Origin of the sequence: Thalassotalea nanhaiensis, from assembly GCF_031583575.1 — a bacterium.
GTDB lineage: Bacteria > Pseudomonadota > Gammaproteobacteria > Enterobacterales > Alteromonadaceae > Thalassotalea_A > Thalassotalea_A nanhaiensis.
Genome location: NZ_CP134146.1, coordinates 2,306,858 through 2,537,543 on the forward strand (window position 1 = coordinate 2,306,858; position 230,686 = coordinate 2,537,543).

Consider the following 230,686-nt stretch of genomic DNA (forward strand, 5'->3'; position numbering starts at 1 on the left):
GTAAACAACGTGTCACATTGATGGCACGCAATCATGTTCTCTTTTTGTAGCACTACTGTCACTGTTAAAATGCCTGTAAGGGTTAGTGTCTAATAGGTATAGCGCGTTAATAACTTTCATCAAGGGATTTATAACTCCCCAATCGACAATAGCTAACACCATAAATACTTGTAACAAGCTGATTTAATTTAGCTTAGTTTAGATTTCATATTTAATCTAGAGGTTGCCTCTAATACAACATTTCTATTTAGACATTAGTTTTATCGTTAAATTTTTTAGAGCAAACTTTTAAATATACAGAACAATGCAATAGAGCAGTGCGGTTTCAACGGATTTCGTTATATGTCAGGAGTTTTAATCTATCAAACTAAAAGTGAAGTTAGGCGAGCATTTTTAAAATTAACACTCTGCAATATGAGCAAGATATTCACTTAAACTCATTTCTAGTTACTTTACTCTATTTTTATCCAATAACATCGCTATATCACCATAAAAAATTAGTTATTAAAACTATAAAACGCTAACTGTCATAGAGGTAGAAAATGATTTTAGATTTATTAAACACAAAAGAGTTATCAGCAATTGCACAACAATTACTAAAAACCAATAAAGGCTTAGTAGATACTTTATTAAGCTCTAGCCAAAACGTATTACAAAAAAGCATTGAATGTAACCGCTCAGTTATGCAATCTGGTATTTATTCAATTGTTGAAGGTCGTCAACAAGCAAACTCTATTATGAATAAAGCTTTTGAACAAGCTGAAAGCATGGAAAAAAGAGCTTATGACACAGTGAACAGCTCAAGCGACCAGGCATTAAAGAATGTAGAAGAAATATTTTCACGCATTGGTAATCCAACCGAACAAGTTGTTGTTGCGATTGATGATTCAGTTTTAAACTCAGTCAGTAAAATCACTGAACCTGCTCTTAATGCCATCAAAACAGCTACAGACAAAGTGACTGAAATTCCTAACAAACTACTAAAACAAGCGGTTAAAGCTGAAAAAGTTGAACCGGTTGTTGTAAAGTCAGAAAAAGCTCCAGTAGCTAAACCAGCAGTAGCTAAACCAGCAGCAGCTAAACCAGCAGCAACTAAACCAGCAGTAGCTAAACCAGCAGCTAAACCTGCAGCGGCTAAACCAGCAGCAGCTAAACCTGCAGCGGCTAAACCAGCTGTAGCTAAACCAGCAGCGGCTAAACCTGCAGTAGCTAAACCAGCAGCGGCTAAACCTGCAGCGGCTAAACCTGCAGTAGCTAAACCTGCAGTAGCTAAACCTGCAGTAGCTAAACCTGCAGCGGCTAAACCAGCAAAGAAAAAAGCATCATCTAAAAAATAATCGTTTTGCATATAGCTAAAGAACAATAATTATTCATTATTGGACCGATTAACTCCCAACACATAGGAATATGAGTTGGGATTTTTTTTGCTAAAAATATATAAGCCTATTTCATTAATGATCTCTAGACTTTAAGCACATCTATTTATAACTACAATATTCCACATATTTTTAAAACGTAACTATAATTTGTTTTATACAATTAAAATAACTTAAAAACAAAGGGATATAATGAATTTCAATTTTTTTAGACGAATAGTAGTACCTGCATTTTTTGGCTTTCTGATCTTTTCAAATAACGCCATAGCCGATGACTGGACATTCCAATTAGAGCCCTACGCGTTAGCCACAACCATTGAAGGTGATGCGGGCATTGGCGTTGTTGATTCACCTGATATTAAAGTAGATTTTGATACCATACTAGAAAATCTTGAAATGGCCGGCATGCTCCATTTTGAAGCGCATCATAAATCAGGTTGGGGTTTAGCCTTAGACTATGGTTTTATGGACTTACAAGGCAAAGTAAACTCAGATGCCGGAGGCTTTGTTGATGCAGGAGTACGCCAAGGTGTACTTGAGGGTTTAGTGATAAAGAGAAAACATTATCCTAATGTTTTTGTTGATTCATTTATTGGTTTTCGTTGGTGGGATAATGATATTGACGTTCACATCAAATCAGCGGTTTTACCTATTGATATTGAACGTAATATTGAAGAGGACTGGGTTGATCCAATAGTAGGTATGCGAGTTTTAGTTCATATAACGTCTAAATCGACCATGGTACTTCATGGTGACATTGGTGGTTTTGGTGTTAGTGCTGATGTAACTTATTCCATGCAAGCCGGTATTATTTACCGAATGACTGAATCTTTATCATTAGATATGCGTTACAAAGCGACATGGGTAGATTACGAAGACGGTACTTCAGGTCAACAAGGTTACTTTAAGTACGATACGGTTACTCATGGTCCATTGCTTGGTTTAGTCTATGATTTCTAAAGCAGACCTAAGTCTGTAATATCTTTAAGAGTGACCTACTCACTTTTTCTTATAAGTAATTATTATTAAGCGAAAAAAAGCCGCATTATTTATATGCGGCTTTATATTTTTGTTAGATTTGTTTTTTATTCAGAATCAGTAAAACCCGCCCAAATATCTGCATTAACCGGTGCTTTCTTTTTGCGTTTTTTCTTACCACTACCTTCAGGCTTTGCCATCGGTTTATTGTCGTCGGTGTTTTTAACCTCATCGGCTTCAAAACCTTCTACTTGCTCACGTTCAAGGCGTATTTTGTTCTTCTTTTCGATTATTTTGAAATGATGATAATCTTCATGGTCAATAAGCGATAATGCTAAGCCAACTTCACCTGCACGGCCACTTCGGCCAATACGGTGCATGTAATCTAGTGGGCTTCTTGGCAAGTCAAAATTAATCACTACAGGCAGTTTTTCTATGTCTAGGCCACGGGCAGCAATATCAGTTGCAATTAACACTTCAATCTCGCCGGTTTTAAACGCGTCAAGCAAACGACTACGAGCGCCCTGGCCTTTATCACCATGAAACACTTCTGCGGTAATTCCACGTTTAGAGAGTTTCTCAGCTAAGTGATTACAACTATTTTTGGCATTGACAAAAATAAGTACTTGTCGCCATTGATGCTGAATAATCAAATGCGCTAAAACGGCTGTTTTTTCCCCTTTATTTACAGTAAAAACTCGCTGTACTAAGGTACTAGCGTCGCTACTTTGCAATTGAATTTCAACCGGCTCGGTTAGCAATTCTTTGGTTAAAACCTGTACTTGCTCAGGAAATGTTGCTGAAAATAATAACGTTTGTTTCTGCTTTGGCAATAATCCTAACAGCTCTGAGAGCTCTTCTGAAAAACCCAGGCTTAGCATTCGATCTGCTTCATCAAGTACTAAGGTTTTAACCCTATCAAGCTTAATAGCATTACTTGAAATCAAATCGAGTAATCGACCGGGTGTAGCGACTAAAATATCTGTTCCGCCACGTAATGCGAGCATTTGAGTATTCGCTGATACACCACCAAAAACCGCAACCGTTTTAATTGCGCCGTTAAAATGCACAGCATAAGATTTAATGTTGTCAGCAACTTGCTTAGCGAGTTCACGGGTAGGCACCAAAATTAATCCCGCAACAAAGTTACCTTTACGGCTTTTGCTACTTAACGTTTTTTCAGACTGTTGTTGCATAAAAAGGTGTTGCAACATAGGCAATGCAAAGGTAGCGGTTTTACCTGAGCCGGTATTTGCCCCTGCAATTAAGTCACGTCCCTTTAATACACTTGGGATAGCTTGCGATTGAATAGGCGTTGGCTGATTATATTCCAGCTCAGTTAATCTAGCCAACAGGGGTGGAATAAGGCCTAGTTCGGTAAAATTCACAGGCGTTGTGGCCGTTTGTGTGACAATGCTCATTAATATAAAGGGCTCAAGCTAATTAATATCACACTATTTTAGCGTACTTATGCCTGATTAAGTTAGTTAAATCGATTAAACATTAAAGTTCATTGAACTGTTCCAGCCATTCAATGAAAGTATTGGATACTTTAGTTACCGTGCGCGTATCATGGTTAAAAAACCATACCGGTATATCTGCTTGCTCACTTACACAATCGGTAAGTTTGAAACAAAACATATTTCCTTTACAGTCAGATGCAAACAAAACATGCCCCTTTGGCATGCCAGTCATTTCATATAATTTTGATAGAGAAAATACATCATCAAGGCTTAAAAAGTCTTGAACTTCGCTAATATCGACACCTAAGTCACAGATTTTAGTTAATACATTTGGAGTGTGGACCAGACCGTATTTAGATAGTAAATATTTATATGAATCAGGTAAGTATGCATTAAACTTTGATTCAAGCTCTAAGATGTCATGATTTGCTAGTGGCACCATAGCATGTTTACTACCCCAATTTTTTACAAAGAGATCAATGCTATTCATTTATAAATCACTCCTTTACTGATAACTGTTTTCTAATGGTATTAGCACATTCAGCCAATACAATAGCACCAGCAGTTGAAACATTTAAAGAGTTACCCATACCAAACATTGGGATGTGTACTTGATGATGACTTAATTTCAATACGGCTTCACTTACACCCTTTCGTTCATTACCTAATACTAAAGCACAACGCGATGGGTAAGTAACAGTACTATAATCGACAGATTTCTGGCATAGCTCAACGCTATATATCGTATAATCATTTTCTAATAAGGTTTGTACGCTTGCTGTGGTGCTATCACTATATTCAATACAAACCCATTTAGCTTCATTTCTAGAAGCTTTATTAAACTTCTTATCAGAGATAGTTAGCTCACCGCAGATAATAATTTTTTCAATTGAAAAAGCATCAGCCAAACGGATCAAAGCACCAATATTGTAGCTGTTAGTTATGTTATCTAATACCAGAACCAAAGGTATTTTGGGCTTATTTAAATATTCATCTCGTGATGGTTTGTTTTTTCTAAGTTCATCTTTACTAAGTTGTATTTTTGAATGCATGATTTCTACTTTTGTTACGCATTAATATTGCTATTTGGGTTCTAATTAAATAAATCTTACCCATCTTTTTCTACGTTTATAGAACGATGAAAATCAGCCGAGGATTGTGCAGTTTTATCAGGCTAAGATCAAATGAATTATAGCGAAACTAATTTAACGTTATTGCTATTCAACGTAGGCCTCAAGGTGATTATTTCAAAATAGCGACAATATCAATGAGTTAAACCTTTCAATTAACTATAATACCCTGCATAATAAATTTAAACGGCCGTTTGAATTTTACCGTTAAATATTCCAATTAGAGATTTTTTATGTCAAAGCCCCTACTCAACTTTGTCCATGCAAATGGCTTTCCAGCAGGTAGTTACCGAACATTTTTAAAAGCATTTTCTTCGAATTATACGACTATTGCACACGAGCAGTTTGGCCATGATGGTAATTATCCAATCCATAACAATTGGCAATATCTGGTCAATGAACTTGTCGATTTCATCAGAAAGCAAGACGAAAAAGTTATCTGTGTCGGTCATTCTTTTGGCGGTGTAATTTCTTTCCTTGCTGCTTGCCGTCACCCTGAGCTGTTTAGGGGCTTAATTATGCTAGATCCTCCAGTGTTTACAGGACGCCTTTATTGGTTAATAAATTTGGCTAAAAAAACCCCTATTATTGATAAGATATCACCCGCAGGAAAAGCAAAAACTCGTCGTCGTCATTGGCCGGTAAATACCAACCTAGTTAATAACTTCGCCCGAAAACAGTTATTTAAAGATTTTGATCCTCGTTGTTTGCAAGATTATGTTGATAGTGCAGTAACCATTAGGAACAAACGCTTAGAATTAACATTTTCTCCTGATGTAGAAGCTGACATCTTTAAACATTTACCATGCAATTTATTTAAGTTTAAAAATAAACTTAACGTTCCTGCCGCGCTGATCTATGGTGAAAAAACCAATGTTATACCGATCCGTTATTTCGAACGTTTCGCAAAACTGAATCAGATAGAACTGAAAATGTTTGAAAATGGTGGGCATATGTTTCCATTAGAACAGCCTGACAAAACCGCAAAGCTAATAGATAAATTGGTCAAGAATTGGTGATAAATTTTTTCAACAATTAGAAAATTTGTTTGTTTTGAATATCACATTGCCGCTTCAGAGCGCTCTATCACTAGATTTAGTGCAAAATAAGGTCAATTTTTAAGAAATATTGAATTCTTTTAAAAAAACTATTGATCTTGCTGTAGAAGTGGTGTTTTATAGTGTTAGTGATTCTGCTTCGCTAATAATTATATATTTTAGTAGTGTTACTTTTTTTAATTATTCAACAAGGAATAAAAACAATGAATAAAAGTGAATTGATTTCAAAAATCGCTGAAGGCGCAGACCTTTCTAAAGCTTCAGCTGGTCGTGCATTAGATACTCTAATCGAATCTGTTACTGCTGAGTTAGCAAGTGGCGGTGACGTTGCACTTGTAGGTTTTGGTACATTTAAAGTTAGCGACCGTGCTGCTCGTACTGGCCGTAACCCACAAACTGGTGCAGAAATTCAAATTGCTGCATCTAAAGCTCCTGGCTTCAAAGCTGGTAAGTCTTTAAAAGATGCTTGTAACAGCTAATTAAAGCTTTTATAAGAAATCTATAAAAACCGCTGAAAAGCGGTTTTTTTGTGCATAAATATTAATAAAACACGACTACGCTCTAAGCGAAAGTGTTACTAATACAACTCCATGATCTGTACTTTCACCATCCCGTTCAAAAATAGGGTTTATAAGATGCCGGTCGTAAGTGTCATACCCGCTTACTTCAAACAAGCTGGTTTGGTAATTCGCATCAAACTCAGATGATAATAAAATATAATCTAAGACTGAGCCTGTAGCACCATAGTAATGCGTAGGCTTGCGATCGATGTGTTGTGTATCGTTATCAGTACTTTGAAATAAATCCCATGCATCATTCAAACAATATTTTTCTAGGTAGGCGTTTACATCAAATGCAGAAGCAAAGCGTAATGTATTGGTTAATAAATGCGTTAGTACACCATCTTGTAAGGTATTATTGAAATCTCCCATTAATATCATTGGCCGACCAGTTTGTTCCCTTTGACTGATCATTTCAGTAAATAACAGCGCCGCTTCACTACCTCGTTGAACAGATGAGCCCCACCCGCCTATCACTTGCGCTTTAAGTTTTTCGATAATATTTTTTTCTGGTGACAATTCAGTGCTTTGTTCATGCTCTATCAATGACCTCTTAGATTTAAAATGCACAACATAGCAATCACAAATGCCTATGTGCGGTAAATCTATACTTGCCCGTAAGACTTTTCGACTAAATGAAAAGTCATTACTAAGACCCATCGCTTGTACCAACTTAGGATCTGCCTGCACAGCGTTTATTTCAGTAATTTCATATTTAGAGGCAATAGCAACTACTGGGCTTTTACAAATAAAGTCATCAAAAACTTCTGCTTGATCAACCACATAAAAGTATGGATAGCCTTGCTCTTGAACTAATTGTTTCAACGGCTCTGGGCTAAACACCTCCTGAAAACCAATAACATCAGGCTCAAATTCAACAAGGTAATCAACGATCCATTTTTGCTTCTTTTGCCATTGCTCACTACTTAAAATTTTTTCGAAGTCGTAAAATGCAAAAGGTGGCTCAAGGTAATTAAACAGGTTAAAGGTGGCTATTTTAATGTTTGAATTTGCGACAAGATTGGAAGAAGCAACCGGTTCAATTGCGTCAATGTTGGTATTTGGCAACCGCTTTCCTTGAAAAATATATTCAACTTTTTAATACCTAAATTATAACTGATTTATGATGTACTTGTTGGCCATTTTCAAATCTCACCTTAAATAATTACCCTATTGATATTTAAAACAAATAAGATATATTAAATAAATTCAAATATTTAACATGTCTAAACGGATATAACATGAAAATTATTAAGTGCTCTTTATTTTCTACCTTACTGTTACCTGCCTTTAGCCCTTATGCATATGCTGATACAGATTTAGTCCAAGAAATTGACTTTGTATCTGCTTTGCCATTGAAGAGAGTTGAGCCTAAATACCCTATAAAGGAAGCCAAAAGTGGCAATGATGGTTGGGTACAATTAAGTTATGTTGTAGAAGCAAACGGCTCTGTATCAAATGTCATCGTTGAAAACTCTTCTGGCAGCAGTTCTTTTGAAAAATCAGCCCGTAGAGCAGTAAAAAAATGGAAATATGAACCCGCTCTAGAAAATGGCGAACCGGTAGAGTCGTGTTTAAATAGGGTGCAATTAGATTTTAAAATGCATACAGCCCCTTCAAAAAAGTTTAATAACGCTTATAAACAGGCCTCTTTGCTTGCAAATGAAAAAACGCTTACGGAATTTAAAGTTAAAATTGATGAACTCGATAAGTTAACTAAAAACTCTAACGAGGTACTTTTCACTGAAATTTTAAAAGCCCAACATGCTGAGTTTAACAATGATAAAAAGTCTCAATTAAAACATTATGAAAACGCGATAATCACTGGGGAACATGCCTTAAAAGATAGTTTCAAGATCAGCTTATATCAAAAGCTCTATTCCCTTTATTTGCATCATAATTTATTTGTTAAGGCTTATGAGTTTTCAGATAAGATTATTGATTCAAACGCATCTGAACAAATCAAAGAAAAATATAAATCACATCGCTTAGAAATTGATAACTTAGTAACTTCAGATAAACACATATCAATTGATGCAAATATTGAGAATAGAGAACATTGGGGTCATTCATTAGTCCGAAATGAGTTTTCAATTACCGATATTGATGGTCACTTGGTAAAACTAGAAATTCGTTGCGCTAATAAACGGAGTGCATACACAATTGAAGATAATGTTTCCTGGAAGATCCCAAGCTCATGGCAAGGTTGTCGAGTTATCGTCTTTGGTGAAGATAATACCCGTTTCAAATTAGTCGAGTTGGCTAAAGAAACTAAAAATGATTTAGTCGCCATCAAATAACAATATCTTAGCCGCATTAAATCAGCTAAAATCCATTGAAATATCTTTAATCGACACTATCAATGGATTTAGCAGTTTTAGCAATTTTTATCCCTACCTTTTTTTTCGTTAGCATTACCCCGGGAATGTGCATGACCCTTGCTCTAACATTGGGTATGAGTATTGGTGTACGCCGTACAATGTGGATGATGATGGGTGAATTATTAGGTGTAGCCTCAGTTGCTGTTGCCGCTGTTTTAGGGGTTGCCGCATTAATGCTTAAACTACCTGAAGTATTCAGCATCTTTAAAATAGTGGGCGCTTTATATCTTGCTTATCTAGGCATACAAATGTGGTTATCTAAAGGTAAAATGGCCATTACCCACAATCGTGAAGCTACACCTACGGTTTCTCGTAAAGGTTTGTTTATGCAAGGGTTAGTTACTGCCATTGCCAATCCTAAAGGTTGGGCATTTATGATTTCATTACTGCCACCTTTTATTAATCCAGAAAACTCTGTAGCGGTGCAATTGAGCTTTTTAGTTGGGGTTATCCTGGTGTCTGAATTTGTTTGTATGATGCTGTATGCTACGGGCGGAAAATCATTAGGTTTGTTATTAGCTAAAGCTGAGAATGTACGCTTGATGAATCGAATTTCAGGAACGTTAATGATGGGCGTCGCGCTTTGGTTAGCACTAAGCTAACGAATACTAAACCGTATAACTTGATCTTGGGATTATTATTGATAACTGACAAAATCAAACAAAAGAGTTTCGATTTTGTCGTTTATTTGTACTTCAACTAACATTGTCCAAATCATTTGCTCTTCAGTACAAGCGCCTATTAATGTATTAGCATGATACGAACCATTGTTTTGCTCAAAAAACAATGGAATTTTTCCCATAAACATATCCTTGCCTTCAATCCACGCCGCTCTGATTTTCATTGGTTGATTAAGTTTTGATTTTAATGAAAAAAATATTTCATTTTCTGACTTTATGATGTTTGGCGATGCGTTTAGTTCAAAAACACCAAAATCACGAGTTTTTAGACAACCTCCGGCGCTAAAGTCACAATAGATTTGACCAGTATTTTGCTTGTTATCAGAATTCAAAAATTGATAACCAAGAAAAACCGAAATTATCAATAAAATTAGAAATATAGGTGTATAAAATTTAATCATAAATGCCATTAAAAAACTGTGAATAATATGTTAAAAAGTTAATGTGCTGTACATAAAAGTTACAATTTGAAACATTTTCTTGATCTAGGTCATATTTTAAAACGATAAGCGTGACAATAGCCCTTGTAAGCTATATTATCGCCCCCGAAAAATAACAAACTATAAAGTGTTGTTTTTTTGAACTATAACTAAGTAGTTACTAAATTTTTTTATGCTTCTGGGTGGATGAGATTTTAGTAGCTATATTCACTCACATCAACTTTATAATTATAAATGTGGAACCTTTAATATGAGTCAAAGCAATCTCACAGAAATGGATTACAACTACAAAGTTGTTCGCCAGTTTACTGTAATGACTGTAATTTGGGGTATTGTTGGTACGGCAGTCGGTGTATTAATCGCAGCTCAGTTAATCTGGCCAGCGCTTAACTTCGAAACTCCGTGGTTAACTTACTCTCGTTTACGTCCTTTACACACCAATGCGGTAATTTTTGCATTTGGTACAAGCGCTCTGTTTGCAACGTCGTACTATGTTGTACAACGTACCTGTAAAACAGCACTATTCGGCGGTAAATTAATCGCTTTCACCTTCTGGGGATGGCAGGCAGTTATCTTATCCGCTGCAATAACTCTTCCTATGGGGCTGACTTCTTCAAAAGAATATGCTGAACTGGAATGGCCAATTGATATTTTAATCACCTTAGTTTGGGTGTCTTATGCAATTGTATTCTTTGGTACCTTATTAAAGCGTAAAACATCGCACATTTATGTTGCAAACTGGTTCTTTGGTGGTTTCATCCTAACCGTTGCTGTTTTACACATTGGTAACTCAATGGTTATTCCATTAACTTGGACAAAATCTTATTCGTTATACCCAGGTGCTATCGATGCGATGATGCAATGGTGGTACGGACATAATGCCGTTGGCTTCCTACTTACAGCAGGTTTCCTAGGTATGATGTACTACTTTGTACCAAAACAAGCTGAACGCCCTGTTTACTCTTACCGTTTATCAATCGTTCACTTCTGGGCACTTGTATCATTATACATTTGGGCCGGCCCTCATCATTTACACTACACAGCGCTTCCAGACTGGACGCAAAGTGTTGGTATGGTAATGTCTATCGTATTATTCCTACCTTCATGGGGTGGTATGATCAACGGTATTATGACGTTATCGGGTGCATGGCATAAACTTCGCCATGATCCAATCTTACGTTTCTTGATTGTTTCTCTGTCTTTCTACGGTATGTCTACGTTCGAAGGGCCAATGATGGCAATTAAATCTGTAAACGCATTATCTCATTACACCGACTGGACAGTTGGCCACGTACACTCTGGTGCTCTAGGTTGGGTTGCGATGGTTTCAATAGGTGCAATGTACCACTTGATCCCTGTGTTATTTAACCAAGGTCGTATGTACAGCATTAAATTAATCAATGTACACTTCTGGTTACACACAACGGGTATTGTTTTATACATCGTCGCAATGTGGATTTCAGGTGTAATGCAAGGTTTGATGTGGCGTGCGGTTAACACTGACGGTACGTTGACTTACAGCTTCGTTGAAAGTTTACAAGCTTCATACCCATTCTACTTCATCCGTTTTGTTGGTGGTGTATTAGTGGTAGCTGGTTTCCTATTAATGGCTTACAACATGTTCAAAACTATTGGTGCTAAAGACAATAGTTTAGAAAAACAAGAAGTAATGGCTTAAGGAGAACCCCATGCAAAATAAACATGAAAAAGTAGAAAAACACTTAGGCTGGTTCTTCACTATGACTATTGCTGCTATCAGTATTGGTGGTTTAGTTGAAATAACACCTTTGTTTTTCCAAAAAGAAACTACGACACCCGTTGAAAGTCTACGCCCTTATACGGCATTAGAAATGGAAGGTCGTGACATTTACATCCGTGAAGGTTGTAACAACTGTCACTCACAAATGATCCGTCCTTTGCGTGCTGAGACTGAACGTTACGGCCACTATTCTGTAGCTGGTGAGTCAGTTTGGGAACATCCATTTTTATGGGGTTCTAAGCGTACTGGTCCAGATTTGGCTCGTGTTGGTCAACGTTATTCAGATGATTGGCATTATGCTCATTTAATGGATCCACGTTCAGTAGTTCCTGAATCAAATATGCCATCTTATTCTTGGTTAGCTGAAACGCCAGCGTCAAATGAGTTATCAGCCAGAAAGATGGAAATTTTTAACATGCTTACAAAAAATCGTAGCCATAAAGATGCTGATGGTAACCCTATCCCTCTTTATTCTGAAGACGATATTGCTAACGCAGGTTCAGAGTTTAAAACGACGAAAAGTATTACTGGTAAGAATGGTCTAACTGAAATGGACGCTCTTATCGCATATTTACAATCACTTGGTCATGCGTTGAAATAATTATGGATATTGGCTTATTAAGAGGCATTTTTACGGTATTAATCTTCGTACTATTTATCATCATAGTACTGTGGGCTTATAACAAAAATCGTAAATCATCGTTTGATGAAGCTGCTAATTCTATTTTTGACGAAAACGAAAATAAAAACGACAAAGTGAATAAGAACAAAGGAGACGATTAATGTCTACATTTTGGACTGTATGGATATCTGTTTTAACACTTGGCACCTTAGTAGGTTGCTGGATACTATTACGTTGGTGTTTAACAAACTTTGCTGGTGTTCCTGAAGGGGAATCGATGGGCCATGAGTTTGACGGTATCGAAGAATTAAACAACCCTCTTCCTAAGTGGTGGAGCACGTTCTTTTTAGTTACTATTATTTGGGGTTTCGGCTACTTAGCTTTATACCCTGGTTTAGGTAGCTATCAAGGGTTATTTGGTTGGAAAAGTTCAAACCAAGACGTAACAAGCCTTGCTGACTCAAAAGCTCAAGTTGCTAGTGCAAAAGAAGCTGGTTTAGCGGTTCAGTATGACCGTGAGATTGAAAGAGCAAATGCTAAGTTTGGTCCTATTTTTGCAGAATTTGCTAAACAAGACGTTGAATCATTAAGTAAAGACAAAAAAGCGCTGAAAATTGGCCAACGTTTGTTTTTACAAAACTGTTCACAATGTCACGGTAGTGATGCCAAAGGTACAACCGGCTTTCCTAACCTAGTTGATAATGACTGGTTATACGGCGGCGATGGCGAAACGATTGAGCAATCAATTTTGCATGGTCGTAAAGCACAAGGCATGATCGCATGGGAAACTATGGTTGGTGGCGAAGAAGGTGTTAAAGAAGTTGCGGCTTACGTACTTTCTCTTAACCCAGAGCGCGCAGCTAAAGTAGACTCTGCATTAGCCGCTAAAGGCGAAGCAAAGTTTGCTATGTGTGCAGCATGTCACGGTGCTGATGGTACAGGTAGTACTGCAATGGGTATCCCATTAGGCGCTCCTAATCTTACCGACAATGTATGGTTATACGGTGGCTCTGAACGTGCTGTTCAGCAATCCATTGCCAATGGCCGTGCTGGTGTGATGCCTGCTTGGAAAGATATTCTAGGTGAAGATAAGGTACGTGTAATTAGTGCGTACGTTTATAGCTTATCTAACCAAGAGTAACTAAACTGCTTTCAACAAAACCCTGGATGGCATTGCTAGACAGGGTTTTGTTTTTTCTGTATAAACCCTGAGTTTTTATTTGTTTACGCTGTAAAATATAGCATAAACAAATAACAATTTACTTAATGTAACACCCTCTTTTTTGTTTCTTAATGAAGCGTTAACATGGTCACTTACACAACAGAGAACTTTTAAATGCAAACACCTTGGTATAAAGAGCCGTGGGCTTATCTAGTCTTTGGTCTTCCGTTAATTTCAGTATTCGTCGGTACTACCGTCTTTTTTGTTGCTCAAAACAATGCCGACACCGTTGTAGTTGATGATTACTATAAAAAGGGCAAAAGCATTAATCAGGACATTCGTAAATACAAACTGGCGCAAAAGCTAGGCATTCGCTTTGATATGCAAGTGACGAATAATGAAATTATTTTAATTCCAACAGGCATTGAAAAAACATTCCCGGTTCTTAACGTAAATTTCTACCATGTGACCATGGCTGAACGTGACTTTTCAGTGAAATTAACGCCTGACGGTAAAGGTTGGATGCGTCAAAGTTTTGACCAAAACGTACAAGGGAAATGGCGTGTATTGGTAACTCCTTTTGATAGTGAGTGGAAAATGCAAACTACGGTTGCCCTGCCTCAGTCGCAATTTACCGAGTTTGAATTACAATTTTAATGAATAAACCACTAAAATGAACAATCCAAACTGTTTTCATTGTGGCGAAATAATCCCAACGGGTCTTTCGTTATCAGTTGTCATTGACGACAAAGCTCGAGATATGTGCTGTATTGGTTGTCAGGCTGTCGCAAGCGCAATCGTAGACAACAATCTTGTAGACTATTACCGATTTCGTAGTGAAAAAGGTAATAAAGTTGACGCTCAAGTCCCTGATGCCTTGCTCAATAACCAGTTTATTGACGATGAAAACCTACAGAATGAATTCACCTTCGACGTTGATAATTGTAAAGAAACCATACTGTCTATCGATGGTATGTCTTGTGCAGCATGTGCTTGGTTAATAGAAAAGCAATTATCACAAAAACCTGGCATCGCTAAAATACAAGTTAACGCGACAACACAACGAGCCACTGTTACTTGGCAAAATGACGCTATCAAACTCAGTGATATTTTAACCGCGATTCATCAAATTGGATATCAAGCGTTACCATTTAAGGCTAACTTAGCCGAACAGCGCAATAAACAACAATCGAAAGCGTTTGTTCGTCGTCTTGGCGTATCCGGTATTTTAACCATGCAGGTCATGATGATTGCCTTCGGTTTGTATTTTGGCGCATTTAGTGACTTAGCAGAGCATAATTTGGCCTATTTACGTGGGACGAGCTTTGTTCTCACCCTACCCATTGTTACCTTCGGCGCATTTCCATTTTACACGGGAGCCATTTCAGCATTAAAAGCCCGTCGGTTATCAATGGATGTTCCGGTGTCTATTGCAATTATACTGGCGTTTTGTGCCAGTACTTGGGCAACATTCACACGCTCAGGTGAAGTGTACTTTGAGTCGTTAGCAATGTTCACTTTTTTATTGCTGATCGGTAAATATCTAGAGTTTAGAGCGCGGGCAAAAGCTGCAGAGGTATCAGCTAACCTGTTGAAGCTTATGCCATTAACCGCAACAAAACTTGTTATTGTTGATCAACAAGAGCAAGAACAGGTGGTCAGTGCCAAGCAATTAGAGTTAAACGATATAGTCATTGTTAAACCCGGTGAAACTATTCCAGGAGATGGAATAATTTTATCAGGTAAGTCTAGTGTCAACGAAGCCATGCTTACCGGTGAACATTCCCCTGTGCAAAAAGCTAAAGGGTCTACAGTATTTGCCGGTACGGTAAACAGTGATGGCAATTTAACCATAGAAATTGTTAAAACTAATTCTGATAGTTTCCTTACCAATTTGATCCGCCTAAGTGAATCAGCACAAGCTCATAAACCAGCCATCGCGAAACTCTCCGACCGTATTGCACAATACTTTGTCGCATTAATATTGTTAACCGCAATAGGTACATCGATTTATTGGACGATGCACTCTCCAGAAGAGGCGTTTTGGATAACACTTTCAGTATTAGTTGCTACATGTCCTTGTGCCCTGTCACTGGCCACCCCAACCGCGTTAACGTGTGGCACAATCAGATTAAACAAAGACGGCATCATGATCAAAAATGCCCACGTGTTAGAAACTATGCCTAAAATAGACTGTATAGCTTTTGATAAAACAGGCACGTTAACCAACGGCGAATTTGCCATTACAGATATTGTTTTACTTAACAAACAATATGACCGAGACAGTATCTTAGCAATAGCTGCAGCATTAGAAGCACATTCTGAACATCCATTAGCGAAAGCATTTAATGAATATCGAAACCACGATGTCAATGTAAAAGATGTTGAAGTGGTTCCCGGTTGCGGCGTTAAAGGCTCTAAAGATGGTCACCAAATATGCATTGGTAAAGTGAGCTGGATTGAACAATTTACACCTATAGATGACAGCCATCATAAGGCACAATGTTTATTAACGGTAGATAACATTCTAATAGCAACGTTTTATATGCAAGATACATTACGAGTTAATACCAAAACAGTCATAAATGACATGCGTTTAGCAAACATTGAAACACTGTTGATCAGTGGTGATAATAAAGCTGGGGTTGATGCGTTTAATCAACAGGTACAACTTGATCAATCCTTTGATACATGTAGTGCCAATGACAAACTAACCATATTGGCTGATAAACAAGAAGCAGGTAAGACTGTAGCTATGGTTGGCGACGGGGTAAATGACTCCCCTGTTTTCGCACAAGCCCATGTATCTATTGCAATGGGGAGCGGTACGGAAATAGCCAAAAGTGGTGCCGATGTTATTTTATTGAATAATCATTTATCAAGCTTATTAAGACTTAAACACATAGCCACTAAAACGTCTAATATTGTAAAGCAAAATTTTGGTTGGGCATTTGCTTACAACGCTATTATTTTACCACTGGCTGTTTGTGGTTTTATCACCCCTTATATGGCAGTATTAGGAATGTCAGCAAGTTCAATAATTGTTGTCACTAATTCATTAAGATTATTAAAGTAGTGATTCTATGAGCGTTATTTACATCCTTATTCCTATTGCCATCATTTTTACAGCGATAGCTATTTATTTATTTTTTTGGGCAGTAAAAACAGAACAGTTTGACGATCTAGAAAAACAGGGAATGAGTATTTTATTTGATGATGAACCTACAACTGATAAAACAAAACCTACCAAAAGCGAAACAACTAAATCGAACGATGAACACACCCCAAGTAACACTGATCAGTAACTACTTATGGAATTAGATTTTTTATCTGCGTTTCTAATTGGTATTGCTGGCGCAGGACACTGTGTTGCCATGTGTGGCGGCATAACAACAATGCTAACAGCGTCAATCGAAGACAAATCAAAAGCCAATATCAGTCTTATCTTAGCCTACAATTTTGGCCGAATTAGCGCTTATACTTTTGCTGGAGCCATTGCTGGTTTAACGGGTTCCCTCGCTGCTAAATCGCTAGGCTTTCCTATTTTATGGTTAAAGGTTATTGCCGCGTTATTTGTTATATTTTTAGGGCTTTATATCGCAAAATGGTCGTTCGCTTTAGCAAAAGTAGAAAATATAGGCAAAATGTTATGGAGGTATCTACAGCCTCTGAGTAAGAAATTTATACCCGTTACCAATATAAAGCAGTCATTAATGTTAGGAGTGGTTTGGGGTTGGCTACCATGTGGATTAGTTTATTCGACCCTTACTTGGTCCATCGCCAGTGCGTCTTGGTACAACGGTGCATTAATCATGTTTGCATTTGGTTTAGGAACACTGCCAGCTTTACTTACCCTGTCATCTGGCTTTAAATTTGTAACTAAAACGTTACAATCTGTTTTAATTCGTAAATTAACAGCAATTTTACTGATTATTTACGGTACATTTTCGTTATATATTGCCCTAAATCAAATATTTTAGTACTCTTCATCCAACAGAATTAAGATGTAGATTGTAAAGAAATATGCCTCAAATAATACCCATTGCAAATAATATTAAATGTCAGAACTGTAGTATCAGTGAACTATGTTTACCATTTAGTTTAAATGAAACAGAACTGAATTTACTTGACGATATTATTCAACGTAAAAAGCCAGTGCAAAAAAACACCCAAATTTTTAAAGCAGGTGAAGAATTGCATACCCTTTATGCTATTCGCTCGGGCACGTTCAAAACATTTATTATTTCTGAACAAGGTGAAGAACAAATTACCGGGTTTCATTTGGCCGGTGATTTAATGGGTTTTGATGCTCTTTCAGATAAAAGCCATCCTAGCTTCGCTAAGGCATTAGAGACGTCAATGGTGTGTGAAATACCGTTTGAAGTACTTGATACCCTTTCAAGCAAAATTCCTAAACTTAAAGCTCAGATGATGAGCTTAATGAGTTCAGAAATACAATGTAGCAGTGAAATGTTACTGCTATTAAACCGTAAAAATGCGGAAGAAAAATTAGCAACATTCCTTGCTAACTACGGACGTAGGTTAGGAAGTCGTCATTTATCTTCGGTTGAATTTAACTTACCGATGACCCGAAGTGAAATAGGAAATTATATTGGTTTAACCATTGAAACAATTTCTCGTTTAATGACTCGCTTTCAAAAGGAAGGTTTGATCAAAGTAGAGAATAAATTCATTACCATATTAGACAAAGATGGCTTATTTGAATTAGCCGGTTATAGCAAATAAACAAATTTCCAACTCTACTTGCCGCGTTGATTTATATTTGATTTAAATCAACGCGTTAATAAACTTTTCACAATTCCCCATAAATATTCAATAACATATTTGTAACAATCGCCAGTTCATATTAAGCTTATATCAGCTTAATAATATTTATATTGGTGAACGTATGGAAAGTTATCAGAATATATTAGTCGTTATCGATCCAACAACTGAAGAGCAAAAAGCACTGGCAAGAGCATGTATTTTAGCCAAAAGTTCAGGTGCTAAGGTCACTGCGTTTTTATCTATTTATGACTTTTCCTATGAAATGACTACCATGCTGTCCGGTGAAGAGCGTGAAGCAATGCGTGAAACTGTGGTTAAGGGTAGAGCCAATTGGTTAACTGATCTGATAGAAGACTTTGATTGTGACATCCAAACTAAAGTGGTGTGGCATAACCGCCCATTTGAAGCAATTCTTGATGAAGTAAAAGACAATGGCTTTGATGTTGTTATTAAAAGCACCCATGAGCACCCCACTTTACAATCCGTAATATTTACCCCGACCGACTGGCACTTGATTCGTAAATGCTGGGTACCATTATTATTAGTAAAAGAACACGCGTGGCCTGATAATGGTCATATTTTAGCAGCAGTGAATGCCGGTAGTGAAGAAGAAGAGCACCAGTCATTAAACAACAAGATTTCTGAAGAGGCTATCAACCTGGCTAAACTGATTAATGCTGATGTACATTTTGTTAATTCTTACCCTGGCACCCCGATAAACATCGCCATAGAAATTCCAGAATTTGATGCCAATGAATACAATGATGCGATGAAACAACATCATGTGGATGTCATGAAAGAGCATGCTGATAAATTTGGCATGAAGGAGGAATTTCTTCATGTAGAAGAAGGGTTACCTGAAGATGTCATTGAAAAAGTTGCAACACAAATAGACGCAGAATTGGTGATCTTAGGGACTATTGGCCGTACAGGCTTGTCGGCAGTACTTATTGGTAATACTGCGGAACACGTGATTGACCGTTTAAACTGTGATTTATTAGCTTTAAAACCTGACGGCTATCAATCGCCATTTCTAAAATAAAATTAAATTGATTGATTTACTGCTTATAAAGCATTAATCGCTAATTTATTAAAGCTTTTAACTTATGTATAATGCGCGCCTTAAAGTAAACTATACGGTGCGCAACATGTCATTACAGACCCCGAATACTCCATCAAACGTTACTGACGTTAAAATTGCAAAGCAACAGCAAGCAAAACTTGAGAAACGTTTTCGTCATCATGTGGGTAAAGCAATAAGCGATTACAACATGATAGAAAATGGTGACAAGATCATGGTGTGTTTATCTGGCGGTGCCGATAGTTATACCATGCTGGATATATTACTCAAACTTAAAGCCTCTGCACCAATCCATTTTGATATCGTAGCGGTTAATTTAGATCAAAAACAACCGGGCTTTCCAGAGCATATATTACCAACATATCTTAAAGAGTTAGGTGTTGAATACCATATAATCGAAGAAGACACCTATTCTATTGTTATGGATAAAATTCCAGAAGGGAAAACCACCTGCAGCCTTTGTTCACGCTTACGCAGAGGGATTTTATACAGCACTGCAAAGCGTTTAAAGGTTACTAAAATAGCATTGGGTCATCACCGTGATGATATGATTGAAACACTTTTACTGAACATGTTTTTTAATGGTAAAACCAAAACCATGCCTGCAAAGCTTGTATCAGATAATGGCGAACATGTAGTAATTCGACCACTTGCTTATTGTAAAGAAAAAGAAATAAAACAGTACTCCGGATTAAAACAGTTTCCAATTATTCCATGTAACTTATGTGGCAGTCAGCCAAACTTGCAAAGACAGAATGTTAAAGCCATGCTGAAAGACTGGGATATTAAATTTCCAGGACGTGCCGAATCTATTTTCACCGCATTACAAAATGTCGTACCTTCTCATTTAGCAGATCATCAATTATTCGACTTTAAGAATGTTGATTTAAATACAGGTGTTGTAAATGGCGGCGACATTGCTTTTGATAAAGAAGAAATAACACCCGCAACGAGTTTTGTTCAGCCTAAGTTTGAGCAAGGTGACCTTGTAAATTTTACAGAAATTAAATAACCCAATTACTTTTAAATTCGTTTTTTTTGATTTTAACTGCTATCTATTAGTAATAAATATAAAAAATAACAATACGTTAGACAAAATATACTGAGGAAAACTTGCATGTTTGAAAAATTATTTAAGCTTGTAGAACATGGTACAAATACAAAACGTGAAATCATGGCTGGTTTCACCACATTCTTAACCATGGGTTACATCATCTTTGTTAATCCTAGCATGCTGGCAATGACAGGTATGGATCATGGAGCAGTATTTGTTGCTACGTGTTTAGCTGCGGCTATTGGTTGTTTCATAATGGGCTTTTATGCCAACTATCCTATCGCATTAGCACCTGGTATGGGATTAAACGCATTCTTTACGTTTACTGTGGTTATGGAGCTTGGATACACTTGGAATGTTGCCTTAGGGGGCGTATTCATCTCAGGGGTGATTTTTACCATATTAAGTATATTTAAAGTTCGAGAATGGATTATAAACTCGATCCCCCATGCACTAAGGTTTGGTATTGCCGCAGGTATCGGTATGTTTTTGGCGTTAATTGCGTTAAAGAATTCAGGAATTATTGTCGCAAGCCCTGCAACGTTAGTTACATTAGGTGATATTACTTCATTCGGTCCGATGATGGCTGTATTAGGCTTGTTTCTTATCGTTGGCTTAGTTAGCTTGAACGTTAATGGAGCAGTAATGATCGCAATTCTTGTGATCACTACCCTTGGCCTTATGTTTGGCGATGTAACCTATTCGGGTATCATGTCAATGCCACCTTCACTTGCGCCGACTCTAGCTCAACTAGATATATCAGGTGCATTGGAAGTTGGTATGATCAGCGTTATTTTCGCGTTTTTGTTTGTCGACTTATTTGATACCTCAGGCACACTAATTGCCGTAGCCCATCGAGGTAACTTGCTCGATGACGACGGTAACCTGCCACGCTTGAAAAAAGCCTTGTTAGCTGACTCAACAGCGACAATTGCAGGTTCTATGTTAGGGACATCGACAACGACGAGTTATGTTGAAAGTACAGCTGGTGTTGCAGCAGGTGGTCGAACAGGCTTAACGGCGGTAACGGTAGGCGTATTATTTATAGCAGCCCTATTCTTCTCGCCATTAGCTGGAATGATCCCAGCCTACGCAACAGCAGGTGCTTTATTCTTTGTTGGCGTATTAATGCTTGGCGGTTTGGTCCATGTAAAATGGGATGATTTAATGGATGCCGTACCTGTCGCTGTTATCTTGATCACGATGCCACTAACATTCTCAATCGCTGACGGAATTGCCTTCGGTTTCATCAGTTACGCTGCGGTTCGAGTATTCAGTGGCCGCTTTTCCGACATTAACCCGAGTGTTTGGTTTTTAGCTGCATTGTTTGTTGCTAAATTTGCCTTCATGTAATTCTATTTAGGCAAGCATAAGGCCTGTTTAAAAGGGTCTGCTTGCCGCCATTAAATTATTTAAAATAATCATAAATTTCAGGGAAAATAATGAATAATACAGTTAAAACCTTGTCTTCTGCATTAATCGCAGCAGCTTCTTTAGTTACGTTTAACGCCCAAGCAGAAATATTTTGGAGCGATAATTCGATCTCTTTATTAAAAAATCTTAGTGAATATGAAGTAGATACAAATGATGACGTAACTGTTATTACTTTAGAACACGCATCAGGACACAACTGGGGCGATTTATTCTTTTTTGCTGACCGTTTGGACTTTAAAGAAGATTCAAGCCACCCAGAAACCAAAGAAACATATGCAGAGCTATCACCACGTTTAAGTCTTAGCTATGTTACTGGCTCAAAAATGGAATTTGGCATCGTTTCAGATGTATTCATAGCAACAACGTGGGAACACGATACTTATGAAAACGAATTCTTTTCACAAAGTTTCGATAACTATCTTGTTGGTGTTGGTGCCGACTTAACAGTGCCAGGGTTTGCTTTTTTCAATGTAAATGTATATCAAGCTAATAATGAAAACATTGACAACGACACGCAACTAACCGTTGTTTGGGGCCTGCCGTTTAGTCTTGGTAGTGCAGACTTTATGTTTGATGGTTATATTGACTGGTCATCAGCAGAGGAAACTCATGCCGCTGATTTTCACTTTAATCCACAATTACGCTTAGATGTTGGTAAATACTTTGGTGTACCAAAGAAATTTGAAGCAGGATTTGAATATTCGTACTGGGTAAATAAATTTGGCCTTACCTTTCCTGATACAGAATCTGTATTTAGTGCGATGATTAAAGTTCACCTTTAACAGTAACCTGTCCACAAATAAAAAACACCACTAATTTGTGGTGTTTTTTTTGTATTTAAACTAAGAAATTAATCGTCTTTGATCCATGGTGAAATTACCGTTGGTGGTAAATCAAAACTAATGGCCTTTTCAGTAGAATGATTATCTTGATCAATGGCTAACTTGCATTTCTCTTGTTCACACACTAATGAAGATTTAAGCGCTCCGTCGACATAAGACATACTGTCTGGTCGGCTTAATTCAATATGTAAGCCATTTACGTTAGGCATCATAAACCAGAGGAACGAGCCAAACTCGTCAACCAATTCTTGCATCTGCTTGGTAATTAACGCTAATTCACTATAAGTAAAATCTGTTTTGGTTTTATCTTTAACCTGCATTTGCATTTGCAAAATACAATTTTGGTATTCATCTTTTAGTTTAACCCTTAGCAACGCAAACTTGTCGTACAGTTCACGCGATAAAGGTACAAGAAGTTGACCATCTTCAGCTATTTGAATTGCTGCCGGTTCTTTGCCTTGTGCAAGCATAGTTGCATCTACCAGTTCACAACGGGTTCTTTTATAAGAGTCGACCAGGTAAAAACCCATGGTAATGTGATCTAGCTTATTCTCTTTAATCAAATCCAATCGCTGGTAAAAGCCTTTATATTCAAGATCTACTGCTTGGCTGGCAAAAGCAGTTAGCGATAGGACGCCCACTGCGATGCATTTCTTAATTGAACTGAGTTTGTTTGAACTTTGTTTCATTTAATTTTTTACTCAAATTTACGCTTTAATGTATTTATGGTTATGACGCAGCATAGTATTTATTTCGACAATATAATCCATGCCACGCTCTGAATAAGGTAATAAACCGGTGGCCAGCACATCAGGACGAAGTTCGACGCCATTATCTCTTAACTGACCTCTTATTGTCCTGAACAAATCATATGCAGGGTTAGTATTAATATTGTGAAAATAATGATTTACCATTTGCTCAAGATCATCAAATGCCGCTACTTCATGATTTAACCCTGAGTCTCTACCTCTTGGTACCAATCCACAGTCCTTCTTAAAACACCACATGCCAAAAAAGTTTAACCCTATTCGGGCAAACCGAGAGCTGCCCCAAGCAGATTCATTCGCAGCTTGTACTAATACTAGCTCTCTTGGAATTTGATCTATTCTCAACAATAACTGTTCAACAATTACTGTCGATGAAGAGGTATTTTTTAACTTGTACTTTTTAGCGTATTTCGCTAAAACTTTGTGCTGTTTTTTGGTTAACTCTTGCTGTTCATTTAATACCAAAGAAATTGCAATAATTTTTGCTCGTCGCTTGGCAAGCTTAGTGTTTTCAGCATCGATTGCCGGTTTTAAAAAATCAAAGAATTGTTGTTTGCGTGTGGGTATATCTTTAATTGAGATAAAATCAGGCAGTTGCACGTCGTGTAAAGGTTTTTCAATGACAACTTGTTTGCTCGATTCTGTTTTCGGTCTATTTTCTATTGTATGTTCACTGATAAGTACTTCTGTTTCACTAATAAAAATAAACGGAAATAATGCCATCATAAAGATGACTATGAGTAATACACCTTTGATTGTATTATGCTTTTTTCTATTTGGACTAACCATTATAAGATCCTTCTTATACTACTACTGTAATCATATTACGCTGAAAAGAACATGTCTTGTTCACCAGGTTTGCCAATGACTTGCATTCGTACGCCAAAAATTTCGCGGTATAAAATACCTTTAATATTGTAATACAGTGGCGCAAGAAACCCCATGGCGACAAAAAATATTACCAATGCTATAAGTGGTGGAAAACCGATAAAACCGGGTAATAATGTCAACATAGCAGCCAACAGTAATATGCTGTATATCTGCAATAATTTAAACCATTGGAACCTAGTTGCTTTTAACGACAATACAATAGCTGTCATTGGCGACATATTTTTTTCAACAATAAGTGGAATTGTAAGTGACAAAGCCACTGCAAGGTATATGCCCGGTAAAATCAAATAAAAGCCTAAGGAGGTAATGCTCGCGATAATAAGGGCTGTAATTGCGGTATAGGCGCTACGTTTTAAAAATGAAAAAACAAAAGCCGTGCGAGTTTTTATGCCAACAGCATGAGAAATCCCCATCATCTCAATGCCTGCAATAAAAGGCCATAACAACACCGTAATGATTAAATTAATCGCCACTTGCGACTGATTGTTTTGCATCACGGTTTCGATTCCGCCCATATACTCGGCAGCGACCATGGTAATGATAATGCCCATTAAAAACACAAAAACCAACCCAGATAAAATGGCTTGTTTATTGGTTTTAGTTAAAGACCAGCCTTCTTTAAAAATTGCTTGAACATCTAACTTGTAATCACCCTGAACTGCTTTATCAAGGTTTGAGCCTATTTCAACGAATCTTTTTTCTTGCACGATAATGGTTTTCTTTATGAGAGTATGGAAATGATTATACCAAACTAACACTAAAAGTGATTAGTAAAGTATGGTTAAGTTTGTAATGAATTATGTTTAGGATACCAATGCAATCAGTAATATGCCTAAGTGAGTATAATTTTAACGGCTAATGCAAGTAAAACTATCCCCATAAAACGATCAATGATGTGCGCCTTTTGTAATAGCTTCTCTCTGAATTTGCCAATCGTTAACATAATCGATAAAAAGCAGAACCAAGCCGCTGTAGCTAATGCCATATAGCCACCATAAAATGCTTGCACAAGTGTTGGTGTTTGTGGCGAGATCACTAAAGAGAATAACGATACAAAAAATAATGTTGCTTTAACATTTAAACCATTTACTAAAAAACCGGTAAAAAATGCTTTAGTGCCACTTTGCTGTTGTTTTTGCGCAAATTTATCATCACTATGACCACTATTGGGCTTAGCTCTAAGGCCCTGAATGCCTATATAGCCTAGATAAGTAGCGGCAATGTAAGATAGTACGGTAAAATACATTGGATCGCTGGCAATCAGTAAACCAATACCGACTAAAGAATAGGTAACATGTAAAAGTATCGCGCTGCCAACGCCAAAACTGGTGATAATAGCAGTGCGGCGGCCACGGGTTAAACTTTGTTTTACGATAACGGCAAAGTCTGGACCTGGGCTAGCCACAGCCAAAAAGTGTACCAAAGCAATCGTTAAAAACTCAGCGTAATAATGGCTAAAATCCATGTGCAATATCCTTTATTTTTCTTTACTTATGCTGACAAGAAACTGTTTAAAAAAGTTACTACCTTTTTCATAGCATAACTCGATGTTTCTATCTGGAATACCTTCAGGATCAGGGTGAGCGTTAACCGCCCTCTCCATCGATTGTTCACGAATTACGTGCAAAATTGGAAATGGTGATCGGTTAGTGAAATTACTTTCATCATCTTCATCAACTCCATTAAACATATAATCCGGATGAAAAGAGGCTATTTGATATACCCCTTCATACCCTTCTGCCACAATAAGGTTTTCAGCCATATTGACTAGTTCCAAGTAATCATAAAAGTACTGAAAATTTTCTGGATATATCACTAACGAGGTTTCAATTTCAGGATGATCATCTAATCGTTTGCACTCATTCAATAAAGATTGCAAGGCGGTAGCTAAATCAACATTTCTAATAACCGGATAGGCAATAGTGTTTTGCACAAATTCCTTTTTAGCAAATGGACAGAAATTCAAACCGATAATGATTTTTTCTACCCATAGTTTACATTGATTGATTACTTGTTGATTGCTGTACATAGAACATTCTTGATTGGAAGATAGTTTATCAGCATCTAGTTTAACAAAATCGCATAAACACATGCCAATAGATTTTTAAAATAATTAAACGCCGGACTCCAAACTTGCTATTACCTATTGGTAAGTTACTATAATTATTAATTCCCATTGTAACGGCATGATATGTTTAAATTTATTTTTAGCACCTTCGATAAAATATTGTTTGCTGTAAATGCAATAATTGCCATGCAACTGCCAGGGTTTATTCAACAGTATGGACAGCGTATTTCTGGCCACTTAGCAGAAGCGCAATATCAATTGCAAAAATACCAGTATATAGCAGACCAACATTACCAAGGCGATATATTACTATTGGTAAAGCGTTATCAAATGAATAGCGATCCTGGTATAAACGCTGCCGGTGACGTGGTGTTTGATTTAATCGAACGTATATCTTTATTAAGTAAACAAGTATCTCATTTGTTTGAATCAGACTATGTCACTAAAATTTATTACTTTTTTATAGAAATAGATTTAGAAATCGCTAAAGCTACCTTACAAGATTATCAATTAACAATTCCATTAAATATCGCTGCAATAGCAACAGGAATAGGCTTTGCTATTTTCGCCAGTTTAATTTCTTCAATGACTTTAAAAATATTTCAAAGAAATACTTAATTATTTGAAATAATTGTGTACATTATAAGTAACAGTTTATTAACTTTATGGTGTTACTTTGAAAAAGACTGATGTATCAAACTACGACCATTACATGAAAGTAGTTGATTGCCAACAAGCCTGCCCCGCTCACACACCTGTTCCTGAGTACATCCGCCTCATTGCTGACAAACGCTACACCGATGCTTATATGCTTAATTGGCAATCTAATGTTTTCCCAGGCGTTTTAGGACGAGTATGTGACCGACCTTGCGAGCCAGCCTGTAGGCGTGGCAGAGTCGAAGAAGAGCCTGTTGCCATCTGTCGGTTAAAACGCGTAACCGCTGACTATAAAGATGATATTACCGAACGACTACCAAAAGTCCCCAGTGAAAATAATGGCAAACATATAGCCCTAATTGGCGCTGGACCCGCATCATTAACTGTCGCCAGAGATTTACTACCCTTAGGCTATCGTATATCGATTTTTGATCGCGATTTTAAAGGCGGAGGTATGATGCGTAGTCAAATACCCGCCTTTAGATTACCTGAAACTGTACTTGATGAAGAAATTGATTACATCCTTAATATGGGTGCTGAAACTCACTTTGGCACGCCAATTACCAGCCTGCATAAGCTATTACAAAGTAATTATGATGCGATATTTGTTGGCACTGGCGCCCCTAAAGGTCGTGCGTTAAACATTCCCGGTTACGAAGAAGCCAAAGCACAAATTGCCATTGGCATTGATTGGTTATCAAATGTCAGTTTTGGCCATAATGATTCGGCCCCCAAGCGAGTTGTGGTCCTCGGTGGCGGTAACACCGCGATGGATTGTTGTCGTACTGCAAAAAGACTTGGCGCAACAGATGTAAAAGTTATTGTGCGCTCAAGTTATGAAGCAATGAAAGCATCGCCCTGGGAAAAAGAAGATGCTAAAGCCGAAAGTATCGACATTATCGTTAACCATACCCCAAAAGAATTTGTTATTGAAAATGGTAAGTTAAAAGGCGTACTTTTTGACGAAGTTGAATCGTTTTATGACAGAGGCGGTAAACGCGTACTCAAAAACACTGGAAAAACATTATTAGCCGAGTGTGATTTAGTCTTAGTTGCAATAGGACAAGACACGTCTTTCCCATGGATAGAACGAGATATTGGTTTAGATTTTAATGACTGGGATCAACCTTGTTTAAATGACGCAACGTTGCAATCGAGTATTGAAAAAGTGTTTTTTGGTGGCGACGCAGCTTACGGTCCGGAAAACATCATTACCGCCGTAGCCCATGGTCATAAAGCCGCTATTTCTATCGATTTATTTTGCCAAGGTAAAACTCCTACCAAAAGACCAGACAGTAAGTTCAATCTTGTCAGCCAAAAAATGGGCATGCATGAGTGGAGCTATACCAATATTATCGATCACGATAACCGCAATCTTGTACCGCATATTAGTTGGGAGGAAGCTGTTAAAGAGCTGGCAACAGAAGTTGAACTTGGTTTTGATGAAAAATTAGCGTTAGAAGAAGCCAGTCGGTGTTTAAATTGTGATGTGCAAACAGTATTTACCGAAAGCACCTGTATTGAGTGTTCTGCTTGTGAAGATATTTGCCCAACTGATTGCATCAACTTTATTGCTGATATAAAAGATACCAACACGCCTGAACAAGAGCTGTTAAAAGGTAAGTTAAAAGTTGATAAAGCAACAGATGAACAAGATTATTTTATTTCGGACAACCTCAAAACCGGCAATATTATGGTGAAAGATGAAGACATGTGCCTACATTGTGGTTTGTGTGCAGAGCGCTGCCCTACCGGGGCATGGGACATGCAAAAACTTACCCTTGATAACATAGAGGCGACAATAAAATGATTAACAATAATACCTCTACAGTAAACACGAAAACATCGATTAACGATTTTGTGGTCAAATTTGCCAATACTAACGGTACTGGCTCAGCCAGTGCTAATAACATGTTTGCGAAAGCAATTATGCGCATGGGAATACCGGTTAGTGCTAAAAATATCTTCCCTTCAAATATACAAGGTGCACCAACATGGTATGAGGTGCGTATTAATGAAGATGAATTTTTAGGCCGTCGCGGTGGACAAACAGAAATAATTGTCGCCATGAATGCCCAAAGTTTTGTCGCAGATATAAAAGACGTCGCCCCTGGTGGCTATTTACTCTTTGATTCTTCTAAACAAATTCCAGAGCAATTATTAAGAGATGATATAAATTATCTTGGCATACCAATATCAGCTATATGTTTAAAAGAGTTCCAAAATCCAAGACAGCGACAATTATTCAAAAATGTAATTTATGTTGGTGCCTTAGCAGCATTGCTCGATATTGAATTTGGTGTGTTAAAAACCTTAGTTGGCGATCAGTTTAAAGGTAAAGAGAAGCTTATTACGCCAAATGTTTATGCGTTAGAGCTTGGCTTTCAATATGCAACTAACCACTTTTCTTGTCCGTTAAATTATAGAGTCGAACGCCGAGATCTTATTGGCAATAGAATTATGGTAGACGGCAATACTGGCTCGGGATTAGGTGCAGTTTATGGAGGCGCAACGGTTGTGGGTTGGTACCCTATTACTCCTTCTACCTCTGTCGTTGAAAAGTTTGCCAGTTACTGTCAGCGTTTAAGAATTGACCCGGCAACAGGTAAGAAAAATTTTGCCATTGTACAAGCAGAAGATGAATTAGCTGCAATAGGTATGGCAATTGGAGCCGGTTGGAATGGCGCTCGTTCATTTACCGCAACAAGTGGGCCTGGAATATCTTTAATGGCTGAATTTTTAGGATTGGCCTATTTCGCTGAAATCCCTGTGGTGTTAATCAATATACAACGCGCGGGTCCCTCAACAGGAATGCCAACAAGAACACAGCAATCTGATGTGTTAGCTTGTGCATACGCTTCTCATGGCGATACAAAACATGTTCTGTTGTTCCCAGACTCGCCAGCAGAGTGTTTTGAACACAGTGCCCTAGCCTTTGATTTAAGCGATAGGTTGCAAACACCGGTGATCATCATGAGCGATTTAGACCTCGGTATGAACGATCATTTATCTGCACCATTTATTTGGAATGACAAACAAAAATACGATTTAGGCAAAGTCTTATCTATTCGAGAGTTAGATAATATGGAAAGTTTCGGCCGCTATCGTGATGTTGATGGTGATGGCATATGTTATCGAACGCTACCGGGTACTCACCCTAATAAAGGCGCATTCTTTACCCGAGGAACATCAAGAAACAAAGATGCCGTATATTCAGAAAAATCCGCTGACTATGTAGAGAATATGGAACGTTTGCAGCGAAAATTTGCCACTGCCGCGACCTTAATCCCTAAAGCGGAAATATCAACAGGACTGCAAAGTACGCAAATAGGTCTAATTTACTATGGCACAACAACTCAGGCGATTAGCGAAACAAAGCACCTACTGCAAAAACAGGGAATTCCTGTAGATTCAATGCGTATTAAAGGTTTCCCTTTTGGTTCAGAAGTAGAAAAATTTATAGAGCAGCATGAACAAGTCTTTGTTATTGAGCAAAATCGTGATGGCCAGATGAAAACGCTACTCTCTACTGAGTTAAATATAGATCCTAATCGCTTAGCTTCGGTGCTGTGTTTTGACGGGTTGTCGATAACGGCAAACCAAATTAGCTCTGACATTATTCATGTTATAGAACAGCAAATACCAAACCAGGAGGTAGTGTAATATGAGCTTTGCAAAATCTAAATTTAAACATAAATCGCTGCCGGTAAATGACTTGGGGTTAACGTATCGAGATTACGAAGGCGCTATATCCACCCTATGTGCGGGTTGCGGTCATGATTCTATTTCATCAGCCATAGTTCATGCATGTGCTGAACTGTCGATAGAGCCACATAAAATTGCAAAAATGTCCGGTATTGGTTGCTCTTCTAAGGCACCAAATTACTTTCTAAATAACTCCCATGGTTTTAATACTGTGCACGGCAGAATGCCATCTGTCACTACCGGTGCAAATTTAGCTAATAAAGATCTAACTTATTTAGCCATGTCCGGGGACGGAGACAGCGCATCTATAGGCTTAGGTCAATTTGCCCATGTCGTAAGACGTCAGTTAAACATGGTATATATGGTTGCTAATAATGGCGTTTACGGTTTAACCAAAGGTCAACTGGCTGCCACCTCTGATCGAGGCGTTAAAAATAAAACTGGAGATATTAGCTTATTCAATGACATTGATTTGTGTACTATGGCTTTACAACTTGGTGCTTCGTTTGTTGCACGCTGTTTTTCTGGTGATAAAGCGCAATTAATACCAATTATCAAAGCAGCTATTGCCCATCAAGGTTTTGCCTTTATCGATATTATCTCACCTTGTGTAACATTTAATAATCATCCTGGTTCTACCCGCTCTTACGATTATGTACAAGAACATGTGACAACAGGAGCTGTGACAGATTTTGTCCCGACTAAAGAAGAAATCACAGCACAAACCCCAGAAGGCGAATTTGAAGATATTTGTTTACATGATGGCTCTTTAATGCGAATACATAAACTTGATAAAGATTATGACACATCAAACCGATTGAAAGCGATGACCGATGTTGAAGAGCATAAAGAACGAGGTGAAATTTTAACGGGTTTACTTTATTTAGACCCAACAGCAAGCACATTCCATGAATTGAATGACACTGCTGATACGCCAATGAATCAAGTTAAACAAGACCTACTCTGCCCGGGAGAGCGTGTATTAGGAACAATTAACGATAGTTTCAGGTAAAGGAGATTAAAGCTTCAAGCATTTCACTTGAAGCTTTATGAATTAGATTGTTTTTGCGATCACATCAAACTTACAGCTGATCACATTAACATTGGTATAACCTACTCGCATTAGAGACTCAGCAGCAAACGTTGCTCTGGCAGCAGAAGCACAGTGTAAATAAATAGCTGTGTTTTCTTCTTTTACCAGCTCCAGTATTTTCATCTCTAATAAACCACGAGGAATGTTAATAGCACCGGTTGCAGAGCCAGTAGCATATTCAGCAGGCTCTCTTACATCAATAAGTAAGCCCTTATTTTCTGACAATTCAATACGAGCCTGTTCGGCAGTTATTTTTCTAATATTTTTACTAACTTCTTTTAATAACTCAGGGATGGTTTTTAACATAAAAAATCCTGTTTTTTATTACTACTTAACACCAAATACCAATTACTGAATGAACTTGGTATAACTTTTCGGCATTATAATAAATAATTACTTTATTAACAGGTAATTCTGCGCTACTTTCTTTTCATCAATAATTCACAGGAATTTCAAGCTATCATGAACAACGGCATTGGCGGTTCAACCGCATCTGAAGAGTTAAAAAAATTAACGAATATGACCGCTGACATTCAGCCTATTTCGGCTGAAGAATATCAACAACGTATCGCTAAAGCCCAGCAGATAATGCAGCAAAATAATATTGCGGCAACCTATATCAATGCTGGGACGAACCTTTATTATTTCACCGGTACTCGTTGGTATGCTTCAGAACGTATGGTTGGAGCAATAATTCCAGCCAGTGGTGAGATAGTATATATTGCCCCGCACTTTGAAATTAGTACCCTTGAACAGTTTATGATCATTAAAGGTCAGGTCAGTAGTTGGCATGAACACGTCAGCCCTTATCAAACTTTTGCCCTAACGTTGGCGGCAATGGATATTACAACCGGTAACGTAGCTATTGATGAATCTACTGCATTTTTTATCGCCAATGGCATAAAGAATGCTGCACCACAACTTAACTTAATTGATGCTAAAGCAGTAACCGCTGGCTGTAGAATGCGTAAAACGGCAACAGAGATTGCCTTATTACAACGAGCTAAAGACATGACCTTAGAAGTGCATAAAGCTGCAGCGAGAATATTACATGAAGGCATTACTACGAAAGAAGTAGAAGCGTTCATCAATGAAGCTCATAAACGAGTTGGTGCCCCAGCAGGCTCTTATTTTTGTATTGTACTGTTTGGTGAAGATTCAGCCTATCCTCACGGCGTAGCGACACCTAAATCATTAGAGTTAAATGATGTCGTTCTTATCGATACAGGTTGTCAATTAGAAGGCTATAACTCGGACATTACCCGTACCTATGTGTACGGCACTGCAAGCACTAGACAAACTCAAGTATGGAATAATGAAAAAGAAGCACAACGTTTAGCGTTTGAAGCGGCAGAGCTTGGCCAGCCTTGTGAGAATACCGATAAAGCTGCTAGAGATTATCTTGCCAGTGTTGGTTTTGGTCCTGACTATAATATTCCAGGTCTACCGCACCGAACAGGACACGGCATTGGACTTGATATCCATGAATGGCCGTATTTAGTGTTAAACGATAAAACACCTTTAGCCATTGGTATGTGTTTTTCCAATGAGCCAATGATTTGTATTCCAGGCGAGTTTGGCATTCGACATGAAGATCATTTTTATATGACCGAAAATGGTCCTAAATGGTTTACCGAACCAGCCCACTCTATTGATGATCCCTTTGGTTATAACGCTTAATACTATTTATGAATTCTCAAGGTAAAATATTTATTATTGGTTTACCTCGTACGGCGACTACAAGTACTTGTGTCGCCATGCTAGATTTAGGCTTTAAGGTAGCACATACCTGCTATACCAATAATTGCTTATCTCAAGCGCAGGTTATTGCAGATGCCCCTGTTTTTTATCACTTTAAAGCGCTCGATTTAGCGTTTCCAAACTCAAGATTTATTTATCTTGAGCGAGATTTAGCAGACTGGCTCCCTTCAATAAAACAATTATTGTTAAGAATGCATACTAACGTTACACGAGAAGATGGTGGCTTCAACCCAATAATAAAACAAAGTTACACCAGTATTTTTGCTCCTTTTAGTATTGAACAACTAAATGATGATGAGTTTCTTAGGAATTGTTACTTAACCCACAAACAAGATATTGAACACTATTTTCATGATCGCCCTGATGATTTATTACATTTAAATGTTGCAGCAAAAGGCAGCTATCAAGCCTTACTAGCGTTTTTAAATTTACCCGCCAGTGAAAATGACTTCATAAAGATTAACATTGGCGGCAAAGTTACCGCCTGGAAAGACATTAAACACCCTAATAAAATTGAATCAACCAATAAGGGTCGTATCGATAAAACTATTCTTGATGATATTAAAGCTGGTTATCTTGATTAAATCTTCCTAGTAAGCTCTATTAAGATTAGTTAGAATAAAGCTAATTTAATTTTAGAGTGTATCTAGCCAAATGGTTGCTTTTTTCGAATATATCCCGCTTATCGTATTTTTTGTTTTTTATAAAATGTTTGATGTTTTTATTGCCACCGGAGCATTGATCGTCACTTCTGCATTGCACTTAGTCGTTATGAAGGCGACTGGTAAACCAATTTTAAATAGACATTGGATTTTCTTTGGGTTAATTGCCGTATTTGGTGGTTTAACTATATTTTTCCACGACGATACCTTCATTAAATGGAAAGTTACCATCATTAATGGCTTTTTTGGTGTCGCGCTGTTAGTCAGTAAATATGCGTTTAACAAGAATCTTTTGGAAAGTTTCATGGGTGAACAACTTAAGTTGCCAGATGCTGTTTGGAGTAAGTTTAATTTAGCATGGGTTGGCTTCTTTTTTACTTGTGCCCTTTTAAACTTATACATTGCCTTTAACTTTGATCAAGAAACATGGGTTAACTTTAAAGTATTTGGCTTAACAGGTTTAACCTTTGCTTTTGCGATTGTTTCAATAATGTCGATATATAAACATATTCCTCAAGAAGAAACTGAAACAGAAAATGTCAACCAAGACAAAATAGAGAAATAAACTATGTTGTATGTAATTTACAGTGAAGATGTACCTAATTCGTTAGAGCGTCGATTAAGTGTTAGAGACCAGCACATAGCTCGCTTGAAGCAGTTACAAAACGAAGGGCGTCTTGTTGTTGCCGGACCATGCCCTGCAATTGACAGTGAAGATCCTGGTACTTCAGGCTTCACGGGTTCTTTATTAATTCTAGAGTTTAATAGTTTAGACGATGCTCAAAATTGGGCTGATGCAGACCCTTATGTTGCAGCTGGAGTATACAGTAAAGTAACGGTAAAACCTTATAAGAAGGTTTTACCTGCCTAGTAAATAAACCTCAAAAATAAGGTCATTAATGATGAAAAGCACTATTATTGTGAAGTTGTTTTTTTCACTGGCTTATTTACCATTAACGACCTTTAGTGTTCAATTAAAAGCCGATCCAACTTATCCAATTAAGCAATGCCAACAAAGTACAAATAATCAAGTTGCTCTATCTCAATGTTTAGACATTAAAATAAAAAATCTTAATCAAGAGTTTAATTACTATGTTCAGCAACGAATTACTCAACTTGAAGAGCTGGTTGTTGTCACTGGCAGAGATGATGCATTAAAAGCCTTTAACCTTAGCTTAGATGAGTTTGCATCTTATCGAGAAGCTAACTGCCAATATCGCTACCAAGCAATGATGCCTGGCTCTGGTGCGGCTATTGAATATAAAAGCTGCTTTGTTCAACTCACTAAACAGCGATTAAAGCAATTGTTGAATGAAATTAACTAATACCTTTATTATTTCTGTTATTTACAGCCCTTGTAAATAACAGAAAAGGTAATGCTAACGGCCCTAAAACTGCCCCCATCACAGCCCAATATCTCGCTTTTTTATGTTGCCATTTCGCTAAAAAGTAACAAACGATGATAGAAGTCACATGAATCAGTAGCAATATCATAATCACCATATGTGTTATTGGCCTTCTTTTAGCTGTATTTGCGCTTGCTGTTCTTTTAATTCATCGGCAGCTTGGCTTTCATCGCCAAGCATAATTGAAAACCATTTAGTTTCCTCTGAGCCCTCTAGTGCAATTTTTATGATCATAGTAAGGGGAACTGACAATAGCATTCCAACGGTACCTAATAACCATCCCCAAAATATTAATGATAAAAACACCACTAACGTTGATAAGCCCAGACCTCGGCCTAAGTATCGTGGTTCAACCATATTTCCCATAACGGTATTAATCACCATATAACCAGCGCCTATCATCGCTGCGGCAAAAGGATTAAGTTGCAATAATGCCAATAACACTGCGGGGACAGCGGCAATTATTGAGCCTATATTAGGAATATAATTAAATAAAAATGCTAAAACCCCCCACAATATAAAGAAATCTAAACCAATTGCCCACAGCATAAAGCCCACCAAGCAACCGGTGGCAATACTCACATATGTTTTGATAGCGATATATTGATTGACTGAATTAAGGAATTTATCAATTTGTTGCATCTTCATTTGTGGATCTTTAAGTGCCAAGTGTAGTTTTGCAGGAATACTTGGCGCTTCAAAAAGCATAAAGACCACAGTAATAATGATCAGAAATAAATTGGCCATAATATTACCAAAACCCGATAACATATCGGCGGCAAACCCCATTGCGGCGGCAGGATCTAAATATTGCATTAATATTTTAGAAGACACGACAATGTTGTAATCGGCCAATTTGTCAATTAATCCGGCAAAATCATGAGTCAGCTGAGCTCTGTATTCCGGCATAACCGCAGATAGCTCATTTAATGAGTTACCAATTAAACTAGCCAAAGACATACCAATAGCGCCAAAAATAGCGATAACCAAAATAATAGCGACACCTTTTGGGATTTTATATTGCTCGGCTTTATTGATCACGGGGTTACACATGATGGCAATAAATAAGGAAAGTAAAAACGGGATTAATATGCTACTTGCTGTTTTAATACCAGCCATAATGATAACTAAAGAGGCCAAGATAATTAATACTTTAACTACCCCAGTGTTTTTGATTGATAAGTCCATGAGAAATCTCTTTATTTTTATATTTCATTAAGATAGCAAATAATGTCAATATTTACACTCTTAGTTGATATTAGGCTCTCAATATACTTAGCGTTTGGCTAACATTCGTCTCTTTTGCTCGCTTTGAACTATCATTAATATGAGGGGCATTTTTAGTAATTGTAAATAATTTATGAAAATTTTAATGACGGGCGGCACGGGTCTCATTGGCTCGGCTTTTATCACTAAATATCATCACAAATATAAATTTGTTGTGTTAACGCGCGATCCTAATAAATCTGCAAACCTCTTCCCTACATCACCAAACATTAATTTTATTGCTAACCTCACTGACCAAATAGCAATAGAACAGTTTGATGCTGTTATAAACCTGGCAGGAGAGCCTATTGCTGACAATCGCTGGACACTAAAACGAAAGCGTGCAATTTGTCAAAGCAGGTGGAAATTAACCAACAAACTGAGCCAGTTAATTAATGAAGCAGAAAATCCGCCCAAAGTATTTATTTCAGGCTCTGCGGTTGGTTATTATGGTCGACAAGGCAATACTGAGATTAATGAAAACTATAAAGACATTAATGAAGAGTTTAGCCACAAAATATGTAAAGTGTGGGAAAACAAAGCATTATTAGCAAGCGGTAGAAGTCGGGTTTGTCTTCTCAGAACCGGTATAGTCTTATCCAGCTCTGGCGGTGCATTAAGCAAAATGCTACCAGCATTTAAGCTCTGTTTAGGTGGCAAAATATCTACAGGACATCAATATATGTCATGGATCCACATCGAAGATATGGTGGACGGCATAGAGTTTTTATTAAACAACCAAAACTGTCAGGGGCCATTTAACCTAACAGCCCCCAAACCAGTCACAAATCTTGAATTTACCAAGGCATTGGCTAAATCTTTACATCGTCCAAGCTTTGCAACTGTACCTGCCATTGCATTAAAGTTGCTGCTTGGAGAAATGTCTGATTTATTACTCTACGGGCAAAACGTATTACCTGAACGACTGTTATCAGAGAAATTTAAGTTTAGCTACCCAAATATCAATATTGCCTTTGCCGATCTGCATGGTAAATAATACTAAGCCAATTTAGTAATTTATCGTGTCATAAAGTGCGTCTTATAAGCGTTAAACTGGACAAATTTAATAATCGCCAACAGGAGAACAATCCAACCAAGCCAACAAATAAAGCACCTAAACCAATGCCGACAAACCAATAAAAAAGATGCAATGAAGGTTGCATATCAAACACTTGAGTTTGAATAACATACACCCCTATTTCCATAGCAATGCTGGCCATAAAACCTGCAATAGCACCTAAAACAACAAACTCGAGTACTGTTGCCCCTTTTAATAAACTGCCTTTTGCGCCTAAGGTTCTTAAAATGGCTAACTCTCTTTCACGCTCTTCCATGCTAGCCTGTACTTGGGCAACTAAAACTAACGAGCCGGCAAGAACCACTAAAGCAAGAATAAACTCGATAGCCAGGGATACTTGGTCTATTACCGAACGTAGTTGACTGATCATAGCCTGTACATCTATGACAGTAATGGTTGGGTACTGAGATAAGAATGTCTGCATCGCACGTTGTTTATCTGTCGGTACATGCATTGCTGCAATATAAGTTGCAGGGAAATCTTTCAAAACCTTATCCGAGAAAATCATATAAAAGTTTGGCTGCATTGACTGCCAATTTACTTCACGGATACTGGTAACTGGTAATTTAATTTGTTCGCTACCAATTTGAAAACTTAACTGGTCGCCAATATTTATTTCTAAACGCTCAGCAAGCTTCGACTCTATAGAGACCTGTGCATACTCATCATTAGGGTCAAACCATTGCCCTTTTATAATATCGTTTTCTTTTGGTAAAACAGAATGCCAAGTCATATTCAATTCTCGACCAATGCCTTGCCTACCTTGATCGCTTCGATCTGTTTGTTCTTTACTCGCTCTTTTTAATAGCTTCTCTTCATTAATCGCGGTGAGTCTGCCCCTAACAATGGGGTACAAGTCACTGGCACTCATGCCATTTTCATTAAGAAAACTCTCTACTTGTGGTACTTGCGGTTTACTTATATTGACTAAAAACTGATTAGGCGCATTAACAGGAAGTTGAGCCTGCCATTCATTAATCAAATCATTACGTACTACCAACATCAATAACAATAGATTAATCGCAATGGTAAAACTCACCAGCTGCACATTATTTTGTTTACCACGGCGCTTTAAGCTCGCCATTGCTAAATGAAAAGACTGTCCAGCCTGACTGCCAACTGCTCGTCCTGTACTTATTAATAAACGACCAAGCAATAATAAAATAGCAATAATAACACCACCACTTGCCATTAACGCCAAAGATAGAACCCAGTCACCACTGAACATTATGAGCAACGCAAAAATAGCTATAAACGGAGGAATATTAGCAATAATGGATTTTTTGGTATCGATGTTATCGAAGCCATGAATAACCGCTAATACTGGCGTAGAAATCAACATTTTCATCGGCGTAATAGCAAAAGCTGAAGCGCTGATAATACCGGTTACTGTGGCAATAATTAATGGATATGACGATATACTTTCATTGGTTGTGGGTAAATAATCCGCCATTAACGACAAACCAATAGTTTGTAAACCAAAACCAATTGCTAAACCGATAGTAATAGAGAACAGAGATAAACTGGTCCAATGCAATAAATATAAGTTTCGTATGTGCCCTCTATTTGCGCCCATTGCTTTGAATACTGCTACCATTGGTTGGTGACGTTGACCGTATCGTCTACTGGCAACTGATACAGCAACGGCAGCCAGAATAATACCGAGCATACTGGCCAATGATAAATACTTTTCAGCTCGAGTTAATGCATTAGCTAAAGGAGTTTGTTGGCCTTTAACATCATACCAACGCTGTATTTCACTAACTTTTGGTTTTATCCATTGTTCGTATTGCTCTATTGCCTGCTCACTACCTGCAAATAAATATCGGTATGTTAATCGGCTTCCCGGTTGAACAACTTGTGTAGCTTCAACGTCCTGATAATTTATAAATACCCTAGGTCCTTGGGTGAATACACTAAATGATGCGTCAGGCTCTTTATTTATCGTACCTGCAATGGTGAATTCTGCTGCGCCAAGTTCAAGTTTGTCACCAACCTTTGTTGAAAGCTTTTCAAGTAACGAGGGTTGAACCCATACGGTCCCTATAGCAGGAGCGCCTTTAGCTAACACATTAGAGTTTACAGGGTCATTAATTAATAACTCTCCCCGAAGCGGATATGAATTGCTTACTGCTTTAACTGATGCCAATTGCATCTCATCACCAGCAAATACCATGGATGAAAATAACATCACCTGTGCATTGTCTAAGTGTAATTCTTTCGACTTTATCAGTATTTCATCATCTACAGGACGCGAAGATTGCAACACTCTGTCAGAGGCAATAAAGCTATTGCTTTCATTAATCAATGCAGATTGTATTTGCTGTGAAAACCCTGACAACGAAAACACTGTTGCTACAGCTAATATAATCGCCAGACAAATTATGGTTAATTCACCGCGTTTAAGTTCATGTCTGAATAGTCGTAAAGACTGTTTAACCCATATTGGCATGTTAGCCTACCTCTGCTACAGCTATTCTCGGCTTAAAAAACTCGCCTGCTTGCATAGTAAGCTGTCTTTCACAGCGTTGTGCTAATTTAGAGTCATGGGTAACTAAAACTAATGTTGTGCCCTGCTGTTGGTTAAGCTCAAACAACAGCTCAGTAATTTTCACACCTGTTTTACTGTCTAAATTACCGGTAGGTTCATCGGCAAATAAAATAGCAGGGTTAGAGATAAACGCACGAGCAATTGCCACTCGCTGCTGTTCACCACCAGATAATTGACCAGGGTAATGTTCAATTCTATCGGCAAGTCCTACTTTATCAAGCATTGCAATCGCTTTTTCTTTTGCATTAGTATCATTGGCAAGTTCCGCCGGTAACATGACATTTTCAAGTGCAGTTAGACTGTTTATTAATAAAAATGACTGAAAGATAAAGCCAACATGATCAGCTCTTACTTTACTGCGACGTTCTTCATCGAACGTATGCAACGCTAAACCGTTTAGGTATATTTCTCCTGAACTAGGTAAATCTAAGCCCGCTAAAAGTGACAATAGCGTGGTTTTTCCTGATCCGGAAGCGCCAATGATGGCAATACTTTCTCCTGACTTGACTTGTAAGTTAATTGCTTTCAGGATAGTTAATGATTTTTCATCACGGTTATTACTGGCAGTCTTCACTGATTTAGTAACATCGCGACATTCTAATATTATTTCAGGTTTTGTATTCATGCTTAAAAAATTAACTCTTTCATTATTGTTCATGTTAACCAGTACATTTTCAAATTCTCTACTGGCTCAACAATCTATTTTACTCTTAGGTGATAGTCTCAGTGCTAGTTACGGGATGCAAGAAAAAGATGGCTGGGTAATGTTACTAAATAATATGTTAGAACAAGAAAAAGCCAATTATCGCATCCTTAATGCCAGCATCAGTGGCGAAACCACCGGTGGAGGATTGGCAAGGCTACCGGGCATTTTAGAGAAAAACAACATTGATTATTTGCTGATCGAATTGGGTGGAAATGATGGTTTACGTGGTTTTCCACCAGCGCTAATTAAAAATAACTTGTTACAAATTATTGAATTAGCCAAAGAAAAAAATATAAAGGTTTTACTTTCTTCAATTCGCATCCCTCCCAATTATGGCCCAAGGTACAACAAAATGTTTTCTGACGTATTCGCTAACACAGCCAAAGAAAGCACGGTAACCTTACTTCCTTTTTTTGTTGAATCTGTTGCCGCTAATCCAGAATTGATGCAAGCGGATGGAATTCACCCTACCATTGAAGCGCAACCATTGTTAGCGAAAGAAATGAAGAAAATATTAGAAGATGCGATGTAACATGTAGCTTGGGGTGACCTGCAAATCAATCGCCTTTTGGAACATAAGGAGTTCGTTTAAATTCCTTATGATAATCTTCTTCTCTTTGTCGTTCTCTTTCTTCATCGACAGGTTCATTTTTTAGCATTAAAACCGTCACATATATGATGCCAATGGGTGGAATTATCGATAATATCACACCAAAAAATATGGCAACTAATGGAAAACGAACTTTGTCGCGCCCATAGTAATAACTAAGTGAGCCATTAATGACCATCAATATCATGACGTAGTCGATATATGTCATTGCCCTTTACTCCCTTAACCAAAATCCTAATAGTCAATTTACTGGTAAATTATACTAAAAACAAGCCTGGATATGACCTTAGTTGTCATGAATAATCTGATTTAACGTTTAATTTTAACAAATTTTAGATACAAAAAAGCCGACTTACGTCGGCTTTTTTGTCACTGTAAAGTGGCGTCCCCAAGGGGATTCGAACCCCTGTTACCGCCGTGAAAGGGCGGTGTCCTAGGCCTCTAGACGATGGGGACGCTGAAACTGTTTATCAAAATATATTTTGATGTTTCTGCGTTGGCATTCAATCAAGCTCTGCGCCGATTGAATAATCCTTAAAAAAGCAGAATTTATTCAAAACATATCTTAAATTGTTTCTTGCGTAAGGATAAATCCTCACATCTAGTAGAAATTACTTTCTACACTCTTTAACCAATTGCTTGATTTAAGACCTAAGATAAAACTGTTTAGAACGTCAAAGCAATGCCTTGCTGTTCAATGGCGTGCATAATAATGAGATTAGTTAGGAGTGTCAATAAAAGTTCGACATAAAATACAAAAAAGATCATTTAAGCCTAACTATTGCTCAGGTTGGGTAAGTTCACTCAATTTAACATTGAAGCAATAATACTGATTAATGAACTCATTAACCTCTAATTCTGAAATAATGGAATTACCAGCATTAATGAAAGTCTCTATTTCAGCAGTTGTCGGAAATGTATAATAATCACCGCCCTCTTCTTGGGCTGAACTGGTTATTGTCAAATTTTGATTTATTTTATTTACGACGTTAATGATTAATTGTGTACCTTCTTTATAAAGCTCAAGAACATGCCACAGATATGATTTTTGATAGTTCACATCTATGCTTGATTTATCAATCACCCTCCCCGTATCTATCGTACCATCACTAATATAATGCAGTGTCATACCGATACGTTGCTCTTTCTTATACATCGCCCAGAAAGTTGCCATAACACCTCTATAGTCAGGCAAAATTCCTGAATGCAGGTTGATAACCCCATTACGAGGTACATTTATAACATTATATTTAATAATGACCCCATAACGGATAGATATGACTAAATCGGGTTGAGAAGAGTTAAACAGATTAAAGCCCTCTTCTGTATTTATATTATTTAACTCCCGAACTCCGCCATCAACAATGTCATGCAACTGTTCGAAAGTTTTGAAACCGGTTTGTTCACTATGTTGAGCATTAATTTTAGGGGACAATACTTGGTTAAATAATTCCTGCTCATAAAATGCCAATTCTAAAAGAGCCGTGGGTTTATTTGTCTGTTTCCCTACTTTTGTAGAAAGAAATATCGTTAAATGGTGTTTATTTAAACGAGGCAGCAAAAGATTAATTGCAAAGTTACTCGCAACATCTCTATTGGCTAAAATAGTAATATTCAAAATAAAACCGTTAAACTGAAAAAATATGAAGTGATTAAAACATGAATTTTATAGAAATTTAATTGGTATTTTCTAACAGGCACAAAAAAGCCGACTTACGTCGGCTTTTTCATCACTGTAAAGTGGCGTCCCCAAGGGGATTCGAACCCCTGTTACCGCCGTGAAAGGGCGGTGTCCTAGGCCTCTAGACGATGGGGACGCGGAAACTGCTTATCAAAATATATTTTGATGTTTCTGCGTTGGCATTCAATCAAGCTCTGCGCCGATTGAATAATCCTTAAAAATGCAGAATTCATTCAAAACATATCTTAAATTGTTTCTTGCGTAAGGATAAATCCTCACATCTATAGAAATCGATAAAATCGAATTCTACCTACTTAACCAGCAAACTGGCCAAGACCTAAGATAAATTGTATTGATAAAATAAGTGGCGTCCCCAAGGGGATTCGAACCCCTGTTACCGCCGTGAAAGGGCGGTGTCCTAGGCCTCTAGACGATGGGGACGCAGAATTTGTTTTACAAAACATGTTTTGTTAATTCTGCGTTAAGGCGAATGTTGAACTTGTTCAACTGAGCGACCTTATTTTATTGCAGAAATGTTGTAACACATTCTTTTAAACGTTTTTCTGTGTCCGGTGCAAGCACCTGGCACTAGAACTTAATCACTTAAGTTATCTAAAATAAGTTGGCGTCCCCAAGGGGATTCGAACCCCTGTTACCGCCGTGAAAGGGCGGTGTCCTAGGCCTCTAGACGATGGGGACGCAGAAACTGTTTATAAAAATATATTTTTATGTTTCTGCGTTAGGGCGAACGTTGAACTTGTTCAACTGAGCAATCCTTTTATTTGCAGAATTTGTTAAATACATTTAAAAACTTACTGTGTCCGGTGTAAAACACCTGGCACTAAGAACTTGTATATTACCTTACGGTACAACTTACTTTTTAAAAAATATTGGCGTCCCCAAGGGGATTCGAACCCCTGTTACCGCCGTGAAAGGGCGGTGTCCTAGGCCTCTAGACGATGGGGACGCTGGTGTTATCAATTAAGTTAACATTCGCATTGTTATATACCGAAATATATACCATCTCGTAAGTAACCTTACGTCGGTTCTTGCCAAAACCTTAAGAAGTTTATTGGTGGAGCCATGCGGGATCGAACCGCAGACCTCTTCGCTGCCAGCGAAGCGCTCTCCCAGCTGAGCTATGGCCCCAAACTTCTACTTTCAGGAGCGACCTAGACTCGTTGAAAGCGAGGCGAATTCTATGCAGTCATCCCAAAACTGTCAACCTATTTTTTGAAGAAAAACGTAAAAAAGTGGTATTTATTGTATGTTCGTTCATTAATCGATCGGTTTGCTTGTTTTTTGACAAGTTTATTGCATAAAAAACTCCAAAAAGATGGGATTAATTATTAATTTGAAAGCTAAACATACGGAAATCTAATTCGTTAATTACACTTGGCTGACCATGATTACAATTTTTATATAGCATAAACTGTTGTTTTCACATTAAAATGGCCTATATTTTTATAATAAGCCTGCCTTTCTGTATTGCTATTTTTAGGCTTAATATTCGGATGTTTATTTTATGCGATTAAAAAAATTAAAAGTTGTCGCCATTGGTGGTGGTCATGGTTTAGGGCGTGTGTTGTCTACCCTATCCTTTTTAGGTGACCAATTAACGGGTGTAGTAGCAACAACTGATAATGGCGGTTCTACAGGAAAATTAAGAAGACGAAGCAGTACCATTGCATGGGGCGATCTACGTAATTGCCTTATGCAACTGGTTGATCAAAACTCTGTAGGTTCTAAATTATTTAATTTTAGGTTCGATGGTAATGATGAATTAAGTGGTCATAACCTTGGAAACTTAATGTTATACGCCCTGAACGACATTCATTCAAGACCTCTTGATTCAATAAAACTTATCAGGCGTATATTACGAGTTAGAACCAGTGTGCAACCCATGTCTGAAACGCCAACTGATTTGATGGCCTTTTATGCAGAAGGTCGATGTCGCGTAGGTGAAATATCTGTAGATGATATGGCTACCATGCCGAAAAATATGATGCTGGCACCGTTGGTAAAAGCATTGCCAGAAACGATAAAAGCAATTAACAATGCTGACTTAATAATTTTAGGTCCAGGCAGCTTTTTAACATCAATAGTCCCGCCTTTATTAGTAAGAGATATTTCAAAAGCTATCGCCAATTGTAATGCTAAGTGTATATTTATTGATAATATTGCCCAAGAACAAAGCCCTGCCGGAGAGTTAACCATCGACGAAAGATTGGAATGGTTAACCTATAATATTGGTTGTCAGCCTGTAGATATTGTTGTTACTGAAAATATGGAGGCAACGTCTGATTTTGTCGATCTTGTTAAAACACCATTGGCTAGTGAAAAGGTCGAATATTTTCATGATAAAGTATTACTTGTTGACGCATTAGAACAATGTTTACTGGCTTTTGATTTAGTTGAAGCAAAAGCGGCAGCGGTTAACGATGAAAACAACAATAAAGTAGTAAACCAATGATATTTAGGTATCTATTCTAACTATTTCAGCCATAAAAAAAGCCCATTAATATGGGCTTTGTTGTAAAAAGATCTAATTACTACGATTTATCGTCTTCACTAATACGGCTGGCAACCGCACCTTGCTGACCTTTATATTTAGCATCTACGCGTTTATTGTAAGGGCGTAACGCATCGCCAGACATGGTCTCAAAATTTAACGCTGCAATTTTCATACGCGGTCGTAATGCCAGTGGCAATTTACCAGAATTGTAAAACTCTAAAACAATTTGGCCAGACCAACCTGGATCAATTCGGTGCGCCGTTACATGAACCATAAGTCCTAAACGGGCAAGGGATGAGCGTCCATCCAACCACCCTACTATATCAGCAGGCAATGTAACTGACTCATGAGTTACGGCAAGTGCCAATTCACCCGGATGTAAAAAGAATGCGTCGCCATCATTTATATGAATTTCATCACTCATAACAGTGTTCATTGCTTCTTGCACTTCACCTTTAGGCCCACTTAAATCAATAAAAGGTGCGGTATGATCTTGAAAAACACGGAACTTATGGCCTAAACAAATATCAACACTTACCCCTGAGATCATCGACTCATCAGGTTTCGGTGTAATAACAATTTTTTCTTGTTCTATTAATTCGATAATATCTCTATCACAAAGTCTCATGTTTTATTCTTCTATATTTTTTACAGTAATAATTTCTGGAGTATATGGGCTTTCTGCATCTAATTGATAATACAATTGTCCGGCCATATTTCGTGCTATTTTACGGTACAAGCTGGTAATTTCACTAGAAGTATTTGCTAATACTGACGATTTACCTGTGTCAGCGTCTTCTCTAATGTGGATATTAAGCGGTAATTGGCCCAATAAATCAACTTTATATTCAGTTGCAATGTGATTAGCCCCACCCTCACCAAATAAATGCGAATGATGTCCACAGTTTTCACAAAGGTGATAACTCATATTTTCAATAACACCAAGCACTGGCACTTTCACCTTATCAAACATGTTAATGCCTTTAACCGCATCTTTTAACGCGATATCTTGCGGGGTTGTCACTATAGTTGCGCCAGCTACCGGTACTTTTTGAGCTAGGGTAAGCTGTATATCGCCCGTGCCGGGTGGCATATCGATGATTAAGTAATCTAACGCTGAGCTATCATTTTGCCAAGCCGTTTCATTCAACATTTGTGAAAAAGCAGAACTTGCCATAGGACCACGCCAGACTGTTGCATCAGTGTCTGATACTAAAAAACCAATCGACATTGCAGTTAAGCCGTTAGCTTTAAGGGGTTGCATTAACTTGCCATCTGTTGATGATGGTCTTTGGTTTTCGATACCTAACATAGTAGGAATTGAAGGCCCATAGATATCAGCATCTAAAATACCAACGTTTGCCCCTTCAGCCATTAATGCATAAGCTAAATTTACTGCTGTTGTTGATTTACCAACACCACCTTTTCCCGATGCTATGGCAATGATATTTTTAATGCCCTTGATATCATGACTTCTCACCGGTTTAACATCTAACAGTAACGAAAGCTCAATGTCGATATCCAACAGTGTAACAAGTTCTTTAGCGATAGCTTCCAGCTCGCCCTGACATGGAAATGGTAAGGTAAACTCTATTAGGTAGGTTTGCTTATCTAAAGTGATATTAAACCCTGTTACTGACTTTAATACCCCATCTGGAAACAGGTTGGATTTATATTTATTAAGGAATTCGGTGATCTTATCACTCACATTTTGTTCTGATTTATTACTGCTAAATGGGTTTTTAAACATAATCGCCAGTTTTTCTTATGATTTATGATAATTATTGATGAAAATACGCCCTAAATTCTGTACTATCACAGCCATTATTTCCATTAAAATATTTATAAATTAGGCAAGTTCGTTCAATGACTAGCAATAATCGCAAAATTCTTGTAACCAGCGCGTTACCATACGCTAATGGTCCAATCCATTTAGGTCACCTATTAGAGTACATTCAAACAGATATTTGGGTGCGTTTTCAAAAAATGCGTGGCCATGAAACTTATTATGTTTGTGCAGACGATGCTCATGGCACTCCTATTATGCTTAAAGCACAGCAACTAGGTATTACGCCTGAAGAAATGATCAGCCAAGTTCGTGAAGAGCATATGGCAGATTTTGCTGACTTTAATATTGAGTTCGACAACTATCATTCAACTCATAGTGAAGAGAATCGCGTATTTGCTGAAGAAATTTATAATCGTTTAAATGCTAAAGGTCATATCAAAACACGCACGATTTCACAGTTGTTTGATCCTGAAAAAGAGATGTTCTTACCAGATCGTTTTGTAAAAGGTACTTGCCCTAAGTGTAAAAGCGAAGATCAAAACGGTGATAATTGTGACAGTTGTGGTGAAACATACTCACCAACAGATTTAATTAATCCAATCTCAGTAGTATCAGGTGCTACACCGGTATTAAAAGACTCAGAACATTACTTCTTCGATTTACCTGCATTTGAGCAAATGCTTAAAGACTGGACTCGCAGTGGTTCATTGCAAGAAGAAATGGCAAATAAACTTGGTGAATGGTTTGAATCTGGTCTACAGCAATGGGATATCTCTCGCGATGCACCTTACTTTGGATTTGAAATTCCAAATGCCCCAGGTAAATTCTTTTATGTATGGTTAGATGCGCCAATTGGCTACATGGGCAGCTTTAAAAACCTATGTGATAAACGTGGTATTAACTTTGACGAATTCTGGGAAAAAGACTCTACTGCAGAGCTTTACCACTTTATTGGTAAAGATATTATCTACTTCCATTCATTATTCTGGCCAGCAATGTTAAGCGGTGCCGATTATCGTCAACCTACATCTGTTTATGCGCATGGTTTTGTAACAGTAAATGGCCGTAAAATGTCTAAGTCAAAAGGTACTTTCATTAAAGGTCGTACTTACTTAGAACATCTTAACCCAGAGTTTTTACGTTATTATTTTGCGGCTAAATTAACCAGTCGTATTGATGACTTAGATTTGAACCTTGAAGATTTTGCTCAACGAGTGAATTCAGACCTAGTTGGTAAAGTTGTAAATATCGCTTCTCGTTGTGCAAGTTTCATTTCGAAAAAGTTTGACGGCATGTTATCGACTACTATTGATAATCAAGAATTAGCTGATGAAGTAATGGCTGCCGGTGACTCTATTGCTGAGTTATACGAAAAACGTGAGTTTGGTCGTGCAATGCGTGAGATCATGGCGCTGGCTGACAAAGTTAATGAATACATTGCAATTAAAGAACCATGGCAATTAATTAAAGAAGACGGTAAGCAGCAAGAAGTTCAAGATATTTGTTCGTTGGGTATTAACTTATTCCGTATCTTGATGATATATCTTAAACCCGTATTACCTGAACTTGCAGCTAAAACAGCCGGTTTCTTAAATGATGAACTGATCTGGGATGGCCATAAAGCGCTGTTAGTCGATCATAAAGTAAATAAGTTTAAAGCGTTATTACAACGTGTAGAAATGGATAAAGTGAACGCTATGGTAGAAGACTCAAAAGACAATTTAGTCGCAACTCAAGAAGCAGCACCTATTACTGGCCCTCTTGCTGATGACCCAATTGCCGATGAAATAGGCTTTGAAGACTTTGCGAAAGTTGATTTACGCGTAGCGAAAATTGTTGTTGCTGAACATGTTGAAAAAGCTGACAAGTTACTACGTATAGAAGTAGATTTAGGTGGTGAAACTCGTCAAATATTTGCTGGTATTAAATCGGCTTACCAGCCTGAAGATTTAGAGGGCAAACTTACAGTTGTTGTAGCTAATCTTGCTCCTAGAAAAATGCGCTTTGGTATGTCTGAAGGCATGATCATTGCTGCAGGCCCTGGTGGTAAAGATATCTTCATCTTAAACCCAGATGATGGCGCACAACCCGGTCAACGTGTCATGTAACTTTCAAATAGGTTACTAGTAAAGGCGAGCATTAAGCTCGCCTTTTTTAATTCAATTTGAGAATAACGGTTGCCAAGTTAAACTTTACGCTTTACTTAAAAATCTACAACAAGGAAGATATTCTACACTTATAAAAACAATAAAAGCTAAAAAAATGTGGAGCATTCATGCCAACAAAAATCAATAAACCATCGATAAAACAAGGAATTGGCGAATTATATAGTGAAGATCCAATTGCTGCAGATTTAAAGGTGTTTGGCAGGACTTCAAATCCACTTACCAGACGTGGCTTCTTAAAAGGCCTTACCGCAATGAGTACCATTTTAGGTGCCGAAATTGTATTTAGTCGCTTTATGCCTTCAGGAATGATACCCGCAGCGTTAGCTCAAACAGCTGAAAACTTTATCATTGAAGGCAAGCATCCAGGCTTATTAGTATTAAACGACCGCCCTATTAATGCTGAAACACCACCGCACTTATTAAACGATTCTGTTACACCAGCAAATAAATTATTTGTTCGCAATAATGGCATTCCTCCTCAAAATGTAGACAGTGAAAACTGGACGCTGACTATTGGCGGTGAATCGGTTAGAGACTCAAAAACGTATACGTTGGCAGAACTAAAGAAAAAGTTTAAACATCACACTTATCAATTAACCTTGGAATGTGGCGGCAATGGCCGTTCAGAGTTTAATCCGCCAGCAAAGGGTAACCAATGGACAACGGGTGCAGTTGGTTGTCCTAAATGGACGGGGATTCGATTAAAAGACGTATTGCTTGATTGCGGTATTAAAGATGATGCGGTTTACATTGGCTATCATGGCGCTGACTCTCATTTAAGTGGCGATCCGAGTAAAGCTGCTATATCTCGTGGGGTTCCTATGAGTAAAGCTTTAGAAGATGAATCATTAATTGCTTGGGCGATGAATGGCGAAGACCTGCCTGTAATGAATGGTTTTCCACTACGCCTTGTGTTCGGTGGATGGCCGGCTTCTACTGGCGGTAAATGGCTAACAGGTATCGATATCCGAAATAAAGTACACGACGGTACGAAAATGACCGGTAGTGCGTACAGAGTACCTTGTAAAACAGTTGCTCCGGGAACCAAAGTTGCAGATGAAGATATGTGTATCATTCACAATATGCCAGTTAAATCATTGATTACATTTCCAAAGTCAGGGGTGCTGCACTCGTTAAAACAAACGTTATCAGTAAATGGACACGCATGGGCTGGTGACAAAGAAGTGTCAGGGATGCAAGTTTCTATCGATTTTGGTCAAACATGGTATGACATTGCCATCTCTAAACCAGTTAATCGCAATGCCTGGCAGCACTGGAATACAGAATTAGAATTTCCAAAGGCCGGTTATTATGAAGTATGGGCAAAAGCGACCGACTCTGATGGTACTGCTCAGCCAATGATCTTGCCAGGTTGGAATCCAAAGGGTTATCTAAATAATGCATGCCACAGAATTGCTGTTAAAGTGGTGTAATCTGTGATGATTAATTCTAAAACCTTATTGCAATTAACGTTACCTACCCTACTGACATTCAGCGTATTAAGTCATGCAAAACCAGCATTAGATAAAGAAACTGGATTAGTTTTAGATTCCGGCTTTGATATTGTTAAAGCAAATTGTACAGCTTGTCATAGCGCCGCACTTGTTACGCAAAATAGGATGTCGAGAGAAACATGGCTGGACACAATCCGCTGGATGCAAGAGAAACAAGGTCTTTGGCCTTTAATGCAAAATGAAGTTATTATTCTCGATTACCTAGAGAAACACTATAGCCCTACAGAAAGTGGGCGTAGGAAGAATTTACCTGAGCATTTGCTACCACCAAAACAGTAAACTTGCATAGTTAAAAAATAACCCCGCGTTGTTTTTTAACTATGCAATTGCTTTACCACTGAATATTTATTCTAGTACCACTATCAACCAAGGCTAGAAACTCATCCATTTCTGTATTTGTTAAAGCGATACATCCGTTAGTCCAATTAAAACGTTGTGTTATTTTCGGGTTTTTAGTATCACCATTTTTTTGACCATGGATCATAATAAATCCGCCAGGATTAATACCTTTTTGCTTAGCCTTTTCAATATCCGATTCGTTGGGGTAACTTATGTGCATCGCTCGATAAAATTGTGAGTCTTCTTTTTTATAATCTAAGTTGTAACTGCCTTCCGGTGTTTTATTATCCCCCTCCTGCTCTTTATGGCCTTTAGGGCTTTCTCCAAGTGCAATGTGATATTCCTTTACAATAGTATCACCAGCATAGAGAAACATAGTTCGAGTAGATTTATCGACTGTTACCAAGTCAACTTTAAAATGAGGTGTGTTTGCCAAGGATAGGCAAGAAAAAATGGATAAACAGAAAATTAAAACGCGCATCATAACAATCAAGATAAAAATATATATCACTAGTTTAATAAAGATACATCAATTATAGCAATTATTATTTTAAGGTAAGTTAACCAGAGTATTACCTGCGATGGCTGAGGCTTTGTTATAGGGTTAATTGAATTAGATGAAAACTTAAAAGATTTCTATTTACCTTTAGGTGTACAAGGGCAAGCTGTAGTGATCAATCATAAGCATGACATTTTACATGTTTCTCTTGTTAGAAGAATTCTGCTAAGAATGATGGCTTGGTTAAAATACGTTTATCCGATTAAATAACTTTACCGTTATACCAAGGCCTTTAATCACAAAAGCCAATATCAAAGGATATTGGCTTTTTAATTCATGGAAGAATTAACTTAGAATTGCTATGGACCGTTCCTACGCATCCATGCGCTCTCGGCATATACAACGTCCATGTTGAAAACGGCTTAAATTCTGTAAATTATTCGTTATTAAGCAGTAATTAGAGAAACGATCTTCGCCCCCTAGTTTAAACAAATAACTTATCGTGCAGAGTTTCAACAACACTGTTACCGTCAACTTCATTTACCAAGAAGCACAGATTATTAGAGCTGGCACCATGACAAATCATACGGATATTAGTATCTTCAATATTGTTAAATATACTGCTACCTAACCCTGTTGATGCATCTAAGCCATTACCAACAATGGCAACTAAACATAGGCCATGTTCAACAGTCACTTCACAAAGTTGCTCTAATTCTTCCACAACAGCTTTATTAATAAGCGCTTGAGTTGAGCCTGTTGGATTATCAAAGGTAAGTGCTACTGAAATTTCAGAAGTAGTGATTAAATCAACACTTAGTTCATGCTTAGCAAGTATAGTAAAAACCTGCGCAAGGAAACCGCTGGCATGTAACATCGCAGGGCTTTTAACCGTTACCAATGTTTGCTCTCGACGCAATGCTATTGAGCGATAAGTTGGCTTAGAAGCGACTTCTTGCATAATTTGTGTTCCACCGGCTTCAGGCTCACGACTTGAACCAACAAATACCGGTATCGAGCTGCGCATTGCCGGAATTAAGGTTGCTGGATGCAATATCTTAGCCCCAAACGTAGCCATTTCAGCCGCTTCACCAAAACTAATTTCAGGAATAGCGCGGGCAGAACTTGCGATGCGCGGATCAGTGGTAAATATACCGACAACATCAGTCCAAATAGCTAAACCAGTTGCGTTAATCGCTTCAGCAATTAATGCCGCAGAGTAATCTGAGCCACCACGTCCTAACGTGGTGGTATTACCTAAACCATCTCTACCGATAAAGCCTTGAGTAACAATAACTTGCTCAGATAATAAAGGAGTTAGGCTTTGTGCACAGTTAGACGCAAGTGCTTCAATATCAACAACCGCTTTGCCGTATAAACTATTGGTTTGCATTACTTCACGAACATCAAAAGCAGAGCTGTCTACATCAAGACTACGAAGCACCTCTGCAAAAATTATCGAGCTCATCCGCTCGCCACAGGCTAAAATCGCATCAGCTGTTTTTGCGGTTTGAAGTGTGCCTTGTTGCTCCGCTAATTCCATTAATGAAATAAGAACAGCATCAATTTGGCTGTTTAATTCTGTTTCGGCAGATAAGTGCTGAGTGATGTTATATTGAATGACTCGAATTGCAGCAATTATTTCATTGCGCTCCTCGCTGGTTAATACCTTTTGCGACAATGTTACTAAATGATTAGTAACACCTGCACTAGCCGACACAACCACAACACGTGTATGTGGCTGAGATTTAATAATTTGAGCGCAGCGAAGCATAGCTTCATGATCGGCAACACTTGTTCCACCGAACTTAGCTACATTTAATGCGATATTTGACATTGGATCTTCTCCCTAACTTGCAGTAGCTAACTTAGCACTACAACTACTTATAAGGAAGAGCATGACTGATAGGTAAAAGATATGAAATCTAGACGTTTTCAGCCAGAAGCTCTCCACCACTTTGGTGACAGTCACTAGGATTCAACCTATATGACCGAATGTTATTTACCACTAAAATAATCATCCTCGGCATTAGTCCCCCTCAATAATTGTCTTTGGGGTGTGGCCCCTAAAATTATTTACCTGGCTAATGCAACCTCTTCTGGTGTTGGTTAAAGTCTTGTTTGAGCAATAACTCTAAATCAACGCCGCTATTAGACAGTAATTAAAAATCAAAATCAACCACTAAAGCATATAATTATTTAGTAATTAATAGTTTTCACAGGAATAAACAATTTAAAAGCACCCTATTGGCTTTAATAGGTTGCTTTCCTCATGCACATGAATTGCAGAAGAGTCAATTTTACGGAGGAGAAACGTTGGGCCTAATTTAGCTATGGTTAAAAAATTAATACCTAAGGGAGAAAGCCCTTACGACTATTGTAAGTAATAAGGGCTTTGGTTTTACTTATTTTACTGGCGTACGCCTTCAATGTGCAGATCAAATAAGATCTCACCAAAATCCATCTTATAGCCAAAATCACTCATTTTAATAGCAGTTGTGCCGCTAAATCCTACTCGGTAGCCGCCCCAAGGATCGTCACCTTCACCGATTTTAACCGCGTCAATTACAAGCTCTTTGGTAATACCTTGCAGCGTAAAGTTACCAGTAATCGCCAGTTTTCCATTACCTTGGTCTTCAACTTTCGTACTAACGAATGTAGCGGTTGAGAATTTAGTTACATCTAGGAAATCATCTGTTTTTAAGTGTTTATCACGCTCAGCATGATTAGAGTCAACCGATGCTGTTTCAATAGTAATGCTTATTTTCGACGCGGCAACATTGCTGTCATCATAGCTGAATTTACCATCAAACTCGTTAAACCGGCCTGTTAACCAACTATATCCTAAATGTTTTACTTTAAAGTTTACCGAAGCATGCGCTCCCTTGTAATCAATAATGTAATCTGCAGCTTTTGCTGGCATAACAGCAGCTAAACCAAGGAACGCTGTCGAAATTAATAATTTTTTCATCTGTTGTCTCTTTTAATGTGATAGTTATTTTGTAGTCATTCTTTTTAAAGTGTCATCTTTATCGATAACATGATGTTTAATTGCAGCACCTGCATGTACAGCTGCTAAAGCAATTAAGCTGTATGCTAAATATTTGTGCACAATGCCAGCAATATCCTCTTGGTTAGTAAATAGCTCACCTAAACTGGCTACTGAAAACCAATTAAATACCTCTATCGCCCTACCATCGGCTGTAGAGATTAAATATCCGCTGATCATTAGCACTATCATCATTAGATATAACATAGCATGGGTAAGCTTCGATGCTTTTTTAACCAATTTAGAATGGCTAGCTACTGGCGACACTTTAGGCTGCTTAAACTTATATATTAGCCTAGCCACGGTGGCGAACAATAATAAAATACCGATACTTTTATGCCAATGCGGCGCTGTTTTATACCAGCTACTGTAATAAGTAAGGTCAACCATCCAATAGCCTAAGGCAAATAAACCTATAATGGTTATTGCACTTATCCAATGGGTAAGTTTGCTGAGCAATGGGTAAGAATTTATCGCTTGTTTAGTCATATGTTGCTGTGTCTCAAGTACCAATACCGCTATTGTACGGTTCATTGGATAAAAGAAAAGCGTAAAAAATTATAATAAGCATTCTAATTTTTAGAACGGTTTTTTTTACCTGGTATAAACTAAATAGATCACAAATTTTAAATTTATCGTTTTAATATACGCTAAACCATATATAATGGATTTCATATATTGAGATTGAGTAATAGCCATGACACCTACAGAGTTTTTTAAAAACCTCGCCGATGATACTCGCACTAAAAGCCTGATGCTGATTCATTTGCAGGAAGAGCTTTGTGTATGCGAACTCATGGTTGCATTAGAAGATAGCCAGCCGAAGATTTCACGTCATTTAGCGCAACTTAAAAAATCGGGGGTTTTGGTTGATAGAAAGCAAAGCCAATGGGTTTATTATCGAATTAACCCTGACTTAGCAGAATGGGCAAAAAATATCATTGCTGATACAGCATCAACAAATACCGAATTTATTCAGAGCAGTTTGACTAATCTTATGGCAATGGGTGACCGCCCTCAGCGCATAAAACACTGTTGTGAGTAACAAGCAACAATACCAATACTATTCGTTAATCGAATTGGTAAAAACATATAGGAATTAACATGACAATTAAAATAGGTATTAATGGCTTTGGCCGAATGGGCCGTTTATCAATGCGAGCAGCATATGATATGAAAGATGTAGAAATTGTTCATATAAACGATCCTGCAGGAGATGCTAAAACTCTTGCGCATTTAATGACATTCGACTCTGTGCACGGTCGCTGGCACCATGAAGCAACCCATCAAGATAATAATATGGTGATCAATGGAAAAGCCATTACCTGTAGTCAAAATACGGCAATAAATGACACTGACTGGTCCAATTGTGATGTTGTCATTGAAGCTTCTGGTAAAATTAAAACAAAAGCCTTATTACAACCTTATTTAGAGCAAGGGGTAAAACGCGTTGTTGTTACTGCGCCAGTAAAAGAAGATGGCGTTCTTAATATTGTACTAGGTGTAAACGAACACCTTTATGATAAAAATGAGCACCCTATCGTTACTGCGGCATCGTGTACAACAAATTGTTTGGCTCCAGTTGTAAAAGTAATACATGAAAAAATTGGTATTAAACATGGCTCTATGACCACCATTCATGACATTACCAATACCCAAACAATTTTAGATGCTCCGCACAAAGATTTACGTAGAGCTCGTGCTTGTGGCATGAGTTTAATACCTACCACTACAGGCTCAGCGACTGCTATTACCCATATTTTTCCTGAATTGGCTGGAAAGCTCAATGGTCATGCTATTCGAGTACCTCTTGCCAATGCGTCTATCACCGATTGTGTATTTGAAGTAGAGCGGAGTATAAGCGTAGAAGAAGTAAATGAATTACTAAAAGATGCTGCTAATAATGAACTTAACGGCATTATGGGTTTTGAAGAGCGACCTTTAGTCTCAATTGATTACAAGACAGATCCCCGCTCCAGTATCATTGATGCCCTTTCAACCATGGTTGTAAACGACACTCAAGTAAAACTTTACGTGTGGTATGACAATGAGTGGGGTTATGCAAACCGTACTGCTGAGTTAGCTCGCATGGTTGGTAGTAAAGACCAGGAATAATTAAATTGCGCTATTTTTCACAGCTTTTCGCGTCACTTTCGCCGCAAATAAAGCAATACTTAGTCATTACTGGCAATTACTGGGCTTTTACCTTAACTGATGGCGCATTGCGCATGTTAGTGGTGTTGTACTTTCACCAATTAGGTTACAGCCCGCTTAATATCGCCATATTGTTTTTGTTTTATGAAATATTCGGTGTGATCACCAACTTAGTTGGTGGTTGGTTGGGTGCACGGCTTGGTTTAAATAAAACCATGAACATTGGTTTAGGCATTCAAATAGTTGCACTAGCCATGCTCACTGTACCTGCAGAGCAGTTGACTATAATCTATGTCATGATGGCGCAAGCGTTATCAGGAATAGCAAAAGATTTAAACAAAATGAGCGCTAAAAGCTCGATTAAGCTTTTGGTTTCAGATGATGCGCAAAGCAAGTTATATCAATGGGTTGCAATATTAACAGGGTCAAAAAATGCACTTAAAGGCGTTGGTTTCTTTTTAGGTGGTTTGTTACTGACCCTGTTTGATTTTCGCGGTGCAATAATCATCATGTTAGTGTTGTTATCACTGGTTTGGTTGTACAGTATTTATGCGCTAAAACAAGGTTTAGGCAAAGCAAAAAATAAACCTAAATTTAAAGATTTAGTTTCAAAGAGTCCGGCAATAAATATCCTTTCTGCAGCGCGATTATTTTTATTTGGCGCCCGCGATGTCTGGTTTGTGGTCGCTTTACCAGTTTTCTTAGCTGTAACCTTTAATTGGGATCATTGGTGGGTTGGCGGTTTTATGGCTTGTTGGGTAATTTGCTACGGCATTGTGCAGTCTGTTGCCCCCCATTTTACTGGAAAAAAACAAGGTAGAACGCCTACTGGTAAAACAGCCCTAATTTGGGCTAGCTTCCTTGCCATTATCCCTGCTGTAATCGCTTTAGCACTGCATTTTGATTACCAGATCAAGTTCGCTATTATTGCCGGTTTATTTATTTTTGGAGCTATTTTTGCCATTAATTCATCTCTACACAGCTATTTAATTGTAAGCTTTGCCGATAGTGATGGTGTATCTTTAGATGTTGGATTTTACTATATGGCTAATGCCATGGGACGTTTACTAGGTACGGTGCTTTCAGGCTGGGTATATCAGCATTATGGGTTAGAAATGTGTTTATGGATTTCAACGCTATTTATAATAACAGCTGCAATGCTTTCAACTAAGTTACCTAAGTAGAGCCTTAAGGGCAATTAACGAGCCCTTAAGAGTTTCAGTAGAGCGCTATACTGGATTATCTATATCAATAAACTCGACTTCCAACCCTTCAGTGCTTGCTAGGTATTGGGCTAACGCCTTCGCACCATAACGCTCTGTCGCATGGTGCCCTGCAGCAAAAAAATGAATATCCATTTCTTTGGCAATATGTGTTGTTTGCTCAGACACTTCGCCAGTAATAAATGCATCAATCCCCTGCTCTGCAGCGAGCTCAATATAACCTTGCCCTCCGCCTGTACACCAAGCGATGGTCTTTATAGGTTTATTAGATCCTGCAGAAATATGTAAAGACTGACGATTTAATTTTTCTGAAATCAAAGTATTTAACGCTTCACCGGTCATTTCATCATCAAGTTCACCTTGAATACTCACTGAAACAGGGTTACCTAACTCTAATGGACCGGTAATGTTTATATTCAATAATTTAGCCAATTGAACGTTATTACCCAATTCCTCATGAATATCTAACGGCAAATGATAAGCGAATAAATTGATGTCATTATCAAGTAAGGTTTTAATACGATTGTATTTCATACCAGTGATGCAATAAGGCTCGTTTTTCCAAAAGTAGCCATGGTGCACAATAATAGTATCTGCACCCTTGGCAACAGCCGCATCTAATAAAGCCTGAGAAGCGGTTACACCAGTAATAATTTTTGATACTTGATTATTACCTTGTACTTGCAAGCCATTAGGACAGTAATCTTTGATCCGCTCAGGTTGTAAAAGCTCGTTCAGTAGATGTTGAAATTGAAGTCTTTGCATAATTGTTCTTTTATTTGATATTTATAGGTTTAATGGTTATTGCTGGTTTGAGCATAGTATTAACAGCTTGCTGATGATTATCATATATTCCTTGTTCCACTGCCAGTTCTATCGCAACACCTAACGTGCCAGCTTCTTTTGCACCAGCTTTCAAAACCGTGCATTGAGATTTATTTGCTATGGCTTGTAATATACGAGTTGAATTGGCACCACCACCAGATACAATAATATTACTCACCGGTTGCTTTAACCGTTTCGTTAATCGAATAATCGCCTGGTTAATCCCACAAACAATCGCATTTATAATAGCAACATATTGTTGAAAAACAGAGTGCTCTTTCAAGCCGACAAACCCTTTGGATAACTGAGTAATATTTGTAACACGCTCCAAATCAAACTCAAGGCCATCACTGCTGATACTATTCGCTTGCACATATATTTCAATTAATTGCTCCATTGATCGATGCTTAAGTTTATTTAAACTTAAAAAGTCCAATTGGGATTTATTTTTACTAATGAATTCAGTGAGTAACGCCAAACCAAATGGCAGCATAATTTCTGTAATATACAGATCTTCAATTAATGACGGGTATGCAGGATAAAAGGGTTTTGGCCCTTTATATTTATGACTCAGCATTGTAACGCTTACGGCAGTGCCAAGACTAATATGCAACTGGCCAGACTTATAACAGCCTGACCCCAACATTTCACAAGCTTTGTCTGCTGCCATAGCAATTAGTGGTACTGGTTTAGGTAAATTAAAATCGTGCTGGCAAACTGGCGTTAATTGGCCAATATTTGTTCCTGGTGTAACAAGTTTTGGTAACCAATTCGATTTAACCGCCAATGCCTTAAACTGCCACGAACTAAGCTTGCGCCATTGTCCTCGCTTAAAATCAAACGGCAAATGACTGATGATATTGGCGTTACTATCGACAACGTTGTCTGTAAACCGATAATGCAAATAACCTGACAATAGCAGTAAGTGCTTGGTTTTTTGCCACACATCAGGCTCATGCTCGGCAATGAAATTTATAAATGCACTTTGCTGAAGCTCTTTTATGGTTTTGTTCACTGGTTTTACAATGCTGGCTATAGAAAAAACTATACGCCAGTACCACGGCAATTTAGGAATAACGCAAGCTTTGCGTTTATCACTCCACACTATTGCGTTACGGATTGGTTTTGAGTCATTATCTAGGTTAATCAGGGTATTGCGCATAGTCGTTATACCAATAGCGCGAACTTGCGTTAAATCGATATGTTTGGTTTTAGCCTTAGCAGTTAGATTCTGACAACATATAACACACTGTTGATAAAACCATTGCGGCGCTTGCTCTACTTGCCCTTGATGTTTCTTAAGATAATTCAGGTTGGCTAATTGTTCAGCGAGCACAACACTGCCCATTTCATCAATAAGTGCAGCTCTTACTGATTGACTACCAAAATCAAGACAAAGAAATAATGATTGTTGTTTCATTAAGTTATTTACTACTTGTACTATTACTTGAATTAAAGTTGTCGGGCTTAAAATTGCTTGGTCCGAATGTGGTGACTTTCACAGGGTTAAATTTAGGCCTAATTTGCCACTTAGGGCGTATTGGCGTTAATGGATGAACCCGTTTTTTAGCAATAATCAAATAAACCGAACCAAATGCTGATAAATAGTTACTAGCAAACCTTTGCCATAACTTATGCCACCAGTTTTTAGGGTTTATTGTTGAATTTAACGATGAAAAAAGAAATCGTTTATCTTCGATAATTTCATAACCAAGTAGGTGTAACCAATCTTTTACTCGCATTGGGGTGAAAAATCGGCCTCGCCAGGGCAACTCTTGACGACGAAATGGAATAAGCTGATTTAATCCTGCCAAGCTTATCGGGTTAAACCCAGAAATAATCAGATGTCCATTTGGGATCAATACTCTATCTGCTTCCCTTAGTATATGGTGCGGATCAACAGCAAACTCCAAGCCATGGGTTAATAAGCATGCATCAACGCTGTGTTCTAAAAACGGCAGGTCGTCTATTTCTGCAACAACTTGTGCATTTGCATTTGTTTCGCCGACAATAACTTGATGCTTAATCATCGACTCTTCGGAGTTGATCGCACCACTTAAAATACCAAGTTTTAATAAATGGTAACCAAAAAAGCGTGGCCACCAAGGCAATAAACACTGCTCAATACTTTGTGCTATTAACTCACCATTAGGCATATCACGCCATTGTTTTGGTTTTTTCGGACTGTCGAATGCTAACGCAGGTTTCATTAAAATAAATGTCCTTTTACCAATCTCATTTAAACTGGAATTACAGCCTAGAAAAACACAAGCTAGGCAATTTAAATATCACTAAACACAAGGTATACTGAGTTAAAGATCAAAACGGAATGATTATGACTCAAGTTACTGCAATTAATGCCTTTTCAGATAACTATATATGGTGTATCACTAACCACGCAAGTACAAACTGTAGTTTAGTAGATCCTGGCGATGCTAGCGTATGTATTGAATTTATAAAGGAAAATAATTTAACCTTACGCTCAATACTGATCACTCATCATCATCATGACCATGTTGGTGGCTTACCTACTTTAATTGATTTTGCCAAGCAACAAGGATGGCCGTTAACGATTTATGGTCCAGCATCAGAGAACATTAAATACTTAGACGTTCAGCTAGTTGAAGGTGATCGGGTGTCATTATTTGATAATAACCTTAACTTCTCGATTATTGATCTGCCGGGACACACATCTGGGCACATAGCCTACTACGGTGAAGATATGCTGTTTTGTGGAGATACGTTATTTTCAGGTGGATGTGGACGTTTATTTGAAGGCACTGCAAAGCAGATGCATAACTCTTTGACTAAATTGGTTAACTTACCTGATACGACTAAGGCATACTGTGCACATGAATACACATTAGCGAATTTAAATTTTGCTCGAACTATTGAGCCAAATAATGGTCAACTTGAAAGCTACTTTAACAAAGTAGTCACACTTAGAGAGCAAGAAATCGCGACTATTCCCACAACTATTGGCTTGGAGAAACAAATAAACCCTTTTTTACGTAGCGAACAACAAGAAGTAATAAATACTGCACAACAAAAAAGTGAGCAAAAGTTACAATCTAATGTCGATGTTTTTGCTATGATCAGAACATTGAAAGATAACTTTTAAGCAAAATAAAATTAAAAAATAACGCTGCATTCAAACATAATAATTATACGATTTGGTATTAAACTCGCGTTATAAATGGAAATTTAAAGAGCATTCATGAAGAAAATTATATTACCTATTTCACTAACCATGATGGTTGGCTGTCAAAATTTAAACCAACAGGCTGTGACTAGTGTTGAGTTACCAACTAATACTGCAGATACAACCGAAATCTACGAAGCATTACTTGCTGACGAGACAGCACAAGTAATTCATCCAAAAGATGATGTTGAAATAAGCCTTACTGATAAAGACAAACTTACCATTTCAGATAACATATGGCATAGAATTCAAGGCCAGCTTAACTTTGACATCCCTCAAAACAAAAAAGTAATTGCACAGCGAAACTGGTATGCCAAACATCAAAGCTATCTAGATCGAGTGGCAAAACGCTCTGAGCCATTTATTTATCATATTGTTGAGGAGCTAGAAAAGCACAATATGCCAATGGAGTTAGTATTATTACCCATAGTAGAAAGTGCTTACGATCCATTTGCCTACTCTCATGGTAGTGCCTCTGGTATGTGGCAGTTTTTATCTGGTACGGGTAAACAATTTGGTTTAAAGCAAGACTGGTGGTATGACGGGCGTCGTGATGTTGCAGCGTCAACTCAAGCTGCAATTAAGTTTTTACGCTACTTGCACAGACGCTTCGATGGTGACTGGTTATTGGCGTTAGCTGCGTATAATTCAGGTGAAGGTCGAGTTGCCAGAGCAGTAAAAGATAATGCTCGTAAGGGTAAGCCAACAGATTTTTGGAATTTAAAACTGCCAAAAGAAACACGTGACTACGTTCCTAAGCTTTTAGCATTAGCCGACTTGGTGAAACGCCCTGACGACTTTGGCGTTACATTATATGCTATTGATAATCAGCCGGTAATAAGCTCAATTGATATAGGCTCTCAATTAGATCTTGCATTAGCAGCAGATTTAGCTGATTTAACCATTGATGAATTGCATGCACTTAATCCAGGCTTTAACCGCTGGGCAACGGCTCCTAATGGTCCACATCAATTGTTAATTCCAAATAATAAAGTTGATAATTTTAAACTTGGCCTAAGTAAGCTTAATGATGATGACCGATTGTCTTGGCAACGATATAAAATTCGTGAAGGCGATAGTTTAAGTGTTATTGCTAACCGTTTTAATACCACTATTACCGTTGTAAAAGAAGCGAACAGCCTGAAAAACAACCGAATTAGAGCGGGTAAATATTTATTGATCCCAACAGCAACTCAGTCATTAGATCGTTATAAGTCTTATGAAGAAATTAGAGTTTCTAAACTGACCAAAAAAGGTACCGGTAATAAGATCACACATACGGTTAAAAAAGGCGATACGCTTTGGGATATTGGCCGAAAATACAAGGTATCTGAAAAGAGCATTGCTAAATGGAATGCTATGGCGCCAAGAGATATGTTACGTTTAGGGCAAAAATTAACTATTTGGACAGGTAAAGCTTCCACAGGTAAAACAACACAAACCGCAGCAACAAGCAGTAATATTATGCGTAATATTAACTATAAGGTTCGCTCTGGTGACTCGTTAGCACGAATTGCAAACAAGTTTAAAGTTAAGATTGCTGATATTGAAAAGTGGAATAACTTAAAACGCAGTAAATACCTACAACCTGGGCAATTACTTAAGTTGTCAGTGAACATTACTAGCATTTAATATCTGCTGAAATGAGCTATCTTACAAATCTATTACCGTTTTCAACATGGAAGTTGTATATGCCGAGGACGCAAGGATGCGTAAGAACGGTCCATGGTGATTTGCATTCCATCATCCCTGAAGTAAAAAAAGAGAGCATAAGCTCTCTTTTTTAATACCTGAAATCAACATGATGACAAGTAATTAACTGATAATGGATTAATCAATTAAGTTATATTCGTTACGTAAAATTTCAATAACTTCAGCTTTAGGATCATCAGAAATTACAATCTTTTCACCAGTGATCTTTTCAGCAATACCAGTGTAAGTATCAGATACAGCCATTAATACAGATTCAGGCAAGGCGTTATCACGTGCTAACGCTTCACGCTCTTCCATACGATCTTTGTTTAAAAGAATATCTGAATCAGGGAAATGGTTAAGCAGTAATTGACGGAAGCCTTCTTTAGAATTCTCAACAACTTTACCGTTGCGGTATTCTTCACCATCCCAAATACGTGATGAGTCAGGAGTACCTACTTCATCCATGTAAATTAGCTTGTCGTTACCTGCAGTATCTTTTACGTAACCAAATTCAAATTTAGTATCAACAAAAATTTGGTCAATTTTAGCTAACTCACCACTAATTAAATCAAAACCTTCCTGTAATAGCTTCTCATAAAGAGCAATATCGTCCGTTGATTTAAAATTAAATGCAGCAAAGTTATCTTTAATGTTCTTGCGAGTGATATTCACATCATCTTGAGCTGGAACGCCCGGTATGCCTTCTAAAATACCTTTAGTTGAAGGTGTTTGTAGAAGCTCAGCTAATTTGCTGTCTTTTTGCAAGTCTTCAGGTAATTGGATACCACAAAATTCGCGTTCACCTTTTACGTATGAACGCCACATTGAACCGGTGATGTATTGACGACAGATAGCTTCAATCATTACTGGCTTTGCTTTTTGAACTATCCATACAAACGGGTGAGGAATATCAAGAATATGGCTATCAGCTAAGCCATTATCTTTAAATAACTTAAACCAGTGATTTGAGATTGCATTTAACGCAGCGCCTTTACCAGGAACACCTTTCATGCCACCTTCACCGTGCCAAATGCAATCAAATGCAGAGATACGGTCGCTTATCACCATTATGGCTAACGGAGTGTCTGCTGCAACGTTATAGCCCTTTTCTTTAATAAGACGACGTGAGTCATCAGCAGTTAACCAATATACGCTTCTAACCTTACCACTATGCACTGGTGCATCAGTTCTAATTGGCAGGTCGTTGTTTACAGCTAAAACTGTATTAGCAATTGTCATGTTAATTTTACCGAGATGTTTTATCAGTTATATACCTAATCGATTAAGTGATTAGGAGTCTGTTTCAAAAAACGTTTAATAGCTAAGTTCATAAGTAGACCTTAGTTATTAAGGAGATTGAGTAAATAAACTTTCAATTGGATCCTGTATCAAAAATGAGATGACAAAATCGGTTTCTAGTTTCTAGTTTCTAGTTTTTATTTTCTAGAAATTATAAATTTACTTACGCAATCTGTATGTTTATGACTGAACTACGTTTATATAATAATTTTTATTTTTAAGAAAGAGAAAAGGACGCCGAGGCGTCCTTTTCAAAAGTTTTTTCTGTAAAATTACAAAGTAGCTTGCGCTTTTTGTACTAGAACAGAGAAAGCCGCTTTATCGTATACTGCGATGTCAGCTAGGATCTTACGATCGATTTCAATTGAAGCGTTTTTAAGACCACAAATGAAACGGCTGTAAGATAAACCATTTTGACGAGCTGCCGCGTTTATACGAGCAATCCAAAGCTGGCGGAATTGACGTTTACGTTGACGACGGTCGCGGTAAGCGTATTGACCTGCTTTAGTTACAGCTTGGAAAGCAACACGATAAACACGTGAACGTGCACCGTAATAACCTTTCGCTTGCTTAAGAACTTTTTTGTGACGTGCGCGTGCTTGAACACCGCGTTTTACTCTAGCCATTGTCTATATCTCCTATGATTAAGCGTAAGGTAACATTGCTACTACTGATTTAATATCAGACTTAGCAACCATACTTTTTGCACGTAAATGACGCTTAACTTTGGTACGTCTCTTAGTTAAGATGTGACGTAGACCGGCTTGTTTACATTTAAAACCACCAGAAGCGGTTTTCTTAAAGCGCTTTGCAGCACCTTTGTTTGACTTCATTTTAGGCATGGGAAAACTCCACGTTAATGCCAAATATTAAGTAACTAGGGGCGGATTTCTAAGAAACCACTTGTTGAGCCTCAGCTACCGGTTAGTTTATCAAACCGCAAAAGTTTGATAAAAAAGATAACGATGGTGAAAAAAGCCTTATGTTTTCACAAAAGGCCTAATTACTTTAAAGACCAAAAATTATCTTTTGATTGGGGCAAGCACCATTATCATTTGTCTGCCTTCCACTCTACGAGGGAAAGACTCACAAACAGCTAGGTCCTCTAAATCTTTTTTAACACGATTTAAAAGGTCTATACCTAACTCTTGATGGGCCATTTCACGACCACGGAAACGTAATGTAACCTTAGCCTTGTCGCCACCTTCTAAAAAGCGTCTCAGGTTACGTAATTTCACCTGATAATCGCCTTCATCAGTGCCAGGACGGAATTTAATTTCCTTAACCTGGATCTGTTTTTGCTTCTTACGTTGTTCTTTAAGTTCTTTCGATTTCTCGTACAAGAACTTACCGTAATCCATTACGCGACAAACTGGTGGTTTGGCCGTAGGGCTGATCTCTACAAGATCAACACCTGCTGTATCAGCAGCATTTAATGCTTCATTTAATGAAACAATGCCTAATGGCTCGCCTTCCAGACCAACTAAACGAATTTCTTCAGCTGTGATTAATTCATTCAGTTTATGTTGCGGTTCTTTTTGACCGCCTCTTTGACCACCTTTAATAGCCTGTTCCTCCTAGAGAACTAATATTACGCCCGTGTTTTCACTTCTTCGCTAAGTTTAGCGATGAAATCATCCACAGACAATTTTCCTAAATCTTCACCTGAACGTGTACGGACAGCAATTTCACCTGCTTCCATTTCCTGATCGCCCACTACGAGTAAATAAGGAACACGTTTCAAAGTATGCTCGCGGATTTTAAAGCCTATCTTCTCATTACGCAAGTCCGCTTTTGCTCTAAAGCCATTTTCTTTCAATTTTTTTACAACTTGGCTACAATATTCGCCATGTTTATCAGTAATATTCATGACTGAAACCTGAATTGGCGATAACCACGTTGGGAACTTACCGGTAAATTCTTCAATCAAAATACCAATAAAACGCTCTAATGAACCTAAAATAGCTCGGTGAATCATCACTGGCGTGTAACGTTCGTTGTCTTCACCAACATAAGTTGCGCCTAAACGCTCTGGTAAAGCAAAATCTAATTGTACAGTACCACATTGCCAAGCTCTACCTAAACAGTCCATTAATGTGAATTCAATTTTAGGACCGTAGAAAGCGCCCTCGCCCGGTAAATATTCAAATTCAATATTAGCATCAGATAATGCTTTAGCCAGACCTTCTTCCGCTTTGTCCCAAACTTCATCAGAGCCAATGCGGTTTTCAGGACGAGTAGATAATTTAACAACGATATCTTCAAAACCAAATGATCCATATACGTCATAAACCATATCGATACATTTAGTCACTTCCGCTTGTACCTGATCTTCTGTACAGAAAATATGGGCATCATCTTGAGTAAATCCACGCACACGCATTAAGCCGTGTAATGAACCCGATGGTTCGTTACGGTGACAACAACCAAACTCAGCAATACGTAATGGTAGGTCGCGGTACGATTTTAACCCTTGGTTAAATATTTGTACGTGACCTGGACAGTTCATTGGTTTAATCGCATATTCACGCTTTTCAGATTCAGTGGTAAACATCGCTTCTGCGTATTTATCCCAGTGACCTGATTTTTCCCAAAGACTTCTATCCATCATCATTGGCGCTTTTACTTCGTCATAATCATATTCATGAAGTTTTTCACGAACAAATTTTTCTAACTCAGTGTAAATAGTCCAACCATCATTATGCCAAAACACCATTCCTGGCGCTTCTTCTTGCCAATGGAATAAATCTAAAGTTTTACCAATTTTACGGTGGTCGCGTTTTTCAGCTTCAGCTAAACGCTGAATGTATGCTTTAAGCTGCTTTTTATCAGCCCATGCAGTACCGTATATGCGTTGCAACATTTTGTTGTCAGAGTTACCGCGCCAGTATGCACCAGCAACGTTCATCAATTTAAAGTGATGACAATGACGCATACTAGGAACGTGTGGACCACGACACATATCAATGTATTCTTGGTGATGATATAACGCTGGTGTATCAGATTTGTCGATGTTTTCATCAAGAATTTCTAATTTATATGTTTCACCGCGCTCAGTAAATGCGTCGTAAGCATCTTGCCAAGAACCAGTTTTCTTAACAACTTCATAGCCAGTACGGGCAAGTTCAGTCATTCGCTTCGAAATTTTTTCTAAGTCATCGTCGTTTAATTTTTCTTCGAGATCGATGTCATAGTAAAAGCCGTTTTCAATTGTCGGTCCAATGGCCATTTTTACATTAGGGTATAATTGCTTAATTGCATGACCTAATAAATGTGCACAAGAATGACGAATAATTTCTAAACCTTCGGCATCTTTACTGGTGATTAACTGCAATGAAGCATCTTCTTCAATTAACTCACAAGCATCAACTAAGTTGCCATTGATTCGACCGGCGATGGTCGCTTTTGCAAGACCTGGACCTATATCCAAAGCGACTTGCATAACTGAAACTGATTCTTCGAAGCTGCGCTGACTGCCGTCAGGGAGAGTAATTACTGGCACAATATTTCCTCAACAGTGGTGACACCTACGTAATGTCACTTGTAATAAATTTAAAAATTCACCTTGTACGCATTGATTTTTACAACTGGTACAATGTGTTGAAAGTATGTAAGAATATAAACATTCTTTGAAAGGCGCAATATAGGTGAAAATGCCCTGTTTTGCAATCATTGTTCTACTTCTTAACACGTTAATTTGGAGTGCTTAATTGAATTTAACAGGCAAACATTGTTTTTTCTTAATTTTTGTTTTGTTATTTAGCCAACAATGTCAGGCTAAATGGCAGACCTATTTAAATGACAATGATTTTTTAATTGAATATCAAAAGCTTGAAAACTCTAAGTTCACCGAAATAAATGCTTCAATTAAAATTGGCGGCAGCATTGATGAATTCTTTACCATACTCACTGATCCAAAACTGGCCCCTATCTGGCTTGATAAAGTAATTTCAAGCGAATTACTGACCACCTTAGATGATGATTCAGCCGTGGTACTTACGCTATTTGAAAGTTTCGGCCCGGTACAATCTAGAGAAATGCTGGTTAAATCCAAAGTCATAGAGAAAACAGCTGACTCATTGATAATAAAGATCACTGGCTATAATGAATATTTACCTAAAAACAAAAATAAAATTAGAGTTAAAAAAGTTAACGTTCTTTGGCAGGCACAACGATTAGATGACAACAACATCAAAGTCAGTTATCGAGGCAGCTTTGACCCAGCAGGCAGCCTTCCTGCATGGTTAAGTAACGAATTTGCTTTACACTCATTAGAAAACAGCTTCAAGAAGTTAAGAAAACTCAAGCCCATTAATAAATAATGAAACTTCAAAAAGCCTTTATTCAGCAAATACAATTGCTTAGCTACAGGGTTACAAAATAGTTGCTAAAAAGCCTCAATTCGAGCCTTAAAAACAACGCAAAATATTCAATGTCAGCCATAATAAAAACAGGAACTAACAGAAATAACAGAGAGATTATTAGGAGGCTGTCATGCCCCAAGAAGTAAGTCGTAAAACCATTGAGTGCCCACACTGTGCGCACCACTTACATATTACAATAGATACCACGCAAGGCGACCAAAATTACTATGAATCATGCCCTGCATGTTGTAATGATATCCATATGAATATGCATATTGATGACTACAATCAAAAAATTCAGTTAATGGTCGATGCCGATGATGAGTTAGTTTATTAACGCCAATTTGAGTAAACACTGCATTAACTTGGCCTTAAAGTAGGTATAAGTTAGAAAATAAACGTTCATAGAAAGTATTTAAACAAATCTAACCAGCTCTTCTAATAGTTTACTGCCCATTACTGCATCTACCATAGTGGAACATTCTAGTTACAATATTATTCCACCCCTGCTTTGTATTTATCTAAACCTCTAACCTCCGTCATCAGTAATACTCAAATTTAACATTCTAAGTCTAAGAATCAATCACCATTTTTATAATCGTAAGTGTAAGTTCCACATAGTGAAAGCTAGATAATCTATATTTTTTTAGCTCACAATATTCAAGTAAAATGGGCTCTACAAAGGAACATTCATTTCACTATACGGGATGGTTACATCAGGTTACAGGTCAAAACAATTTAACACAGTATTAACGTTCGCACAGGTTATAATTTGACCAACTTATTTAAGGTTTCCGGTTAATACAAAGCCGAAAAATCAAAACTTTAATTTAAAATTCTAGGATTAATGAACATGACTGCATTAGAAATGAAACATAAAGACGAAAGTAATTATACCCCGTTACAAGACTTCCCATTATCACAGCAGTATTGTAAAGAGCCTCAAACTAATAGTGGCCTTGCTAGTAACAAACTAGGAAAATTAGCTGTGGCAACCATATTGGCACTAACATTAGTTATCGCAATATACGGTTAAGTAAATTAGTAATTAACCTGATAAATGCATGCCAGTGCAACTAAACGTTGAGCGAACCTTCTGTCAAGAGTCGTTCGCTCATGATACGTTCAATGGAATCAACGATTGTCATGGTTTGCTGATCAATCTCAATATTCACATTATCACCCAGCGTTAGCACAGATAAATTAGTACGCTCTAGGGTTTCTGGAATTAAGTGTAATAAGAACTCGCAATCACCATTATCTAAAGTTTCTACTTCTCCTAATGTTAAACTCGCCCCATTAACGGCAATAAAGCCTTTAGCAAAAATATACTTTTTCCATTCACTTTTTATTGCAAATTTAAGCTGACAATTATCCGTAGAATCTATGCGTTCAACTAAAGATGCCATAGTATGAATATGACCCGACACGATATGACCGCCGATTTCATCCCCTGCCTTCATCGAACGTTCAACGTTAATTAAACTATTTTCTTTAATTGCATCTAGATTCGTAAGGCGCAGCGTTTCATCAATAACATCAAAACCGATAACGGCAGTGTTAGCGTCAAACTTTGCGAAGTTAACTGCGGTTAAACAAACACCATTATTAGCGACACTGGCACCAGTTTCTAAATTATTTATGAACTGAATTGGTACCAATATTTCAATGTGCTTGAAATTATCACCAATTTTAATTGAATTAACTTGTCCAGTAGATTGCACAATTCCGGTAAACATATATCATCTCTTACTTGTTTCTTATTATTTTCATTATCCGATCTTTGCAGCCATGACTCTAGATAAATTTTTTACCGATACAAAAGATCTGCTTAAGTTAGCTTATCCAATATTAATCGCACAACTCATACAAACTTTAATGAGTTTTGCAGATACCGTTATGGCGGGTCGTGTGAGTGCCACAGATTTAGCAGCAGTGGCAGTAGCAAGCTCAGTATGGCTTCCAATAATTTTAACCATAGCAGGGGTGGTAATGGCGCTAAGTGCCATTGTTTCGCAGTTTGCTGGCTCAAAACAATCCCAGAGAATAGGTCATTCAACCATACAAACAGCTTGGATAGCTCTGGTATTATCGATATTGGTGATCATTGGCTTTTATGCTGTACAACCATTGATCGTTGAACATGTAGACCTAGAGCCCGAGTTAAAACGATTAATGCTGGATTACTTAAGCTACATTGTTTGGGGAGGCCCCGGCTTTTGTTTATATGTGGTATTAAGAAACTTCGCTGAAGGGTTAAGTATCACCAAGCCAACGATGGTGATTTCTATCATCGGCTTAATCATTAATATTCCGGCAAACTATATTTTCATATATGGTGCTTTTGGTGCGCCAGAATTAGGCGGCGCTGGTTGTGGTATAGCCACTGCGATTGTCTACTGGACAATGTTTGTTGGCATGTTGATTTACGTTTATTTGTCAAAAAAACTTGCCCATATAAACTTACTTAAAAGCATGTCATTCCCTGATATAAAAGAAATAAAGACTATTTTAGCCTTGGGTGTTCCAATCGCCCTTTCATTACTTTTTGAAGTATCTCTATTTTCAGTGGTGGCGATTATTCTCGCCCCGTTTGGCTCACAAATTGTGGCGAGTCATCAAATTGCATTAAACTTTTCAGGGTTGGTGTTTATGGTGCCGTTATCTATAGCATTAGCGGTAACGATTAAAGTAGGCACCTCGGTTGGCGAAAACCAACTTCAACAAGCAAAAGACATGTGTACAAATTCGATGTTCTTAGGGTTTTTAATCGCAATAGTTACTGCAACCATCACTATTGTCTTTAGAGAACAAATAGCGCTGATATATACCAATGACAAAGAAGTAATCGCTCTTGCGGTACAATTAATGTTTTTAGCCGCCCTATTCCAGTTCTCTGACTTTATACAAGTTATTTCAGCAGGAGCACTTAGGGGCTACAAAGACACAAAATCCATCTTGTATATCACCTTTGTCTCTTATTGGATGGTTGGCCTTACCATAGGGTTAATATTAGGCTTAACCGACTGGTTCGTACCTAGAATGGGCCCTGCCGGTTTCTGGATTGGATTTATAACAGGATTAACAACCGCGGCAGTATTTTTGTGGTGGCGTTTAAAAGTGATTCAAAATAGAGCTGATCAAGGTATTCTTCCCAAAGGAAGTGAAACCATAAATATATAATCAATCGATGGTTGCCTACCTTTTAAGCAGTTAAACCAATAAATACAATTAACTGCTTAAAAGCACTTGCAACAAATTAAACATCTGGATAACATAGCGACGTTGAATCATTCAACGCGCAATTCAAAGATACGCTCGCTTAGCTCAGTTGGTTAGAGTACTTGCATGACATGCAAGGTGTCGCAGGTTCGAGTCCCGCAGCGAGCACCATCTACTTCTATTTTTTACGATTTAATTTAAATACTTAATAATTTTCTAACTTGATCCGCTTGTTTTTCAGCGTTCTTCTCTGCTTTTATACGCGCTTCTTCTTTAGCTGAATCTACGGTATGTCTGCGGCTATCATTTATGTATTGTAAAGTGACACGGTTTATTAACGCTGGTTGTTCTTCTTTTGCCGATGCGAGAATTGCCTTCAAATCAGAAATTTGTGAATTAAGATCGGCAATAATGACCTTACTTTTTAATAACTCTTCTTCAATTAGTTTGGAGTCAGTATCATTTGGCTCAGGCTCTAAGTGCCAATTATTAAATTCCGTAGCGACTTTTTTAAAGCCCCAGACAATAGACAAACTACAGTTATTAAACAGCTGTGCAGCATCTTGTAAAGAAACCCTATTGGTAATGATCCACATACCATTAAGCAAGGCTTCTTGATTTGAATAGTTCGAGGTAGGTTTAGAATTATTGCTCTTTTCAGCAGGACGCACGATAACATCGCCATTGCTAACCGCTTCGCTAAATAAGGATTCTATTTTTTTTATTGTTCTAGAAGCCATGATAATCCATCTCATTTAAACACCTACTTAAGATAAAACAAACAAATGTTAAAAACAAGTTAATTAGCTTTGTAGCAGGCCTATGAAAACTTAAAACTTATTGTTTTTAAAGATTTTATTGAGGTGGTTACAGCCCTTTAGATAGCAGAAATTATTTACTAAGAAAGTCGACAGTTTGGCTGCAAAATTCGCCATTATTAAACGTATCTAGTGCCTGTTTAAAAATATCTTCTTCAGTGGTTTTATAAAATAAAGTCATGCTCGATATAAATTTAAGGTCATCAGGTTTTCCCATGATCTCATCGAGTCGTTTATCCTGATGTTTTAAAACACATTGAGTTGCCGATATTAATCTAAGCCTTAATTTAGGGTTGCTGAAGTAATCTTTTGCTTGTTCAGCCGTTTCTATTCCGTAATGCTCTGCATTTTCTGAATGCCCAAGCCCAGAGATTTGCGGAAACACATACCAAATCCAATGGCTTTGTTTTTTACCAGCAGACAGTTCATTACATACCCGATGCCAGCATTTGTCTTGAGCTCTGATAAATTTTAACAATGGCATATTACTAACTGTTTTAGGGTTCAAAGTGAATTTGTAAAACAAGTATAGTCAAAGTCGTGGTTATGACTAATGATGTTTTAAAATAAGGAAACAACAACCGCTAAGTTAAAAACAAACCGTAAAATTTCGCGCTACTTTTAACGTTTTTCACCTATTTATTTGCTAAACCTTTACTACAATAGAAATAAAAACAATCATTTAGCACCCCTTCAAGTTACATTATTAACTCTTCACGTAAAAAATGACTGACGAATAGGAAATATTGACAAGTAATGAAAATTACATTTTGCCATTATCGGGTTACACAAAATAACAATATTGGTCTTAAGCCAAAGGTTTTGCCATTGAAGGCACGAATAAAGTTCTAAGGAAGTTTGTGTTTACCCCAACGAGAAGATAAAGCTATGAAACTAAATAAAATTACAACAGCGCTAAGCGTTGCTCTACTAGGCACTGCAATCGCAGCTCCGAGTTATGCAGCAGAAGATAAGAAATTAGGTGGCCTTGAGGTTATTGAAGTAACCGCTTCTAAACGTGTTACAACTGAAAAAGAAATCCCAATGGCAATTGAAGCTATATCGGGTGAAAATTTAGAAAAGAATAACATCAGCAATTTAGAACAAATGACTGATCGTATTCCAAATATACTCATTAATGAAGGTGCACAAACCACTTCGGTAAATGTACGTGGTATGGGCTCTGGTGCAGACCGATCATTTGAACAATCTGTTGCTATGTTTATTGACGATGTTTATATGCCTCGTTCACGCTCTTACCGTGCACCATTTTTTGACATGGAACGTGTTGAAGTACTTCGTGGTCCACAATCAGTTCTGTTTGGTTTAAATGCTACAGCAGGCTCTATTGCAATTCATTCCGCTTCAACTCAACCGGGTGATGATACTTTTGTTAAAGTTGCCGGTGGTTATGAAACAGAATATTCAGGAATGCGCACAGATGTTATTGCAGGTACAAGTACCGATAACGTAGGTATGCGTTTAGCCGTTCGTTATAACGATACAGGCGATGGCTATGTTGAGAACCTGTATACAGGTGAAGATGAAAACACCACCGAGGAAACGCTTGTTCGAGCAACAGTTGTGTGGGATGCAAGTGATGATTTAACAATCACGACTAAAGTAAACTATGCTGACGCTGTTGAAGAAGGTGAATACGGCGAAAACATATACCCAAGCGCAGAATTTGCTGCCGCAATGGGATTAAACTCAGATACTGAATACGACTGGAAACGCTATACAGATACTGACGCCACTAAACTTTTGTCAGATATGACTCCTGGTTTAGAACATGAATTATTCGCAGTTTCAGTTAATGCTGACTATCAAATGGGTGATCATACTCTTACTGCAAACCTTTCCAACTCTAGTAGCGACTATGTGCAATTATATAATGTTGCAGCCTTATCTTTTGATCCAGAAGCAGAGCTAATTTTAGGTGCGGTACCTGGAATTTTAGGAAACTATGCAGGTGATGTGCTGGGAAGTGAAATTGACGAAAGCTATGAACAATCAGCGTTTGAATTACGTGTTGCATCTCCTACAGACCAAACGTTCTCATATGTTGTTGGTGCTTATGTTGATCAAGGTGAATTAGTAAATGTTACTGGTGCTGCTGCTAACTTTTTACTAGGTGCTGATTTTGGTACCAGTATAGTTTCACATCCTGCTCAAATGCAAGACACAGATACTATGTCTGTTTTTGCCAGCGTTACTTATAACTTGTCTGATGATTTTCGTTTTATCTTTGGTGGACGTTATACGTCACAAGACAAAGATTATGCACGTGAAAATGGCAGCTGTGAGTTATTTGGCTACAACATGCTAGTAAATCCAACCGCTGAAGACTTAAATGGCTACACTAAATTAGCAGACCTTCCTGAAAACGCTATGGATGGCACAATAGGCGCCGTTCCTCTGTGTGGTACATTCAACGGTTATAAAGACAGCAGAACATCTGAAAACTTTATGCCTGAAGTCGTTGTACAATGGGATATCTCAGATGACGCGGTTATCTATGCAAAAGTGGGCGAAAGTGTAAAAGCTGGTGGCTTTAACTTCTCTGGCTCACTATCTCGATTAAAAGATGTTGAATATGGGGATGAAACTGCTTTAGGTTACGAGCTAGGCTACAAGTCTTCTTTGTTAAATGGTGATGCAGAGTTAAATGTTACTATTTTCCATACTGAGTTTGACGATTTACAGTTGCAATCTTGGATCACAGAACCAGGCCAGGCACCAGTTGGTGTCATTGGAAATGCTGGTGAATCTGAATCAGACGGTATCGAAATAGAATTTAACTGGGCTGCAACAGACTGGTTAACATTAGGTACTTCCGTAGCAACACTAACTTCTGAATATTCAAGCTTTAAAGCTGGTCCTTGTTATTCTGGGCAAACAGAAAACGTAAATGAACCAGATATTGGCGGCTGTGATAAAACAGGTGAAACAACACCAATGGCGCCAGAATATTCTGGATCAGTTTACGCAGACATCTTCGCACCAATTTCTGATAACTTATTCTTCACTGCTGGTGTTGATGTAAACTTCTCTGACTCTTACTTTACTGAAGGTTCATTAAACCCTGCAGGTGAGCAAGAAAGTTTTGAAAAAGTAAATGCTCGAATTGGTATTACTAACGATGATAACTGGAGTTTATCAGTTGTTGCTAAGAATATTACTGAAGAGAAAACGATTGGTTCATCTTTACCATTCTTAGGTATGATCGGTTATACCCAAGCACCACGAACAGTAACAATTCAAGGTACTTACACTTTTTAATTATTACTAAATAACGTCTTGAAAAGCCTGCGATTATCGCGGGCTTTTTTATGAAACATTCAAAATTCAACAACGCCTTTTCAGTAAAAAATTTATCTTTTTTTGCCAACTTAATAAAAAACCTTTACCATTTATTCAATTCTATCTTCTAAAAACAATTCAATTGTATGGACGCTTGGTTACCATGACAGCTACTTACTCAGAGTTTTCAACCTCTTTTAATAATATAAAAAGTGTTTTAAAAGTATTGAATACCGCAAATATCAATATCGATCAGGACTTAGTTGAACTTGGCATTGATTTATCAAAATACAAAGATGGTTACCAAAGAGTATCGTATGACATAGCCGACCAAATTTATTCAATCGCGGTAACAAAATTAAAAGACCCGCTGTTTGCCTTTAAAATGGTAGAAGAAATTAACCCTGCAAGTTTTCAAGCGGTAGGCATTGCCTTAATGTGTAGTGATACCTTACAAGACTTTTGTTTACGCCTTGAAAAATTTTATAGTGTTATCACTACTTTCGATAAACTTTCATTCGTTCAGGAAGGAAATAACTTTAGTTTGGCATTACATCCACTCGTTACCTATAGAGAAAACACCAACGTTTGGCACCATACCTGTTTTACCGCCGTTATTCTGAAACTAGTTAGAATGGTATATCGCCCTGATTTTCAATTTGAAGCAATATATTTACCTTTCAGCCTAGAAGACTCGATTAAAGTAAAATACGAAAATTATTTTCAATGTCCGATCTTCTATAATAGCGCTGAGTCAAAAGTAGTGTTTAGTAATAGAGACATGAATGTACCTTTAGCGTGCGCTAATGAAATAATCGCATCACAAAACGACCTTCTCTCTACTGATTTATTGAACAAGTTAAAAACAGGTGATTTACCGAATCAAGTTAAGGCACTGCTAATTAAATTATTACCAACGGGCCAATGTAGTCGTGAAAAAATTGCCTCTATGTTATTTATGAGCCCAAGAGCATTTCATCGAAAATTAGAAAAACTCGATCTTAACTATCAAGACTTGCTCGACGAAACTCGCCAAGAGCTGGCAATTCAGTATTTAAACTTAGGCTTTGCAACCAGTGACATTGCCTACAGATTAGGCTACACAGATAGTAGTAATTTTACCCGATCATTTAAAAGATGGTTTGGAAAGTCCCCTCGTTCGTATAAAAACCAAGCATAATCATCCTAATTTCTACTTGGCCAAACATTTGATTTTTAGCATGTTTGGTCATTTAGATAATACTTCTAGTCATTTATTTCAATCTCTCATTTACCGTCCGATTTTGACACCCCTCTGGCAATTATTGACAGGCGCAGCTGTTAACTTTTTGACAGTATCGAGTTACACAAAATAACAATATTGGTCTGAAACCAAAGTTTTGCCATTGACGGCGTTCGTAAATAACTATGGATATTTGTGTTTACCCATTAGAGAAGAAAAGCTATGAAACTGAATAAAATTACAACTGCGCTAAGCGTTGCATTATTAGGAAGCACTATTGCAGTTCCTACTTTTGCAGCAGAAGACGAACAATTAAAAGGTCTTGAAGTAATTCAAGTTACTGCGACAAAACGTATCACTACAGCTCAAGAGACACCGCTTTCTTTAGAAGCAATTAATGGTGATGACATTGCTAAAAAAGGCTTAGCAAACCTAGAAGATTTAACTACATCTATGCCAAATATCAACATTGGCTCTGGTTTAGGTGTACAAACTGTTTCCATGCGAGGTATGGGTTCAGGTAACGAACGTTCATTCGAACAATCAGTTGGTATGTTCATTGATGGTGTATATATGCCGCGTTCTCGTCAATATCGAGCACCATTTTTTGACGCTGAGCGTGTAGAAATTATTCGTGGTCCACAGGCTGTTCTCTACGGTTTAAATGCAACTGCGGGTACTATTACAGTCAACTCTGCAAGCACACAACCAGGTGATGAAGGGTTCTTAAACCTTTCTGCAGGTTATGAAGTAGAATACGCGGGTTACAACGTTGGCGCGGTAACCGGTGGCAGCTTAGGTGACGATGTTGGTGCTCGTTTAGCAGTTCGTTACACTGATAATGGTGACGGTTTCTATTACAACGAATATGAAAACGCATTAACAGGCCAAGAAGCCCAAGATGAAGGCGACGGTGATGAAACTATCGTACGTGGAACTCTTGTTTGGGACGCATCTGATAACTTAAAAATTACCACTAAAGTAGATTATGCTGACGCAGAAACTTTAGGTGAAACAGGCGAAACTATTAATCATCCTCTTATGCCATTAGGTATTGATGGTGAAATGGACTGGACCCGTAATGCATCTAGTACACTTTCTAGTTGGTGGAACGATAAAGGCCCAGGTATGTACCATGAGCTGTTAAATGCATCGATAAAAGCTGATTATTCTATGGGTGATCATCTAGTGACTGCTACTTTTGGTCATTCTACCAGTGATTTTGACTTAATTACCAATACGGCCACTTTACCTGGAGACTTTTTATCGGTTTCAATCTATGAAGAGTTTACTCAAAACAGTGCAGAGTTTCGTCTGACTTCACCAGAAACAGGTAATTTTTCCTATATTGCTGGTTTATATGTTGCCGCGAGTGAGTTAGAGAACGTTACAGTTAGTGCGTTAGGTCCTGCAATTTTAGGTGATGGTCCAACAGGTACAGGTTTATCTATCGGTGGTTCTTTCTTAAACACTTTAGACACAACAACTATCTCTCCTTTTGTAAGTGGAACTTACAACATTAGCGACGACTTTAGAATTACTGCAGGTGTTCGTTATTCTAGCGAAGAAAAAGAAGTTGGCCGTGAAAACTTAGAATGTTTCATGAAAGCCAGTGACGGTGCCGGCGGTTTTATGGAGTTAACACCTAACTTAACAGATGTTTATGAATCAATGGGTTTGGCTGCTATTTGCGGTACGCTTGCTGGTCTAGAAGATGATAAAACATCTACAAACCTGATGCCTGAAGTCATCGCCCAATATGACATTAGCAATGATACAAATTCTTATGCAAAATTAAGTGTCAGTAAGAAATCTGGTGGTTATGGTTTCTCAACATCAATTGGCAGTGCAGAAGCCCTAGATTTTGATGATGAAACTGCAAAATCAATTGAACTTGGTATCAAAACTCGTTTTATGGATGGTCGTGGTCAAGCTAATTTAGCCATTTACCATACAATTTATGAAGATCTACAACAAAACTCGTTCACCTTTAACGATGATGGCACAGTAGATACGGCGATTGTAAATGCTGGTGAGTCTTTATCACAAGGTTTCGAAGCTGATGTTAAATTCTTATTAACTGAAAACCTAACAATCGGTGCATCAGTTGCTTACCTTTCTTCAGAATACGAAGAATTTGAACTTGGTACTTGTTATGTTGGCCAAACACCAACAATACCTGATACAGCTATTTGTGATAAAACAGGTGAGAACACACCATTTGCACCAGAGTTTTCAGGTAATATTTTTGCTGATTTATACCAGCCAATTACTGATGAGTTAGTGTTAACTGCAGGTGTTAATGTGTCGTTCAGCGATGAATACTACACTGAAAGTACACTAGACCCTATGGGTGTTCAAGAAAGCTATGAGCGTGTAGATGCTCGTATCGGCCTAATGAATTCTGATGAAACCTGGTCTATCTCAGTTGTAGGTAAAAACTTAACTGACGAAGCAATCAACAACTTCACCCAACCTATCGTGGGTTATGTGGTAGTTCCTGGTGCTCCTCGTACAGTAACGGTACAAGGTACTTACAATTTCTAATTAAAATGTTATTAATTAGTTCTACAAAGACGGCTATAAGCCGTCTTTTTTATTGCCTTTAAATTCACGATATGCAATTGGAGTAACACCTGTCCACTTTTGAAACGCACGGCTGAAATGGCTATGCACGGTATACCCAAGCGCTTCAGCGATTTGGTGAATTTTTAAATCGCTATGCTCAAGATAGTGAACGGCTGAATCAAAGCGTACTTGCTGTAGTACTTGTTTATAACTTGAGCCTTCTTTTGCTAAACGGCGTTGAATTTGACGCCTAGATAAGCCAAGTAAGCTTACCGATTGTTCTAATGAGGGAAACCCTTCTGCATTGAATGACTTTAACGCGTGATATAACTTGTCTCTAAAATGGTCATCAGCTAAAACATGATGTTCGAAATTGATCTCTAATTCAGGATTTGCTTCGCCAAGTTGCTCGTTACTTATAAATAAGCCTACTTTGTGCTGATGTTGAGTAATAAGTGCATTAGAGAAACGTTGATGTACCGCTTTACCTTGATCTTGCCTATGTAATGTTATTGCCTCTGGCGACCATGAATCACCAATATACTTTCGAATGTAACGGACCCAAAGCGCTAAAGTAAATTGCTCCATTTGAACCAACCCATCAACTTCAATTTCACCATGACCACCAAATAGCCATACACCTTTATTTTGATACGATAGCCATAGCTTTGCATGAGTTGATATCTCCTTTACTCGTTCGATTAACAAACGCAAGGCATCATGCAGGCTTAACGCGTCAGCTTTTATACTCGAATAAAGCGGCTCAACAACGCTATCACCTTCTGCTTCGTCGACCAAAAACCCAAGATCAGTTACTTGTAGATAATCGCTCGCCAGATCAAAGAGCTTCCATAATGGGTAGGTAGCAACATATTCCTGATTATTTTCTAATAATGCTATCGGTAAATTCGCCTGACTTAATAACAACTCTACCGGTGCTTTCTTCATTTGCAAAAAGCGGATCAGTGGAAATGCATTACTGCGATCGATTAAATGTAAATTTTTCATAATGTTAATTGGTTGTAATAAAGTGTGTAAGCATTTCAACCGGTACCAAATGGTTAGGTGTACATAATTTTAATGTACTAAACTACATCCATCAAATAAATCTTTTACAAAACTTTAACGTTTATCGGTACTCAATTAGGAGAGTTACATGAAAAAATCTTTATTAACTTTAAGCATCGCAACAGCGTTTATTGCCAACATGTCAGTTGCAGCAGAGATTCATCAAGGTTACAGCAAAACCGCTAAACAATACCAAGTAAACGGAAATGTGGTAAGCAATGTCGATACGTCAGCAAATTTATGGAATCCTCGCGGTAAATCACCAGAGCAACTAGATGCTCGTGCTCAGTTCCTGACAGATGCCGCAGATACACGTACTGCTGAGCAGAAAAAGGCCGATGCCGCTTACATGGAAAAATATAAAGGTGCGATAGTAATTAACTCATTAATGCCAACCTCTGTAGGTGTTATCGGTAACACTGTTGAATCGTTTAATCGAGCCATTGAACGCAACCGCGATGCAGGTGTTACACATTTCTCATCTTCAATTGGTGCGTTCCATCCAAAAGATGTGATGTTCACTTACATTAATGATTCAGATCCTGTTTTAAAAGACTTACAGGTAACAAAAGCCAAGACCTCACAAGACATCCGTGATGCAAAAGCAAAAGGTCAAATGACCATGATGTATAACTCGCAAGGCTTTGACTATAACCTAGATAACCTGGATTACGTAGATGAATTGCATGACAGTGGCGTGAATATTATGAACTTTGTTTATAATTCAAAAAACCACTTTGCTACCGGCATTGAATACAATGCAGACCCTTTAAACCAGGAAGGATTAACCAAGCTTGGAGAAGAGTTTATTAAGCTTGCGAACAAGCGAGGCATTATTGTTGATACGTCGCATTCATCAGATGCAACGGCAATTCAAGCAGCAAAAATTTCAACCAAACCTATTATGGCATCACACAATAATTCATCAGCAGTTTATCCAATGACTCGTAACATGAGTGATGAAGCTATAAAGGCAGTAGGTTCAACTGGTGGTGTAGTTTGTACTAATGGTATCGGTGTTTTCCTAAGTAAAGATGGTAATGCTCAGGCAGAAACGATGGCTGCTCATGTTGTTCACACAGCAAGCCTTATTGGTAAAGAAGGCACCTGTTATGCGTCAGATTATACTCATAACCTGTTTGATGCGATGAAAATTCAAGTACCTATGGTTGACAAGTACCCACCAGAGAAGGGCTTTGCCTCACCGTCACAAATGGCTGGTATCGAAGATGTTTGGGCAATTGTTTCAGTACTTGAAAACAAATACGATTGGAGCGAACAAGAAATCCGTGGTTTCTTAGGTGAAAACGTAATGCGCGTTTATAAGGCTAACTGGGATAAGTAATCTCCCGTAAGTCTATATAAAGTAAACAAGGCGATGTTTCATCGCCTTTTATTTAGGAAGAAATTCATAGGATTTTATCATGTCTCAATATATTAAATTTTTTCTACTCATCAGCCTTTCATTATTTTCCATTCAAAGCATCGCTTCTGACGCGGAAACAGAAGAAAAGCCTAACCTTCGAACATTTCTAGTTATAGGTGAGCCAAACGCAAAAGGTTGGGCAAATGCAGTTAATAACCCAAGCGATCGACAAGCAGTAATGGCCGATGTATTTAAAAACCTGGGCGGTGAATTAATTGGTTATTACTTTGGTTTAGGTAACGGCAAAAATTATGTCATTGTCTCAATGCCCGATGACGAAGTACTTATTCAGGCGATGTATTTAGTCCGCTTGCCTAATGACTGGTTACACAACTACACCATGATAGAACTAATGGATAGCTCAACCATGGCTCAAGCATTATCTTTGACGCAACAAATGCGTGCAGCAAATACTGCCCAGTAGCAATATTTGCTGCTGGGTTTACCATTAGCAAAAAATTTAAACTACCGTTAGAAATTGACCTGATAAACGCCATTATTGAATAAATCTCACTTCTTTTTAACGGTAAAATAAATTCAAATTTTAATTAAAAAATTAAGGACATGCTTCTATGTCGATTAAATCAATAGCGATAGTTGGTGGCGGTGAAATGGGCTGTGAAATTGCCATTCAATGCGCCTATTCTGGTTTTGCTGTATTTGTTTACGATATTGCAGAAGATGCACACACCGCAATAAAGCAACGGTTTGAGCGAATGATTTCGGTTAATACCAGTAATGGTACATGGTCAACAAAAGAGGCTGAGCGTACGCATGCTAATTTAACCATTACCACTGAGCTTATAGATATTGCGAATGTCGATTTAGTTAATGAGTCGGTATTTGAAAGCTTAAAAGTAAAACATGATATATGGTCAAAGCTCGCAACAGTCTGTAGTGAGCACACTATTTTCACCACAAATTCATCATCTCTTCGCCCATCTGACTTTGCTGACAGCACTGGCAGGCCAGAGCGTTTTGCAGCCCTGCACTTTCATTTAAAAGCATCACGCATTGTTGATGTTATGAATCATGGCGGTACATCAATAGAAGTTATGGAAACACTGGAAGAGTTGGTACCAAAACTTGGCTTAATTCCACTTAGAATTGATAAAGAAAATCCAGAATATGTCTTAAACTCTATGGTTATAGGTTTGTATTATTCTGCTGGAAAATTATTGGTTAATAATATTTCACATGTTGAAGATATTGATCGCTGTTGGATGGACCTAATGAAAACTAAATATGGGCCATGTGGCATGATGGATGCTGTCGGACTCGATACAGTGACCAAAGTCATGTTAGCAAAAACTGATGATGAAATAGCACAAAAGTTTGCGTTGTATTTAAAAACTAACTACTTGGATAAAGGTTTGTATGGATTAAAAACAGGAAAAGGGTTTTATACATACCCAACGCCAACTTACAGTCAAACAGGTTTTATCGAGGGCAAATAAGTAAATTTAGCAGGTTTATTACGCTATTAAGCCTGCTTAAACCGATTACGATACATCACCGGCGTTAACCCTAAACGCTTTTTAAATAATCGTGAAAATGAACTCACATCACTATAACCAACTTGCTCAACAATATGGGTTAACGATAACGAACTGCTTTCAAGCAATGTTTTAGCTGACTCTAATCTTACATTCTGTAAGTACTCTAATGGCGCGCTGTCTAATTCAGCTTTAAATCGCCTTATCAAGGTTCTATGACTCACTCCATATTTACTCGCTAATTGGTGTAAGTCGATATTTTGTTGAAAATTAGTTTGCAATTCATATAGCACTTTACTCACTAATTCATCTTTTACTTCCGGGATAGCAAATAAGGTTTGATAAGGCTCTTGTGAGGCTTGACCAACATCAACCAGCATCATTTTGGCGCACAAATTAGCAATTTTAGGATCTGAATATTGTTCAATAAACTTAATCGCCAAATTAAAATAAGACGATAATGCTCCGGCACAAATTATCCGTTCATCATAGGTAATCATGTCTTTTATATTCAGTTTAACTAATGGAAATCTGTGCTTAAAATCTTTCTCTAGCCACCATGTAGTCGTTGCTGTTTTCCTGTTGAGTAAACCAGTTTCTGCCAATAACAACGTGCCAGTGCAATTAGCAGCAAGAGTAACCCCATCATGGTATTGGCTCGCTATCCACTGACAAACAAATTGTTGTTTATCTAGCCAGTCAAAAAACACTTTGCCTTTAGTGTAATATCCTGAATAGAAACACGCAGGAACATAAAGAATGTCTATTGCAGGCGCATCATATAACGTGTGATCTGCTTGAATGTTTAAACCGGAATGAGTTGCAACAGGTTTGGAACTCTCAGATAACGTAAGCCATGAAATTTTACTTGTTCCGGGAGCCACCTTGTCAATAATGGCATTAGCAATTTGAAAAGAGTCAATCAAGCCGGTGAAACTAGACGCGTAGCAACCGTCATAGAGTAATATTCCTACAGTACACATAATGTAAATTTCAACCTAAACACTGCCATAATTAACAAGTATAGTGTTATATGGCAGTGACTGTTATAGATAGTTGATTATAAAGAATCAGGGTCAAAGGCTGGCATAATAACTACATTACCACCATGTGTCAGTTCTTCACGGCGGATCTTTTTAAATGGTGCGTATGCTTCACTATCCCAAAAATCATCAAAGTCATCTTGGCTTGGAAACTTAAATAACACATCCCAGGTATTTGGCCATTCGCCTTCTTTTATTTGGGTATCAGCGGTCGCAGATAAAATCTCTACCCCACGCTCCATTAACTGACCAACAACAGGCATACCGTACTGGCTCATGTATGGTTCAAACTCTTTAACATCAACTTGACCAAGAAAGTAAACAGGTGCTTTTTTCGCTTCAAACTCTTTTTGTATAACGTCACCAGACATTCTAGCCTTTAACTCTGTAATGAGTTTGTCGGCATGTTTATATGCTATTGCCTGTGTGGTTTGACGAGGGTAATCAATGCCTGGAATGTTGATCATGCCATGGCTGTAAATAAAATCATCATTAAATAACATTTCAGTTAAATTGGCCGTTTGCTTAAATGGCAAGATGAAATCTTCTACCAGAAAGGTATTGTAGCCGTCAGGTTTATATGAATCTGCGGCGCCGCCAATAGTGACTGATAATAACAACTCCTTACCACGTAACTCTTTACCGGTTGAACCATAGGCAAAACCATATAAAAGCACATCATCCATCCACTTTTTCAGTAATGCAGGACAACTGTACCAAAAGAATGGGAATTGGAATACTACAACATCAGCTTCTCGTAATGCCGCTTGCTCGGCTTCAACATCAATATTGAAATCTGGGTATAGTTTATAAAGCTCACGAACCTTAATGTCTTTATTTTTATTGAGTTCGTCTAGAATAATTTTGTTGCCAATTGAGCCGTTTTCAACATCTGGGTGGGCAAATATAACTAATGTGTTCATTTAGTATTTCTCTCTTTACGTAATTGTATTGAGCATACACTTAGCTAAGTAAAGTCGAATATAGTCAATTTCGACTATTTTAATGCCACATTCGTCATTAGATTTAATTAAAGCCTGCTTTTAATAGCCAAGCAGAGGCAACATCAAAATGGTTTGCCATGGCTTCAATGGCAGCTTGTGGATCTTTTCCAACTATCGCTTTGGCAACATTCTCATGTAATTCGACTACTTCAACTTGTTGCGGTTTAGATTGACGCACTTTCCATAAAATAGGGTTCGTATCTCTTATAGCGGCAGCAAGAGAGGCAATTAACACCGGAAATATCGGATTATTCGTTGCCTCTGCTATTAGCTTGTGAAATTTAATATCGTACTCGGTCATTTCATTCAAGCTAGTGTAACTTTCCCTCATTTTAACAGCTAGATTAGCGATTTTATCGCTTTGTTCCTGGCTACGATGAATGGCTGCCAGTTCAACCGTTCGCAGTTCAATAGCACGTCTGGCATCCCAAATTTGCTGTACATTGATTTGCTCGGTTCTAAGCGCATGCGACAAAGTAATCCCAATAACGGAGTCGTCAAACGTACCTACCTGTGCTTTTTTACCTGCACTCATGGCAATTATCGACATAGCATCTAACGATTTAAATGCCTCACGCACAACCGTACGGCTTACCATCAATTGCTCAATAAAATACGATTCACTTGGCAGTTTATCTCCCACTCTCAGTTGATTCAGTTTAATAAAGTCGATGATCTGACTCATTGCATTATCTACTAAGTTATCTTTACGCTTGTTAGTGTCACTCGCCGCTTGTTTCACACAGACCTCAATTATTATTGTTCACTAATTTTAACCTAAGTTTGATGATTAACACCCTGCCAGATTTTAAACAATATGACAAAATTATGGCACTTAAGCACCAAACATATATTATAGGTTTGTTATCATATGTAATATATTAGCAGTTATCTGTCACCAACTGTCGAATAAAATTAATAATAAAGACGGTTTTTACACGAGAGTTAAATTTATGTTTATAAAACTATTTCCATTATGGGCGATACTTGCCGCGGGCTCAGGCTTTGCCTTTCCAGCAGAGTTATCTGGCTTTAAATCGTTTATCGTTCCTTTACTTACCCTTGTTATGCTTTGTATGGGTTTGACACTAAGGGCCCAAGACTTCATTGACATCCCCAAATACAAAACCGCAATGCTAGCGGGTATGCTTTTACAATTTACCGTAATGCCTTTATCAGCCCTGTTAATTTCCATTGCGTTTAATTTTAGTACTGAGTTAACTGTGGGTATGGTGTTGGTTGGTAGCGTTGCCGGAGGCTTGTCATCAAACGTGATGACTTTTATTGCTGGTGGTAATGTCGCTATGTCGGTATCAATGACCGCAATGTCTACATTACTTAGTGTCTTTATGACGCCATTTTTATTAACACTACTAGTAGGATCCTCTGTAGAAGTACCTGCAACGTCAATGCTGTTAAGCCTACTTAAAATAATCCTGGTACCCGTTGCTATTGGTGTTGTAATAAACACCTATGCGCACAAATACGTTGAAAAAATATCGCCGGCATTAGCGCCATTTACAGTGTTTACTATCATAATGATCATTGCCATTGTGGTTGCCCTGAACTCAGACAACCTAGCTACCGTTGGTGTAGTTGCCGTTATTGGTACACTTTGTCATAACGTATTAGGCATGAGCCTTGGTTATGGGGTTTCACACTTATTAGGCTTTGATAAGAAAGTATCTCGTACCATAGCCCTTGAAGTGGGAATGCAAAATTCAGCTTTAGCCACCGCTTTAGCACTTAAATTTTTCGCACCTATTGCAGCCCTTCCAGGTGCAATTTTTAGTGTGTGGTTGAACATTACCGGCTCAATATTTGCTTCCCTGTGTTTGCGTTTAGATAAAGAAAATAAAACCGCATTAAACACAACAAAGCAACATTCATAGAAATTTAATAACCATGCTTTACAGAGCATTTCATCCGCAAGGTTATAAGAGATAAGTTATGTCACAAATTTTAGAATTATTAACAAACGCAGTTGGTATCGACATTGTTATTAGTGGTACAGATATGGACCGCGCTACAAGTTACTGGGACACAACACCTGCGCAAGCAATTGCTCTGGCTCGCCCTCGTACAACCGAGCAAGTTAGTCAAATACTAGCGATTTGTAATCAGCACGGTCATCCGGTGATCACTCAAGGTGGTTTAACTAACTGTGTTCACTCTGCAGAAGCTCAAAAAGAAGAAGTAATATTATCTTTGGAGCGTATGAATGAAATAGAATCAATTGATATTACTGGTGGTACTGCAACCGTTGGTGCAGGAGTTATTTTACAAACCCTACAAGAAGCCTGTCTTGAACAAGATATGTTATTCCCTTTAGATTTGGGCGCACGTGGTAGTTGTACAGTAGGTGGCAATGTTGCAACTAACGCTGGCGGTATTAACGTACTTAGATATGGTATGGCACGCCAATTGGTACTGGGCCTAGAAGCAGTTATGGCTGATGGAACAGTACTATCATCAATGAACCAAATGCTTAAAAACAACTCGGCTTATGATCTTAAACAACTATTTATTGGTACTGAAGGTACATTAGGGGTTATTACTCGCATCAATGTCAGAATATTTCCTAAACCAACAACCACCAATGCCGCAATGGTAGCTTTGCAAGACTTTGAATCTGTCACTAAGTTATTAAACCGTGCGCAACGCGATTTGGCTGGCAACCTTTCTGCCTTTGAAGTGATGTGGGGCGATCATTACCGCGCAGTAACGGTTGAAGGCGCCAACCGCTCACCAATGAGCCGTGATTACAAGTACTACATTATGATGGAAGCCGAAGGTGGCGATACAGCTAATGATGAAGCTGGATTTATGAGTTTATTAGAAAGTTGCTTTGAAGAAGAAATTATTATTGATGCAGTAATTCCAAAATCCGAATCAGAACGAGTAGAGCTATGGGATATTCGCGAAAATTTTGAAGCAATCTTAGAGCCAAAACCAATTTTCTTATATGACGTAAGCTTACCAATTGTTGAAATGGACAATTATATCAATGCAGTTGAGCAGCAACTGAAAGACAAATGGGATGACTGTGAATTTTATGTGTTAGGCCATATAGCCGATGGTAACCTGCACTTCTTCATTCGTCCTAATGACAAAGCCGATAAAACTGCAGAACAATTGCACATTGACAGTGATGAAATAGTTTATGGTCAACTACAAAGAGTGAACGGTGCGGTTTCTGCAGAACATGGCATTGGTATGGAAAAACGAGCCTGGTTAAAATATAGCCGTAGTGAAGAAGAAATAAAGTTAATGAAGCTGTTAAAACGTACCCTAGATGCGAATAACATTCTTAACCGCGGTCGTGTTTTAGGCGACGTGTAAATCTTGGATTTGGTTTGATAAAGTATTGCTCTACTACCTCGGAGGTTAGTTTACTAACTTTTGACAAGTTCATCATCAATACTTTTCAGTGTCTTGTTTATCACAGATAACACTTGCTCAAACTCTCCTTTTTTTTCATTCGCAATTCTAATTGCTGCAAAAAATCTATTCTTGAATACAGGGGTATAAACCAATTCAGGGTTAATTAACGTTGCAGACTTTAAATCAAGCACCTCAACAACCACAGGTGCAGTATGAAGCATCACCAAACGACCTTGTGTATGTTCGAGTCGCTCGGTAATTTCATAACTTCGCTCTATTTCTTGCAAGTTGGCGACAATAGATAAATTTTTAATATTCTTTATTTCACCACTAGAAATTAGGGTTTGGTAGACACTACTTTTTCGCCTAAAATCTCCATAATCGAGCAATTGACTAATTTTTGTGCCCAACTCTCCAGACTTCATAGGATCATTTTCTTCAATTAAACGTATGCCAATTAAGTAGGTTTTTATGCGTTTATCAATATTGGATAATTCAATTTCAATTAAGTTTTTATCTTCCATCAGTTGCAGTTTCATCGAACTATAATACTGAATTTCTACTTCTTTAAGTTGACGATGAACATTAAAATTGTTCACTTGTAATGCAATAAGAATACCCGTTACCACGAGTAACAACTCACCAATAGCGTAAAGCAAATACTTTCCAAATTTACCATCTCTAATAAGGAAGTTTCGGATAGCTTTTAGTTGTATTAACATTACAGATACCTTAACCAAGGAGGTGAATTCACTACTTACTACAAGCCTAGCAGCTCTATCATAAAGATGATTTTTTATTTGATCGGCAGCTCAGTAGTATCTTTTACTCGTTCAACAACAACACTTGAATTTACTTCTTGTACGCCAGGGATTTGCGATAATCGTCTAAAAAACAATTCATGATAAGACTCTACACTTGCCACATTCATTTTAACCAAAACATCGATACCACCCAATAAAATGTAACATTCCATCACCTCTTCATAAGAGGTGATTTTTTCTCTAAATGTTTCAACATTTTCTTTACCATGGGCCGACAGTTTTATGGTGGCAAAAACAGTTACTCCTAGCCCTAGCTTTTTAGCATTTAATAAATTCACGCATTTATCAATATAGCCATTATCTTGTAATTTCTTAATTCTGCGCCAACACGGGGGCGGGGTTAAACCTACTTGTTCTGCAATTTCTGCCGAAGATAAAGAACCATCCTGCTGCAAAAGTTGTAATATTTGTTTATCAACTCTATCAAGAGACATTATATTTCACCAATTACTAAATTTAAGTAATTATATATCAACATTTAACATTTTCATCATAATAATGAATAAATAAATACCGAAAAAATAAGTAACAATTTCCTCTCATCATTTGTTAAAACAATTAATTAAAGGAGTTGAAAAATGACGATAGAACAAGTTGTTATCGATTATTATCCAAAGGTAGATGCAAGCGACATTGACTGGGTGTTAAATATTTTCGCCGATGAAAGTTGTTATGTTCGCGCCGATGCAATCTATGCAACAAAACAAGAAATTACTGACTTTTATAATAACGATCGTAAAATATCAGGCAAACACAGTATTAAAAACTTAACCTTAAATAGTGAAAATGTTATTGCCGTTAACGGTGTGTTTAAAGGTGTTGGTGCTGATGGAGCTGCCAAAGACATCGGGTTTTCAGATTTTTGGACCTTTGACAAAAACGGAAAAGTAACACTACGAGAAACATACCTTGCCGCAGGTGCCAACTACGTAAAAGACTAAATTTTAATGGGGTCAGTACCGTTGTTCTTCTGATCCCTTATTACTATTTTTTATTTAACTTTCTATACTTTTTCGGTGTTAATCCTGTCCATATCTTAAATGCTCGAGCAAAATTGCTCGGGTTTTTATAGCCAAGTAATGTAGCAATATCAATAATAGAATCATTAGAATTCAATAATAAATCTTTAGCAATATCAAAACGCATTTGCTGGATAACCTCTTTAAAACTGGTGCCCTCTTTGGCTAAGCTTCGTTGAATTTTACGAAGTGATAAACCTACCCTTTCTGGTACATCTTTTAACTGTGGCAACTTCTCTTTTCCATAAGGTTTCAATGCCTGACAAAGGGTTAACTTAAACGTGGGAGGAATAATACTTTGTTGACTATTTTCTTCGATAAAGTGTTTAACCCTTTCGCTTAACTCACCTAATTTTTCTTTAGTAATAAAAAAACCGAGCGCTTTATTTTTATCGGCAATAGCAGCGTTGGGAAAATACTTATTAAACACTTTCTTTTTATCATCATGTTGTATGCTTATTAACGTCGGTTGCCATGCTTTCCCTAAAAACAACTGCACAAACTTCAGCATATCGGCAAATACCGTTTGTTGCATTGGTACTAGTCCAACATTTAAATAATCTTTGGTATACGCTAAGAACCAACTTCCTTTTTGTTGGTGAGATAATTTGAAAACGCCATGTGAAGACATGCTATCTAAATAATGTATCAACAGACAAATACCATCATGCGGATTATTGGCAATAGGCAGTATATCCTCGATAAAATTTTTCAGACTTGATAAACCCTTTAGATCAGAGATATGAAAACCCAACGCTTCATCTTCGCTGTAATCATAAGCAAGCTGCATCAATTTCCACCATGGATAGGTGGCTATAACCCTATGCTTTCCTTCGAGCATTTCTACCGGAAGCCCTGCTTGGTGTAATAAGTCATACACAGGCGCATTAATACTTTGTAAGTATCTAACAATAGGCATTGCCACTTGCGTATCAACTAAATGAATATATTTCATAATAAAATCAAAAAAGTAACTTATGTCGTCTACAATGTAAAAAAAAGTGTAATAACTTTTATTTGGCATCTAATGATGCTTTTTAAGCATAAATTAATTCTAGAATGGCTTCATTGAAATCGCTAGCAACAATATTTAATTTTTACACATTTAATATGTGCACAATCAAAAAGGTATTTTTATGAAACTTAAAGCAATCGTACTGGCAACATCTGCTATTTTATCTGGTGCTGTTATGGCCCATGATATCGGTCACGAACATGAGCACGTTAAAAATGGTTGGAACGCCGAAGCTGGTTTTGTCTCTGATGTTGATGTAGAAGCGAAGCTTTGGAGCCCTCGCGGTAAATCTCAAGCCGAAATCGATGAGCGTGCAGCGTATGTTGAAAAGTTTTTCGATGCAAGTCGCACTGAAGCTGAGCGAGCTGAAGATAAAGCCATCAAAGCCCGTTTTAAAGATGCTATCGTAATTAACTCACTAATGCCTTCAGGTATTGGCATTCAAGGCATCAAAGAAGATAAATTTGAAGAAGCGGTAAATAAAAACCGTGATAATCAAATTTCATTGATCTCAACATCAGTATGGGCCTTTGAAGGGGTTAACGATGTTTCTTTTCAAGATACCCTTACCCGTACTGATGCGGCAATAAAAGCGCTTGATATAGTAAAAGTTGATAATACTGAAGATATTCGCCAGGCGAAAGCCGATGGTAAAATGGCAATTATGTATAACTCTCAAGGCGCTGACTTTGTTATTGAAGATTTAGACAAAGTAAAATGGGCTAAAGATAGTGGCATCCGAGTAATGAACTTTACTTATAATAATGACAACGCACTAGCTGGTGGTGGTCAAAACACGGCTGATAATGGTGTTACCGAACTTGGTATCGAATTTATAAAACGGATGAATAAAGAAGGCGTGATTCTCGATTGTTCGCATTCATCTTCACAAACCTGTATTGATATGGCCAAACATTCATCTAAACCGGTTTTAGCAACACACTCTAATGCAAAAGCGCTATATGATACCGGCCGAAATATTACCGATGAGGCAATGAAAGCTATTGCCGCAACCGATGGCGCGGTATGTACTGTAGGGGTAGGGTTATTCCTCAACCCTGAAGGGACTGCCGAAGTTGAAGCTATTGCTGAGCATGTACAATATACAGCAGAGTTAATTGGTCGTGATCGTACTTGTTATGCATCTGATTACTCACATATGTATGCAGATTTCTTAAAAGCCTTTATCGGTGTTGTTGACAAGTACCCACCAGAGAAAGGTTTTGGCGCACCAATTCAAAATGCATCTGGTGGTGATATCTGGGGTGTAGCTCGAGTTCTAGAAGACAAATACAACTGGAAAGAAGACGATATTCGTGGATTCTTAGGTGAAAATCTAATGCGTGTATACAAAGCTAACTGGAAATAAACTAGCTAACAATCAAGGGTGCCTTTCGGCGCCCTTTTATCATTTTAAATTAATGAATCTCTCTATATTGCTTAGGTGACATGTTTGCCATTTTTTTGAACGCTCTGGAAAAATGCGAAGCATCTGTATAATCTAGTTGTTGTGATATATCGATGATCTTTGTATTAGATTGAGACAACTGTTTACGAGCAATATCAAATTTAACCTGATTTAAAATTTCTCGATAACTTACCTCTTCTTTTACTAAGCGACGCTGAATTTGTCGAAGCGATAAGCCAATTAACTCTGACAGTTTATTAATCGTTGGAAAGCCTAAACCAGCATATTGTGACAATACCTGATAAAGTTTTTTACTAAAGTTCACATTCAAATCACTATCTGCGAGCATGCTCGCTAAATTAAATCGTGCGTTGATACTACCTACGTGTGCTGTATTAATGAATATCCCTGTTTTGGCCTGTAATTCTGTCACCAAGGCTTGTGGAAAATACTTTCTAGTTTCACCACTGCTGTCTTGGTGTTGGATGGTTATTGCTTCAGGTTGCCAAGTATCACCCAAATAATAACGTACAAACCCGATCATATTCGCTAAAGACATTTGCTCTAAAGGTTTTAGTGCATCACTTTCTATCTCTACCCCTGTGCCATAAAACCATACGCCAGATTTTTGATAGGCCAAGTCATAAGTGGCATGAGTAGATAGGTGAGACATGAAACGTATTAACATGATCAAACCATCGTGCAAGGTCAAGCTTTTATCGCACACTGTTTTAAAAATAGGTTTCATTGATGCTAGTTTTATATCTTTAGCCATTCGATAGCCAAAATCGGGCCAATTTAACTGCTTTTGGCACAAATGAATAAACTGCCAATATTGATAATTGGCCACAGCTTTTATCGAACAGTCGGCATCAGCCAAATCAAATGGCAACCCAGACTCTCTCAACAATGCTGTTACATCTAGCTTTTGTAGCTTTACGTAACTAATTATTGGCAGTAGTGACTCAGCATTAATTAAATGTAACGTCTTCATTAAGTTGTAATTTCCATTAACAGTTTTTCAACAAAGCGGAATAAAATGGCCAGAAATAGAGATTTCATTACCCTAGACTAGTCGCAAATACTCAATGAGTAAATATTTATCAGGCAATCAAACTGCCCAATGAACTTATAGGATGTATCCATGAAACTTAAATCTATTGCACTAGCAACTCTTATCGCAACAACAGCCTCTGTATCAGCGGTTGAAATCTCAGACGACATCACTGCCCGTTACTGGAATGTTGAAGGTAAAACTAAAGCACAAATCAACGAGCGCGTTGCTTTTTTAATGAAAGCCGCTTTCCCACGTACTTCTCAAGAAAGAATGAGTGATTTAGCAGTACGTGCTAAATATAAAGACGCAATCGTTATGGATACCCTGACAACAGGTGCCGTTAACTTCCCTACCGGTTTAACAGCACCTCGTTATAATGAAATGATGAACTTCTCGTATGATTACGGTTACACCTATTTATCAACAACCCTTTCAAACGGCACCGATAAAGACTTCAATCAAACCATCGAACGTTTAAAAGAAACAGATGCAGCAAACCAGGCTGAGCGTCGTATTTTAGTTAAATCAGTAGATGACATTTACCAAGCAAAAGTTGAAGGCCGTGGCGCATATGATTATCACTTACAGGGCGCTGCACAGGTTGAAACAATGGAACAACTTGAGCAATTAAATGAACTTGGTTTAAACCGAGTAAACTTTGCTTACAACACTCGTAACCAGTACGCTGACGGCATTTCAACGAACATGACTGATGACGATCAAGGATTGTCAGATAAAGGTATTGCACTCGTTAAAAAAATGAATGAACTAGGTATTATCGTTGATTGTTCTCACTCTTCAGATCAAACATGTATTGATGCAGCGAAGGTATCAACTAAACCAGTAATTTTGTCACACACAAACCCTCGCGCATTAATGAATATCAGACGTAATGCCTCTGATGAAGCCATTGAAGCAGTTGCCGCATCTGGTGGCTTAGCCTGTAACAATATGGTTGGTGGTTTCTTAAATGATGATTTTGACGCATCACCTAAACGTGTAGCTGAATCAGTGCAATATGTGGCTGAATTGGTTGGTAAAGAACACACTTGTATGGGCGTAGATTACGTGCATAACATGGAAGATGCCTTGCATTGGATTGTACGTACACCTGAGAAATTCCCAGTAGAAGAAGGTTATGGCTCTATCTCGAGTGTTGGTGTACCTGCGGACATCTGGGCTGTTGTAGCAATTCTAGAAGAAAGATACGACTGGACTGAAACTGAAATCCGCGGATTTTTAGGCCTTAACTACATTCGTGTAATGAGTGAAGTAATGAATGAAAAAGGTGAAGTGTTCGTTAAAGCAAATCACAATCACTAATCTACCACAGTAAATTAAACTAAAACGGGAGCCTCAGGGCTCCTTTTTTTTATCTCAACATGGCTTCAATTAGAAAAATAAAATTTCGAGACTAAATGTCTAGTTTATTTACCACACTAGGCTACCTTTAACTTATAAGAAAATTTCTATTGTTCAATAACTTACAAGGTTGAGAAAATGACTATAGCCCCTAAATTTCAATTAACTTCTTTTGTTAAAGTATCTGTACTTGCCCTGCTTTCACTTGCTATTGCGGCTTGTAGCTCTACTGATGGAGGTAATGCTCCTGAAAGTTATGACATTGTCATTAATAATGGCCGGGTCATAGACCCTGAAACCAAATTTGACGGTATTCGTAATGTTGGAGTGAAGGATGGCCGTATAGTAACCATCACAGAAGATGCGATTACAGGCAATGATACAATAGATGCTACTGGCTTTGTCGTATCCCCAGGTTTTATCGATACTCATACCCACTCAAGTGTTAAATATAATATTAAAATGGCGATGATGGATGGCGTAACAACTGCTATGGATTATGAACTTGGTGGTATGAATATTGGCGCTTGGTATGATCAGGAAATGGGTCAATGGCCAATTAATTACGGTACTTGTGTATCACATGAACAAGCACGAATGATGGTTTTAGATAAACTGAATTTAACTGAACCAATCGATGCCAAAGATGCATTTACTTTACGCGCTAAATCTAAAGAAGACGGTATGGAATCATGGTCTGTTCAGGTCAGTACTAAAGCCGAGTTAGAAAACATCACTAAAATTTTGGATGAAAACCTACGCCAAGGCGCGCTATGTATAGGAACAACCGTAGGATACGCGGCAGTAGGAATTAGTAGTTATGAACTATTCGAAGTACAAAGAACTGCTGCTCGTTATGGTCGCCCTATCGGCTCTCATACTCGCTATCATGGCACAAACAAACCACCGCAAGAAGCAACTCTGGGTGCCGACGAGGTCATTTTAAATGCCATGATCCTTGATGCCCCTTTAGTGTATTCGCACAATAATGATTGGGGTTGGTGGGAAATAGAAGAAAAACTATCAATCGCTCGGGAGAAAGGCTACAACATGTGGGCGGAATATTACCCTTATGAAGCTGTATCGACAGCCATTGGCGCAGCACCTTTAGCACCAGAGATATTCATTAATGTATTGGGTTATAGCTACGAAGATGCGATGTATGATCCAACCCAAAGTAAGTTTTTATCGCAAGCTGAGTACGAGGACGTTTTGGCAAAAGACCCTGGCCGAACTGTTATCGTTTATAACCGTATGCGGACAGAATGGATGCCTGATTGGTTAACATTAGAGAACGTAACAATAGGCTCAGATGCAATGTGGTCAAATAATCCAGAAGATAATTGGGATACCGACCCAGCTAAATATGCTGGCCACCCAAGAACTTCAGGCTCACATACTACGATATTGCGCTTAGGCCGAGAACATAAGGTGTCATTAACGCAATCTATTTCACAACTGAGCTACTGGCCAGCTAAATTTCTTGGTAAAACAGGTCTGACATTTTTTGATGAACGTGGGCGCATACAAGAAGGCATGGTCGCTGATATCGTAATATTCGACCCTAAGACTGTTAAAGAAGGCTCAAGTTATGATGTAGGCCAAAATGGTTTACCGCCAATTGGTCTGCCGCACGTAATTGTAAATGGTAAGTTTGTAAAACGTGACAACCAGGCAATAAAAGAGATGGCCGGTTTACCGGTGCGCTACCCTGTAGAGGAAACAGGTCGATGGCAGCCAGTAAAAGCAAAACAAATTAAGTAATATTAAAACCTACATTACAAGGTCTGCATATGTAGGCCTTTTTGTTGATTTACTAAAAGGTAATTTACCCATGAACACTTATATTGATCTTACTCAACAACTGTTTAACCGTTAATTGTCATCATATATTTATTGTTATAAAAATGTGACATAAATCGTTAATTAACTCATATACATCAACTTATGACCTATTTACTGGGCTAAGTTTAATAAAAAAGACCATTTTTTTTATATTAATTTTTTTAATTTGCGTTAGTTATTATATAATCCCGTTAATTATTCTCCAGCCCTAAGGGTTAAAGGCATTTACATTGGCTAAACAACAGAGTTCAAATAAAAATAAAACGTCCTACGATTTTGATGCAATCATCATAGGTACCGGCCCTGGTGGTGAAGGCGCAGCAATGAAGCTCGCAAAACGAGATCAAACTGTTGCCGTTATTGAGCGTTATAAAAAAGTTGGTGGAGGCTGTACGCATTGGGGAACTATTCCTTCAAAAGCGCTACGTCAATCGGTTAGTCAACTGATCCAATTTAACTCAAACCCTTTATTTGCCAATAACGAAAAACCAAAGCATTTAACTTTTCCTGATATTTTAGGGCATGCTTCGTCGGTAATTGATAAGCAGGTTAATTTACGCTCTGGTTTTTATAACCGTAATCGAGTAACTAATTTTCACGGCCAAGCCGAATTTGTTGATGCAAACCATGTAAAGGTTACGTTAGAAGATGGCTCAACGGAAACCATCAGTGCTAGCAACATAATTATTGCTACAGGATCTCGTCCGTACCACCCTGACAACGTTGATTTTAGTCACCCAAGGGTATATGACTCTGACAGTATCCTTTCACTAAAGCATGATCCAAGACAGATCATTATCTATGGTGCAGGTGTCATTGGCAGCGAGTATGCCTCTATCTTTAGAGGGCTTGATGTTAAGGTCGATTTAATAAACACCCGCGATCGTTTATTGTCATTCCTTGATGATGAAATGTCAGATTCATTAAGTTATCACCTTTGGAATAATGGTGTAGTTATTCGTCATGGTGAACAAATTGAAAAAGTAGAAACAACCGATCATGCTGTAATTGTGCATTTAGAATCGGGTAAAAAAGTTAAAGCTGATTGTTTACTGTTTGCTAATGGTCGTACCGGTAATACTGCAGAACTAAATTTAGCCGCAGCAGGACTAACGGCAGATGGCCGTGGTCAAATTAAAGTCAATGGTGCGTATCAAACGGAAGTAGATAACGTTTACGCTGTAGGTGATGTTATTGGCTATCCTAGTTTAGCGAGTGCCGCCTACGATCAAGGCAGAATTGCTGCCAGTGCAATTATTCATAACGGCACTGCAAATAAATTAATTGCTGATATACCAACTGGAATTTATACCATCCCTGAGATCAGCTCTGTTGGTAAAACAGAATTAGAACTTACTGAAGCAAAAGTCCCTTATGAAGTAGGACGTGCGCAGTTTAAACACTTAGCTAGAGCACAAATTTCGAATAGTTTAGTTGGCTCTTTAAAAATATTGTTTCATCGTGAAACCAAAGAAATTCTGGGCATCCATTGTTTTGGTGAAAATGCCGCTGAAATCATTCACATTGGCCAAGCGATCATGCAGCAAAAAAATGGTGGCAATACCATTGATTACTTCATTGAAACAACATTCAACTACCCTACTATGGCTGAAGCATTCCGTGTTGCCGCGTTAAATGGCTTGAATCGCTTGTTTTAAAGCTTTCAAATAAACAGCAAAAAGCCCGAATATCGTTACGATATTCGGGCTTTTTTTAATGGTGCAACTGACTTTAAATTAACGCCAATTTGCTTTGTAAACTCTCATTAAGTTTTCGCCTAAGAACCCTATTATTTCCTGCTCAGTCCAACCGTATTTATCTTCTAATACAGGAACTACGCCCCAAACATCAGCAGGTTCAGCAATTTCTGTAGGGCTTCCGTAACCTAGCTCTGGTGGGAATGACTCGGGGTTACGTAAAACAAAGTCTAGCGCATTAACATAAACAATCGGGTCAACATAATCTGAGCCCCAACACGTATGCTTTGCTCCTACTAATTCTTTAACATAATTGATAGTTTTTGCTAAATCTTCAGGGCCAGCAAAACCTTGTTTGTTGTGGAAACCACCTAAGCCATTAGCACAAATTGCCCCACCTGTTTTTGCAACCGCTTTAATCACATCATCAGGTGAGTTTCGTGGTAAAGCATATGTACCATAAGCATTTGAGTGTGACAAAATAATAGGTTTTGTTGATGCAGCTGCTGCATCTAAACAGGTGCGGTTACTCGAATGAGTACAATCAACAATCATACCTACTCGGTTCATTTCAGCAACAAGGCGAATACCCGCTTTTGATAAACCGCCGTCTCTATCTGATGCAACACCACCACCATCTGACATATGATTACGCACGTTATAAGCAAAGTTCATCGAGCGCACCCCAAGTTTATAATAGGTTTCAACCATATTTAGGTTACCACCTAACGCGTTAGAGCCTTGAAAGTTAATATTAACCATAAACTTGCCACTTTTATGCGCTGCACGAATATCATCAACGGTTTCAACCACTTGATATTTATCAGAATTTTTATCCCAAAAGATACGGGCTTGCGCTATCCAGTCCATAATAATTAGTGGATCAAAGGTGTCATCAATCGCTGCGGTGTAAGAGACAAAATCAATGTTATTATCGCGAGATTTTCCAGCCATTGCCTCCCAATCTGCTGTTGATTGACCAACATAACCACCAGGAGTACCAGGAACTAGCTGATCAATTACGATTGCATCTTTATAACGCTCATGCACCGCTTTATCGGCAGCACGTTCGTCTCCAGGTCTCGCTTCAGTCATTTTCTGTAAATAAGCCTTTTTCTCTGCAACTTCAGCATCAGTAATAGCAATAGCACTTGTCGGGGCAAACGCTATAGTTGCTATAGCAGTTGATAGCGCAATTGCAATTATGTTTTTCTGCAAGTTCTTCATATAAACACCTTTGGAAATTAAAAATTCGTTAGTTAGTTGATGAGGTAAATTATATGAGAAGAAGCACACAATTTAATTGCCATATTACGCCAAGCTACTAAACTGAATGTATTATCAAAAACAAAGCCACGCAGATGAAGATAATACCTCTCATTCCTACCCACTTTTATTTGCCTTATTTTTTAGCCTTAAAAGACTTTGATATTAAGCACTTACATTTTCAAGACTATATAGACATGGTGATGGATAATGATCCTGAACTAGTCGATTTTAAAATATCCGCGGTGGTATTTAGGCACCTTTTCGAAATCATTGAGCGTAACCGTATTAAAGATTTTGGCATATATTCTGCGCAGAAGTATTCATTAAAGGCTTTTTCAAGTCAGCTCAAAGAACTTGAACAAAATAATAATGTTCTATTATCCAATTTATTTAAGTTCTGCTGTGAGTTTAATAAACAGGGTTACTTACCATCAGCATCATTAGAAAAAGCAAATAGTGGCGACATTTACTTTTGTCATAAACGGATGACTAAGTTTTCCATTGGCGAAAATATTGTTCAACAGCACAGCATCATATCTTTTATTTCTGTGATCCAATTTTTAATCGGCGATGAACAATGGCAACCAAAGGAGGTTCACTTACAAGGGCTGCAAGATGATGATGAGTTACAACATGCTCTACCGAATACTCAAATATATCGAGGCCGAGAGTGCAATCGAGTCGTAATAGAACGCAGCATGTTAGCAGAGTCACTCTCTGATAAATACTTTATAAAAAGGCGCCAATATAGTTACTCTCCCCCTGAAAATTTCTGTGACCAATTGATACAGCTACTGACGCCTTTTATTGGCCAAAAAATACCGAAAATTAACTATATAGCTAAAATATCGGGAATTTCAGCAAGAACGATCCAACGTATATTGCTTTTGGAAGGTAAAAGCTATCGGAAATTATTAACGTTGATGATGATGGATAAAGCTAAGGTAGAGCTTTGTAATTCTGATAAGAAAATACAGGAAATTAGTGCCCTGCTTGGTTATACCGATAAAGCCCATTTTACACGCGCTTTTAAAACTTCTTTTGGTATTACACCTAAAAGTTACCGACAACTAAATACTAAAAAAGCCTCAAAATAAGCAATACTTTGAGGCTTTAATTAAAGATAAATGTTTTTAATTATTTATCATCATCTGCTGAATCTTTTCAACGCCATAACTCTCTATTTGATCATCACGAAGACCTGCGCTTTCACCTTTTATGATTGGGCTCATGCGATGGTTTAATATCTCTTGAGAAAAATCATGGGTAAATAGGTAAAAGTTTTCATCTTCAATGGTTTTAATAATTTGTAGTGCGACTTCACTTCCGTCTAAACCACGGCCATCAAAACCTGCGGTAAAGTTTTCTTTAATCGTTGCCAGTGGATCACCATCGGCAACTTCAAAACCTTTTTGTGTGCCTAATAAACCTGTTTTTACAAAGCCCGGACAAGCAACTGAAATCTTAATATCAGTATTACCTAACATTTCCAGTTCAAGTTTAATTGATTCACTTATCGCTACCACGCCAAACTTACTGGCATGATATGGCCCAAAACAAGGCTCAACTACATGCCCTGCCAGTGACGCAGTATTCACAATGTGAGCTTTATTGCCCTGCTCCAAAATACGTGGCATAAACGCACGAACACCGTTAATTACACCTTTTAGGTTTATGTCGAGGTGAAAATCCCATTCGTTTTCATCACATTCCCAGGTAAATTTTGGCGCTGTAAATACACCGGCATTGTTAATAAGCACATCCACTTGTCCAAACTCACTAAACGCCGCATTGGCAACGGCATTTACTTGTTCAAACTTGCGCACATCAGCGGGTACGGCAATTACCTTGGTATTATTGCTTTCAAGTTCGTTTTTCACTTTGTCCAGCGCTTCTTGGTTAAGGTCTGTTATTACCAAATTAGCCCCGCGAGCGGCGAAACTATTTGCTAAACAAAGGCCAATGCCAGATGCAGCACCAGTGATCACGACAACTTTCTGTTTAAAATCTTTCATCTTATTTCTCTGTCCAGTGCAACAAACTAATTTTTACAAACGGTACGCTGTACCATGTTAACCATATCAAGAGCATCGAACACAGGTAAGCCAGTGGCTTGTCTAATAGCTTCTGAATACACTGGCATTTCAGTACATTCTAATAAGAACATTCCTAAATCTGGATATTCGTTTTTTAGGTTTACGGCGGTATTAACGATGGCCTGTTCAACGGCATTTTTATCATATGCATCGGTAGTCATTGTTAACCATACCTTGGTATCTTCAGGTTCTGCTTCATTCATCCCCCTAACCACAATAGGCATATCATCAGTTACGCCACATTCTTTTAGTAAAATGTTATCGCGTACTCTAAGCTGCTCCTCACTTACGGTTAGAATGCCTATTCGCTTTCCTTTAGCCATACTTTTATGTAAAAGCGGAGCAAACAGTACAGTGGAAGAATAAAATGGAATATCGAGTTCTGCGGCGATCAAGGATTGGATCGCACCAGTTAATCCACAGCCACCAACAATAGCTTTAACCCCATCTTCCTGTAATTGTTTCGCTGCATGAATCCAATTAGGTAAATTCCAACCACGCCATTCATCTCGACCATCGATGAATCCTTTTGGATCAACAGGATCATCAACGAAAGCAATTCTTACTGGGAAGTCATAACTTTTTGCGTAGGCAAAATGTTTTGGATAAGAGATACAGTTATACCAAGGGCGAAATACTAATAAACCAATATCTTCACCGAAGTCATAATTGCGCTTATCACTACCGGTCATTTCTGTAATAACAGGCTCTTTCTTCACCCTGTCTAAGGAAAGACGGCTACGTTTTTTAATATTATCAACAGGCATCATATCTACTTCTAATTAGAGTTTAATAAAGGATATACCCTTGATATATAAAAAGGTAGCTACTGAGTAAAACAGTACTAGTTTTGACATTTATTGTGCAATTAAAGACTAGAAATAGCATATTAAGTCATAAGAGAATTGAAGTTCTTCTTGTACTGTTAGTGGGGAATGAAACAGATGATAAACTTTAAGGCTCAATCAAGCTTATCGGAATTAGTTAACTTAGCTCCCTCTTTAGCCACAAACACCACTAGAATTTTTGCACTTTCTGAGTGACTCATATTCTTAGTTAAAGAGTGATTATCGCCAGGTAATTCCATCCAGGTATCACCAGCCTTATATTCAATAAGATCTTCTCCATTGAGTTGCGATCCAACAATACCTTCAAGCACATAAACAAAGACAAAGGCATCGTGCTGATGTTCACCTACTTCAATTCCTGGTTTTAACTCAACGGTAAGTGTGGTTAATTTATGCTCGGCTACATTAGGTAAAGCCGTCGACAATAACATTTGCCTTATTACAGTATGTTGATTGTCATCATCATTACCATGAGTCAATGCTGATAATGATATTAACAACATTACTGTCCAGAGGAAGTTCTTTAGTTTTAATAATTGCATCATCCACTCCTTTCTTAATAAGTAAATTCAAAGCGCTCAATTATTGACTGAGCGCTTTAACATGAACAATAAATGGTTATTAGCTTGCCATAGATACGCCGATACGGTTCCAAGCATTAATTATTGCAGCTAACATAATGAGCTGGGCAATTTCTTCTTCACTAAAAAACATACCAAGATTTGTGTAAGTTTCCTTGCTTAAACCTTCAACAGAAATATTTGTGATTTCATCAGTTGCGGCTAATACAGCTTGTTCTTTCTCATTAAATAGATCGGATGTTTTCCAGTTATCTAACGCGGCTATGCGCTCATTCGACTCACCCAATTTTGTAGCAGCGTCTTTGTGCATGCCAATACAAAATTGACAACCATTTATAATTGATGCACGAATGCGAACCATTTCTTGTAAATTTGCTTCGATGGTTGATTTTGCTATATAGCCTTCTAAACCAAACATTGCTTGATACGCTTGAGGTTGTACTTGTTGAATATTAACTCTGTTCATTATCGTTACCTTATCTCTTGTTGATATGAGGCTTAAAGCCTTTGCGATTTGATGGTGTAATTATATTTATTTTTAATTAATGAATAAACAGCTATAATCTCAAAACACTTTTGTAAAAACAGCATCAATGAGTAAGTATTGTTAAAAACACATGTTATAGATTTAGAAATATTTATTGCTGTAGTCGATTCAGCAAGCTTTACAAAAGCGGCTGACCATCTCGATATTGCTCCGTCTGTAGTAAGTCGCAGTATAAAAAAGCTTGAGCAACAATACAGTACAACCTTGCTGCATCGCACTACACGAAAAATTAGCATTACCCAAGAAGGCGAATGGCTATTCTCCAAAGCCAATGAAATTATTAAACAGATTAAAGATACTGAAGCATATTTACTGGCAGAAAAGACGACTCCCAAAGGCATCTTAAGAATTGATGCCGCTACCCCATTTGCAATCCATGCCCTAGCCCCGTTGATTGGCCAGTTTAATCAGTTATATCCTCAAGTGAACGTTGTTTTAGAAGCACATGAATCTAACATTAACCTGATTGAGCGAAAAGTTGATGTGGCAATACGAATTGGTGATTTAGAGGATTCCTCGTTGAAAGCCAAAAAACTTGGTAATACTTATCGAAAAATTTATGCGGCGCCAAGTTATATAAAGCAGTTAGGTCAGCCAAGTTGCGCAGAAGATTTAACAAATCATAAATGTTTAGGCTTTAGCAAACCCAATAAGTTAAACACCTGGCCAATAAAAGATAACAACAATGACCTAGTTGTTATTGAGCCGAGCATTTTTGCAGACAATGGCGAAACGTTAAAGCAGCTGGCAGTAAAAGGCGCCGGTATTGCCTGTATTTCAGCCTTTACAGCGGCGGATGATGTAAAAGAAGGCAAGTTAATTGCTCTACTAGAGCAACAACAAGAAACAGTAAACATTCCTGTTTATGCGGTTTATTATGCCGATAAAGCAATGAATAGTCGTGTAAGAGTATTTATCGATTATATAGCCGAGCATATCAATTTAGGCTAAACCAATCATTTCTCTATCTGTTTGCCTAAGCTTTTATAAAGAAAAGCTCTAATACTGATCTTCTAGCATTAATTTCAAAGATCAGTATTAAAGCGTTTTAAACATTTCAAGCGTTACATTTAAAACACGTAACGGGCACCTATCGCTAATACATCATTGTTAACGCCATTGGCATCTTCAAAAGATTGACCGTCAGCATACGTTGTATCATCGAACTTATACTCAGCGAAGACTTTGAAATTATCTGACCAGTAATAACCAACACCTGCAACATAATAAGCCATTTCGTAATCATTGCCCTGCTCATCTGCAGTAAGTTGGTTAACAGCAGCGAGTAATTCAATGTTGTTATCAAAACGGTATGTAACAACAGCCTCTAGGCCATTAGCATCGATTATTTCACCAGTATTGTCCATTTCATGGTTTTCAGTTTCTGAGGCAACAACCGCAGCATATAAACCATAATTACCAATGCTACCGTATGTTATATGAGCCGCGATCATAGTATCTTCTACGTCATCGACTAATGCAGGGTTTTCATTGGAAGTAACTTCGATATTTGCAACGTTATAACCAAGACCAATCTTTATATCCATTGGTAAACTATAAATGGCAGAAACTGCATAGCTATTATCATAGGTAATGCTAATGTCTTTTGGCACAAATGGAGTACCAGGAATACCAGCCTCAGGTAAAGAATTTAAAAACTCTTCTGATATATCAACTTCATTTTGTGTTGCTTGCATTTGCGCTGACACAAATAAGTTACCGAATGAGTTATTGTATTGCATCGCCTGCTCAGCACGACCAACACCTGTGTAACCACCATCGGTTCCACGGTTAAAACTACCCGCAGCTTCAGCACCAAAGGCATTTAACATATCGGTTGGTGCGGTAATATGATAAATAGTACCCCATTGTTTACCAAACGAGAATGAACCATAGGTATCGTGTTTAAAGCCAACATAACCTAAACGCGTTGAGATAGTGTCATCTGCCGCGCCCGGTGCCAATCTACCATCACCGCTGATTGTTAAGTTAGAATTGCTATTCACAGTATTTACAGCCCACTCAGCCTTTGCAAATGCACTCCAACCATCGTTAAGTTGGCGAGTAAATTCAAAGTTTACTCTAGAAGCACCATCTGACATTTCATCGAAACCATCACCAGAAACATACAAAATGTTAAAGAATCCACTAACATTAAGTGTGTTTTCTTTGTCTTTATAAATTTCTAATGCCGATGATGTGAAAGATGTTAAACCTAACGCTATGGCTGTAACGGCTACCGCTGTTGTATTTTGCATAAATGCCTCAATATATGGATTTAAGTATGTAACTCAAAAATTAATTGGCGCATTTATAGCAATACTAAGCTACTGAAAAAAGAGTAAAAAACAACTAAAAACAAGGTAATACAAAACAAAACACTTATTATTTTCTTTGACAAATTAACTGTGAAATTTGATAACTTTTTTAAAACTAATCCAAATTATTCTATGCTTAATCAGCCGTTAAAGCTGGATGTAAAAAGTATTCATTTGGCAATTTTCGCCTATATAAAGACAGATTTTCCCATTTATAAGACCAGTAATTAACGAGTTATTTTGTAAATATTAACGGTAATAAAAGAAGACATGGAAAAAAGATGTTCAAGATCACTTACTATATAAAGAAAAAAGCAAACATCAGCAGCGAAGAGTTTAAAAACTATTGGTTGGGGGAACATGCAGCCTTGCAAAAAGCTTACTTGGAGAAAATTGGCGTACGTCGTTATCAAAAATGTGAAATTTTACCTGAGCACCCTGTGGGGCTTGCCAGTGTTGAAGCATACCAAACAGGTCCGATTCATTATGACTTTGTTGATCACTTACACTTTAACGATATTGAAACCTTAAAATCAGGTAGCGAACTTGCTGACGTTAAAGAAGCGATGCAAGCATTATTTGAATCAGAAAACCAGTACGTTGATGTTGCTCAGTCAAATGTAAGTATGACTCACGACATTGCTCAATTTTATACCCACGATGCCGAAGAAGTTCACGCAAAACCTGGCTCTGAATACGTGCATATTCATTATGTTGTTCGTAAATATTCGCACCTTTCACGCCAAGGTGCACAGTTGCATTGGAATGCTTGTCACGGCGCAGTATCAAGACAAGATATTAAATATTCAGTGCAAAAGAAATACGTACAAGCACACGTTATCGACTCTACCTTTGTTGACTACATTAGTAACCTTAGAGGTTATGAAGTATGTGACGACTTAATTGGTCACGCTGAAGGTTGGATATCAACACAGCAAGCAGCCCCCGATTTCCCAGAGGATGAATGTGCCGAAGTTGTATCTATGTCTATGGATGATATTGATTTATTTGCAGACAAAAAACGTGGCCGCTTATTCGTAACCCAAGATCACTACATTATCGATAAACAAATTATCGTTCGCCCAATGCCAGCATTCTTTGGCGCAGTTTATTAAGTTTTGACTTTAACCTTATTCCACTATTAAGACATGGCCTCGCATTAGCGAGGCTTTTTTTATTTTTCTGTAAAACCATACTAACTACCACTACAATTGGTACTACCAATTTAATTTATAGTTTACACTACACTGAAAACTCATATATAAACAACAACTTGCAAACTCGACAGCTGTAATCAACTGTAAGTTCTTAAAGAATTTAGTTAAGGTCAATCATGGCAAATAAATCAATAAAACCTCAACTGGCGAAATCTGCAATTATTGCTAAAAAGATTGAAACCATGATCATTGACGGATCTTTATCTGAAGGACAAAAATTACCTTCCGAGCGGGCTCTAAGCACAACTTTGAAAGTATCACGCAACTGTTTACGTGAAGCGATTAAAGAGTTAAATGCTCGTGGCGTTTTAGAAACTAAACGTGGCAGTGGCACCCATGTAGCTTTGTTTAAAGATATACAGCCCAGTCGTTCGCTGATTGATTTATTAAATAACGATAAAAAGACGTTGACGGATATGTTTTATGTTCGACGCTTATTGGAAAGTGAAGCAACCAAGTTGGCAACAATAAATGCGACTGAACAAGATAAAGACAAAATTAGCGAAGCTTTTCAGCAACTTGTTAATGTGGAGCATTCAGACGATGGCGCAGCTGTTGCCGAAAAAGATATTGCCTTTCATCGCAGTATTTATTTGGCAGCAAATAACCAGGTGTTACTGCTCGCACTCAACAGTATTCGCGATTTGATGATGAATTTCATGTATATGCTAGGCGATAAAGTTTATCCATTTGCACAAAATCATCGCGACTTAATCGCCCAGCATCAACGTATTTATGACGCCATAATCAAAGGTGATGCACAAAAGGCACAAGATGCGGCCATCGCTCATATTGATGCGGTAAAACAATATATAAAATTAAAATAACAACTACCCTGCTTTTAGGGAATATAAAACACTTTGGGGAAATAATCATGAGCTCATTGAACCGTTGCTTCAATATTGGTGATTTAAAGAAAAAGGCGAAAAAAAGATTACCAGCAACCATGTATCACTATATGGCCGGTGGAGCCGATGACGAATGGAGTTTAAGGCGTAACAGTAGTGCCTTTGATGATTATCAACTGATGCCTAATCAGTTAAATGATGTATCTAAAGTAGACATTTCAACGAAGGTACTCGGTTGTGATTTAAGCATGCCATTTTTCTTATCGCCCACCGGTATGAGCCGTTTGTTCCATCACGAAAAAGAATTTGCTGTGGCAAAAGCAGCTGAAAAAATGGGCACACTTTATAGCCTATCAACTATGGCGACTACCAGTATAGAAGATATTGGCGCGACAATTGATTCAGATAAAATGTTTCAAATCTACATTTTTAAAAACCGAGAACTAACTAAAGAATACGTAAAACGCGCGAAAGCTTCAGGTTATAAAGCGCTTTGTTTGACTGTAGATACTGCGATTGCAGGCAATCGTGAACGTGATCATTATTACGGCATGGGGATACCACCGAAATTAACCCTGAAAAGTATGCTTAGTTATATGACTCACTGGCAGTGGGCGTTTAACTTATTACGTAATAGTGACTTTAAACTTGCCAATGTATCTCATTGGGATACCAGTTTATCAAAAGGCACCATGGGGTTAATTCAATACGTAAACTCCCAATTTGATGCATCCGTTACTTGGGACGACGTTGCTTGGTTAGTCGAACAATGGGATGGACCTTTTGTCCTTAAAGGCTCACAATCAGTACTGGATGCAAAAAAAGCTGTAGAGGCAGGTTGTAGTGCTATGATGGTGTCAAACCATGGTGGGCGTCAACTCGACTTTGCTCCTGCGCCAATTGATTGTATCGCACCAATACGCGATGCGATTGGCGATTCACTTGAGTTGATTGTGGATGGCGGTGTCCGTAGGGGCTCAGATATTGTTAAAGCACTCGCGCTTGGCGCTAATGCTTGCTCAATTGGCAGGCCATACCTTTACGGTTTGGCAGCTGGTGGTCAACAAGGCGTAGAAAAGGTCATCAGCATACTTAGCAATGAAGTTAAACGCACTACAGCTTTGCTTGGCTGTAAATCAATAAGTGAAATTAATAAAGATCATTTAATTATTAATAATCAAATTAAATAACAGTATTTATAACTAATAACAAAAAAGAGAAGTATTGTGGAAATCCTAGTGTTAATTCTTTCCTTGGCCTTATTAATATGGCTAACCATGCGTGGTGCTAACTTAATCGTCGTTGCACCATTTTGTGCGCTTATATTGGCTCATTTTAGTGGCTTTGATATTGGCACGGTCGAAGAGCATGGCTTTACCTTTATCTACATGAAAGGCTTTACCAGCTTTTTCGCTTCCTGGTTTTTAGTGTTTTTGCTTGGCAGCATTTTTGGCAAGTTAATGGAAGACTGTGGCGCGGCTGAGAAAGTATCACACTACATTATGACCCATGTTGGTAGTGAGCGTGCTGCCGTTGCTGTTGTACTTGCCTGTGCGGTGTTAACCTATGGTGGAGTCAGTGTCTTTGTCGTGGCATTCACGTCCTACCCTATTGCGTTGAGTTTATTTAGAGAAGCAAATTTACCACGCCGATTTATTCCTGGTTGTTTAGCCTTTGGCTCAGCCACCTTTACCATGACTTCAGCAGGTTCACCTGAGATCCAAAATTGGATCCCAATCAAGTATTTGCATACCTCGCCTTGGGCGGGTTGGGAAGTGAGTATTCCCGTTGCCATTTTTATGGCATTTGCCGGTTTTATTTGGCTAAACAAAATGATCAGTACTGCCGTTGCTAATGGTGAAGTATTTGAACATCGAGATAATGATCCTCACCCAGATGAGCGAAATTTACCGTCGCTATTGCCTTCTTTATTACCACTGTTCTCTATTGTATTGATAAGCTTTCTTGCTCATGATGTTCTACGTCAAAATGCACTAGTGTTAGCACTGTTAATTGGTTGTATATTGACCTACCTGTTAAATATGAGCCACTTTCAAAATACCGAAAAAGCGTTGCATGAAGGTGCATATAGCGCATTAATCGCTACCGGTAATACCTGTGCCGTTGTTGGTTTTGGCGCCGTGGCAAAAATGACTCCTGGCTTTGATATAGCCATGGACTTTGTGATGAATTTACCAGGCAGTGGTTTAGTCAGTGCTTCGGTAGCCATCATTATCATCGCGGGTATTACTGGCTCGGCATCAGGAGGCCAATCTATTGCATTACCAGAGCTAGCGCCACATTATTTGAACTCGGGAGTCGACGCTGGTGAATTACATCGCGTTGTTGCCATTAGCTCTGGCGCTTTAGATTCTCTACCGCACAATGGTTATGTAGTGACTACCGTTAGAGCAATATGTGGCGAAAGCCATGCGTCTGCGTATGCTCCTATATTTGCATTAACGGTAATATTGCCAATAATTGGTACTGTTATGGCGGTTACATTGTTTTCAATATTCTAATGAACTTAATCTAAACAGCACTTGTTAGCACTATTTATTTAAAAACGGCACTATTTATTTAATAACGGCACTAAGCGTCATTTATTGCCGTACAAATGGCTATATTGACCAGTAAACGAGTAGTTAACACCAGAATAATTGCCGAAGTTAACACATTCTATACCGATAGATATTTATGATAAAGATAAGGAATAGCATGAGTACACTAACCAATTTTTCTGGCAAAGTTGCCATAGTAACAGGTGCCGCCCAAGGTATTGGCGCGGCAGCGGTTAAAGCCTTTGCAGAAGTTGGCGTAGATCTGGTGATCACCGATATTTCAGACTCAGTCAAGAACCTAGCTAAACAAATAAGCACCGAATACAAGGTAAATGTGGAAGCACTTGTTGCTGATATTTCCAAGCCTGAAACTGCGATCGAATTATCGAATATTGCGTTAGATAAATTTGGTCGATTAGACTTTGCCTTTAACAACGCGGGTATTGGCGGCAAACCTGCTCATGTTAAAGATTTAGACAATGAACAATGGTTGAATGTTATTAACATTAACTTAAACTCAGTGTTTTACTGCATTAAAGCACAAGTACCTTTAATGACTAAAAGCGGTGGCGGTGTAATCATCAATAACTCGTCAGTATGTGGTCTACGCCCTATTGACGGTTCAAGCATTGAATATACAGCCGCTAAACATGCCGTTGTTGGTTTAACCAAGCAAGTGGCAGTAAACCACGGCGCAGAGGGTATTCGCTGTAACGCTATTTGTCCTGGCTTTATCACAACACCGTTAACTGAAGATCAAGACACCGACTGGTTTTTAGCTCGTATTCCACAAAAACGCTTAGGCACAGCCGATGACATTGGCAAAATGGTCCGTTCTCTTTGTTCCGATGATTCAAGTTACGTGAATGGTGTAGCCTTACAAGTTGATGGTGGTTACCTGCAAACTTAACCTTTTCATTAAGCTGTTTAATTCCATAACATTCAACTTTTACAAAAAGACGGTCTTATTTAATAAGACCGTCTTTTTTTGTGTTATTTACGGCAACTTCAGCATTTAGGCTATTGTATATAGCAGTCCAACACTATAGTTTGAGCACAGATAAGTAACATCGAGTTGCATATTGTTAATAAAAGAAAACATAGTCAGGTTAGCCGTTAATGAATGAAAAAAATTATAATGTAATGTCCATCACCCGTATTTCAGGTGCATTTATGGCCTATTTAATAGGTTCAGGATTCGCCACAGGTCAAGAAGGACTGCAGTTTTTTGTTAGCTTTGGGTTTAACGGTTTACTCGGCTGCCTTATTAGTTTGACGATATTAATTTATGCCTGTAATACGCTATTAAATGTTGGGTACAAGCACAACATTCGCAAAAACGAAGATGTTTTTGTTTATTTCTGCGGCAAATATATTGGTAAATTTTTAACTTGGTATACCATGACATTCATCGTCGCCGTTTATGCCATTATGCTTTCTGGCACGGGAGCAACCTTGCAGCAATATTATGGCGTTCCCGGTTATGTAGGCGCTATTCTTATGGCCGTTTTATCAGGTGGTACTTTACTGCTTGGTCTTCGTAAGATAGTTAATATAATAGCAATGATAGGTCCTGTCATCGTTCTATTTACGGTAGTTATTTCAATATTAACCATCGTTGAAAACCCCACGGCAATAGTAAACGGCGCAGAAAAATCAGTTGAATTGGATATGTTAAAAGCCTCGCCAAACTGGGTTTTATCCGCTCTACTTTATGCTGGCTTAATGATCCCGGGTCTTGCAAGTTTCCTACCCGCAATAGGTGCCAATTCGAAACGCAGCAAAGACATTAAATATTCATCGTTATTTGGTCCAATATTATTTATTGGCTCACTATTTTTACTAGCGTTAGCCCTTATGACTCAAATTGAACTGGTTAACGGTACGCAAATTCCGGTGATGGCGCTCGCCAACAGTGTGTTACCAATTTACGCGTCTATTTTTGCGATTATTATCTTCTTCGGTATATTTACCACTGCAACACCACTGTTATGGACCGTATGCTCTCGCTTTGCAGAAGATAAAACCCCTAAATATAATGCGTTAGTCGTTGGCCTGGTGTTATTAGGTTTGCTCGGTGGTACCTTGTTGCCATTTGCACAACTGGTTAACTGGATTTACCCAAGTGTGGGTTATGCAGGTTTATTGTTTCTGGTATGTGCAATCTTTAAAGATATCCGAGTATACAAAGCAAACAAGTAATTAATCTTGTTCGGTAATAGCTATTGCTGAATTTTTTGCAAATACCATAAAGACGAAAAATGTTAGCAATGTAGTACTCGATAGTACATAGAATAAACCATTATACGAGTTTGTTTGATCGAGTATTTTTCCGACTAAAGTGATAATAAAAATACTTGCTAATGAGGCAACTCCAGCAACAAAACCATAAATAACATCAGCGTGTTTAGGAAACAATTCAGCGGCCAGTGGCACATAACCGGTAATACAAATACCAAGTCCGCTAAAAACCACCACGATTAACGCAATTGCCAAAGTAAGAGATGGCGTTAATGTTAATAAGTAAAACCCAGTGAAAATTAACAACATGCCGGTGCACGTCACCAACTTTCGAATAATAAGGCTCGCCATTCCTGAATGTAATAACCTATCGGCTACCAGACCAGTAACAGGAGCAATAACAGAGAGAACCAACCAAGGTAAAATAGAATACAAACCTGCCGTTGAAATTGATAAATCAAATGTATCTACAAAATAACTTGGTAACCAACTGGCTAACGCAAATGCTATAGTCCCCATCACCATGCCAATCAGGTATAAAACCAAAACAGAGGGATGAAAAAGTAATGCCTTAAAGGGTATGCTGCGTTTTTTATTTTCAGATTCAATTGACGAAACATCTTGCTGAATTTTTTGCTGCTTGTTCGGCACTAATTTAAACCAAAAATACGCCCAAATTAAGCCTAGAACACCAAAGATATAAAATACGGACTGCCAACCAAACCACATAATTAATGTGCCGGTGATCAATAATGAGAACACACTGCCGAATGCGGTAGACATATTCATTAAACCATAAGATCTTGATAGTTCGTCTTTTTTCATCCAATCATTTAGTAAACGGTAGGAACATGGAAATGCGGCGCCCTCCCCTAGTCCAAGTAAAATACGGGCTACAATCAATGCCGAAAAAGAAATACTCGCCGCTAACGGCGTGATCAGCGTAAACAATGACCAAAGCATAACGGCAATAGAAAATATTAAATAGGCGCCGAACCGGTTAGATAATAAACCACCAACAATCTGCATGACTAAATAGCCAATAAAAAAGCTTGATAACACGAAGCCTTTTTCAGTATCGGTCCAATTAAATACTTGCTGCATTTCAATGGCTGCTACCGACACCATGACCCTATCGATGTAACAAATGAACAGTGCGATCAGCACTAAAGACAACACAGAATAGCGTTTATGCCACTGCTTGCTTTGAAAAAAAATTCTTAACAACCTATATACCTTAATCGTTCTATAAATAAGAAAGTTCAATTAATAGAATAGCTTATATTTTTGAAATAAAAGGAAAGATGAAAAAAAAGGTCAGTTCCCTTTACACCAAAGTTGGCATAAAGGGAACTGACCCCTTTTAGAAGGTATAAGTTAAGTTATTTACTTAACACAGTTAATGCTAGTGCTGCTACATCGGTGCCTATAAAGCCACCACCGTTTTCAGCCAGTGCCAATTTTGCTCCTTTAACTTGCCTATCGCCTGCTTCACCACGCAGCTGCCAAACAAGTTCGGTAATTTGTGATGTACCGGTAGCGCCAATTGGGTGGCCTTTACGCATTAAGCCACCAGAAGTATTCACTGGGATCTTGCCGCCAAGCTTGGTATGACCTTCTTCAATTAGCTTACCACCTTCGCCTTGTGGACAAAGACCTAGGTATTCGTAATACATAATTTCAGAAATAGCTGAGGCATCATGCAGTTCAACAACATCTAAGTCAGTTGGTGAAATACCGGTAGTGTTATAGATTTTTTCAGCGCCTACTTTAGGGCATTCCAAACCTGAATCAGCAGCGTAATCGTAACCACTTGAAAGCTCTGATGCTTCTACTTTCACCATTCGGCTCATGCCTAGTTCTTTGGCTTTCTTCTCACTCACAATAATGGTTGCAGAGGCACCATCACCTATTGGTGAGCACATTGGCAGTGTTAATGGGTAAACCACTTCGCGAGAATTTAATACATCGTCAACGGTGATCACATTTCGATATTGTGCATATGGGTTCATGCTGCCGTGATAAGAGTTTTTCGCTGACACCGCCGCAAGTTGTTCACGAGTAGTACCATATTTTTGCATATGATCCAGCGCCCAAGAAACATAGATATCAATAAATACACTGCGGTTAGTGCCTGCACCTTCATCAACAGGCATGCCTAAAGCCTTCAGCTTTTCACCGACTTGGGCAAGCATCTCATCGTTTTTCTCAATATCAATACCGCCAGAGAATACGCCAAAGGTTTTCAATTTATCTTTATGGAATAACTTTTCAACACCAAAAGCTAAAACGATATCGTAAGCGCCCATTGTTACCATAGAGCAAGCTTGTTGAAAGGCTGTAGCAGAGGATGCACAAGCATTTTCAATGTTTATAACCGGAATTTTTCCTATGCCCATATCGCGCAAAATTACTTGCCCCGGCACACAGGTTTGGCCTTGTAATACACCAGCACCAACATTGCCACAATAGGCTGCGTTAAGCTCTTCTTTACTTATACCTGCATCTTCTAACGCGATATTTATTGCTTCGCTGGCAAGTGACTTTAACGAACGATCCAGATGCTTACCGAACTTAGTCATGCCAACACCGGCTATATATGCATTTTGTTTCATGTTTATTCCTAATTAACGGCGCGGTCTTTACCTGACCAGTACGTCTTACGAAGTTCTGCTTTCATCACTTTGCCATTTGGTGAACGTGGTAAATCATCAATAAAGTCAACTGTTTTAGGGGCTTTAACAGAGCCTAGTTTTGCTTTAACAGCTGCAATAACGTCTTCATCTGTTGTTGTTTGGCCAGGCTTTAATTGCACAACAGCTTTTACTGATTCACCCCATTTTTCATCAGGAACACCAATTACTGAACATTCTTGTACAGCTGGATTTTCAGAGATCACTTGCTCAACTTCGTTCGGGTAAACGTTAAAGCCACCGGTAATAATTAAATCTTTGCTTCTATCTACAATTTTAATGTAGCCATCGTCGCTCATTACACCAACATCACCAGTCCATAACCAACCGTTTTTATGGGCTTCACTAGTCGCTTCTGGGTTATCTAAATAACCTAATGTGACTAAACGACCTTTGACACAAATTTCACCTGCTTCACCACGAGGTACTTCTAAGCCGTCTTCACCTAAAATTTTAACCATATTAAGACCAGCAGGACGACCAATACCCGCTAAACGGTCTTCGTTGATATTGCCATCTTTGTCCATGTAATCCCATGGCGCTTTTAATGTGATTGCTGCTGGAGCTTCAGTTTGACCATAAGCTTCGGTCATACAAGGACCGAAAACCTTACAAGCTTCTTTTAATTTTTCAACCGACGTAGGTGCAGCACCTACAACAAAGTGTTGCAAGGAAGAGTAGTCATAATTCGAAATTTCTTCGTGCGCCAACATCATATACATAACGGTTGGTGGTAAAAATAAGTGAGTGACTTTATGCTCGCTGATGTCTTGCATAATTGATAATGGGTCAACATGCTTAGTGATTACGTTTGTACCACCGCGCATAAAATGTAAGCACCCCATAATACCTGCAGAGTGTGTCATAGGCGCAACAACTAAGTGCACACTATTTTCTTCAAACTTAAAGTGGGTAAACCAGTTAATCGCAAACGTTTCAAGCGCTTCATGATTCATCAGCACACCTTTCGACTTACCCGTTGTACCGCCTGTTGGGAAAATGGCAGCAAGCTCATTATCAACCTGCTCACCAATTTGGTGAAAATCACTATGACCCGCACAAAAATCGGCAAGAGAAACACCTGTTTCCCCGTCACCAGTAATACACACAAACGCCTTAATACTAGGTACTTGTTCTGCAATCGCTTTAACTTCTGCGTTAAAGCATGCATCGTAAAACATGATGTCCATGTTAAAACGATCTGATAAATCTACATTAACTTCTACGCTATTACGTGGGTTAATCGGTAACCAAATTCCTTCGGCGCGCATAAGGCCCAATAGAGATAGCCATGCATCATTTGAATTGGGGGCATAAACACCTATGTGTGCCCCTTTGGCAAAACCGTTACCGTGAATAGCCGCAGCTATTTTGTGGATATCTTTATCCGCTTCGCCATAGGTGTACTTACTTGTGTTATCTACAAACGCTTGATTGTCTGCGTGATAGGCAACGCCTTGATCCCAAAAATCGATAATACGCATGAATACGTCCTTTTTGTTTATATTATTTACTATTTTCTAATTAATTGTTGTTTTTCAACGACTAATGACAAAATACTAATTTGCTGTGGTTAATAAAAATAAGGCGCCAAAACAGGCGCCAAATCATTTTATAAACTGTTGTTAAATATCAGTGATGGTTAACTTAGCAGGCACAAAATTCTTTAATTGAGCCAGTAAGTAGTTGTGACCTACGGCTTCACACGCTGATGCAAAACCTGGCTTTTGTGTGCCACCTTTAGCTAGCATTGCAGCTGTAGCGGCTTGGAATAAACCAGTCATAGTGTATGGTGTCGTTGACTGAAGAACAGCACGAAGACCGCCTGCGCTACCAATACCAACAGCCATATCAACTGAACGGTTTTCTAATGGGTTTTCACGAGGAGGCAGGAAGTATTCAACACTTTCTACACGTGCATCAATGGCTGCTTGACGTTCTTCTTCCGTTGCAAGTGTTCTAACGTTTGCTTCGAAGTCTTTTTGCATTTCAATGGCCATTTCCATCGTTGCACGATCAGCATTACCAGAGTATTGCTTACAGGTGTGAACTGTTGGGTGATCTTTGAAAACTGTTGGTAAGAAACCGCCACCCCATGGGTGAACAAGCTGAGTTGTGATCCAACCAGGTACGTTAACCTCATAACCACGCCCTGCTGGCCAGTTTACCATTTCGTTGTCTTTCAAGTATTGAGCATCATGGCTGAATAAGCTAAAGATAGACTGAACAGATGCGTGTGTTGGTAAGAAGTTACCCGCAGTTGCCACTTCTAAGTTATCAATCGTTGGATCTTGATCCATAATTGTACGAGCACAGATTTCTGCAGGAACGTACATATAAGCAGTATATGGACACATTGATATGCCCTTTTCTTTAAACGCTTGTGAGTATTTCTCAATCATCTTATTTGCATAAGCTGGTTCACCGGTAGTGTCAATGTAATGACAACCAGTATTAAGCGCTGCTCGAACAACTGGCTCACCGTAACGCTCAAATGGGCCTACAACGTTACATACAACCTTGCGACCTTCTAATAACTCAGTTAATGATTCTTCAGTGTTATCAACTTGAACTACATCATAGTCGGCAGTTTCAATACCAGGTACGCTTTTCATTACTTCTTCAAGTTTTGCAGCGTTACGACCTGCTGCTGTAAATGGGATTTTGTAATGACGTAAAAATTCACATACTAAACGACCTGTGTAACCACTTGCGCCGTATACTACTACTGGTTTCTTTGAACTCATGTTCACTCCTGTTGTGCTTGTGACAAGCATTTATGTTTATGAACAAAACTGCTGTTATTTTAATTTTGTGGCAGCTTTATTAAATATTTAATCGCTAGCCATAATCCCAAACTATGTAAAATTTAACTGGTCATTAAAATCGAAAGTAAAGTCAAAATTTAGAAATAAACTAAATCTTCATCATATAGCTGTAACTTGCTTACAAATTTTTCAGAAATAGAGAAGCTAAATTCAAGTTTTACCAACAAACGTTTTCACTTACTTTAAATACAGGTATAATTTTTAACTCCTTTATGTATTAGCAATGAAACATTATCTAGAGATCTGAATGAATAACGACTCTCCCAGCAGTTACTATGGAAACATCAGCGCCATTACCCAAGCACTAAGAGCGAATGGTGTAGATGTAGATTCGTTGTATGAGCAATCTGGAATTAATATTGCTGATTATAAAGATGGTTCAAAACGTATCCCAAATAAGTTAATTGAGCGTTTTGTTGAATTAGCGATCATCGAAACAAGCCCTACGTTAAGCTTTGATAGTGTTAATCAACTTAGCCCTGCTAGCTATCATGCCCTTGGTGTTGGATTACTTTATAGTGAAAATTTGCGTTCGTTCTGTAAACGCTACGAGCGCTACTTTACGCTTATCTCTACCATGCTAAAAATTCGCTATGTAGAAACTGAGCACGAAGCAAAGCTTGAATCAGTAGAAAATGCCGACATTTGTCCTTTGGTTACTAATTTTGATTCTGACTGTTTTGTTGCCAGTACGCTGAAGTTTTTACGTATGACTATAGGGCCTCAATACTTCCCTAAGAAAGTCTCGTTAATTTGGACTCCTCCTGTTGAAATTCAACAACAATACTTTGATTTATTCGGACCGAACATCGAGTTTTCTGCAGATAAAACTGAGATTTATTTTGACGTAAATGATTTAGATGAAGAGCTGTTTAGCGCAAATATTGAATTAGCGAGAGAAAGCGATAAAACCGTTACTAACTTCTTAGAAAAAACCGCAACGATAGACATTGAGTCAAGGGTATACGCTAAAATAATTGAGTTTTTGCCGTCAGGTGATTGCTCTAGAGAACGCGTAGCTGAGTCTTTAAAAATGTCTCCGGGAACATTACATAAAAAGCTCAAAGCGATTAACACCAGTTATAAAGAGCTGTTAGATACGATTTGTAAAGAGCTTGCCGAGCAATACATTGGTACTGATGGCCTAACTATTGGTGAGGCTGCCTATCTGCTAGGAGTGTCAGATTGCAGTAACTTTTCTCGTTCATTTAAACGTTGGGTGGGTATGTCACCAAGTGAATATCGAGAATCTAAAGTTAACGATTAAGTACTCGATTGTATGTAATCGAAGTAGCTTGCATGACTTACTTGCATTGTTAAAACAATAAAGCCCTCAACTGAGGGCTTTATATTATTAGTGTTTAGTTAAATTCTAGTGACGCATCTATTAACCAATCCCAAAGGTAGCGAGCTAAACCTCGATCAACGTAAATATTATATTTACCCTGACTGATATGATCTAAAATCACTGGGATTTCAGCAAATTTGGTTACCGTACAACTGTTGACGGCAAATTTACTGTGCATGTCTAACGAACAACCTTTTGACATTAACTCAACCACTTCATTACCCGATACAGTAAAGCCAACACGCGAGTCAGTATTTAATGTAGTTAAAGAAATAAAGTCTTGTTGTAAGGTAATTAACTGCTCTAATACCATCAATTCTTGCTCAATTGGCATGCTTATCAACCATTCATTTGGGTTTAACCACATAAGTCGGTAAGTACCATTTGCTGTTGCAGTACAGGCTTTAGTCGGTAATGCAACACCAAGTAAAGCTTCAACTGCTTGATGAAAAGCGGTATCACTGCCCGGACCTTGCAAGCGCACCAGACCTGTTGCGCACACTTCTTCAAAGTTTATATTGGTATTTTGCCATTTAGCTTCACCAACTTGTTGATGAAGTTCAGCAAGGGTTGAAGTTACAAATAATTTATTCGACATTAATACGGTCTCCTTTCGGGTCGTAGTGTGCAGCTTTAGTGATTGTACATGGGATAACTTCGCCACGGTGGAATGCATATACAGTGTCACCGATACGTTTGCTTCCACCTTTCACTAAACCAATAGCAACAGATGCATTTAGTGTTGGACTCATCACAGTTGAAGTAACAAAACCTTGGCTTGGCATTGGCGCTTTAAATACCGACTCGTTAATGATGTGGGCGCCTAAAGGCAACTCTTGTGTAGGATCTACAGCCTTAAAACCAACAAACTGATGACGGTTTTCAGCTTGATCAGCTGGACGAGCCAGTGACCTCTTGCCGATAAAGTCGTCTTGCTTTTTCGAAATAGGCACAGCCCAACCAAAATCCAGCGGCGTACTTGTACCTAAAGTATCTAGGCCAATCACTAAGTGACCTTTTTCAATACGCATCCAGTTTAAAGCTTCAGTACCAAATGGTGTGATATCAAACTCTTTACCTGCTGCCATACAAAGCTCAGATAAGGCTGTGGCATAACGACTAGGGATATTAATTTCAAACGATAATTCACCGGTAAAACTTGCCCGTAAAACACGCACTGGTACGCCATCAATTTGGCCTAGCTTCATCTCCATATGAGCAAAAGCATCTTTGCTCACATCGATACCTGTCCCCAGTTTCTCCATCACCTTACGTGCATTAGGACCTGATAATTTGATGTCTGCCCATTGGGTAGAAACGTTTGCAACCAGCACTTTATAATGAGGCCATTCGGCTTGCCACTCTTCTAGCATTAATGCCACAGAAGCAGCACCTGCTGACGTAGTATTTAACAAGAAGTGATCATCAGCTAAACGTACTACAATACCATCATCGATAAGTGAACCACGTTCGCTACACATTAAGCCGTAACGCGCTTTACCTACTTTAACTGTGCCAATGTTATTCACATATATGCGGTTTAAGAATTCAGCGGCATCTGGGCCTTTCACTTCAATTTTACCTAGTGAGGAATAATCTAAAACACCAACAGAAGTACGTACAGCATGGATTTCACGAATTACTGCTTGCTCTTTGGACTCCCCTGCTTTTGGGTAGTAATCGGCACGTTGCCAGCCGTAATCAATAAAAACAGCACCATGATCTTGATGGAATTTTTTCGCCGCGACTTGTAAGCGTGGACGATATTGCTCACCAATATCTCGACCGGCTATTGCACCAATAGTAATTGGCGCATAAGGAGGACGAAACTTTGTTGTACCTACTTGTGGAATAGGACGATTAGATAACTCAGCCATTACTGCTAACGCATTAACGTTAGAAGTTTTACCCTGATCAACACTCATACCGTTAGTGGTATAACGTTTAACGTGCTCAACAGACAACATGTTTTCACGTTGTGCCAGTTCAATATCGGCAACTTTTACATCGTATTGGAAATCCAACCACTGTTTATCTGATGGTGCATTTTTGGTATACCAGTATGCTTGCGTACCAATGGTAGCTTCATCGGCACAATCATTTGTGGTATTTAAAGTAACGTCTTTACCCGTAACTTTACTAACAGCGTCGCTACCTGCAGCATAACCCGACTCTAGCGACGATTTTAATGAAAAATGACCATCAGCAGAGCCAGTGACTTTAACTGCTTGTGTACAATTACCACGAGGTACTAAACAGGCTTTTTCATCTACGTAATCTAATGAACCGCCAGCTTGTGAATACAAATGTATGGTTGGTGTCCAACCACCTGACATTGCTAATAAGTCACAACTTATTTTGGTGTCAGTGTTTCGCAATGAACCATTGTCATGTTTGGCAATAGATACTGCTTTTAGACCTTTACGACCATGTACTTTGGCAATGGTATAACCGTGATAAATTGTAATACCTTTATCTGTGGCTTGTTGTTGCCAGTAGCCATTAGCATTGGCACGAGTATCAACAATAGCGACAACTTCGCCGCCAATACCATGAAAATCTAATGCTGATTGATAGGCACTGTCGTTATTAGTAACAAACACTGCTTTATTACCAGCAGATACACCGTAACGATTTATATAAGTTCGCACTCCACTAGCAAGCATAATCCCTGGGGCATCATTATTTGCAAACGCTAAAGGACGTTCAATAGCACCGGTGGCAAGTACTACTCGTTTAGCGCGAATTTTCCAAAAACGTTCACGAGGTAAATCTTTATTTACATCACTATTTTTGGTTTTCGGCCCTAAATGGTTGGTAACACGCTCTACTGCAACTAAAAAGTTTTGATCGTAATAACCACTCACCATTGTGCGCTTTAATAATGTAACGTTATCTAGAGCTGCAAGCTCCTTGATCGCTTGTTCAACCCACTGCATTGCCGGCTTGCCATCAATTAATTCTGATGACGCTAATAAAGAGCCACCAAATTCAACGTCGTTATCTACCAGCATAACTTGTAACCCTTGACGGGCTGCGGTTAATGCTGAAGCAATACCTGATGGACCTGCACCAACGACCAATACATCGGTATGACGGTGGCGCTTATGATAAGTATCAGGATCGCGTTCAGTTGGACATTTGCCAAGGCCAGCAATATTACGCACTAAACCTTCATACCAACTCCAGTTTGGCCACATCATAGTTTTATAATAAAACGATGCAGGAAAGAAGCGATGGAAATAGCCTAAAACGCCAAACACATCATTGTTAACGTTTGGCCAAGAGTTTTGCCCTTTCGCGTCTAATCCATCATATAAAGGCACTAAGGTTGCTCGTGCACTAGGTTCTGAATAAGCAGAATCAGGCTCTAATTGCACTAACGCATTAGGCTCTTCAATACCAGCAGCCATTAAACCTCGAGGACGATGTAATTTAAAACTACGACCAACAATTTTAATATCATTAGCAAGCATTGCTGAGGCTAATGTGTCGCCTTGAAAGCCTTCAAATTTTTTACCATCAAAACTAAACGTGAGTGGCTTAGTTGTATCTACACGATGCAGATTGCCTAAGCGGTTTGCAAAAGACATTATTTAGCCTCCTGATCTGAACTGGCAGTGCTACTTTCATCAGCAACTGCAGTAACTTCATGGGTGATGGTGTTTCTATCAATGGTGAACCATTGACGACAACCATAGGTATGGCGCCACAACTCACGTTGCAGTCCCATAGTATTTTTACGAACGAACAAATAGTCGCTCCACTCTTCATCTGTTACGTTTTCAGGTTGTTCAGGACGAACAATGCCGGCCTGACCACCGCAGGTGAATTCATCTTCATCACGATCGCCACAAATTGGGCAAGGAACTATCATCATAATTATCTTCTCCTCTTGGAGTTTAAATTCTTTTCTAACAATTAAGCTTTAAAACTTAGTAATAAGCTCTTTGTTGGTGGGTAAAGGTGGTTTAGGCAAGGCACTTGAAGCGACGTTTAGTACACTAAACGAGCGCCAAGTAACGCAGCATAAATCGCTTTTAACCCCAACAAAGTTAATGAGGGATGCCGGCAGCGGCTGCCTCATCTATCATCTCGCCTCTGGCAAAACGACCTAAATCGAATTTCTCAACTAAGTGATGAGGTTTATTGTTTGCTACCGTATACGCAAGTGTTTCACCACCAGCAGGAATGCCTTTAAAGCCACCTGTGCCCCAACCTGTACTGATGTACATGTCTTTTACTGGCGTTAAACCTATTATTGGGGTTGAATCAGGAGAAATATCTACAATACCGGCCCATTGACGCATTAACTTTAAGCGACTAAATAATGGGAAAATTTCACACATTGCTGCCAACGTATGCTCTGTAGGATTAATGTTACCGCGCTGACCAAATGACGGATAAAAGTCTGCAGTACCGCCGACTAAAATTTCACCTCGATCAGATTGTGATACATAACAATGCACAGGACCTGAGCCTACACAACCGTGCATAACCGGTTTAATAGGCTCTGACACCATAGCTTGTAGGGTTTGTGATTTAATTGGTAAATCAAAACCAGCCATATCAGCAATGGTACTTGAAAGGCCTGCAACACAAGACACAACCTTGTCAGCTTTGATCACACCAAACTTGGCTGTTTCAACGCCAATGGCTTTGTTATTACTGTCGGTTAATATATTTGTTATCGGACAATCTTGAATAATATCAACGCCCATATCTGAAGCGCGACGTGCATATCCCCAGGCAACGGCATCATGACGAGCTACACCGCCACGTTTTTGTACAAAACCACCTTGAATTGGGTAACGGCCATTAGGGTTTAAATCAATAACTGGCTCACGCTCTTTTACTTGCTCTGGTGTGAGCATTTCTGAGTCCACACCTTGTAGTAATAATGAATTTGCCGCACGTTCAATTAACTGCATTTCAACTGCAGAATGACCAAGCAGCATCACGCCACCTTGGCTTAACATAACGTTATAATTAAGTTCATTACCAAGTTGTTCATACAGTTTTAGTGAATGGTCATAAAAATTACTACTTTCTTCATAGAAGTAGTTTGAACGAACCATAGAGGTATTACGGCCAGTATTACCGCCGCCTAACCAACCTTTATCGATAACGGCAACGTTAGTGATACCGTGATTTTTAGCTAAATAATACGCTGTTGCTAAGCCTTGACCACCAGCACCTACAATGACTACATCGTAGGACTTTTTCGGCTCAGGCGATCGCCATAATGGCTTCCAGTTTTTATGACCGGCAAGCGCATGTTTGGCCAAATTAGTAAATGAATACTTTTCCATATTTTGTTCCTTAAGAACGAGACAAGTAACTTATTTACTCATCTATTAAATTTATGTTTCGCTAAATAGTTAGTTGTTAGGCAAAGCTGTTGATAAATTATCTTATGAGTTTATATTCCATAAATGATTAAGATAATTTTGAAAACAATGCAGCATAAAAACTAAATATGACGCGAAATTATAGGATAATGGTTCTTTCGCCGTTAAGTATGATACGGTCTTCAACATGTAAACGAACCGCACGAGCTAGGGCTGTAGCCTCTGAGTCATGGCCAATTTCAATCATGTCTTGCACTGACGTTGCGTGATCGACATGCTTAACTTCTTGCACAATAATTGGACCTTCATCCAGATCAGCAGTTACGTAATGCGCTGTGGCACCGATTAATTTAACGCCACGATCATAGGCTTGTTGATACGGCTTAGCGCCTTTAAAACCCGGTAAGAACGAGTGATGAATATTGATCGCTTTGCCGTCAAGTTTTGTACATAAGTCATCAGATAAAATTTGCATGTAACGGGCAAGTACTAATAAATCGACACTTTCTTTTTCCATCAATTCAAGAATTTGTGTTTCTTGTTGTGGCTTGGTTTCTTTAGTAATTGGGAAGTGATAAAAAGGTAACCCGTAAAATTCAACAAAGTCTTTACAATCTGGGTGATTAGAAAATACACCAACAATGTCTATTGGTAAAACACCACCTTTCCACTTGGTTAATAATACGTTTAAACAATGGTCGTACTTACTTACAGCTAATAATACTTTTGGACGGTAGTCTGCGCTGCGCAGTTTATATTCCATGTTTAACTCTTGCGCTAAAGCATCAAATTTAATTTTGAACGTTTCAATACCTTCAGTCATTTCACGATCGTCAAACTCTATACGAGAGTTGTAAATGCACGTTTCAGGATCGCCAAAATGAGTAACCTTAGTTACATAAGCACCATTTTCAAATAATGCTGTTGAGAATTGGGCCATCAAACCTAATCGGTCTGGGCATTTAAGAGTAAGAATGTACTTGTTATATTCTGCAGCTTGAGCCGACATAGTTAACTCCATTAATTAATTTGTGTATGAACAAGGTTTATATTGGTAGCTGAATCATCGCAAAGTCCATACGCAATTACTTGTCATAAACAAAGTTAACTCCGTCAAAAAGAGTCCCTCCCTTTCTTTAAGGTGCTATCAAAACTAATACCTGACTAACAATAGAGGGATTAACACGTAAACTTCCTAAAATAATAAGTAGATATTCGCCAAACTGTATTATTTATTAAGCATACTCTTAATAATATTTTTGAAATTGGTGTTTTGAACTGGCAAACCTATATTATAGGTGCGTTTTTGACTGAAATTTTAGTCATGATGACATGTTATTAACTTGAGCCACCGCTAACATCAAAGTAGATAAAGATTAACAAAACCAAAACAAATAAAGGTTTAGGAAATAGATAATGAAATTAAGCCAAAGTTATATGACTGGTGAAGGTACTGGTCAATTATTATATGAAACAATCGGCAATTGTTTTGATCGTATTGCTAAACAATACCCTGACAATGAAGCTCTTGTTGTTCGTTATCAAAACATTCGCTGGACCTATAGTGAACTCAAAAAAGAAGTCGATAAATTAGCAACCGGTTTACTTGCCCTAGGCATAGAGCCTGGCGATCGTGTTGGTATTTGGGGACCAAACAGCTATGAGTGGGTATTAACCCAGCTTGCTACAGCTAAAATCGGCGCACTTATGGTATGTATTAACCCTGCATATCGTTTATATGAACTGGAATACGCGCTAAACAAAGTTGAGTGTAAAGCAATCATCAGCGCCGAAAGCTTTAAAACTAGTGAATACTTGGTAATGTTGCAAGAGCTTGCGCCTGAGCTAAACACTTGTAAACCTGGACATTTGAAAGCAGAGAAGCTACCTCATTTAACCACAGTGATCCGTATGGGTGTAGAGCAAACACCAGGCATGTACAACTTTGGTAACGTCTGTGGCATGGGTAGCGAACAAGGCAAACTACGTCTTGCTGAATTAGCGGTTGAACTACAACCTGATGATGCCATTAATATTCAATTCACCTCAGGTACAACGGGTAATCCCAAAGGTGCAACATTAAGCCATAACAATATTTTAAATAATGGTTATAACACGGCTAATGGTATGCAATTTACCCCTGAAGACAGGTTATGTATACCTGTGCCTTTGTATCATTGTTTTGGTATGGTATTGGGTGTTTTATGTTGTGTAACTACTGGTGCAACTATGGTATTCCCTGCACAAGCATTTGATTCTCGCTCAACATTAGAAGCCGTGCATAAAGAAAAATGTACTGCTCTGCATGGCGTACCTACCATGTTTGTAATGGAACTCGACCATCCAGATTTTAGCGATTATGATGTTAGCTCCCTTCGTACAGGAGTTATCGCAGGCGCACCATGCCCAGAAGAATTGATGAATAACATTATTAGCAAATTGCATATGGAAAGTGTTGTTATTGGTTATGGTCAAACTGAGGTTAGCCCTATTAACCATATGACATTGCCTAACGATACTTTAGAAAATCGCACTCAAACAGTTGGTCGTGCTATTCCTTATGTAGAAATAAAACTTGTTGATGAGTCTGGTCACGTGGTCGCCATTGGTGAGCAAGGTGAAATTTGTACTCGTGGTTACTCGGTAATGTCGCATTACTGGAACGACGAAGAGAAGACTAAAGATACCATTAAAAACGGTTGGTTATACTCAGGTGATTTAGGCACCATGGACGAGCATGGCTATGTACGTATTACCGGTCGTATTAAAGACATGGTAATTCGCGGTGGCGAAAACATTTACCCACGTGAAATTGAAGAATTTTTATATACCCACCCACAAATTTCAGAAGTACAAGTATTTGGTGTAGTTGATGAAAAAATGGGTGAAGAAGTTTGTGCCTGGATTCAACTTAAAGAAGGTGAAACAACAACAGAAGAGGATATTAGAGAATTTTGTAAGGGCCAAATTACCCATTTTAAAATTCCACGTTACATCCGCTTTGTTGATGAATACCCAATGACAGTTACCGGTAAAATTCGCAAAATAGACATGCGCGAACAAATGGCAAAAGAGTTATACGGTTAACAACCGATGATTTACACGTTTTAAAGGGGCGTTAATCTTTATTAAAGATTAACGCCCCTTTACTCATCTTGTCGTTTCGCCAACTCTCGTTTGCGATACTTGCCAGGTGTGATACCTGCCCAACGACTGAACGCGCGGGTAAAGTGGCCGCTTGAGCTGTAACCGAGCGAATTAGAAATATCGATGATCTTATAATCAGGGTTTAATAACCACTCTTTAGCAATGTCATAACGAATGCGTTGAATCACCTCTTTATAACAAGTCCCCTCTTTCGCCAAACGACGTTGTATTTGTCTTAGCGACAAGCCAATTTTCTCGGGCACTTCTTTAAGCTCAGGTAATTTTACTCGCCTATAAGGTAAAAGTGCCTGATATAAGGTATCGGTAAAGGTTTCCGGTAATATTTCATTACTGTGGGTACTGCCTTGTTTATCAGCAAGTTCAGCACTCAATTCCCCTAAAATTGCATCAGGAATATAGAAGCCAGTAAATAAGTTACTATCTGATATCATTGCCCCTGGGTAATATTGTACAAATACTTTATGTTTGTCCTCTTGTACTAAGGTGATTAACTTAGGTGCCCACCCCTTACTAATAAAGCTTCGTACTAAACGCAGCATATTGGCAAATACTACTTGCTCCATTGGGACAACACCGTATTGCGGGTCAAATTCACTACGACCACGGATAAACCAGGCACCTTTGGATTGTTTATTTAGCCAAAACTGTCCGTGTGATGAAACTTTATTCCGCAAATCAATAAAGTTTACCAATGCATCATAAACACTACTTGATTCTGATTGAATATTGGCTAGTATCGGCGTAAGTACCTCAAGCTTTTGTTGCTCATCAAGATTAAACCCTAAAGCCTTATCTCCTGTTTCGTCATAAGCTAACTGCATCAACTTCCACCAGGGAAATGTAGGGATTTTTTGCTGCTTATTTTCCAGTAACGATAAGGGTAAATCCGCCTGCTCCATTAATTTAACTACAGGGGCATTGATACTTTGCAAATACCTGATAATAGGCATAGCTATAGCGGAGTCAATTAAGTGTAAGGTCTTACCCATGGTACTTTGTAACGACTTTAACGGTAAATGTAAAAATTTTGTAACCCCTCAACAAGCGGCACCTAATGGTAATTATTAATAGATTGTAACAGTATAATGCAATCATCAACAGAGAGAAGCCTGTTAAACAAATTTATTATTTACTCTATGAGGTATTAGTTATGAACACAAGCAAGCCAACATTCAAACTTTTAACAACTGCCGCAGCCGTTGCTATTTCTTTAGTAAGTGCACCAACAATGGCCAGTGAAGAAATCCATCAAGGTTACAGCGACACTGCAGCACAATACGAAGTTGACGGAAAAATTGTTAGTAACGTAGATGTTGAAGCGCCACTTTGGAACCCTCGTGGTAAAACGCAAGAGCAACTTGCAGCTCGTGTACAATCGCTTGTTAACTTTTATGCAAACAGCTCAACGTACCTTGAGAAAACTAAAGACATACCTTACCGTGTTAAATACCAAGACGCTATTGCAATCAACTCAGTTCTTCCAAATTCAGTTGGTATTATCGGTAACACTAAAGAGTCTTACTCACGCGGTTTATTAGCAAACTACAATGCTGGTATGACAATGGCTTCAGCAACAGTTTACGCTTTCCCAGCAGATGGTAGCGATGAAATTGATCCATTCTTACGTGCACAGCGTTCTGACGAAGTTGGTAATGGTATGGGCTTAGTGAAGGTTGTAGATACTGACACTATTCGTCAAGCGAAAAAAGATGGCAAAATGGCGATTATGTACAATACCCAAGGTGCTGACTTTGTTATTGAAGATTTAGGTAACATTGATAAAGCCTACGATGCAGGTGTTCGTGCGATGAACTTTGTCTACAATGCTAACAACGCATTAGCTGCGGGTGGCGCAGTAAGCCGTACAGGTAAAGACACAGGTGTTACTGAACTTGGTGAAGAATACATCAAAGAGATGAACAAGCGCGGTATGATCGTTGACGTTTCTCATTCTTCAGACCAAACGGCCATTGATGCGGCGAAATACTCCACAAAGCCTCTTCTAGCATCTCACTCAAACGCTGCTGGTGTATATGACGTAAGTCGTAACATGTCTGATGAAGCGATGATTGCCATAGGTAAAACTGGCGGTGCTATTTGTTCAACAGGTATTGGTTTATTCTTAGGTGCAACAGGTGAAGCAACACCTGAAATTTTTGCAACACACGTTGAATACACTGCTAACTTGATTGGTCGTGACAAAACTTGTTTCTCAACAGATTACGTTCACGCCTACGAAGAATTGCTAATGACTCAAGTACCAAACGTAGACATTTACCCACCAGAGAAAGGATTTGGTGGTTACATGCAAAACGTATCAGCGCGTGACATTTGGGCTGTAGCACGTATTCTTGAAGAGAAATACGGTTGGAACGAGAAAGAAGTACGTGGTTTCTTAGGCGAAAACCTAATGCGCGTATATAAAGCTAACTGGAATAAATAAACTATAACCATTCTCTTTAATTAAGTAGAAGTAAATTTACTCACTTCTCCTTAAAACTAGCTGAATAGTTAGAATAAAAGCCATCAAACGTTCATAGTTTGATGGCTTTTTTATTAAATTTATTTGCTGTTAATAAGTTTTATTCCACTAAAGTAAAATGTTGAACTAATTTGGGCCAGAATATGCACTTCAGTTTCAAACATTGAAAAAGAGTTAAAATACAAACAGCCCGTAGGCAGGACTGTTTGGTAGAAGAGCTGAAAATTAATTGAACGTCTTATTCCTATTGTGCAGCTCTGTCCAATCTTGCTTATGTGTAATAGGTACAATACCGTAAGGGTTAAACGACAAGTGGCTTGCATAATAATGGCGTTTGATATGTGCTTCATTTACCGTTTTAGCAATATTTGGCATTTGGTATAATTCCAACATAAAGTTATAAATGTTGTTGTATTGTTCAATCAATCTTAAGTTACACTTAAAGTGTGTATGGTATACCGAGTCAAAACGAACTAATGTCACCCATAATCGCCAATCAGCTTCAGTTAATTCATCGCCTGTTAAATAACGATTGTTAGCCAATATTTGTTCCACTTCGTCGAGTGCAACAAATAGCTCTTTTACATTTTTATCGTACGCTTCTTGCGTGGTAGCAAAACCACTTTTATAAACACCGTTATTGATTTTGTGATAAACCAATTCATTTACTTCTTCAATTTTAGTGCGTAAATGTTCAGGGTAAAAGTCTAAGGTATTGCCAGTAATGTCATTAAACGCACTATTGAACATGCGAATAATTTCAGATGATTCATTATTTACAATCACCTTATTCTTCTTGTCCCATAGTACAGGTACACTATTAACTCCAGTGTAATGTGGGTCTTGTGCTAAATACTTTTCAAAAATATATTCATCACCGTATAAATCATCACCTGTTGTGCCGTAAAGTTTTGCAGACTCTGCATCATGCTTAAAGCTCCAGCCTATGTCATGCATATCAGGATTAACCACACTTACAGAGATTAAATTTTCCAGCCCTTTTAGTTGACGAAAAACCAATGTGCGATGCGCCCATGGACACGCTAATGACACGTATAAATGATAGCGGTCAGCTTCAGCTTGAAAACCACCACTTCCTGATATACCTGCACTACCATCTGGTGTTATCCAATTTCTAAATTGTGATTCTTTACGTTGATATTCACCGTCTTTTATACTGCTATTCCAGTTGCTTTTTACTGATGTCATAAGGATTCTCTTTGTCTACTCTGTATGTATGTTCGTTCTTAACAATCGATTAAATAATTCGGGTTACTTGATCTAAGCTAAGTCTAGGTCCACGCGGATAGTTACCAGATTTATCGCCGTAACCTAAATTAATTAAGAAGTTAGATTTGTATCTACCTTCTGGGAAAAATTCGGCATCAACAGCGTTATTATCAAAACCGCTCATAGGGCCACAATCTAAGCCCAACATGCGAGCTGCAATAATTAAATATGCGCCCTGCATTGAACTATTCCTTTGAGCTGTTGCTTGACTAAATTCTGAGTTATTTTCAAACATTTCTTTTGCGTTAGGTATTGCCGGAAACTGCTCTGGCAGATGATTAAAAAATTGCGTGTCACTCGCAATAATAACGGTTACCGGTGCGGCCAAACTTTTCTCTTTATTACCCGTTAAAAGTGTTGAATTTAAACGTTGTTTAGCGTCATTTGTTTTAACAAAAACAAAATGTCCAGGCTGGCTGTTCATTGACGTCGGCCCCCACTTCATCAGTTCATATAGCTGTTTTAATATTTCATCTGGTACGGGTGTTTCACTAAAAGAATTAAAAGTACGTGCATTTATAAACGCTTGGTCTAGTGCTTGGTTGCTAACTGATTTAGACATGTTGATTTCCTATAAAGTTAATTTAGTTCGTTTGTTTCATTTCAATAATAATGAAATGTGCATGCTTGCCTTTTAAAGAAAACTTTAGTTTTCCTGGCTCTTTTAGCTCTAATGAATCTCTTTCATTGAGCGCTGGGTAACCTTCAATATGCATGCTACCTTCAGCACAATTAATATAAGCTTGACGACCTGGTTTTAACTCAAATTCAACGGTTGCGTAAGAGTCTGTTAGCTCAGAAGCATATAAATTAACGTCAGCATTGATATACAAAGGAGAGGTATCTTTATTTTTGGGATTACCAACAATGTGTAGTAATTTATTTTCTCTGTCCTTTAACTCAAAACCTTTATGGTTATAGCGAACAGCACCACCACGTTTTGGTGGCATAACCCAAATTTGTAAAAACCGACACCAATCACCTTGCTTGTTCATCTCTGAGTGCCACACTCCAGAGCCAGCAGAAATTGCTTGTACATGACCTCGGCCAATGGTTTCTTCTTTTTGCGTGACGCTATCCCAGTGCGTTAATTTTCCTTTAACCACATAACTAATGATTTCCATGTCTTTATGTGGATGACGACCAAAACCATCGTGAGGCTTAATATCATCGTCATTGAAAACACGTAACGCGCCAAAGCCCATGCGAGAAGGATCGTAGTAATTCGCAAATGAAAAATGAAAACGTGTATTTGCTGGGTGCATATGACTACTAGGTAAATAGTGTAATTCTGAGGCACTGATCTTTTGATAGTCGGCGTTCATAATAATGTCTCTTCTATAAAGTTATTGCTATTTAGCGACCGTTAACTTGTAACGGTCACATCTTTCATATTGATTAAGCTAATCGTTGTTTGATTACGTTATCGAGTGATAATTTTCCTGCACCACTCATCATTAATGAAATTGATACCGAAAATAATGCCAGGCCAAATTCGTAACCGTTGTCTGCCATAAATAAGCCATTGCTAAAATGAACACTAAAGATGGCAACTAGCATAGTAATGCTTAGCATTAGCGCCACTGGACGAACCAGAAAGCCAATTAATAAAGCTAAACCACCAAAGAATTCTGCGCTACCGGCTAACAATGCCATGTAGTATCCTGGTTCTAAGCCAATTGAATCCATCCACTGGCCAGTGCCCTCAAGACCGTAACCACCAAATAAACCGAAAAGCTTTTGTGCGCCGTGAGCAATAAAAATAAACGCGATTGGAAATCTAAGTGCTAATGTTGAAAATCCTGCGTCAGTTGAAACTAATTTTTTGATTAATGAAATATTCATATTTTGTCCAATATTTAATGTTTTAAAATGAGGCTGTAAGCCGTTTCATGTAAGTCTTAATAACTTGATGCAGAGATAATAAAATAAAATAGAAACAAAAAATAACGCAACGTTTTGATGATTAAGTTCAATTTTTTTGACCTATAATCACTAACTATATTTAAAGTCTTTTGGATCAGTAGGTTAGACTATACTGGCATCGTATTTTGAGTGTTATGAGTAATTAATAAAGCGGTGATATAGAAGGTGACGACATGAAATTTGATATGTTCTTTTATGTTTGGACAAAAAAGCCCCCAGCAATTGGATAGTCCAACTGTTGGGGGCACTTCAATATAGCTGATTTTATCGAACGATGCGCTTAACTAGGTAAAAACACAATTCATAGAAATTCAGCATAGAGATAACGCGAGTATTTAGCCAAGAATAACTTGCTATAACACTTTAGTAAGAACCTTTAACGTACTGTGAAGTGTTTTATGTACAGGGCATTTATCTGCGATAACTAGAAGTTTAGTGCGCTGTTCATCAGTAATATCTCCTATCAAATTTATTTGACGGTTAATTACTTCTGTATAGCCCTCTTTCTCATCACAGTTTTGAGAGTCTTCATGATAGTTTTTGCTATGGTTTAAAGTCACTTTAATATCATCAAGCGGAATTTTTTTATGATCAGCATACATTCTTAACGTCATTACCGTGCAGGTTCCTAGAGCAGCTAATAGATGTTCATAAGGATCTGGTCCAAGATTATTCCCCCCCACCTTTATAGGTTCATCCGCTAACCAATAATGGCTATCGCTAACCACGTTCAAAGTAAATTTATGATTCTTTTCAGACACAACAATACTACCTGTATCAGCTATTAGTGTTTGCTGAGTTTCACTTTCTACTTCAATATATTTGTTAGCCCAACTGGCGATCACCGTTGCGGCATACTCTGCATCGTCTTTATTCGACAAAAAGTGATCTGCTTTATCTAGTGAAATAAAGCTTTTGGGATGCATTACACTGGTGTAAATTTTTTCAGCTTGATTTATTGAAACAACCGAGTCCATAGGGCTATGCAAAACTAAGAGCGCTTTACCTTTAAGAGCAAAGTCATCTTTACTATTGTCGTTTAAATCGTCAATAAATTGTTTTTGATTGCAAACTCTCTGTAGCCCAGCTTTACCTTGGCAATGCCATTTTGGTTGATCTCATCAAGACTGTCCTGAAAATTATGTATTACATGATCAGCTTTTGCTGGAGCACCTATAGAAACAACGGCTTTTACTGATTCAATACTATTGGCTACCGCAAGCACAGCTGCACCGCCCAGGCTATGACCAATAAGTAACTGCGGGGCCAAGTAACGTTCTTTTAAAAATTCGGCAGCGGCCCTTAAGTCTTCTAGGTTAGAAGTAAAATTTGTGTTGGAAAAATCGCCATCACTATTACCTAAGCCGGTAAAATCAAAACGTAATACCGCAATACCATTTTCAACTAAGGCACGAGAAATTCTTGACGCTGCGGCAATGTCTTTACCGCAAGTAAAACAATGAGCAAATAATGCATAAGCTTTCACATCATTTGCTGGAAATTCTAACAAGCCAGACAAACGAGTGCCGTTACTCATAAAGTCAACTTTTTGTCGCATGTTCTTACCCTTTTATTAAAGTGAAAAAAATTCTTTATCGTCACCAGGTATGCTGGCAAAGTGCTGGTTTTTCCAATCATCTTTGGCTTGTTGAATACGCTCTTTATTAAACGATACAAAATTCCAATGAATGAAAGGTACTTTTTCAAACTTATCGCCACCTAACATCACAAATCGTGCGTTATCTGCCAGCGATATGTGACTATCTCCAGGCTCTAAAAGAATAAATTGATTAGGACCAAATGTTTCGCCATCAATGATGATGTTGCCATACACTAAGAATATTGCTGTTTCTTGCGAAGGATTTGGGATGGCTACTTCACTACCTTTGTTTGCGAGCACATCTACATAAAACATTGGTGAATACGTTTTTATTGGCGAGCTTAAGCCATATGCTTCACCCGCAACAACTCTCATCATTACGCCATTTTCTATATTTGTTGGTAAACTTTGTTTTTTAACGTGTGTAAAAGAAGGTGCAATCTCTGCCATGTTTTCAGGTAACGCTACCCAGCACTGTAAACCACTCACTGAATGCTGCTTGCCACGCACTTCAAATGTCTCTCGCTCAGAATGCACAATGCCAGAGCCTGCAGTCATCCAGTTAACATCACCTGGAAAAATTTCTAAATTATTACCAAGTGAATCTCGATGTAAAATACTGCCATCAAATAGATACGTAAGTGTCGACAAGCCAATATGAGGATGAGGTTTAACGTCAATCCCCTGCCCAGCAGGAAATGTACTCGGTCCCATTTGGTCAAAGAAAATAAACGGCCCAACCATACGCTTTTGTTGATGAGGTAAAATGCGCTTAACATCTAAGCCGCCTATATCATGTTCTGTTGCTTTAAGTACCTTAGCCATTGCTACCTTACCTATTTAATATAATTTGATTGACGTTACTGTCTGCATGCAAGTATTACTTTCTTTGAATATTTACATGCCCCCATAACCTTATAAAAAAACCAGATAGCTCAATTACACTATCTGGGTCTTTTTAACTTTAATCTTCAACTGCTGTTAAATATAGCTGATGGGGAGAGTGCTATTAACTTAAGCGTTGCTTTAAAAGGTTATCTAGCGAAAACTTTCCTGCGCCACTCATCATTAAAGAAATTGATACCGCGAATAATGCCAAGCCAAACTCATAACCGTTGTCAGCCATAAATAAGCCATTAGCAAAATGAACACTAAAGATGGCAACTAGCATAGTAACGCTTAGCATCAATGCCACAGGGCGAACCAGCAAACCAACTAATAACGCTAAGCCACCAAAGAATTCTGCGCTACCGGCTAACAATGCCATGTAGTAACCTGGCTCTAACCCAATTGAATCCATCCACTGGCCGGTACCTTCAAGACCGTAACCACCAAATAAACCGAAAAGCTTTTGTGCGCCGTGAGCAATAAAAATTAACGCGATTGGAAATCTAAGTGCTAAAGTTGAAAATCCTGCGTCAGTTGAAACTAATTTTTTGATTAATGAAATGTTCATAATATTTTTCCTAAGTTCGATGTTTCTGAATAATGAAGCTATTATATTTAAAGAAGTTAACGAATAATAACGATCAAATTTGAACAATTAATTCAAAAGGATTGATGTATGAACTCCCCCATTACACTTGATGCGTTAAAAGTACTAGACGCTATTGAACGCAAGAAAAGCTTTGCTGCTGCCGCAGATGAGCTTTTTCGTGTCCCGTCTGCAGTTTCTTATACGGTAAATAAACTAGAAGAAGATCTTGGCGTTGAGTTATTTGATCGCTCAAAGCGTAAAGCACAGTTAACTCCCGTTGGAACAATGCTTATCGATCAAGGCAGGCTAATTTTAAAGGCGACCGATGAGTTAACGCGGCTGGCTCAACAGTCAGCTAATGGTTGGGAGGCAGAGTTGCGTATTTGTATTGACAGTATTTTATTATTTAAACCTATTTATGCATTAATCGCCCAGTTTCAACAGGAATATCCGTGGATAAATATTCGAGTAACAGAGGAGGTCTTAGGCGGCACTTGGGACTCTTTAATTGCTGATAGCACAGATCTCATTATTGGCGCTACAGGTGAGTCCCATAATAGAGACTTTAACGTACAATCGTTAGGTGACATTGACTTTGTCTTTGCCGTTGCAAAAGATCATCCGTTAGTGAATGAACCAGTACCTATATCAGACAGAGCAATAAAGCAGTATTCTTCGATTGTAGTTGCTGATAGTTCTCGTGGTCTACCTAGTCGTTCAGAGGGCCTACTCGATGGACAATCCCGTATAACTGTACCTTCGGTTCAAAAAAAGATAGAAGCGCATCTACTAGGCGTAGGGATCGGCTTCCTGCCCGTTCACCGCATTAAAAGAGAACTTGAATCAGGCGAACTCGTTTCCTTACAACTTGCAAGTTATGAGAGCAGAACTAGTCAGTTGATAATGGCATGGAATAAAGACAATCAAGGCAAAGCACTGGCTTGGTTTATTGAAAAGGTACAGGAAATAGCAGATGAATTAATATAGAACTTTTTGCTACAAACTTATTGCCGTCCTGGCAGTTTGCATACCTTCATCCATGAAGCAAAAAAGCCAACCTATCGTTAATAGGTTGGCTTTTATAATATCGCTTTTATTATGTAGGTAATATTTCCGGCAGAGAGCACGTTTGCGCAGGTTCAGACTTTGTATATAACTACGCTGGTACATTAATGTGGATTTTAAACAATCTAGATGCATTCCCCGAATCTATGGGTTACGCCTCACCATCTCATATGGGTATGCCGGGGAAAATTTGGGGCGTTGTACGTGCCCTTGAAGAAGTCTACGGTTGGAGTGAAGATGAAATCAAAGGCTTGCTGGGGGATAACCTCATTCAGGTTTATAAAGCTAACTGGCAATAAAATGATCAACAAACACAATGACAATCAGAGCAGTTTCCACTGTTCTGCTTTTTTACCGTTTTATTTTACACTTTGCTTCTGTCGAAATTGGCTTGGCGTCATCCCCTGCCAACGTTTAAACGCACGGGTAAAATGCGCAATAGAGCTATAGCCTAGATCAGCGGCAATTTCTACAACTGTATCTTCACTCATCGTTAATCGTTTTTTGGCAATATCAAAGCGCATTTGCCCTATTAAATCTCGATAACTTACCCCTTCATTTTGCAAGTAACGCTGAATGCTGCGCTTGCTTTTACCGGTGATCAGCGCGGCATCAGTAATAGAAGGGACAAAGCTTTTAAAGTGCGGCGCCAGCATAGCTTGCAGCGTGTCTTTGAATTTACCTAGAGTTATTTGCTCAAGATTGATCTTACTTTGCTTTTGCTTAAATGGGTTTGGTTTTAACGCATACTGGTGTTCGATAAAAACCTTAGTACAGGACTGCCCCCGAAATACTTGTGCACCCAAAATCATTTCCGCTTGATCCGCCGTTGCATCGAGCCGCTCAAACCACACCATTTGTGGCCGCCAAGAATTACCAACAAAGATGCGAACTAGAGACACAAACACCGCAATCACATATTGCTCCATCACATTTTTGCCTAATGGTAAATGCTCTGTCGACTGATGACAAAGCCATACACCTTCACTGGTTTTCTCGGTCCAGTTTTTTGCTTCATTAACAATGGTGTTAACCGATTCACAAAATATTTGCAGGCAATGAAATAGCGTTTCGCCCTCAACTTTCATCTTTTCAACAATATTGGCAATATGCTCCAAGCCGCCTAATTCAACAATTCGATAACCCAGTGCGGGCATTTTATAATCGCGCTCAACAATCGCCATCAGTTTCCTAAGTGCCATACCAGCAATCAGTAACTCTTCGTCATTTTCAATATCAAAGGGGATATGAGCCTGCTCTAACACCTTGTGTACAGGCGCATGAATTTCCCGCAAAACCTCAATTATCGGGTAAATTAATTTCGCTCTCAATAAGTGTGTATTAGCCATAATGTCCCTGATCGTTATCAACACGGCTTCAATGATGAAGTATTAACAATTCTGTAACCAAACGTAATGGCGCAAAATGGTAAACCAAAATCGTTACCTTCATCCTATTATAGCTTCAGAAATTTTCAAGGACTAAATACAAAGTTACTTGGAATAGCTATAAATTTTAAATTGAATAGGAATATTTACCATGAATAAATCAATATTAGCGTTAACAGTAGCTGCAGTATTTTCTGCCAGTGCAATGGCTGCAAAAATCGAACTTACCGATGATGTAAAAGGTAAGTACTACAACTCTTACGGCAAAACTGATGCACAAATTACTGAACGTATAAAATTCCTGGTTGATGTTTCTAATCCTCGTACTGAAGAAGACCGCGCAAAAGACAATGCTACTATTAAACGTTATAAAGATGCGATAGTGATAAACACATTGCATGTAACAACCGCTGGCTTTGCTGGCGCCGATGAAGCCGCTTATGAACAAGCACTTTGGGATTCATACGATCACAACATTACTCTAGAATCAGCAACCGTATCTAATGGTGATGGTAACCTTGGTGCATCCCCTGTTGATAATGCAATACGTGCAAAAGCCGTAGTTGACTCATTGGATCACACTATGCATGTCGATTCTGTAAAGGATATCTATACAGCTAAGAAAAATGAGCAATTAGGCGTAGTTTACAATATACAAGGCTCTGATTTTATTGACCCGCTTACCATGGAAGATCAGGTTATTGCGATGAAAAACGCTGGTATTTTAACTGCTAACTTTGCATATAATGTTGACAATAAATTTGCCACTGGTGGTAATAAAAGTCGTACTGAAGCCGATAAAGGCTTAACAGAGCAAGGCAAAGCGCTAGTTAAAATGTATAACCAACATCGCATTATTGTCGATTGTTCGCACTCATCTGATCAAACTTGTTTAGATGCAGCTGAAGTCACTACCCTGCCGATGATAGCATCGCATTCTAACGCTCAAGGTGTTCATGATGTATCACGTAATATCTCAGATGAAGCGATTATCGCCATTGCTAAAACAGGCGGTACTATTTCACCGACATTCTTAGGCCCATTTATGAATGATGAAGGTACAGCATCATCTGAAGATATTGCTATTGCGATTGATTATGTGGCAACTGTTATCAGTAAAAACACCGATTTAGATGGTCGTAAACACGTAGGTTTTGCTGCAGACTTTACTCACACATTAGCCGATGCCTTTGAAGTAATCGTACGTAGCCCTGAGCGCTACCCACCAGAGTCTGGTTATGCAACACCGGCAGAGCAAGCATATGCTTCTGACATCTGGGGTGCGGTACCAATTTTAGAAAAGAAATACGGTTGGTCTGAGCAAGACATTCGAGGTGTATTAGGCGAAAACGTATTACGCGTATATAAGCAAGTGTGGTCAAAACGCTAATTAAACCTTTAATAACATAAAATAATAAAAAGGGATCACTCGATCCCTTTTCTATTGTAATGAGCGAAGCGAAAGAGTTTCGCTTATGATGAAATATTTAAAAAATGGCGTTAAATGGTAATTGTTTATTCAAATGCGTCGTTATAATTGGTTTATCGAGAATTGTATTATTTTAACGTTTTGGAGTTATTATGTTTAAACAAATTATTGCTGTACTAACTTTAGTTTTAGTATTTTCTAGTTCAGCTTTTGCAGCAGACAAAGAAGAAAATCGTCACTTTATGTTTATTGGTGAACCTAATGCCGCTGCGTGGCAATACCTAATAGAAAACCCTGCCGATCGTAAATCATCGGTTGAAGGAGCATTTAAAGCACTTGGCGGAGAAGTGGTTAGTTATTATTTTGGTTTAGGTGATGGCAAAAATTACATTACTGTAACCATTCCTAATGATAATGAGCTAATTCAAGCCATTTACCTTATGCGATTACCGAGTGGCTTATTAAACTCGTATAAAGTTATTGAATTAATGCCGTCAGAGCAAATGACTAAAGCTTTGATCAAAACGAAACAAATGCTCAATAATGATACAACGTTAAAAAAATAGTACCTATTTTACTAAAACATGAAAAAGGCGCAGCTAGTGCGCCTTTTTCTTACGTTTTTTATAACCGCTTATTATTTATTTTACTCAGCTCTTTTTCTATGTAAAAACATAACGGTTATACCAGCTAAAAATGATCCTGACGCCATCATAAGTGCAACATTGTTTAATGGTAAGCCTGCTGCGAAAAGAAAGCCCGGTATCATTGGCCCAAGTACTGCACCACCTCGGCCTATGCCAAGCACAAGACCAGAGCCTGAGCCGAGTAGTGACGAAGGGAAAGATGAGGCAAACAGGCCGAAAAAGCCAGAGATAGCAGCAAAAATAAATGTTCCAGTAAAGAATCCGATTTGCTTCATGTTTGCTAATGTATCAGTGAAATAAGGGAACGTTGCAACGCCGATTGCAGCTAAAATAAGACAAGTAACCATTAACACTCGAATAGATACAAATCGCGCGATAATTCCCATACCAATAGAGCCAACAACACCACCTAAACTAATAATCCCAAGAACTTCAGTTGCTTGTGAAGCAGTATGACCAAGGTCTGAAACAATAGTTGGTAACCATTTTACGAAATAATAGTAAGTACCAATATTTCCAAAATAAGCAAACAAAAGAATACCGGTAGTGACTGCTAAACCGCCTTTAAATAAGTTTTTAGCGCCAACAGGTTCAACATTTTCCTCTTGTTGCGGTGTTAATGTTTCAGGAGCGCTATGCCCTAGACGTTTCATAATCTTTTGGATACGTTCTAATGCACCTTCTGGTCGTTTACGTTCAAGGAAAGAAACCGTTTCTGGAACCAAAGCATACACCAATGGAATAAATAACAAGCTCATTGCTGCGCCCAAGTAGAACGTGACACGCCAATCATATTGCTTAAGCAATGGTGCCAGGAACGTAGCCCCCATATACACACCAAAAGCAAAACCACCAGCAACCAAGGTTACCGCAAGCGCTCTGTTTTTATTATTGCAATAATCACTCGATGTTGCTGTAGCTGCAGCCAATAACCCACCAATACCTATACCAGTAAAGACTCGCGAAGCACCCAATACCCAAACATTTGGCGCTAAACCGGCAACTGCCATACCAATGGTCAGAATAATTAGGCCAATCAACATCGTAGGCCTTCTCCCACGTGTATCAGCAAAGGAGCCCATAATAATAGAACCCAAAGCCATGCCCACTAATTCCATCGGAAGGATAATACCTAACACGGCTTTAGAAAGCCCCCATTCAGCAGTCATGCCAGGCGCGGCAAATGCGATTGCCAGAACATCGTAGCCATCCAGCGCTAAGATGCCGATGCAAATAGCAACAACATACCATTGCCCTATTTTCATTGGTTCTTGTTGAATTCTCTCAAGAGCCCCTACTTGTGTCGTCATTTTCTTCCCCATATATTATATTTTCCCAAGCCAGTATTTAGCTAAGTGCGTTTTTATTGTTTTTATTACACTAATTTAACTTACAACATTTCATTCACAGCATAGTGGTTAATTTGTTTAGGAAGCACGTCAATTGCGGCATATTTGTTGTTTTGACTATATTCTGCGCTGGCAGTGTTGGCTTAAAAGAAATGCTTGGGATTTTCCAGATAAATACTTAATGAGTGTTTATGCCGTAAATTAGGAAATGATTTTGCCAACAGTAAATTACAATTAGTAAGATAGTTTAAAATAAAAATGCCATCCTTTAGGATGGCATTTATACGTGAAGTTTAGGTTTGTGATTTAAATATCACAAACTTCATTATTACTTAATAGATAAAGGTAATGTGTATTCACTTAAATCAATTTTAACATGTGCATCCATTTGAGTAGTTACCGCGGCACCACAAATACCAACACAACCTTCAGGTTCGATACCTGGTACCCACTCAAACATAGTGTCAGTACTTGCTAAAAGATCGGCTTTAAATAAACCGCTTTTAGTTCCAGCTATTTCTTGACATTCAATTAAACCAGTACCCCAACGATCCCATTTCATCTTACTTGCATATGCTACATCATCAACCGGTAAACCTTTACTAATAACAAGTGCATCACCTGCTAGAGCAGCTTTCTGCTCAGCGTCTGCACCAGATGCTTGGAAAGTAAATGCGGCAGATATTATTTTGTCACCATATGCAGCCATTGTGTTTGACATATAACCAAATTTTGAAGGTGAAATATAACTATCACCCGCACACGCGGCTTCTGTAAAGTAGACTTCTGCGGTAGTAGAACCTGTAGTGATGCCTTCAACTTTAACCGAGTTAATATTATTATATTGATCGTCTTGACCAACTTTTTGTTCTGCGAATGAAGATTTAACTACGATGCCATCGATAACAGCGGTATAAGTAGTTTCATTGATCGCTACGATAGTACCAACAACGGTATCATTGGCATCAACTAACTCCATTTTACTTACTGATGACATTTGTAAAGCTTCAATCGATGCTGTATTAGCTGTCACTGTTGCAGAGTTTGCACCAATTGAAGCCTCTAAGGCCTCTTTAGCGGCTGTTAACGCTGCAGTATTGTCTGCAGCTGCCGTAGCATTAGTTGCTGTCGCGGCAGTGTTCGCAGTAATTGCATCGGCGTTCGCTGAAATCGCTTCAGCATTGGCTGTTGCTGCTTCAGTGTTAGCTGTAATAGCAGTGGCATTAGTTGCCGCTGCTGCTGTTGCTTCATCTGCAGATGTTTGTGCGGCCATTGCGTCAGCGGCTACTGCGGTGAAGTTTGAGTTTACGTCTGCAGCTACTGCTGCTTCACCGGCTGTGAATTCGATTAAATCTGCGGCTACTGCTGGTAATGCCACTGATAAAGCTAATGCTGCTGCTGTTAATTTAAATTTCATGTTTTATATCCTTGAATCTATTATTTTATTTAGATTAATTTATAAGTATTAATTTTATTATTTGTTATTTTAGTGATGGAGTATTTAGGAGTCTTATTGCCATTCAACTTCATCCCACTTTGCTTTTTCACTGTCCCAAACCAACTTAGTTTCAGCTGGAGGTGGAGGTGGTTCTATTGTCTTGCTATCCGAACCGCCACCGCCGCCACAGGCGGTAAGCATAACTGCAGCGATAATTGCTGTAGCTAAACTTTTGAATTTCACATTAGTAGTCATAATTGTTTCCCGTTAATGTACGTATGTATTCCTTGAAAGACATTGAAGTAAAAAGAATATGATTCTGTTTTATTAACAAATGCCTTTAATCAAAGCTCGAAACTATGAATATCTAACCTCAGAAACAATTACAATCGAGTAAACTTCAAAAAACGAACCTACAGTCAGAATATAAATCCATTTCATTCACATTAATCATCAAATCCCTTAATATACAACCACTTACATACGGAAAAAGAATGATTCCAAGTTCAGTTAACTGCAGGTTTTTATTAATTAATACGAATAAAAAAACATAAATTCAGTCAATAATTGACCTAACAACAGCTCATAATACTGCTGGTTTTCTTTAAAGAACTAGAGATTGGAGATGGGGAATTTATGAATTTGGACAATAAGAAAGGGCTTGTACTGTTTCCAGTGCAAGCCCTGCTACTTATTACGAATTTTAAAAGTTATCCGTTACAGTGGGTACCACAGTTTCCTACATATTCTTCTCGGGGTATGTAGGTTCTCGCCGCTTCACTGATATCTAAAGTGAAGTCATATTTAGTCGGGTCGACTTCTAATATCTCCGGAGCTATATACCGTGGACGACATGTGGCAATGGTAGTTTCAGCTAACCCAGAACATTCTGGGAATCCTCCATGTTCACTGTCTTGAGTCCAGATAACAGGTTGCGTAAAGCGCTTACTGGTCATAGTACATTCATAGTCACCGTTTTCTTGTAATGCACAGGAATTCAGGTCTGAATAACCTTCCTCATTTATATTAACTTCTCGGTGATGACTGTTGAGCAAAGTCATAATGTGACGTTTGCTAAAATCATTAACAAATGGCTGACCTGGTTGGTACGCAGCAGCAGACTCTTTATGTAAGTCAAAAGCGACAGAAAACTCCTCCACGTAAGTGCTGGTACAAAACATTTGTGTTGCATCATCTACTTTAACGTGATTATCAGGGTCTGCTAGATAATCGTCTAACTCGGCATTATTAACAGCAAAACAGCCAAGTGCAGTACCCCTACTAGAGTTATTCCAGCAAATTGGCGCATGCATAGTGAGGCCATAGTACAAACAAGATACACGTTCATTAAATGCATCTTTCATACTACCATTTAAGAATTCATAGGCGCCGCCTTCTTGCACTGCTTTCGCATCAAAAATATCTAATAAGGCTGTAACCCCAAATGGCTTATGCGTTGCAATTAAAATTTCAACACAATCGCCGAAATATGTATGAGTGATAATTTCAATAATATTACCCTCACTATCTTTAATGATAGTGTCCACATCTGCGAGTTCTTTTAAACTTGCATCATCTTCACAGGTTATTTGATTATCGCGCAGGTCTAAAAATTCAGGTAACTTTATCCAGGCTAAAATGACGCTAATATCGGTTAATAAGTTAGTATCTAAAAGCAACTTATCAGTAATATTAACATTAGCTAACGCGCTAATATCAGCAATACTGTTATTGGTTAAATTTAATGTAGTTAAGGCTTCTAACTCAGCAAGAGCACTAATGTCATCAATTTGGTTATTGTTCAATGAAATCGTCGTTAACTTAGTTAAATTTTCCAGCACATTAATGTCATTTATTGCATTGTTATTTGCTGTTAATTGCGTTAATTCAGTAAAGCTGGTCAACGGTTCAAGGGAGATAATTTTGTTGTGATCTAAATTCAGTGTCGTCAGTGTATTAAACCCGGCGATAGGAATTAAATCAACAATTTCATTATGATGAATTGCCAATTCAGTTAGCATCGCGCTTGTTGAAAACTCTGGTAGTACACTAATTTGATTGTTATTTACGGTTAAAACAGTTAACTCGTTTAAACCGGCCAGGCTTGGCAAAGCTGATAAGTTATTATTGTCTAAATTTAACTGAGTTATACCGGTAAATGATTCAATACCAGCAACCGTAGTTAAATCATTATTTGACAACGTCAGTTCAGTTAATTGGTTAAAGTTTGCCAGTTTTGCAATATTAGTAAGTAAATTACCCGATAAATCTAATACTTCAACATTAGTTAAATTCTCTAGCACATCTATATTAGTTAAAGCATTTCTTGCTAATTTTAACGTTTTTAACTGAGTAAAATTACCAATTACCGAAAAGTCTGTAACTTTAGTGTTTGATAAATCAAGATACTCTAATTCGACCATTTGTGACCAAGCTGATATATCTGAAACATCAGTGTTCGGTAACGCAAGAGTTTTAAGACCGGTGAAATACTGTAGATGTTCAAAATCGCCTGTTGGATCCCAGGTAGTACAGTCCAACATCTCGATTTGGTCAACCAGTTTTTTCTCGAAAAAGTCCTTTGCTGCACCGCTAAAGGAACCGCCAGGAGCGACTATACCAAACTGGCCGCTTTCATTTTTCATTATACATGACAATAATCCGCCATTTTTACCATCAGGTCCCCAATATAAATCAGCAAGCACAGGACTTGAACGTTCACTGTCATAGGGAGCAAAATCTTTTGGCAATGAGTCAGGTAAATTATAAACGCCATCGCCGTCGATATCGTCATCTACATTATCAAGCTTGCCATCAAAGTCGGTATCACGGACCTTAACGTAGTTACCATCTTCACCAATTTTAATACCGATTTCAGTGAAGCGTTCTATTCCTATTTCGTTTATTATTGCAGTTTTCAACGCTGCTACATTAGATAAAAGAAGTGAATTAGATAAGTACTCAAATGTAGTAGTCACGTCCTCAGGCAACGAAACCAATGCTTCTTCGCCTTCTAGTTTAATTAAGGTATGAATTATTGCTGCTAGCGTTAGTGCATCATAATGACGGCCGCCGTCAGCTGCTGCTACATCACCATTAAATATCGGCAGTAATGCGTAAATATCGGCTAAACTTGGTTCAACGCCAGCGCTCAGTTGCGATTTAGCCAGCTCGCTCGCAAGCACAAACTGCGCAGTGGTCATGGCATTAATGTTAAGGCCAAACTCTTCAAAACTTTCTAGGGCTTCATTAGCACCATGACGGCTTTGTAAAACCTTAATGTTTGGTAACAAAGAAACATACTCAACATTTTGCTGGCCAACATGTACCACTAAACCTGTACTTGAGGTAATACTTTCGCGGCCGGAGACTACAAGTTTGACCATCTTATCAACATTTTTTTCGTCAACGATTAGATCAAAGTCATAAATACCATCGGAATAACTTCTTTTATCATCAATGGTGATAATTTGATCGCCTACATAAGCGGTGATGATTGGCTGAATAATATATTTTACCTGGCCATAAAGCTTAACTTCTTCAACAATTGGCTTATTGGAAATATTAACGCTGTCTTGCTCAGTATTACCTTCATCGTCGGTAACAGTTACACTAATTTTATACTCAAGATTTTCATCACCATAGGTAACGTCTGGCATGGTAAAACTTACTTGTTCAGTGCTCGCTCCCACTAACGTGATTGCTGGTTGATTTGGATTAATTATTGTCCATTCGTAGCTAACAATTACACCATTTTTATCAAATGCATCGGCATTTAATACTACTTCTTCGCGTTCAAAAACTGATAACGCTTTCGTTTCTATTGAAACAGTTGGAGCATACTTTTCTACGCTTAAGTCGGCGCTATTATCGTCGCCACAACCGCTCAGCAATACTGATGCAATTAGCAGGTTGGCACTTGAACTCTTAAACATATTTTTATAATTGGCCATAAGGCTTCTCACTATTAATTTATTCACAGTAACTTAGTTTGAGCAGGCAAACATTTTGCCTGCTCTCTATCTGGGCTTACTCTATGATTATTAGAATCTATAACTCAACTCAGCAGATACCGTACGTCCTACTGCAGCACCACCATAGGCACCGCTATTAAAGTATGGCCAGCTGTATGCTGTTTGGTCTTTTGGTGGGCGCGGGTTAAATAAGTTAACGATTTGGGCAGAAACAAATAAATCGTTATATACAGCCCAGCCACCAGTTAAGTTAAAGGTGTAGTAAGGGTCTACTCGTTGTACTTTTTGATAGTAGTAACTGTTTTCATCACCAAATTCCTGAGGTGGATTCATAATTGGCGTAGAGCCAATGCGACGGCCACTTAATGTGAGTGAATAATCAGCTTGCATCCAAGTTAATGAGCCATTTATTACAGAACGAGCAGTTGAGTTCCACCATTTATCGCGAGTATGAACTTCTTCGCCATCTTCTGTCGCTTGATAGCTAGAATCCAGGGTATGAGTCCAGGCCAAGTCAAGTCTAAAATCACCATAACTGGTTTCTAATTTATAGTTAACTTTAGCGTCTATGCCTTCAACCATTTGCTTGGCAGCATTTTCATGCGAAGTAAATACTGAGCTAATTTCTCGACCGAACGGTCCAACATCTGACCAATCTTCAACGTCGTCGGTAATTTTGTCATCATTGTTTTGACAAAATGCAGAGCCAGGTTCGATATCCGGACGATCATTTTGATCGGCAAAATCAGGATATAACTCTTCATCACTACGGTCTTGACAGTAAAATTCATTAACCAGCACGCCTTGCAGACTTTCACTAACAACAAGTTGCTCTATTTCAATTTTGTACCAGTCTAAAGTGATGTTTAAGTCTTCAGTTGCTTCCCAAACGATACCTAAACCGTAACTAGTACCTTCCTCTTCTTTTAAGGTTTTAGAACCAGCAGTGTTACCACGAATTGATTGACCAGCACATTGTGCGTTATCTAAATCAAACTTGTCATTAACTGGGTCTAAATCAGTGAACTCACCGTCTTCATCTTTTAAACCTTCATAATAAGCAATTTCACAACCGACAATATCAACACCAGTAGTGTAGTAACCACCGTCTTCAGCGAAAACGCGATGCATGTCTGGCGCTTTAAAGCTTGTACTCCATGTACCACGTAGCAATACCTCATCTATTGGTGTATAGCTAATACCTACTTGCGGAGTAAAACGACCACCAATATCAGTAGTGCCATCTTCGTATTCATCATAACGGCCAGCTAAAGAGGCTAATATTTGTTCGGTAACTGGTATTTGTAATTCAAGACCTACGGCGTAACGAGAACGATCACCACCACCAATACTACCGGTTAAGTTATACCAACCTTCACGGTAGCCATTTTCGTCTTCTTTGGCTAATGTACGATCATCTAACATCATGTCATAGCCTTGCTCGTTCCATTCAAGCACGGCAGCAAACATCGCATCACCATGGTCCATTTCCCAGGCAACACCTGAAACTACTGCAGTAATGGCATTTGAATATGACTCAGATGCTTGCCACTGAGTGCCGGCTAAATCCGCTCTAACTTGTTCAGACAAAGGATCGTACAAACCGATAGTATTTACGCCGTCGTAACCTCGAAACACGGCATCACCAAAACTGATGTCATGTTGTGTTCCTAAGAAATACTTTTTAACTTGCTCTTCTTTTAACTGCGTTGAATAACTGTCACTTTGATTGTCACTACGGCTAAATGTTACTTCCCAATCATATTCATCAAATACTACGCCTTTAAGGCCAACATTTACCATTAATGAACTGTCTTCAACATTACCGTCTTTAAAACCGATTTCATCTTCAGAAAAGAAACGCTGATGAGTCACCCATTTCCAGTCTTCAACACCTGTACCGGCAAAACCATCATTTTCTAATGGTAAAAGGTTACTGTCATTTTCACCTGTACCGTCTTCACTAACGTTGATCATCATTTCTTCATTAAAGTAATGAAAACCGCTGCGATATTCAGCTTCCTGATATGAATAAAGTACATCAGCAAAAACAGAAACATCATCTGTTAAGTCGTAAATACCACTTAAGTAAGCCGATACGGTTTCACGATCATTTCGAATTGTTCGAGTACCGGTGTTATCGGTGCCACAATAATCTCCCCAGTTGTACTCATTCTCTTCACCTTCGTTATCAATGCGATCTGTAGGAATATAACCGGTACCAGAATTTTGACAGGCGCTGTTTGCTGGTGATATATAACGTGGTGGTCGAAGAAACTCATCTTCATCATCAAAGTACTCTTCATCGTTACGATAAAAGCCTTCATAACGAGCTAATTCGTCAACAACCACTATTCCGCGATCTAAATAAGTATGACCTGCTGGACCATCTTCTACACTGTCCATCCAGTCTCGATCTGCAGCTAAAATTTTCTTTTGAACTTGATATTCAAGTGCTCCAGTTAAGCTGTAGTTGTTATCACTAATACCTGAAACAATTTGAAAACGCCCTTCTTCACCACCGCCTTCAGTGGTAACACCACCTTTAATAGCAACGGTAGTATCTTCAACGTCTTTTTTGGTGATAATATTCATTACCCCTGCAACTGCATCTGAGCCGTAAATAGCTGAGGCACCTGCATTTAATACTTCAATACGAGCAATTGCTACTGCAGGAATAGCTGATAAGTTAACAAAATTACCTTGGCCATTATATGGGCTTGGGTAATCAGCCATGCGGCGACCGTTCACTAAAATAAGTACTTGGTTATTACCTAAACCACGTAAACTTACTGTTTGTGCATTTGGGGTAAAACCACCGGTTGCAGCAGACTCAGCGCCTTGTGTAGTACCGGTATTTGAGGTTAAATCTTTTAAGGCATCAAACGCAGTGGCAAAACCTTTGGCTTGTAATTCAGCTGCACTGATAACTGTTACCGGGCTTGGTCCTTCAAAATCAATTTGTTTAATACGAGAGCCTGTAACTTCAATGCGTTCAACGTCATCTTCGTCTTCTACAACTTCTTGCAGTTCAACTTGATCAACTGCTGTTTTTTCAATTTCTTGCTCTTGGGCAGCGTAAACATTAACACTGCCGATTAAGCCGACAAGGCATGCACTACGAATACTAGTAGTTAATTTACTTAATTTTTTCACGATAGTTTCCAACCTGAATAATATTTTTATCTTTGTTTCGACGCTTGCCGCCAGAGTTATCTGACGACAGCATCCTTTATTTTTTAGTATTTATTTTGTTTTTCTAAGCTTCGATTGTCGTAGCATTGTTCGACGCGTAAACAGCGCCGTTAATGCCATTAACATAAATGCTGCATTGGTAGTGCCACCAAAATCGGTCGCCTCAACATTTACGCTCGCTTCAACTGGCATAGACTGTTTATCGCCATTGTGACCAGTAAGCTCGAAGATGATGATCCCTTCCTTTTTAGCACCTGGGGTAACAAAGCTGATTTCATTTCCAGACTGCGTAAATTCAACGCTAGGGCCTGATACTTGCGCCCATTGGTATGAAATTAAAGGGTTGTCAATTACCGCATCAACTAAACTGGCGCTGATCACTACGGTATCGCCTTTGCTCGGGTTACGTTCAGATACAGACGTGGTAAACACCGGGCGACCTACAACTTCAATCGCTTCATCAGCGTATGAATAACTCGGATGCTCTTGCTCATTAATAATTGAAGTAACTACCGGGGCAACATCAGTGTGGCCTTCAACATGGTCATAATTAATGACTAATGCTACTGCCTCGGCATTACCGCCAGCAGTCATAACATGTTCAAAGGTGATTTCGCTGCCGTTAATGCTATAGTCAACAACTTCACCGGCTGATTTAAGTGCTATACCCTTTTGTACATTTTCATGAGTAAATTGCACCAGTTCTGTACCTGCAGTTAAGTCCACAGTCATGTTGTAAGTGATGTCTTTTTCGGTGTTATTGGCAGTGAACATGATTTCAAACGCAGCTTCTGAGCTTGCTTCATTGTTTGATAACAGGTTTAGTTGAACATCATCCAGACCGCGTTGAATATTGACATTAACCGTACCAATGTTCTGACTTAGGTGATCATCAGTACCTAAGTGGAATTGACCATAGTAACGCTCGCCCTTAGTCATCGCTTTATTCCAAGTTAAATCAAGGCTTACCTCTACATCTGGAGCTACATTTCTTGGCCCGCGTACTTTTAACGACTCATCGTCTTCGTCAGCATTGCGCACGACTGAGATAGAGAACTCAACAAAATCTGGCTCTTCTAATGTTGCAGGATCATGTAATGGATTGGCTTCACCTTCACCGATTTCAACCGCATTAAAAATGTCACCGTAGTTATGAATAAGTAACATATAAATACCTGGCGTTGGGTTTTGTACGTCTATCTTGGCATCTGCGCCACGATATCCATCCCAAAAGGTTACAGCTCTAAGCTCACGAGTATCAACAACACTGTCAGCATCAGAATCAACCATGGCATACATGTCAATATCTGGTGAAGAAGTATCCAGTACTTCAATCACTAAGCGCGCCGCTGTTGATGGTACATAGAAAGGGTATGAATAAGTACCATCTTCTAAATCACGATAAACTTCAGATGGGAATTGATCTCTTGATATGTATACCTTGTCAGTAAACGCTTCAGTAATACTGCTTTCTGTAATGGTTAAATCATTACTACCAATAGTGACAATGTCGCTAACTTGTACCGTACCGGTATCACGATGAGCAATAATGTTCACAGCTTCAGGCGCAGTACCAGCAACAAATTCAACTGCAGCGGCAAGGCTCATATCAGCAATGTTGCTATCGCTTGATTTGAAGTGAATACGACCATTTGACCAAAGTGCATCAAGTTCATCATTAACGGTTGCGGTAAAGTATAATTTATAGGTTTGCCCTGCTTTTACTGAAAGAGTATTAATTTCAGCCCCTGCAAGCTCTACCGTTTTAATTTCATCTTCTTCTCGTGGGGTTAGTACTAGACCTTCTACACTTTCATCGACAACATAAGTATTTAATACCATGCCTTTGTTACCGTAAGAATAAGATATATCGTAGGTAGCATCCTTTACGGCTTTAAAGGTACGAACCCAGCCACAAGCGGCTAAACAGTCGCCTTTAGATAAGCTTGCCAGATTTAAACGATGGGTTTTACCATGCCAGCCATGTGGTGCTAAAATTTTATCCCCATACTCATCGACAGGATAAGGAAGTTCCATCTCATCACCTTTGTCACTTTCACCAGGTAATCCCTGATCATCCGGCAGTTCCTGATAGGCAGCATCACCGTATGGATCAGCAGCTAAATATTCATCACGCGTAATTGGCATAACTAAACCAGCCTTAAGCGCATAATCTACACGCATTAACCCCGAGCCTTGCATATGGAATGATGCTGGATCGAATACTTCATTGTTGTCTTGATCAAACTCGCCATTCCATACACGAACGGTTGTTGCTGCAGTTAACATAACCGCTGATTGCGCTTCTGCTGGCGTCCAGCGTTCTTCCTCAACTTCCTTAGCATTTTGTACACCAGCAATAATTGCGTAAATACCAGTCATATGAGGTGTAGACATTGACGTACCGCTTTTATATTCCCATTTCGAGCCACTGGTTACAGAGTTAGATTTGTAACGCATCATGTTTGGGCCTAAACCTGAGGCTATAATGGTTTGACCTGGACCGGTAATTGAAGGGATCAAATAATCTTTAGAGAAAATATCTGGACCACGTGATGAGAAAACACTTGGAAAGTTTGCTCTGGTTGGATTTGATCGAGCTTTAGAGTCGCTAAGGGCAATTTTATGATCTTTGCCTTCGGCTAACCATTCGACAAGCTGTTTACCGTTTTTATAGTTTAAGTGCAGCGCCGGCAATACATGTTGATCGGCAATTACGCTTTCACTACCATTTTTAGTATTAATTAAAATCATTCCAGCAGCACCAGCAAAGTGTGCTTCTACACCTTTGGTTAAACGAGCAATAGGGCCTTCTCCATTACCGCCACCACGCTTACAAACCACAACTTTACCAGCAACTATTTCGGGCTTTAACGTTCTTGGGCCACAACCACCGGCAATCCCCCAATCATCTTCGGCATTGCTCACTTCTGCATTACTAGCCAGAACAAGATCGGTTTCAGCAAGGCCTAATGTACCCGCTTCACCAACTAAAACTCCTGATAAATCGATGTATTGCTGCCACTCTGGCTTATCTAAGTCATCTTTAGCAACGTGATTAACGACCAAAGTATTACCACCAAATAATGTCGCAATTTTTTTATCAAAACCTCGATCGGATGACGCCGAGCCAACGCTGGTAAGCCAAGGAGCATTTGCAGGGGTACGTACCGTGCCCCAGCCATATGCACCGGTGTTACCGGCAGAAGCAGATACATGCATTCCATTTTGACGAGCACCTAAAAACGCTAATGCCTGCCAACTGTACCAAGGAGATGTTGCCGGTCCACTAACGGAATAGTTAACCGCGTCAACTCCAATATTAAAGGCATGCTCAAGAGCTACAGCAGCATAACCTGGGAAACAACCGCCATTTGTACCACCACACACTTGATAAGATATTATATTTGCATGTGGTGCCACACCGGCTATACGGTCATAAACAAACGATTCTTTAAAGTCGTTATAGCTGTTTTTATTTTCATGATTTTCTCTACCTTCAATAGCTCTTTGCTCTAATTCTTCTTCAAAGTTAGCCATTAAAGTAACGTGATCGCGTTGCCCGGTTTCAACTTCTGCTTGTATGTTGTAAACAAAGTTACCTGCTGCGGTTGAGGCTACGTGAGTACCATGACCAGTAAAGTCTTGACCTGTTGCCCATCTTGAGTGAACAAAAGTCACATCACCATTTTCTTCAATTATGTGATCATGAGATACACTATCGTCGGCAAAAGCACCTATGCCCATAACACCAATGAGCTTTTCACTACACCAGTTTGGCTGCGTAGCACAATCTCCGTAGTAACCTGATGCACTGTTTGGGTTTGGAATAGGGTTGGTAAAAGTGTAAGTTGTACTTACTTTATTACCTTCTTCATCAACAACAAAATTACCATCGGAGTCAAATTCAAACTCTTCAACCTCGCCAGCAAATGACGGGTTAAATGGTGGTAAGTTTTCAGTATCGGTAATATCCCTTACCAGTTCATGATAAGACGAAATACCTGAGTCAATAACAGCAACAACTGCGCCCTCGCCCATGCTGATACTGTCGCCATTGGCATCTACGTATGTATTAGTTTGCTGCCAGACATTATCCGCACCAGTAAATGCAGGGCCAGAATCTGTGTCCATGGCTTGCATTTCAAGTTTCTCGATTGAGCGTACACCTGGCATACCTTTGACTAGTAATGCTTCAGTTGCATTAAGCTCGGTGGTAAAACCGTTTAAAACAGAGGTAAATTCAAATTCAACATCCAGCTCGCGCTTTAAGCGCAAACCAATATGCAATTGCATTTCAGCCTGTTTGCCAGATAAAAAGTTTTTATATTGCTTTGACGCTAAACTCTTAGTATTAAGCTTACCGCGGGCATCAATATTTGTGCCTTTACTGGCTACTACATTCGTTGCTGATAAACCATCGACGCCGCCTTTATACATGGCTAAAGCATCGTCTTCTAATAAGACCATGTAGCTGTCGATACCAGCGAGTGATTTCTTTTGAGTGAGTAAATCTTTGGTAAAAACCGTTTGATTTAGTGGAATATAAGTCTGACCATCGTTGTCTATTAAGCTATTTGATGCAGCATTCGCGCCTGCAGCAGAAATAGACAAAGCCAGCATTAATTTATTTAAATGTAATTTCACTTTTATATCCTTTTTGAAAAGTGCCTAAGCACTTTTCTTTAATCTTTGAGCTAAACGACGTTGGCTGGCCAAAATCATTAACAAGATGAAAGTAAATGAGGTGCTACCGCCTGAAGAGGATGAATTTCTTTCTTCTTCAGCTTCAGAATTTTCATTGGTAATGTTCAATTCAAGTGATGCTTGATAAGTATGAATATCGTCAGAAACCAATAATGTTGAGAAGAACTGCCCTGCCACATTTGGTGTACCTGATAACGTACCTGCTTGGCTAAGCGATAACCCTGCTGGTAATTCATTTGAACTAAAGATAATCTTACCGCCATCAAGATCGGTAAAGTGTGATGCTAAAGAAACGCTTTCAATTTCTTGGCCAACTTTAGCTGCAATAACAGGTAAACCAGAAACCTGCTGCGGTGCATTGTCATTGGCGTTCGATAAGCCGATATTCACCGTAGTGATATCACCATTAAGGTAATTCATGTACGCCTGTATTTTGATTTGGTATTGGGTCTTTGCTTCATAGTTCAGAATTGATGCGTCGCGAACAGTGATTACACCAAATTCATCCATCTGAAATGGTGCACCAACATCGCTACTCATTAAGCGCATGCGCGAGTTTTTACTTTGTTGTAATCGGTCTCCACCAAACTGAACCTGGCCAACAAAGTCACCATTTTGTGCATCTTCACTAATGGTAAAACTTTGGTTATCTTTAATGGTTGGTAATGGCGCATTCCAGTCTAAAAATTTGAAATAACCACTGGCAGGACTAAACACTGACGACTTGCCAATACAGTTGTCCAAACCTAAATCAACAATCTGACCACCACACTCTTCTTGCACAAGCTGGGCAACAGTCGCTCTTTCACCTGGAGCAACAGTAAGCTTATCTTGCCAAGTTAGTTCATCTGCATCTTTACTATCATCAGCATGCGCAATTTTTATAACAGAGCCAGTTAATAATGAGTAATTACCTTCGCCAAACATTGTTTGCTTAATTGGCGCTTTTAGTACATCAGCAAACTCGATCATTTTGATATAATCGGTTTGGCTATGCTCACCTTTTAAGTTATCCGGGTAACATGTTGCGTAAGTACTCTCTTTTGGTAGATTACACATTAAATTAGCCGTAGTTGGGCCTTCACCACCGGGCCATGGTGCCCCTACTGGTGATGTAAATGAGATATCTTCAACAAAACGAGGGTGCGTTACCGTACAGGTATAACGTAAAGGACTTAACGTTTTAATATCACAAAAGTTGGTAAAGCTTGTTTCGCTAAGGCCAAAGTAAATAGGTAAGCTTACTATCGGCTGATTTTCAGTAAACTCTCTAATACAGTTACCATTAGAGTCATGTACTTCAATAAAATCTTCACTGTAATCTTCGTCTTCACAGATGTCTTCAATAATTTCTTCGTCAAGGGCATTATCAAGTTCTTGCTCGAATAAGCCGCCATATTTGAAATTATGAATAAGCAAGTTATCGCCGATAGTCGGTAAACTCTGTCTATCAGTAATAAACTGAAAACCAATATTTTCATTAAAGGTTTGCTCATTTATGGTGAAATCCGATTCTATCGGGGTAACACCGTAGCCAATGTGTGGTCCATGATATAAATCTTCTAAACAGATATTCATGATCACCGTATCACCACCTGGAGAAACAATAGTAGGTAATGTCGATGTTTTTAGACGTTTTTGTGGGGCATCTAAGTCATAGGCATATTTGTAATCAATATAAAACGTTTCTAAAGTAAGTGGCTTTAAAGAGTCATCGATACCATCGCGCAGTCCATCTTCGCCTTCATCAATTGAATCAAAAGATACAAAAAGCTCGGTAATTCTTTGCTGTTCATTTCTAACAGCAGCTAACTCAACCGGTGTTTTATAACGTAATTGACTATTAACAATTGAGCCTTCTTGCGGATATACATTATCAGCCGCAAGCAGTGCTTCTTGGTTATAAAGCTTTAACACCACTAACTTTTCACCAATACGATCCATATACTTAGATACTGGTACTTGCATTGGCTCAAACATAGTAACGGCAACACTTAGTTGCTTGTTTGAAACACTGCATTGCTCTTGTGGATAAACACCACCAGAAACTGCTTTAATAATGTTGCCACCGGAATTTACTTTGTCGGCAGGTTTACTGGCTGAATAGTAAATGGTAGGCATGGCATAAAGCTCTTGCGCAACACTTGATTCATTTTTAATATCAACCTGATTATAAGATTGGGTAATGTCAAAATAAGTGGCATTTTTCCAGTCACTTCTAAACGGTGGCACTCTTTCTTCTATGCCTATTTTGTCATAGGTTTCTTTTTTGAAAAAAGTATCAAAAACAGAAGTTTCCATATCAACACTGAATGGACTAGTTTGATTAGGCATAGCTAACCAGGGCATTTGAATATTTTTAGTTTTACTACGTTCGTGAGAAAATTGGATGTAGCCATCTAATGCATATTGATCCCAATTTTCAAGTGTGTAATCCGCACTTTCCTGAATCGATATAGGGCTTAACTTACTGCCATCAATATTAAAGGTAACGCCGACAGTGATTTCTGAATTAGCTGGTATCGTTACGTGTGAAGGCATGAGCACACTAATGGCGGCATTATTCGGTCGATACGAGTCTTCCACACTTTTCGCATCATGAATAACATTTGACAAATAATACGTTTCTTCTTTATCAGAAACGTTTTTAATGACTAATTCTTTAGTAAATCCGGCTTCGCCTTGCACAGCAACCTGACCTAAATTAATAGTCGGTTGCAGCGTTGCTTTGTCATACATTAACACTGGCGTGCCATTAGCGGCCACAGGGTTTAAGCGGCCACCGCCTAATTGGGCAATTCCCCAGGCATTAGCAACATCATACTCACCGGTATTGGTGATCATCGCTTTAATTTCATGGGCGTTAAGCTGTGGGTAACGCTTCATTAAATTAGCAGCCACCCCTGCAACTCTTGCTGCGCCGTATAAATTGTTAGGTTCAACTTTATCGCTGTAGTTACCAGAATTAATAATTGCGCCATAAGCGTCAGATGATAATGCAACAACTTCAGGTTTTATATTTGATTGACCACGATTAGGCCCTATTGGACTGTGTTCGTTAATAATGTATTCACCAACATTATCGACATCTTTATCAACAAAACCGACTGAAATTCCTTCTGGCACCATACCGCGTGGAGCCACGCTGTAATACGTTTCAAATTGACCATTGTCCCCTGCAGGAGTCACCACTAGGGTGCCGGTAGCAGCAATGGCACGTAATATTTTAATATCTAAACTACCGCCAGTATGGTTTTCGTCCCAAAAACCTAACCAGCCCAGAGTGTTTACATCTAATAATAAAATATCGGCAGCATCAGACATATCACCGTCTAGGTTGGGATCCATAACCATTTCGAATGCTTCGTATAGGCTTTCTTTTGACTCTCTTAAAATTCCAGAGCCTGAGTTATTTACACCATGGACTTTATAACTAAGTATTTTCGCTGAAGGCGCTGCATTTAAAATCATAGATGCGGTGACGGTGCCAACTCCGGCCTGATAGCCGTACTCTACCCCATCGACTTCAATTTCGATGTCGGCAAAAAATTCAATCGGGTTATAATCAAAGCCGCCACGAGAAGAGGAAAAGTCGAAGCCGCCAATAACGGTTTGGTTTGGAAATAAATCAGACACTGCATCACGGTCATAATATGCAGTCACATAATCAGCTTGCTTACCGCTACCACCAAGTTGTGCATGAGTATAATCAACACCTTGGCCAATAAGAGCAACCACCGGATTGTCTCCTGGGTCATTCACTTTTAAGTACCGATATGGCGACTCTTTGGCTGCTAATGAATTAGCTTCTACCAAGGTGGCATTTTCATCCTTAATTACAGAATCAACGTCAGAAAAATGACGAACTTTGTCAGCGGTTGCTTTACTCATTTGCATGGTGAGCATGCTAGTAACGATTCGTAGCTGTCTGGTCACAATCGCGTTAGGGTCTTCGGCTTGAATGCTCGCAATTAATTGAGTTTGTTGTTCAGTGATTTCGTTTATAACAGCGCTTCGACCAGCACCGTATACAGCATATTTGCTGTCTATTGCTCCAGCTTGAGCTAGAGTAATATTGTATACCCCTAATTCTTCGTTTGTGTTAGCTAGGTGTGAACTAACACTGTCGGTATTAGCACTATCTAGTTTGCCATTATTTACGACGGCATTAGCACTATTTGATAATAATGCTGAAACTAAAATTGCGACAGCGGATGATTTAAAAATCATAGTGTCCTCTTTAATTAATTTAAAATGTTCTAAATTTAAGATTCATTTGGAATCATAAAATTTTGAAGCTGTTGTACATGGGTGAATTTATTGGCAGATATAAATACAAGAGTTAAAATTTCCATTCAATCAATCAGAGTTCCAATTAGCGTTGAATTAACATCTTATTTTTATCCAAAACCTTTAATCACAATGCTTTGAAAGAATTTGTTCCGATAACAATCTCACCCAAAGATTAACAAAATTTAACAATTTCCAGATGTCATATAAGTAACTTTAAATGTCACTTAGTTGAATACATGTTTGAATTAAACCCCTGTAAACCAGGGGTTTACACAAGATTAACAAAGGTAGATTTTGCAATTACTTATTGCTGTATTTTGAATTTAGGGGCTGTCAAAGTTCACACTTGAATATGTGCTATAACTAACACTTGTGATACTTATTGAGAATGATTAACGAAGAAAGAGTATCCATCGCTAAGGTCGTCAAATTAGGAGATTGGTAGTTTATCTTACTGATGATTAATAAACGGCTGAAAGGATGTTGATCACTTTATAAAAGTAAACCCCATTTACTACAACGGGGTTTATTTAATAAAGACTGAGTTGTGATAACTCAAATAATTTATTTTTAAGTTCGATTTAGTAGACGGTCAATCAAGCAACATAGCATATATATCGGCATCATTAACCCCGTGTAAACTAATCAATATTGACTGGTTCTGGGTTGGAGATATACCACGGTAATTACGTATTGACGTTGCAGGTAACGATATAACTACCTTGTCTTCACCGTTCATATTTAGTTGCTTTATTCGATCGTTTGCATCACTGCGCTCGATATAATAAAACGCATCATCCATCCAAAAAAAGTTACCAAAATCTCGAGCGGAAAGTTTATCTACTACTTTAGTGAATTGCTTGGTATTTAAGTTAAATTGCCAGATCCCTGATTCATTTTTTCTGCTGACATATAAATTACCGTCAGCACCTTCGACAGCAAAACTTTCGCCGGTGTGAGTAATTTCATCAATAGTTTTGTCAGCAATGTTATAGCGATAAATCCCTTGCTTTTTCTCTGTTATACCTGAAAAATAAAACGCGTCTTCAGATAATGACCAGTACGGGTGAGCCACCTTCATTGGGAGATTATCTATTTTGCTTAAATTACCATCGGGTAAGCTACCTAAAAACAACTGACTTGCTGCTTCGCCAGGCTGTTTTAACACAACAGCAAATTGCTTGCCTGAAGGTGAAGTCGTTGGCACAAAAGGTAAGCCAATATTTTCGGTTAGTTGCTTAGAAACAAACTTCTGTCTTAGCCATAACTCCCAATTACCAGAGCGATTCGATACAAATAAAACACTGTCATCTGCATTAATATATTGGCCGTACAAATCTCTTGAAGATGAAGCAACACGGCGTAACGTACTTCCAGTGTCTAACGATTTTTCTTCAATAAACTCACTTGAGGTATGGCGTGAAAAAAACAGTTCTCCTGTTGCTTTGTTTATAGCAACACTGCCAGGAGTTGGCGAGCTATTAAGCATGACTAATTCATTACTATCAAGACTTAATGCTTCGATAACAAACTGCCCTTGCTTAGGCTTTGTGATAATAATTTGTCTATTGCTCTCATCCCAAGCCAAACCAATCATAGTATTATCATCGGTAAGTAAAATACGCTCGTTATTTTTGCTCGCCGATTGAACCGGGGCTTCAACGTCCAAAGTTATCAACTGCGATTGCAAGTTGTCTTTACGTATAATCGCTATTTTTTCATTATTATCAATAAAAACCACCAAAGAATCAGATTGGTTTAATTTAGGGTAAGTCAGCTGATGACTGGTCTGTTCAGCTATATCGTAGCGAAATATTGCGACCCTGCCTTTTAACACTTTAGGGTAAGCGATGTATTTACCATCACTGCTCCAATCAAGACCATGGTTAAACTTGTCTTGACTACACCCATTCGCGATCAGCTTGTCCCTATTTGAGATAAGATGATAGCGTCTTACCTGACAATCACCATTGTCATAAATCCTGATATACGCTAATGATTGACCATCTGGTGACCAAACTGGGGTTATTTCTTCAGCATCACTACGAGTGACCAGTCGCAGTTCTGCTTCATTGTCGGTTAAATCTTTAATATATATTTGGCTATGTTTTCTTTCTTGGCGCCATTGAAAAGCCATCAACTGACCGTTAGGACTGATCGCGGGCTGCTCTTCAACTCCCTCAAAATTAGTAATATGTTTAACTTCAGTTTTAACTTTAACTACACTTTTTGTCGATTGAAGTTTATTTGGTAGAAACGCATAAACTCCTGCGGCTACAACTAATACCGCTGCTGTAGCTATATATGCTGGCATCACTCTTTTGCTAGGATTTAGATTTTTGACCTTCTCTTCTTCAACAGGCTCTGGAGATATAATAAGCTGATAGCCAACTTTTTGAATAGTCACGAATACTTCGTCAGTATCAGCGCCTAAATCGGTAAATACTTTGCGAAGAAACCAAACAGCATTAGGGAAACCTGTTTTACCAACGCCTTCGTTATTCAACCAAACCTTTTCAATGGCTTCATCTTTACTGACAATATGATCAGGGCTTACTATAAAAAGTTTCAGTAAATCAAAAACTTTCGCTGAAAGCTGTACTGATTCTTGCTCATTGGCAATGGTCATTTTTCGACAGTCTACCTGCCAACGACCGATACTGTACTTACGAGATGGTACTTCAATCATAAAGTTTACATAGCCTCTGCGAAAAATCGATTTCATTTAACTTTCATTAACTTAAAATAACAAGTTTTTACCGATAACAAGATATCAAAATGTCTAAAACATATGGCTATATGATTAAAAAAATCAACCAAGAATTTAAACAATAGACCTCTAATAATTTCATAAAGAAATCAAGTCATTGTTTTAAAAGAAGTAAATTTAACAAATATGAAAATATTGGATGTAAATTGGAGTAACACTTTGCGATTAACATATATTTAACATGGCTATAGATAATCGATCGATGTAAATTTATGAACAGAGTACTAATTAAATAAAAGTATCTCGCTAAAGTAGTTAAAATTCAGGCAAGCTTTCGTAACATTATATTTACAAAATAGTGGACAATGGAAAATTATCAATTGACCATTGTTTACTTTTGCAGGTTGATTTAAACAATATAAAATTTCCTTTTAATTTTATGTTTTCTACGTATCAGCCAAAGCAGAGCGAGAGCATTGAGGCTGAATAAACTGCCACCGCTGGATTTGGATTTAGTTTTTGGCTTAATTGTGATTATTACTTGTGCGCTAGCTTGATACCCTGATGCATCCGCAACTTGATAGTGCACTCGGTCTATGCCATCGTAATTATTAGGAGCCGAATAGACGAGTGTGTTGTTAACTATAGCAACCGTTCCTTGGCCATCATAACTTACAGAGGTTATAAACAATGAATCATCTGGATTTAAATCCGTATCATTGTCGAGCACATCAAAAGTATTATTTCGACTTTCAAATTCAACAGTGAACGCATCATCATTTGCTATAGGAGGGGTGAGAACTTGGAATTCATCAGAAATGGTGAAAAATATATTATCATTACAGGATATTTTTAAGCGAGCCGTTGTTGTATCTACAACAGGGGTGGAAATAAGCTGTTCACCATCATTCTCAGTATTTTGGGCAAGTATTAAATCAAAATTGTCACCGCCATCAGAAGAAAAACTAATATCAACCGTTTTACAGTTTATTGGAGCTAAATCTGTATTTGCTACGTCCCACTGTAGTTTACTTTCAACTTCATTTTTCCAAAACTCACCTGCTATCGGTTGGGTAATGATGAAAGGGCCTGCTTCTGCGTTCACAGAAATCATCATTTGATCCCAACTAACACCACCACGATTATCTCGCGCTGTTACTTTAAAATTTAACTGACGGGTGGTCGTGGGATAATTTTCGCCAACCATTAACTCTCCAGATAGAATGCTCTCAAGTTGCGGAAATACTCTATATGGTATGCTAGTTGGTTTAAAGGATCTGAAAATAGGCCTACTACTATCATCTACCATAGTTTCAAGATCGAAGGACGCTTCTCCCAAATCCACTTGCTCCCATGTATAGGTCAGTTCATCACTGTTCTTGTCGGTTGCGGTGGCAGTTAACCTAAATGGACTGTTCGCAGGTATTTGATAGTCAATGCCAGCATCAACCTCTGGCGCAGTATTGCCATTATCAAAAGTCACACCACAGCTTTGCCCTATTCCCCACGGGTCGTTGGTTAAATACTCTGTCATCTCCTTAATTGATTCGATATGAAAATAATCATCAGAATTGCTTTGTAAGTTTGCTTCGCCACATATACCTGTATAAGCCATAATGGTAGAGCCACTACCGGGTTCGAACGCTGATGACTGCCACCGATTGCCCGAACAAGCACCACTTAAGGCATTGAAACTGTGCTCTGCGCCAAACTGGTGCCCTAGTTCATGGGCGACAAAATCGATATAAAAACTATCGTTTGATGGGGCTGGACTACCAGTAACGCCTAACGCTTTCCAAACACCAGAGTTGATATCACCTTCATCGACTAGATCATTGTCACATGCAACACCAACACCCGCCAGACCGCCGGCACCAGTGGTAACCAGGTGACCTATATCAAATTTATCATTGCCAACGTATTGCTGTAACACCACTGCATTTTGGTAAACATCGTTATCATTATTAGCGAACGGATCGCTATTTGCGTCAAGGAATATTACCGCTTCAGATTCAGCAATTAACTGTAAGCTGATAGCTAAGTCTCGTTGGAATACTTCATTCATTCGATTAGTTAATGTTGCCAATGCGGCAAGGACTAACTCTTTAGTACCACCATGAAACTCACTGTACTCCCCTGTGGTAGCAAAGGCTATCCTATAAGTTTTATTAATCGGAAGGCCACTCGCGGATTTAGCCGATAATAATTTATTCACAGATTTAACTTTTGTGGCAATATCTGTCGCTTGAACAGTTAACGATTGTGCGTCACTTTTGTAATAACTTGCATATTGAAACTGATCATTTTTAAACTGTGGATCAATGAATACTGTTTTACCTTGATAGTTAAATAAACCATGGAAACCTTGAGGCGTAATATCAAAGCGACCAGTATGTGCTGGATTATTTTTCTGTACTCCGGTGAAGGTTCTTATAGAGGGATATTTTTTTGCTAAAGCTTTTGGTAAAACGGCATTTTCATTCAGGTCAAACAACACTGTTTCACCATTTGGTAAAGGGACTTCTACCGATAACTTTGATTGTTGCATTTGCTGATTTAGCAGGTGAAAGTCAGCAGACAAGTTACGAAAGACTTTTGCTTTCATATTACTTTTGTCAGTAACCTCGCTGTTTCGATACTGTAACTGAGATATATTGTTATCAACATCAGACCATATTGGTGCCGACACTGGTGTTTGCGCACGAGCAGTTGTGATCACAGTTGTTAACAGTGCAGCTATAGAAACTAAAATTTTTTTCATAAGACAGACAACTTTTCCATTGCAAATTAATGTGGTGATGGCAATAGCGGATGTTTACAGAATACTCCCAAAATTACCAGTCAATAAAGTTTAATCTAAAGTTAATTTATTGATTTTTCATGCCCAAAAACAAAAAAGCCCAATCAACGATATGATTGGGCTATTCATAATGAAGTTTTATTACTTATTTTCTAATGAATTTCGATAGTCTCTTGGCGACATTCCTACCCAGCGTTTGAACGCGCGGGAAAAGTTACTACAGTCAGTAAAGCCAAGTAAATATGTAGCTTCAGCCATAGATAAGCCATCTTTACCAATATATTGCTCGGCTAACTCCTGGCGGATTTGATCGAGTAAGTCCTGATAATTCGTGCCTTCCTGTTTTAACTTATTATGGAAGGTGCTTGCCGTCATATGTAATGACATGGCAACACGTTCACGTGAACAATCACCGGACGGTAGAAATTCAATAAGTTTCGCCACAACTCGTGATTTTAAATCGACTTTAGCAGTTTTTTCTAGGAACTCGGTAACTGTTTTGTCGCTTTCACGAGCAAGCTCAAGATTAGACGCAGGTAGCTCTTTATCAAGGTCAGCTACATCGAAGCACACTTTGGTTTTTTCCGCGCCAAATTCAATTTCACAATTAAAGTGATCGTAATATTGTTGTCTGATCTCTTCTGGCGGAGTCCAAATCAACGATATTTTTTTCAAATTATATTCTGGACCGCTGATCAATCTGGCAAACTTTAATGTGATAGCAGCAAAGGTATCTGAATCAAAGTTTTTCACTATTTGGCAATTACTATCACACTCAATACTCGTTAAACATGCAGAGCCCATAGTCTCTGTGTATTCAACTTCAAGTAATGTTGAAATCAAACCAAAATAACGTTGATAGCGTTGACAAAAAGATCTAAGCGTATCGCTATATAGCAAGCCAACGCCAAGTGCGTGGTAACTAGCCGGGCTTAAAAACTCTACACATTTAAAGCTTATCGTTGGATCAGTAGCCTCGACACTCAAACGAATCAAATTATTCATTAATTCGTGTGGTACTCGGTTCATACCCGATTTATATTCGCTAAGATTTATACCGGCATGGGCTAATATTGCGTTAGCGTCTATATTAGATGATTTTAATGCCTGACAAATCGTTGCGGCATTTCCATAAAAACTACTTGGAGATATGTTTGCCATTGATACAAAAGACCTAGAGCTAGTATTTAAGATATTTAGTTAAATACTAGCCTATAAAGTGAAATTAAAGCAACCGTTATAATAATTCAGTCTGGGTTTTATCTAATACAAGCTGTTCACTTACCTGAGTTTTTTTTAAAAATATCAGATAAACACCATAGCTGAATAATGGAATAAAAAAGAAGATGAAAAAGGATGCAGAGAAAAATGTATAGCCTTTAGCAACTAAATTCATTAACCCGATGCTTGCAAGCCAAATGCTGGCAAAAAAGAGCACGGTTGAAACAAGTGCATGACCAAAGCTTGACAATTTTTTACCACGTTTTTCAACATTGTAGCTGTCAATACGCTCTACAAAGCCTTGTAATAAGCCAACCCCGGTTTGGGCGATCATAATAAATACAACACTTACATAAAGATCTATAAATAGTGCAGATTCAATTTTCTCTAATATCCAGTAACTTGGTAATTCCTGACCTACGATTTCAGGATAACCGATCATAAAAATGGTATGAAAAGAAATTGCCGGCGAAATTGCTACATAGCCCGCAATACACGCAGCGATAAATGCCTCTTTGCGTGTTTTCAACTGAATGGCACAATAAATTACCAAAGGGATAAAGCCGGAATTTGAGAAGCCGTATTTTAATCCGGTAAATACAGAATCTAGAAATGTTTGCTGGGTCAACGTATCTTCAGCAAATTTAGTCACTATAATGTTTCGATAGTTGTCATCTAACATGACATCGAAAAATAGATATATCAGGATAATAGCCAGAGCAACAACTGAATAAATCATCGAGCTTTCAACATATTTTCGGCCCAAATAATTTAGTACGACCACAATCATTAGCAATGCTGCGCTGCCATAGATTGTCTCATAACCAAAATGGTCCTTAGCTATAGTTCCTGCTGCAGTAGCACAAATGGCAAGCGCAACAACTAAACCCAACATGATTAAAATTTCGTAACAAAACCAACCTTTATTTAATAAAACCTTGAAAAAGCTTCGGTAGTCATATGCTTTAAACTTTCGAGCAAATTCAAAACATAGAAATAAACAAATGGCATAAACTAGGCCAATGGTGATCATCGAGACAATGCCACCGTATGGACCGTGGCCAGACATAAATTGCACAACCTCTTGACCAGAGCCAAATGCTCCACCAAACATCACAGACAAGAAAACCGATGATGGAATAAGAATAACGCGCATTAGATATGAAGACATAGAACTCACTAAATGGGAAAAAAGCGACTTGATGATGGCAAAATTAACCATCACATACTGGTCTTATATATTCAATATTATGTCAAAACTCTTATCAGGCGCCGTGTACAGGCTTGAATGGCTACTTAGCTTGATCTGGTCGAGTTCTTCTTGGAGTATCGTCGATTTCTTGGGGGAATTCAGCTAGGTTAATTTTTACGCGTTTACTCTTCTTGGCAAGTATCAGCAAACCTATGCCAACAACTGTTTGTGCTATTAACCAATCCAATTTCCCCATACCAAACAGCACTCGTTGCCCCCAATAAAAACTTAAATCAATACACACAGCGATGGTGCTTAATACTAAGAAATTACACCATAATTTTTCCACCCAGTTACTGGCATTTGGCTTTCGAGAGAAAACAACAATTAACAACAAAAGTCCTGGAATACCTGTGGCTAAGCTTAAATAAAACAAGCTTGAATCTGAGTAAACCCACTGAATTAAACTTAGTTTGTCGCGTAAATTACTTAATGACAATATACCGACAACATAGCCTCTCAATAAGAAAACTAAGATAAAATAAAAGATGAAAGAGAGTTTTAGACAATTATGTTTGTCAAAGTCATTAATGGAATATTTTGCTAATGGATGCACAACTGGATCTACTTCTGATTATTACGTTAACTTTTGGACAAGTGTGAAAGCGTTGCGGCATTGTCTTCCCAATTTTGACCATCAAAATCTTCCACAGGCCATTGCTGCCAATCTTTGGTGTCTAAACACTTAGCATTTACGCTATAACCATCTGGGTTTGACCGCGGTATATAAAATGACTTTATGCCGCAGGTTTTACAAAAGAAATGCTGTGCAACTTTACTATTAAATTGATAGCAACTTAATTCATCTTCATTTGTTAACAGATTAAAGTTATTACTTGGCACAATCAAATGAATAAAACCGGTCATCGCACACATTGAGCAATTACAGTTTGTTATATAAGGTACTTCTTCGACTTCAACTTCAAAGCGAACCTTTTTACAATGACAACCACCTTGTAATTTTTTCATCATGTATCCTCAGAGCCCAAGTCTTGAATGCCAAGTTTTATCGCCTTTAATGCCCTTGATTTAAACTCACGGTAAAATAACACATAGACAACGGCAAGGCTGGAAGTAATAAACAGTAAGGGGTGGAAAAACCAACTTAGCGCAGCTAGGGAAAAATAGTATGAACGTAAACCATAATTATAAGCATGCCCTGCTTGATCTTGTACTACCCCCATTTGTTTTGCGTAATCGAGCAACGCTGGGTTAGTCGTTTTTTCAGCAACAGGTGCAGCTCCTATCATTATGTTTAAAAATCCATATTGTCGCATTGACCAGGTAAATTGAAAAAATGCCATGACAAAGATCATACCCAGCAAACTCAGTTTAACTTGTATTGCTACATGATTGCGCTCGGTTGCGATTGGTATTGATGATAATACCTCATTCACATTATCTACTTGCGTAAACAGCGTTAACACACCCGCTAAAATCAGTAAGGTGGTTGATGCAAAAAAGGCCACGTGACGCTCTAGATTTGACAGTAATGCGGCATGTGAAACACGTACATCATTATCAAGAATTTGTCGCATCCAAAGAATTCTATGCTGATGCAAAACTCTTGATAAACAAGCGGTATTTTTAGCTTTAATACGGGCAAATTGGGTATAACCAATCCAGCAACTAAAAAATATCGCTAATGCAATAAAATCAACTAAGGTTAATGACAAAATGTATCCAAATTATGTGAGGCAGATAACAATATAATTTTATTATGCCTATTCAATTTATATTATCCATAAAATAATGCCTAAATTGCTAAAAAATAATTCGATTACAACGCTATTTACATTAAATGTTAATTTAGCGCTAATAGCTTAATATCATTGACAGTAAGTCATTAAATACGCTATAAAAAGATTGTTAAAAGAGTTAACAATACAGAGTCAAAAGATAATAATTTTCTGTATTAACAATAATAAAAATAAGCAAACATAGGATGTAGTCATGATTTTGCCTTGGGAGAGCGCAAAAGTATTAGCCCCGCTAGTGCTATTTTGCAGTATTGCTTTTCCGTCTATTGCTGAGCCAATTAACATTCCACACATTAAAGCTGACATCACGTTTGATGGTGAGCTGGATGAATCTGTATGGCAACAAGCTGAGCACGTTGAAGTTAACATCGTCAACTACCCTTATGAAAACACGCCGAGCCCCGTAAAAACCGATGCCTATATATTTGAAGACGGCACCCACATTTACTTTGCGTTTAAAGCCCAAGATCCTAATCCTGAAAATATTCAAGCCTTTATCCGCGACCGCGATGACGCATTTTCTGATGATATTGTTGGCATAAAGTTAGATCCATTTAACAACCATCGTCTTGCCTATAAGTTTTTCGTTAACCCTTACGGAGTTCAAAATGACGGTATAGAAAACGAAATGACTTCGAACAATAGCAACCTTTGGGATGGTATTTGGGATGCTGGCGGCAAAGTTACCAGTGATGGCTATCAAGTAGAGTTTGCCATTCCTTATCGTGAACTTAACTTTGAAGAAAGTAGTGATATAAAAACCTGGGGCATCGAATTAATCAGACTTTACCCAAGAGATAAAGTATTACGTATTTCAAACATTCCTTTAGATCGAGATAATTCTTGTTGGACCTGTCAAATGGCTGAAATGCAAGGGTTTGAACAAGCTAAAATAGGTGAAAACCTGTTAGTTACCCCTTCTGTTGTTGCTAAAGTCGATGAAGAACGTGACGTATACAATGATGAAGATTGGCAATCTGAAAACGATGCCGAGGTAGGTTTAAATGTACGTTGGGGGATTACCCCAGATGTAATGTTAAATGCCACCATTAACCCCGACTTTTCCAATGTAGAGGCCGATGCAGGTCAATTATCAGTAAATAAAACATCGGCATTGTTTTTTGATGAAAAAAGAACATTCTTTTTAGATAATTCTGAGTACTTTTCAAGCCCACTAAATTTAGTCTATACCAGAAATATCACTGACCCAGATTACGGCGCTAAAATTACCGGTAAACTGGGTAAACAAACCTTTGGTTTTTTCATGACTAAAGATAACTATACCAACCTAATTATACCCGGTAATTTATATTCGTTGCCCGATGAAATTAACGAAGAAAGCTACTCTGGCGCCCTACGCTATCGTTATGATGTAAATGAAGATTTATCCTTTGGCTTAACATCAACATTACGAAGTGCTGATGATTACCATAACTATGTAAATGCTATTGATGTAAAATACAAAATGTCAGTAAGTAATACGCTTATCGCGCAAGTACTCACATCTGATACAGAATACCCAATAGCACTTTATGATAAATGGTGCCCCAATTCAGGCGGTCAGGATGAGTGTTATTTATCATCAATGATTGGCAAAAACCAAGGTGGTTTTACTGATCAAGCATTTCACCTGGAGTTTGAACACAGCAGTGAATACTGGGGGGTAAGAACGAAATATAAAGCCATAGGCGAAGACTTTAGAGCCGACTTAGGTTACCTACCGCAAGTAGACTATAACGAATTTACCACAACAGTTAATAGAACAATGTATTTTGATGACACGCTTTGGTCTGAAATGATTTTTGGCGGTGAATTTCAAACCAGTCATAATGATGATGGCGATTTAATTAATGAACGTACATCTTTCAGCTATACCCTTTGGGGACCATGGCAATCTGTGTTTGATGTTATCTATTCACACGAAGAACAAGTAGGCCTTCGTTATGACACCAATCAAACAGCAATTGATAATAACACCACTTTGTTTGAGCTGGATTATCTTGACCTGTATATGAGTGTTCAGCCAAGAGCGGACCTAATGTTTGGTTTTTCAAGCCGCATTGGTGATTCAATTGATTATACAAATGATCGCAAAGGTGAGTTAATTGAATTTGCTCCAAACGTTACCTGGAATATGACGACTCATTTAGAGCTGGAATTGATGCATGTATATGCTGAATTAGAAGCCGACGGTGATTTTGTTTATCGAGAAAACATTACTGATTTAAGATTAACTTACGCATTTAATGTGAATAGCTTTTTGCGTTTAACCATGGTTTATAACGCAACTGATTACAACCCTAACAATAACCCAGAAATTATCATTGACTCGGATTACCATGATAACTTGTCCACGCAACTCCTTTATTCGTACAAGTTAAACCCACAAACGGTATTCTTCTTGGGTTATTCAGATAACTCAATCGATAATGAATTAATCGGTGAAAAGAAAGAAATAAAACAGAATCAACGTACTGCATTTTTAAAGCTTAGTTACGCTTGGATGTAGTTGTAGAAGAGAGAATTTAATTGGTCTCAAATATTGAGACCAAATATATTATCTTTAGATGATAATCGCTATTTCAGCGTTAACTTATGACCGGCATTGACTACTTTTGCTTTTAAGTAATCTTCGTTACCGTCTTTGATATGAGTCGATGTATTGATTTCTTGCTCAACGATTAACCCATAGTCAGTCAAGGCTTTTACTTTTTTAGGGTTATTAGTCATTAGCTTTAATCGACTGATCTTTAATGCTTCTAGCATTTGTCCTGCTTCAGTAAAGTCTCTAAGATCATCACCAAAGCCCAAGTGATTATTGGCTTGATAAGTATTCATACCTTCTGATTGAAGCTTATATGCATCAATTTTATTATATAAACCAATACCACGCCCCTCTTGGCGAAGGTAAAGAATAACTCCCCCTTCTGTTGCCATTTGATTAATCGCTTCATCAAGCTGCTCACCACAATCGCATCGGGAAGAGTGAAATACATCACCGGTTAAACATTCAGAATGAATTCTAACTAATGGTACTTGTTGAGACTGATCAGCCTGTTCAAATACCAAGGCTACATGCTCTTTATCAGAAGCAAGCTGGTTAAATGAAATCATTTCTGCTGGAATGTGGCTGTTTGAGCCAACTTTTAAAGAAATTCTTGTACGTACTTGGGCCATGTCTACAACTTGTTTAGCAACGATGAACGTTATAAATGATAGCTATATAGTTAGGGCAAAATTTACAATTTCAAGCATTTAATAAACCTGAAATGAAAAATACCCAGTAAAAATATAGCTTCAGTCAATAAAGGGTGTGTTTTAACGCCTGCTATTATCCACATTAATCAATATATTGGTCAACAGGTACTCTAAGAATTCGCTTGTGTGTTAAATACACATAGATCAATATTGCTACCATCATGCCTACAAGAGACATTTGAATAGTTGGCAACATAGTGCTTGCAACTGTTACCAAGACACAAATAATCGTGTTACCTAAAATAGCTTTTCGCCAAGGAGGAAATGCATACCAATAAGGTATTTGCTTACCTAAATAGAAAAATACCAAGCCAGTGATAGCCAACAAGCTAAATGTGTACAGATCTAAATCCTCTAATATAGCATGGCGTATAAGGTTGGCTAAAATAAGCAACCCCATACAAAGTAGCAGGTGACTGTATATAACCGCATTTGCGGTTTTAAGGCGTTTAGCTTTTTCTAGAATATGAAAGCTGTCAAAATATACCCACCAAATAGCGCCAATGAGGGCGAAACCTGCCACAGCACCAATAACCGAATTCAGTTGCCAACTAACATCTGACAAAGAACCAACCATAGCAATCATCGACTCACCTAATATTATGATCGCTAATAAGCCAAGGCGTTCAATTAAGTGCACTCTATCAACAGGTAACTTACTGGTTTTGTTCCGTAGCACTATTTGCCAAATGACATCGATTAAGATTCCCAGATAAAAGACAATATATTGAGTTATGCCATCAAAGAAAATACTGCTGGCCGAAATAAAGGCCCCTATACCAATAGACAGTGCCATATCCTTAGCAAAAACAATTTCCTCTCCTCTTTGTGTATGTACATGCAGATAACCTAGCATTAATATCATTCGAACTAGACTATAAAGCGCAACAAATGAAGTAAAGTCTTCAGTTAGACTTGTCTCGGCTAATGTCGATAATACAACTAATACGCCCATTATCGCTAAACTGACTAACCGTTGCTCGCGACTGTCACTATCGAATCGATTCGCGAACAAAGTATGGGTCATCCAAATCCACCAAACGGGAATAAACACCAAAGGAAACCTGACAAGCTGTTCAAAACTTATGTGACCATGATGCGTGTGCGCTAAGTCGTGAGTTATTACGCCAATTACGGCGACAAATACTAAGTCAAAAAATAACTCAAGCCATGTTGCATGGCGGTTATTTGACAGATAAAGCGTTGCCTTCATAAAATTTCTCCAATTAATTGACGCATTTTGTTATTTTTGCTCAACGATAATTGCAGTGATCGTATTATCACCAATATTTGTCACTTGATGCTCCCAACTTTCGTGCCACATAGTAAATCCATCTGCGATGTCTAAAGTATTAGCCCCCTTTCGCGTTGTGATCTTGACCTTACCACCCGCTTCAAAATAAACAGTTTCAGCATTATGTTTGTGCCATTTGTCCTGTTCACCAGGCTTTAACGTCATACGAAGGACAAGCACTTGCTCGTTCTCAAGCAGTACTTCGTATTTATCCGGTGAAGCCAAATGAGCATGAACACTTGCCGCTTCAGCAACGTTAACGAAGGCGAATAAGATCATTAGCGATAACGTCATTAACTTAAAAAAATTGGGCATAGTTCTGTTCCTTATTTATGCATACCACGAATTGGGTAGTTATTGTCTGGGTTTCTTATCCAACCTAAGCCATTAACCAGGGCTTGTAATTCAGGTCTGACAAAGGGGTTATTCGAGATATCGATCACTTGTATTGTGCCTTCACTGTTAACAACAAAGAGGCCTGGTTCAGCAAAAGGATGATCGGTTTCTTGCGCAGAACGAGGATCTGAAATATATAAGCCTAGTGTTTTCATTTGTTCAACCGTTAAGCCGTATGCGAGAGGAAAACTAACATCAAGCTGTTCTAAATGACTTTCAAGTTGTGCTTTACTATCACCGGATACAGCGATCAAATCCACCCCCGTTGCCAGTAATTCATCTTTATAACCTTCAATCTGATTTAGATACTTTGTGCATAGTGGACAATGACGACCTCGATAGACAACAACAAGTTGCCAATCAGCGCCATTATTAGGCTTACCTAAGGTAACGCTCTCACCCGATAACAAGCGTGTTGATATTTCAGGTAAAGCACTGCCAGCATGTAGCTTGTTGGTATAGGTTAATTCTGTAGTCATATTAATCTCCTAAAAATTATTATTAATGTGAGCTTCAAAACGCTTAAAGTCATTCTCGACATCGGCATTCTTCATCACATCAAAGGCCGCGAAAGTATCCATTGATTGCATGCCAAAAAACTTAAAGTTCATGTGCATTGGAAACATTAAATCGTCAACACTTTTACCATTGAAAAACTCAGCATCGTCGTTAAACGCTTCAGCTGGTGCATTGAAGGTTAGTGACATCATGTATTTTTTGCCAGCCAACGTACCACCGGTACCATAATTTTGTTTAGGTTGTACTTCGTTTCTTCCATCACCAACACAAAGCTCGCCGCCCATACCTGCGGTGTATACTTCATCCATATACTTTTTAAATGACCAAGGCATGCCCATCCAGTTACTTGGTGATTGCAATAAGACAATATCTGCCCATTGATGATGCGCCAACTGCTCTTCAACATTTACCTCGTCAGACATTGTAACTACTCGAGTGTTATAACCTTTACCAGCAAGTATGATCTGTGCTCTTTCAACTAACTCGGCATTTAACTTTCCTTCTGAAAATGGGTAATACTGATGGGCATTGATAATTAAAACGTTGTTCATAAAATAACTCCAAAACTGTTCAAAACTTCATTTGACTTTATAAGTGTTCTTAATTCACTTAACTTGTGGTATATTTTAGTTACCTAAAGATATAAATCAATTAGTATACTTTTAGTAACCTACTATTTATTTACGGATATATTATGAAAAGCTTAATAAAAACAGACAGTAAGGGACGGAAAAAAGTTTTAAATGTTTGTGCCGAACCTTGTGCAATAGAAAAAGGTATGCGCTTAATTGGCGGTAAATGGAAGGGCTCCATTATTTATCACTTAAAAGATGAGCCGGTTCGCTTTAATGATTTAACCCGAATGCTTGGTGGCGCCAGCAAAAAAATGGTCGACCAACGTTTAAAGGAACTTGAAGGCGAAGGCATGGTTTTAAGAAAAGTTATTAGCGACAGGCCGGTTGCGGTAACTTATGAACTAACCGATTTTGGTAAAACGGCACTGGGGATTTTAGATGATTTAAGAATTTGGTCGCAGTCCCACAAGATTTAGCAAAGTCGTTTAATTCAAAGTAGTAGAGTTACTTGTTATTAATATCCGATAATTGTTTGATCACTGCTGATAGGTGTTGAGCAAAATGACTATGACCGTCCTGGTCCCAGTGAACACCGTCAATAATGGATGGTTTAACGACACGACCGGCATCAATAAAATTGATATTCAGCTCTTTACTCAATTCATAATATGCCGGCGCTATACGTCTTGAATTGGCTATCATATCAGCAAACTCTTGATCAAGCTCTGCCGTTTCAACTAACGGTGCAGGGGCAACTAAAATGATTTGTGGAGTATGATATGGCGCGTAATCAAACTCCAAAGCTTGCTTACAAAGTGCTTTAGCTCCGTGACGTATATGGTCTATCGTTTGGGCAAAACTTGCTTTAAGGTCGTTTGTGCCCAACATGATGATAACCATGTCTAATGGCCTACAGCTTTCTAAATACAGGTTAAGTGTTTTAGAACCATTGCGAAATGCTCTGCCAGGCTCATCACACGTTGTGGTGCGGCCGTTTAAACCCGCTTCGTAAATGCAAAATTCGTTGCCCAATAAACACTGAGCTATCGTAGTCCACCTGCTTGCTTCATCGTAGCGAAAACCCGAGCCCGGTATATACCCCCATGTATTAGAGTCTCCGAAACACAATATATTTTGCATTTAATACTTTTGCCTTAATAGGTTATACCTGCAAACTATTTGGGTGTTAAAAGGTTTAGCCGGCATTCATCTTATCTGATAAACACTGCTGCCTTGCCAGATATTCCAAAGCTGCACATTCATCGACTGGCGCTTTGCCTGACTTAGCTGAGCTTGAGGACGATGAGTCACTTTCAGTAGATGCGCAACCTGTTAAAAAAACACCTAACAAACAAAGTTTAATTAGTTTATTCATAATTCTCTCCATTTAAGTTATTACTAAACAGCATAGACAAAATGTAGAAGTTTGTTAAATCATTTGCTCATGTTTTGCTCTTGCTGCATCAATGATCTCTTGTGCGACTACTTTCTTTTCATCAACTACCACGGTCGCTGATATTTTATCTTGAATCGCTTGTCGATTTGGATCCCAATACACCTGCAAGAATCCAAGCAATCCGGTTGCAGGCCCTGCAGCATAACCGCCAAAACGGCCAAAACTATCCCACAAAGATAACGGTGTGCCATCCAATTGTAATACGCGAATATTCATCAAGCGTTTGCCTGGTGTTTTACCATTCCAGCGTGCGGTGAAAACGGTAAAATAAAATGCGGCCCAACCAACACCTAAGCCTAAATCGTTGAAAATACCCTTAAATAACTCAATAATTGAGTAAATTGGTCGCTCTGATTTCTTGTCTTTAATATCTTCAATGTCTTCGATATCTTCCAGTGCCTTAAGGGCATTGGCTTCGTCATAATAAGATGGCTTAGTTTCTTCACTTTCAGCTGTCGGCTGCTGTGCAACATCGATATTGTTAACATCTGAAGGGGGCGCTAACGCTGCTTTTTTATCAACTAAATCGATATATTGTTGTTCAAAGTGTGCTAAAAGTTGTGCTTGTTCAACTTGAGGTAATTCAGTAGATTCGCTCACCTCTTTAAATATATCAGTTGACTGGTTAGCATTTAAATCAAGCTCAACCGCTTTGCTAGGAACTTCACTAAACACCTTTTGCCAACAAGGTAATTCACTGCAGTTCTCTTTTTCAGCTGCTTTAATGGTATTGATAACATATCCAGCCATTTTTAATGCCGTAGCTACATCAACATTCTTATCGCCAATGGCAATAACGCCGTTTTCTTTTAATTCTTTTAACTGCTCTTCACTATATTCATCCGTACCGTCACCAAATAACGACTGCATTAATGGAGGTAAAGTGTTTAAAAGTAAAACTAATACAACTATGGCGCCTAAAAAGCGCATAATTGCGCGTCGTTTTCGACCTTTTACTTTTCCTTGTTGCTCTGCCCTGCGTTTACTTCCAGTTCGAAAAGCCATTATTGCAAACGCTATCGCTAACAACTCACCACCAGCCCCACTCAATGCTGCGATAAGTAAAAAATCTACCGAAATAGCAATCCCACGCTTCCATGGACTTGCTATTGCCGTACCAAACAAATCATCATTAAATTTAAAGGCAAAAGGCGTGATAATTTCTTGAGTTTCATCAAAGGTTAATTTCTTTTTACTTTTTTTGAAGATGTTTCTCATAAAACTTCCTTTGTAGTTTTTATTATTAGTTTTAGGCTCATCACAAACAGCTTACGACTTGAGCCGGTTTACAACAATTCTTTAATACCTGCCGATAATCCTTCAATCGTCATTGGATACATTCTGTTCGCCATCAGTTGTTTCATTAATCCTATTGATTGGTAATAATTCCAATACTTTAATGGTTGTGGGTTTAACCAAATACAATTATCAAAATGTGCGGTAATACGCTCTAACCAAACACTACCGGGCTCTTCATTCCAATGTTCAACACTTCCACCAGGATAAGCTATTTCATAAGGTCCCATCGTAGCGTCGCCAACGAAAATTATTTTATAATCTTTTGAAAACCGATGAATAATATCCCACACATCCAGTGTTTCTTGGTAACGACGGCCATTGTCATGCCAAACGTGCTCGTATACACAATTATGAAAATAGAAATATTCTAGATGTTTAAACTCAGTATGAACAGCTGAAAACAGTTCTTCACATACCTTAATATAATCATCCATTGAGCCACCAACATCAAAAAACATTAATACTTTTATAGCATTATGACGTTCGGGTTGCATTTTTACATCAAGATAGCCGGCATTCTTCGCCGTCGCTCTTATGGTGTGGTCCAGATCAAGCTCTTCCCCTGCCCCTGTGCGAGCAAATTGGCGCAGCTTTCGTAAGGCGATTTTAATGTTACGTGTGCCTAGCTCAACACTTGAGTCTAAGTTTTTAAACTCTCGTTTATCCCACACTTTAGCAGCGCTAAAATTACGATTGCCATCTTGGCCAATTCTTACACCACCGGGATGATAACCATGGGCTCCAAACGCTGATGTACCACCAGTGCCTATCCATTTGTTACCGCCTTGGTGGCGTTTTTCTTGTTCAGCCAAGCGCTCTTTTAAAGTTTTCATCAGCTCATCTAAGCCGCCAAACTTTTTAACTTTGGCTTTATCTTCTTCGCTTAAATGTTTAACAAAACGTTTTTCCAGCCAGTCTTTTGGAATGCCAGATAAATCTAACTCAACATTTGCTACGCCTTCAAAGTAGTTGGCGAAGGCTCTATCAAATTTATCAAAGTGACTTTCATCTTTAACCAATATCACTCGTGATAACGTATAAAAGTCATCGATAGAACAAAATATCACATGCTTTTTCATCGCACTGAGTAAATCAAGCAACTCGCGAAGTGTACAAGGCACTCTATATTCGCGTAGCTTGATAAAAAAATCTAACAGCATTAACGCTCACCACGATGCATAAACGCTAGCTTTTCGAATAAATGCACATCTTGTTCATTCTTCAAAAGAGCACCATGTAATGGAGGGATTGATTTATTTTTACTGGTTTCATGCAACACTTCAGTTGGAATATCTTCGGCAACTAATAATTTTAACCAATCTATCAGCTCTGACGTAGATGGTTTTTTCTTTAATCCTGGAATTTCTCTCAAGTTGAAAAATACAGCCAACGCCTCATCCAATAATGTTTGTTTTAATCCTTCAAAGTGAACATCAACAATGCTTTGCATTTCAGCTTTTTCAGGAAACTTAATGTAATGGAAAAAACAACGACGTAAAAAAGCATCAGGCAGTTCTTTTTCATTGTTAGAAGTAATAATTACAATTGGACGCTGTTTAGCAACAACTTTTTCTTGAGTTTCATACACATAAAACTCCATTTTATCGAGCTCTAACAGTAAGTCATTTGGAAATTCGATATCCGCTTTATCAATTTCATCAATAAGTAATACCGGGCGTTTGTCTGCAGTAAATGCTTGCCAAAGTTTACCTTTAACAATGTAATTACTGATGTCTTTTACGCCTTCGCTACCAAGTTGACTGTCACGCAAACGAGAAACGGCATCGTATTCATACAAGCCTTGTTGTGCACGCGTAGTCGACTTTATGTGCCATTGGATCAAATCGGTACCTAATGCATCTGCCAACTCTTCTGCAAGCATAGTTTTACCTGTACCTGGTTCGCCTTTAATTAATAATGGTTTTTCAAGCGCAATAGCTGCGTTTACAGCAAGTTGTAAGTCTTGGCTGGCGATGTAATTTTTGGTGCCTTTAAATGTACTCATGGGATCCTTGGAAATTTAGCAATTGGTGTTATACCAAATGGTAATAACTACAATAAAACAAACAGTTATTAGTTATATCGTTCTGTTACTTTCTAAAATATGAAAACGGTGTAGTCTTAACTACAATTAACTAATTATTTAGCGAATCTTAACGCGATTTAACCGAATTTCAAAGGACTTAACCATGACAAACTCATTTCAAAACAATCCAGATACTATTGGTAAAACGCCATTAGTAAAACTAAACAGTGTAACTGGTGGTAATGTATTCGCCAAAATTGAAGCGAGAAACCCTAGCTTCAGTGTGAAGTGTCGTATTGGCGCGAATATGATTTGGGATGCCGAGAAAAAAGGCACGCTTAAAAAAGGCATCACTATTGTAGAGCCAACCAGTGGTAATACTGGTATAGCCTTAGCGTTTGTTGCCGCATCTAAAGGTTATGACTTAATTTTAACTATGCCGCATACCATGAGTTTAGAGCGTCGTAAGTTACTTGTTGCATTGGGCGCAAAATTAGAGTTAACGGATGGCGCGAAAGGCATGAAGGGCGCAATCGAAAAAGCTGAAGAAATTAAAGCACAAGATCCAAGTAAATATTTAATTTTAGGCCAATTTGATAACCCGGCAAACCCTGAAATTCACGAACTAACAACTGGTCCTGAAATTTGGAATGATCTTGATGGTAATATTGATATTTTTGTTGCTGGTGTTGGTACTGGTGGAACAATTACCGGTGTTAGTCGTTATATTAAAAACACCAAAGGAAAAGCAATTCAATCAGTTGCCGTAGAGCCTGAAGATTCTCCAGTAATCGGGCAAAAGTTAGCAGGTGAAGAATTAACTCCAGGGCCACACAAAATACAAGGTATTGGCGCAGGTTTCATTCCTGGTAATCTGGATCTTTCTATAGTGGACTCTGTTGAGCGTGTTTCAAATGATGACTCAATAGCAATGGCGCATCGTTTAATGAAAGAAGAAGGTATTTTAGCAGGTATTTCATCTGGTGCTGCAGTTGTAGCGGCTAAACGTTTAGCTGAAAAACCTGAAAATGCTGATAAGAACATTGTTGTGATTTTGGCCAGCTCGGCTGAACGTTACTTATCAAGTCCATTGTTTGCAGATATATTTTCTGAAGCTGAACTTTCTCAGTAAACAATCTTAGATTTAAATAAAAAGGGGTCAGTGACCCCTTTTCTATCTTTAGTTACTAAAAACCTTACCTTCACGGCGTGGATCTGCACCACCAACCAGTTTATCTTTTATTACTTCAATACCATGAATACCACTGTTTAAATCTCTAACAGATACTTTATGCCCCATAGATTCGAGGGTTGATTTATAGTTCGCAATATCGGTACCTTTTTCTAAAGTTGTGGCATCGTTACGATTCGTGACTTTCGGTAGATTAATAGCAGATTGAATATCAAGTCCCCAATCTAATACGCCCACCATAGTTTGCGCCACATAATTGATAATTCGGCTACCACCTGGCGAGCCAACAACCAATCTAAGACTTCCATCTTGATTAAACACCATAGTAGGTGCCATAGAGCTTCGAGGTCGTTTAAACGGCTCTAAGCGATTTGCTACTGCAACACCGTTTACCATAGGAGCTAATGAAAAATCAGTAAGTTGGTTATTTAGTAAAAAACCTTCCACAAATACCGCTGAGCCAAATGCCATTTCGACACTTGTGGTCATTGAAATAGCGTTGCCCTGTGCATCAACAATTGATATGTGCGAGGTTGATGGCATTTCAATGGCATTATCATCTGCCAGTTTTGCAGTATTGTGGAACTGACCTGCTACGGCATTACCCATATCCTTTTCCAGCGAGATCAAATCCCCTCGTTTACTTAGGTAACTTGCATCAATTAATTGCTCTACCGGTACGTTAACAAAATCAGGGTCGGCAATATATTTTGCTCTGTCGGCAAAGGCTAAACGTGAGCTTTGGGTAAACAGGTGCAAGGCGTTAATATCATTAGCTGGGTATTGCGCTAAATTATGCTGCTCTAGTTGTTTTAATATTTGAATAACCGCTACCCCACCAGAGCTTGGTGGTGGCATACCGCACACTTCATAGATATGGTAAGAACTGCAAATGGCGTTACTTTCAGTGGCTCTGTAATTTGCCATATCAGTTAACGAAAGACGGCCCGGCGCTATTGCAGAGTTTCTCACACTATTAACAATACTTTCAGCGATCCAACCTTGGTAGAAAACTTTTGTTCCTTGTTCAGCAATCGCCTTATAAACTTTTGCCAGAGCCGGATTTTTAAGTAACGTTCCGGCAGCAACCGCTTGTCCGTTTGGAAAGAAATAATTACTCGCTGCGGGTAATTTCTTTATACCTGGGTTAAACGCCATTGAAACAAGCTTGGCCATACGAGGGGATACAACAAAACCTTGCTCTGCCAGCATGATGGCATCATCAAATAATACAGACCAAGGTAAGCTTCCGTGTTTTTTATGGGCATCTTCTAACGCTTTTAAAACACCTGGCACACCGACACTGCGCCCACCTACTACTGCGTCAATCCAGCGCACAGGCTTACCCTGTTCATTTAAAAATTGATCTTGGCTGGCATGCTCAGGCGCCACTTCTCGTCCATCAAACGTAGTTAAATGCTTATTTGAATTATCAAAATGCAATATAAATGCACCACCACCAATGCCTGAGGATTGTGGCTCAACAAGGGTTAACACTAATTGCACCGCAATTGCTGCATCAATTGCATTGCCGCCCTTTTCTAAAATGTTAAAACCGGCCTCACTTGCATATGGATTTGCTGCAGCAACCATATACTTTTTACCTACTACCGTTTGAGATTCTTGCAGCCCTGTTGCAGCTTCAGGCTCTCTATCTTCACGAACCTCTGTATTACTTGTTTGGTCAAGGGTACAGGCTGAAGTGAACAGCATTAAAGCGATAAGGGTAAATAGTTTTAACTTATTGAGCACGTGAGATCCTTTAGGTTTTATTTTTGTTCGCGAGTGACAATTGAAATTGATTGAATTTATTAAAGCTGTCAAGTAATGGCGCATATTTGTCATTATCACCTTCTAAGGCAATTAGTGCATGAGCGCAGGCTTCTAGTGACGATACATCACTGTCTTTGTGATGCTTGCGAATAACATACTGACTTTTTATATCATTTGCCAGAGTGATTTTATTTAAACTGTGCAGCTTTGTGGATAATTGGTACATGCGATAGGCTTTTTTCCAGGTACCATCCAGTATGAGTATGATGGTTTTCTTTCTCATCGCATTTGTTTGCTCACTGGCAACAATCGCACTTTCTTCAGGGTAAAGTAGCAATACATTATTATCTTCATCATTTATGAGGCTGTTTAATGTTTCATTATCATTAAAATTTTCACCAACGATAATACTAGATTTTTGCAAACTTAAATGCGCCAACATAGCAGTGCCCTTGGCTTGTTTCTCTTCAGTTGGATGTTGAAGAAAAACCACACTTACATCGTTTTCAATGCGACTGCACAAATTACAGATACATGTGACTAGCGGTCGTTGACACCTTGTGCAATACTGTCTGCTCATAACACCTGCAAGCAATAGCTTGTTTAATAAAAATAATTAACCGTATTATACCTCCTATGTTGAAGTTGTCTTTACCTTTTAATTCACAAGCATTTACCATTCCTTTATCTATTTTCGTTGTCGCAGTTATCGTTTACTTGTTACCTGACGGGATAACAGAGTACTTAATTTATGATCGTAATAAAATTATAGATGGTGACTATTGGCGCTTTGTTACTGGACATTTTGCCCATACAAACTTTAACCACCTGTTATTAAACCTAGCGGGCTTAACAATGCTTTGGGCGTTGCATGGCGATCATTACACGAATAAAACCTACAGCGAGTCATTTTTACTTTCAGCTGTTGTTTGTAGTATTGGTATATTTTACTTTGTACCCGATATGACCCGTTATGTCGGTTTATCTGGCGTGTTGCATGGTATTTTTGTGTGGGGTGCAATTTGTGACATTCAAAAAGGCTGGAAATCTGGTTACTTATTACTGATAGGTGTATGGGGAAAAATAATTTACGAACAAGTCTTTGGTGCCAGTGCTGATGTTGAAGCGTTAATCAATGCATCTGTCGCTATAGATGCCCACCTTTGGGGTGCCATTGGCGGGTTAATATTACCAATCATTCTATTTATAAAGAAATTGACTAATAACACTGCCACCTAAGTTCGACATCTTTATACAGTCTAGAAATAAGCCAATCTTATAATAGATTGGCATTACCTCTTCTTTAAGTTGATGACTTATCTATTTTTTAGATATTGTATCTGGGGATGATAACCCTTTGCGGTGTACCCAAATTGAATAGCTGGTTTCGCTAAAATTTTCACCATATTCTTCTAATAATTGTTGAGCATCTTCTTTTGAATTCATTTGCTCACTCAAGCGTACAAAAAATGATTTTTCTTGCGGCATCATGTCGGCGTAACTTTCATGGCCAACAACTAGCTGTAGCATAGGTTTACCACCAATACGGCTGTTCCAAGACCAACTTTCAGGCCACTGCATTTGTTTAGCGGCATCACTTATCGCTTTAATTGACGCTTGCATTTTAAAGCCTTCACCGGGTTTTGGATAAAGCGTATCTACTGAAAAGTACTTAAATTGTTTGCTGGTGTCCCACGAGCTGTTTTCACTATCAACCTTGCTATAAAAATGCTCTCTATGTTTGATGTATTTAACGACTTTTTCACGCCAATGTTTAGATGTTTTTGCTTCCTTGCTCCAGGCATTATGCTCGCTAATTTTATCCCAATTGGTACAACAAGCTCGTAAAACATAGGTATTAAGTTGTTCACCAATCACTTGCGTATATACATTCCAATTTACCTGTTCGCCTTTATCAACCCTATATTGCATATGTTCTTTCAACGCTTTCTCAAAGGCTTGCTTGTGAACATTATCGATTGTTATCACCCATACATCAGTTAAAGGCGTTGTGTTTTCTTCAGCTTTTAAGCCAAAAGACAATAAACAAAGCATCAATACTAGAGATAAACTTAACTGGATTTTTTTCATTGTGTTTCCTAATACAAAGTAAATTAAACCATTGAAATTACTATAGTTGATAATTTTCAGAAACTCATAATTAAATAAAGGAAAAAGTAACGAGATTGCTAGAAACGGCAGTACTAGAAGCGAGATTAATAGAAACGAGATACTAAGAGCAGGTTTGGGTAATGTCTCTATGGCTTATGAAACCCTAAAAGTACTTTTTAGTACTCAACCTGAATGTAAAACAATAAACTGCTTTTCGTTTCTCGTTTCTCGAAATAGATTTATCTATTTATCTATTCACAACTATAATAAATGAACTTCAAACTTGCTAAAGGAACTAGCATGTTATTCGAAAATTTAGACGTATGGAAACGTTCATCTCACTTGGCCTGTCAAGTCTATCTTCATTTTGATAACTGCAATAACTATGGTTTTAAAGATCAAATAACGAGATCAGCATTATCTATTCCATCGAATATTGCAGAAGGTGAAGAGAGGCAAACTAGTAAAGAAAAGATTAGGTTTTTGTATTATTCGAAAGGCTCGACAGGTGAATTAGTAACTCAACTTTATATTGGCATAAAAATAGGTTTTATAAATAAGGAGCTTGGCTTGAGCCTTATTAATGAAACTAAACAAATTTCTAGAATGATTGGCGCGATGATTAAAAAGAAACGAGATTGCTAGAGACGAGAAACTAAGTGCGGGTTTTGGGGACCTTTCATTGTTTAATTAAATTTTAAAATATTGCTATTTTAATTAATGTATAAATTAGATTGCTATCAACGAGAGACTAAGTGCGAGTTAATGGTTAGGCTGCGGTGTTTTATGAAACTATATGAAAACATTTAAGGTTTAACCAGAATCAAAAACAATAAACTGTTTTTCGTTTCTAGTTTCTAGTTTCTTTGATTTTGATGAGTACTTGTATCAGGATAACCACACTCTTAATTTAATAAAGAAAGTGGTCGGCCGTGAAGGATTTGAACCTTCGACAAATTGGTTAAAAGCCAACTGCTCTACCAGCTGAGCTAACGGCCGATACAAGGGTATACTTTGAGTGCTAAATGAATTGGTCGGCCGTGAAGGATTTGAACCTTCGACCTATTTGGGTATAAACGTTAAAAGCCTCGGCTTTTAATATACTCAAACACCTTTCATTTTTTACATTTGAATGAATTGGTCGGCCGTGAAGGATTTGAACCTTCGACAAATTGGTTAAAAGCCAACTGCTCTACCAGCTGAGCTAACGGCCGAATTCATTTTTTACTAGGTTGTTTATATCACAACTACTATCTTTAACTTTAAAGAAAGTGGTCGGCCGTGAAGGATTTGAACCTTCGACAAATTGGTTAAAAGCCAACTGCTCTACCAGCTGAGCTAACGGCCGATATAAACTTTACAAAAACTATTATCTTTAAAGAAAGTGGTCGTTCATTAAGGTATGAACTTTCGACCTATTTGGGAGTAAATGTTAAAAGCCTTGGCTTTTAATTTTCATCCCAAAACTATTCTTCTAAAGGAAGTGGTCGGCCGTGAAGGATTTGAACCTTCGACAAATTGGTTAAAAGCCAACTGCTCTACCAGCTGAGCTAACGGCCGCCATAGTTTTATTACATTGAAGTTGGTGCCTCAATGCGGGGCATATGATACTGATAATAATTATTAGTGCAACAACAAATTTCAGTTTTTTTAAAAAATAAGTTTGTATGTGCAAAAAGAGAGCAGATAGAGCAAGTTATCGTCAAAGTATGTAATCAATTGTGCTCAAAAATTATACTCTGGCGATAAACTTACATAGATCTAGGTAATCTAAAAAATTATAGACTAGATAATCGAGCTTTGGCTAATTGTGCTGCAGATGAATCTGCATACTCATTTATTAACTGATTAAAGATCGTTTTAGCTTTTTGAGGGTTATTTAATTTCTGTTCAACCATGCCTAGCTTCAACATTGCATCACTGCGTTTGCTTGAATTTTCAAAATTATTGATCACATTTGAGAACTCTGCACCAGCTTCATTCAATTTGCCTTTATTAAATAAAAGTTGCCCTAACCAATAATGAGCATTGGCAGAGTAGCTTGAATTAGGAAATTTTTGGTTAAACGACTGAAACTCAGTAATGGCCTGATCGTATTTTTTTTCTTTTAATACCAAATTTACCGCATGATCATAGGCTTCATTTTCAGTTAAGTTTGATGAATAGTTAACATTACTATTTGTAACAGGTGGAACTTTCGGTGCAGCTTGGGCGGCAGCTAATCTTCTATCAATTTCTTGATACAGTTCACGCTGTCGTTGTAGGATTTGACTAATAGTATAAGCTTGTTCTTCAGTAACGCCTCTTAGCTCACTTAATTCTGTTTGTAACTCATCGACCTGTTGCTGCATATCGTTTAATGCATTGTTACGAACCTGCAGGGTGCGCTGTAGTGTTGCCACATCTGCAGACTGTGCTGGTTGCACTGATTGCTGGTTAATGTCTAATACAGGGGCTGGTTCAGCCGCTATGGCCGTTGTACTCGCCATTACCGCTAAACCCAAGATGAACTTATACGATGTCATTGAATATCCTATTACTTATTACTAAAGTTTTGATAGTAATTATTTATACCATATTACTAATATAAAAAGAAAAAAGCTTGTTAACAAATTAAAATATAAAGAATTCAGATAACTGATATTCTTGTAAATTTAATCTGCTACAAGCTTTTATTTATAAATATGCTCAAACCAGTGGTTACACTGATTTAATCAAAAACAAACTCGATTAGTATACTAATACTGCACGACGGTTTTTAGCAAAAGCGCCTTCAGTACGGTCACTGATAGCTGGCTTTTCTTCACCGTAACTAACTGTTTCGATTTGAGACGATAAAACACCAGAGTTTTCTAGGTATTTTTGAACAGCTTGTGCACGACGTTCGCCAAGAGCGATGTTGTACTCAGGAGTACCACGTTCATCAGCGTGACCTTCAATTACAACACGAGCGTTTGCATTGTTAACTAAAAATGCAGCGTGCATGTTTAAGATTTCAGTTACTGAAGAATCTAATTTAGACGTATCGAAGTCGAAATAGATAGTGTTAGATGTTTGTAACTTATCCTGTTCTTCTTGCTTGATTTGCTCTAAACGAGCTACTTCTGCAGCAGCGGCAGCTTCAGCAGCTTGTTGCTCTGCTTGTGCTTGTTGTGCAGCTTGGTTAGCAGCAATTTGTGCTTCTTCGTCTGTTGTATCATTTGAGCTACATGCAGCCATTGCCATTAATGGCAGAGCAACAGCAATGCTTTTAACAAGTTTATTTAAATGCATTTTTTTTCCTTTTTTGAAATATAAAATTAAATTATTTTTATTATAAGTAAGGTGACCATGCTGGTGCTTTTACCTGCCCGTTTTGCGCAGGCAAACGTGCTTTAAAGCGACCATCAACAGATACCAAACCCAGTACTTGGCGATTATTATGCAAAGTACTATAAATTATCATGCCACCATTTGGGGCAATACTTGGTGACTCGTCCAACCTTGTCTTCGTTAATACTTGTACAGGATTCATCGAATCGAGCTCTTGCTTAGCAAGATGGTATTGTCCTTGTGTGCGATTAACCATAACCAAATGGCGTCCATCTGGGGTAAAAGAACCACCAAGATTCATTTCACCGTCAAAAGTAACTCTTTTCACTCTACCATTAGCTAAATCTACGCGATATAACTGCGGTTTACCACCCCGTTCTGAGGTAAATATTAAAGAATTTCCATCTGGCGCCCAATTTGGCTCTGTATCAATGGCGCGATGACGAGTAATTCTGCGTAATTTTTTAGTGGCAATATTCATCACATAAACCTCTGGATTACCATCTTTGGATAATACCATCGCCATGCTTTTTCCATCGGGAGACCAGCGCGGTGCGCCATTTATGCCTTTATAAGTTGATATAACTTCACGCTGGGCAGTGTAAATATTTTGAATATAAATTTGCGCCTGGCGTTGTTCAAACGTTACATAGGCCAACTTTGTGCCATCTGGTGACCAGGTTGGTGACATTAGCGGTTCTGATGAGCTTAATAATACTTGCTCGTTATAGCCATCATAATCAGCTAATACCAATTGATATTTTTTCGCGCCACTGTCGCGAACTATTACGTAGGCAATTTTTGTTAAAAATGCACCACGCACGCCGGTAAGTTTCTCAAATACACTGTCTGATATTTGATGCGCTTTGGGGCGAAACAGCTTTGCAGGAATATATTGACTCGGGCTAGAGTTAATCAACACATGATCATTGCTTTGCACTAATTGGCCATTTTTCAATGAGCGGCCTTCACCACCGGTCATTTGGCCGCGAATAACATCGACAAGCTTAAAAGATACCAAATAATTATTAGGAGATGATTCAGTAACGTTACCCATAACAATGGCTTCAATACCTAAATCAGCCCACGCTTGAAAGTCAATATCGCTAACTTTCGTTGGCATTTGCGGCATATTCATTGAGCTAATAGGATTGAACTTACCACTGCGCAATAGATCATCGCTGATCACCTTAGCAATGTTTTCCGGTAATGCACTGGTGCCATTATAAGTAAACGGTAGAACCGCTATCGGTCTGGCAGTATTCACACCACCGGTGATAACAAGTTCTAATTCAGCGTAAGCTTTACTAATAAAAGCAGTAAAAAATACTAGGGTTATACAAACTTTTTTAAACATAATACGTTATTGTGTTCCAATTATTGATATTCAGAATTATAGGTTAAACTGATATTACGCAGCTTCTCAAATACTTCTGGGTCTTTAGATACTGGTAAAGTACCTGTTTTATTCACAGCTTTCACAGCTTCTTTACAAACATATGGGTCACCAGTACCCGATTGTACATTAATAACAAACCCACTTGCGGCTAGCGTTATTTTCAGTTTACAAGATTTCCCTTTATAACTTGGATCATCAATGAAGTTTCTCTTTATAGCTTGCTTCATCAATTCACCATACTTTTCAGCTTCTGTCATTACTTGTTGGCTACGGGCACTGTCACGCGACGCCATTTCCTCAAGCATCTGTTGCTCTAACAGGCGTTCTTGCTCAGCGCGTTCAGCCGCTTCTTTTTTGCGTTTGTCATCTTCCAGCTTTTTACGACGACGCTTTTCTGCCGCTTCTTTTTCGGCTTTTTCTTCTCTTAAACGTTTAGCTTTTGCATCACTTGCTGCTTTTTCGGCTTGTTTACGCTCTTGCTCTTTTTTCTTACGTTGTTTCTCTTCAGATGCCGCTTTTGCTCTTGCTGTTTTTGCCGCTGCGTCTGCTTTTTTCTTTTCTGCTTCTTTTTTCTTGCGCTGTTTTTCTAAATCTTTTATTTTTTGCGCTTCTTGTTTGCGTTTTTTAGCCGCATCATCGGCGCGACGCTCAAGCTCTTTAATACGATCATCTTCTCGTTTTTTAGCGGCTTGTTTTTGTTTCTTAAGCTTATCAACCTGTTGTTTTAACTTACTTTCATCAATGACCACAGCATCGATCACTTGCATTTGTGGCTTAGGGATGGGCTTAGCCTTTGGACTAAAGTCAGTATTAAGCATCAACACTATACCCATCACTAAATGGATACCAACAGCGGCAGATATAGCGATTATATATTGCTGTTTGACGTTTTTACCATCGGGTAAATAGGTAAATATCAACATACATTTGTTAACTAAATTGCCAATAGCATTTTTAAATACAGCAAACACTCGTTATAGCTCCGGCGATTCGGTCATTAAGCCAACTGAAGGTACACCCGACTGTTGCAATAACACCATAAGTTGAATAATTGAATTATAAGGAACATTACCATCACCATTGACCACAACAGGGGTGTCTGGATCCACTTCTAAACGAGCTCTAACTAAAACAGCTAATTCGTCAGGTGAAAGTGGCTCAGATTTTGAGTCACCGACATTTAAATAAAACAACCCATCAATATCTACACTGGCAACTATTGGTGTTTTGGAATCTTGTGGTAATGATTCAGAATCGGCTTTTGGTAAATCTACTTTAACACCTTGGGTGATCAAAGGCGCGGTTACCATAAAAATGATCAACAGCACTAACATTACATCAATGTAAGGTACTACGTTGATTTCTGCTACGCGTTTTCGCTTAACTCGAACGTACATACTAAATCCTCTGCTCTATCGAGCTTGAGTGTTGTTAGTTGCAACAGACTGGCGTTGTAAGATACTTGAAAACTCTTCCATAAAATTACCATAACTATTTTCAAGCTTTTCAACAGTATGAGAAAAACGGTTGAATGCCATTACCGCAGGTATTGCTGCAAATAACCCCATTGCTGTTGCGATAAGAGCTTCGGCGATACCAGGAGCTACCATAGAAAGCGTTGCTTGTTGAACAGCCCCTAAAGCAATAAAAGAGTTCATTATTCCCCAAACTGTACCAAACAATCCTATATACGGGCTAATTGAACCAACAGTTGCTAAAAATGACAAGTGAGTTTCAAGTTCATCAACTTCTCGAGATAAAGCAACACGCATTGCTCGATGTGTACCATCAACTACGGCTTGCGATGAGGCATCAGGGCTTTTTCTAATACGGGCAAATTCTTTAAAACCAGCAACGAACAGACTCTCAATTCCGTCTACCGAACCACGGGCGCTAATTTCTTTGTATAATCGGCTTAAATCTGCACCAGACCAAAACTTATCTTCAAACGTTGAAGCTTGCATTTGAGCTTTATTTAACGCTTTAGAGCGTTGAATAATCATAGTCCATGAAGCAATAGAGAAACCTAATAAGCAAAGCATTACTGCTTTTACCAAAAGGCTGGCTTGTAAAAATAAATCAAAAAACGATAATTCAGCGTGCACTAGATAGAGCTCCTAATATTTGTTCTGGAATTGCACAAGGTTTGGCGCGTTGTAAATTAACGCTGGCGACTAACACAGAAACATTACATAAAACGTCACCGTGTTGATTTTGAATCACTTGGTCGAATACCAAACTGGCTTTTTTTAAATTTGAAATTGTTGTTGTTATGGTTAGCAAGTCATCTAGTTTGGCAGAAGCTCTGTTATCCATTTCTACTTTTCTGACCACAAAACCTAAACTTTGTTCAAGAAAAAATGACTGATTTATTCCTAAATGTCTAAGCCACTCGGTTCGAGCTCGTTCGGCAAATTTTAAATAGTTGGCGTAATAAACTATGCCACCGGCATCGGTGTCTTCGTAGTAAACTCTTAAGTTATATTGAAAAGCATTATTGTTATTATTCATTTGCTCTAAATAGCCGTTAGTACAGTTAAGTTACACTGCCTTATATTACGCGAATATAATCCTTACACTCAAGTGGATTAAGGCAATACTCAGTATTTTTTTTTAATTATTTTATAAAATCAAAATATAGAAAAACGTAAACGATGAAACCAAACTACAGCAAACCACTCGCCTATTATATTTTTTAATACATAAATCAAGCAACAAACCGCCAAGACAAAGGTTAGAGTAGAAACAAAGCCTCAACCCCTTCACGTAATCCGCATTAGTTTTTCTAATGCTTAATTTGAATTTTTTTAGTTTGTTAACTTTTACACCATTCCATACAATACATCCATCTAAGCGACATCTCTTGTTTTATTTATGTTTCTTGATTTATTTAACTTCCTCCTTTCAACAGATTTTGTTGGCCCGCTAATTTAGCGGGCTTTTTTTTTGGCTAGGGATTGATAAAACTCGGCGCCCTATCGATTACCTCTAAACTTTTCACATCCGAATAAATTCAGACCAATCTTGGTAAATGGAATGACGGTATATATTCTCTGGTTTATTTAAATTACTTATATTTATTTCTTTAACTTTATCCAAATTATCAGTACTTTAAGGTTATTAAGAGTTTACTAATAAAAGCTAATGCAACTTACCGATATAAATGTAATTACCAAAGCACAGCAGTGGTTGTCTGATAATAGAACTATTTGGCTTTGTACTATTTTAAAAACCTATGGCTCGGCCCCCCGCCCCATAGGCTCAATATTTTTAACCGATGGTGATGAGCGAGTAGGCTCAATTTCAGGTGGTTGCCTGGAAGACGCGTTCGTAAATATGATCAAGCAAGGTAAATTTTTAACTCCAGCAGAGTTATTCACCTATGGCGAACATGCCGTTGAGCAGGATATCATCAGAGAATTGCCCTGTGGTGGCACAATTCGTTTATTAGTCGAGAACTTTACTCCGACAACAATTAATCATGCGGCGATTACCCATTGGCTTGAATTAGCGCAAACCCAACAAGCGTTTGTAAGAGAGATATTTTTTACTGACAAGATCAGTACGACAAAACCATTCATTGATGACTCTGTTCGGCAAGTGATAGAAACCAGCGCAAGCGTACAGTTGGCTTATGCTCAGGTTTATTCACTGTTACTGGTTGGCATAGGCCAAGTTACTGAACATATTGCCCAATTGGGCTTACAGGCTGGGTTTGACGTAAAAGTATGCGATATGCGCAAAGAGTTAGCATCAAGTTGGCATTTCACCAAAGCTAATGGCGGTGTAGATATACATTGGCAATCTCCAGATGAATTTATTGAGCAATATGCGAATAAACGTAGCGCAGTTTTAGCTCTCGCGCACGATCCTAGAGTTGATGACGTTGCCATGATGAGTGTATTTGATACTCCTGCCTTTTATATTGGCGCTATGGGGTCAATGCGTACAACGGTTAAAAGACACGAGCGACTAAAGCGAATCTGTTCATTAAGTGATGATCAATTAAGTCGGTTAATTGCCCCTATAGGGCTAAATATTGGCAGTAAAACACCATTTGAAATAGCTATATCGACGATGGCTGACATCATCAGGGTGCGACACGGGATTAACAAAGAATTGCTATGAATAGTCAAATCGCATTAGTGTTAGCCGCAGGGTTTTCAGCTCGTTACGGCGCTGATAAAAGGCTCGCAGGAGAAAACAAGCCATTACTCATAGAAACTCTAGATCTTGTTTGCCAACAGTTTACAACTGTCTACCTTGTGCATCGTAATCAAGATGACAGCTTACTGAAGTTAATCAAAAATAGAAATATTAGGTTAACCCCAGCACCTGCTGATTCGATTGGCTTAGGTACAAGTTTGGCAACAGGCATTAGAAAAATTTTAAATACACAAACAGGCGAAAATATTAGTAGTGTCAGTATTTTTTTAGCCGATATGCCCTATATTAATTCTGCAACCATCACAATGATTTTGGATGCATCTAAGAGTGATAACATTGTGCGACCAGTGTATAAAAATGATGCTGGCCACCCTGTTTGTTTTGGCTCTGACTTTTTATCGCAACTGAGCCAATTATCCGGTGACTCTGGTGCAGCTAAAGTGATACGAACAAATCCAGAAAAGCTGCATCTAATTGATGTAAACGATAGTGGTATTGTCACCGATATAGACAAACCCAGTGATTGGATAACAAATAACGTTACCCGCTAGTGTTAGCTTGGTTTGTCTAAACCAAAATGCAAGTAGGCGTTGTCAGTCACAACTCTACCTCTAGGCGTGCGTTGTAAAAAGCCTTGCTGAATCAAATAAGGCTCAATCACATCCTCAATGGTTTCACGTTCTTCACCAATAGCAGCAGCAACATTGTCAAGCCCAACTGGCCCACCGGAAAACTTATCAATAATGGCGAGTAATAACTTTCTGTCCATCAAATCAAATCCTTCAGTATCAACCTCTAACATATTTAATGCTTTTGATGCGGTTTCTTGCCCTACGTCGCCCGTTGTTTTGACCTCGGCATAATCTCTTACTCTACGTAATAAACGGTTGGCAATACGAGGCGTACCGCGTGAACGTTTAGCAACTTCATAAGCGCCTTCTTCAACAAGATTTACATTTAAAAAGTGTGCTGAGCGACTAACAATATCTTTTAAATCAGCAACTTTATAAAACTCTAAACGTTGAACAATACCGAAACGATCGCGCAGCGGTGATGTCAAAGAGCCAGCTCTGGTAGTTGCACCTATAAGAGTAAAAGGCGGTAAATCCAATTTAATAGAACGCGCTGCGGGCCCTTCACCTATCATAATGTCTAATTGATAGTCTTCCATTGCCGGGTATAGTATTTCTTCTACCACAGGGCTTAATCGATGAATTTCATCAATAAATAACACATCATTTTCTTCAAGGTTAGTTAATAGCGCGGCTAAATCGCCAGCTTTTTCCAAAACTGGACCTGAAGTGGTACGGATATTAACGCCCATTTCATTGGCTACAATGTTGGCCAATGTGGTTTTACCCAAACCAGGAGGACCAAAGATAAGTAAATGATCGAGCGGTTCGCCGCGATTCTTCGCCGCTTGAATGAAGATTTCCATTTGCTCTTTTACATGATCTTGACCGGTGTAATCGGCCAACATTTTAGGGCGAATAGCACGATCTATGGTTTCTTCTTCACGTGTCGCGCTTGGCTCTATTAAGCGTTCAGGTTGTATGAGGCGATCTGCTTCAATCATAGTATTTAACTTATATTTTTCTGTTTAGGTGCTGAATTAAATTCAGCAAAGTATCAATTTAGCTTACAGCATAGACTTAAGCGCATCGCGGATAAGCTCTTCTGAGCTCATGTCATCCGTATATATTGCTTTAACGGCTTTATCTGCTTGCCCAGGTTTATACCCTAGCGACACAAGCGCGGTAATAGCATCGTCTTTATTAGATGCTATCGCAACTAATGAACTATCGGCACTAATTAGGTCTATTGGCATATTATCAGTTGCCGGTGTGGCAATATCATTACCCCAATCTTTTAACTTATCACGCATTTCAATCAGTAAACGTTCAGCTGTTTTTTTACCAACACCCGGAATTTTTACTATTGTCGCCACATCATCAAGATTTACACAATGTACAAACTGCCCTGCTGACATATTTGATAATATAGCCAAAGCCAGTTTCGGACCAACACCATTCACTTTAATTAATAACCTAAACAGCTTACGTTCAGTTTGATTGGCAAATCCATACAGTAACTGAGCATCTTCGCGTACAACGAAGTGGGTATAAATAACGGCTTCTTGTTCAAGTTTTGGTAAATGATAAAAGCTGGTCATTGGCAGAGTGACTTCGTAACCAACACCATTACATTCAAGTAATATTTCGGGAGCTTGTTTCTCTATTAAAATGCCGCGTAAACGTCCTATCACCTATATTTCCTATTGTTCTTTTAAGCTGATCATACACAAACAATACCACTGTATAAATATATAGTAAATAAAAATTTGGTTTAACGCAGGCGCCCACGAACTGTTTTTGTTGCACGACCTGACATTTTAATTAATGACTCGTAACTATGGCCATGACATATTGCTACTGCTAAGGCATCGGCAGCATCTTCTTGTGGTGTAGCAGGAAGGTTTAAGATTGACTTTACCATATGCTGTACTTGGGATTTATCCGCAGCACCGGTGCCAACCACGGCTTGTTTAATTTGTCTGGCAGAGTATTCAGACACTTCTATGCCATTATTAGTTGCCGCAACAATTGCTGCACCGCGTGCCTGTCCAAGCTTTAGTGCCCCTCCGGGGTTTAAACCCATAAATATTTGCTCAACGGCAACCATTTCCGGTTTAAATTGCATAATAAGCTCAGAAACACCGGCAAAGATAATTTGCAATCGTTCAGGATGATTATCCCCAGCAGCCAACGTTTTAATGCAGCCACTGCCAAGGTAAGTTATTTTACGACCTTGTTTTTCGATTACACCATAACCGGTTAATCGCGAGCCGGGATCTATCCCTAAAATGATACTCATTGATTTATAATTAACCCTTTCATTACGCGCAAATAGGTTGCCATTTACTTAGTTCAGAATCTAGAAACGAGAAACTAGATACGAAAAACAAAGCTTTCTAGTCCTGTAATTTATACCAGCTCTAATAAACTATCTTATGGTATTTTTCAGATAAACAAAATGGCTGATTTTAAAACTTAGCTATTTAATAAATCTGCTTCGCATCACTATTTAAGCCACGTTAAAAATTTATTTTATTCAAAGATAACCTTAATGGAGCCCGTAATTTCTCGTTTCTCGTTTTCAAAAACAAAAGCCTTGTTTGATAACTCAAACAAGGCTTTGTGAACGGATATTAGTCAAACAATTATTTTATTCAGCGTCAGTGTCTTCTGGCTCTTGTGGAATAGCTTGAATACCAAGTTCTACAAGTTGTGCAGGGTTAGCTTTACCTGGTGCATTGGTTAATGGACAGGCTGCAGTTGTTGTTTTAGGGAATGCCATAACGTCACGAATAGATGTAGCGCCCGTCATCAACATTACGATGCGGTCTAAACCAAATGCTAAACCAGCATGTGGTGGTGTACCGTAACGTAGTGCTTCTAGTAAGAAACCGAATTTCTCTTGAGCTTCTTCATCACTAATGCCTAAAATTCTAAATACTGCAGATTGCATATCTTCGTTATGAATACGAACTGAACCACCACCTAACTCACAACCATTTAATACCATGTCGTAAGCATTCGATAATGCGCCAATTGGATTAGCTTCTAATTCTTCAGCGGTCATATCTGTAGGTGCGGTAAATGGATGATGCAACGCGTGCATGCCACCATTAATTTCTTCAAACATAGGGAAGTCTACAACCCATAGAGGTTTCCATTCATCAGAAACCATTCCTAAGTCTTCACCAAGTTTAAGACGTAGTGCACCTAATGATTCAGTAACAACATTGTATGTGTCAGCACCGAAGAAAATAATATCACCTGATGCTGCATTAACTCGTGTTAATAATTGAGTTACTTCATCGTCTGATAAGAACTTCAATATTGGAGATTGTAAGCCTTCACGGCCGGCATCTACATCGTTTACTTTTAACCAAGGCATACCTTTAGCACCGTAAATGCCAACGTACTTAGTGTAGTTATCTAGTTTTTTGCGTGATAGCTCTGCGGCAGCGCCTGGTACTTTAATTACCGATACACGACCTTTTGGATCGTTTGCCGGACCAGAGAATACTTTGAATTCAACGTCTTTTAAAATATCAGCAACATCGACAATTTCAAGTGGGTTACGTAAATCAGGCTTATCTGAACCGTAACGAGTCATCGCTTCAGCGTAAGTCATATGCGGGAATTCACCTAAGTCTACATTTAATAGGCTTTCGAATAATTCACGGATCATTTTTTCAGCTACAGCCATAACCTGATCAGCTGACATGAAAGACGTTTCAATATCAATTTGGGTAAATTCAGGTTGACGGTCAGCACGTAAATCTTCATCACGGAAACATTTAACGATTTGGTAGTAACGCTCCATACCAGACATCATTAACAACTGTTTAAATAACTGTGGTGATTGTGGTAAAGCGAAAAAGTTGCCTTTTTGAGTACGTGAAGGTACTAAATAATCACGTGCTCCTTCAGGCGTAGCCGCTGTAAGGATAGGTGTTTCAATATCCATAAACGCTTGAGCTTCTAATGAAGCACGAACTTGTGAAGTAACTTTCGCACGAAAACGTAAACGTTCAGTCATTTCTGGACGACGTAAATCCAAGTAACGATATTTTAAGCGATTTTCTTCACTGTTCTCTTGGTTTGAGTCAAGTGGTAGAGGCGCAGATTTATTTAAAATATTAAGCTCTAAACCTAGTACTTCAATGGCGCCGGTTGCCATATCTTTATTAACTTGTGTTTCAGGGCGAGCACGAACTTTACCTTTAATTTGCACACAAAATTCATTGCGTAAGGTGTTTGCTGTTGATAAAACCTCTTGTAAGTCTGGATCAAATACCACTTGCACGATGCCTTCACGATCGCGTAAATCAACAAAGATCACGGCACCCAAGTCACGACGACGGTTAACCCAACCACAAAGAGTTACTTCTTGTCCTACGTGAGATTCATTAACCTCACCACAAAATAAAGTGCGCATTTCGTTATATCCTGAAAATAATGTTGCTGTACATCTTGAATTTATTCAATTGGCCAAATTCGATTGAGCCAAGCAAGTGCAGTTTATCGCCCTTGCAAAGATGCTAAAATTTAAAAGCGGTTATTATAAAGCAAACAACGCTAAAGTCACCTGCAAATAGTAGAATCAATTACATATTAGTGAAAAATTATGCATAAGCTGTAAATGTAACTTGTAGATGAGAAGGGTTAATCAATAATTTGTATCCTTGTTACTTAAACTTATTGTTTTGACTCTAGCAACTCAACAAGATCTTTAAACGATAAAGGTTTAGCTAAATGGAAACCTTGCGCACGATTTATATCGTTTTTTCTGAGTAGTTCAGCTTGCTCTTCTGTTTCTATGCCTTCCATTACTATTTTCTTATCAAAACTTTTCAACATGGTCACAAGACTCAATAATGCAGTTAAATCAGATGTTGAATTAATGATATTTATTGGCAGTAACGAGCGGTCCAGTTTTACTGTTGAAATATAATGACTTTTAATTTGCTCAATTGACATAAAGCCCGCACCAAAATCATCAATCGCAAGCTGAAAGCCCATTTGAGTTAATTTTTCAAATTTTTCAATCAAAAATTCATCCAATACTGTATCTTCAAGAATTTCCAGGCACACCTGAGATTTAGGTGTCTGCATCTTATTCAAAGCTTGATAAAGTGAGCTGGCTTGTCGAAAGGAAGCAAATGAAATGTTAATATTAATTTGGAAACTACTATCAATTAGCCCTCGTTGCATTAATTTGCTAAAACAATCGTCCATGATTTCGATCATTAAAAAATCCAGTTCAGCTTCCTTATTGAGTGCTTTTAATTCATCGAAATAAAAATACGGGGTCAATAACTTATCGTTACTGTACCAACGGGAGAGTCCTTCAATCCCGATAATTTTGTTAGCCGATAAATCATAAATAGGTTGAAAGTATGCTGACAGTTCTTTGCTTTCCATGGCATTAGCCAATTTCTTTCGAAATTCGCTGGTTTTGACAAACATAGATAAAGTGTCTTTATTAATGTAGCAAATATCATTATCATGATTTTGTTTTTGTTTTCGCAAAGCAATATACAAAATAGCAAATAACTGTTCCAAGTCCTGATATTCAGTGCCTTTTTCAACGATTATAGTGGTGAAACTTAAAAGGTGCTTCACTTGTTGTTTTATCGAAGTCACCTCAATCGTTTGAATAGTTTCTAAAAAATCGCGGCATTGGTTTTCAGTGAATGGCGCTAAAATTAAAAACTCATTACCGCCATAACGATAAACCTCACCTTTACCAACATGTTTTTTGAATGTAGCCGATAATGTCTGCAGAATTAAATCACCTTCATGCAAACCAAAAAAATCATTTTTTTCTTTAAAGTTAACAACATCAAGAAATATCATGGTTAAGTTTTCATCAAACCGTTGCGGATATTTATGATTAAAACCGCGTCTATTTCTAAGCCCGGTTAAGTCGTCATGAAGTGATATACGACGAAATTTCAAAGTTAAATAAATGAGTATGCTTAATATGATTATGGCTAAAAAAACGGTTCGTTTTTGTTTTGTTTGTTGGTTACTTATTTGCTCAGTAAAGTCGAATTGTGGCATTCCTTCACGCACTATTTTCTTCAAGTTTATAACTTTAAATGCTTGGTTAAAAAGAGCTGCCAGATGTGCTCCCTCTTCTGTTTTGTTAAATCCAACACCCAGTGGAATGTCATGATATGTGCTGATTCTTTGGTCCAATGTGACATTAACAATATTGTTTTCTAACTGGGAATTAATATATGATTTTGAACTGGTAATATAGTCTACTTCTTTATCAATCAGCCCTTGAAATGCATCATCAATCGTATCGTAATATTCAAAGGTCATTTGTGGAATATAATTTCTTAATAACCATTCTGAGAAGTCATTTTTTACTACCCCCATTCTCTGTGCATAAAGCTCGGATACATGATCAAATTCATCATCTTTAAAATTGGTACGTTTCAAAATAACCATTTGATTATGATGCGCTTCGTTGGTGAAATTAACTTGCTGTTTACGCTCATCAAGAATAGTTAAAGGGGCAATCCCTTGCACTTCATTTTCAAGAAATTCGTTGTAAAGCCTCTCCCATGAGGTCTGTGCATTGGCTTTTAACACGCAAGAGATTGAAATTAACGCACAGGATTTTTTTATTACTTCAACGAAAACTCCTGTTAAATTCTGATTATCATCAAAGTATATAAAAGGTCTTCTCACCTCCAAGTTAAATACATATTCTTTATCTAAATTTAAATTGGATTGTTTCACCAAATATTTAATCACCGCCTTCTGCGCTTTTCTTTTTAACTCATTTCGCTTGATGTTGATTGATTTTTGGAAATTATCCTGGTTTAAGTAGTCAGTAAGGACCTTCAACAAAGGCTCCATTTCTCCTGTCTGAGTAATAAGCGAAACGACTTGTGAAGACAGTTGTAAATCAAGGTTAGTTTTATAATATTGCTCGGTAAAAATCGCAACATTATTAGATAGAAAGTCAACAACACCATCAACGGCGCCAGTTTCTAATAAGGAAAGTGCTTCATTAGTATCTTTATATTCCACCAATTTTGCACCTTGTAAAACATGACTGATAGCATCTTTAGTCATTAATTCTCTATGAATACCGATACGGTGTTCATCGAAGTCTTGCTTTAACCGAGGATTGGAAGTGATCAAATACAGTTCGTTTATATGTGTTGGCGCTGAGTAAGCGAGCTTATCCTTGAGCCCCTTATGATATCTAACATTGCCCATAAAATGATTTTTACCGTTAATCACAGACCTTACCGCAGCTTCATAAGACATATACTGGTGATATTTAACAGTAAAGTTGCGCTCTTTTGATATAGCATCAAACAACATGGTAGTAGCAATATCGTCATTATAAAGCGCGACATGGATGATTTTATCTTCAAATAACTGTATAAGTTTCGATTGCGATTGAGTAGCGGCAAATAGTGAGGAGTTAATCGCAAATAAACTTAAACACAGTAAGCCAATAACAAATAGCGGTGTCTTTAATCTATGTTTAAATAAAATTAAATATTTCATCCTATTGCACCTCATCGACAGTAGTCGACAAGTAGTTATTTTTCCCTTGAGTTTTCACTTGATACATCCTTGTGTCTGCTAAAGAAATAAGCTTTTCAACATTTGACTCATCTGTTGGGTAGAAAGAAATACCAACACTTGCGCCAATATTTACCTGACAATCGGATAAATCAATTGGCGAGGATAAAATTTCAATGAGTTTTTTTGCAACGTTATTGGCAGCACCTACTGAGCTTACTTGGTTTAATAAAACGATAAACTCATCACCACCAAAGCGACTGACAATATCTGAATCTCGTACTGAACCAAGCATTAAGTTACTGATTTTTACCAATAATTCATCACCAACGGCATGTCCGTAACTATCATTAACCGCTTTAAACCCATCAATATCAATAAATAAAATCGCTAAACTTTCTTTACGCCTTTTATGCAGTTTTATTGAACTGTGTAAATGCTCTTCAAACAATCGCCTATTTGCTAATGACGTTAAACCGTCGTGACAGGCCAAAAACCTTAATTCCTTTTCAAGTTCACGTCGTTTGGTAATTTCAGTGCGCATACGATAACTCCACCACAACACACTACCGACAATAAACAAAATAATGACCCCTACCTGTAAGCTGGTCCGAATTACCATATTTTTGTCATACCCTTCGGCAATAATAGTTCTTAACCAATAATCACGAATATTTTCATAATCACTTTCGCTAATAGTATTAATCCCCTTATTCAAAATACCGGCCAATTCGGGGTAATCATAATTTATAGCCATGTGGTTTTCTTCAGGGGGCAGGTCATTTAGATACTCAATATTGAAAGTATCAATATCATAATCAAGGATCATGTTTGTTAATATTGGGAAAAAATCAATATAGGCATCTACTTCTCCGTTATTTACCAATTCAGCACCTTCGTTGACATCTTCAACCAACCTTAGTTTTATCAGTGGGTAATTATCTTTGATGAATTCTATCGATATGTAGTCTTGAATTATCGCTACCGTTAATCCTTCCAACGAATCAAGACTGTAAACTTTGTCTTGAAACTCTGGTTGACCAATCACTCCCCAAGGAGTGCTGTAATAGCGTTTACTGAAATGCATTTTATCGCGTCGCTCTTCGCTAGGAGTTATGCCTAACGCAATGTCATACTTTTGATTTAAAAAATCGTGAAATAAGTCTGACCAATCATCATAGTTAACATAAGTAAACTTAACGCCTGTATGTTCAGATATAACATCGAGAATATCTCTGTTAATGCCTTTTACTTCACCATTTTTACCGGTAAATTCAACCGGTTTATAGTTATTTAAAACGCCAACTGTAAATTCATTTTTTCTACTTAAAAAGTTTGCTTCCTCTGGGGTTAGATCTGCAAGGTAATGACTAATTACTGAAGTTTCCTGCTCTACGGCTTTCAGCCATGTTGCTTTAATTGAAGCTATTTCATTTTTACCAAGTTGAGCAGCCCCTTTTAAAACTAATTGTTGCAACAATTGATTATCAGGGTTAGTCACCACACTAAAGTCAACCTGATATCTAGGCGTAATTAAACGTTTATATATTCCCGTCAAATTCATGTTGTGAATTTCTGCTTCGACACTTTCTTGAGCAGCAATAAAGCTTGTAATTTTACCTGAACGTTCAGCCTCTATCATTGCCTTGACACTATTGAACTTAATAAACTTTACATCTTCATATTGGTTTTGAATTTCATCTAGATATGGCGAGAACTTAAAAATACCTACTGCTTTTCCACTAAGTTCTGTCATTGAATTTATGCTGCGTTTTGCATTTGATAAATATACTTGAGCAAACGTTGAGTGTATTAACCAGTTGTTTTCATTATATAAAGGGTGCTGCTTAGCTACAGGGATGCCTATATGAACATCAACCAAGCCACTTTCAATTACAGGATAACTATCTACTCGGTTTATCGGAATAAACTCAATTACCTTATTTGCCTCCTGTGCCCATAATTTCCATATATCAATGAACATCCCTCTTGCTTTACCTGTTCTATCCATAACAGAATAAGGAGGTCGATCAGTTGGATATGCCACTGAAATAGCATCTTTATTGATGCCGTATTTACGCCAAGCTGTAAGTAGGGTCTGATATTCATGGTCACTTATTTTAGATAACCCTTCGTTTACAAAGCTGAGTAACTCTGTATTAGTTTTACTTACGCCTGCGACGACTGGGTTTTCAAAAAATTTAAACCTTTTAGAGAATGGGTACTCCTTGCGTAAGGTTTCGTATTCCTTATAACCTTTATTGCCTTCATTATCATCAGCATAAATAAGGATTTTATGGTTTAACGCAGCTTCATACATTGCGTTTCGATTGGTAAACGTTTTTAAATTGAATTGGTTGTTTTTACTACTCAGTAACGTTTGTTCGAGCGAACCTTTTAACACGCCAATAGTAAAGGGAGTTACTTGCTTCATTGTAGTGATATTATTTAGCAGCATTGATAAATACAGATAATTTTTACTTCTCATAATCTGTTGCGAAAATGCTAAATGTTTACCCCGTTCAGCGGTTTGTGTAAAACCAGCATGGATATCAATGTCGCCATCAGCAACTGCTTGTAACCCTTCCTCAAAGTCAGTAACTTTAAATTCAACTTTTACGTTTTGTTTTTTAGCCCAAAGCCGCCAAACATCCACCATGGCGCCGGAGGGTTGGTTATTTTCAACAAAGTGAAATGGGTAGGAAAAGTCAGATATTGCTATGCTATAACTGATCTTGTCTTCAGCTTCTTTAATTTCACTCTGACTGTTAGCGTTAGCGACAAAACTAAATAGCAACAAAGTAATTGTAGCTTTCAGTTTGTGCCTAGCCTGTAAAAAATTCATAGTAAGAAGGTGTTCAACCTTTGTAGGACGAGTCCCCATTAAATATAGCAACGATCTGATTTTTTTGTAGTTTTCCAGTTAAATGATGAATAATAATGATGGCAAATTTCGAAAAGTTTACTGATATTAAATTGCAATGGTTTTGTAAAGCTAACTTTTAAGCTAAAATAATGAAATTATTCAAGTTTAGTAATTTTTTTGATGAGCAAGCACGAAAAAGATCTTATATATTCATCCCCTAAGCAAACAATTGCTGATTTTCGCTTCGACGCACAAGTTGTAGAAGTGTTTCCTGACATGATCAAACGCTCGGTTCCTGGTTACAGCACTATCATTGAAACTATTGGTGAACTTAGCGCTCGATATGCCCAAGATGACACTCATATTTATGATTTAGGTTGCTCACTCGGTGCGGCAAGTTTAGCGATGCGACAAAATATTGTTGCCGATAATTGTAAAATTATTTCTATCGATAACTCAAAGGAAATGGTTGAACGTTGTCAAATTCATGTAAATGCGTTTAAAGCGAAAACGCCATGTATGGTTAAACAAGGTGATATTTTATCTGAAAATATGCATAACGCTTCTGTTATCGTTTTAAACTTCACCTTGCAGTTTATTGCTCCTGAACATAGACAAACTTTATTGAGCAATATAGCAAATGCTCTGGTTCCTGGTGGCATATTAGTGCTGTCAGAAAAAATTTACGATGAAGACCCAGTGTGCATGGACTTACTGAATGATTTACATCATAACTTTAAACGAGCAAATGGCTACAGTGACTTAGAAATAGCGCAAAAACGAGCTGCTATTGAAAATGTGATGAAACCTGATCATTTAAGTACTCATTTACAGCACTTAAACGATGCTGGATTTCGTCATGCCACGCCATGGTTTCAATGTTTCAACTTTTTCTCTTTAATCGCGATCAAATAGTGATATCTAAATTCCAATGAAATTATTTAATAAGTTTTACCAACAAATCGCCGGTAACCGTTTAGCACATTGGCTAACATGCTTACCCGAGCAACTGAGCGCTTGGCAAAAAAATGACTTGCATGGCGAGTTTTACAAATGGCAAAAAACTATTGATGCCCTGCCAAACACCAAGCCAAGCTCAATTGAATTAAAAGACAGTGTTACTATTGGCTCTGCTGAAGATATCAGTGAAGGTGAACAAAAGCGTATCAGCAATCTGTTAATGAATTTCAAGCCATGGCGCAAAGGTCCGTATCATATTCATGGCGTGCATATAGACACGGAATGGCGCAGTGATTTTAAATGGGATCGTTTAAAGCCACATATCAGTGATTTAAAAAACCGATATGTTTTAGATATTGGCTGTGGCAGCGGCTATCACTTATGGCGGATGCGTGGTGAGGGCGCCAAGTTTGTTGTTGGTGTTGATCCAACACAATTGTTCATGATGCAATTTAGAGCCCTACAGCACTTCATTAAAGACGACAACGTAAACCTTTTACCAATAGGTGTAGAGCATTTACCACAATTAAAATCGTTTGATACAGTTTTTGCTATGGGCGTTTTATATCATCGTAAATCACCAATAGATTTCTTACAACAGTTGAAGGCGCAGTTGGCTCCTGGTGGCGAATTAGTACTAGAAACCTTAGTAATTGAAGGTGATAAACATACGGTATTGGTACCTGGCGATCGTTATGCAAAAATGCGTAATGTCTGGTTTTTACCTAGTTGTGACGCATTAGTATTTTGGATGCAGCGTCTAGGGTTTAAAAATGTTCGTGTAGTTAACACCGACCAAACAGCATTTGAAGAGCAGCGTCAAACGCCTTGGATGGAAACTGAATCATTAGAAGATTTCTTAGATCCAAACGATCCAACAAAAACAATCGAGGGCCACCCTGCGCCACTTCGAGCAATTATTGTTGCGAACATTTAATTTAATAAGAGTTAACTATGGATAAAGTATTTCGCGCGAAGACCACCATAGAGCAATGGCGCATTTTTCATGCTGTGGTTGAACACGGCAGCTATGCCAAAGCGAGTGAGGCGTTAAACAAAAGTCAGTCATCGCTTAACCACGCGGTTGCAAAACTGCAATCACAACTGGGGTTGGCATTGTTAGAAGTTGAAGGTCGACAAACTAAAATCACTGAAGCAGGTACAGCGATGCTGCGCCGCTCAAAAAAACTGTTAGAAGATATCCAATCAATTGAAGACTTTGCCGACACCTTAAATGGTGGCTGGGAAGCTGAAATAACCATAGCATGTGAAGTATTGTACCCTAAACATCGCTTATTAAAGGCCTTGCAGAAGTATTGGCCGCAAAGTCATGGTAGTCGTTTAAAAATTACCGATGAAGTAATCTCTGGCTCTACTGAAGCTATTAAGAATAAAACTGCTGATATTGTTTTAAGTCCTAGTACCGCCGAAGGCGTTCGTGGAAATCATTTATGCAGCACGAAACTTATTCCTGTTTGTCACAGTAGTCATGACATTTTTCAGCAAAGCTCGATAAGTAGTGAAGAGCTCGCCACACACTTGCAAATAGTGATCAGCGATACTGGTAAAGAAAAACCCGACAAAGGCTGGTTAAAAGCTGAAAAACGTTGGACAGTATCAAGCTTTTTTGAGGCCAGTACTATTTTAAAACAAGGCATAGGCTTTTGCTGGCTGCCTTGTCATTTAATTGATAGCGAGCTGAATGATGGGAGTCTTAAAGCGATTAATCTAGAGGGCTCTGCACAGCTGGTTGTACCGATCACCTTAGTTATTCCTGACAGAGATAATGCCGGTCCAGGCGTTCTACTTCTTGAAGAAATAATCCTGGCAGAACATAAATCTGATCGAGAGTAAGCCCGTTAACAGTTGATATTTATTTTAAATTCAGTATGTTAAAACTATGGGGATGGCATTAATAACATACTGGATGTTTAATGAATGAGAACTGGCTGCAAAGGCGATTAACAAACGGCTCTTCAAGACAACAAGATCACCGTTCACCGTTTCAACGTGACAGAGCGAGAATTTTACATTCTGCTGCATTCAGACGTTTACAAGCTAAAACTCAGGTTATGGGTATAGGCCAAAGTGATTTTTACCGAACTCGCTTAACCCACTCTTTAGAAGCCGCACAAATTGGCTCAGGCATAACTGCTCAGCTTAGATCAAAATCCCCAGAGCAATGCAACTTACTGTTACCTAATGATGACTCGTTAATTGAAGCGATTTGTTTGGCCCATGATATTGGCCACCCACCATTTGGGCATGGTGGTGAAGTTGCATTAAATTATATGATGCATAACTTTGGCGGTTTTGAAGGCAATGGCCAAACCTTTCGTATTGTAACTAAGCTTGAACCTTATACCGAACATTTTGGCATGAACCTGAGTCGAAGAACCTTGTTAGGATTGCTAAAATATCCGCAAATTATCGATAAACTTGCTAATCATCAAGTCCCCACAACACCTGTAAACTTTAGGCAACTAAAAGCCAGCGACTGGCACCCACCAAAAGGGTTGTATATTGATGACATTGAACTGCTCAATTGGGTGCTTGAGCCATTATCTGAAGATGACAAGGCGCAATTTCAAAAAATAAGTGTTAATGCCAGTAAGCATCATAAGACTCAGTTTAAATCGTTTGATTGTTCTATCATGGAGCTTGCCGATGATATTGCCTACGGTATTCATGATATGGAAGACGCCATAGTTACCGGTGTCGTTGATAAAAACAGTTTTGTTGAACACGTCATTGAACCGTTAAAGGGCTTAAATGACTCATGGCTGAATCAAATAGCCAGTGATTTAGCCGATAAATTGTTTTCAAAGCAACATCATAAACAAAAAGACGGAATTGGCTCATTAGTAAATTATTTAATTACCGCAATTGAACTGATTGATTTAAACAAAGTTAAAGGTACAAGCTTTGTTGAACCATTACTGCGATATAATGCAGCCTTGCCGCCAACAGAGGCTGCAGCGTTAACTGTGTTTAAAGATTACGTTTATCGATTTGTGATCAAACAAACTAATATTCAACGAATGGAGTATAAAGGCCAGCAAATCGTGATGGAATTGTTTGAAGCCTTTGCCAGCGATCCACAACGACTCCTACCCGACGCAACATGTCAACGTTGGTTAGACGCTTGTGAAAACAGCCAAAACCCACAACGAATTATTGCTGATTACTTATCAGGGATGACAGATGAATTTGCCACCAAAATTTATAACAGCATGTTTTTAGCCAATGGCCATAGCGTTAATGAGGATAATTATTAACAGATTTGGCATAAGTAAGCGCCAAACTAAGTTACATCATTAAATAAGCGTTATCGCTTTGCCAAGATCATCACTTTGACAAAGTGAGGCAAACTCTTCTGCTAATCGTTCAGACTCACCAATAACAGTTTGCCAGTACTTTATTCGCTCTGATGCACTCAACTGAGTAAAGTCTTTTCTATCTGGTATTTTGCCATAAGGTAGCTTAGCGACGAATTCATCGGTAGGGGCCAACACTAGAGTCTTATCAAAGTGCTTTTTGTTGGCAAATCTGTGTTTAATGTATTTATCAAACCAACCTGGCTTAAATTCATTATAAAAGTGTGGATACAATACCAAACCACTATCCTTAGCATTGGGCAAAAACGGTTGATCAAAATGATAATCAATAATGCCACCATCTCGAAACATACCCACACCAGCGCCTTCAATGTCTTTCACGCCATTAATAACCATAGGTATCGAACCTGTTGCCTGTAATGCCTGATGAATATTATGCTTGGTTAATGCAACAACTTTTGAGTCGATACCATCATCATAATCAAAGGGGATTTGAGTAATATCAGTACTAAAAACAGTTCGTTGATAATACTTGCCCAAATGCTTTCTATTTACTCGGTTTGCCAGTGCAGAAGATAGTAAGCCGAGTAATTGAATATATTTGTTTTCATAGCGAGTTAAGCCTTTTGATTTTGCCACAATTAAGGTGCTTTTGATCATTGGGTTACTGGCAATTTCGTCAGCATTTTTGGAAACAATGTGCGCTAACAATTTTTCACTTTGTATCGTCACTTCGCTAATACTTGCATCACTTGGATAGGTTAAATGCGAATAACCATCAATTAAACGGTTTATGGCGGCAAGAGGGTCTTGTTGAGCATAACAACTAAAGCGCCACGCGCCAGCCGACGAGCCTAGCGTATACAATGGCGTTTGTCTTGATTTAAAAAATTCGCCACAAAGAAATCGATCCAATCCGGCCAAAACAAACCATTTAGGCCCACCACTGGCGCCAACTAGTAATTTGAACTGTTCCTGACTGATACCCTGCTCTTTTATTTGCGCTAATGCGGTTTTACCCGCATATACAGCTAACGCTTTACTCACTGATGATTCCTATTTAATTGTGCTTAACTTTTCTTAAAATACAGCGCACAAATGGCGCCTGCTGGGTCTTTAATAATCACGTACTTATCATCGCCACCCATGGACTTTATTTCAGTCAATAGGCTGCCACCTTTCGCTTGTACAGCAGTAGCTGATTCATTGATATTAGCAACAATAAAATACGGCATCCAAACAGGTGGTAAATCTGCATTTACGCCTGTTGAATGACAAACACCCGCTTTAGCTTCACCGTCAACAGGGCTATTCATTACAAAGTCTTCATAATCGCCCATATTACAACCTTCGCTTTGCCAGCCAACCACATCTTGGTAGAAGTCTTTCACTTGCTCAGCATTGTTAACTGTTAAGTCAAGCCAGGCAACATCGCCTAATTTATCATTCGCCATGGTGTTTACCTCTAATTATTTATGTCTAATATTTTAGGGTTTTTCGGATAAAATTTATCAGGAAGCTGATTAATGTGTTCAAAAAAACGAGTGTCTTTATAAGGTAGTTTCATAAAGCCTGAAATGCCAACGCCCTTTATAGTCGGCAGCAAATCGAGAATGTCTTGTAGACATTGTTTAAATTCTGCTTTTTGATCGTGGTTCAATAACATTAAGTAACTGTGTATTTTTAAATGCTTTTCTAATACTTCAAAAATGATGCAACCGGTATGATGTATTCGATTCATGCGCGCCAGTACCGACATTATTTCATCTGGCACACGCAAATACTCATCGGGATCTTTACCATCTTCAAAATATGAATGCAGTTGACTGGCATTATCAACTTCAGCAAGTTTACTGATCTCAAAAGGAATGCTTTGTTGTGCGTTTGCGATAAATGGCAAGCTATTATTTTTACGCTCTACATGCAGTGTATCTCTGGCGTTGAATAAACAAGACTTAAAAATACCTATTCTAAAAATACCTCTGGCCAATGTAATCATGTTATTTACCGCTGACTTAAATGAATACTCTAACTTTGAATCAAATAAGCTTAAATTAGAGTCAACATACACTCCATCTTTTTCCCAGCGTATCGCTAACCCGCCAACGACAGGGAATTTTGCCAAGCGACTTACAGCAGCAACAAAGGCTTTTTCAGTATCTCCCATTCCAACTAGAAAGTTTTTATAATACTTTTCCAGTTGCACATCATCGATATCAACCAGGCTTTCTTTATCTGCTTGCTCCCGTAAAAACGATTTACGCGATCCATAAACTACGGTATCTATTTCCTCATGATGTATTCTTTGCCAAACAGGGATCATCGCATCAATGCTCAACTTTGTAGGAACATTTGCTAATACGGTATTTTTTAATAGCTGTAAATTGTTAATTAAATAATCACCGGCTTGTAAACGTAGTTTTGGGTCTTCCCCCAACATGCCGTCTAATGCTTTAGCCAACATTTGAGGTAAACCGAGGGACGTTGCAGGTATCACTTTATAGCCATACCGACAAGACTGCCCCGAAGCTAAGGCATAAATGGTGGCTGCCATGCCCTGCTCGTCAAACCGAGGAGATGATAAACCGCCATTTAATTGATCATCTCCAATAAAATATATATCGCCCATGCGAGAGTTGGTTTGTTGTAAATCACCACTCATCAAATCCATGATGTTAGTGGCCGTGCTGTGACCGTCTTTATCGCATTGCGCCCAAACCGACGAGCCCCAATCGATAAGTTGCATTTGATTGGTTTGTTCATCAAAAACAATGTTCGAAGGTTTGATATCGCCATGAACTACCGGAAGCTTGCGCGTATTGTTCGCAGGGCCTCTGATAAACTTTAAAAGCTCAATTAACTGAATGGCTATATTAACAACTTGCTCAGCTGGTAATGGCCCTAATTTATGGGAAATAACATCTAAATCATCGCCAGGGGCACGACTCATATGAACAATTGATTGACGCTTAATTTTTAAATATTCGAATAGTTTAGGTATGCGTTTATGATCTAGCATAGCCTGCATCTCTGCTTCATCGGCTAATCGGTCTTGCACATGTTGAGGTAAATTTATTCGCGAAAATTTAAATACCTGTTCTTCTCCGCTTTCTTTTTTCCCCGAAAAAACAAAGCCATAAGCGCCTTTACCGATCATTTCTACATTTTCGTAGCCAAGTTGCTTTAATTGGTTTTTACTTAATTCAATCCATTGCTTTAATTTAGCCGCATCTTTATGGCTTAGCAGGTAAATAGATTGATCTTCAGCGATATAAAAGTGCTGTAATTTTTTTTCAGCCAAAACGTGTTCTCAAAATTTATATTGATTTAATCATATAGGTTTCGTGAATTATGCTAAAGTTTTATTAACAATAATGTTTAATTTAGGCAGCCCTGTGACTAAACAACATCTTTATTTGGTTTTTTCGTTATTATTTGTCTTATGCTTTGTTAAGGTAGCTGAAGCAAGCAGTCGAGATCTTAGTGAGATTGAAGCAAGCAAAACACTCAAAGTGTTGACCTGGTCAGGTCAAGATAATTACCTTCCAAGAGCTGGCTCCCCACCAAATTTAGATAAAGAATATTTAGAAAATTTCGCCCTGGATAACAACCTAACCATAGAATACATTTACAAAGAAGACTTTGCCGAATTGATCCCGGCATTAATCGACGGTGATGGTGACATCATAGCCTCTAACCTAACCGTTAATCCCCTTAGAAAAAGGCAAGTTGATTTTACCCTGCCTATTGTTGAAACTACTGAACATTTAATTATGGCCAGCAGCGCCAAAGACTTAGTTAATGCAAAAGATTTAGACCGACGTAAAGTTGCGGTTCAGCCTGGCACATCTTACGCTTTAACGGCAATTGGTTTAGCTAGGGTATATAAAAACCTTGAAATCATTGAAATTCCTAAACGCTTAAGCCACGACCAAATTTTTGATAAAGTCGCCAGTGGCGAATACGATTTAACCATCGTCGATTCTAATGTAATTGATTCGACTTTAGAGTATCGGAACGATATCAAAATAAGTCTACAAGCTAACAGCGCCAAAGAAATTTCTTGGGCAGTAAATAAACAATCAAAATTATTAAAAGCGGCACTGAATAATTTTCTAGTTCAGCAGGAAATCACCATTAACAAGAGCATTCCAGTCAAAAATGAATGGGATATCATTGCTGAACGACGCACCATTAAATTTGTGATGCGCAACAACATCTCGTCTTATTATTTATGGAAAGGTGAGTTGATGGGCTTTCACTATGAACTTGCCAAAGATTTTGCCAAAAAACACCGTCTTCGCTATGAAATATTAGTGGCGCCAGACAATGAAGCGATGTTTGAATACGTAAAAGAAGGTAAAGCAGACATTGCTTTAGGTTTTTATACTCCAAATCAACAACGAATAAAACAAGGGTTAGGTTTTTCCCGTCCTTACCATTATGCAACAGAGCAATTGGTAAGTGGTATTAATGATCCTGCAATTAACAGCATTGAAGATCTAAAATATCGAAATATAACGGTCAGAAGATCAAGTTCCTACTGGAACACAGTTAAAGACTTACAAACCCTAATGCCTGAAATAGTATTAACACCAGCACCTGAAACATATGATACTGAGCGAGTAATAGAAGCAGTAGCAACGGGTGAGTTTGACCTAACAATTGCCGATAATCATTTGGTTGATTTAGAACTAAGTTTACGTAGTGATATCAATGCTGGAATTTTTATTGGTAAAGAAAAGGCTCAAAGTTGGGTGGTACAAAAAGGACATAATGCGTTATTAAGTAAAATAGATACCTATATCAAACGTACTTACAGAGGTTTATTTTACAATGTAATTCATAACAAATACTTTGAAAACCAAAAACTTATTGATCAACACCATGAAGATTTCACCTCGCAAAAAACTGGCGGAGCGTTGTCACCTTATGATGATGTAGTAAAAAAATACGCCAAGCAATATGGTTTTGACAGTAATTTACTTATCGCTCAAATGCACCAGGAAAGTCGTTTTAACCCCAAGGCTAAATCCTTTGCTGGCGCATTAGGTTTATTTCAAGTAATGCCCCGAACCGCTAAGGAGTTGAAAATATCAAATATGACAACCCCTGAAAATGGCATTCATGCTGGAGTAAAATATTTACACTGGGTTCAGCAAAGAATGAGAGAAATGGATGTTCGTGATGATCAACTGATTTGGTTTTCATTAGCATCTTATAATGCAGGCTATGGCCATGTTAATGATGCAATCCGTTTAGCGAGACAAAAAGGCTGGCGTGATGATGTTTGGTTTGACAATGTAGAACGAGCAATGTTGCTATTATCGAAGCGTGAATACTCATCAAAAGCACGTTATGGTTATGTTCGCGGTAATGAACCTGTAACGTATGTACGTAACATTCGTCACAAATACCAGGCATATATTCATCAAGTTGAACTAACCACTCTTTAGAAGATTAAAATAACGTTTCTTTAATAAATGGAATGGTAATTTTACGTTGGGCTTTGATCGAAGCTTTATCGAGAACATCCAAGCTTTGTACCAAATTATTCATATTGCGTGATAATCGGTTTAACAAAAATTTTGCCGTCTCTTCATTCATTTCAATGCCACGCAATTTAGAACGAAGTTGCATGGCCTGAATTTTTTCAACATCGGCTAATGGTTTCAACTGTTCAGTAAAGCCCCAAGTAATGCGTGAAACCAGATCAGGTAAAGTAATAAGTAAACTGTTGGCACTATTGTTACCCGCTATGATCAGTTTTTTATTATTCTCAATAACTCGATTATATAAATCAAAAACACCTTGCTGCCATTGCTCATCGCCAGCAATTAAATGCAAATCGTCTAAACAAATTAAGTCAAAGTTTTCTAAATTGGCTAACACTTCAACAGATAACTGTTTAATTTCTGAAAATGACAAACATAAAGACGTTAAGCTCATTTCTGCAGCAAAAGCACAACTCGCGTGTAATAAGTGAGATTTTCCAACACCTGCTTGACCAAATAAATAAAAACCATTGGTTGTGGTTACCGGAGTTTGAATAAAGGCTTTTAACTGTCCTATAACCGCCCCACTATTTACCGCATAAAAACTATCAAAAGTTTCATCATCGGGTAAATGAACGGCTAAAGGTAATTGCTCAGTATTCGACATTAACCTTTCCACATAAAACTAATAACGGCATCTTCATTAACAATTGCTAATGGATCTTGATTTTCACTGAGTTTTTGTTCCAGTTTCAGACTTTGCTTTATTGCTTCCGCACTGGCTAAAATGTTGAGCCTAAACAGCATTTTTTCGCCTGTCACGCTGATTAACTTAACATCAGATACTAAGGTTAAATTAGTTAAAAATTCACTGACCGAGACAAATGCTTGCATTGAATTAACATTAGCAATTTCAATATCTAACTGACCTTGCTGTTCAGTACTAAACACGTAAGCATTATTATGATGTAAATGTTCGGCTAAATCATTTATCGCTAATTCAATCACTTGATTTTTGTCATCAGCATTAACTTTACTTTGTATAATTTCACCTTGACTCATATATTGCCAGTCGGCTGAATACTGGTACGTTTTGCAGACCTGGCCACAAGTGTTAATATCAGGTTCTTCAAGTAAGGTACTATTAGATACACGAATAACAACCACAGCTTCGGCTAAATAACGACTTGATGCCTGTTGTAAAGTTTCCGGAAATCTTCCCCACACATCGCTAACAGAAATGCTCATTGAATCCGTTAAATCCATTAACGGAAAATTAACCGGTAAACCGCGATTGTTCGCCGTATCTGTTATAAGGGTTTTCAATTCTAATGTTGAATCATCAACAATGGTTCGTTCAATACCATTTTCTTCAACCATCCAAATGGTAATAAGCGGACGGTATTTACCCCAAATACTAGCCTTGGCTTTTTGTAATAGCTGATTAATTTTATCGTGTTCAAAACGCGCCAGTAAAAATGTTTCATCATCAACTTGCTCATAACTGAACTGGCTTAGATAATTATTCGGTTTAGCCAGAGCATTTTTAATTTGTTCATTAGAGCCGACAAAATCGGCGCCAGCGAGCTTTACGAGAACTTGTTTGAATGCTCGTTTAGCCGCTTTTTGCTTGCCCGTAGAGGTGTTATCAACTAACACTTGTGCTTGATATAAATCATTTACTTCTATCGCAAGCGCAGGAAATGCCATGACAACAATTAATAAAAAAGTGTGAATGGCGCTAACAGGAGATAATTTTATTCTTTTCATAGGCAAATATTATCATAAAGATTAGGAATTTAACCTAGAAAAAAAATATTTTCTCACAAAGATTTTATATCGGCGTCAGCACTGGTAGAATATGCGCAATTTTTACGTGTTTATTATTTCAAATTACATTTTAAGGGTTCCAAGTGAGCGAGCAAAAACAATCGTTAAGCTATAAAGACGCAGGTGTTGATATTGACGCAGGTAATGCATTAGTAGAAAACATCAAAGGTGCGGTGAAAAGAACTACCCGTCCAGAGGTTATGGGTGGTTTAGGTGGTTTTGGTGCTGTATGTCAATTACCTACAGGCTACAAAGAACCTGTTTTAATTTCAGGTACTGACGGTGTGGGTACTAAACTACGCTTGGCAATCGATCTGAAGAAGCACGATACAGTAGGTATTGATTTAGTTGCTATGTGTGTAAACGATTTGCTTGTACTTGGTGCAGAGCCTTTATATTTCTTAGATTACTACGCAACTGCAAAACTTGATGTACAAGTTGCATCAGATGTAGTTGCCGGTATTGCTGAAGGTTGTGTGCAATCAGGTTGTGCCTTAGTTGGTGGCGAAACTGCTGAAATGCCAGGTATGTATCATGAAGGCGATTACGACATTGCAGGTTTCTGTACTGGTGTTGCTGAAAAATCAGAACTAATCACTGGTGAAAATGTTGCTGCTGGCGATCAACTTATCGCGCTTGCGTCTTCAGGCCCACATTCAAACGGCTTCTCTTTAATTCGTAAAGTATTAGAAGTTAATAACACTGATACCAGCGAAATGTTAGGTGAACGTTCAATTGCCGATCATTTATTAGAGCCGACTAAGATTTATGTTAAATCTACTTTAGCCATGCTTAAAGATGTTAAAGCCAATGCACTTTCTCACATTACCGGTGGCGGTTTCTGGGAAAACATTCCTCGTGTATTACCAGCGAATACTAAAGCGGTAGTAGACGGTAGCAGCTGGCAATGGCCTGAAATTTTCAACTGGTTACAAGAAAAAGGCAACATAACTACCCATGAAATGTACCGTACCTTTAACTGTGGTGTTGGTATGATGATTGTTGTTCCTGCCGATAAAGTAGAACAAAGCTTGGAAATCCTTAAAGCTCATGGCGAAAACGCTTGGCACTTAGGTGAAATTCAGACGGCTACTGACGACGAAGAACAAGTGGTGATTAACTAAGATGCCATCTGTTAACAACACCGAGAAAAGAATTGTTGTTCTGATCTCGGGTAGTGGCACTAATTTGCAGGCTATCATTGATGCCTGCAAAACCGATTATATCAGCGGCAACGTTGTAGGTGTTTTATCGAATAAAGCTGATGTGTATGGGTTAACTCGTGCACAAAATGCTGATATTGCAACATGTGTTCTTTCTCATAAAGAGTTTGATACCCGTGATGCTTATGATGCTCAGCTGATAAAAGAAATTGACGCTTTTAAACCTGACTTGGTCATTCTCGCTGGGTTTATGCGAATTTTAACCGCTGAATTTGTGCAACACTTTCAAGGTCGTTTGTTAAACATTCATCCATCATTATTACCTAAGTATCAAGGCTTAAATACTCATCAACGTGCTATCGATGCCGGTGATGATGAGCATGGCGTTAGTGTCCATTTTGTTACTGAAGAGCTTGATGGTGGGCCGGTAATTTTACAGGCAAAAGTACCTGTATTTGCTGGTGACAACGCTGACGATCTTGCAGCAAGAGTACATGAACAAGAACATCGTATTTACCCGTTAGTGGTTAAATGGTTCTGTGAGCAACGCTTAACAATGAGCGAAGAATGTGCCAAACTTGATAATCAAGCATTGCCTGAGTACGGCTATGCGAGTGATGAATAGCAGGTATTATTTTTATTGAACTAACTTACTATTCTTCACTCTAACGTTTTATTGCATTTCCAATAGAAACAAAGGGTTAACATGAATAGTAAGTTATTATCTCCCCTATTATATGGCTTAGGTCTTGCCTGTTTTTCCATATCTACAATTGCTGCAGAGTCAGTTAGCCCAGTAAGTACAATTCCCGACTTTACGGCTAAATATAATATTGTTCATGATGGTGATATTGTTGGAAAAGCTGAACGGACGTTAAAAAACCTTCCCGATGGTAGTTTCGACTTTAATTACAAAACAGATATTGAATGGCTGATTTTTTCTGATCATCGCCGAGAAACCACAACCAATAAAATTGTCGACGGTAAAGTTATCCCGCTTACCTATAAATCTGATCGTGAAGGAACAGGTAAAGACAAGTTTTATCATTGGCAGTTTGATCAAGCGAATAAAACAGCTTACAACTTGAAAAAGAAAAAAAAGCCAATGAAAGGCGAATGGGTAGATGGCTTACAAAGTAAATTAAGTTATCACCTGCAATCTCGATTAAATTTGATCAACGGTGTTAAAGATTTTAATTTTAAAGCGTTAAGCACCTCTGGTGGTATCAGTACCTATAATTACGAGTACATTGGTAAAGAAGAATTAATGTTACCATTTGGCGTGATAGATGCGATAAAACTTAGACGTAAGAAACCGAATACGAAACAAGTTACCTATGCCTGGTTTGCCCCAAGATTAAATTACTTAATGGTCAAATTACATCAAATAGAAAGTGATTTTCAGCAATTTCAAGCCGAGTTAGTATCAATCGAGTCAGCAAGCAACGATTCTGACTCGACTGTAATTTCAAAAGGGAATTAATTTACTGCTATCCTAGCCTGCTGCCTTGGTAGGCTATTTCACCGTACTCAAAAGCCAGCCAATCTCCGGCTTGAAGTTTGTTCCATGATTCATCCACAGTAAGTGGCTGTGTAGCAATAACCGTTACTACATCGTGTTCTGTTGTTTCTTTTTTGAAATCAATGGCAACATCAGTATCAATTAATTTTGCCGGGCCAAATGGTGCGCGACGAGTTATCCAATGTAAATTATTGGAGCAATAAGCAAAGATAAACTCACCATCACTTAAAATTAAATTAAATACTCCTAAAGCATCAATCAATTCGCATAAACTGGCTAAATAATTATATAGAGCTTCAGAGCCTGGCCTATTATCACCAAACTTAAACCGTACTTGCTCTAATATCCAGACAAATGCTTGTTCGCTATCAGTAATACCGATAGGCAATAATTTATTGGTTTTAAGTATTTCTTTATGATTGGCAAGTTGGCCATTATGAGCGTAGGTAAAGTTTCTTCCCCACAACTCTCGAGTAAACGGATGGGTATTTTCTAGACTTACCGGACCTGCATTGGCTTGTCTTATATGGCAAACAACCGCGACACTTTTGATCGGATAATTGGTAACCAGTTTGGCGATTTCAGAATCAAAGCTGGGTTTAGGGTCTTTAAAGGTTCGACAGCCCTTGCCCTCATAAAAGGTAATGCCCCAACCATCTTTATGTGGTCCAGTGTTACCACCTCTTTGCATTAAACCAGCAAAACTAAAACATATATCTGTTGGTACGTTGGCACTCATTGCCAATAATTCGCACATGTAAAACGCCTTAAAATTCAAAATTAAGTTAATAAGCTCATTGTAGTATAACGATTATTTATCAAAAATTTCAGCAAAAATTAGCTCAATTTTGTCAGTCAATTATACTTAACCATGAGTCATGTAAATAAATTATTTGATCTTGTAGCAAAATGTAATTATCCTTAACAAAGAACAGTGGTCTGACCTCTTACCTTTTTAACGTTATTGTGGAGTTAATGTGGAAGTAATAATCGCTTTATCAGTATTTATTTTAATTACCGGCTATTTAGCCTATAACCGCTCATCGCTTAGTGTTTTTACAGCTATCTATACATTATTAATGTTTATTGGCAGTATTTTTGACATCGTAGGCGGCCTTTCCTGGATAGTTTTTATATTAATCGCAGCGCCATTTAATATAAAAAGTTTACGCCAAAGCTTAATTAGTGAAAAACTTCTGAAAGCATTTCAGAAAATTATGCCTGAAATGTCTTCAACTGAAAAAGAAGCACTAAACGCAGGGACCACCTGGTTTGAGGCTGAACTATTTAAAGGCGATCCTGACTGGTCTAAACTACACAAGTTTCCACAACCTCGCTTATCACTTGCAGAACAAGACTTTCTTGATGGTCCAGTAGAAGAAGTCTGCCGCATGTGCGATGACTGGGAAGTTACCCATGAGCTAGCCGACCTTCCACCTAACGTGTGGCAATACCTGAAGGATAACAAGTTCTTCGCTATGATCATCAAAAAAGAATATGGCGGCTTGGAGTTTAGTGCATATGCGCAATCACGAGTATTACAAAAATTAAGCGGTGTATCTATTGTATTATCAAGCACCGTTGGTGTGCCAAATTCTTTAGGACCTGGCGAATTACTTCAGCATTACGGCACAAAAGAGCAACAAGATCATTACCTGCCCCGTCTTGCTACAGGTGAAGAAATTCCATGCTTTGCGTTAACCAGTCCTGAAGCTGGCTCAGACGCCGGTGCAATTCCAGATTTTGGTATTGTTTGTAAAGGTGAGTTTGAAGGTAAAGAAGTGTTAGGCATGCGCCTAACTTGGAATAAACGTTATATTACGTTAGCACCGGTCGCAACAATTTTAGGCTTGGCATTTAAGTTATATGATCCAGACCAACTCATTGGTGAAGAAAAAGACTTAGGTATTACTTGTGCTTTGATCCCTACTGATATTGACGGTGTGATAACCGGCCGTCGTCACTTTCCGCTAAATGTACCATTTCAAAATGGGCCAACTCAAGGTGACGATATTTTTGTACCGTTAGACTTCATCATTGGTGGCAAAGACATGGCAGGTCAAGGCTGGCGTATGTTGGTTGAATGTTTGTCTGTAGGCCGCGCAATAACTCTACCTTCAACTTCTGCCGGCGGCGCCAAAACGCTTGCATTAGCGACAGGCGCTTACAGCCATATTCGTCGTCAATTTAAATTACCTATTGGTAAAATGGAAGGCGTTGAAGAAGCATTAGCGCGCATTGGCGGTAATGCCTATTTAATGGACGCTGTTACTACTATGAGTACCGGCGCAGTTGATTTAGGTGAAAAACCATCAGTTGTATCAGCTATTTGTAAATATCATTTAACTGAAAAAATGCGCGATTGTATTAGTGACGCAATGGATATACACGGCGGTAAAGGCGTGTGTATGGGGCCAAACAACTACCTTGCCCGTGGTTATCAAGGTGCTCCAATAGCCATTACTGTAGAAGGTGCAAATATCTTAACGCGTAATATGATCATCTATGGCCAAGGGGCAATTCGTTGTCATCCGTATGTTTTAGCTGAACTTGAAGCTGCGGCAAATCCTGACTTTGAACAAGCGTTAGAAGATTTCGATCAAGCATTATTTGGTCATATGGGCTTTACTATATCAAACATGATTCGCTCAATTTGGTTCTCATTATCTGGTGCTCATTTAGTTAGCGCACCGTTTAAAGATAAAACTCATCGTTATTATCAAATAATGACTCGTTTAAGCTCGAACTTAGCATTATTGTCTGATTTAGCTATGGCAGTTCTTGGCGGTGATTTAAAACGACGAGAACGTATCTCAGCTCGTTTAGGTGATGTATTAAGTTACTTATATCTTGCATCGGCAACATTAAAACGTTTTAACGATGAAGGCCGCCAAAAAGAAGATCAAGCATTAATGATGTGGGCTATCGAAGATAGCTTATACAAATGTGAATTAGCCATTAAAGAGCTAACTGAAAACTTCCCTAACCGCTTTATCGGTAAAGTTTTTAAATACTTAGTTATGCCGTTTGGCCCATCACTGAAAAAACCAAGCGATATATTGGATCATAAAGTATCGCAAATATTACAACACCCTAATGCAGCGCGTACTCGTTTAGGACAAGGCCAATACTTAAATAAAACCGATGGTAACTTAATGGGTAATTTAGAATTAACCCTTGAAAACATCATTAAGTCAGAAGCTATTGTAGATAAAATAAATGCTGCAACCGGTAAACGCCACGCGATTATAAACTTAGATAAGTTAGCTGAAACCGCTCTTAGTGACGCAATAATCAGCAAAGAAGAAGCTGAATTATTAGTGGTTACAGAGCAGCAACGCAAAGATGTTATTAACGTAGATGACTTTGAATCTATAGAGCTCGTTGCAAATAAAGCTAAGCATTTAGCGAATCAAGAGCCTAAAAAGGATGAAAAAGCCGCGTAAGTGACTAAGAAACGAGATTACGAGAAACGAGAAACGAAGCGCAGCTATAACTGATGATAGGCTGCTTGCCTATTTCCTGAACTTGTTTCAGGAAGGAGATAAAGATGTCTATTTTCCCTTCTCGCTTCCCGTTTCTCGTTTCTCGTTTCTCGTTATTAAGGGTGTTTACCCCACTAAGGCTAATTCACCAAGACGTGATTTTTTATATTCAACAGGAGTTACTCCAAACCAAGATTTGAACGCACGAGAAAAATTACTGCAACTGTAATAACCTAATTTATGTGAAATTTGCTCAAGCGTTAAATCTTTATCTTTTAGATAATCAATTGCTAACTTTTTACGCAAATTATCGACAATTTTTTGAAAACTGGTACCTTCAATATTTAACTTATTTTGTAGAGTGCTTTCCGACATACCGCAAATTTCAGCAATAAGTATTTTACTGCACTTACCCTCAGGAAGTAACTGGGCGATCACATTGGTTACCTTAGAGGTAAGGTCAAAAGAGTAACTACGTTCAATAAATTCTTTAACCGTTTTGTCAGCCTTAGCAGCTAACGTTTCATTTGCCCAAATAAACGCATCATCCATTTGTTTGTTATCAAACACAACCATCGTTTTGTCTGCGGAAAATTCAACATTATCGCCAAAGAAATCCAGATAATTCTGCATGATGTCTTTTGGTGGAGTCCAAGTTAAACATACTTTTTTGACCATTGAGTTTGGCCCGACAGTTAATTTAAGCAAACTTACTGTTAATGCTGAAAAAATATCTGAATAGTAATTTGAATTTACCTGGTTAAAATCAACAGCTTCCGTAATGGTAAGGTAGCTTTCATTGTTATGTTCAACAAAATTCACATCGATCAAGTTTGTTATAAATGCAAAACCGTTCATGTAGCGATGACAAAAATCTCGTAACGAACTGCTATACAATAACCCAGTGCCGAATGCGTTCAAAAGTGCCGGATTTAAATGCTTACATGCATTTATTGAAATACAGGGTGAGGTTTCTTTAATAATAACATCAATATATTTAGCGCACTGTTGTTGTGGTATGCGTTTATAAACATTTGAATAGTCATTTAAATGAATACCATTGGATTCAAGTTTAGAAGAAAAGTCTATTGCATACTGCTCAATAGCTGGTTGCATAAATGCTAGGCTGCCACTATAGCTGCTCGCTAATAACTTCTTCATATTAACTCCTCAATATTGTGATTAAAAGTAAAGCTTTTATTTAGGTATTACTATTCGTAAGTTTAATTATTCACCAATTTATTGTAACCACCCTTTAGGGTGAACTATCAAAAATATTGAATTTAACCAATATAAACAATACGTTAGCTTTGCACTGCATTATGACAAAAACTGATAATTATCATCAGCGAAAGTAATTACCACAACTCATCCGACGAGCCTAAAATACCGTTAGAAATTTAATTTAAACAAAACGTTTTATTAGCGATAATCAAAAAAGTTAACTACAGTTTGTCTAGTTAAGTTATTATTTTTATTGATTTTACCTCACACTCTAGGAGTTAAGCATGAGCGTAATGAAGTTTGTTGTACCATCTTTTATTTGTATCTTATTAATAGGCTGTTCTGAGCCTACAAAGCAATCCGCGCCAAAGGTAACAGCTCCTGAAGTAGAGGTACAAACAATTGCCCTCACCGAACATGGCGTAAGTAATCGTTGGCCTGGTAAAACACAGATCCTGTCAAAGTCTGAGTTATCTAGCCAGATAAGAGGCATAGTAGTTAAAAATAACTTTAAAGAAGGCGCCAGCGTTAAACGTGGTGACGTGTTAATCGAAATAGACCCTAAGCCAATTTTAGCAAGATTAGAAACAAACAAAGCGGATGTTGCCAGAGCGCAAATCGAATTGGATTTAGCAGAAAAAACCTACAAAGCATCAAAGCAACTGGTTGAAGAAAAAGTTATCAGTGAATTAGATGCTGAAAAAATTAAAGCCGATACAGAGTTAGCCAAAGTAGAACTACTGACCGCACAATCAGAATTATTAAAAACCGAGCTACGCTTAAAACAGTCTAAGATCACCTCGCCTATTGATGGTGTAATTGGTTTGAATGATATCAATATTGGCGAGCTTATTGGTCCTTTACAAGGTAACATAATTGAAGTTATTGCGAATGATAAAATTGAGGTTTACGTACAAATAGACCACAAAGAACACTACCAAAACATGTTGGTATTAAAAGATAAAGAGCCTGAAGAAGTTCGTAGTATTCATATTGAGTTACCCAATGGCGACGTTTATGAACATGAAGGAAAGCTGGATTACATTGGTACTGAAGCATCTGAAGGCAGTGGTTACGTTAGTTACCGTGTTGTTTTTCCAAACCCTGACGGATTGTTAGTTGCAGGTCAAAACGTTTATCTTATCGGCCGCGACATTGAAAAAATACATGTAGTAAAAATTCCACTATCGGCAGTGCAACAAGACCAATCTGGCCGATACGTTCTTATTGTTAATGAAGCAAATGTTGCTGAGAAAGCTTATGTTGAGCTAGGTAATATAGATGTTAGTGATGTCATTATCACTCAGGGCTTAAACGTAGGCGATACACTTATTACTTCTGGCTTTTTAAACGTAAAAGTTAATCAACCCGTTACAGTAGCAAAATAACTCTAATCTGAAACAACTAGAGTACGTTAATAGTATTAACTTCTGACTAGTTGCCTTAAGCTTTAAACAAAAGTGGGATTACTTTTTAGTAATCCCATTATCAGTTCAGTTTCAATCTTATTAATCTAAAGAGTGGTATGAAAAATCACTATATAAACTCTATCCTTTGCTTTTAATAAGATACATTATTGACGTCTAAAGCCAGTTCCCTTACTTTTTGATGTAGGAGGCTTAATATAAAGTTGCGATCGATTTCTCGCTTGAGTTGCTTGAGTTCTTTTTGGGTATAAATTAATTGCACTTACTAAGCCTTCATAGTGTTCAGTTGAAAATAATGCTGTTCCTAAATCATCACTAACACCACGACTTTTTGCAAGGGCGCTTAAGTAGTCTGCTTTTTTTATGTCTTGCTCGACAACGTTACCTTCACGATACAACATAGACAAAACCCAGGTTGCGACACCGTTTTCTGACTGTTTCGCTCTATTTAGATATCTCAATGCTTTTTTTGAATCATAATATTTCCCTTGTTTATCTAACATAGAAATTGCACTAACAATACCTGCCTGCATGTTACCCCGTTCCGCTGCTACTATAACTTTCTCAAGTTTTTGTTCGCAATCAGTTGATATACAACCTGCAAATGCTGATGTAGAGCTGAGCAAAGTAATGACAAATATAGTTGTAATTTTCATAATATCTCCCTGATTAATCTCAATTATTCGATTCAAGTATAGTGCTTGGGATTGAAACCGCAAAAATGTTTAAAAAGAAGTAACCTTAACGGTCATGGAAATGAAATCACCAAAGAGGGATATTAAAAGAGCGAAATCTCGAATTCGATTTACTAGAAATCATGTCTATTTCACGTTGAAAAGCGTGCATAAAAAAAGCAATATCAGAGCACTACTTCTGATATTGCTAAATACGTTACATTGTTAAAAAATCACTTTATAAAAAAGTAATAAACCTCATGACAAGTTTACTACCGAGTTCTTTTATAAAGTAATACTATTTTAATGACAAAGATGCTTAAAAACTAATGCAATAAAAACATAATAATTATGCATAAAGTGCATAATTAATTTATGACACTTTTGATATATAGACTTAAATTAATAAAACTTTTCTATTTGATTCAACAGCTTGGATTTAAACCATTGATGAGCTTTACTGTTTTCTGAGCGCTTGTGCTCAAGCAGGAAAAATTCAATCATATCTTTTTTAGGTAAATTGAATTCATAAACCGGTTTAAATCGGTTGATTAAATCAGGGCTACTTCCTAATAAGCTTGGGCCCACAAATAAACAATCACTGTTCTCCATGATCTCTAACAGCATTTGTAGCTGACTTGTTTTATATATAGGTTCTTTGCTAGCCCCTTTTTTGGCCAGCATAAATTCAACTGGCCCGGTAAACTTTGCACTTTGATTATTTTCAACATGTAATGCGACAAAATCATATTCTA

The 230,686-nt window shown here is 38.2% G+C and carries 202 protein-coding genes, 11 tRNA genes, 1 pseudogene and 1 riboswitch (2 of these 215 cut by a window edge); of the genes and pseudogenes, 89 read left to right on the forward strand and 125 right to left on the reverse strand.

Features of this window, described 5'->3' with window-relative positions:
- Positions 1 to 62, reverse strand: partial view of a paraquat-inducible protein A gene (locus RI845_RS10100; protein ID WP_348386055.1) — the 5' portion only. 568 nt of this gene lie to the left of the window's left edge; the window shows 62 of its 630 coding nt (coding positions 1-62); it begins with the start codon at positions 60 to 62; the stop codon falls past the left edge of the window.
- A 480-nt stretch (positions 63 to 542) separates the two neighbouring features.
- Between RI845_RS10100 and RI845_RS18845 the strand changes: the two genes are divergently transcribed.
- Both RI845_RS18845 and RI845_RS10110 read left to right on the forward strand, forming a co-directional pair.
- Entirely contained in the window at positions 543 to 1,337 is a 795-nt protein-coding gene (locus RI845_RS18845) for a hypothetical protein (RefSeq protein ID WP_348386056.1), read from the forward strand.
- A gap of 231 nt (positions 1,338 to 1,568) precedes the next feature.
- Positions 1,569 to 2,336, forward strand: coding sequence for a hypothetical protein (locus tag RI845_RS10110; RefSeq protein ID WP_348386057.1), 768 nt, complete (start codon positions 1,569 to 1,571; stop codon positions 2,334 to 2,336).
- A 125-nt stretch (positions 2,337 to 2,461) separates the two neighbouring features.
- Here RI845_RS10110 and RI845_RS10115 read toward each other — a convergent pair whose 3' ends face one another.
- The 3 genes from RI845_RS10115 to RI845_RS10125 all read right to left on the reverse strand — a co-directional run bounded on the left by RI845_RS10115 (position 2,462) and on the right by RI845_RS10125 (position 4,869).
- Positions 2,462 to 3,775, reverse strand: a complete 1,314-nt coding sequence (locus tag RI845_RS10115; RefSeq protein ID WP_348386058.1) for a DEAD/DEAH box helicase — start codon at positions 3,773 to 3,775, stop codon at positions 2,462 to 2,464.
- Between the two features lie 82 nt (positions 3,776 to 3,857).
- Positions 3,858 to 4,307, reverse strand: a complete 450-nt coding sequence (locus tag RI845_RS10120) for an SMI1/KNR4 family protein (RefSeq protein WP_348386059.1) — start codon at positions 4,305 to 4,307, stop codon at positions 3,858 to 3,860.
- A 7-nt stretch (positions 4,308 to 4,314) separates the two neighbouring features.
- Positions 4,315 to 4,869, reverse strand: coding sequence for a TrmH family RNA methyltransferase (locus RI845_RS10125; RefSeq protein ID WP_348386060.1), 555 nt, complete (start codon positions 4,867 to 4,869; stop codon positions 4,315 to 4,317).
- 311 nt (positions 4,870 to 5,180) lie between these two features.
- Here RI845_RS10125 and RI845_RS10130 point away from each other — a divergent pair, with 311 nt between their 5' ends.
- On the forward strand, positions 5,181 to 5,966 hold the full coding sequence (locus RI845_RS10130) for an alpha/beta fold hydrolase (RefSeq protein WP_348386061.1): 786 nt from the start codon (positions 5,181 to 5,183) through the stop codon (positions 5,964 to 5,966).
- A 242-nt stretch (positions 5,967 to 6,208) separates the two neighbouring features.
- Positions 6,209 to 6,484: an HU family DNA-binding protein gene (locus tag RI845_RS10135; RefSeq protein WP_348386062.1), complete on the forward strand. Its 276-nt coding sequence runs from the start codon at positions 6,209 to 6,211 to the stop codon at positions 6,482 to 6,484.
- A 75-nt stretch (positions 6,485 to 6,559) separates the two neighbouring features.
- Here RI845_RS10135 and RI845_RS10140 read toward each other — a convergent pair whose 3' ends face one another.
- Complete coding sequence (locus tag RI845_RS10140; protein WP_348386063.1) at positions 6,560 to 7,633, reverse strand: endonuclease/exonuclease/phosphatase family protein; 1,074 nt, start codon at positions 7,631 to 7,633, stop codon at positions 6,560 to 6,562.
- A 173-nt stretch (positions 7,634 to 7,806) separates the two neighbouring features.
- On the opposite strand from RI845_RS10140, the gene RI845_RS10145 reads away from it, so the two are divergent.
- Both RI845_RS10145 and RI845_RS10150 read left to right on the forward strand, forming a co-directional pair.
- Positions 7,807 to 8,865 carry an energy transducer TonB gene (locus RI845_RS10145; protein WP_348386064.1) on the forward strand — a complete coding sequence of 353 codons (1,059 nt, stop codon included), beginning with the start codon at positions 7,807 to 7,809 and terminating at the stop codon, positions 8,863 to 8,865.
- Positions 8,866 to 8,927: 62 nt separating this feature from the next.
- Positions 8,928 to 9,548: a LysE family translocator gene (locus RI845_RS10150; protein WP_348386065.1), complete on the forward strand. Its 621-nt coding sequence runs from the start codon at positions 8,928 to 8,930 to the stop codon at positions 9,546 to 9,548.
- 35 nt (positions 9,549 to 9,583) lie between these two features.
- On the opposite strand, the gene RI845_RS10155 is transcribed toward RI845_RS10150, so the two are convergent.
- Positions 9,584 to 9,958 carry a hypothetical protein gene (locus RI845_RS10155; protein WP_348386066.1) on the reverse strand — a complete coding sequence of 125 codons (375 nt, stop codon included), beginning with the start codon at positions 9,956 to 9,958 and terminating at the stop codon, positions 9,584 to 9,586.
- A gap of 358 nt (positions 9,959 to 10,316) precedes the next feature.
- Between RI845_RS10155 and ccoN the strand changes: the two genes are divergently transcribed.
- The 13 genes from ccoN to RI845_RS10220 all read left to right on the forward strand — a co-directional run bounded on the left by ccoN (position 10,317) and on the right by RI845_RS10220 (position 22,748).
- Positions 10,317 to 11,744 (forward strand): cytochrome-c oxidase, cbb3-type subunit I, encoded by a 1,428-nt coding sequence (gene ccoN, locus RI845_RS10160; RefSeq protein WP_348386067.1) that lies wholly within the window; start codon positions 10,317 to 10,319, stop codon positions 11,742 to 11,744.
- A 10-nt stretch (positions 11,745 to 11,754) separates the two neighbouring features.
- The gene (ccoO, locus tag RI845_RS10165; RefSeq protein ID WP_348386068.1) at positions 11,755 to 12,426 is read left to right on the forward strand and encodes a cytochrome-c oxidase, cbb3-type subunit II; all 672 of its coding nucleotides are present in this window, start codon (positions 11,755 to 11,757) and stop codon (positions 12,424 to 12,426) included.
- 2 nt (positions 12,427 to 12,428) lie between these two features.
- Positions 12,429 to 12,608 (forward strand): cbb3-type cytochrome oxidase subunit 3, encoded by a 180-nt coding sequence (locus RI845_RS10170; protein WP_348386069.1) that lies wholly within the window; start codon positions 12,429 to 12,431, stop codon positions 12,606 to 12,608.
- Entirely contained in the window at positions 12,608 to 13,588 is a 981-nt protein-coding gene (ccoP, locus tag RI845_RS10175) for a cytochrome-c oxidase, cbb3-type subunit III (RefSeq protein ID WP_348386070.1), read from the forward strand. The genes RI845_RS10170 and ccoP overlap by 1 nt, the downstream gene beginning before the upstream one ends.
- Positions 13,589 to 13,783: 195 nt before the next feature.
- Positions 13,784 to 14,266: a FixH family protein gene (locus RI845_RS10180; RefSeq protein ID WP_348386071.1), complete on the forward strand. Its 483-nt coding sequence runs from the start codon at positions 13,784 to 13,786 to the stop codon at positions 14,264 to 14,266.
- Between the two features lie 16 nt (positions 14,267 to 14,282).
- Positions 14,283 to 16,685 carry a heavy metal translocating P-type ATPase gene (locus tag RI845_RS10185; protein ID WP_348386072.1) on the forward strand — a complete coding sequence of 801 codons (2,403 nt, stop codon included), beginning with the start codon at positions 14,283 to 14,285 and terminating at the stop codon, positions 16,683 to 16,685.
- Positions 16,686 to 16,692: 7 nt separating this feature from the next.
- Positions 16,693 to 16,914 (forward strand): cbb3-type cytochrome oxidase assembly protein CcoS, encoded by a 222-nt coding sequence (gene ccoS / locus RI845_RS10190; RefSeq protein WP_348386073.1) that lies wholly within the window; start codon positions 16,693 to 16,695, stop codon positions 16,912 to 16,914.
- Between the two features lie 6 nt (positions 16,915 to 16,920).
- Positions 16,921 to 17,589, forward strand: coding sequence for a sulfite exporter TauE/SafE family protein (locus RI845_RS10195; RefSeq protein ID WP_348386074.1), 669 nt, complete (start codon positions 16,921 to 16,923; stop codon positions 17,587 to 17,589).
- A gap of 43 nt (positions 17,590 to 17,632) precedes the next feature.
- Positions 17,633 to 18,355, forward strand: coding sequence for a fumarate/nitrate reduction transcriptional regulator Fnr (gene fnr / locus RI845_RS10200; protein WP_348386075.1), 723 nt, complete (start codon positions 17,633 to 17,635; stop codon positions 18,353 to 18,355).
- 163 nt (positions 18,356 to 18,518) lie between these two features.
- A complete protein-coding gene (gene uspE / locus RI845_RS10205; RefSeq protein ID WP_348386076.1) occupies positions 18,519 to 19,439 on the forward strand; it encodes a universal stress protein UspE in 921 nt (306 codons plus the stop codon).
- Between the two features lie 106 nt (positions 19,440 to 19,545).
- A complete protein-coding gene (gene ttcA / locus RI845_RS10210) occupies positions 19,546 to 20,490 on the forward strand; it encodes a tRNA 2-thiocytidine(32) synthetase TtcA (protein WP_348386077.1) in 945 nt (314 codons plus the stop codon).
- Between the two features lie 105 nt (positions 20,491 to 20,595).
- A complete protein-coding gene (locus RI845_RS10215; RefSeq protein ID WP_348386078.1) occupies positions 20,596 to 21,885 on the forward strand; it encodes an NCS2 family permease in 1,290 nt (429 codons plus the stop codon).
- An 89-nt stretch (positions 21,886 to 21,974) separates the two neighbouring features.
- Complete coding sequence (locus tag RI845_RS10220; RefSeq protein ID WP_348386079.1) at positions 21,975 to 22,748, forward strand: outer membrane protein OmpK; 774 nt, start codon at positions 21,975 to 21,977, stop codon at positions 22,746 to 22,748.
- Positions 22,749 to 22,816: 68 nt separating this feature from the next.
- Here RI845_RS10220 and RI845_RS10225 read toward each other — a convergent pair whose 3' ends face one another.
- The 5 genes from RI845_RS10225 to RI845_RS10245 all read right to left on the reverse strand — a co-directional run bounded on the left by RI845_RS10225 (position 22,817) and on the right by RI845_RS10245 (position 26,495).
- Positions 22,817 to 23,497, reverse strand: a complete 681-nt coding sequence (locus RI845_RS10225; RefSeq protein WP_348386080.1) for a DUF2987 domain-containing protein — start codon at positions 23,495 to 23,497, stop codon at positions 22,817 to 22,819.
- A gap of 18 nt (positions 23,498 to 23,515) precedes the next feature.
- Positions 23,516 to 24,364: a glucosaminidase domain-containing protein gene (locus RI845_RS10230; protein WP_348386081.1), complete on the reverse strand. Its 849-nt coding sequence runs from the start codon at positions 24,362 to 24,364 to the stop codon at positions 23,516 to 23,518.
- A gap of 35 nt (positions 24,365 to 24,399) precedes the next feature.
- Positions 24,400 to 25,173: a hypothetical protein gene (locus RI845_RS10235; protein WP_348386082.1), complete on the reverse strand. Its 774-nt coding sequence runs from the start codon at positions 25,171 to 25,173 to the stop codon at positions 24,400 to 24,402.
- Positions 25,174 to 25,298: 125 nt separating this feature from the next.
- Entirely contained in the window at positions 25,299 to 25,931 is a 633-nt protein-coding gene (locus RI845_RS10240; RefSeq protein WP_348386083.1) for a LysE family translocator, read from the reverse strand.
- A gap of 12 nt (positions 25,932 to 25,943) precedes the next feature.
- Positions 25,944 to 26,495: a DUF1415 domain-containing protein gene (locus RI845_RS10245; protein WP_348386084.1), complete on the reverse strand. Its 552-nt coding sequence runs from the start codon at positions 26,493 to 26,495 to the stop codon at positions 25,944 to 25,946.
- A gap of 162 nt (positions 26,496 to 26,657) precedes the next feature.
- Between RI845_RS10245 and RI845_RS10250 the strand changes: the two genes are divergently transcribed.
- Genes RI845_RS10250 through RI845_RS10265 form a run of 4 tightly spaced genes read left to right on the forward strand, consistent with a single transcriptional unit; the run spans position 26,658 to position 31,908 of the window.
- Complete coding sequence (locus RI845_RS10250) at positions 26,658 to 27,152, forward strand: DUF2937 family protein (RefSeq protein ID WP_348386085.1); 495 nt, start codon at positions 26,658 to 26,660, stop codon at positions 27,150 to 27,152.
- Between the two features lie 58 nt (positions 27,153 to 27,210).
- Positions 27,211 to 29,001, forward strand: a complete 1,791-nt coding sequence (locus RI845_RS10255; protein WP_348386086.1) for an FAD-dependent oxidoreductase — start codon at positions 27,211 to 27,213, stop codon at positions 28,999 to 29,001.
- Positions 28,998 to 30,854, forward strand: coding sequence for a 2-oxoacid:acceptor oxidoreductase subunit alpha (locus RI845_RS10260; protein ID WP_348386087.1), 1,857 nt, complete (start codon positions 28,998 to 29,000; stop codon positions 30,852 to 30,854). The genes RI845_RS10255 and RI845_RS10260 overlap by 4 nt, the downstream gene beginning before the upstream one ends.
- Position 30,855: 1 nt before the next feature.
- Positions 30,856 to 31,908, forward strand: coding sequence for a 2-oxoacid:ferredoxin oxidoreductase subunit beta (locus RI845_RS10265; protein ID WP_348386088.1), 1,053 nt, complete (start codon positions 30,856 to 30,858; stop codon positions 31,906 to 31,908).
- 42 nt (positions 31,909 to 31,950) lie between these two features.
- Here RI845_RS10265 and RI845_RS10270 read toward each other — a convergent pair whose 3' ends face one another.
- Positions 31,951 to 32,295 (reverse strand): rhodanese-like domain-containing protein, encoded by a 345-nt coding sequence (locus tag RI845_RS10270; RefSeq protein WP_348386089.1) that lies wholly within the window; start codon positions 32,293 to 32,295, stop codon positions 31,951 to 31,953.
- A gap of 156 nt (positions 32,296 to 32,451) precedes the next feature.
- Between RI845_RS10270 and RI845_RS10275 the strand changes: the two genes are divergently transcribed.
- The 5 genes from RI845_RS10275 to RI845_RS10295 all read left to right on the forward strand — a co-directional run bounded on the left by RI845_RS10275 (position 32,452) and on the right by RI845_RS10295 (position 35,737).
- Complete coding sequence (locus RI845_RS10275; protein ID WP_348386090.1) at positions 32,452 to 33,669, forward strand: M24 family metallopeptidase; 1,218 nt, start codon at positions 32,452 to 32,454, stop codon at positions 33,667 to 33,669.
- Between the two features lie 8 nt (positions 33,670 to 33,677).
- Positions 33,678 to 34,334: a sulfotransferase gene (locus RI845_RS10280; protein ID WP_348386091.1), complete on the forward strand. Its 657-nt coding sequence runs from the start codon at positions 33,678 to 33,680 to the stop codon at positions 34,332 to 34,334.
- 70 nt (positions 34,335 to 34,404) lie between these two features.
- Positions 34,405 to 34,977, forward strand: a complete 573-nt coding sequence (locus tag RI845_RS10285) for a septation protein A (RefSeq protein ID WP_348386092.1) — start codon at positions 34,405 to 34,407, stop codon at positions 34,975 to 34,977.
- A 3-nt stretch (positions 34,978 to 34,980) separates the two neighbouring features.
- A complete protein-coding gene (locus RI845_RS10290; RefSeq protein WP_348386093.1) occupies positions 34,981 to 35,283 on the forward strand; it encodes a YciI family protein in 303 nt (100 codons plus the stop codon).
- 28 nt (positions 35,284 to 35,311) lie between these two features.
- Positions 35,312 to 35,737, forward strand: coding sequence for a lysozyme inhibitor LprI family protein (locus RI845_RS10295; protein ID WP_348386094.1), 426 nt, complete (start codon positions 35,312 to 35,314; stop codon positions 35,735 to 35,737).
- 183 nt (positions 35,738 to 35,920) lie between these two features.
- On the opposite strand, the gene RI845_RS10300 is transcribed toward RI845_RS10295, so the two are convergent.
- Positions 35,921 to 37,006 (reverse strand): AI-2E family transporter, encoded by a 1,086-nt coding sequence (locus RI845_RS10300; protein ID WP_348386095.1) that lies wholly within the window; start codon positions 37,004 to 37,006, stop codon positions 35,921 to 35,923.
- Between the two features lie 172 nt (positions 37,007 to 37,178).
- Here RI845_RS10300 and RI845_RS10305 point away from each other — a divergent pair, with 172 nt between their 5' ends.
- On the forward strand, positions 37,179 to 38,081 hold the full coding sequence (locus RI845_RS10305; RefSeq protein WP_348386096.1) for a TIGR01777 family oxidoreductase: 903 nt from the start codon (positions 37,179 to 37,181) through the stop codon (positions 38,079 to 38,081).
- Between the two features lie 28 nt (positions 38,082 to 38,109).
- On the opposite strand, the gene RI845_RS10310 is transcribed toward RI845_RS10305, so the two are convergent.
- Positions 38,110 to 40,614: an ABC transporter permease gene (locus tag RI845_RS10310; protein ID WP_348386097.1), complete on the reverse strand. Its 2,505-nt coding sequence runs from the start codon at positions 40,612 to 40,614 to the stop codon at positions 38,110 to 38,112.
- Position 40,615: 1 nt separating this feature from the next.
- A complete protein-coding gene (locus RI845_RS10315) occupies positions 40,616 to 41,338 on the reverse strand; it encodes an ABC transporter ATP-binding protein (RefSeq protein WP_348386098.1) in 723 nt (240 codons plus the stop codon).
- Here RI845_RS10315 and RI845_RS10320 point away from each other — a divergent pair.
- Positions 41,337 to 41,951 (forward strand): arylesterase, encoded by a 615-nt coding sequence (locus RI845_RS10320; protein WP_405054005.1) that lies wholly within the window; start codon positions 41,337 to 41,339, stop codon positions 41,949 to 41,951. The genes RI845_RS10315 and RI845_RS10320 overlap by 2 nt on opposite strands.
- A gap of 25 nt (positions 41,952 to 41,976) precedes the next feature.
- Here RI845_RS10320 and RI845_RS10325 read toward each other — a convergent pair whose 3' ends face one another.
- The 8 genes from RI845_RS10325 to RI845_RS10360 all read right to left on the reverse strand — a co-directional run bounded on the left by RI845_RS10325 (position 41,977) and on the right by RI845_RS10360 (position 44,859).
- On the reverse strand, positions 41,977 to 42,237 hold the full coding sequence (locus RI845_RS10325) for a hypothetical protein (RefSeq protein WP_348386099.1): 261 nt from the start codon (positions 42,235 to 42,237) through the stop codon (positions 41,977 to 41,979).
- A 172-nt stretch (positions 42,238 to 42,409) separates the two neighbouring features.
- Positions 42,410 to 42,485 (reverse strand) — tRNA-Glu (locus RI845_RS10330).
- Positions 42,486 to 42,807: 322 nt separating this feature from the next.
- The gene (locus tag RI845_RS10335; RefSeq protein ID WP_348386100.1) at positions 42,808 to 43,647 is read right to left on the reverse strand and encodes a formyl transferase; all 840 of its coding nucleotides are present in this window, start codon (positions 43,645 to 43,647) and stop codon (positions 42,808 to 42,810) included.
- A gap of 123 nt (positions 43,648 to 43,770) precedes the next feature.
- Positions 43,771 to 43,846, reverse strand: a tRNA-Glu gene (locus RI845_RS10340).
- 229 nt (positions 43,847 to 44,075) lie between these two features.
- Positions 44,076 to 44,151: transfer RNA gene (locus tag RI845_RS10345), tRNA-Glu, on the reverse strand.
- 182 nt (positions 44,152 to 44,333) lie between these two features.
- Positions 44,334 to 44,409, reverse strand: a tRNA-Glu gene (locus RI845_RS10350).
- Positions 44,410 to 44,601: 192 nt separating this feature from the next.
- A tRNA-Glu gene (locus RI845_RS10355) sits at positions 44,602 to 44,677 on the reverse strand.
- Positions 44,678 to 44,783: 106 nt separating this feature from the next.
- Positions 44,784 to 44,859 (reverse strand) — tRNA-Ala (locus RI845_RS10360).
- 376 nt (positions 44,860 to 45,235) lie between these two features.
- Between RI845_RS10360 and RI845_RS10365 the strand changes: the two genes are divergently transcribed.
- Complete coding sequence (locus RI845_RS10365) at positions 45,236 to 46,183, forward strand: gluconeogenesis factor YvcK family protein (protein ID WP_348386101.1); 948 nt, start codon at positions 45,236 to 45,238, stop codon at positions 46,181 to 46,183.
- 79 nt (positions 46,184 to 46,262) lie between these two features.
- On the opposite strand, the gene dcd is transcribed toward RI845_RS10365, so the two are convergent.
- Positions 46,263 to 46,853, reverse strand: coding sequence for a dCTP deaminase (gene dcd / locus RI845_RS10370; RefSeq protein WP_348386102.1), 591 nt, complete (start codon positions 46,851 to 46,853; stop codon positions 46,263 to 46,265).
- 3 nt (positions 46,854 to 46,856) lie between these two features.
- Positions 46,857 to 47,975, reverse strand: coding sequence for an iron-sulfur cluster carrier protein ApbC (gene apbC, locus RI845_RS10375; RefSeq protein ID WP_348386103.1), 1,119 nt, complete (start codon positions 47,973 to 47,975; stop codon positions 46,857 to 46,859).
- A gap of 116 nt (positions 47,976 to 48,091) precedes the next feature.
- Here apbC and metG point away from each other — a divergent pair, with 116 nt between their 5' ends.
- The 3 genes from metG (at position 48,092) to RI845_RS10390 (ending at position 51,975) form a co-directional block, all read left to right on the forward strand.
- Complete coding sequence (metG, locus tag RI845_RS10380) at positions 48,092 to 50,122, forward strand: methionine--tRNA ligase (RefSeq protein WP_348386104.1); 2,031 nt, start codon at positions 48,092 to 48,094, stop codon at positions 50,120 to 50,122.
- Between the two features lie 311 nt (positions 50,123 to 50,433).
- Positions 50,434 to 51,615 carry a sulfite oxidase gene (locus tag RI845_RS10385; RefSeq protein WP_348389531.1) on the forward strand — a complete coding sequence of 394 codons (1,182 nt, stop codon included), beginning with the start codon at positions 50,434 to 50,436 and terminating at the stop codon, positions 51,613 to 51,615.
- Positions 51,616 to 51,621: 6 nt separating this feature from the next.
- On the forward strand, positions 51,622 to 51,975 hold the full coding sequence (locus RI845_RS10390; protein WP_348386105.1) for a hypothetical protein: 354 nt from the start codon (positions 51,622 to 51,624) through the stop codon (positions 51,973 to 51,975).
- A 52-nt stretch (positions 51,976 to 52,027) separates the two neighbouring features.
- On the opposite strand, the gene RI845_RS10395 is transcribed toward RI845_RS10390, so the two are convergent.
- The 4 genes from RI845_RS10395 to RI845_RS10410 form a co-directional block, all read right to left on the reverse strand.
- Positions 52,028 to 52,471 carry a L,D-transpeptidase family protein gene (locus tag RI845_RS10395; protein WP_348386106.1) on the reverse strand — a complete coding sequence of 148 codons (444 nt, stop codon included), beginning with the start codon at positions 52,469 to 52,471 and terminating at the stop codon, positions 52,028 to 52,030.
- Between the two features lie 547 nt (positions 52,472 to 53,018).
- Positions 53,019 to 54,371, reverse strand: coding sequence for a lysine-sensitive aspartokinase 3 (lysC, locus tag RI845_RS10400; RefSeq protein WP_348386107.1), 1,353 nt, complete (start codon positions 54,369 to 54,371; stop codon positions 53,019 to 53,021).
- Between the two features lie 98 nt (positions 54,372 to 54,469).
- Positions 54,470 to 54,641, reverse strand: a riboswitch (Lysine riboswitch).
- Between the two features lie 303 nt (positions 54,642 to 54,944).
- Complete coding sequence (locus tag RI845_RS10405) at positions 54,945 to 55,505, reverse strand: YceI family protein (protein ID WP_348386108.1); 561 nt, start codon at positions 55,503 to 55,505, stop codon at positions 54,945 to 54,947.
- Between the two features lie 24 nt (positions 55,506 to 55,529).
- Positions 55,530 to 56,072 (reverse strand): cytochrome b, encoded by a 543-nt coding sequence (locus RI845_RS10410; protein WP_348389532.1) that lies wholly within the window; start codon positions 56,070 to 56,072, stop codon positions 55,530 to 55,532.
- A 208-nt stretch (positions 56,073 to 56,280) separates the two neighbouring features.
- Between RI845_RS10410 and RI845_RS10415 the strand changes: the two genes are divergently transcribed.
- Genes RI845_RS10415 through arsJ form a run of 3 tightly spaced genes read left to right on the forward strand, consistent with a single transcriptional unit; the run spans position 56,281 to position 58,921 of the window.
- Positions 56,281 to 56,628: a metalloregulator ArsR/SmtB family transcription factor gene (locus RI845_RS10415; protein ID WP_348386109.1), complete on the forward strand. Its 348-nt coding sequence runs from the start codon at positions 56,281 to 56,283 to the stop codon at positions 56,626 to 56,628.
- A gap of 59 nt (positions 56,629 to 56,687) precedes the next feature.
- The gene (locus RI845_RS10420) at positions 56,688 to 57,698 is read left to right on the forward strand and encodes an ArsJ-associated glyceraldehyde-3-phosphate dehydrogenase (RefSeq protein ID WP_348386110.1); all 1,011 of its coding nucleotides are present in this window, start codon (positions 56,688 to 56,690) and stop codon (positions 57,696 to 57,698) included.
- A 5-nt stretch (positions 57,699 to 57,703) separates the two neighbouring features.
- Entirely contained in the window at positions 57,704 to 58,921 is a 1,218-nt protein-coding gene (arsJ, locus tag RI845_RS10425) for an organoarsenical effux MFS transporter ArsJ (protein WP_348386111.1), read from the forward strand.
- Positions 58,922 to 58,966: 45 nt separating this feature from the next.
- Here arsJ and RI845_RS10430 read toward each other — a convergent pair whose 3' ends face one another.
- From RI845_RS10430 to RI845_RS10440, 3 genes are read right to left on the reverse strand one after another with little or no spacing between them, the layout of a single operon-like run.
- A complete protein-coding gene (locus tag RI845_RS10430; protein WP_348386112.1) occupies positions 58,967 to 59,725 on the reverse strand; it encodes a Nif3-like dinuclear metal center hexameric protein in 759 nt (252 codons plus the stop codon).
- 10 nt (positions 59,726 to 59,735) lie between these two features.
- Positions 59,736 to 61,205: an FGGY family carbohydrate kinase gene (locus tag RI845_RS10435; RefSeq protein ID WP_348386113.1), complete on the reverse strand. Its 1,470-nt coding sequence runs from the start codon at positions 61,203 to 61,205 to the stop codon at positions 59,736 to 59,738.
- Positions 61,206 to 61,209: 4 nt separating this feature from the next.
- Complete coding sequence (locus tag RI845_RS10440; protein WP_348386114.1) at positions 61,210 to 61,995, reverse strand: class I SAM-dependent methyltransferase; 786 nt, start codon at positions 61,993 to 61,995, stop codon at positions 61,210 to 61,212.
- 125 nt (positions 61,996 to 62,120) lie between these two features.
- Here RI845_RS10440 and gloB point away from each other — a divergent pair, with 125 nt between their 5' ends.
- Both gloB and RI845_RS10450 read left to right on the forward strand, forming a co-directional pair.
- Positions 62,121 to 62,906 (forward strand): hydroxyacylglutathione hydrolase, encoded by a 786-nt coding sequence (gene gloB / locus RI845_RS10445; RefSeq protein ID WP_348386115.1) that lies wholly within the window; start codon positions 62,121 to 62,123, stop codon positions 62,904 to 62,906.
- A 96-nt stretch (positions 62,907 to 63,002) separates the two neighbouring features.
- A complete protein-coding gene (locus RI845_RS10450) occupies positions 63,003 to 64,619 on the forward strand; it encodes a LysM peptidoglycan-binding domain-containing protein (RefSeq protein WP_348386116.1) in 1,617 nt (538 codons plus the stop codon).
- Between the two features lie 198 nt (positions 64,620 to 64,817).
- Here RI845_RS10450 and RI845_RS10455 read toward each other — a convergent pair whose 3' ends face one another.
- The 5 genes from RI845_RS10455 to thrS all read right to left on the reverse strand — a co-directional run bounded on the left by RI845_RS10455 (position 64,818) and on the right by thrS (position 69,483).
- Positions 64,818 to 65,921 (reverse strand): phosphoribosylaminoimidazolesuccinocarboxamide synthase, encoded by a 1,104-nt coding sequence (locus tag RI845_RS10455; RefSeq protein WP_348386117.1) that lies wholly within the window; start codon positions 65,919 to 65,921, stop codon positions 64,818 to 64,820.
- Positions 65,922 to 66,253: 332 nt separating this feature from the next.
- Positions 66,254 to 66,607 (reverse strand): 50S ribosomal protein L20, encoded by a 354-nt coding sequence (gene rplT, locus RI845_RS10460; RefSeq protein WP_348386118.1) that lies wholly within the window; start codon positions 66,605 to 66,607, stop codon positions 66,254 to 66,256.
- Between the two features lie 18 nt (positions 66,608 to 66,625).
- On the reverse strand, positions 66,626 to 66,823 hold the full coding sequence (rpmI, locus tag RI845_RS10465) for a 50S ribosomal protein L35 (protein ID WP_135437245.1): 198 nt from the start codon (positions 66,821 to 66,823) through the stop codon (positions 66,626 to 66,628).
- A 180-nt stretch (positions 66,824 to 67,003) separates the two neighbouring features.
- A complete protein-coding gene (infC, locus tag RI845_RS10470; RefSeq protein ID WP_348389533.1) occupies positions 67,004 to 67,546 on the reverse strand; it encodes a translation initiation factor IF-3 in 543 nt (180 codons plus the stop codon).
- A 26-nt stretch (positions 67,547 to 67,572) separates the two neighbouring features.
- Positions 67,573 to 69,483 carry a threonine--tRNA ligase gene (gene thrS, locus RI845_RS10475; RefSeq protein WP_348386119.1) on the reverse strand — a complete coding sequence of 637 codons (1,911 nt, stop codon included), beginning with the start codon at positions 69,481 to 69,483 and terminating at the stop codon, positions 67,573 to 67,575.
- Positions 69,484 to 69,691: 208 nt separating this feature from the next.
- On the opposite strand from thrS, the gene RI845_RS10480 reads away from it, so the two are divergent.
- From RI845_RS10480 to RI845_RS10490, 3 genes are all read left to right on the forward strand, one after another.
- Complete coding sequence (locus RI845_RS10480; protein WP_348386120.1) at positions 69,692 to 70,303, forward strand: START domain-containing protein; 612 nt, start codon at positions 69,692 to 69,694, stop codon at positions 70,301 to 70,303.
- Between the two features lie 172 nt (positions 70,304 to 70,475).
- On the forward strand, positions 70,476 to 70,682 hold the full coding sequence (locus RI845_RS10485; protein ID WP_348386121.1) for a CPXCG motif-containing cysteine-rich protein: 207 nt from the start codon (positions 70,476 to 70,478) through the stop codon (positions 70,680 to 70,682).
- A gap of 516 nt (positions 70,683 to 71,198) precedes the next feature.
- Positions 71,199 to 71,381: a hypothetical protein gene (locus RI845_RS10490; protein WP_348386122.1), complete on the forward strand. Its 183-nt coding sequence runs from the start codon at positions 71,199 to 71,201 to the stop codon at positions 71,379 to 71,381.
- Positions 71,382 to 71,421: 40 nt separating this feature from the next.
- Here RI845_RS10490 and RI845_RS10495 read toward each other — a convergent pair whose 3' ends face one another.
- On the reverse strand, positions 71,422 to 72,084 hold the full coding sequence (locus RI845_RS10495; RefSeq protein ID WP_348386123.1) for a riboflavin synthase subunit alpha: 663 nt from the start codon (positions 72,082 to 72,084) through the stop codon (positions 71,422 to 71,424).
- 52 nt (positions 72,085 to 72,136) lie between these two features.
- On the opposite strand from RI845_RS10495, the gene RI845_RS10500 reads away from it, so the two are divergent.
- Together RI845_RS10500 and RI845_RS10505 are read left to right on the forward strand one after the other, a co-directional pair.
- The gene (locus tag RI845_RS10500) at positions 72,137 to 73,528 is read left to right on the forward strand and encodes an MATE family efflux transporter (protein WP_348386124.1); all 1,392 of its coding nucleotides are present in this window, start codon (positions 72,137 to 72,139) and stop codon (positions 73,526 to 73,528) included.
- A 133-nt stretch (positions 73,529 to 73,661) separates the two neighbouring features.
- Positions 73,662 to 73,738, forward strand: a tRNA-Val gene (locus tag RI845_RS10505).
- 26 nt (positions 73,739 to 73,764) lie between these two features.
- Here the strand turns inward: RI845_RS10505 and RI845_RS10510 are convergent.
- Both RI845_RS10510 and RI845_RS10515 read right to left on the reverse strand, forming a co-directional pair.
- Positions 73,765 to 74,322, reverse strand: coding sequence for a hypothetical protein (locus tag RI845_RS10510; RefSeq protein WP_348386125.1), 558 nt, complete (start codon positions 74,320 to 74,322; stop codon positions 73,765 to 73,767).
- Positions 74,323 to 74,458: 136 nt separating this feature from the next.
- Positions 74,459 to 74,869, reverse strand: coding sequence for a DUF1810 domain-containing protein (locus RI845_RS10515; protein WP_348386126.1), 411 nt, complete (start codon positions 74,867 to 74,869; stop codon positions 74,459 to 74,461).
- A gap of 404 nt (positions 74,870 to 75,273) precedes the next feature.
- Between RI845_RS10515 and RI845_RS10520 the strand changes: the two genes are divergently transcribed.
- The 3 genes from RI845_RS10520 to RI845_RS10530 all read left to right on the forward strand — a co-directional run bounded on the left by RI845_RS10520 (position 75,274) and on the right by RI845_RS10530 (position 81,457).
- A complete protein-coding gene (locus RI845_RS10520) occupies positions 75,274 to 77,667 on the forward strand; it encodes a TonB-dependent receptor (protein WP_348386127.1) in 2,394 nt (797 codons plus the stop codon).
- Positions 77,668 to 77,851: 184 nt separating this feature from the next.
- Positions 77,852 to 78,868: an AraC family transcriptional regulator gene (locus RI845_RS10525; RefSeq protein ID WP_348386128.1), complete on the forward strand. Its 1,017-nt coding sequence runs from the start codon at positions 77,852 to 77,854 to the stop codon at positions 78,866 to 78,868.
- A gap of 264 nt (positions 78,869 to 79,132) precedes the next feature.
- Positions 79,133 to 81,457, forward strand: a complete 2,325-nt coding sequence (locus tag RI845_RS10530; protein ID WP_348386129.1) for a TonB-dependent receptor — start codon at positions 79,133 to 79,135, stop codon at positions 81,455 to 81,457.
- 33 nt (positions 81,458 to 81,490) lie between these two features.
- Here the strand turns inward: RI845_RS10530 and RI845_RS10535 are convergent, their stop codons facing one another.
- Entirely contained in the window at positions 81,491 to 82,486 is a 996-nt protein-coding gene (locus tag RI845_RS10535; RefSeq protein ID WP_348386130.1) for a helix-turn-helix transcriptional regulator, read from the reverse strand.
- Between the two features lie 148 nt (positions 82,487 to 82,634).
- Between RI845_RS10535 and RI845_RS10540 the strand changes: the two genes are divergently transcribed.
- From RI845_RS10540 to RI845_RS10550, 3 genes are all read left to right on the forward strand, one after another.
- Complete coding sequence (locus RI845_RS10540; protein WP_348386131.1) at positions 82,635 to 83,891, forward strand: dipeptidase; 1,257 nt, start codon at positions 82,635 to 82,637, stop codon at positions 83,889 to 83,891.
- 79 nt (positions 83,892 to 83,970) lie between these two features.
- Complete coding sequence (locus RI845_RS10545; RefSeq protein WP_348386132.1) at positions 83,971 to 84,396, forward strand: GYD domain-containing protein; 426 nt, start codon at positions 83,971 to 83,973, stop codon at positions 84,394 to 84,396.
- Positions 84,397 to 84,544: 148 nt separating this feature from the next.
- Entirely contained in the window at positions 84,545 to 85,429 is an 885-nt protein-coding gene (locus tag RI845_RS10550) for a 3-hydroxyacyl-CoA dehydrogenase NAD-binding domain-containing protein (protein ID WP_348386133.1), read from the forward strand.
- A gap of 26 nt (positions 85,430 to 85,455) precedes the next feature.
- Here RI845_RS10550 and RI845_RS10555 read toward each other — a convergent pair whose 3' ends face one another.
- From RI845_RS10555 to RI845_RS10565, 3 genes are all read right to left on the reverse strand, one after another.
- On the reverse strand, positions 85,456 to 86,451 hold the full coding sequence (locus RI845_RS10555) for a GlxA family transcriptional regulator (protein ID WP_348386134.1): 996 nt from the start codon (positions 86,449 to 86,451) through the stop codon (positions 85,456 to 85,458).
- A 77-nt stretch (positions 86,452 to 86,528) separates the two neighbouring features.
- Positions 86,529 to 87,434, reverse strand: a complete 906-nt coding sequence (locus RI845_RS10560) for an NAD(P)H-dependent oxidoreductase (protein WP_348386135.1) — start codon at positions 87,432 to 87,434, stop codon at positions 86,529 to 86,531.
- Positions 87,435 to 87,537: 103 nt separating this feature from the next.
- Entirely contained in the window at positions 87,538 to 88,257 is a 720-nt protein-coding gene (locus tag RI845_RS10565) for a FadR/GntR family transcriptional regulator (RefSeq protein ID WP_348386136.1), read from the reverse strand.
- A gap of 211 nt (positions 88,258 to 88,468) precedes the next feature.
- Here RI845_RS10565 and RI845_RS10570 point away from each other — a divergent pair, with 211 nt between their 5' ends.
- Both RI845_RS10570 and RI845_RS10575 read left to right on the forward strand, forming a co-directional pair.
- Positions 88,469 to 89,407, forward strand: coding sequence for a bile acid:sodium symporter family protein (locus tag RI845_RS10570; RefSeq protein WP_348386137.1), 939 nt, complete (start codon positions 88,469 to 88,471; stop codon positions 89,405 to 89,407).
- A gap of 58 nt (positions 89,408 to 89,465) precedes the next feature.
- Positions 89,466 to 90,857 carry an FAD-binding oxidoreductase gene (locus RI845_RS10575; protein ID WP_348386138.1) on the forward strand — a complete coding sequence of 464 codons (1,392 nt, stop codon included), beginning with the start codon at positions 89,466 to 89,468 and terminating at the stop codon, positions 90,855 to 90,857.
- Between the two features lie 53 nt (positions 90,858 to 90,910).
- Here the strand turns inward: RI845_RS10575 and RI845_RS10580 are convergent, their stop codons facing one another.
- Positions 90,911 to 91,621: a DUF6090 family protein gene (locus tag RI845_RS10580; RefSeq protein WP_348386139.1), complete on the reverse strand. Its 711-nt coding sequence runs from the start codon at positions 91,619 to 91,621 to the stop codon at positions 90,911 to 90,913.
- A gap of 74 nt (positions 91,622 to 91,695) precedes the next feature.
- A complete protein-coding gene (locus RI845_RS10585; RefSeq protein WP_348386140.1) occupies positions 91,696 to 92,157 on the reverse strand; it encodes an Lrp/AsnC family transcriptional regulator in 462 nt (153 codons plus the stop codon).
- A 144-nt stretch (positions 92,158 to 92,301) separates the two neighbouring features.
- Between RI845_RS10585 and RI845_RS10590 the strand changes: the two genes are divergently transcribed.
- Entirely contained in the window at positions 92,302 to 92,664 is a 363-nt protein-coding gene (locus RI845_RS10590) for a nuclear transport factor 2-like protein (protein ID WP_348386141.1), read from the forward strand.
- Positions 92,665 to 92,707: 43 nt separating this feature from the next.
- On the opposite strand, the gene RI845_RS10595 is transcribed toward RI845_RS10590, so the two are convergent.
- Entirely contained in the window at positions 92,708 to 93,697 is a 990-nt protein-coding gene (locus RI845_RS10595) for a helix-turn-helix domain-containing protein (RefSeq protein ID WP_348386142.1), read from the reverse strand.
- Positions 93,698 to 93,878: 181 nt separating this feature from the next.
- Here RI845_RS10595 and RI845_RS10600 point away from each other — a divergent pair, with 181 nt between their 5' ends.
- Positions 93,879 to 95,126 (forward strand): dipeptidase, encoded by a 1,248-nt coding sequence (locus RI845_RS10600; RefSeq protein ID WP_348386143.1) that lies wholly within the window; start codon positions 93,879 to 93,881, stop codon positions 95,124 to 95,126.
- Between the two features lie 49 nt (positions 95,127 to 95,175).
- Here the strand turns inward: RI845_RS10600 and RI845_RS10605 are convergent, their stop codons facing one another.
- Positions 95,176 to 96,159 (reverse strand): helix-turn-helix domain-containing protein, encoded by a 984-nt coding sequence (locus RI845_RS10605; RefSeq protein WP_348386144.1) that lies wholly within the window; start codon positions 96,157 to 96,159, stop codon positions 95,176 to 95,178.
- 150 nt (positions 96,160 to 96,309) lie between these two features.
- Between RI845_RS10605 and RI845_RS10610 the strand changes: the two genes are divergently transcribed.
- The 3 genes from RI845_RS10610 to sthA all read left to right on the forward strand — a co-directional run bounded on the left by RI845_RS10610 (position 96,310) and on the right by sthA (position 101,087).
- Positions 96,310 to 97,545, forward strand: coding sequence for a dipeptidase (locus tag RI845_RS10610; protein WP_348386145.1), 1,236 nt, complete (start codon positions 96,310 to 96,312; stop codon positions 97,543 to 97,545).
- 177 nt (positions 97,546 to 97,722) lie between these two features.
- Positions 97,723 to 99,348: an amidohydrolase family protein gene (locus RI845_RS10615; RefSeq protein ID WP_348386146.1), complete on the forward strand. Its 1,626-nt coding sequence runs from the start codon at positions 97,723 to 97,725 to the stop codon at positions 99,346 to 99,348.
- Between the two features lie 311 nt (positions 99,349 to 99,659).
- Positions 99,660 to 101,087: a Si-specific NAD(P)(+) transhydrogenase gene (sthA, locus tag RI845_RS10620; protein ID WP_348386147.1), complete on the forward strand. Its 1,428-nt coding sequence runs from the start codon at positions 99,660 to 99,662 to the stop codon at positions 101,085 to 101,087.
- Between the two features lie 78 nt (positions 101,088 to 101,165).
- Here the strand turns inward: sthA and RI845_RS10625 are convergent, their stop codons facing one another.
- A complete protein-coding gene (locus tag RI845_RS10625) occupies positions 101,166 to 102,353 on the reverse strand; it encodes a dipeptidase (protein WP_348386148.1) in 1,188 nt (395 codons plus the stop codon).
- Positions 102,354 to 102,487: 134 nt separating this feature from the next.
- Between RI845_RS10625 and RI845_RS10630 the strand changes: the two genes are divergently transcribed.
- Entirely contained in the window at positions 102,488 to 103,492 is a 1,005-nt protein-coding gene (locus tag RI845_RS10630; RefSeq protein WP_348386149.1) for a helix-turn-helix domain-containing protein, read from the forward strand.
- A 36-nt stretch (positions 103,493 to 103,528) separates the two neighbouring features.
- On the opposite strand, the gene RI845_RS10635 is transcribed toward RI845_RS10630, so the two are convergent.
- From RI845_RS10635 to RI845_RS10650, 4 genes are all read right to left on the reverse strand, one after another.
- The gene (locus RI845_RS10635; RefSeq protein ID WP_348386150.1) at positions 103,529 to 104,410 is read right to left on the reverse strand and encodes an SDR family NAD(P)-dependent oxidoreductase; all 882 of its coding nucleotides are present in this window, start codon (positions 104,408 to 104,410) and stop codon (positions 103,529 to 103,531) included.
- Positions 104,411 to 104,436: 26 nt separating this feature from the next.
- The gene (locus RI845_RS10640; RefSeq protein ID WP_348386151.1) at positions 104,437 to 105,261 is read right to left on the reverse strand and encodes an aspartate/glutamate racemase family protein; all 825 of its coding nucleotides are present in this window, start codon (positions 105,259 to 105,261) and stop codon (positions 104,437 to 104,439) included.
- 191 nt (positions 105,262 to 105,452) lie between these two features.
- A complete protein-coding gene (locus RI845_RS10645) occupies positions 105,453 to 105,884 on the reverse strand; it encodes a cupin domain-containing protein (protein WP_348386152.1) in 432 nt (143 codons plus the stop codon).
- 76 nt (positions 105,885 to 105,960) lie between these two features.
- Entirely contained in the window at positions 105,961 to 106,386 is a 426-nt protein-coding gene (locus tag RI845_RS10650; RefSeq protein ID WP_348386153.1) for a carboxymuconolactone decarboxylase family protein, read from the reverse strand.
- Positions 106,387 to 106,524: 138 nt separating this feature from the next.
- Here RI845_RS10650 and RI845_RS10655 point away from each other — a divergent pair, with 138 nt between their 5' ends.
- Complete coding sequence (locus RI845_RS10655) at positions 106,525 to 107,418, forward strand: LysR family transcriptional regulator (RefSeq protein ID WP_348386154.1); 894 nt, start codon at positions 106,525 to 106,527, stop codon at positions 107,416 to 107,418.
- A 119-nt stretch (positions 107,419 to 107,537) separates the two neighbouring features.
- On the opposite strand, the gene RI845_RS10660 is transcribed toward RI845_RS10655, so the two are convergent.
- Complete coding sequence (locus tag RI845_RS10660) at positions 107,538 to 108,725, reverse strand: porin (RefSeq protein ID WP_348386155.1); 1,188 nt, start codon at positions 108,723 to 108,725, stop codon at positions 107,538 to 107,540.
- A gap of 341 nt (positions 108,726 to 109,066) precedes the next feature.
- Here RI845_RS10660 and RI845_RS10665 point away from each other — a divergent pair, with 341 nt between their 5' ends.
- The 6 genes from RI845_RS10665 to RI845_RS10690 all read left to right on the forward strand — a co-directional run bounded on the left by RI845_RS10665 (position 109,067) and on the right by RI845_RS10690 (position 115,613).
- Positions 109,067 to 109,900 (forward strand): EthD domain-containing protein, encoded by an 834-nt coding sequence (locus RI845_RS10665; RefSeq protein ID WP_348386156.1) that lies wholly within the window; start codon positions 109,067 to 109,069, stop codon positions 109,898 to 109,900.
- Between the two features lie 218 nt (positions 109,901 to 110,118).
- The gene (locus RI845_RS10670) at positions 110,119 to 110,829 is read left to right on the forward strand and encodes a FadR/GntR family transcriptional regulator (protein ID WP_348386157.1); all 711 of its coding nucleotides are present in this window, start codon (positions 110,119 to 110,121) and stop codon (positions 110,827 to 110,829) included.
- Between the two features lie 47 nt (positions 110,830 to 110,876).
- Complete coding sequence (locus RI845_RS10675; RefSeq protein WP_348386158.1) at positions 110,877 to 112,040, forward strand: alpha-hydroxy acid oxidase; 1,164 nt, start codon at positions 110,877 to 110,879, stop codon at positions 112,038 to 112,040.
- A 33-nt stretch (positions 112,041 to 112,073) separates the two neighbouring features.
- Positions 112,074 to 113,372 (forward strand): GntP family permease, encoded by a 1,299-nt coding sequence (locus RI845_RS10680; protein ID WP_348389534.1) that lies wholly within the window; start codon positions 112,074 to 112,076, stop codon positions 113,370 to 113,372.
- A 196-nt stretch (positions 113,373 to 113,568) separates the two neighbouring features.
- On the forward strand, positions 113,569 to 114,321 hold the full coding sequence (locus RI845_RS10685) for an SDR family NAD(P)-dependent oxidoreductase (RefSeq protein ID WP_348386159.1): 753 nt from the start codon (positions 113,569 to 113,571) through the stop codon (positions 114,319 to 114,321).
- Positions 114,322 to 114,530: 209 nt separating this feature from the next.
- Positions 114,531 to 115,613 (forward strand): YkvI family membrane protein, encoded by a 1,083-nt coding sequence (locus tag RI845_RS10690; protein WP_348386160.1) that lies wholly within the window; start codon positions 114,531 to 114,533, stop codon positions 115,611 to 115,613.
- Here RI845_RS10690 and RI845_RS10695 read toward each other — a convergent pair whose 3' ends face one another.
- From RI845_RS10695 to RI845_RS10710, 4 genes are all read right to left on the reverse strand, one after another.
- On the reverse strand, positions 115,614 to 116,879 hold the full coding sequence (locus tag RI845_RS10695; protein WP_348386161.1) for an MFS transporter: 1,266 nt from the start codon (positions 116,877 to 116,879) through the stop codon (positions 115,614 to 115,616).
- 155 nt (positions 116,880 to 117,034) lie between these two features.
- Positions 117,035 to 118,267: a thiolase family protein gene (locus tag RI845_RS10700; protein WP_348386162.1), complete on the reverse strand. Its 1,233-nt coding sequence runs from the start codon at positions 118,265 to 118,267 to the stop codon at positions 117,035 to 117,037.
- 8 nt (positions 118,268 to 118,275) lie between these two features.
- Entirely contained in the window at positions 118,276 to 119,829 is a 1,554-nt protein-coding gene (locus RI845_RS10705; protein WP_348386163.1) for a class I adenylate-forming enzyme family protein, read from the reverse strand.
- A 141-nt stretch (positions 119,830 to 119,970) separates the two neighbouring features.
- The gene (locus RI845_RS10710) at positions 119,971 to 121,092 is read right to left on the reverse strand and encodes a saccharopine dehydrogenase family protein (RefSeq protein ID WP_348386164.1); all 1,122 of its coding nucleotides are present in this window, start codon (positions 121,090 to 121,092) and stop codon (positions 119,971 to 119,973) included.
- Positions 121,093 to 121,420: 328 nt separating this feature from the next.
- On the opposite strand from RI845_RS10710, the gene RI845_RS10715 reads away from it, so the two are divergent.
- Complete coding sequence (locus RI845_RS10715) at positions 121,421 to 122,440, forward strand: AraC family transcriptional regulator (protein ID WP_348386165.1); 1,020 nt, start codon at positions 121,421 to 121,423, stop codon at positions 122,438 to 122,440.
- Positions 122,441 to 122,534: 94 nt separating this feature from the next.
- Here RI845_RS10715 and RI845_RS10720 read toward each other — a convergent pair whose 3' ends face one another.
- From RI845_RS10720 to purU, 5 genes are all read right to left on the reverse strand, one after another.
- Positions 122,535 to 123,119, reverse strand: coding sequence for a sarcosine oxidase subunit gamma (locus RI845_RS10720; RefSeq protein ID WP_348386166.1), 585 nt, complete (start codon positions 123,117 to 123,119; stop codon positions 122,535 to 122,537).
- Positions 123,109 to 126,114, reverse strand: coding sequence for a sarcosine oxidase subunit alpha family protein (locus RI845_RS10725; protein ID WP_348386167.1), 3,006 nt, complete (start codon positions 126,112 to 126,114; stop codon positions 123,109 to 123,111). The genes RI845_RS10720 and RI845_RS10725 overlap by 11 nt, the downstream gene beginning before the upstream one ends.
- The gene (locus RI845_RS10730; protein ID WP_348386168.1) at positions 126,114 to 126,401 is read right to left on the reverse strand and encodes a sarcosine oxidase subunit delta; all 288 of its coding nucleotides are present in this window, start codon (positions 126,399 to 126,401) and stop codon (positions 126,114 to 126,116) included. Before RI845_RS10730 ends, RI845_RS10725 begins: the two co-directional genes overlap by 1 nt.
- Positions 126,402 to 126,576: 175 nt before the next feature.
- Positions 126,577 to 127,833, reverse strand: a complete 1,257-nt coding sequence (locus RI845_RS10735) for a sarcosine oxidase subunit beta family protein (protein ID WP_348386169.1) — start codon at positions 127,831 to 127,833, stop codon at positions 126,577 to 126,579.
- A gap of 178 nt (positions 127,834 to 128,011) precedes the next feature.
- On the reverse strand, positions 128,012 to 128,881 hold the full coding sequence (purU, locus tag RI845_RS10740; RefSeq protein WP_348386170.1) for a formyltetrahydrofolate deformylase: 870 nt from the start codon (positions 128,879 to 128,881) through the stop codon (positions 128,012 to 128,014).
- Positions 128,882 to 129,288: 407 nt separating this feature from the next.
- Between purU and RI845_RS10745 the strand changes: the two genes are divergently transcribed.
- The gene (locus RI845_RS10745; protein WP_348386171.1) at positions 129,289 to 130,959 is read left to right on the forward strand and encodes an AMP-binding protein; all 1,671 of its coding nucleotides are present in this window, start codon (positions 129,289 to 129,291) and stop codon (positions 130,957 to 130,959) included.
- A gap of 59 nt (positions 130,960 to 131,018) precedes the next feature.
- Here the strand turns inward: RI845_RS10745 and RI845_RS10750 are convergent, their stop codons facing one another.
- The gene (locus RI845_RS10750) at positions 131,019 to 132,029 is read right to left on the reverse strand and encodes an AraC family transcriptional regulator (protein WP_348386172.1); all 1,011 of its coding nucleotides are present in this window, start codon (positions 132,027 to 132,029) and stop codon (positions 131,019 to 131,021) included.
- A 161-nt stretch (positions 132,030 to 132,190) separates the two neighbouring features.
- Between RI845_RS10750 and RI845_RS10755 the strand changes: the two genes are divergently transcribed.
- Positions 132,191 to 133,483, forward strand: a complete 1,293-nt coding sequence (locus RI845_RS10755) for a dipeptidase (protein WP_348386173.1) — start codon at positions 132,191 to 132,193, stop codon at positions 133,481 to 133,483.
- A gap of 264 nt (positions 133,484 to 133,747) precedes the next feature.
- Here RI845_RS10755 and RI845_RS10760 read toward each other — a convergent pair whose 3' ends face one another.
- The 7 genes and pseudogenes from RI845_RS10760 to RI845_RS10790 all read right to left on the reverse strand — a co-directional run bounded on the left by RI845_RS10760 (position 133,748) and on the right by RI845_RS10790 (position 139,794).
- On the reverse strand, positions 133,748 to 134,731 hold the full coding sequence (locus tag RI845_RS10760) for a glutathione S-transferase family protein (protein WP_348386174.1): 984 nt from the start codon (positions 134,729 to 134,731) through the stop codon (positions 133,748 to 133,750).
- 49 nt (positions 134,732 to 134,780) lie between these two features.
- Positions 134,781 to 135,374, reverse strand: a complete 594-nt coding sequence (locus tag RI845_RS10765) for a malonic semialdehyde reductase (RefSeq protein WP_348386175.1) — start codon at positions 135,372 to 135,374, stop codon at positions 134,781 to 134,783.
- A 22-nt stretch (positions 135,375 to 135,396) separates the two neighbouring features.
- Positions 135,397 to 136,137 (reverse strand): pirin family protein, encoded by a 741-nt coding sequence (locus RI845_RS10770; RefSeq protein WP_348386176.1) that lies wholly within the window; start codon positions 136,135 to 136,137, stop codon positions 135,397 to 135,399.
- Positions 136,138 to 136,210: 73 nt separating this feature from the next.
- Positions 136,211 to 136,657, reverse strand: coding sequence for a DoxX family protein (locus RI845_RS10775; protein ID WP_348386177.1), 447 nt, complete (start codon positions 136,655 to 136,657; stop codon positions 136,211 to 136,213).
- 434 nt (positions 136,658 to 137,091) lie between these two features.
- A pseudogene (locus tag RI845_RS10780) lies at positions 137,092 to 138,296 on the reverse strand (bifunctional alpha/beta hydrolase/OsmC family protein).
- Positions 138,297 to 138,311: 15 nt separating this feature from the next.
- The gene (locus RI845_RS10785) at positions 138,312 to 139,163 is read right to left on the reverse strand and encodes a pirin family protein (RefSeq protein ID WP_348386178.1); all 852 of its coding nucleotides are present in this window, start codon (positions 139,161 to 139,163) and stop codon (positions 138,312 to 138,314) included.
- A 184-nt stretch (positions 139,164 to 139,347) separates the two neighbouring features.
- Entirely contained in the window at positions 139,348 to 139,794 is a 447-nt protein-coding gene (locus RI845_RS10790; protein WP_348386179.1) for a DoxX family protein, read from the reverse strand.
- A gap of 108 nt (positions 139,795 to 139,902) precedes the next feature.
- Between RI845_RS10790 and RI845_RS10795 the strand changes: the two genes are divergently transcribed.
- Complete coding sequence (locus tag RI845_RS10795; protein WP_348386180.1) at positions 139,903 to 140,802, forward strand: LysR family transcriptional regulator; 900 nt, start codon at positions 139,903 to 139,905, stop codon at positions 140,800 to 140,802.
- Positions 140,803 to 140,924: 122 nt separating this feature from the next.
- Positions 140,925 to 141,179, forward strand: coding sequence for a hypothetical protein (locus RI845_RS10800; RefSeq protein ID WP_348389535.1), 255 nt, complete (start codon positions 140,925 to 140,927; stop codon positions 141,177 to 141,179).
- Positions 141,180 to 141,239: 60 nt separating this feature from the next.
- On the opposite strand, the gene RI845_RS10805 is transcribed toward RI845_RS10800, so the two are convergent.
- A complete protein-coding gene (locus tag RI845_RS10805) occupies positions 141,240 to 142,229 on the reverse strand; it encodes a helix-turn-helix domain-containing protein (protein WP_348386181.1) in 990 nt (329 codons plus the stop codon).
- 190 nt (positions 142,230 to 142,419) lie between these two features.
- Between RI845_RS10805 and RI845_RS10810 the strand changes: the two genes are divergently transcribed.
- Positions 142,420 to 143,658: a dipeptidase gene (locus RI845_RS10810; RefSeq protein WP_348386182.1), complete on the forward strand. Its 1,239-nt coding sequence runs from the start codon at positions 142,420 to 142,422 to the stop codon at positions 143,656 to 143,658.
- A 191-nt stretch (positions 143,659 to 143,849) separates the two neighbouring features.
- Positions 143,850 to 144,263, forward strand: coding sequence for a hypothetical protein (locus RI845_RS10815; RefSeq protein WP_348386183.1), 414 nt, complete (start codon positions 143,850 to 143,852; stop codon positions 144,261 to 144,263).
- Positions 144,264 to 144,343: 80 nt separating this feature from the next.
- Here the strand turns inward: RI845_RS10815 and RI845_RS10820 are convergent, their stop codons facing one another.
- From RI845_RS10820 to RI845_RS10885, 14 genes are all read right to left on the reverse strand, one after another.
- On the reverse strand, positions 144,344 to 145,654 hold the full coding sequence (locus RI845_RS10820) for an MFS transporter (protein WP_348386184.1): 1,311 nt from the start codon (positions 145,652 to 145,654) through the stop codon (positions 144,344 to 144,346).
- Between the two features lie 367 nt (positions 145,655 to 146,021).
- A complete protein-coding gene (locus RI845_RS10825; protein ID WP_348386185.1) occupies positions 146,022 to 147,110 on the reverse strand; it encodes a hypothetical protein in 1,089 nt (362 codons plus the stop codon).
- Positions 147,111 to 147,203: 93 nt separating this feature from the next.
- Positions 147,204 to 147,386, reverse strand: a complete 183-nt coding sequence (locus RI845_RS10830) for a hypothetical protein (protein ID WP_348386186.1) — start codon at positions 147,384 to 147,386, stop codon at positions 147,204 to 147,206.
- A gap of 455 nt (positions 147,387 to 147,841) precedes the next feature.
- Positions 147,842 to 151,084, reverse strand: coding sequence for a leucine-rich repeat domain-containing protein (locus tag RI845_RS10835; RefSeq protein WP_348386187.1), 3,243 nt, complete (start codon positions 151,082 to 151,084; stop codon positions 147,842 to 147,844).
- 90 nt (positions 151,085 to 151,174) lie between these two features.
- The gene (locus RI845_RS10840) at positions 151,175 to 154,261 is read right to left on the reverse strand and encodes a TonB-dependent receptor domain-containing protein (protein WP_348386188.1); all 3,087 of its coding nucleotides are present in this window, start codon (positions 154,259 to 154,261) and stop codon (positions 151,175 to 151,177) included.
- A gap of 90 nt (positions 154,262 to 154,351) precedes the next feature.
- Positions 154,352 to 158,947 (reverse strand): S8 family serine peptidase, encoded by a 4,596-nt coding sequence (locus tag RI845_RS10845; RefSeq protein WP_348386189.1) that lies wholly within the window; start codon positions 158,945 to 158,947, stop codon positions 154,352 to 154,354.
- A 24-nt stretch (positions 158,948 to 158,971) separates the two neighbouring features.
- Positions 158,972 to 163,237: a S8 family serine peptidase gene (locus RI845_RS10850; protein WP_348386190.1), complete on the reverse strand. Its 4,266-nt coding sequence runs from the start codon at positions 163,235 to 163,237 to the stop codon at positions 158,972 to 158,974.
- A gap of 655 nt (positions 163,238 to 163,892) precedes the next feature.
- Positions 163,893 to 166,025: a winged helix-turn-helix domain-containing protein gene (locus RI845_RS10855; protein ID WP_348386191.1), complete on the reverse strand. Its 2,133-nt coding sequence runs from the start codon at positions 166,023 to 166,025 to the stop codon at positions 163,893 to 163,895.
- 394 nt (positions 166,026 to 166,419) lie between these two features.
- Positions 166,420 to 168,771, reverse strand: a complete 2,352-nt coding sequence (locus RI845_RS10860; protein WP_348386192.1) for a reprolysin-like metallopeptidase — start codon at positions 168,769 to 168,771, stop codon at positions 166,420 to 166,422.
- Between the two features lie 180 nt (positions 168,772 to 168,951).
- The gene (locus RI845_RS10865) at positions 168,952 to 169,971 is read right to left on the reverse strand and encodes an AraC family transcriptional regulator (RefSeq protein ID WP_348386193.1); all 1,020 of its coding nucleotides are present in this window, start codon (positions 169,969 to 169,971) and stop codon (positions 168,952 to 168,954) included.
- 76 nt (positions 169,972 to 170,047) lie between these two features.
- Complete coding sequence (locus RI845_RS10870; protein WP_348386194.1) at positions 170,048 to 171,202, reverse strand: hypothetical protein; 1,155 nt, start codon at positions 171,200 to 171,202, stop codon at positions 170,048 to 170,050.
- Between the two features lie 121 nt (positions 171,203 to 171,323).
- Entirely contained in the window at positions 171,324 to 171,839 is a 516-nt protein-coding gene (locus RI845_RS10875; protein ID WP_348386195.1) for a DUF2919 family protein, read from the reverse strand.
- 26 nt (positions 171,840 to 171,865) lie between these two features.
- Positions 171,866 to 172,252 (reverse strand): GFA family protein, encoded by a 387-nt coding sequence (locus tag RI845_RS10880; protein WP_348386196.1) that lies wholly within the window; start codon positions 172,250 to 172,252, stop codon positions 171,866 to 171,868.
- Positions 172,252 to 172,959 (reverse strand): DUF599 domain-containing protein, encoded by a 708-nt coding sequence (locus RI845_RS10885; RefSeq protein WP_348386197.1) that lies wholly within the window; start codon positions 172,957 to 172,959, stop codon positions 172,252 to 172,254. Before RI845_RS10885 ends, RI845_RS10880 begins: the two co-directional genes overlap by 1 nt.
- Positions 172,960 to 173,236: 277 nt before the next feature.
- Here RI845_RS10885 and RI845_RS10890 point away from each other — a divergent pair, with 277 nt between their 5' ends.
- Complete coding sequence (locus RI845_RS10890) at positions 173,237 to 175,552, forward strand: carbohydrate binding family 9 domain-containing protein (RefSeq protein WP_348386198.1); 2,316 nt, start codon at positions 173,237 to 173,239, stop codon at positions 175,550 to 175,552.
- 68 nt (positions 175,553 to 175,620) lie between these two features.
- Here the strand turns inward: RI845_RS10890 and ribA are convergent, their stop codons facing one another.
- From ribA to RI845_RS10915, 5 genes are all read right to left on the reverse strand, one after another.
- Positions 175,621 to 176,220, reverse strand: coding sequence for a GTP cyclohydrolase II (gene ribA / locus RI845_RS10895; RefSeq protein WP_348386199.1), 600 nt, complete (start codon positions 176,218 to 176,220; stop codon positions 175,621 to 175,623).
- Between the two features lie 163 nt (positions 176,221 to 176,383).
- A complete protein-coding gene (locus RI845_RS10900; RefSeq protein WP_348386200.1) occupies positions 176,384 to 177,514 on the reverse strand; it encodes a low temperature requirement protein A in 1,131 nt (376 codons plus the stop codon).
- Between the two features lie 30 nt (positions 177,515 to 177,544).
- Positions 177,545 to 177,910, reverse strand: a complete 366-nt coding sequence (locus tag RI845_RS10905; RefSeq protein ID WP_348386201.1) for a cupin domain-containing protein — start codon at positions 177,908 to 177,910, stop codon at positions 177,545 to 177,547.
- An 11-nt stretch (positions 177,911 to 177,921) separates the two neighbouring features.
- Complete coding sequence (locus tag RI845_RS10910; RefSeq protein WP_348386202.1) at positions 177,922 to 178,470, reverse strand: peroxiredoxin-like family protein; 549 nt, start codon at positions 178,468 to 178,470, stop codon at positions 177,922 to 177,924.
- A gap of 9 nt (positions 178,471 to 178,479) precedes the next feature.
- Positions 178,480 to 179,061, reverse strand: coding sequence for an NAD(P)H-dependent oxidoreductase (locus tag RI845_RS10915; protein WP_348386203.1), 582 nt, complete (start codon positions 179,059 to 179,061; stop codon positions 178,480 to 178,482).
- A gap of 143 nt (positions 179,062 to 179,204) precedes the next feature.
- Here RI845_RS10915 and RI845_RS10920 point away from each other — a divergent pair, with 143 nt between their 5' ends.
- Positions 179,205 to 179,561 carry a winged helix-turn-helix transcriptional regulator gene (locus tag RI845_RS10920; protein WP_348386204.1) on the forward strand — a complete coding sequence of 119 codons (357 nt, stop codon included), beginning with the start codon at positions 179,205 to 179,207 and terminating at the stop codon, positions 179,559 to 179,561.
- 28 nt (positions 179,562 to 179,589) lie between these two features.
- Here the strand turns inward: RI845_RS10920 and RI845_RS10925 are convergent, their stop codons facing one another.
- The 5 genes from RI845_RS10925 to RI845_RS10945 form a co-directional block, all read right to left on the reverse strand.
- Positions 179,590 to 180,225: an SGNH/GDSL hydrolase family protein gene (locus RI845_RS10925; RefSeq protein WP_348386205.1), complete on the reverse strand. Its 636-nt coding sequence runs from the start codon at positions 180,223 to 180,225 to the stop codon at positions 179,590 to 179,592.
- A 55-nt stretch (positions 180,226 to 180,280) separates the two neighbouring features.
- Entirely contained in the window at positions 180,281 to 180,460 is a 180-nt protein-coding gene (locus RI845_RS10930) for a hypothetical protein (protein WP_348386206.1), read from the reverse strand.
- A 54-nt stretch (positions 180,461 to 180,514) separates the two neighbouring features.
- Positions 180,515 to 181,759, reverse strand: a complete 1,245-nt coding sequence (locus tag RI845_RS10935; protein ID WP_348386207.1) for an RDD family protein — start codon at positions 181,757 to 181,759, stop codon at positions 180,515 to 180,517.
- Positions 181,760 to 181,827: 68 nt separating this feature from the next.
- Complete coding sequence (locus RI845_RS10940) at positions 181,828 to 183,000, reverse strand: vWA domain-containing protein (RefSeq protein WP_348386208.1); 1,173 nt, start codon at positions 182,998 to 183,000, stop codon at positions 181,828 to 181,830.
- A complete protein-coding gene (locus tag RI845_RS10945) occupies positions 183,000 to 183,845 on the reverse strand; it encodes an AAA family ATPase (protein WP_348386209.1) in 846 nt (281 codons plus the stop codon). Before RI845_RS10945 ends, RI845_RS10940 begins: the two co-directional genes overlap by 1 nt.
- Positions 183,846 to 184,029: 184 nt before the next feature.
- On the opposite strand from RI845_RS10945, the gene cysK reads away from it, so the two are divergent.
- Positions 184,030 to 184,998, forward strand: a complete 969-nt coding sequence (cysK, locus tag RI845_RS10950) for a cysteine synthase A (protein WP_348386210.1) — start codon at positions 184,030 to 184,032, stop codon at positions 184,996 to 184,998.
- A 48-nt stretch (positions 184,999 to 185,046) separates the two neighbouring features.
- On the opposite strand, the gene ggt is transcribed toward cysK, so the two are convergent.
- Together ggt and RI845_RS10960 are read right to left on the reverse strand one after the other, a co-directional pair.
- The gene (ggt, locus tag RI845_RS10955; protein WP_348389536.1) at positions 185,047 to 186,771 is read right to left on the reverse strand and encodes a gamma-glutamyltransferase; all 1,725 of its coding nucleotides are present in this window, start codon (positions 186,769 to 186,771) and stop codon (positions 185,047 to 185,049) included.
- A 49-nt stretch (positions 186,772 to 186,820) separates the two neighbouring features.
- The gene (locus RI845_RS10960; protein WP_348386211.1) at positions 186,821 to 187,411 is read right to left on the reverse strand and encodes a tRNA-uridine aminocarboxypropyltransferase; all 591 of its coding nucleotides are present in this window, start codon (positions 187,409 to 187,411) and stop codon (positions 186,821 to 186,823) included.
- A 56-nt stretch (positions 187,412 to 187,467) separates the two neighbouring features.
- Between RI845_RS10960 and rrtA the strand changes: the two genes are divergently transcribed.
- Positions 187,468 to 188,070, forward strand: coding sequence for a rhombosortase (rrtA, locus tag RI845_RS10965; RefSeq protein ID WP_348386212.1), 603 nt, complete (start codon positions 187,468 to 187,470; stop codon positions 188,068 to 188,070).
- 81 nt (positions 188,071 to 188,151) lie between these two features.
- On the opposite strand, the gene RI845_RS10970 is transcribed toward rrtA, so the two are convergent.
- Positions 188,152 to 188,922: a hypothetical protein gene (locus RI845_RS10970; protein WP_348386213.1), complete on the reverse strand. Its 771-nt coding sequence runs from the start codon at positions 188,920 to 188,922 to the stop codon at positions 188,152 to 188,154.
- Between the two features lie 321 nt (positions 188,923 to 189,243).
- On the opposite strand from RI845_RS10970, the gene RI845_RS10975 reads away from it, so the two are divergent.
- The gene (locus tag RI845_RS10975) at positions 189,244 to 189,588 is read left to right on the forward strand and encodes a four helix bundle protein (protein WP_348386214.1); all 345 of its coding nucleotides are present in this window, start codon (positions 189,244 to 189,246) and stop codon (positions 189,586 to 189,588) included.
- A gap of 278 nt (positions 189,589 to 189,866) precedes the next feature.
- Here RI845_RS10975 and RI845_RS10980 read toward each other — a convergent pair.
- The 11 genes from RI845_RS10980 to ybgC all read right to left on the reverse strand — a co-directional run bounded on the left by RI845_RS10980 (position 189,867) and on the right by ybgC (position 196,165).
- Positions 189,867 to 189,942, reverse strand: a tRNA-Lys gene (locus tag RI845_RS10980).
- Between the two features lie 139 nt (positions 189,943 to 190,081).
- A tRNA-Lys gene (locus RI845_RS10985) sits at positions 190,082 to 190,157 on the reverse strand.
- Between the two features lie 58 nt (positions 190,158 to 190,215).
- Positions 190,216 to 190,291: transfer RNA gene (locus tag RI845_RS10990), tRNA-Lys, on the reverse strand.
- A gap of 136 nt (positions 190,292 to 190,427) precedes the next feature.
- A tRNA-Lys gene (locus RI845_RS10995) sits at positions 190,428 to 190,503 on the reverse strand.
- A gap of 218 nt (positions 190,504 to 190,721) precedes the next feature.
- Positions 190,722 to 191,468 (reverse strand): tol-pal system protein YbgF, encoded by a 747-nt coding sequence (gene ybgF / locus RI845_RS11000; protein WP_348386215.1) that lies wholly within the window; start codon positions 191,466 to 191,468, stop codon positions 190,722 to 190,724.
- A gap of 205 nt (positions 191,469 to 191,673) precedes the next feature.
- Entirely contained in the window at positions 191,674 to 192,216 is a 543-nt protein-coding gene (gene pal / locus RI845_RS11005) for a peptidoglycan-associated lipoprotein Pal (RefSeq protein ID WP_348386216.1), read from the reverse strand.
- Positions 192,217 to 192,256: 40 nt separating this feature from the next.
- Positions 192,257 to 193,612 carry a Tol-Pal system beta propeller repeat protein TolB gene (tolB, locus tag RI845_RS11010; protein WP_348386217.1) on the reverse strand — a complete coding sequence of 452 codons (1,356 nt, stop codon included), beginning with the start codon at positions 193,610 to 193,612 and terminating at the stop codon, positions 192,257 to 192,259.
- A 20-nt stretch (positions 193,613 to 193,632) separates the two neighbouring features.
- The gene (gene tolA, locus RI845_RS11015) at positions 193,633 to 194,625 is read right to left on the reverse strand and encodes a cell envelope integrity protein TolA (RefSeq protein ID WP_348386218.1); all 993 of its coding nucleotides are present in this window, start codon (positions 194,623 to 194,625) and stop codon (positions 193,633 to 193,635) included.
- A 3-nt stretch (positions 194,626 to 194,628) separates the two neighbouring features.
- Positions 194,629 to 195,051 carry a protein TolR gene (gene tolR / locus RI845_RS11020; RefSeq protein WP_348386219.1) on the reverse strand — a complete coding sequence of 141 codons (423 nt, stop codon included), beginning with the start codon at positions 195,049 to 195,051 and terminating at the stop codon, positions 194,629 to 194,631.
- Positions 195,052 to 195,066: 15 nt separating this feature from the next.
- Positions 195,067 to 195,759, reverse strand: coding sequence for a protein TolQ (gene tolQ, locus RI845_RS11025; protein WP_348386220.1), 693 nt, complete (start codon positions 195,757 to 195,759; stop codon positions 195,067 to 195,069).
- The gene (ybgC, locus tag RI845_RS11030; RefSeq protein ID WP_348386221.1) at positions 195,749 to 196,165 is read right to left on the reverse strand and encodes a tol-pal system-associated acyl-CoA thioesterase; all 417 of its coding nucleotides are present in this window, start codon (positions 196,163 to 196,165) and stop codon (positions 195,749 to 195,751) included. Before ybgC ends, tolQ begins: the two co-directional genes overlap by 11 nt.
- A 633-nt stretch (positions 196,166 to 196,798) precedes the next feature.
- Between ybgC and RI845_RS11035 the strand changes: the two genes are divergently transcribed.
- Both RI845_RS11035 and RI845_RS11040 read left to right on the forward strand, forming a co-directional pair.
- Positions 196,799 to 197,782, forward strand: a complete 984-nt coding sequence (locus RI845_RS11035; RefSeq protein ID WP_348386222.1) for an XdhC family protein — start codon at positions 196,799 to 196,801, stop codon at positions 197,780 to 197,782.
- Positions 197,779 to 198,372, forward strand: coding sequence for a nucleotidyltransferase family protein (locus RI845_RS11040; protein WP_348386223.1), 594 nt, complete (start codon positions 197,779 to 197,781; stop codon positions 198,370 to 198,372). The genes RI845_RS11035 and RI845_RS11040 overlap by 4 nt, the downstream gene beginning before the upstream one ends.
- Positions 198,373 to 198,374: 2 nt before the next feature.
- Here the strand turns inward: RI845_RS11040 and ruvB are convergent, their stop codons facing one another.
- From ruvB to RI845_RS11070, 6 genes are all read right to left on the reverse strand, one after another.
- A complete protein-coding gene (ruvB, locus tag RI845_RS11045) occupies positions 198,375 to 199,397 on the reverse strand; it encodes a Holliday junction branch migration DNA helicase RuvB (RefSeq protein WP_348386224.1) in 1,023 nt (340 codons plus the stop codon).
- Between the two features lie 63 nt (positions 199,398 to 199,460).
- Positions 199,461 to 200,087, reverse strand: coding sequence for a Holliday junction branch migration protein RuvA (gene ruvA / locus RI845_RS11050; RefSeq protein ID WP_348386225.1), 627 nt, complete (start codon positions 200,085 to 200,087; stop codon positions 199,461 to 199,463).
- Between the two features lie 80 nt (positions 200,088 to 200,167).
- Positions 200,168 to 200,695, reverse strand: a complete 528-nt coding sequence (ruvC, locus tag RI845_RS11055; RefSeq protein ID WP_348386226.1) for a crossover junction endodeoxyribonuclease RuvC — start codon at positions 200,693 to 200,695, stop codon at positions 200,168 to 200,170.
- Between the two features lie 351 nt (positions 200,696 to 201,046).
- Entirely contained in the window at positions 201,047 to 202,828 is a 1,782-nt protein-coding gene (gene aspS, locus RI845_RS11060; protein ID WP_348386227.1) for an aspartate--tRNA ligase, read from the reverse strand.
- Between the two features lie 260 nt (positions 202,829 to 203,088).
- Positions 203,089 to 205,929 (reverse strand): EAL domain-containing protein, encoded by a 2,841-nt coding sequence (locus tag RI845_RS11065; RefSeq protein ID WP_348386228.1) that lies wholly within the window; start codon positions 205,927 to 205,929, stop codon positions 203,089 to 203,091.
- 1 nt (position 205,930) lies between these two features.
- Positions 205,931 to 208,792, reverse strand: a complete 2,862-nt coding sequence (locus RI845_RS11070; RefSeq protein ID WP_348386229.1) for a transporter substrate-binding domain-containing protein — start codon at positions 208,790 to 208,792, stop codon at positions 205,931 to 205,933.
- Positions 208,793 to 208,993: 201 nt separating this feature from the next.
- Here RI845_RS11070 and cmoA point away from each other — a divergent pair, with 201 nt between their 5' ends.
- The 4 genes from cmoA (at position 208,994) to RI845_RS11090 (ending at position 213,051) form a co-directional block, all read left to right on the forward strand.
- The gene (gene cmoA, locus RI845_RS11075) at positions 208,994 to 209,728 is read left to right on the forward strand and encodes a carboxy-S-adenosyl-L-methionine synthase CmoA (RefSeq protein WP_348386230.1); all 735 of its coding nucleotides are present in this window, start codon (positions 208,994 to 208,996) and stop codon (positions 209,726 to 209,728) included.
- Positions 209,729 to 209,744: 16 nt separating this feature from the next.
- Complete coding sequence (gene cmoB / locus RI845_RS11080; protein ID WP_405054007.1) at positions 209,745 to 210,710, forward strand: tRNA 5-methoxyuridine(34)/uridine 5-oxyacetic acid(34) synthase CmoB; 966 nt, start codon at positions 209,745 to 209,747, stop codon at positions 210,708 to 210,710.
- A 17-nt stretch (positions 210,711 to 210,727) separates the two neighbouring features.
- Positions 210,728 to 211,627, forward strand: coding sequence for a LysR family transcriptional regulator (locus RI845_RS11085; protein ID WP_348386231.1), 900 nt, complete (start codon positions 210,728 to 210,730; stop codon positions 211,625 to 211,627).
- Positions 211,628 to 211,707: 80 nt separating this feature from the next.
- Positions 211,708 to 213,051 (forward strand): anti-phage deoxyguanosine triphosphatase, encoded by a 1,344-nt coding sequence (locus RI845_RS11090; RefSeq protein WP_348386232.1) that lies wholly within the window; start codon positions 211,708 to 211,710, stop codon positions 213,049 to 213,051.
- 39 nt (positions 213,052 to 213,090) lie between these two features.
- Here the strand turns inward: RI845_RS11090 and RI845_RS11095 are convergent, their stop codons facing one another.
- From RI845_RS11095 to RI845_RS11105, 3 genes are read right to left on the reverse strand one after another with little or no spacing between them, the layout of a single operon-like run.
- The gene (locus tag RI845_RS11095; RefSeq protein ID WP_348386233.1) at positions 213,091 to 214,158 is read right to left on the reverse strand and encodes a patatin-like phospholipase family protein; all 1,068 of its coding nucleotides are present in this window, start codon (positions 214,156 to 214,158) and stop codon (positions 213,091 to 213,093) included.
- Between the two features lie 23 nt (positions 214,159 to 214,181).
- The gene (locus RI845_RS11100) at positions 214,182 to 214,565 is read right to left on the reverse strand and encodes a VOC family protein (RefSeq protein ID WP_348386234.1); all 384 of its coding nucleotides are present in this window, start codon (positions 214,563 to 214,565) and stop codon (positions 214,182 to 214,184) included.
- Between the two features lie 11 nt (positions 214,566 to 214,576).
- Positions 214,577 to 216,412 (reverse strand): protein kinase domain-containing protein, encoded by a 1,836-nt coding sequence (locus RI845_RS11105; RefSeq protein ID WP_348386235.1) that lies wholly within the window; start codon positions 216,410 to 216,412, stop codon positions 214,577 to 214,579.
- Between the two features lie 94 nt (positions 216,413 to 216,506).
- On the opposite strand from RI845_RS11105, the gene RI845_RS11110 reads away from it, so the two are divergent.
- Complete coding sequence (locus tag RI845_RS11110; RefSeq protein ID WP_348386236.1) at positions 216,507 to 218,567, forward strand: MltF family protein; 2,061 nt, start codon at positions 216,507 to 216,509, stop codon at positions 218,565 to 218,567.
- 4 nt (positions 218,568 to 218,571) lie between these two features.
- Here the strand turns inward: RI845_RS11110 and hda are convergent, their stop codons facing one another.
- Entirely contained in the window at positions 218,572 to 219,273 is a 702-nt protein-coding gene (gene hda, locus RI845_RS11115; RefSeq protein ID WP_348386237.1) for a DnaA regulatory inactivator Hda, read from the reverse strand.
- Entirely contained in the window at positions 219,273 to 220,376 is a 1,104-nt protein-coding gene (locus tag RI845_RS11120) for a DUF2066 domain-containing protein (RefSeq protein ID WP_348386238.1), read from the reverse strand. The genes hda and RI845_RS11120 overlap by 1 nt, the downstream gene beginning before the upstream one ends.
- Positions 220,377 to 220,519: 143 nt before the next feature.
- On the opposite strand from RI845_RS11120, the gene purM reads away from it, so the two are divergent.
- From purM to RI845_RS11135, 3 genes are all read left to right on the forward strand, one after another.
- Positions 220,520 to 221,560, forward strand: coding sequence for a phosphoribosylformylglycinamidine cyclo-ligase (gene purM, locus RI845_RS11125; RefSeq protein ID WP_348386239.1), 1,041 nt, complete (start codon positions 220,520 to 220,522; stop codon positions 221,558 to 221,560).
- Position 221,561: 1 nt separating this feature from the next.
- Entirely contained in the window at positions 221,562 to 222,224 is a 663-nt protein-coding gene (gene purN / locus RI845_RS11130; RefSeq protein ID WP_348386240.1) for a phosphoribosylglycinamide formyltransferase, read from the forward strand.
- An 81-nt stretch (positions 222,225 to 222,305) separates the two neighbouring features.
- Positions 222,306 to 223,082, forward strand: coding sequence for a DUF3108 domain-containing protein (locus tag RI845_RS11135; RefSeq protein ID WP_348386241.1), 777 nt, complete (start codon positions 222,306 to 222,308; stop codon positions 223,080 to 223,082).
- A 7-nt stretch (positions 223,083 to 223,089) separates the two neighbouring features.
- Here the strand turns inward: RI845_RS11135 and RI845_RS11140 are convergent, their stop codons facing one another.
- Positions 223,090 to 223,878, reverse strand: a complete 789-nt coding sequence (locus tag RI845_RS11140; RefSeq protein ID WP_348386242.1) for a class II glutamine amidotransferase — start codon at positions 223,876 to 223,878, stop codon at positions 223,090 to 223,092.
- Between the two features lie 220 nt (positions 223,879 to 224,098).
- On the opposite strand from RI845_RS11140, the gene fadE reads away from it, so the two are divergent.
- The gene (gene fadE / locus RI845_RS11145; RefSeq protein WP_348386243.1) at positions 224,099 to 226,567 is read left to right on the forward strand and encodes an acyl-CoA dehydrogenase FadE; all 2,469 of its coding nucleotides are present in this window, start codon (positions 224,099 to 224,101) and stop codon (positions 226,565 to 226,567) included.
- A 165-nt stretch (positions 226,568 to 226,732) separates the two neighbouring features.
- Here fadE and RI845_RS11150 read toward each other — a convergent pair whose 3' ends face one another.
- Entirely contained in the window at positions 226,733 to 227,767 is a 1,035-nt protein-coding gene (locus tag RI845_RS11150) for a helix-turn-helix domain-containing protein (RefSeq protein ID WP_348386244.1), read from the reverse strand.
- Between the two features lie 347 nt (positions 227,768 to 228,114).
- Here RI845_RS11150 and RI845_RS11155 point away from each other — a divergent pair, with 347 nt between their 5' ends.
- Positions 228,115 to 229,218 (forward strand): efflux RND transporter periplasmic adaptor subunit, encoded by a 1,104-nt coding sequence (locus RI845_RS11155; protein ID WP_348386245.1) that lies wholly within the window; start codon positions 228,115 to 228,117, stop codon positions 229,216 to 229,218.
- A 185-nt stretch (positions 229,219 to 229,403) separates the two neighbouring features.
- Here RI845_RS11155 and RI845_RS11160 read toward each other — a convergent pair whose 3' ends face one another.
- Together RI845_RS11160 and RI845_RS11165 are read right to left on the reverse strand one after the other, a co-directional pair.
- Positions 229,404 to 229,913: an SEL1-like repeat protein gene (locus tag RI845_RS11160; RefSeq protein WP_348386246.1), complete on the reverse strand. Its 510-nt coding sequence runs from the start codon at positions 229,911 to 229,913 to the stop codon at positions 229,404 to 229,406.
- A 420-nt stretch (positions 229,914 to 230,333) separates the two neighbouring features.
- Positions 230,334 to 230,686 carry the final stretch of a LysR family transcriptional regulator gene (locus RI845_RS11165; protein ID WP_348386247.1) on the reverse strand. It continues 613 nt past the right edge of the window, so the window shows 353 of its 966 coding nt (coding positions 614-966); its start codon lies beyond the right edge, outside the window — the gene reads right to left on this strand; its stop codon occupies positions 230,334 to 230,336.

Coding starts and splice junctions, on each gene's coding strand:
- RI845_RS18845 (WP_348386056.1), top strand. CDS start 543: ATGATTTTAGATTTATTAAACACAAAAGAGTTATCAGCAATTGCACAA.
- RI845_RS10110 (WP_348386057.1), top strand. CDS start 1,569: ATGAATTTCAATTTTTTTAGACGAATAGTAGTACCTGCATTTTTTGGC.
- RI845_RS10115 (WP_348386058.1), bottom strand. CDS start 3,775: ATGAGCATTGTCACACAAACGGCCACAACGCCTGTGAATTTTACCGAA.
- RI845_RS10120 (WP_348386059.1), bottom strand. CDS start 4,307: ATGAATAGCATTGATCTCTTTGTAAAAAATTGGGGTAGTAAACATGCT.
- RI845_RS10125 (WP_348386060.1), bottom strand. CDS start 4,869: ATGCATTCAAAAATACAACTTAGTAAAGATGAACTTAGAAAAAACAAA.
- RI845_RS10130 (WP_348386061.1), top strand. CDS start 5,181: ATGTCAAAGCCCCTACTCAACTTTGTCCATGCAAATGGCTTTCCAGCA.
- RI845_RS10135 (WP_348386062.1), top strand. CDS start 6,209: ATGAATAAAAGTGAATTGATTTCAAAAATCGCTGAAGGCGCAGACCTT.
- RI845_RS10145 (WP_348386064.1), top strand. CDS start 7,807: ATGAAAATTATTAAGTGCTCTTTATTTTCTACCTTACTGTTACCTGCC.
- RI845_RS10150 (WP_348386065.1), top strand. CDS start 8,928: ATGGATTTAGCAGTTTTAGCAATTTTTATCCCTACCTTTTTTTTCGTT.
- ccoN (WP_348386067.1), top strand. CDS start 10,317: ATGAGTCAAAGCAATCTCACAGAAATGGATTACAACTACAAAGTTGTT.
- ccoO (WP_348386068.1), top strand. CDS start 11,755: ATGCAAAATAAACATGAAAAAGTAGAAAAACACTTAGGCTGGTTCTTC.
- RI845_RS10170 (WP_348386069.1), top strand. CDS start 12,429: ATGGATATTGGCTTATTAAGAGGCATTTTTACGGTATTAATCTTCGTA.
- ccoP (WP_348386070.1), top strand. CDS start 12,608: ATGTCTACATTTTGGACTGTATGGATATCTGTTTTAACACTTGGCACC.
- RI845_RS10180 (WP_348386071.1), top strand. CDS start 13,784: ATGCAAACACCTTGGTATAAAGAGCCGTGGGCTTATCTAGTCTTTGGT.
- RI845_RS10185 (WP_348386072.1), top strand. CDS start 14,283: ATGAACAATCCAAACTGTTTTCATTGTGGCGAAATAATCCCAACGGGT.
- ccoS (WP_348386073.1), top strand. CDS start 16,693: ATGAGCGTTATTTACATCCTTATTCCTATTGCCATCATTTTTACAGCG.
- RI845_RS10195 (WP_348386074.1), top strand. CDS start 16,921: ATGGAATTAGATTTTTTATCTGCGTTTCTAATTGGTATTGCTGGCGCA.
- fnr (WP_348386075.1), top strand. CDS start 17,633: ATGCCTCAAATAATACCCATTGCAAATAATATTAAATGTCAGAACTGT.
- uspE (WP_348386076.1), top strand. CDS start 18,519: ATGGAAAGTTATCAGAATATATTAGTCGTTATCGATCCAACAACTGAA.
- ttcA (WP_348386077.1), top strand. CDS start 19,546: ATGTCATTACAGACCCCGAATACTCCATCAAACGTTACTGACGTTAAA.
- RI845_RS10215 (WP_348386078.1), top strand. CDS start 20,596: ATGTTTGAAAAATTATTTAAGCTTGTAGAACATGGTACAAATACAAAA.
- RI845_RS10220 (WP_348386079.1), top strand. CDS start 21,975: ATGAATAATACAGTTAAAACCTTGTCTTCTGCATTAATCGCAGCAGCT.
- RI845_RS10225 (WP_348386080.1), bottom strand. CDS start 23,497: ATGAAACAAAGTTCAAACAAACTCAGTTCAATTAAGAAATGCATCGCA.
- RI845_RS10230 (WP_348386081.1), bottom strand. CDS start 24,364: ATGGTTAGTCCAAATAGAAAAAAGCATAATACAATCAAAGGTGTATTA.
- RI845_RS10240 (WP_348386083.1), bottom strand. CDS start 25,931: ATGGATTTTAGCCATTATTACGCTGAGTTTTTAACGATTGCTTTGGTA.
- RI845_RS10245 (WP_348386084.1), bottom strand. CDS start 26,495: ATGTACAGCAATCAACAAGTAATCAATCAATGTAAACTATGGGTAGAA.
- RI845_RS10250 (WP_348386085.1), top strand. CDS start 26,658: ATGTTTAAATTTATTTTTAGCACCTTCGATAAAATATTGTTTGCTGTA.
- RI845_RS10260 (WP_348386087.1), top strand. CDS start 28,998: ATGATTAACAATAATACCTCTACAGTAAACACGAAAACATCGATTAAC.
- RI845_RS10265 (WP_348386088.1), top strand. CDS start 30,856: ATGAGCTTTGCAAAATCTAAATTTAAACATAAATCGCTGCCGGTAAAT.
- RI845_RS10270 (WP_348386089.1), bottom strand. CDS start 32,295: ATGTTAAAAACCATCCCTGAGTTATTAAAAGAAGTTAGTAAAAATATT.
- RI845_RS10275 (WP_348386090.1), top strand. CDS start 32,452: ATGAACAACGGCATTGGCGGTTCAACCGCATCTGAAGAGTTAAAAAAA.
- RI845_RS10280 (WP_348386091.1), top strand. CDS start 33,678: ATGAATTCTCAAGGTAAAATATTTATTATTGGTTTACCTCGTACGGCG.
- RI845_RS10285 (WP_348386092.1), top strand. CDS start 34,405: ATGGTTGCTTTTTTCGAATATATCCCGCTTATCGTATTTTTTGTTTTT.
- RI845_RS10290 (WP_348386093.1), top strand. CDS start 34,981: ATGTTGTATGTAATTTACAGTGAAGATGTACCTAATTCGTTAGAGCGT.
- RI845_RS10295 (WP_348386094.1), top strand. CDS start 35,312: ATGATGAAAAGCACTATTATTGTGAAGTTGTTTTTTTCACTGGCTTAT.
- RI845_RS10300 (WP_348386095.1), bottom strand. CDS start 37,006: ATGGACTTATCAATCAAAAACACTGGGGTAGTTAAAGTATTAATTATC.
- RI845_RS10305 (WP_348386096.1), top strand. CDS start 37,179: ATGAAAATTTTAATGACGGGCGGCACGGGTCTCATTGGCTCGGCTTTT.
- RI845_RS10310 (WP_348386097.1), bottom strand. CDS start 40,614: ATGCCAATATGGGTTAAACAGTCTTTACGACTATTCAGACATGAACTT.
- RI845_RS10320 (WP_405054005.1), top strand. CDS start 41,337: ATGCTTAAAAAATTAACTCTTTCATTATTGTTCATGTTAACCAGTACA.
- RI845_RS10315 (WP_348386098.1), bottom strand. CDS start 41,338: ATGAATACAAAACCTGAAATAATATTAGAATGTCGCGATGTTACTAAA.
- RI845_RS10325 (WP_348386099.1), bottom strand. CDS start 42,237: ATGACATATATCGACTACGTCATGATATTGATGGTCATTAATGGCTCA.
- RI845_RS10365 (WP_348386101.1), top strand. CDS start 45,236: ATGCGATTAAAAAAATTAAAAGTTGTCGCCATTGGTGGTGGTCATGGT.
- dcd (WP_348386102.1), bottom strand. CDS start 46,853: ATGAGACTTTGTGATAGAGATATTATCGAATTAATAGAACAAGAAAAA.
- apbC (WP_348386103.1), bottom strand. CDS start 47,975: ATGTTTAAAAACCCATTTAGCAGTAATAAATCAGAACAAAATGTGAGT.
- metG (WP_348386104.1), top strand. CDS start 48,092: ATGACTAGCAATAATCGCAAAATTCTTGTAACCAGCGCGTTACCATAC.
- RI845_RS10385 (WP_348389531.1), top strand. CDS start 50,434: ATGAGTACCATTTTAGGTGCCGAAATTGTATTTAGTCGCTTTATGCCT.
- RI845_RS10390 (WP_348386105.1), top strand. CDS start 51,622: ATGATTAATTCTAAAACCTTATTGCAATTAACGTTACCTACCCTACTG.
- lysC (WP_348386107.1), bottom strand. CDS start 54,371: ATGTCAAATATCGCATTAAATGTAGCTAAGTTCGGTGGAACAAGTGTT.
- RI845_RS10405 (WP_348386108.1), bottom strand. CDS start 55,505: ATGAAAAAATTATTAATTTCGACAGCGTTCCTTGGTTTAGCTGCTGTT.
- RI845_RS10410 (WP_348389532.1), bottom strand. CDS start 56,072: ATGACTAAACAAGCGATAAATTCTTACCCATTGCTCAGCAAACTTACC.
- RI845_RS10415 (WP_348386109.1), top strand. CDS start 56,281: ATGACACCTACAGAGTTTTTTAAAAACCTCGCCGATGATACTCGCACT.
- RI845_RS10420 (WP_348386110.1), top strand. CDS start 56,688: ATGACAATTAAAATAGGTATTAATGGCTTTGGCCGAATGGGCCGTTTA.
- RI845_RS10430 (WP_348386112.1), bottom strand. CDS start 59,725: ATGCAAAGACTTCAATTTCAACATCTACTGAACGAGCTTTTACAACCT.
- RI845_RS10435 (WP_348386113.1), bottom strand. CDS start 61,205: ATGAAACAACAATCATTATTTCTTTGTCTTGATTTTGGTAGTCAATCA.
- RI845_RS10440 (WP_348386114.1), bottom strand. CDS start 61,995: ATGAAACCTGCGTTAGCATTCGACAGTCCGAAAAAACCAAAACAATGG.
- gloB (WP_348386115.1), top strand. CDS start 62,121: ATGACTCAAGTTACTGCAATTAATGCCTTTTCAGATAACTATATATGG.
- RI845_RS10450 (WP_348386116.1), top strand. CDS start 63,003: ATGAAGAAAATTATATTACCTATTTCACTAACCATGATGGTTGGCTGT.
- RI845_RS10455 (WP_348386117.1), bottom strand. CDS start 65,921: ATGACAATTGCTAATACAGTTTTAGCTGTAAACAACGACCTGCCAATT.
- rplT (WP_348386118.1), bottom strand. CDS start 66,607: ATGGCTAGAGTAAAACGCGGTGTTCAAGCACGCGCACGTCACAAAAAA.
- rpmI (WP_135437245.1), bottom strand. CDS start 66,823: ATGCCTAAAATGAAGTCAAACAAAGGTGCTGCAAAGCGCTTTAAGAAA.
- RI845_RS10485 (WP_348386121.1), top strand. CDS start 70,476: ATGCCCCAAGAAGTAAGTCGTAAAACCATTGAGTGCCCACACTGTGCG.
- RI845_RS10490 (WP_348386122.1), top strand. CDS start 71,199: ATGACTGCATTAGAAATGAAACATAAAGACGAAAGTAATTATACCCCG.
- RI845_RS10495 (WP_348386123.1), bottom strand. CDS start 72,084: ATGTTTACCGGAATTGTGCAATCTACTGGACAAGTTAATTCAATTAAA.
- RI845_RS10500 (WP_348386124.1), top strand. CDS start 72,137: ATGACTCTAGATAAATTTTTTACCGATACAAAAGATCTGCTTAAGTTA.
- RI845_RS10510 (WP_348386125.1), bottom strand. CDS start 74,322: ATGAGATGGATTATCATGGCTTCTAGAACAATAAAAAAAATAGAATCC.
- RI845_RS10515 (WP_348386126.1), bottom strand. CDS start 74,869: ATGCCATTGTTAAAATTTATCAGAGCTCAAGACAAATGCTGGCATCGG.
- RI845_RS10520 (WP_348386127.1), top strand. CDS start 75,274: ATGAAACTAAATAAAATTACAACAGCGCTAAGCGTTGCTCTACTAGGC.
- RI845_RS10525 (WP_348386128.1), top strand. CDS start 77,852: ATGACAGCTACTTACTCAGAGTTTTCAACCTCTTTTAATAATATAAAA.
- RI845_RS10530 (WP_348386129.1), top strand. CDS start 79,133: ATGAAACTGAATAAAATTACAACTGCGCTAAGCGTTGCATTATTAGGA.
- RI845_RS10535 (WP_348386130.1), bottom strand. CDS start 82,486: ATGAAAAATTTACATTTAATCGATCGCAGTAATGCATTTCCACTGATC.
- RI845_RS10540 (WP_348386131.1), top strand. CDS start 82,635: ATGAAAAAATCTTTATTAACTTTAAGCATCGCAACAGCGTTTATTGCC.
- RI845_RS10545 (WP_348386132.1), top strand. CDS start 83,971: ATGTCTCAATATATTAAATTTTTTCTACTCATCAGCCTTTCATTATTT.
- RI845_RS10550 (WP_348386133.1), top strand. CDS start 84,545: ATGTCGATTAAATCAATAGCGATAGTTGGTGGCGGTGAAATGGGCTGT.
- RI845_RS10555 (WP_348386134.1), bottom strand. CDS start 86,451: ATGTGTACTGTAGGAATATTACTCTATGACGGTTGCTACGCGTCTAGT.
- RI845_RS10560 (WP_348386135.1), bottom strand. CDS start 87,434: ATGAACACATTAGTTATATTTGCCCACCCAGATGTTGAAAACGGCTCA.
- RI845_RS10570 (WP_348386137.1), top strand. CDS start 88,469: ATGTTTATAAAACTATTTCCATTATGGGCGATACTTGCCGCGGGCTCA.
- RI845_RS10575 (WP_348386138.1), top strand. CDS start 89,466: ATGTCACAAATTTTAGAATTATTAACAAACGCAGTTGGTATCGACATT.
- RI845_RS10580 (WP_348386139.1), bottom strand. CDS start 91,621: ATGTTAATACAACTAAAAGCTATCCGAAACTTCCTTATTAGAGATGGT.
- RI845_RS10585 (WP_348386140.1), bottom strand. CDS start 92,157: ATGTCTCTTGATAGAGTTGATAAACAAATATTACAACTTTTGCAGCAG.
- RI845_RS10590 (WP_348386141.1), top strand. CDS start 92,302: ATGACGATAGAACAAGTTGTTATCGATTATTATCCAAAGGTAGATGCA.
- RI845_RS10595 (WP_348386142.1), bottom strand. CDS start 93,697: ATGAAATATATTCATTTAGTTGATACGCAAGTGGCAATGCCTATTGTT.
- RI845_RS10600 (WP_348386143.1), top strand. CDS start 93,879: ATGAAACTTAAAGCAATCGTACTGGCAACATCTGCTATTTTATCTGGT.
- RI845_RS10605 (WP_348386144.1), bottom strand. CDS start 96,159: ATGAAGACGTTACATTTAATTAATGCTGAGTCACTACTGCCAATAATT.
- RI845_RS10610 (WP_348386145.1), top strand. CDS start 96,310: ATGAAACTTAAATCTATTGCACTAGCAACTCTTATCGCAACAACAGCC.
- RI845_RS10615 (WP_348386146.1), top strand. CDS start 97,723: ATGACTATAGCCCCTAAATTTCAATTAACTTCTTTTGTTAAAGTATCT.
- RI845_RS10625 (WP_348386148.1), bottom strand. CDS start 102,353: ATGAAGAACTTGCAGAAAAACATAATTGCAATTGCGCTATCAACTGCT.
- RI845_RS10630 (WP_348386149.1), top strand. CDS start 102,488: ATGAAGATAATACCTCTCATTCCTACCCACTTTTATTTGCCTTATTTT.
- RI845_RS10635 (WP_348386150.1), bottom strand. CDS start 104,410: ATGAAAGATTTTAAACAGAAAGTTGTCGTGATCACTGGTGCTGCATCT.
- RI845_RS10640 (WP_348386151.1), bottom strand. CDS start 105,261: ATGATGCCTGTTGATAATATTAAAAAACGTAGCCGTCTTTCCTTAGAC.
- RI845_RS10645 (WP_348386152.1), bottom strand. CDS start 105,884: ATGATGCAATTATTAAAACTAAAGAACTTCCTCTGGACAGTAATGTTG.
- RI845_RS10650 (WP_348386153.1), bottom strand. CDS start 106,386: ATGAACAGAGTTAATATTCAACAAGTACAACCTCAAGCGTATCAAGCA.
- RI845_RS10660 (WP_348386155.1), bottom strand. CDS start 108,725: ATGCAAAATACAACAGCGGTAGCCGTTACAGCCATAGCGTTAGGTTTA.
- RI845_RS10665 (WP_348386156.1), top strand. CDS start 109,067: ATGTTCAAGATCACTTACTATATAAAGAAAAAAGCAAACATCAGCAGC.
- RI845_RS10670 (WP_348386157.1), top strand. CDS start 110,119: ATGGCAAATAAATCAATAAAACCTCAACTGGCGAAATCTGCAATTATT.
- RI845_RS10675 (WP_348386158.1), top strand. CDS start 110,877: ATGAGCTCATTGAACCGTTGCTTCAATATTGGTGATTTAAAGAAAAAG.
- RI845_RS10685 (WP_348386159.1), top strand. CDS start 113,569: ATGAGTACACTAACCAATTTTTCTGGCAAAGTTGCCATAGTAACAGGT.
- RI845_RS10690 (WP_348386160.1), top strand. CDS start 114,531: ATGAATGAAAAAAATTATAATGTAATGTCCATCACCCGTATTTCAGGT.
- RI845_RS10700 (WP_348386162.1), bottom strand. CDS start 118,267: ATGAAACAAAATGCATATATAGCCGGTGTTGGCATGACTAAGTTCGGT.
- RI845_RS10705 (WP_348386163.1), bottom strand. CDS start 119,829: ATGCGTATTATCGATTTTTGGGATCAAGGCGTTGCCTATCACGCAGAC.
- RI845_RS10710 (WP_348386164.1), bottom strand. CDS start 121,092: ATGAGTTCAAAGAAACCAGTAGTAGTATACGGCGCAAGTGGTTACACA.
- RI845_RS10715 (WP_348386165.1), top strand. CDS start 121,421: ATGAATAACGACTCTCCCAGCAGTTACTATGGAAACATCAGCGCCATT.
- RI845_RS10720 (WP_348386166.1), bottom strand. CDS start 123,119: ATGTCGAATAAATTATTTGTAACTTCAACCCTTGCTGAACTTCATCAA.
- RI845_RS10725 (WP_348386167.1), bottom strand. CDS start 126,114: ATGTCTTTTGCAAACCGCTTAGGCAATCTGCATCGTGTAGATACAACT.
- RI845_RS10730 (WP_348386168.1), bottom strand. CDS start 126,401: ATGATGATAGTTCCTTGCCCAATTTGTGGCGATCGTGATGAAGATGAA.
- RI845_RS10735 (WP_348386169.1), bottom strand. CDS start 127,833: ATGGAAAAGTATTCATTTACTAATTTGGCCAAACATGCGCTTGCCGGT.
- purU (WP_348386170.1), bottom strand. CDS start 128,881: ATGTCGGCTCAAGCTGCAGAATATAACAAGTACATTCTTACTCTTAAA.
- RI845_RS10745 (WP_348386171.1), top strand. CDS start 129,289: ATGAAATTAAGCCAAAGTTATATGACTGGTGAAGGTACTGGTCAATTA.
- RI845_RS10750 (WP_348386172.1), bottom strand. CDS start 132,029: ATGGGTAAGACCTTACACTTAATTGACTCCGCTATAGCTATGCCTATT.
- RI845_RS10755 (WP_348386173.1), top strand. CDS start 132,191: ATGAACACAAGCAAGCCAACATTCAAACTTTTAACAACTGCCGCAGCC.
- RI845_RS10760 (WP_348386174.1), bottom strand. CDS start 134,731: ATGACATCAGTAAAAAGCAACTGGAATAGCAGTATAAAAGACGGTGAA.
- RI845_RS10765 (WP_348386175.1), bottom strand. CDS start 135,374: ATGTCTAAATCAGTTAGCAACCAAGCACTAGACCAAGCGTTTATAAAT.
- RI845_RS10770 (WP_348386176.1), bottom strand. CDS start 136,137: ATGAACGCCGACTATCAAAAGATCAGTGCCTCAGAATTACACTATTTA.
- RI845_RS10775 (WP_348386177.1), bottom strand. CDS start 136,657: ATGAATATTTCATTAATCAAAAAATTAGTTTCAACTGACGCAGGATTT.
- RI845_RS10785 (WP_348386178.1), bottom strand. CDS start 139,163: ATGGCTAAGGTACTTAAAGCAACAGAACATGATATAGGCGGCTTAGAT.
- RI845_RS10790 (WP_348386179.1), bottom strand. CDS start 139,794: ATGAACATTTCATTAATCAAAAAATTAGTTTCAACTGACGCAGGATTT.
- RI845_RS10795 (WP_348386180.1), top strand. CDS start 139,903: ATGAACTCCCCCATTACACTTGATGCGTTAAAAGTACTAGACGCTATT.
- RI845_RS10805 (WP_348386181.1), bottom strand. CDS start 142,229: ATGGCTAATACACACTTATTGAGAGCGAAATTAATTTACCCGATAATT.
- RI845_RS10810 (WP_348386182.1), top strand. CDS start 142,420: ATGAATAAATCAATATTAGCGTTAACAGTAGCTGCAGTATTTTCTGCC.
- RI845_RS10815 (WP_348386183.1), top strand. CDS start 143,850: ATGTTTAAACAAATTATTGCTGTACTAACTTTAGTTTTAGTATTTTCT.
- RI845_RS10820 (WP_348386184.1), bottom strand. CDS start 145,654: ATGACGACACAAGTAGGGGCTCTTGAGAGAATTCAACAAGAACCAATG.
- RI845_RS10825 (WP_348386185.1), bottom strand. CDS start 147,110: ATGAAATTTAAATTAACAGCAGCAGCATTAGCTTTATCAGTGGCATTA.
- RI845_RS10830 (WP_348386186.1), bottom strand. CDS start 147,386: ATGACTACTAATGTGAAATTCAAAAGTTTAGCTACAGCAATTATCGCT.
- RI845_RS10835 (WP_348386187.1), bottom strand. CDS start 151,084: ATGGCCAATTATAAAAATATGTTTAAGAGTTCAAGTGCCAACCTGCTA.
- RI845_RS10850 (WP_348386190.1), bottom strand. CDS start 163,237: ATGATTTTTAAATCATCCGCTGTCGCAATTTTAGTTTCAGCATTATTA.
- RI845_RS10855 (WP_348386191.1), bottom strand. CDS start 166,025: ATGAAATCGATTTTTCGCAGAGGCTATGTAAACTTTATGATTGAAGTA.
- RI845_RS10860 (WP_348386192.1), bottom strand. CDS start 168,771: ATGAAAAAAATTTTAGTTTCTATAGCTGCACTGTTAACAACTGTGATC.
- RI845_RS10865 (WP_348386193.1), bottom strand. CDS start 169,971: ATGGCAAACATATCTCCAAGTAGTTTTTATGGAAATGCCGCAACGATT.
- RI845_RS10870 (WP_348386194.1), bottom strand. CDS start 171,202: ATGTCTTCATATCTAATGCGCGTTATTCTTATTCCATCATCGGTTTTC.
- RI845_RS10880 (WP_348386196.1), bottom strand. CDS start 172,252: ATGAAAAAATTACAAGGTGGTTGTCATTGTAAAAAGGTTCGCTTTGAA.
- RI845_RS10890 (WP_348386198.1), top strand. CDS start 173,237: ATGATTTTGCCTTGGGAGAGCGCAAAAGTATTAGCCCCGCTAGTGCTA.
- ribA (WP_348386199.1), bottom strand. CDS start 176,220: ATGGCCCAAGTACGTACAAGAATTTCTTTAAAAGTTGGCTCAAACAGC.
- RI845_RS10900 (WP_348386200.1), bottom strand. CDS start 177,514: ATGAAGGCAACGCTTTATCTGTCAAATAACCGCCATGCAACATGGCTT.
- RI845_RS10905 (WP_348386201.1), bottom strand. CDS start 177,910: ATGCCCAATTTTTTTAAGTTAATGACGTTATCGCTAATGATCTTATTC.
- RI845_RS10910 (WP_348386202.1), bottom strand. CDS start 178,470: ATGACTACAGAATTAACCTATACCAACAAGCTACATGCTGGCAGTGCT.
- RI845_RS10915 (WP_348386203.1), bottom strand. CDS start 179,061: ATGAACAACGTTTTAATTATCAATGCCCATCAGTATTACCCATTTTCA.
- RI845_RS10920 (WP_348386204.1), top strand. CDS start 179,205: ATGAAAAGCTTAATAAAAACAGACAGTAAGGGACGGAAAAAAGTTTTA.
- RI845_RS10925 (WP_348386205.1), bottom strand. CDS start 180,225: ATGCAAAATATATTGTGTTTCGGAGACTCTAATACATGGGGGTATATA.
- RI845_RS10930 (WP_348386206.1), bottom strand. CDS start 180,460: ATGAATAAACTAATTAAACTTTGTTTGTTAGGTGTTTTTTTAACAGGT.
- RI845_RS10935 (WP_348386207.1), bottom strand. CDS start 181,759: ATGAGAAACATCTTCAAAAAAAGTAAAAAGAAATTAACCTTTGATGAA.
- RI845_RS10940 (WP_348386208.1), bottom strand. CDS start 183,000: ATGCTGTTAGATTTTTTTATCAAGCTACGCGAATATAGAGTGCCTTGT.
- RI845_RS10945 (WP_348386209.1), bottom strand. CDS start 183,845: ATGAGTACATTTAAAGGCACCAAAAATTACATCGCCAGCCAAGACTTA.
- cysK (WP_348386210.1), top strand. CDS start 184,030: ATGACAAACTCATTTCAAAACAATCCAGATACTATTGGTAAAACGCCA.
- ggt (WP_348389536.1), bottom strand. CDS start 186,771: ATGCTGTTCACTTCAGCCTGTACCCTTGACCAAACAAGTAATACAGAG.
- RI845_RS10960 (WP_348386211.1), bottom strand. CDS start 187,411: ATGAGCAGACAGTATTGCACAAGGTGTCAACGACCGCTAGTCACATGT.
- rrtA (WP_348386212.1), top strand. CDS start 187,468: ATGTTGAAGTTGTCTTTACCTTTTAATTCACAAGCATTTACCATTCCT.
- RI845_RS10970 (WP_348386213.1), bottom strand. CDS start 188,922: ATGAAAAAAATCCAGTTAAGTTTATCTCTAGTATTGATGCTTTGTTTA.
- RI845_RS10975 (WP_348386214.1), top strand. CDS start 189,244: ATGTTATTCGAAAATTTAGACGTATGGAAACGTTCATCTCACTTGGCC.
- ybgF (WP_348386215.1), bottom strand. CDS start 191,468: ATGACATCGTATAAGTTCATCTTGGGTTTAGCGGTAATGGCGAGTACA.
- pal (WP_348386216.1), bottom strand. CDS start 192,216: ATGCATTTAAATAAACTTGTTAAAAGCATTGCTGTTGCTCTGCCATTA.
- tolB (WP_348386217.1), bottom strand. CDS start 193,612: ATGTTTAAAAAAGTTTGTATAACCCTAGTATTTTTTACTGCTTTTATT.
- tolR (WP_348386219.1), bottom strand. CDS start 195,051: ATGTACGTTCGAGTTAAGCGAAAACGCGTAGCAGAAATCAACGTAGTA.
- ybgC (WP_348386221.1), bottom strand. CDS start 196,165: ATGAATAATAACAATAATGCTTTTCAATATAACTTAAGAGTTTACTAC.
- RI845_RS11035 (WP_348386222.1), top strand. CDS start 196,799: ATGCAACTTACCGATATAAATGTAATTACCAAAGCACAGCAGTGGTTG.
- RI845_RS11040 (WP_348386223.1), top strand. CDS start 197,779: ATGAATAGTCAAATCGCATTAGTGTTAGCCGCAGGGTTTTCAGCTCGT.
- ruvB (WP_348386224.1), bottom strand. CDS start 199,397: ATGATTGAAGCAGATCGCCTCATACAACCTGAACGCTTAATAGAGCCA.
- ruvC (WP_348386226.1), bottom strand. CDS start 200,695: ATGAGTATCATTTTAGGGATAGATCCCGGCTCGCGATTAACCGGTTAT.
- aspS (WP_348386227.1), bottom strand. CDS start 202,828: ATGCGCACTTTATTTTGTGGTGAGGTTAATGAATCTCACGTAGGACAA.
- RI845_RS11065 (WP_348386228.1), bottom strand. CDS start 205,929: ATGAAATATTTAATTTTATTTAAACATAGATTAAAGACACCGCTATTT.
- RI845_RS11070 (WP_348386229.1), bottom strand. CDS start 208,792: ATGAATTTTTTACAGGCTAGGCACAAACTGAAAGCTACAATTACTTTG.
- cmoA (WP_348386230.1), top strand. CDS start 208,994: ATGAGCAAGCACGAAAAAGATCTTATATATTCATCCCCTAAGCAAACA.
- cmoB (WP_405054007.1), top strand. CDS start 209,745: ATGAAATTATTTAATAAGTTTTACCAACAAATCGCCGGTAACCGTTTA.
- RI845_RS11085 (WP_348386231.1), top strand. CDS start 210,728: ATGGATAAAGTATTTCGCGCGAAGACCACCATAGAGCAATGGCGCATT.
- RI845_RS11090 (WP_348386232.1), top strand. CDS start 211,708: ATGAATGAGAACTGGCTGCAAAGGCGATTAACAAACGGCTCTTCAAGA.
- RI845_RS11100 (WP_348386234.1), bottom strand. CDS start 214,565: ATGGCGAATGATAAATTAGGCGATGTTGCCTGGCTTGACTTAACAGTT.
- hda (WP_348386237.1), bottom strand. CDS start 219,273: ATGTCGAATACTGAGCAATTACCTTTAGCCGTTCATTTACCCGATGAT.
- RI845_RS11120 (WP_348386238.1), bottom strand. CDS start 220,376: ATGAAAAGAATAAAATTATCTCCTGTTAGCGCCATTCACACTTTTTTA.
- purN (WP_348386240.1), top strand. CDS start 221,562: ATGCCATCTGTTAACAACACCGAGAAAAGAATTGTTGTTCTGATCTCG.
- RI845_RS11135 (WP_348386241.1), top strand. CDS start 222,306: ATGAATAGTAAGTTATTATCTCCCCTATTATATGGCTTAGGTCTTGCC.
- RI845_RS11140 (WP_348386242.1), bottom strand. CDS start 223,878: ATGTGCGAATTATTGGCAATGAGTGCCAACGTACCAACAGATATATGT.
- RI845_RS11150 (WP_348386244.1), bottom strand. CDS start 227,767: ATGAAGAAGTTATTAGCGAGCAGCTATAGTGGCAGCCTAGCATTTATG.
- RI845_RS11155 (WP_348386245.1), top strand. CDS start 228,115: ATGAGCGTAATGAAGTTTGTTGTACCATCTTTTATTTGTATCTTATTA.
- RI845_RS11160 (WP_348386246.1), bottom strand. CDS start 229,913: ATGAAAATTACAACTATATTTGTCATTACTTTGCTCAGCTCTACATCA.